Source organism: Bacillus sp. BR3(2024) (assembly GCF_039134555.1).
Taxonomy (GTDB): domain Bacteria; phylum Bacillota; class Bacilli; order Bacillales; family Bacillaceae_G; genus Bacillus_A; species Bacillus_A cereus.
Genome location: NZ_CP152433.1, coordinates 737,501 through 968,186 on the forward strand (window position 1 = coordinate 737,501; position 230,686 = coordinate 968,186).

The window sequence follows — 230,686 nt, forward strand, 5'->3', positions numbered from 1 at the left end:
ATCTACCCATGTCCAGGGTGAAGTTCAGGTAACACTGAATGGAGGCCCGAACCCACGCACGTTGAAAAGTGCGGGGATGAGGTGTGGGTAGCGGAGAAATTCCAATCGAACCTGGAGATAGCTGGTTCTCCCCGAAATAGCTTTAGGGCTAGCCTTAAGTGTAAGAGTCTTGGAGGTAGAGCACTGATTGGACTAGGGGTCCTCATCGGATTACCGAATTCAGTCAAACTCCGAATGCCAATGACTTATCCTTAGGAGTCAGACTGCGAGTGATAAGATCCGTAGTCAAAAGGGAAACAGCCCAGACCGCCAGCTAAGGTCCCAAAGTGTGTATTAAGTGGAAAAGGATGTGGAGTTGCTTAGACAACTAGGATGTTGGCTTAGAAGCAGCCACCATTTAAAGAGTGCGTAATAGCTCACTAGTCGAGTGACTCTGCGCCGAAAATGTACCGGGGCTAAATACACCACCGAAGCTGCGGATTGATACCAATGGTATCAGTGGTAGGGGAGCGTTCTAAGGACAGTGAAGTCAGACCGGAAGGACTGGTGGAGTGCTTAGAAGTGAGAATGCCGGTATGAGTAGCGAAAGACGGGTGAGAATCCCGTCCACCGAATGCCTAAGGTTTCCTGAGGAAGGCTCGTCCGCTCAGGGTTAGTCAGGACCTAAGCCGAGGCCGACAGGCGTAGGCGATGGACAACAGGTTGATATTCCTGTACCACCTCTTTATCGTTTGAGCAATGGAGGGACGCAGAAGGATAGAAGAAGCGTGCGATTGGTTGTGCACGTCCAAGCAGTTAGGCTGATAAGTAGGCAAATCCGCTTATCGTAAAGGCTGAGCTGTGATGGGGAAGCTCCTTATGGAGCGAAGTCTTTGATTCCCCGCTGCCAAGAAAAGCTTCTAGCGAGATAAAAGGTGCCTGTACCGCAAACCGACACAGGTAGGCGAGGAGAGAATCCTAAGGTGTGCGAGAGAACTCTGGTTAAGGAACTCGGCAAAATGACCCCGTAACTTCGGGAGAAGGGGTGCTTTCTTAACGGAAAGCCGCAGTGAATAGGCCCAAGCGACTGTTTAGCAAAAACACAGCTCTCTGCGAAGCCGTAAGGCGAAGTATAGGGGGTGACACCTGCCCGGTGCTGGAAGGTTAAGGAGAGGGGTTAGCGTAAGCGAAGCTCTGAACTGAAGCCCCAGTAAACGGCGGCCGTAACTATAACGGTCCTAAGGTAGCGAAATTCCTTGTCGGGTAAGTTCCGACCCGCACGAAAGGTGTAACGATTTGGGCACTGTCTCAACCAGAGACTCGGTGAAATTATAGTACCTGTGAAGATGCAGGTTACCCGCGACAGGACGGAAAGACCCCGTGGAGCTTTACTGTAGCCTGATATTGAATTTTGGTACAGTTTGTACAGGATAGGCGGGAGCCATTGAAACCGGAGCGCTAGCTTCGGTGGAGGCGCTGGTGGGATACCGCCCTGACTGTATTGAAATTCTAACCTACGGGTCTTATCGACCCGGGAGACAGTGTCAGGTGGGCAGTTTGACTGGGGCGGTCGCCTCCTAAAGTGTAACGGAGGCGCCCAAAGGTTCCCTCAGAATGGTTGGAAATCATTCGTAGAGTGCAAAGGCATAAGGGAGCTTGACTGCGAGACCTACAAGTCGAGCAGGGACGAAAGTCGGGCTTAGTGATCCGGTGGTTCCGCATGGAAGGGCCATCGCTCAACGGATAAAAGCTACCCCGGGGATAACAGGCTTATCTCCCCCAAGAGTCCACATCGACGGGGAGGTTTGGCACCTCGATGTCGGCTCATCGCATCCTGGGGCTGTAGTCGGTCCCAAGGGTTGGGCTGTTCGCCCATTAAAGCGGTACGCGAGCTGGGTTCAGAACGTCGTGAGACAGTTCGGTCCCTATCCGTCGTGGGCGTAGGAAATTTGAGAGGAGCTGTCCTTAGTACGAGAGGACCGGGATGGACGCACCGCTGGTGTACCAGTTGTTCTGCCAAGGGCATAGCTGGGTAGCTATGTGCGGAAGGGATAAGTGCTGAAAGCATCTAAGCATGAAGCCCCCCTCAAGATGAGATTTCCCATAGCGTAAGCTAGTAAGATCCCTGAAAGATGATCAGGTTGATAGGTTCGAGGTGGAAGCATGGTGACATGTGGAGCTGACGAATACTAATAGATCGAGGACTTAACCATATAATATGTAGCAAATGTTATCTAGTTTTGAAAGAATATAAAAAACTTGTTGACTTTCGATGTCAAATGAGTTAAAATGATTCTTGTCTTAAATGAATACAGTCTGGTAATGATGGCAGAGAGGTCACACCCGTTCCCATACCGAACACGGAAGTTAAGCTCTCTAGCGCCGATGGTAGTTGGGACCTTGTCCCTGTGAGAGTAGGACGTTGCCAGGCAAAATGGAGGATTAGCTCAGCTGGGAGAGCACCTGCCTTACAAGCAGGGGGTCGGCGGTTCGATCCCGTCATCCTCCACCATATATGTCGGAGGGGTAGCGAAGTGGCTAAACGCGGCGGACTGTAAATCCGCTCCTTCGGGTTCGGCAGTTCGAATCTGCCCCCCTCCACCATTCTTAATTAATGGGCTATAGCCAAGCGGTAAGGCAACGGACTTTGACTCCGTCATGCGCTGGTTCGAATCCAGCTAGCCCAGCCATTAAGAGCCATTAGCTCAGTTGGTAGAGCATCTGACTTTTAATCAGAGGGTCGAAGGTTCGAGTCCTTCATGGCTCACCATTTTAATGAAATATGCGGGTGTGGCGGAATTGGCAGACGCACTAGACTTAGGATCTAGCGCCTTTGGCGTGGGGGTTCGACTCCCTTCACCCGCACTTTTAATAAAATAACTCATACATGTCTTGCGGAAGTAGTTCAGTGGTAGAATACAACCTTGCCAAGGTTGGGGTCGCGGGTTCGAATCCCGTCTTCCGCTCCAATTTTCAATATGACATGCCGGGGTGGCGGAACAGGCAGACGCACAGGACTTAAAATCCTGCGGTGGGTGACCACCGTGCGGGTTCGACCCCCGCCCTCGGCACCATATGCGCCCGTAGCTCAATTGGATAGAGCGTTTGACTACGGATCAAGAGGTTAGGGGTTCGACTCCTCTCGGGCGCGCTTTTATTAACGGGAAGTGGCTCAGCTTGGTAGAGCACCTGGTTTGGGACCAGGGGGTCGCAGGTTCAAATCCTGTCTTCCCGATATTCCCAAAAAACATGGGGCCTTAGCTCAGCTGGGAGAGCGCCTGCCTTGCACGCAGGAGGTCAGCGGTTCGATCCCGCTAGGCTCCACTTTATTTAATATATGTCTCGGAGGTATACCCAAGTTCGGCTGAAGGGATCGGTCTTGAAAACCGACAGGCGGTGAGAATCGCGCGGGGGTTCGAATCCCTCTACCTCCTCCATTTTTTCTTTAATGGTTTAGACATATAATAATAAAATATTTATTTTTTTCTTCATGGAGGTATACCCAAGTTCGGCTGAAGGGATCGGTCTTGAAAACCGACAGGCGGCGAGAGTCGCGCGGGGGTTCGAATCCCTCTACCTCCTCCATTTTTAAAACTTTATATTGTCGCGGGGTGGAGCAGCACGGTAGCTCGTCGGGCTCATAACCCGAAGGTCGCAGGTTCAAATCCTGTCCCCGCAACCAAATGGTCCCGTGGTGTAGTGGTTAACATGCCTGCCTGTCACGCAGGAGATCGCCGGTTCGACCCCGGTCGGGACCGCCATTTATGTTGGCTCGGTAGCTCAGTCGGTAGAGCAGAGGACTGAAAATCCTCGTGTCGGCGGTTCGATTCCGTCCCGAGCCACCATTTTTTTATGCCGGCTTAGCTCAATTGGTAGAGCAACTGACTTGTAATCAGTAGGTTGGGGGTTCAAGTCCTCTAGCCGGCATCATTTAGGGGCATAGTTTAAAGGTAGAACTGAGGTCTCCAAAACCTCCAGTGTGGGTTCGATTCCTACTGCCCCTGTAAAGTATATGGGCCTATAGCTCAGCTGGTTAGAGCGCACGCCTGATAAGCGTGAGGTCGATGGTTCGAGTCCATTTAGGCCCACCATATATTATTCCGCAGTAGCTCAGTGGTAGAGCTATCGGCTGTTAACCGATCGGTCGTAGGTTCGAGTCCTACCTGCGGAGCCATGGCCCGTTGGTCAAGTGGTTAAGACACCGCCCTTTCACGGCGGTAACACGGGTTCGAATCCCGTACGGGTCATACAAAAAAGAGTCAGCATTATGCTGGCTCTTTTTTATTTTGTTAATCCTTTTTATTACGTTACTTTCCAGAAATAAATAAAGGAATTTTGGAAAAGCTATGGTATGTATAAAAAGGAGGAAATCATAATGACACGAGTGAGAGACTTAATGAGTACCCATATTGTACATTGTACACCGCTAGACAATGTATATGAGGCAGCTGTAAAAATGAAGGAAGAATCGATTGGATTAATTCCTGTTGTTGAAAATGAGCAAGTTGTTGGGCTTGTTACTGATCGTGATTTAGTCGTTCGAGGGATTGCTGAAAAACATCCTGGATCTAATAAGATTACAAATGTAATGACAACAAATATTATCTCAGTTTCTCCAAATGATTCTATTGAAAAAGCTACAGAGCTAATGGCACAGCATCAAATTAGACGATTACCAGTAGTTGATAGTGGTCAACTTATTGGCATGTTAGCACTAGGAGATTTAGCTATAAGGGAATCAGCAGATGATCAAGCTGGATTTGCCTTGAGCGAAATCTCAGAGCGTACAGAGTAAATTGAAACTTTCATTAACCGAGAGTTTAATGGTCACTCATAAAGAGCTAAATTATATATAAATTTCAGATACATTATTCTAGTATATATGGATTAAACTAATATGTTAGCGTGATGTATCTGAGACATTATATAATAAGTATGTGGTTAATAATTTCGACATTTTTTTAAAATTTGTTATTCTTAATTTTTAATAAGAGAAAAGATGATATACTGATAGATATAAGTATTATGAGAGATTTTGAATATAACAATATTAATTTTTAGTGGTGCGATAATAAATTAATATTTCCTACATAGATGAAAAGGGAAGGGGAATTATATGAAGGCTGTACAGGGCGATCCAAATTGGAATTTGGTTACAGATACATATATAGAACCAAATAATTTCGCTGAATTATTTTCTTTGCTTGTACCTTGTCACCCAAAAGGTGAGGGGAAAGAACGAACTATATTAGTATGGAAAGAGAAAGAATTTTATAAAGAAGAAAATTTAGCGGCATTTATCGTATATGGCATGAATAAAGCAAAGAAATTACCGCAGTTTCATAAAGATGAAATTCCAACTTTAGTGCGTATTCTTCGCTTATGCCAAGAGATTGGTTGGTATGAAGAGGCAAATGATTTTATGATAGCGCAAGGATTAGCTGAGTTTGTTCATACTTCATTGGAATATGAAACATGGGATCTTTTGACGCAATCAGTTGCTTTAAATTATTTAATTATTAAATATCGTATAGGTGAATTGACAGATAGGGATATTGAAATTTGGGATAGAGTTAAATTTAATGAGAAGTGTATAACCGATTGTAAACATTTATTATCTCATAAAGAAGTATTGGAATTTACATTCTTTTATATGTGCAAGAGAGCGAAATCATTATCAAAAGAGCAATTAAATAGTGATATGATGAGTTTAGCAATGTATTGTAATACTTTTGTATATGATTTGTATACACATGATTTATTACGGAAATATCGTAAGTGTACAGATTTCCTATCATATTATGGACCTAGTCAGGCAGTTTTAGCATGTCAAAGAGCTGTATTATCTCAAATTTCCGATCGCTTAGACCCATTAAAGACAACGCATGTAGATGATTATTTATATGTGATGAAAGAAATGATGGAGCATATGACGATAGGAGTAATGGATCGATATGGTCATTTTATTGGAAAGCTACTATCTTATGTGCCATTTTTCGAAATGATACAAGTTCCACAGCATGCATATTATTGTGAAGAATTACTGTATATTTGTAAGGGCATTGAATATAAAGAAGAAACACTACGCAATTATATATTTATACAATTACATGATTGTTTACCATCATTCTTTAGGCTATTTCTTAAAAATAAGCGTTACGCAACGATTCATGATATTCTTTTCTATTGGTGCGATGACGAACAACGAATGAGCTTAGAGAAAAAATATAATCTGAGCTTTATTTATGAAAAATATGCTTGTGGATAAACAATATTTTCGATATGAAAAATTAATATAAATTAAAAAGGATCTCCAGTTTATGTGAGATCCTTTTTTGTTAGTAAAACAAGGAGAAAGTGATTAAGACAAGAAACAACATTCCATATAGGAGAAGTTGTGCAGTATAACTTCCTTGTATACCAAAAAAAGTATTGGCTTTCTTATACAAATGCAATATGTATTTTATTGGAGCATCTTTGAAAGATTGGTACACAGTGTCTCCTCTTTCTAAGCTTCTTGTTCTTGTTTTTGTTTTTGGTTATAAGGGACATTAATATATCTAGCTACAAATAATAAAACAGCCATAAAGAATACTGGAAATACAGTAGATAAATAAAAGCCATTACTAATTATATTTGTTATGAGAGCACTCAAAAGAAAAATAGCATTATAAATATGGGCAATTTTTTGTTTTAGTTGCACTTGAAATGATTCCATCATAATTTCTAATGCAACAAAAGCAATAATAATAGATAAAAATACAATGTTTGTATTGTAAATGATTAAACAACAGATTAAACCTAAAAAGGCTACGTATTCAATTATAAGAGGTATATTGCGTGGCATACAATTTACCTAACTAAATATGGCAGTGGATTTACTGCATTTGTTTTTTCAAAATTCCATTCTCCATTATGTAATTCAAAATGAAGATGTTGCCCGTATGAATGACCTGTGTTTCCCATATGACCTATTAATTGTCCAGTCTGTACTTGATCACCAGCTTGTACAGTGCGATCCTTCATATGAGCATAAACAGTTGTATATAATTTCCCATTGATTTGATGCGCAATGAAAACAACATTGCCATAGCTAGCTGAATAATAAGATTTCACAACTTTACCTGCAGCAGCAGCTTGGATAGAGACGTTTCCTGGAGCGGCAATATCTATACCATAATGCATTTGTTCCCAGCGTATATCAAAGGTTGAGCTAATTCTTCCTTGAGCGGGGAATTTGAAAGCAGCTGGAATTGATGAAGGCTGATCTGTTTTAGCTTGTGGTTGATTTTGTACTACATAGTGTTTTGCTACATATCCGTATCCTGTGCCAAAACGAATTTTATACCAAGTACCTACAGTTTCTACTACTTGTACTTGAGTACCGTTTTGTAATGAACCGAGTAGAGCGCTACTTGTACTAGCGGTGCTACGTACATTTAGATTAGGTGTTGCAACAGTATATTTTGTATTATTTTGAACGGTGATTCCTTTTACTAAGGGTTGTGAACCATTAGAGATGAATGCTTTTTGTACGTAACCTGTTTGGCCATTATGTGATATTTTATACCATTCGCCTTGATCTTCTTGAACGGTAATAAACTTCCCATTTGGTAATACATCTAAAATGGAAGATTCTAAATTAGGTTCAGAGCGAACGTTTAATGCATTAGCATTAACGATGTATTGATCATTAGATTGAAGTTTGTTTTTTAGTAAAATAGCATCTTTTTGTACATAACCTACTTTATTATGAACAGATACTTTATACCAACCATTAGTTGTTTCAATGATGTTCACTTTTGTATTAAAGCGAATTGTATCAATTGATGTGCTTTTTACGTTATCTTCTGTATGTAATGCTACTTGATCGACTTTGACATACCCAGTTTTAATATTAGATAATTGTTCAGCGTTTGCTTTTTGTACATTTGTTTCACCCATAGAAGGAAGTAAAGAAGCAATCGCTACAGTAGTTGCTGTTAAAGCAGTAGCTTTCATATTCATGGAATAGAGACCTCCTCTAGTTGTATAGTTGTAATTTTATTATAGTATAAAGATATAATATAGTGGGGGTATTCACATAAATGTAATATGAAATCAATATAAAAATAAATTTTTTGAGGATAATGATTCCTTTTTATACAATTAATTGGGGTTTTATTTTCTAAAATAGAATGTATGTATTGTATAATTTTGATATTATGTTGATAATTAAGAAAATTAAAAAAGTTGATGATGTCTTATTAGGGTGTTATACTGACAGTGATAATTTTATAGTTTGCTAGGAGAGCTGGTGTTGCCAGCTGAGAGTAGGCCGTAAGCCTTTGATCCTTTTTATTACCTGATCTAGATTATGCTAGCGTAGGGAAGCAATTCGGACACTAACAATGAGTCCCCGTTTCTTTGCGTATAGAAACGGGGCTTTTTTATTTGAAAATTTCATATTGAAACCACTAGGGGTGCTTGACTTGCTGAGAGAGGAATAATCCTTAACCCTTACAACACCTGATCTAGGTAATACTAGCGAAGGGAAGTGGAACATCGAATAAATGTATAACTTTATTTGCTGTAACCACTTCTTATATATAGAAGTGGTTTTTTATTTAGATACATATATTGAAAGGGGATAGAGAAATGAAATTTTGCGATAGATTATTAGAAACAGTGCAACCGGTTTGGGAGATGAGTCATAATCATCCGTTTGTAGTGGGTATGGGAGATGGCACGTTAGAAAAAGATAAATTCCAGTATTATATTATTCAAGATTATTTATATCTGCTAGATTATGCAAAGTTATATGCGATTGGTGTTGTAAAAGCAACGAATCCACAAGTAATGGGAAAGTTCGCTGAACAAATTGATGGAATATTAAATGGCGAAATGATAATCCATAAACAATATGCAAAAAGACTTGGAATTTCTATAGAGGAGATAGAGTCTGCGAAACCATCTGCTAAAAATTTAGCTTATACAAATTACATGATGTCTGTATCTCAAAATGGCACACTTGCGGAATTAATAGCAGCGCTTCTTCCATGTATGTGGAGCTATTGGGAAATTGGAAAGCGTTTAAATGATATTCCTGGAGCAAGAGATCATGAGTTTTTTGGTGAGTGGATTCAAGGATATAGTTCGGAAGAATACGGTAATCTTTGTATTTGGTTAATAGATTTATTAAATGAAATGGCAGTTGGAAAGTCTGAGAAAGAACTAGAAAGATTAGAGGAGATCTTCTTATATTCCAGTCGATTTGAATATTTATTCTGGGATATGTCCTATCGTAAGGAGATGTGGGGATTTGAGGAGCAAGAACATACTACAGTTTCATAATGTTTCTTTTCATTACGATGAGAAACCAATCATCCATGAATTAAATGCTTCTATACATGAGAAAGAGTTTGTCAGTATTATCGGACTGAGTGGATGTGGAAAAAGTACTTTATTTCGCCTTATTACAGGTCTAGAAAAGGTAAGTACTGGACAGATAGAACTGACAGAAACAAAGAACCATCCTGTAGGATATATGCCGCAAAAAGATATGCTTTTGCCGTGGAGAACAATTATTGAGAATGCTGCCCTGCCGCTAGAGTGCCAAGGTGTACAGAAGAAAGAAGCAGAAGTAAAGGCAAAGGAACTGTTACATAAATTTGGTTTGCAAGGGTATGAGAAAAAATATCCGAAAGATTTATCTGGTGGTATGAGACAACGTGTATCTTTTATTCGAACTTTATTAACAGGCGGGGAGATATTGCTGTTAGATGAACCATTTAGTGCGTTGGATGCTTTAACGAAGACCTCTTTGCAAGAATGGTTGTTTGAACAATGGCAAGAGTGGGAAAAAACAATTTTATTCATTACTCATGATGTTGAAGAAGCGTTATTCCTTTCAAACCGAGTTTTAGTAGTGGAACAGCAGCCGATAACGACTTTGACTGAGCGGACTGTACCGCTTGATCATAACAGAACACGAAAAGATTTATATAAACCGGAAGTATTAGCGCTGAAAGATGAGCTTCTTAGTATGTTACAAAGGCAGGTACTTGTGTGATGAACCGATTGAAAGAATTAGTTCCTGCTATTACACTTTCTAGTATTTTACTAGCTGTGTGGGAAATAGGAGCAAGAATTGTAGATGAGATGTACATTTTACCGTCACCTTCTGCGATTTTAATGAAGATATGGAAACTAAAAGACATATTATTTACAGTTCATTTACCTGCAACGTTATACGTCGTTTTAATAGGTGTTGTTATCTCTATCGTATTAGGTGTAGGGCTAGCGATGTTAATGAATGCGAGTACATGGATGGAGAGAGCATTTTATCCATTATTAGTTGCTTCACAAACGATTCCGATTACTGCGCTTGCTCCGCTATTTGTTTTATGGTTTGGATATACAATTTGGAGTAAGGTTGTTGTCACAGTTTTAATTACGTTTTTCCCAATTGCGGTCAATACGTATGATGGACTGCGTAGTACGAAAAAAGAATGGGAGGAGCTCTTAGTTACATATGGAGCAACAAAAAGAGATATTTTTCTTAAATTAAAGTTGCCGTCTGCTCTTCCTTATTTTTTCTCAGCTTTAAAAATTGCAGTTCCGTTTAGTGTTATCGGAGCAGCAATTGGAGAATGGCTCGGTGCACAAGCTGGGCTTGGATATTTCAGTAAGAGAATGATGACGCAGTTAGATGGAGCTGGCGTATTTGCACCTATTGTATTGTTATCATTATTAGCTATTTTCTTCGTCGTAATTATTTCCATATTAGAAAAGAAATTCATTAGTTGGAGGAAGCATTCATGAAATTTTTAAAGCGCATCTTTGTGTTTACATTATTAATTGCAATAATTGCAGGATGTTCGAGTAATTCAGCATCAGACAAAAGTAAAAAAGAGAAAGAAATAACAGTCATGTTAGATTGGTATCCAAATGCGGTACATAGCTTTATCTATGCAGCAATTGAAAAAGGATACTTTAAAGAAGAAGGTGTAAAGGTAAATATTAAATTCCCTTCTAATCCGACTGATCCATTAACGCTGGCAGCAGCAGGGAAGGTGACAGTTGGCTTGTATTATCAGCCAGATGTTGTTATGGCGAAAGCGAATGAGCAAATTCCAGTGAAATCAATTGGGGCTGTCGTACGTTCACCATTAAATCATGTTGTATCACTGAAATCAGCGGGCATTCAATCACCGAAAGATTTAGAAGGAAAAACAGTAGGATACTCTGGAACACCATTAAGTGAGATGTATTTAAAAACGATGGTAAAAGAAGCTGGTGGTAATCCTGATACAGTGAAAGTAGTAGATGTTGGCTTTGATTTAGTACCAGCATTAATTACGAAGAAAGTAGATGCGGTAACAGGGGCATACATTAACCATGAAGTACCTGTTATGCGTCATGAAGGCCATGAACCAGCGTACTTTAATCCAGCTGATTACGGAGTACCAAACTATCATGAGCTTGTGTTTGTAACAGGTGATAAAACGTTGAAAAAAGATAAAGAGGCGTTGCAAGCTTTCTTACGTGGTACGAAAAAAGGCTATGATTTCATGAAGAAAAACCCAGATGAAGCATTGAATATTTTATTAAATCATCAAGAAAAAGAAAACTTCCCACTTGTGCCAGAAGTTGAAAAGGAAAGTATGAAAATTTTATTAGAGAAGATGGAAACGAAAGATGAGCCATTCTTATCAGATTCAAAAGAATCTTGGGAGAAACAAAATAAGTGGCTGAAGGACAAAGGAATGACGAAAGAAACCGTCCCAGCCGATGAATTATTCGAAAATATTTTAAAGTAGGCGAATGAATATGAAAAATGAGCTCCACGTAATCTCAAATGGCCATATGCCATTCGAAGAGTTAGTGAATGTAGCGATGCAAATTGAGAGTGAGATTGATTATTTGCATATTCGTGAGCGTGAGAAGAGTACGAAGGAATTATATGAAGGTGTGGAAAGTCTATTAATGGAGGGCTTTCCAGCTTCTAAAATTGTCATAAACGATCGAATTGATATTGCAATTTTATTAAATATTCCTCGTGTTCAACTAGGATATCGAAGTACAGATGTAAAGTCAGTGAAAGAAAAGTTTTCGTATTTGCATGTCGGTTATTCTGTGCATTCGCTAGATGAAGCAATAGTAGCTTTTAAAAATGGAGTGGATTCACTCGTTTATGGCCATGTATTTCCGACAGATTGTAAAAAAGGTGTGCCAGCGAGAGGGCTTGAAGAAATTTCAGACATTGCAAGGTGTTTATCTATACCGATTACAGCAATTGGAGGAATTACCCCAGAAAACACAGTGGATGTTCTTACTAACGGTGTAAGCGGTATAGCAGTTATGTCTGGAATTGTAAGTAGTAGTAACCCGTATAGCAAAGCGAAATCTTATAAGGAATCAATAAGAAAGTGGGCGGAAAAACATGTGTGAGAAGTATGATGTAGCGATTATTGGTGGTGGTGTAATTGGTAGTTCAGTTGCACATTTTCTAGCAGAAAGAGGACATAAAGTAGCGATTGTGGAGAAGCAAAGTATTGCATCGGAAGCTTCAAAAGCAGCTGCTGGTTTACTTGGTGTTCAGGCAGAATGGGATGCGTATGATCCGCTATTTGAACTTGCTAGAGAAAGCCGAGCTATATTTCCACAACTTGCAGCAGTTTTACGTGAAAAGACGGGTGTTGATATTGGATATGAAGAAAAAGGAATTTATCGTATTGCTCAAAATGAAGATGAGAAGGAAAGAATTCTTCATATTATGGATTGGCAGCAGAAAACAGGTGAAGATTCTTATTTTCTAACGGGAGACCATGTGCGGGAAAAAGAGCCATATCTATCCGAATCTATTATAGGAGCAGTATATTATCCGAAAGACGGTCATGTTATTGCACCAGAGCTTACGAAAGCATTCGCACATTCTGCAGCGATTTCCGGTGCTGATATATATGAACAGACAGAAGTATTTGATATCCGTATTGAAAATAATAAAGTGACTGGAGTTATTACAAGTGAAGGTATTGTCACATGTGAGAAAGTCGTTATTGCAGGAGGTTCATGGAGCACGAAGTTACTCAGTTATTTTCACCGCGATTGGGGTACATATCCAGTTAAAGGAGAAGTGGTTGCGGTAAGAAGTAGAAAACAACTTTTAAAAGCACCTATTTTTCAAGAAAGATTTTACATTACTCCAAAGCGCGGTGGACGTTACGTAATTGGGGCAACAATGAAGCCACATACGTTCAATAAAACTGTGCAGCCAGAAAGTATAACTTCTATATTAGAGCGTGCTTATACAATATTGCCAGCTTTAAAAGAAGCAGAATGGGAAAGCACGTGGGCAGGATTAAGACCACAATCGAATCATGAAGCTCCTTATATGGGAGAGCATGAAGAAATAAAAGGTTTATATGCTTGCACGGGCCATTATCGAAACGGTATTTTATTAAGTCCTATTTCTGGCCAATATATGGCTGATTTAATAGAAGGAAAGCAAGAGAATCATTTGCTAGATTCATTGCTTTCTAGAAGAGTTTAGAAAGGGGATGGAAGTTTGAATTTAAAAATTAATGGTAACCAAATTGAAGTGCCAGCGAGTGTAAAAACAGTAGCTGAGCTACTTACACATTTAGAGCTAGATAACAGAATTGTTGTAGTAGAGCGTAATAAAGATATTTTACAAAAAGATGATCATACAGATACATCTGTTTTTGATGGAGACCAAATTGAGATTGTAACTTTCGTAGGAGGCGGTTGATTATGTTAAACATTGGACCATTTTCATTTCATTCTAGACTTTTATTAGGAACAGGTAAATTCCCTGATTTTGACGTACAGCAAAAGGCAATTGACGTTTCTGAAGCTGAAATTTTAACGTTTGCAGTACGTCGTATGGATATCTTTGATGCAAAGCAACCTAATTTATTAGAGAAACTTGATGTGAAAAAATATACGTTATTACCAAATACAGCAGGAGCAAAAAACGCTGAAGAGGCTGTTCGTATTGCAAAATTAGCAAAAGCTTCTGGGCTTTGTGACATGATAAAGGTAGAAGTTATTGGTGATGATAGAACGTTATTACCTGATCCGGTAGGAACATTAAAGGCATCTGAAATGTTACTGGAAGAAGGATTTATCGTACTTCCGTATACATCTGATGATGTTGTATTAGCACGTAAATTACAAGAGCTTGGCGTGCATGCGATTATGCCAGGAGCATCTCCAATCGGATCAGGACTTGGTATTGTAAATCCATTAAATTTGAGCTTCATTATTGAACAAGCGACAGTACCAGTTATCGTTGATGCCGGTATTGGTAGCCCAGCTGATGCGGCATTTGCAATGGAATTAGGAGCAGATGGCGTGTTATTAAATACAGCTGTATCAGGAGCAAAAGATCCTATTAAAATGGCACAAGCAATGAAATTAAGTATTGAAGCAGGCCGTTTAGGATTTGAAGCAGGTCGCATTGCACGTAAGCGTTGTGCAACTGCAAGTAGTCCTTTAGAAGGAATGAGCGTAGTTGAATAATCGATATTCTCGCCAAGAACTATTTTCTCCAATTGGAGAAGAAGGACAGCAAAAGATAAGAGAAAAGCATGTGCTTATTATCGGTGCAGGTGCATTAGGTAGTGCAAATGCAGAGATGTTTGTAAGAGCAGGTGTTGGCAAGATAACAATTGTTGACCGTGATTATGTAGATTGGAGTAATTTACAAAGACAACAATTGTATGCAGAGAGCGACGTAAAGAATAATCTTCCAAAAGCTATAGCGGCTAAAAAACGTTTAGAAGAGATTAATAGTGATGTAACAATAGAAGCTCTCGTTCAAGATGTAACAGCTGAAGAGCTAGAAGAACTTGTTATAAATGTTGATGTAATTATTGATGCGACTGATAATTTCGAAACGCGCTTTATTGTAAATGATATATCACAAAAATATTCTATTCCATGGATTTACGGTGCATGTGTAGGTAGTTACGGTCTTTCTTACACAATCCTTCCTAGTAAAACACCATGTTTATCATGTTTATTACAGTCGATTCCGCTTGGCGGGGCAACATGTGATACAGCGGGTATTATATCACCTGCTGTATCTCTTGTCGTTTCTCATCAAGTAACAGAAGCTCTTAAACTGTTAGTAGAAGATTACGAATCACTTCGAGATGGGCTTGTATCGTTTGATATGTGGAAGAATGAGTATTCATGTATGAATGTGCAAAAACTTCGCCAGCATAATTGTCCTTCATGCGGAGAGAATGCATTATATCCGTATTTAAATAAAGAAAACACATCAAAAACAGCAGTTTTATGCGGGCGAAATACAGTTCAAATTAGACCACCTCATAAAGATGAAATGAATTTTGAACAATATAAAGAGTTGTTGGAAGGTCGTGTAAATGATTTAAATATAAATCCATATTTACTATCATTTTCTGTTGAAGACAAGAGGTTAGTAGCCTTTAAAGATGGCCGTGTGCTCGTACATGGAACGAAAGATATAAGCGAAGCAAAAACGATTTATCATCGCTATTTTGGATAGAAAAGGATGAGTGGGATGAAAGTGAATAAAGCTTTAACAATTGCAGGGTCTGATAGCGGCGGCGGTGCTGGAATTCAGGCAGATTTAAAAACATTCCAAGAGCTTGGTGTATACGGAATGACGGCTATTACGGCAATTACTGCTCAAAACACGCTTGGCGTTCAAGGGGTATATCCTGTTCCATTAGAAGGTATTACAGAACAGCTGAATTCAATTGGTACGGATGTAACACCAGATGCAGTGAAACTAGGAATGTTATTTAGTAGTGAAATAATTCAAATTGTTGCAGAACAAATTAAAAAGTTTGGCTGGAATAATATTGTGCTAGATCCCGTTATGATTGCAAAAGGCGGTGCATCATTATTACAGCAAGAAGCAGTTCAAGCATTAAAAGAATATTTATTACCAGTAGCAACTGTTATAACACCGAATGTCCCAGAAGCAGAAGTGTTAACTGGGATGGAGATTCATAATGTTGAAGATAGTAAGGAAGCTGCAAAAGTATTGCATGAATTAGGTGCTAAATATGTGCTTATGAAGGGCGGACATGCAGAATATCAAGGGAATGAAGTAATTGATTTCCTCTTTGATGGAGAAAAATTTATTGAGTTTAGAAGCGAGCGAATTCCTTCAAAGCAAACGCATGGAAGTGGGTGTACATTTGCTTCAGCGGTTACAGCAGGACTTGCGAAAGGATACTCAATTGAAGATGCTGTTCAAGAAGCAAAACGATTTATTAGTATAGCAATTGAAGAGCCATTGAATATTGGTAGTGGTCATGGACCGACGAATCATTTTGCATATAAAGTGAATAGAACGCGTGCATAGGTAAGTGAAAAGCCAGTTTTATAACTGGCTTTTTTTCTGTTTACTTTTTCAAAATACAGGAGTAATATATCAGCCAGAATACATTTTTTTGTAAACGCTGAGTCCAATTATATGGAGCGGAGGAACCAATTTGTGCGTAGGCACTAGGGGTGAATCTTTCAAGTTTGAAAGTAGGGCTACTCTCAAAGTCCGAATCCGACAGCTAACTTCGTAAGCGTCTTGAGAGAGGACGGTGCCATGATGGATACATCACTTCATCGATCTGATTAGTATAGGGGAATATCAATCTATGTTTGATTTCTTTTATACTAAGGAGGATGAGGTACATGGAACTAACACTTATTTGTGTTGGAGAAGAAAGTAAAGTAGATAGTTTAAGAGATTTAGTATCATTTCAACATGAGTTAATTATTTTTACAGCAAATGAAGAGATAGCGGCTGAAGTTAGGAATTGTGGGTTTGATTGGACTTATAGCTGCAGTAAGGAGCAGGACTTTACTAGTATTTGTGAGTGTATTAAGAAGGTGATTTTACTAGGGGATGAGCTTCCAATCGTTAGTTTTTTCACAGAACACATTCGCTTTTCTTTTCAAGCACCTATTACTGTTGTTACAAGGAATAAACGATATCCAGCGAGGCTCTATGAAACCATTGGAGCTAAGTTTGTCGTGTTTACAAATTGTGATAATATTTCTTTTTTATTTTTTGAATAGGGCGGGGGAAGAAATGATGAAGGTACTATTACTTGGAGATATAGCAAATCGTTGGGCAGTATCGGTAGAGCGAGTTCAAGAATTGGTTCAGATTGATCCCCTTTTTCCAGGGCCGTATATTATATTACCATCAAAAGATGCTTTGTATTTAGAGGTAGATATTACCGAGTATGAGCAGCTACATGCAGAATTGACACAAGTTTATATTCGCGGGAGAAATTTACGTGCATTTTTACGAGGAGAATAAAGGTTGAATAAAAAAGAGCGAATGCTGAGTACAACAAGCTATGCACTTCATGTCATTCGCCCTTTTTATTTCATATTTAAAAGGTCATTTTTAAGAAAAGAGAAGAGAAATAAAGAAAATAGATGAAATAATAGTAATAATCTTCAATGTAAGCGTTTAAATGAATGTAAATATTATTATTTTCAGTAATTTACTCCTTTACAAGTGAAATATAGAGGAGTATATTTACTCTCATAAATCATTCATAAAATTTCCAAAAAAACCTAAAATCGCTGAGTTCCAGAAATGGAGCGGGGGAACCAATTTTGTGCATCGTCACTTGGGGTGAATCTTTCAGTTTTGAAAGTAGGGCTACTCTTTAGGCCCGAATCCGACAGCTAACCTCGTAAGCGTTTAGAGAGGAGGTTTACTTTTTGTTGTTCATTTTTTGAACACTGAGTAGAGCTCAGTGTTCTTTTTTAATATTTAGATGGTAAATTTTAACAAAAATTAAAGCGAGGGATAGCTATGTTAGATGTTGTAATGGTCGGGATTTTTATTTTATTAGTTGCATCAATGGCAAGTCTTGCAAGTTGGTCAGATAAAGTTGTGAAAGAAGGAAAGCAATCATGATGATTGTCTTATCGGTTATTGTCGCAGCAATTACAGTGTATTTAGTGTATGCATTATTAAATCCAGAGAAGTTTTAATTAGGGGGAATCATTCATTATGATTTGGGTTGCAGTCATTATTACAATGCTCTTGTTTATTTTAGTAGCAAAGCCAACGGGGGTTTATTTAGAAAAAGCTTTTCAAGGTAGCAAAACGCTAGATAAAGTATTTGGGCCTTTTGAAAAACTTATTTTTAAAATTACGGGTGTAAAAGAATACAATCAAACGTGGAAACAGTACGCATTATCATTAGTTTTACTCAACGGATTTATGATTGTTGTTGTATATTTCATTTTCAGATTACAAGGTGTGCTGCCGCTAAATCCAGCGCATATTGAAGGGATGGAGCCTACGCTCGCTTTTAATACAGCGATTAGTTTTATGGCTGATACAAATTTACAGCATTATAGCGGTGAAAATGGTTTATCCTATTTATCACAATTAATCGGGATTACATTTTTAATGTTTGCGGCACCAGCAACGACATTAGCGCTCGTTATGGCTTTTATAAGAGGACTTGCTGGAAAAGAACTTGGTAACTTTTTCGTTGATTTTACGAGAGCGTTAACGAGAGTGTTTCTTCCTATTGCATTTATTGCGGCACTAGTTTTTGTCGCACTTGGCGTACCGCAAACGTTAGATGGGGCGGTTACAGCACAAACGATTGATGGGGCAAAGCAAAGTATATTACGTGGACCTGTTGCATCATTCGTTTCCATAAAGGAACTTGGAAATAACGGCGGTGGATTTTTCGGAGCGAACTCTACGCATCCTTTTGAAAATTCAGGACAAATGAGTAATATTTTGCAAATGATGCTTATGATGTTATTACCAACAGCACTTCCATTTACGTACGGACGAATGGTAGGAAATAAAAAACAAGGTCGCATCCTTTTCGTATCACTTTTTATGGTGTTTTTACTAGGATTTATAACGATTACGACATCTGAACTAAATGGGAATCCGGCATTAAATGGAATGGGTATCGAACATGTACAAGGAAGTACAGAAGGGAAAGAAGTACGATTTGGAACAGTATTTTCTTCACTATACGCAACGGTAACGACAGCTGCTGAAACAGGCGCTGTTAATACGATGCATGATACGTTAACACCAATTGGCGGTTTAGTTCCGCTTGTAAATATGATGTTAAATACTGTGTATGGCGGCGTTGGAGCAGGTTTTGTAAACATTATTATGTATGCAATTATCGCGGTGTTTATATCTGGGTTAATGGTTGGACGGACACCAGAGTTTTTAGGTAAAAAGATTGAAGGTAAGGAAATGAAATTAATCGCGGTCACGATTTTATTTCATCCATTGCTCATTTTAGGATTTTCGGCATTAGCTCTTTCAACAAATTTAGGGACGGATGCTATTTCTCATTCCGGTTTCCACGGTTTGACGCAAGTGGTATATGAATATACATCGTCAGCTGCGAATAACGGATCTGGATTTGAAGGATTAGGAGATAATACACCGTTTTGGAATATTACGACTGGTTTAGTTATGTTTTTAGGACGTTACTTCAGTTTAATTACGATGCTAGCTGTGGCAGCTTCATTGAAAGAAAAAACGGTAGTGCCAGAAACAGTCGGAACGTTCCGTACAGATAATAGTTTATTTGGTGGCATCTTCATCGGAACAATTGTAATTGTCGGTGCATTAACATTCTTCCCAATGTTAGTACTCGGTCCAATTGCAGAATTTCTTACATTGAAGTAATGGAGGGTAAATGATGAGACCGGTAGTAGTAAAAGAAAAACAATTAAATGAGTCCCAAATACATGCTGTAGAAGATGAAGTTAGACAAGCGAAAACGATGGATCGTGATATCGTAACACATGCGATGAAGCAATCCGTTGCGAAATTGAATCCGAAGGTCATGATAAAGAATCCGATTATGTTCGTTGTGGAAATTGGATTTATCATTACGTTCATTTTATCTTTTCTTCCAAGCAGTTCTAGTAGTATACCAGGATGGTTTAATATAACAGTTTCTCTCATTCTATTATTTACAGTTTTATTTGCGAATTTTGCAGAAGCATTAGCAGAAGGTCGTGGTAAAGCGCAAGCCGATTCTTTAAAGCAGTCGAAGAAAGATGTGTTTGCAAATGTAGTAAAAGAAAATGGAGACATTGTCCAAGTTTCAGCAACTGATCTTAGAAAAGGTGACGTTGTTATCGTAAAACAAGGAGAAATGATTCTAAGTGATGGCGAAGTAATCAAAGGATTAGCATCTGTAGATGAATCTGCAATTACAGGTGAATCAGCTCCTGTTATAAAAGAAGCAGGCGGTGATTTTTGTTCCGTAACAGGTGGAACGATGGTCGTAAGTGATGAAATTACAATTGTCATTACGAGTAATCCTGGTGAATCATTTATCGATAAAATGATTTCTTTAGTAGAAGGAGCTGCTCGTCAAAAAACGCCGAATGAGATTGCTTTAAATACAGTATTAACGAGCTTAACTCTTATTTTCTTGATCGTCGTTGTGACGTTGCCGATTTTTACAAATTATTTAGGCTTTCAAATTGATACTGCTGTACTTGTAGCGTTGTTAGTATGTTTAATTCCAACGACAATTGGTGGTTTGCTATCAGCGATTGGTATTGCTGGGATGGACCGGGTAACAAAATTTAACGTGTTAGCGATGTCAGGGAAAGCAGTAGAAGCTGCTGGCGATATTAATACAATTATTTTAGATAAAACAGGTACAATTACTTTTGGGAACCGAATGGCTCATACATTATTACCTGTAGGAAATGAAACGATTGAGCAAGTTGGAAAGTGGGCCGCTATTAGTTCTGTTTTAGATGAAACACCAGAAGGTCGATCCGTTATCGAGTATGTGCAGGGAAAATCTATATCATATAATAGAGAACTTGCAGAACAAGGTGAGTTTGTTCCGTTTAAAGCAGAAACGAGAATGAGTGGTGTTGATTTACAAGACGGAACGAAAGTGAGAAAAGGTGCTGTAGGTGCCGTTATTGAATGGGTTGAGTCACAAGGCGGAACAATTCCGAAAGATGTAAATCAAAAAGCAGACTTAATTTCAAAAGAGGGCGGAACACCACTTGTAGTTGCAGTAGATAATCGTATTTATGGCTTAATTTATTTAAAGGATACAGTAAAACCGGGTATGCGTGATCGTTTTGAACAGTTGCGCCAAATGGGGATTAAAACGGTTATGTGTACAGGTGATAATCCGTTAACAGCAGCAACGATTGCAAAAGAAGCTGGAGTAGATGAATTCGTTGCCGAGTGTAAACCGGAAGATAAAATTGCTGTTATTAAAGCAGAGCAAGATAAAGGGAAACTTGTAGCGATGACAGGTGATGGTACAAATGATGCTCCAGCATTAGCACAGGCGGACGTTGGATTAGCGATGAACAGTGGTACGACAGCAGCGAAAGAAGCGGCGAACATGATTGATCTAGACTCAAATCCAACGAAAATTATTGAGGTTGTAGGAATCGGTAAGCAATTGTTAATGACGCGAGGTGCTTTAACGACGTTTAGTATTGCGAATGATATAGCGAAATATTTTGCAATCATTCCAGCAATGTTTACACTTGCGATTCCGCAAATGGAAGCATTAAACATTATGAAACTAACATCACCACTGTCAGCAATTTTATCAGCATTAATATTTAACGCTGTTATTATTCCATTACTCATTCCGTTAGCGATGAAAGGTATTGCATATAAACCGATGAGTTCTAATGCATTGCTTAGCCGAAACTTACTTATTTATGGGCTTGGCGGAGTTATCGTTCCGTTCATTGGAATTAAGGTAATTGATATGATTGTCGGCTTGTTTATATAAGGAAGAGGGGAAAAAGATGGAGAAGAAACAAAGTATACTATCACAAATTATCCGTATTACTTTTACATTTCTAGTGTTGTGTGGACTTGTATACCCACTTATTGTTACTGGTATTGCACAAGCAGTAATGAAGGATAACGCGGATGGAAGTCTAATATATAATGATAAAAATGAAGTGATTGGTTCTAAATTAATTGGTCAAAACTTCACGGATCCACGTTATTTTCAAGGGCGTGTTTCTAGTATTGAATATAAGGCTGAAGCATCTGGTTCAAATAACTATGCACCATCTAATCCAGATTTAGCAAAGCGAGTAGAGAAAAGTATTGCGGACTGGAAGGAAAAAAATCCAGCTGTTCCGGTTACAGAAATACCAATAGATTTAGTGACAAATTCAGGTTCAGGGCTTGATCCTGATATTAGTCCAAAGGCGGCCTCGGTGCAGGTGGATCGCATCTCGAAATTAACGAATATTCCGAAAGAAAAACTTAATCAATTGATTAAAGATCAAACAGAAGGTGCTGCGCTTGGTTTATTTGGAGAGACCCGCGTAAACGTCTTAAAGTTAAATTTGGCATTACAGAAATTAATGAAATAGTAACAGTGCTACCTCAATCTAATGGATTGAGGTAGCGTTGTTTCGAATGAAAGGTAGTGTTTATTTTGTATGCAGATGATTATGAACCGAAGTTTCAAAGGCGAACGCCAGAGGAATATTTAGAATATATTCGTCAGCAAAATCGCGGAAAGTTAAAGCTATATGTAGGAGCAGCTCCAGGCGTAGGAAAAAGTTATAAAATGCTCTTTGATGCAAGGGAAATGAAAAAAGATGGAATTGATATTGTAATTGGTTTAATTGAAACGCATGGAAGAAAAGAGACGGAAGAAGCAATTGCTGATTTAGAAAAATTTCCTTTGAAAGAAATACAGTATAAAGGAAAGGTATTTTATGAGCTTGATGTGGAAGGAATAAAAAAACGCGCGCCGCAAGTAGTTGTAGTGGATGAACTTGCGCATAGTAATGTTCCTGGTTCTAAACATAAGAAACGTTATATGGATGTGCAGGAATTGTTAGAGGCTGGTATATCGGTATTATCAGCTTTTAATATTCAACATTTAGAAAGTGTTCATGATATTGTAGCTCAAATTACGAATGTAAAAGTAAGAGAACGAATTCCAGATTTTATTTTACAAAAAGCAAATGAAATTCAGCTCGTTGATGCAACGCCCGAGGTATTAAGGAAGAGACTAATAGACGGAAAGATATATAAAGAAGAAAAAATTCAGCAAAGCTTACAAAACTTCTTTACACTTAATAACTTAGGAGCACTTAGGGAATTATCACTTCGAGAAGTTGCGGATGATATGGACGAGAAAATTAGCCAAACAGTAATAGAACCGATTGGCGTAAAAGAAAAAATTCTCGTTTGTGTACAATACAGTTCAACAGCGGAGAAATTAATACGACGGGGATGGCGCATGGCTGATCGGTTAAATGCTGAATTGTACGTATTAAACGTTGAGAGGGAAAATATAGATTCTATTTCAGCTGGAAAAAAGCAGACGATTGAAGAGTGGAAGGCGCTCACGAATCAATTTGATGCGAGTTTTGTATTAGAAGAAGCAAAGGGAAGAAAGCCAGCGGATGTTATTATTGAAGTCGCGAAAAGATTGCAAGTAACACAAATTTTACTTGGGCAATCAGCGAGAACGCGGTGGGAAGAAATTCGAAAAGGTTCTATTGTAAATGAAATTATGAGACAAACAAAGTATATTGATATTCATATTGTTGCGGATCAAAGAGGGTAAAATAGAGCCGACATTTTTGGGGCTCTATTTTAATTTTTGTACAGCATGAAGGCTTAGCATTTTCATTGTATATAAGATTACAAGTAAAAACATAATTGCGCCTAGGAAGAAAATCCAAAAGTAATTTTGGTTAAATAAAAGAAATCCACCTATAAGTGGCCCTGTGCCCATACCAAGATAGCGGATGAAGTTGTACATACCGATAGCTGTTGCGCGTTCTTGTACGAATTCTTCTGTTAATAAAGTGGTGTGAGTTGGCATAGAAAGTCCCATACTAAAACCGTACAAAGATGTAACGATAATGATAAATGGGATATTGATGTTATATGTGAAAGAGAATAAAACGACACATATAATATTGAAGAAACTCGTAATAAATAAAGCTTGCTTTGTTGTGAGGCGTTTTTGCAAAAATTTGTAGCAAAAACTTCCTAGCATGATAGAAAGAGACATTGGTACAAACATAAGACCAATTTTATTTACAGTTAAATGAAATGAATTTGTTAAAATACTCGGTAAAAAAACGAGAAAGCAAAAGTAAATACAAAATTGAATGAAGCCAATAAGAGTAATAGAAAATCCAGTTTTATTTTTTAAGATAAGAGAGTAATTCTTTTGTGCTTTAGATTGTTTAATTATATTTGGCTTTGTTTCTGGGAGTAGTGAAATGTTTATAATTAATAAGATAATGCCAAGTGTAGATAAAAAGAGAAATACAGATAAGTGACCATTTATACTGCCAAGATAACCACCTATGAGAGGAGCCATTGCAGGTGCGAGGGCAAGTAACATTTGGTATAGGCTCATCGCTTCTCCGCGTTCTTTTCCTTCAAATAAATCGCCGATAATCGTTGCTGAAACTACAGGTATAGCCGCTATTCCTATAGCTTGAACAGCTCTAAAAAAGAGAAATAAATAAATGTTTGCCGAAAAAGCACATCCGATTGAACCAATTGTACTAATGACTAAACTAGGAATAAGGACAGATTTTCTTCCTTTTGTATCAATTAAAGGTCCATATACGAGCTGCATAATTGCAAGAACGAATGTGAAAAGTGAAACGGTTATATTTACAAGATAAAGAGAAGTGTGAAAAGAATTTTGAATCATCGGTAAGATAGGTGTGTAAATATTTTGCGCGAAGGAACCGAATAAGGCACTAATACAGACAACATATAAAATAAAAGTTAGTTTAGAGTTTTTCATCATGTTAACCTCCTTGTGATTTAGTTTCCTCGGAAACTAAATTTATTTTAACATGATTTTCTTACTTGTAAAGATGAAAAAATGGTTTTAAAATGGTATATAGTTAAATTGTTTCTTTGGAAACTTAGGAGGCGAACGGATTGAAGCATGCAACGAAGCAAATGGAAATACTTTCGGACATTCGTACACTTTTGCATAAAAAAGAAGAACATTTAAAACGACGAAATGAGAAGTTTCTTCGTGAGACAGGCGTAAGTAGTATGTCTTTATCTGAGTTACATGTAATCGAATGTATCGGAAAAAATGGTTTGATGAATGTAAAGGCAATTACGACAGAAATGGGCATGACGAAGGGAGCAATCTCTAAAATTTGTACAAAGTTGTTTCAAAAGCAATTCGTTGAGAAGATGCAAATGTTAGATAATCAAAAAGAAATCTTCTTCAGCTTAACGGAGAGTGGGAATGAAATATATAAAGCTCATGAAAAATTGCATAAGCAAGCTGAAGAAAAGTGGTTGTTACTTTTAGATGGATATACGAAAGAAGAGCAAGACTTTATTCAAAGGTTTATAAAGGATGTCTCCGGTCATTTGGAAATATAATTGGAAGAAAAAACTCCTTTTTCTCAAGACTTTTAAATATAATTTCTGAAAGAACTCATATATAATAGAAAAAGATACTTAACATGGTGAATAATTAAAGAGTCAATATATATAGAGGAGAGAGTAACATGCTTGAAAATACGGGGTTAGTATTAGAAGGCGGCGGTATGCGTGGTGTATACACGGGCGGGATATTAGAATACTTTATGGAACAAGATTTATATTTTCCATATGTAATCGGTGTATCAGCTGGTGCTTGTCATGCAGCGTCGTATCTTTCCAGACAAAGAAATAGAAATAAAACGGTCAATATTGATTATGCATCACATCCGAAATATTTATCGTATAAAAATTTATGGAGAAAACGTCAGCTATTTGATATGGATTTCATTTTTCATGAAATTCCAGAAAAGCATGTGCCGTTTGATTTTGAAACATACTTTAATAGCCCAGAACGTTTCCTTGTAGGAACGACGGATTGTGAAACAGGACAGTCTGTTTATTTTGAAAAAGAAGGAACGAATGATGATGCACTAAATTTATTACAAGCGTCTAGTTCATTGCCTTTCATTGCACCAGTAGTAAATTATCGTGGTAAGCAACTGTTAGATGGCGGGATTTCTGATCCAATTCCAGTTCGTAAAGCACAGGAAGATGGATTTAAAAAATCAGTCGTAATTTTAACGAGAAATCATGGTTACGCAAAGAAAAAATCAAGATTTGGATGGGTTGCAGCGAAAGCTTATAAAAAATATCCGAACCTTGTGAACACGATGCTAAATCGTTATGAAGTGTATAATGAAACACTTCACTATATTGAAAAAGAAGAACAAGCTGGGAATTTATTTGTTATTCGTCCAGAAGTACCGCTTCAAGTAGATCGTATGGAAAAAGATACAGCAAAATTACAAAATTTATACGAGCAAGGCTATGAAGATGCAAAGAGGCAATTTGCAGATTTGCAGGCGTTCTTGCAAAAATAAATATTAGGCTGTGGAGATGGAGTTCTCTGCAGTCTTTTTATGTATAAAAAAATCCCTCTTTATGAGAGATTTTAATGTGGTAAGAATATCAATTGATAAGCAAACAAAATTCCAAATACATATACAAGTGGGTGAACAGCACGGAATTTACCTTTTGCCACTTTCATAAGTGGGTATGAAATAAATCCAAGTGCGATACCTGTTGCGATACTTGATGTAAGTGGCATGCTTAAGATTACTAAGAATGCTGGGAATGCTTCATCAAATGCATCCCAATCGATGTGGCGAACTGAACCCATCATAAGACTACCAACGATAATTAATGATGGAGCAGTAATAGCTGATACACCAGAAACAGCACTTACTAATGGTCCGAAGAATGCTGCTAATGCGAATAGAACAGCTACTGTAACAGTTGTTAAACCAGTACGACCACCAGCTGCAACACCAGCAGATGATTCAATGTAAGCTGTTGATGGTGTCGTTCCGAACATAGAACCAATAGTTGCTGAGAATGAGTCAGATAGAAGAGCTCGTCCTGCTTTTGGAAGCTTTCCGTCTTTCATAAATCCACCTTGTTGTGCAACGCCAAGTAATGTACCTGTTGTATCGAATAGTGTAACAAGGAAGAATGAGAATACAACGCCGTATAATCCGTAGTTAATTACGTCAGATACAGCAGTAATTGGATTTGAAACGATAATTCCTTCTGGTAATCCAGGCATTGATGTAACACCGTTTGAGAATGTTAACTGTCCTGTGAAGAAAGCGATAATACCAGTTAATAGCATACCAATAAATAGTGCGCCATTTACATTTAAAGACATAAGAACAATAGTAATTCCAAGCCCAGCCAATGCTAGTAGAACTGGAGCAGAGTGAAGATCACCAAGTCCAACTAAGTTTGCATCATTTTTTGTAACGATACCTGTTAAACGTAAACCGATAAAGGCGATGAAAAGACCGATACCAGCAGTAATTGCATGTTTTAAGTTTTCAGGAATTGCTTCCATTAATTTTGTACGGAAAGATGTGAATGATAACAAAATTAAAATCATACCTGCTACGAATACAGCAGAGAATGCAATTGCGAAAGTCATGCCTTCATGCGCTTTTACAACAGAGTAAGAGAAGTAAGCATTTAATCCCATACCTGGCGCGATTGCGATTGGTAAGTTTGTAAAGATTGCCATAAATAATGTTCCGACAACAGCAGCGATAATTGTTGCTGTAAATGCTTGTTCAAATGGAACACCTGCATCTCCAAGGATAACAGGGTTTACGACAATGATATATGCCATTGTTAAGAAGGTAATAATACCTGCCATAATTTCAGTTTTAATAGAAGTTTTATGTTTTGAAAGGTTAAACATATAAACATCCTTTCTGTTTACGAATAATTTTCACAACAGTTATATATAATATTCGTTTTTTATCTATTTTGCAATAGTTTTGCATAAAAAGTTTATAACAATTCATATTTTGTGTCTTAAATTCGAATATTAATCGTAAAACGATGTGTGAATTTCAGCTTTTTATTGTGCACATGCTAAGGAAAAGGAGTTGAAAGCGGCTATGCCACAGCAAAAAAACTTTATAACAATGCCTGCGCAACATCAAAATAAGCAGCCAGGTATTGAATCATTAATGAGCCCCCTTCCGCAGTTTGAAGATGCAAACTATAAAGGAAGTGAAAAGTTAAAAGGGAAGAATGTGTTAATTACGGGAGGAGATAGCGGAATTGGACGAGCAGTTTCCATCGCTTTTGCAAAAGAGGGAGCAAATGTTGCGATTGCTTATTTAGATGAGGAAGAAGATGCAAATGAGACGAAACAACGTGTTGAAAAAGAAGGTGTAAAGTGTGTATTGTTGCCGGGGGATTTGAGTAATGAACAGCATTGTAAAGATATTGTGGAAGAGACCGCCCGGCAGTTAGGTAGTTTAAATATTTTAGTGAATAACGTTGCACAGCAATATCCGCAGCAAGGGCTAGAGTATATTACAGCAGAACAGCTAGAAAAAACATTTCGTATTAATATTTTTTCTTATTTTCACGTTACGAAAGCAGCCCTTTCTCATTTGAAGAAAGGGGATGTCATTATAAATACGGCATCTATCGTTGCATATGAAGGAAATGAAACGTTAATTGATTATTCCGCAACGAAAGGAGCAATCGTAGCTTTTACAAGATCACTTTCTCAATCGTTAGTGCAAAAAGGGATTCGGGTAAATGGTGTTGCACCAGGCCCGATTTGGACACCGCTTATTCCATCGAGCTTTGATGAGAAGAAAGTCTCTCAGTTTGGGAGCAATGTTCCGATGCAAAGACCTGGTCAACCATATGAATTAGCGCCGGCATACGTATACTTGGCATCTGGTGATTCATCCTATGTTACTGGGCAAATGATACATGTAAATGGGGGCGTTATTGTAAATGGATAGTTTTCATTTATAAGAGCAAAGTAATGTTAATTCCACTTATTATAGGGAGCGCTAGGGGGGATATAGCTGAAAAAGTTATGTTTCATCATACTATTATTTTTCATCCTACCGGTTAGTGCTTTTGCTAATACAGATCATTTAATATTAGTAAATCTTACGACGAACCAGTTGTCTTTTTTTGAAAATGGAAATTACACAAAAACATTTCCAGTAACGACTGGAAGAGATCGTACACCTACGCCTGAAGGTAATTTTTGTATTATAACTAAATTTAAAAATAAAGAATACCATCGAAAAAAAATACCTGGGGGTGCACCGAATAACCCTCTTGGTACGAGGTGGCTTGGACTAGATAAGAATGAATATGCAATTCACGGGACGAACCGGGAATGGACGATTGGAAGTAGGGAATCAAATGGCTGTATTCGTATGCATGACAGGGATATACAATGGTTATATGACCGAGTACAATTACAAACAAAAGTAATCATTTCTCGTTTTCATACGAGCCCCGAATATGAAGCGAATAAACTTGGTTATCGCGTTGTGAGCTGGAATGGTCGAAAAATAGAAAAAGAACAAATTGGAGTACTTACGTTAGTAGACCGCGCGGATATATATTGGCAAGAACCAAATGGACAGTTAACGAAAGTGGAAACGGTATTGCCAAATGAAAGATATCCAGTGTACTCAAAACGAAAAGATGGAATATATTATATAGGAAACAATTCGTATATTATAGATGAAACAGGAGAGAAAGTTCGTTACGAGCAAATTCCTTCTTCGATTTTAAGTAATATATATAAACGGAAATACAATGTTCCGTAATGGCTACCGTATTATAGACGGTAGCTTATTTATACTTGGAGTTTAACTGCAACTATTGTATTTTGCTGAATATAATACAGTACAGATAGGGGGCGGTTATATTATGAAAAGTGAATTTGCGTTTAAAGTTTTCTTAGTAACGACCTGTTTATTTATCGTGTATTTATATGCGTTTCTCGTCTTTTCTTTTTATGTTCCATATGTTGATTTAATATTATTCTTCGGATTTATTTGGGCGTTTGTGAAAGCGAGGGAAGGAGAGAAGAGTATATATCGGCGCATTACCCTATGCGGGACGGCCGTTCTCGTTATTTTGTACTTTTTTATTATGCATGATTTTTGGAGAGGAATGTAAAAAAAGCATACGATTAATCGTATGCTTTTATATCTGTTAATGATGGAAGAGAGGCAATTGCACCGTAATTTGTACATGTGATAGCACCTACTTTATTTGCAAAGGAGATAAATGCTGTTAAGTCTTTGAAATGATACGAAAGTGTATGTTCACTTTGGGCAATCTGATATAACATTGCTCCAACGAAAGCGTCACCAGCACCAGTTGTATCGACTTGTTGAATGGAAATAGAAGAGACAATAGTTTGACCTTCATTTGTCGCAAGAAGGGTACCGTCTTTTCCAAGTGTAATAGCTACTACTTTTGCGCCATAATTTAATAATTTGAGTGCAGCTTGTTGTAAATCACTCTCTTTAGAGAGCATAGTAGCTTCCTCTTGACTTACTTTTACGAAGTGTGCATGTTTTATAAAGGTTAGACAATCTTGAGAGAATTGTTCTGTATTTGTAATGAGTGCACTTCGATAATTTGGATCAAAAGAAATAAAATGCCCTTTATCTTTCGCATATTGTAACAACTGAAAATACGTTTCTTTTAATGGGCTTGATAGTAAAGCTGTCGCTGAACCGAAATGTATTAAATCATTCGTTTGTATTTTTGATAAATCAATGCTATTGAATTGATATTCACCATCTGCACCACGCATAAAAGTAAAATCACGTTCGCCATCTTGATCGATGGATACGAATGCAAGTGTTGTTTGTTTATCTTTTATGAGCATGGATGTATCGACTTGCGCACGCTGTAAAGTTTGTTCAAGAAACTCACCAAATGGGTCGTTTCCTACTTGCCCCATAAATGTAGCGTGTCCACCTAATTTTGTAATCGCAGCAGCAACGTTAGCGGGTGCTCCACCAGCTTTTTTTTCGAAATCTGAACCGTTTACTAAAGAAACATTAGTATTTCGGCACACAAAATCAATTAATAGTTCACCTATACAAAAGACATTTCTCATACAATCCCTCTTTTCAGCTTATATTGTGTGATGGTAAAGTTTAATTTTGCATCTGAAAAGATTGCGATATGATGTTTCATGTCTTTTCGAGGAAAAACTCGGGACGTAAAGACTGTTGAACCATCGTATAAGAAAATTTCCACGATGCTTTTATCTACAAATATTTGTAGTTCTATCGTATCTTGAATATCTATTTTTTTACAGCGTTCAAATCCATATTCTCCGCCAAATTGATGGTAGAAGTTGCCCCTGTCTATAGAAATAGTACCTTGTTCCCGATTAAATGTAATGGGGAAACATTCCTCCTCATTGTGGAAGAGAGAAAGACCAAAACGTTTTGCATCTTCTGTTTTAAGTGTAACAATTAATTCATAGGAGTCTTCATCATCAAGCGTTGATAATACATTTAATCCAGCTGTTATATCTCCTGAAATGTCTTTTTTTGTTGTTCGTAGTTTTGTTAATTCTGAAACTGGTTTTTGTTTTAAGATGTTATCTTCTAATGTTAATTCACGTGGAAGTGTTAGGCAATGAGCCCACATATAATCATCAGAAGGATATGTGATTTCACTTGATCCTGCCCAAGCAAACAATAGGCGACGACTAGTAGAGTCTTCTAAAGTTTGAGGGGCATAAAAATCGAACCCTTTATCAGCTTCGTAATAGGAATCAACATGGAAATATAAATTTTTAATATCGAAATGGCCTATAGCATAAACGACATTGTATACATTGTGAAAGTTTTCTCCGTCTTTTTCAATTCCTTGCGGTGAAAAGAGAAGTACATCTTTCCCTGATAATTGGAAGTAATCGGGGCATTCCCACATAAATCCGAATTCTTTTAAGTTTGTTGTAATTTCGCCTTGGAAATGCCAATTGTATAGGTCTTGTGATTTGTATAGTAATAGAGTTCCTATTTTATTTTCACGTTGGGCACCGAGTAACATATAGTACATATCATTATGTTTCCAGACTTTTGGATCACGTACATGTTTTGTATATCCGTCAGGAATTATATCAATAACAGGATTATTACTATATTTCGTCATCGTATATTGTGAATCCATTGTTGCCATACATTGTTTTGCATCACGGGAATCATCAGGCTTTTTTATATTCCCTGTATAAAGTAGATGAAGAAGGCCATCTTTTACGATAGCACTACCAGAATATGCACCGTGTGATTCATAGCTTTCAGTAGGGATGATGGCTACAGGCATACGCTCCCAGTTAATAAGGTCTTTTGACCTCACATGCCCCCAATGCTTCATTCCATGAATGGGACCAAATGGATACCACTGATAAAAAACGTGATATTCATCATTGTAGTATGATACACCGTTAGGATCATTCATTAATCCAAATGGTGGGTGGATATGATAAATTGGTTTCCATGAATCTTGGTTTGCAATTTCATATAAAGAATGTAATTCGTCTTTATTAGATTGCAGTATTGTTTTATATTTTGACATAGGTTTTCACCCCGTTATTATTTACTTTCTTTATATAAAATGAATGTGGCAACAAAAGCAGTGATAACTGCAATAGCGAAACCAATTATATAGTGAATCATGTTCATCATGCCAAGAGGTGCAACAATTGTAAGCATCGGAATACCTGTTAAACCGTATGCATTAGCCGCTACTTGCATCCAAACAACGTAAGCGCCTCCAATTGCGCCGCCAATAGCTGCTGCAATAAATGGTTTACCAAGTTTTAAATTGACACCAAAAATAGCTGGTTCTGTAATTCCTAAAAATGCTGAAGCTGCTGCTGGAATTGCAATTTCTTTCGTTTTTTTGTTTTTTGTTTTGAAATAGACAGCTAAAGTAGCACCGCCCTGTGCAACGTTCGCCATTGACCAAATAGGGAGTAAGAAATTGACACCGATATCTTTATTTGCGAGTAAGCCCGCTTCAATAGCGTGGAAGCTATGATGTAAGCCAGTAAGAACAATTGTTGAATACAATCCACCGAATATAAGTCCAGCTACTGGTCCTGCAAATTGATAAATTGTATTTAAAAGGTACGTAATGCCGTCACCGATTTTATATCCAATTGGTCCGATAATAATAAGTGATAAAAAGCCAGTTATAATAATTGTTAAGAATGGTGTAACTAATAAATCTAAAGAGTTCGGAACACGTTTTCGAAGTTCTTTTTCAATTGTACTCATAACATATACACATAATAAAATAGGTAAAACAGTACCTTGATAGCCAATCATATCAATATCCATACCAAGGAAATGTAAAACTGTGGGTTTTGCATTTGAAAGAGTCCAAGGATTTGTTAAGCTTGGGTGAGTTAATATACCACCAACAACTGCACCTAAGAAAATGTTTCCACCAAATTCTTTAGCGGCACTAACTCCAATTAAAATAGGTAAAATGATGAAAGCTGCACTTGAGAACATATCAAGTAATTGGATAAGTGAGTGATCTCCAGGAACTAATTTAAACGCTTTCAACATTCCGAGTAGACCCATAAGTAAACCGCTTGCAACGATAGCTGGAATAATTGGAACAAAAATATTAGATAGTGTCTTTGCTAGGCGGGCGATAGGATTCATTTTTTTCTTAGGTATATCGTTTGATGTTGTAGAATCTAGTTCGGCTATTCCAATTAGTTTTGAGAATTCATCATATACTTTGTTTACTATGCCAGTTCCAAAAATAATTTGATATTGCTCGGTCGTTGCAAAAGCACCTTTTACTCCATCGATGTTTTCGATTTCTGCAGCGTTTATTTTCGTATCATCCTTTAATATAAGACGAAGGCGAGTCGCACAATGTGTGGCACGAACAATGTTTTCCTTTCCACCAATATTCTGTATTACTTGAGTTGCAATTTGTTTCATATCCATAAAAATTCCCCCTTACTATAAATTCTCTTTTATGGAACCGGTTCCGCAATAAGTTAAAATAAAAAACAGGGAAATGATGTTGAAAATCCTGTTTTTAAAATGTGGAACCGGTTTTAATTTTATTATAGAGCGCCTTTATATTTTGTCAACGCTTTCTTGGATTTTTAATGTATAACGGGAGTGTAATATTTTTGGTATAGTTTTGTTTTCAACAAGCTGTGAAAGAGAAGTGGCAGCAAGCTTTCCAGCATACTCATAGTCAAACGCAATTGTCGTTAAACTAGGGTGTACCATTTCTGAAATATCATATCCACCGAATCCTGTTACAGAAATATCACCTGGTACAGAAAGAGAGTGGGAGTGAATGACTTTCATTGCGCCAAGAGCGATGTTATCTGTAGCACATACGATAAGAGTTGGGCGATTATTATCTAAAATATGTTGTACTTGTTTCATGGCATCTTCTATGCGGAAAGTTGTTTCGTAATATGAAACGTTGCAAGTCGGTTCTAAATTTTCAATTGCTTTTTGAAAGCCATTTTTTCGATTTATTCCAACAGAAATATCATCTTTTTCTATCCCTAAATAGGCAATATGTCGATGGCCTTGCGATAAAACGTATGCCCCTAACTCATAAGCTGCATCATAATCATCGTGAACGAGGCAATATTGATCTTTATATTCTTGCCCGACGAATAAAATAGGGATGTTTGAATTAGCCATAATTTTTTGATGTTCATTCGTCAATGTTTTTGTTAATAAAATAATGCCAGCTACCTTTTGTTTTATAAAGTTTTCAATTGCTTGTATTTCAGTTCCGGTTGTTTGATTTGCATTTGCTACAAGCATTTGATAGTTATTTTCCTGTAATGTTTTATCGATCCCGATAAGTGTTTTCATTGTAGCGAAGGAGTCTAATCGGGGGATGATGACACCAATTAAATTTGTTGTTTTTGCTTTTAAACTTTGAGCAAATGTATTGGGAGAGAAATTTGTTTCTTGAATAATACCTTCGATTTTAAGTTTTGTTTTATCACTTACATATCCGCCGTTTAAGTAACGAGAGACTGTGCTTTTTGCAACTCCAGCCAATTTGGCGATATCTGCAATTGTTTTAGCCATAGTATTTCACCTTCGTATTCATAAAAATGTTAACTTTATTATAGGGAGAATTAGAGATGACGTAAACAAGAAGAGGGAAAGAAAAAACCACCTCACGTATATGAGGTGGAATAATTGTTAATATCTAGGCTTAAATGTATGACAACAAGTCTCTACACTCGTTGCTACAGAACTTTCTAGCGTCTCGTTTGTTAAAACAGCAGCTGTATATGAATCATTTTCAGTTTGACCAGTTTCATCTGCATCAGGCTGAACGATGATCGCACTTGCTTGACAAAAGTTACCTTGTCCCCAAAAAGAACAGTTGGAAACAGAACATCTTACTTCTGGCATAAAACCCCCTCCTTATACATTAGTGTGGGATTTTACGCCCATTTCATGTGTAGAAGGAGTTTCCTTTTCTAATTACTTTTTCGTTTGTTCAAGCCATTTTTTTAATTTGTCTTTCGGCTGTTCACCGCTAATACGGCTCACTTCTTTGCCATCTTTAAAATGAATGATTGTTGGTGTACCTTGAATTTTATATTCATCCCAAGGAGCATCTAATTTTTCAATATCCATAACTTTCATATCAACGTTCAAGTCTTTAGCCATTGGCACTACGACAGGAGATAATTTTTGGCAATGAACGCAAGATGTTTGATAAAAGTATACTGTTTCTTCTTTTTTCTCTTTTAAGTTCTTTTGAAGATCTGAAAGAGAAATTTTATTTGTGTAGTAGTCAGGACCATCTGTTTGACTACCAGTAGCATTATCAATTTTTTGGCTAGTTGAAGCGTTTTTTTCTTCCATTTGTGTTACAGCGAAAATTGCCGCAAACAAGGCGATAATAATACCACCAAATATAAGCATTTTTTTCATTCTTTCATCTCCTTATTTGTTTTTGATGACAATAAAGCTACAAACAGCGATTGTAATAAAGCCGATAAGTGCTAAAAACGGGATTGTCACAAAACCGAACCAGTTTATGTATTCTCCCGTACATGGTACACGTCCACAAGCTGCCCCAGCAGCTGAAAATGCTGCGACTTTTTGAATTGCATAGTGATATAAAGAAATACAAGCACCAATAGTTGCGATTGGTAAAGAATAACTTGCAATGCGATAATCTTTCTTTGCTACAGCGATACCAAGCCATAAAACGAATGGATACATAAAAATACGTTGATACCAACAAAGAACACAAGGCTCAAATTTCATGATTTCGGAAAAGTACAGACTTCCTAGTGTAGCGATAAAAGAAGCTCCCCATGCGGTAAGTAAAGCATATTCTTGCTTTTTTTCTCGTCCCATATTTTATACCTCTCTTATAATAGTTACATACTAAATTATAGTATGAAGTAGTATGGAAAAGAAAGAAAAAATATGTTTATCAATAAAAGTTTTATAAGGAGAAACTTTTATTGATATAAACATTTTAAAAAAGCGCCATTCTCCGGAAGAGAATAGCGCTATATTTTACATTTGAATTTGTTCTACTTCTTCTACATGCGACTTTTGGGATGCGTGGTCAATATATTGAAATAGGAGCTGCAATTGTTTATCAACTTCTGGAAGTTCTTTACTGTATTGATAAGCGTGTAAAAAATGCTCAATACGTTTAGAAAATAATTGATCGTTCGTTTGAACCATGAGAACGAGTAATTTATCCCAATTACAGCAATACGTGTAATAGAGAGCTTTATCATAGTCGTTATATGTTTGCACTGTGTACCCTCCTTACCGAGAGTTATATATAGTGTGTGATAAGTAAGGGGAAATACACTTGAAAGAATTTGTTAAGAAAAAAAGTGAATGAAAAGAAAAAACGAGGAGTTTCCTCGTTTTTTAAGCTTTTGGCATTGGCGTAGGTGTTGGTTTGCCATAGCCTTCTTTGTATTTATTATCGATATAGTTACGAATTTCAAGCGTTGATTTTCCTTTTTGTTTCATGGAAGCAGATTCAACTGCGATTTCTAGGCAATTGACGCAAGTCGTTGCATGGGAGTCCCAAACAACTTCACCATTCTTTTTAATTTCACGAATAAAGCAGTTTTTATTATTTTTATGTCCTACACTTTCACCGCAACCACAATAGCATGGAATCCAATCTAATAGCTCTGCATTTTGTCCAGCGACGGTGTAGATATCTTTCATTTGTGGATCAAGCTTATCTAGGAAGGTCGGAAGTGTGTCGACTCCTTTTGTTTTCTCTTGAATGTCAGCTTGCTGAGTGTGCGATGCGTGGTCATGTTCTTCTTGTTTTGATTCAGAAGATTTTTGGTCATGTGTACCAGTACTTCCGCATCCAGCAAGAATTAAGCTTAATACTGCAAGTAAAGAAAATACATACTTTTTCATTCGCTTGTCCCCTTTACAAATGTATTAATCAAATTGTATCAGACTAAGGGACACCTAGGGAGAAGTTTTTTTTGAACGATTTTTGAAGTGCCATCGTAATGAATGGAATAGAAATAAAATTGGGATATAAGCGTATACAATATATAAGCCAGCTTGAGAAAGCACTGTATTTAATGTATTGATACTTTCGCGGTTTGTGAAAAATAATGAAGCTATAAAGACGATGGAAATAAAAAATGGTAATGTAAATTTAAATGAAATATGAAAGGAACGCTTCATCGTTTGACATGATGACCAAATAGTTAAACAAAGGTTCGGCAAAATAATTAAAAACCAAACAAAAATAATAATATATTCAAACCGTTGAATGAAAGGGACTTTAATTATTTTTAACATCGTTAAAGTAGGCCATATAGTACGATTTAATTGTCCCTCGCTATAATACATAAAGGACACGATGGCTAAAACTACATAAATTAAGGTACTAAAAACAATTCCTGCATGGGCCCATCGCTTTAAAGATTTTCCTTTTTCAATAAATGGATAGAAGATAAGGATTGTTTCAAAACCGAGAAATTCTAATGCAGATTGTTTTGCCGATATAAGTATGTCAAAAGGTGAATGGGTAAAAATAGGTAAAATATTACGAAAATGTGCATATTTCATTGGATAAATTAAAAAGAATACAACGAAAAGAGGAAGAATGACTCCCCAAAAGCATATTCCTGTCACTGAGCGAAATCCACCTTTTATAATATAGCAAGTCACTAATAAAAACATAAGCGTAAGTTTCCATAATTTAATGGTAGGGAAAATCCAAACTTGTATTACTTCCATATATGTACGAAGAACAGTAAGGCAAAATAATAAGCAATAAAGAGTAAAAATTACAGAAAATATGGATCCAAGCCACTTTCCAAAGGTTGTTGTATGAATGCTAATTAAATCTCCGTCTTTTTCAAGCATTTTTAGCATACAAAACAGTACAATATGAGTTGCAATCCCGGCAATAATAAGAGAAATCCAAGCATCATAACCTGCATTTTTTAAAATTACACGTTGATATCCGAGAATTCCTATTCCGATTTGAAGAGAATGCAGTAAAATAAATGCAAAATATGGAGAGACTGTTTTTGTTTTATTCATTGTATTCATTGCTTATTTCACCTCACTATTCCCCGATTCCAGATTGTACAATATTAAGATCTAAATTTATATCCACCGCTACATTTTTATACATATTTCGAATTTGTTTTATATTCCATTTTCTCGTATGGCTTCTAATTTCATCTCGTATTCCTAAAGGATCAATTTCTTTTTCTTGAAATTTTTTTATTAAATATTCACAGTCTTTTTCAACATTTCGTTCAATTTGTTTCTTTATATAGTTGATATTTGTTTCTTTTCTTAAATCAATCCAATTAGGAGAGTTTTTTATTAAACCATTTAATTTTAAATGGATTTTTACTTTTGGTATGTCGCCAGTTTGATCTATATTATACTTATTTTCCCCAGCTAAGTTTTGTATAACAACCATACCTTTATGTTTATCCTTTGTTATTGCTGCTTCGTAACGTCCATTTTTCGTAGGATTAATAAGTAATTTTGCTAAAACAGAATGTCTTTTATCCGTATACATGACGACTTTATCGCCTTTTAAAAAGGCAAGTCCTTTGACAGCGACAGAATGATTATCGTCCATTTTAATATAAGGAACATAGGCATCACATACGGAAGAGTAATAATTATATAAAAAAATGTTTAATTCGGTTTGTGGAATGTTTTCATTTCTTATATTTTGTTCGAGTAAATCAGCAATATATAAAGACCCATTTTTTTTTCCGTAATTTAAAAGATCTTCGGCCGTTCCATCTACAATTGCTAGTTGTACATCGCGCCCGATATTTGGGTCACGTTGTAAGTTAGTAATAATCTCTCCCATTCCGCGTTCTCCTAGAGCCTTTCCAAATAGGACGACACGCATTTGACCTACAACGACATTGTGAGGAGATTTTGCATTCAATCGTGAAGCAATTGTTTCAAGTGAACGGGCGGATGTTGTTTGAGTCTCTGGCTTAGACTTTACACCATGTGTGTACTCTGGGAATAGAATAGTTCCTTGGAATCTTTTGTTTTTTGTGATGTCAAATCCAGCGATATGAATAATACGTTGTGCATCCACTATATACGTTTGTGTACAGCCAGTTTGTAAAACGAAGAAGATAATGATAAGGTGCAATAAAACTTTTTTCATTCATTCTCACCATCACGTTTTTGCTTCGATTTGTTTGGATTATAGCGCCATTTTGATTTTGGTCTAAGAAAAGAAGGTCTTTGTGCCGTTTGACTAAATGGTAATCGAAGAAAACCTTCTGCTGTACCTAAACCACGAAATGGATATAAAGGTAACAAATAAGGTGATCCAAGTGATTTTAATTTAATTAAATGAGCTAAAATAAATACAAATCCGACAATAAGGCCTAATCCTCCGAATGCACCGGCTAAAAGAATAAGCGGAAAGCGTAACAACCGGATAGTAGAAGACATCTTTACGGTTGGTGTTGTGAAAGATGCAAGTGCGGATAAAGCAACTGCAATTAATAAAATTGTACTTGTCAAAGCTGCCTCCACGGATGCTTGGCCAATTACAATCCCCCCAACAATCCCGATCGTTTGTCCGACTTTTGTCGGTAAACGCGCTCCCGCTTCACGAAGCAATTCGATTGTAATTTCTAAAAAGAGTGCTTCTAGAATAGGAGGAAAAGGTACGTTAGCTCTCGAGAAAATAATAGGACCTAGTAAATCGGCAGGAATCATTTGATAATGATATGTTAAAGCCGCTGTATAAATAGCGGAGGAAAAAAGAGAAAATATAGCTCCGAAAAAACGAATAATACGAAAGAATGAACCAATCATCCACGGTAAATAATAGTCCTCTGGCGAAATAAAAAAATCCAGTAACGTTGTTGGTCCTGATAAAGCATATGGAGAGCCATCTGTTAAAATTAAAACTTCCCCGTTAATTAACGCAAATACAGCTCGATCTAATCGCTCTGTAGGTAATAAAACAGGAAAAGGTGAATTGCTATTATCACTAATAAATTGCTCAATCATAGTTGAATCAAATGGGACATCAAAGTCAATGTCTTCTAGCCGTTGTATTGCGATGTTGATAAATTCTTCATTTGTAACTCCTTCTATATAAGCAACTGCTACTTTCGTTTTTGACATAGATCCGACGGTAACTTCTTTAAAAATGAGTTGCTCCGTTACGATATTTCGGCGTAATAAGTGGATATTTGTATCAAGGTTTTCAACGAAACCGATTTTAGGTCCGATTACGCTATACTCATTTTCTGTATCGTTATATAATCGTTTTCCTAAAACAGTACTTTCGGCACGAATTAAAGCATATTGATCAGGATTCGAATTGTTTTTTAAGCGTATTAAAATATATCCACCTAATAATTTTTCACGAATATCATCAATAGAAGGGGAGGTAATAATGTCTTCAATAGAGATGATATTACATAAATCAGAGATGTTTTGGATTTGGTCCGATTCCTTTTTTAGAGGAGTTAAAATGAATTGTTTAATAATAAGTGCTTCCACGACAGATTTATAATAAAACAAGCACAACGTTTCATCTTTAAGTATGTTATAAGAGACAAAATCGCTTGATTCTTTCATGGTTTGTAAAAATTCTGGGATAGAACAAAGTGTTTTTGTATTAGTCTTTTTTGATTTTTTAGATGATAAACCGAACATTTTCTCACCCCTAACATATATCATTTACTTGTGTTAGTTTTTGGGAAAGACGGGAATTTATACTTAAAAATTGAAAGTTCATAAAGAAAAGGAAGAGTGGTGAATGGCTCTTCCTTTTTAGCATTTTAATTTGTTTTTTGTTCTTTAATAGACTTCACTAATTTCATCATTTCCGCTCGTATATCTTCTCTTTTTACATTTAATTTTTCGGCAATTTGTTTAATGTCCATTCCATCTTTTTTCATCTTTAATACATCATCAAGAGGAGTATTGCTTTTTTGAGAGATGATTGTTAACACAGTAAGATGACGCAATTTGATGTTATATTCTTTCATTTTTTGCTTTAGCTGATCCGGTGTGGATTTTTGCATAGTTGCTAACTGTTGTAGCAGTGCTTGCTTTGTTTCTTTATTCATATGATGCTTTTTCAGCTTACTTGGATCTATACCGAAATGCTCGGCTGTTTTCTCCCAAGATTTATTTTGCTTATAGTAAGCTAAAACATCTTTTATTTCTTTATTACTAATTCTTGCAATATGAGCAGCTTTCCAAATTTCATGTTTGTTATAGCCGAGTTTTTCTAGCGATTGCATTTCTTCTTCTGAAATTGGGTTATGGTGATGCAGTGTTACTTCTTTTGGCGTGGCAGCGGATATAGGGAAGGTGGATATCCCGCATAATAATGCTGCCATAGTCATACAAACAGCGATTTTTTTGTACATGTAAACTCCTCCTAGATGGATAATGTAGAAAACTGTACACATATCATTTCCATAAAATGTGAAATACTTGTGAACAAGTTAAGTTTTTTTATTCACAGCATGGAATGACGTTTTTAGAAGTTTTCCAACATAAAACATTGATTAATAGTAAAAAACTAAGGTATAATCGAAATTGAAAATCAATATCAATACTAACGATAAACTTATACATATAGATAAAAATAAGGGAGAGATAAATATGACTACATATACTTCCATCGCAAATGTGATTAAAGAAAGACGTTCTGTACGTACATTTACAGATAAAGCAGTAGAAAAAGATTTATTAATTGAACTATTAAACGACGCAACATGGGCACCTAATCATAAGCACCGTGAACCATGGAATTGTAAACTATACATTGGAGAAGGCCGCAAGAAATTAGTAGACGCAGTATTAAACTCTTTCACAGAAGAAGAAAGAGCGAAACGCGGTAAAATTTTATCAGATCGTTTTTTAAGCACACCTGCACAAATCGTTGTATATATGAATGAAGATCCACGTCAAATTCAGCGTGACGAAGATTACGCTGCAACATGTGCATTTATGCAAAACTTCCAACTTCTTGCTTGGGAACGTGGATTAGGTTGTGTTTGGAAATCAGGCGGATTAAACTATAATCCATTATTTATAGAAGGAATCGGTTTAACAAGAGGCCAACGTATCGTTGGAATTCTTCATATCGGCTATTTCGATAAAGCACCAGAAGGAAAAGCACGTACTCCGATTACGGAGAAGATGGAGATTATTGAAGGTTAATAGATGAGACATTCTCGTTTTTGCGGGGGTGTCTTTTTATTATGCAATCAATCCTCATGAAAGCTTGTTTTTCATCATACACTTTCTTAAGGGAAAGTGTAAGGAGGGAAAATAATGAGAGCAAGTGACGATAAAGCACTGCAATATGCGATTGCGGAAATTACGGAAATTGCGACTGGATTTGGGCTTGATTTTTATCCGATGCGTTATGAAATATGTCCAGCAGAAATTATTTATACATTTGGTGCATATGGGATGCCGACAAGGTTTTCACATTGGAGTTTTGGAAAACAATTTTTCAGAATGAAATTACAATACGATTTAGGACTTAGTAAAATATACGAACTCGTTATTAACTCTGATCCATGTTACGCCTTTTTATTAGATACGAACTCTTTAATTCAAAACAAATTAATTGTAGCGCACGTTTTAGCACACTGTGATTTCTTCAAAAATAATATTCGTTTTTCAAATACGAAGCGAGATATGGTAGAGAGTATGGCGGCAACAGCGGACCGTGTGAAAGCGTATGAGCATAAGTACGGAAAGGCAGAGGTAGAAACATTTTTAGATGCCGTACTTGCCATTCAAGAGCATATTGATCCGTCGCTTATGCGTCCGAAGCTCGCATGGAGTATTGATGATTTAGAAGATGAAGAAGTAGAAAAGAAAAAGGTGTCGCAATACGATGATTTATGGAATTTAGATAATCGCAATAAAAAGCAGGAACGTTCTAATGTGCGTAAAAAGAAGAAAATTCCACCACAACCAGAGAAAGATTTACTGCTCTTTATTGAAGAATATAGCCGTGAGTTAGAAGATTGGCAGCGTGATATATTAACGATGATGCGCGAAGAAATGTTATATTTTTGGCCACAGCTTGAAACGAAAATCATGAACGAAGGCTGGGCATCCTACTGGCATCAACGCATACTTCGTGAAATGGACTTAACCTCTGATGAAGCTATTGAATTTGCGAAATTAAATGCAGGTGTTGTACAGCCATCAAAAACAAGTATTAATCCATACTACCTAGGTATTAAAATCTTTGAAGATATTGAAGAACGGTACAACAATCCAACAGAAGAAATGAAGCGACGAGGCGTAAAACCAGGATCTGGCCGTGACAAAATGTTTGAAGTACGCGAAATTGAATGGGACGTATCGTTCCTAAGAAACTACTTAAATAAAGATCTTGTTATGCGAGAAGATATGTACTTATTCCAGCGCCAAGGAAAAGAATATAAAGTAATAGATAAAGAATGGGAAAATGTGCGTGATCAACTTGTAAATATGCGGACAAATGGTGGGTTCCCGTACTTAGTAGTAGAAGATGGAGACTACTTAAAGAACGGAGAATTATACATTAAACATAGTTACGAAGGAATCGAGCTCGATTTAAAATACTTAGAAAAGGTATTACCATATCTTCATCAGCTATGGGGAAGAACGGTGCATATGGAGTCTATTGTGGAGAGTAAGGGCGTTGTGTTTTCTTATGATGGGAAGATGGTGCATCGGAAGTATGTGTGAGGGGAAGAACGGACATAGGATACTGTGTCCGTTCTTTTTATTTGGAACCAAGTTAAATATGTTATTCTTGAAAAAAGGGAGTTACATAGAGAAATGGAGAGGTTCAAATGGGCAAAGTAGGGGTAGGTAAGGTGGATATTACGCCGCCTATAGGTATTGATTTTGTCGGATACCATAGAGAGACAGGAATAAATAATATTGAAGAACGTATTTATGGAACGGTTTTTGTATTTGAAAAAGATGAAATGAAAACTGTGTTTATAAGCATTGATAATATTGGAATGTTAATAGAAGATACGAATATGATTCGTGAGCGAGTAGCAAGAGAACTTCATGTTCCATTTGAGCAAATAACAGTTGTTTATACACATACCCACTCTGGTCCAGAAACGGTCGGTGATAATCCGCTCGTACAGTCGTATAAAACGATTTTAGTAAATAATGTAGTACACGGTGCTGTTACTGCGAATAAAAACTTGAAGCGATGCGAAGTAGGCTGGGGTGTTACGACAGGTGATATTGGGGTCAACCGAAGAGAGCGAACATCTGATGGAAGAGCAAAGATGGGCACAAATATAGGTGGTGTTGTAGATAAACGAATTGGCATGTTAGCAATAAGAGATGCTGAAACGAAGGAGTTATCTGGGATTTTAGTATTTTGTACGGCGCATCCGAATGTTTTAAAAGGTGATAGTGATGTATTATCAGCAGACTATCCGGGGATGACAAGAGAGATTCTTGAGAAGACCGTAAATTGTCCTGTTATGATTGTTCAAGGTGCTGCTGGTAATGTGAATGCGAAGTATCGAGGTTCAAGGAAAGCATTAAAACAAATGGCTCACATACTTAGTGGACATATATTAACGATGCTTCCAACAGTTATTTATAGCCCGATTGTAAATGTAAGAACAGTTTCGAGTACGATGCAAATGAAGTTGAAGGATATTCCTGAAATTGATGAGATACGAAGCATGGCCCAGTTAGCTGAAGAGCAGTGGGGTGTGAATACGGATGAATGGCTTACTATCGTTTTAGAGAAATATAAGCAAGGTATTCGGCAGTTAAGTATCAATTTAGAAGTGCAACTGTTTCAAGTTAATGATGGTATGTTTTCAGGTGTACCGATGGAACCTTTTTCGGAAACGGCATTAGAAGTGAAAGAGAATCTTCAAAATGAATTAGCTTTCTTTGGTGGATATACGAACGGATATATTGGTTATTTACCAACGAAGGAAGAATTCGCATATGGTGGATATGAAGTGGAATTAAGTCCTGTAGTGTATGGACCGATTACGAATTTATTGATGCCACCGGAGGAAACTACTGCGGAGCTGATTGTGAAGAAGGTTACGAGTTTATGTAATAAAGTGAACCTTTAATGAGATAGATTTTTGAACGCGGAGTAAAGAATATGACTAATTGTGTGATTTTGTTAAGTCAATATAATTAATAATGATTATCATTATTAATTATATTGACTTCTAAAAAAAGAAAAACTAGAATTTATAAAGGGATCTTCAATTGTTCGCTATCATTTGTATAGGAGGTAAGTTATGTTGGATAGCTTTATTTCTATAAGATGTAGGTTGGCTCTTTATAGTTTTGGTGTTCTTTTTATCTTTTTTTGTATAGTATTTTTGGTGAATCAAAAGGTGTATGCAGAAGATGTACCGTGGACATCAGTTTCAAATGAGGGAGAGCGTGTACTTTTTCAAGAACAATCTTTGTATAGTAATGATCGAAGGGGAGAAGATCTTGTTTCGCCTTCATTTGAAGGGCGAAAACATGGTAGGGAAGATTGGGGATACTTATTAAGAGACAGTAATTTTAATTATCCATTCTCGTACGGGTGTAACAATAATAGCTACCCATACAGTAGGAAGTAATTCTTGGAATTCTGGAAACCGGGTGACAGAAGATGTTTTTAATAATCTTAAAAAATGGTCTGAATAAATATAATAAGCTTTTATGGATTTTATGTTGTGTACTGGTCATAATCATAATGTCTAGTTCTATAGCAAATAATGAAAAGAAGTTTAGTAAGGTTGTTAATTTTGTAACTTTTCACGTGGAAAATAAAGAAAAACAGCCAATAAAAGATTTTGAAATTATACTTATGAAAGACGAATCACCTCAGCCCAGTAAAGAAATTGGGATTTCAATAGGGAAAACAGACGAAGAAGGAAAAGTTATTTGGAGGAATGTGAGAACGGGAAAATATATCTTATTTTTGCCAAATAACGAGACACAGATGGTTATGATTAATGATAGAGGTGCAACGAAAAAAATAAATATATCATTGTAGAAAAAGAGTCCATTGGGATTTGTTTTCTTAGGTTGTGGCATCAAAGAATTTTACGTGGAATGGATTTAACCTTATGTGAAGAAGCTATTGATTTTGAAAATTTAAATACAGGTGTATTTCAGTTATTAAAACACGTATTTATACATTGGTTTAATCGTACAGAAAGTTATAGAACTATACGTAAAAGAACTTGGAGATATCTAAGTTCTTTTTTATCTCGCTATTTGCCAGGCAGTAAGACCCCCACCTCAAAATTCAGCGCAAGCAAAGAAGTTAGGTGGGGGATGATTAAAGTTTCACTTTATTTGTTTCAAATTTGTGAAAGAAAGACATATTGATTGAAATTAAATTTTTTATAATTTATTATATACCCGTACAGGTATAGGTTTTATATGTGTGATATATGAGGGAATTAAATAATAAATAGTATGGAGGTTTGACATATGTCTAGAAAAATTATAGTAGTAGGCGGAGTTGCTGGCGGGGCATCAGTAGCTGCAAGGCTTCGTCGTTTAAGTGAGGAAGATGAAATTATTATGGTTGAACGCGGTGAATACATTTCTTTCGCAAACTGTGGATTGCCATATTATATTGGCGGTGTCATTACAGAAAGACAAAAGTTATTAGTACAAACTGTTGAAAGGATGTCAAAACGTTTTAATTTAGATATACGTGTATTGAGTGAAGTTGTAAAGATTAATAAAGAAGAGAAAACAATTACGATAAAGAATGTAACTACAGATGAAACATATAACGAGGAATATGATGTTTTGATTCTTTCACCAGGGGCGAAACCAATTGTTCCACCTATTCCGGGCATTGAAGAAGCGAAGGCGTTGTTTACGTTACGAAATGTACCTGATACAGATCGTATAAAAGCGTATATTGATGAGAAGAAACCACGTCATGCGACGGTTATTGGTGGTGGATTTATTGGAGTGGAAATGGTTGAGAATTTAAGAGAACGCGGGATTGAGGTTACTCTTGTAGAGATGGCAAATCAAGTGATGCCACCAATTGATTACGAAATGGCAGTATATGTACATGAGCATATGAAGGTGCACAATGTTGAGCTTGTTTTTGAAGATGGTGTAGATGCGTTAGAAGAGAATGGGACTGTTGTACGTTTAAAAAGTGGCTCAGTTATAAAAACAGATATGATTATTTTAGCAATTGGTGTACAACCAGAGAGTAGTTTAGCGAAAGATGCAGGATTAGCATTAGGAGTTAGAGGAACGATAAAGGTAAATGAGAAATTTCAAACATCTGACCCATATGTATATGCAATTGGTGATGCGATTGAAGTGAAAGATTTTGTTACAGAAACAGAAACGATGATTCCTTTAGCGTGGCCCGCTAATCGTCAAGGTCGCATGTTAGCAGATATTATTCATGGTCATACGGAGTCTTTATATAAAGGTACGATGGGAACTTCTGTGGCTAAAGTTTTTGATTTAACAGTTGCTTCGACTGGAGTAAATGAGAAAATATTAAAACGATTAAATATACCCTATGAGGTAGTACATGTACAGGCAAATTCGCATGCGGGATACTATCCGAATGCTACGCCAGTGCTAATAAAATTAATCTTTAATAAAGAAAGCGGAAAAATTTACGGAGCACAGGCTTTAGGGCGTGATGGAGTAGATAAGCGTATCGATGTTATTGCAACGGCAATGAAGGCAAATTTAACTGTAATCGATTTACCAGATTTAGAATTATCATATGCCCCGCCGTATTCTTCTGCAAAAGATCCAGTAAACATGGTGGGGTATGCTGCAAGTAATATAGTAGATGGTTTTGTGGACACAGTGCAATGGCATGAAATAGATCACATTGTTGAAAATGGTGGGTACCTTATTGATGTTCGAGAGCCTAACGAACTAAAACAGGGAATGATTGAAGGCTCTATTAATATTCCGTTAGATGAATTACGTGATCGATTGGATGAAGTGCCAATGGAAAAAGAAATATATATCACTTGCCAACTTGGTATGAGAGGGTATGTTGCAGCGCGTATGTTAATGGAAAAAGGATATAAGGTAAAGAATGTAGATGGTGGTTTTAAATTGTATGGGACAGTATTGCCAGAACGTGTTGTATATTGATATTTTTCATCTTCTACTTCAAGATTTAGTGAAAGATGAAAACCTATAGATTAAGGTTTTAATTTTTGTTTCGCGAACATATAAGACAAAAATTAAAAATAGGGGTTTACAAAATACCCTATAGGGTATAATGTATTGTCATAGGTTATAAATGGTGACATAATGGTAATGAGGTGATTATAGAATGGAATATAATCAAGATATGAAAAATAGATTGAAACGTATTGAAGGTCAAGTTCGTGGTGTGCTTCGTATGATGGAAGAAGGAAAAGATTGCCGAGAAGTTATTACACAGTTAACAGCATCTCGTTCTGCACTTGATCGTACAATTGGACTCGTTGTTGGAACGAATTTAGAGCAATGTTTGCGTGAACAGTTTGAAAGTGGAAATGGTTCAAATGAAGAGTTAATTAAAGAAGCTGTTCAATTACTTGTAAAAAGCCGATAATCTGTCAAACGTAAGTGTTGACAGATTTTCAAAAACGCTTTAATATACCCCTACAGGTATATGTATATAAATTGTGGAGGAATCAATTATGAGTATAAAAGTGGATATGAGTTTAGATTGTAAAGGTTTGGCTTGTCCGATGCCTATTGTGAAAACGAAGAAGGCGATAGAAGGATTGGCACCAGGGCAAGTGATTGAAGTTAAGGCAACAGATAAAGGATCTACGGTAGATATAAAAAGTTGGGCGAGTAAAGTAGGACATCAATATATCGGGACGAAACACGAGGGTGATGTATTGGTGCATTATGTTAGGAAAGCAAACGAGCATGAAGTGAATGAAGTTGTGAAATATCCACATACAATTACGAATGCAGAATTACAGTCTATATTGTCTCATGGAGAAGAGAGCATTGTATTAGATGTTCGCGAAGCAGCGGAATTTGCTTTTGGCCATATTCCATCCGCCATTTCGGTGCCATTAGGTGAATTAGACAGCGCAGTATTAGATAAGATGAAGCAAATTTATGTTATTTGTCGAACTGGTAACCGTAGTGATGTAGCTTGCCACATGTTGAAAGAGAAAGGTTATGCAAATGTGAAAAATGTCATCCCAGGCATGTTAGAGTGGAAAGGGAATGTGGAAAAATAAAATTTTTTAAATAAAAATATACCTACGGGGGTAATGAGATGGATGTTAAAGCATTACAAGCAAAAGATGTTGCAGAGAAAGTTTTATTCGGAGAGTTATTCATTTTAGATGTTCGTAATGAGGCGGATTATGAAGATTGGAAAATTGAAGGGAAACAAGTTTCTTCTATTAATAAACCTTATTTTGACTTGTTAGATGGTGTAGATCATATTGTCAGTGAACTACCTAAAGATAAAGATGTTTTAGTAGTATGTGCAAAAGAAGGGTCTTCTATATTTGTGGCAGAGCAATTAACAGAGGCTGGATTACAAAATATTTATTATTTATCTGGTGGTATGAAGGCTTGGAGTGAATATGTAAAGCCTATAAAAGTGGGAGATTTAAAAGATGGCGGAAGTATGTATCAGTTTAACCGCCTTGGAAAAGGCTGTTTATCTTATATGGTCGTTTCAAATGGTGAAGCAGCAGTTATTGATGCAGTAAGAACAGCCGAGGCATATGAAGAATTTGCGAAAGAGCATGCTGTTACGATTACGAATGTAATGGATACACATTTACATGCAGACCATATTTCCGGAGGACGTAAGTTAGCGGAAAAGGTAGGTGGTACGTATTGGTTACCACCAAAAGATGCAGAGGAAGTTGTTTTCTCATACGAACCGCTTGTTGAAGGATCTGTTATTACGGTGGGGGGTACTAAAATTGTAATTGACGCATTATACTCACCAGGGCATACGATTGGAAGTACGTCATTCATTGTAGATGATTCTTATTTATTATCAGGCGATATTTTATTTGTAGATTCAATTGGGCGTCCTGATCTTGCTGGTAAGGCTGAAGATTGGGTGAGTGATTTACGTAATACTTTGTATAGCCGATATAAAGAGCTATCTCAAAATTTAGTTGTGTTACCGGCTCATTATTCAAAAATAAGTGAAATGAACGAAAGTGGTATTGTTAGTGCAAAATTAAAAGATTTATTTGAGCATAATGCAGGATTAAATATTGAGGATGAGGGAGAGTTCCGTAAAGTTGTAACAGAAAACTTACCACCTCAGCCAAATGCATATGAAGAAATTCGTCAAACCAATATGGGTAAAATTCACCCAAGTGTGGATAAAGAGCGTGAAATGGAGATTGGTCCAAATCGTTGTGCAGTGCACGAATAATGAAATAAATAAAAAATGGAGGAATTGATGATGAATATAAAACAAGTATTAGATGCGAAAGGTTTAGCATGTCCAATGCCGATTGTAAGAACAAAGAGAGCAATGGATACTTTGCAAACTGGAGAAGTGTTAGAAATACATGTAACGGATAAAGGGTCAGTTAAGGATATTCCAGCGTGGGCAAATAAATGTGGCCATGACATCGTAAAGCTTGAAGAAGAAGGCGATGTGCTGAAGTTTTGGATTAGGAAGGCGTAGTGAAGCAATAGTTTTGTAAATATAGAGAGGTTGGTTATATGAACACAATATTAAGTACGCTTTTCATTGTACTTGCTGCATGGTTTGTTATTTCACGATTTTTACCAGTGAAAGGTGTTCAAAATATAAATGGCAAAGAATTGAAAAGTATAGTGGGGAAAAAGGGGAAGTATTTTATTGATGTCCGTACAGTAGGTGAATATAGAGGGAATCATATGAAAGGCTTTCAAAATATCCCCCTAAATGATCTAGCAAGTAAGGCGAATCAATTAGATAAGAATAAGGAAGTAATCGTTATTTGCCAAAGTGGAATGAGAAGTAAGCAAGCAGCAAAGGTATTAAAGAAATTAGGATTTCAGCACGTTATCAATGTTTCAGGCGGTATGAATGGTTTGTGAGGAGGGAATTTAAAATGAAAGAAATGACAGTAAAAGAATTGGAAGAAAAATTGTTACGTAAAGAAGCAGTAAATATCGTGGACGTACGTGAAGTAGAAGAAGTAGCCGAAGGGAAAATTCCAGAAGCGTGTAATATTCCACTAGGACTATTAGAGTTTCGTATGCATGAGTTGGATAAAAAGAAGGAGTATATTATCGTTTGTCGTTCTGGCGGGAGAAGTGCAAGAGCTGTTCAATTTTTAGAAAGTTACGGTTTTCAAGTAATCAATGTGGTAGGTGGTATGTTAGCTTGGGAAGGAAAAGTAGAATAGGGAGAAACAATTTTCATGAAAAATACCCCTATAGGTAATTGGAGGGAGAACAATATGGAACAACAGAAGAAAACAACAATCGTTTTATTTAGCGGAGATTATGATAAAGCAATGGCTGCTTATATTATTGCAAATGGTGCAGCGGCGTATGATCAAGAGGTAACTATTTTTCATACTTTTTGGGGATTAAATGCTTTAAGGAAAGATGAGCATGTGAAGGTAAAGAAAACTTTTATAGAAAAAGTGTTTGGAAAAATGATGCCACGCGGTGCGGATAAGATGGGATTATCAAAAATGAATTTTGCAGGTATGGGACCAAAGATGATTAAAGGTATTATGAAAAAACATAATGCGATGCCTTTACCAGATTTAATCGATTTGGCGAAAGAACAGGGGATTAAACTTGTCGCTTGTCAAATGACAGTAGATTTATTAGGGTTAAAAGAGGAAGAGATTATGGAAGGGGTAGAGTTTGCAGGTGTAGGGGCATATTTAGCAGATGCTTCGGATGGGAATGTAAACTTATTCATTTAATCACCTTCTTTTTAGAAGGAGGGGGATGTAAGGTGAGTGGAGTATTATTACTTTTTATAATTGGGTTTATAGGATCGTTTATATCAGGAATGGTTGGAATTGGCGGTGCAATTATTAATTATCCGATGATCTTATATATTCCAGTATTGTTAGGATTTACTGGCTATACGTCACATGAAGTGAGCGGTATTACAGCAGTACAAGTATTCTTTGCAACTTTTGCAGGTGCCTGGGCATACCGGAAAAGTACTGATATGAATAAAATGTTAGTTGTGTATATGGGAGCTAGTATATTAATAGGAAGTTTTATAGGAAGTTTTAGTGCAAATCTATTAGATGAACACGCTGTAAATGTTGTTTATACAGTATTGGCGACCATTGCAGCTATGATGATGTTTGTACCGAAGAAAAATAATAGTGGAGCAGTTAAGTATAATAAATGGTTAGCAAGTGTGTTAGCGTTTATTGTAGGAGGTGTTTCGGGCATTATTGGAGCTGGAGGTGCGTTTCTTTTAGTTCCTATTATGCTAGTTATTTTAAAATTACCATTGCGCATGACGATAGCGACATCTATCGCTATTACGTTTATTTCCTCAGTAGGGATTACGACTGGAAAAGTGATTACTGGACAAGTAGTTATCATTCCAGCTCTAATTATTGCGGTTGCAAGTATATTTGCTGCGCCACTTGGAGCGCGAGTCGGGAAGAGGATAAATCAAAAAGTACTACAATATATGTTATCGATTTTAATTGTCGGCACTGCTATTAAGATGTGGATTGATATGATATCGAAATAAAAGGATGGGCTGCTTGCAGCCCATCCTTTTATTTATGCCCAAATAACTTTCATTAAGTTTTTATATTCGTCATTTGCTAATTTATATAGCATTCTCGTATGTTCAAAGACAAGTGCTGGATTAAAGTTTGGTTCTGAGAATGCAAGAGATGTTGAAATATCAATTGCATTTTGCTTATTTAATGTGAATTTTGCAAAGCGATAAGATGTATTTAATTCATTGATGACATGTAAAATATCATTTGTTGATGTTGCATCAGGTACGTGAGCAACATTGAAGCAGTATATATCCACCGTAGGATGTTCGTTTTGGAAAGCAGCGATAAGTTGAATTTTTGCGCCAGCTTCAGTCTCTAATCCTACTGAAAAATGAACAGAGCCATCATTTTCATCTATATTTTCTTCCATGTATATATCGTTGGATTTTAAGTAGTCTTTAAAATCTGAGATGTTATGTTTTACTGCAGCTTTCATATGTATGAGCCCCCTGATAATTGGAATAGATTGCTACTATTTATTATAATTTAAAAATATTAAAAAAGATAGTTAGAAAGTTCTGATTTTTAATTCTGAAGAAATAAAAAGAAGCCGTACTCTACCTCCATAGAGTACGGCTTCTTTACTATTCATTGTCGTTAGACGATGTTTCTGTATCTTCACTGCTATTTTTGTTCTTATTTTTCACTTCATTGTTACTTGATTCGCGTTCACTTGAATTTTCAGACTTAGATTCTTTTGTCTTTTTCGAATCAGAGTCTGAGTCAGACTTTGTATATGCAGGTAGCCCAAGATGAGTACGAAGTTCATTTGTAACATTAGCTAATTCTTTTTTATCTGGATTGTAGTAGTAAGTTCGACCACCACCAGCAGATTTGCTACATGTATCGTCACCTTTTGCCATATAGCAATCATCACCTTGGATTTGTAATTTCTCAATTTCCGAATCCGATCCATATTTATAGAATGAAAGCATATCATCAAATGTTAAGTTTGTAACGAATTGTCCGTTAATATCATCAATGATGTTGCCAACTTTTGTTACAGAACCAACACTTGTTAGTTTCTTTAAAATAGCCTCGATAACGAGTTGTTGACGTTGTCCACGCATTGCATCGCTATCGATGTGTCTTGTTCTAGCAAGAGCAAGAGCTTCTTCGCCATTTAACTTTTGAACACCTTTTTCTAGATGAATTGCCTCAGCATTATCATTGCTATCTTGCTCAGTAAATTCAACTGGTACATCAACTTCAACACCGCCCAAGTCATCGACGATTTTTATAAATGATTTAAAGTTAAATTTCACAAAATAATCGACAGGAACATTCATTAATTTTTCAACTGCATCAATGCTTGCTTGTGGTCCACCATTTTTTCCGTTTTTAGCAGAACCGAATGCATGAGCGTGTGTAATTTTATCTTTTTTCTTTTCTATTGGGATATAAGTATATGTGTCACGTGGGATACTTAATAGTTTAACAGTTTTGCTATCTTTATTAAATGTTGCAAGTAAAAGCGCATCTGTTCTTATAGCTTCACCATATTCTTTTCCTCGGACATCGCTTTCATCAACACCCATTATTAAAACAGAGACGTTATTTGTAATAGGTTTTACAGCTTTATCTCGTAAATCAGATTTATCACCGCGTGCTAAATCGTGTGCGGCATTTCGAACAGCAGAAGATGCTTTATTTACTAAAAACCAAGTATAACCGCCGCCTATTAATAAAACGAATAGTATAGCGCTTATAATAATTTTTATTTTTTTCTTATTTTTTTTCGGTTTATTGCGTGTATTTTCTTGCAAAGATGGGTTTTGCTCCATTTCCTGTACTCCTTCATTTGGATTGAAATACGACACTCATATCCACTTATTATAATGAAATTTAGCGAAAAAAAACATTACAAAACATTTACATTTCGTAAAAATTCAATATATTTATAAAAAGTCAGATTTTCTATATTATATTTTTTAGATGTAGAATAAGTATAAGTTGTTTTAGTAGAAATGAAAATATGTATTGTGAGAAAGTGATAGAGAAGTAAGATTTGTTGAAATATAGCCAAGAAGAAATGAGTAAGCTTACTTATTTCTTCTATATAATAAAGAAGAATTTGACGGATAAAGGAGAGAGCATAATGAATCATACATCATTCCGAGCAATCGTTGTGAACGAAAAGGAAAATCATCAGTTTGTAAGAAAAGTTGTTGAGAGAGAAGTAAGTAGTTTACCTGAAGGAGACGTGTTAATACAGGTTCATTATTCTTCATTAAATTATAAAGATGCTCTTTCAGCTACTGGTAATAAGGGTGTTACGAGAACATATCCTCATACGCCAGGAATTGATGCTGCAGGAGTGGTTGTGAGTAGTGAAGATGCTACCATTAAAGCAGGAGATCAAGTTATTGTAACGGGATATGACTTAGGTATGAATACCTCTGGTGGTTTCGGAGAATATATTCGCGTGCCATCATCTTGGGTCGTGCCTTTACCGGAAGGAATGTCATTAAAGGAAAGTATGATGTATGGGACAGCAGGTTTTACTGCGGCTTTGTCGGTATATAAGCTTATTGGAGCAGGAGTCAAGCCTAGTATGGGAGATGTTTTAGTAACGGGTGCTACAGGCGGCGTAGGGAGTGTAGCTGTTAGTATATTAAGTAAGCTAGGGTTTAACGTAGTAGGAGCGACAGGAAAAATGGAAGAGGAAGATATGCTACTACGTCTAGGAGCGAAAAAAGTGATTCATCGCGCGGAATTGAATGATGAATCAGGAAGACCGATGTTAAAAGGGATATACGCGGGAGTTATCGATACTGTAGGTGGACATATGCTAGAAACAGCTTTAAAAACAGTAAAGTATGGTGGTTGTGTAACGACATGCGGTAATGTGGCAGGCCAGGAACTACAAACAACGGTATATCCGTTTATTTTAAGAGGTATAAGCCTTTTAGGGATAGATTCCGTGCAATGCCCAGTAGATGTGAGAAGAGATGTTTGGACGCTTTTAGCGAAAGAATGGGGAAATAAAGAGTTACTATCTTATACAGAAGAATGTACATTAGAAGAATTAGAGAAGAAGTTTGCACTTATATTGCAAGGAAAGTTAAAAGGAAGAACAGTTGTTAAAATATAATGAAAAAAGAGACGCTTAAGTTAGCGTCTCTTTCTTATTATAATGATTGTTTTAGATTGATTTTTCCTTGTTCACCTAAAACACCGTCAGCGATATTTACAGCGTGATCGCCAATGCGCTCTAAGTTACTTACCATATCGACGAAGATGATACTTGCATCACCTGAACAGCTGCGTTCGTTTAGACGTAATACGTGACGTTTACGAAGAACACGTTCCATTTGGTCGATTTTGCGTTCTTTGGCAATAACAGTTTGAGCTAGTTCAGTATCGAAGTTTGTTAAAGCTTCAACTGAGTCTTGCAGTGTTGAAATTGTTAACTCAAGCATTTCGTTTAATTCAGCTAATGCTTCATCTGATAGTGAAACACGGTTTGAAATTTGGAAATCTACAAGTTCTACAAGGTTTTCTACATGATCACCGACACGTTCAATATCTCCAACAACACCTGCTAAAACAGAATGTTTTTCAGAATCCGTAGGTGAAAGTGGCTTTTCTGATAGTAAAACTAAATACTCGGTAATTTTTTTATCTAAATTGTTAATAGCTCCTTCTAATTGAGTAGCCATGTTTGCGTTTTTTTTGTCTTGTGTATTTAAAAATTGATTTGCTTCTTTTAATCCATGTAATGAGAACTCAGCCATACGGATAATCTCTTTTTGAGCTTCAGTTAAAGCGATGGCTGGAGATTGTTCAATAAAGATTGGATTTAAATGTTGTGGTTTGAAGTCAATCGCTGCATCTTCACCACGAATAATTTTTGTTACGATCCATGCTAACACTGCAATGAACGGGAATTGAATGATTGTATTTGTTACGTTAAATGTTCCGTGTGCAAATGCAATAGTCATTTCTGGATTCAAGTTTAATGATGTTTGGAAATATTGAATTAAACTTGTAAATGGTATTAATAAAATTGTAAAGATAATTGTACCGATAATATTAAAGATAACGTGAACTAATGCTGCACGTCTTGCTGCAATTGAAGTACCGATTGCTGCTAATACAGCTGTAATTGTTGTACCGATGTTATCACCGAATAATACAGGAAGAGCTGCTTGTAAATCGATTGCACCTTGACCGAATAGTTCTTGTAAAATACCGATTGTTGCACTTGAACTTTGTACAATTAAAGTAAAGACTGTACCGACAACAATTCCTAAAATTGGATTATCACTCATGCTCACTGTTAATTCTTGGAATGATTCTAAAGAACGAAGAGGTTTCATACCTGCGCTCATTAATTCTAAACCGAAGAATAACATACCAAAACCGAATACAACTTGACCTACAGAATGTACTTTTTTATTTTTAAAGAAGAATAGTAAGATTGCTCCAACTGCCATAACTGGGAGAGCATATTCTCCGATTTTAATTCCGATAATAAATGCAGTAACTGTCGTACCGATGTTTGCACCCATAATAACACCGATTGCTTGTCTTAATGTCATAAATCCGGCACTTACAAGTCCGACTGTTAAAGCGGTTGTTCCTGAACTGGATTGGATTAATACAGTAACTAACATACCTGCTAGTACACCCATAAGTGGGTTTGTTGTAAAACGATCTAGAATATCGCGAAGACGATCTCCAGCTGCTTGTTGCAGTCCATCGCCCATGTATTTAATCCCGAATAAGAAAATACCTAATCCACCAATGAACTGGAAGATCATATCTTGAACATTATATTCCACGCATTCCACTCCTTAAATTTCATGTACGATGTAATTATTAACTGAACCTTGAGTCACTGTAAACGGTTTGCTAGTAAAATTTACACTAAATTTACAAAAGGAATAAAAGTTTACAATCCCTTAAAGAAACAACTGCATTTCATTGGTTTTTATCTTGTATAAATCTTAATTTTGTAAAGAAATCACACTTTTTAGAATAATGTTGTTCAGTCGAATATCAAGGAAAGCGTCTGCAAGTTCATCGTATATTTTTTGATGAACGTTAAAAAAATATGTAGAGAAATGCATGTAGTTTTAGAACAGCAAAATGAGGGAAAACAATTCTTTTAACATGATAAAAAAGCCACTGAATTATCCAGCAGCTTTTTCCGTGTTTTTATCGCCATGCTTTTGTTTTCTTATGCTTGTAATGTAAATGAAGAGAAAAGCAATAAGTAATAGAGAGGAGTAACGATATACAGTTGCATAGTTTGTAAAGTGAGCAATAAATCCAAAGATAATCGCTCCAGCGCCGATTCCAAGGTCAAATGCGGAGAAGAATGTAGCAGTTGCTACGCCGCGTCGATGCGGTGCTACGCGGTCAATCATCCATGCTTGTAGTGCAGGTTGAATCGCTCCAAAACCACTTCCGTAACATGCTGCAGCAATAATTAAGCTCGGAATTGTCGTCGTATACGACAATAAAATAATACCTGTAAACGTTATAATAACTCCCGGAATGATGACGAATGTATGGCCTTTCGCATCATATAGATTTCCAGATAATGGACGAGTCACAGCGATTGCTAGTGCGTTACATAAAAAGAAGAGACTAATATCAGCTATGCCGACTTCTGTAGCAAATAGTGTGATAAAACTTCCGATTCCTCCGTACATTAATGTAATACATAATATTAATAATGAAGGAAGTAAAGCTTTACGCTCAATAAATCCATCGAGAAAAGTACTAGATGATTGTTGTGGAGGCTGTTTCGTTTTTTGGATTTGAAGTAGTTTCGTTAATATTAATGAAACAATTGTGCACGATAATGCACATAAAAAAAGAATTGTGAAGTTATATGTTTGCATAAGCCATAGTCCGATAAGTGGACCGAGGGCCATTGCAAGTGTTCCAGAAAGACCAAAATATCCCATGCCTTCTCCGCGGCGAGCTGAGGGAATTAAATCAGAAACGACAGTTCCATATGTAGTCGTTGTAATACCGAAACCAGCTCCGTGCAAAATACGAACAGCAAGCAAGAGAAAAATAGTTGAGGCGAAAAGGTAACTGCCCATAGCGAGTAAACAGATAGCAGTACCGATCATTAAAATGATTTTTTTATTGAATTTTTGCAAGGCGTTCCCAGTTAGCGGTCTAACAAAAAGTGCCGCAACGGTAAACATGCCGACAACAAATCCGATATTTGAACTTGTGCCACCAATTTCTTTCACATAAACAGGTAAGGTTGGAATTAACATTTGAAACCCTAAAAACATACATAAGTTTGCAAAAATTAAAGCAACAAACTCTTTTGTCCATAACGGTTCTCGTTTTACGAGTATTGCTTCTCCCATATATTCATCCCCTATATAAAATTTTCTCTTTTCTTTCGAGTATATGTATTGGCCAATGCAACAGTCAAGGAAGGTGTCTTGAAAACGGATAACAATTTTTAAGGTGAAAAACTGACAAATTTGTGTAAAGGCTACACAACTATGAAAAAAAGATGTAAAGTATAGATGTATAGACTTGTAGGTGTTAAGAATGATAGAAATTGTTTTTTCTTTAAAGAAAGCGGATTCAAAGGAGTAGTGAACAAGAAGGGGATATATACTTTTTCACTACATATATTTGAAAAGGTTTACAATATGATGAAGAAAGAGGCGTGTACATATGAGACGATTAGGTATTTCTATTTATCCAGAACATTCAACAGTAGAGAAAGATAAGGAGTATTTAACATTAGCAAGTAAATATGGGTTTACACGTGTGTTCACATGTTTATTATCTGTGGATGGAGAAAAAGAGAAAATTATTGAAGAATTTAAAGAAACGATCTCACATGCGAATGCATTAGGGTTCCAAGTATTAGTGGATATTAGTCCATCTGTTTTTGAACAATTAGGTATTTCGTATAATGATTTATCATTCTTCCATGAATTGGGTGCGTACGGTATTCGTTTAGATGTTGGTTTTTCAGGATTAGAAGAATCAATTATGACTTATAATCCGTATGGTTTGAAAATTGAGATTAATATGAGCAATGGTACGAAGTATGTAGATAACATTATGAGTCATAGACCAAATCGTGAAAATTTAATTGGTTGTCATAATTTTTATCCGCATCGTTATTCAGGGTTATCATACGATCATTTCATTAAATGCTCGAAACAATTTAAAGATTACGGTATGAGAACGGCTGCTTTTATTTCATCATTTGATGCAACATACGGACCTTGGCCAGTAACAGAAGGGTTATGTACATTAGAGCAGCATCGTGAATTACCGATGACAACACAGGCGAAACATTTATTCGCGACGGAATTAATTGATGATGTTATTATTGCAAACGCATATGCGTCAGAAGAAGAATTACAAGCACTAGGTGCATTAAATAAAGAGAAACAAACATTTGATATAGAAATATATGATACAACGACAGAACTAGAAAGAATTATCGTATTAAACGAACCACATTTTTATCGCGGAGATGTATCTGAATATATGATTCGTTCTACACAAAGTCGTGTGAAATATAAAAAAGAAGAGTTTAAACCTCATAATACGCGTGAAATTAAGCGTGGGGATTTATTAATTGATAATGAACAATATGGTCAGTATAAAGGCGAATTACAAATTGCATTAAAAGATATGGTGAATACAGGAAAAACAAATGTAGTTGGTCGAATTGTAGAAGAAGAGATTTTCTTACTAGACTATTTACAAGCATGGGATAAATTCGGATTTACATTAAAGAAATAGAGAGAATATAAAGGGGAAAAACTACTGATTTCAGCAGCTTTTCCCCCTTTATATATAAAGAGCGAGAGGAAGAGCTATGACAAAGGTGCATCAGCGATTAATTTCTATTTTAGAGGAATTTTTAGAAGAGAAATCGATGTTAAATCGAGCTTTTTTAGCGGGCCGTTTACATGTATCGACGAAGACGATTCAAAAGGATATAAAATTATTAAATGATATATTGGAAGAAAACGGAGCGAAAATCGAATCGCAAAGAGGGACTGGGTACGAATTAGAAATTATACAAAAGAAGAAATTTGAAGACTTTTGTGTGAGTCTATTTCAAAAACAGACGGAAAAGATCCCAACTTCTTATGAAGAAAGAATAGCGTACATTCTGCAGCGTGTTTTAATGACAGAGGGATATGTGAAGCTTTCAGAATTAGCGGAAGAGATGTATGTGAGCAAATCAACGGTCAATTTAATTATGAAAGATGTTACAGATATATGTGGTCGCTATAAATTACAAATTGAGAAGAGACCGTATTATGGTATACGTATTGTTGGAGAGGAATTTAATATTCGTTCTTGTTTATCACAATATGGTTTACCGCGTTATGACCATACTCCGTTTCATGAGCAATTTGAGCAGACGGAGACATATTTATCGCTACCACATATATCACTCATTCGTTCAATTATATTAAAGTATATTGAAGGCGGAACAATATATTTATCTGATATAGAAATTGATAATTTAGTCATTCATATTGCAATCGCATTAAAGCGTTGTCAAAGTCAACATTATATGAAAGGACTGCATGCGGAGCAATCAGAACTTATAATAAAGAAAGAATATACAATTGCGAAGCAGATTTTAGGAGATTTAGAGAAAGCGTTAAAATTTTCATTTCCAGAAGAAGAAGTATTATATGTGACGATGCATTTATTAAGTACTGCTGTTACAACGAGAAATCGCTATGAAAATGTAGAAGAGCTATTAGGGAAAGATATATATGCATTTATGCAACATATTCTTTTTAAAGTAGCGGAAGAACGGAATCTTATTTTTTATTATGATGAAGAATTATTATTTGGATTTGGTATTCATTTAAAAACGTTATTAAATCGTTTGAAGTATAAGTTAAATACGAGAAATCCTCTTTTGGCAGAAGTGAAAAAGAATTATCCGTATGCTTTTGAAATTGCGATTCTCGTTGGAGATATCATTGGTGAATATACGGGTGAATCGATCCCTGAAAGTGAAATTGGTTATATTGCAATTCACTTCGGTGGAGCTATGAGCCGTTTGCAGGAGCAAAATCAAAAGAAAAGATGCTTATTAGTTTGTGCGACTGGTCAAGGAAGTGCCCAACTATTAAAATATAAAATTTTATCACAGTTCCGAGATAAATTAGAGATTGTAGGTATTACAGGCTATTATCAATTGAAAGTAGAAGATCTTTATAAAGAAAAAATAGATTGTATTATTAGTACGATTCATATACCGAGTGGCTTGCCTGTTCCAGTTATAAAAGTGAATTCAATATTTGATGATAAAGAGATTAAATCGATTGGTCAGCGGTTGTTTACGCATGTGAATACTAGTGTGCAGCCTTATATTAAGGAAGATTTAATCTTTTTAAATTATAGTGCTTCTACGAAAGAGGATGTTATTCAGTTTTTATGTGAGAAAGCTGCTGAGAAACGCTATGTACCAGAAAACTTTTATGCTTCTGTTATGGAAAGAGAAAATACGTCTCCGACAGCGGTTGGGAATTCAGTTGCAATCCCGCATCCGATGCAGTTATTAAGTGAGGAAACTTTTTTGATGTTTTGCACACTTGAAAAGGCTGTTGATTGGGGAGATAAAAAAGTACAAGTAATTATTTTATTTAGTGTAAAGCGCAATAATAATGAAGATTTGCAAAGGCTTTATGATTTTTTATATGATATTATGTCTAGTCAAACTACGATAGAGAAACTTACTCAGACCGAGGTAATTGAAGATTTTCAAGAGATTTTATTATCATTTTGAAAAAGTATATAAAAACTTCCGTTACATAACGGAAGTTTTTTATGTTTAATTGTATGCGTTTTCATAATAAGATGGAAATATAGAAAACATATAGCTTGGGGGAATTTAAAATGGCTGATATGCAAACTCCATTTGCGTTAATTTTACATGGTGGCAATGCGAGAAGTGCGGCGCTTGAAGCAATTGCTTTTGCAAGACAAGGAGATTTCGGGAATGCCGGTGAAAAGATGAAACTTGCTAGTGAGGAAATTTCAGCAGCGCATCGTATTCAAACGGATTTAATTCAAGAAGAGGCAAGAGGAAATCATGCAGAAATTAGTTTACTGTTGGTGCACGCACAAGATCATTTAATGAATGCAATTACAGTGAAGGAACTGGCTGAAGAATTTATTGCTCTTCATAAACGAGTAGAAGAGAAAGTGACCGTATAAGATGTACATTTTATTATGTTGTGCAGCAGGTATGTCAACGAGTATGGTCGTAAGAAAAATGCAAGAAGAGGCAAAGAAACAGGGGAAGAATTATAAAATTAAGGCAGTTGATTCAGAACTAGTGAAGCTTGAAATTAAGGAAGCCGATGTCGTTTTAATTGGCCCACAGGTGAAATATTTATTCCCAGCTGTAGAGTTTCTTGCAAATTCATACAATATACCTGTTGCAATTATAGACCAACGAGATTATGGCATGTGTGATGGTTTGAAGGTGCTTAAGCAAGCAGAACAATTAGTTTTAGCATAATTATATCTTTTTAAATATAAACATTATAATGTTATAAAGTTTATTTCATTCTTTTATAGTAGAGAGAAAGAGGAGGGCTATTGATGAATGGGTTTATGAGTTTTATGGAACAAAAGATTATGCCAACAACGCAAAAAATTGCAGGACAACGACATTTATTAGCAATTCGAAACGGGGTTATTTCTACATTACCGTTAACGATCGTCGGATCATTTTTTGTTATCTTTTTAAATTTACCAATTGATGCATATATGGAATGGATCGCACCGTTTCGTCATATTTTAGATATTCCATTTCGATTTACAGTAGGACTAATGGCATTATACGCAGCGTTTGGTGTAGGGGCTTCGCTCGCGAACTTTTATCAGCTCAATCAGTTAAGTGCAGGGTTATTATCTGTACTCGCCTTTTTACTAGCATCAGTTGAACCAATTCAAATTACGAAAGCTGTACCAGGTGTTATTGATGCAGGGAGATATATTTCAGTAGGAACATTAAGTGCAACGTCTTTATTCGGCGCAATTGTTACAGCATTAATTGCAGTAGAAATTTATCATTTTATGATTAAGCATAATATCTCCATTAAATTACCAGATAGTGTACCACCAGCAGTTTCAAATTCGTTTGCAGCATTAATTCCAACATTAGCAGTTATTCTTTTATTCTGGGGCATTCGCTACGGTTTGAAATTTGATGTGAATACAACGATCACATATTTAATCGCACCATTAAAATCAGTATTAGTAGGAAATAATTTATTCGGTGGTTTATTAACAGTATTCTTAATCGTGTTCTTTTGGTCATTCGGTATACATGGACCGGCGATTTTAGGACCAATTATTCGTCCGATGTGGGATTCAGCAATCCTTGAAAATATGGAAGTATTCACGGCTACAGGAAATGCACATGAGTTACCAAACTTATTTACAGAGCAATTCATTCAATGGTTTGTATGGATTGGCGGATCAGGTTCAACGTTAGCTTTAGTAATTATGTTTATGTTCTCTAAATCTAAGTTCCTAAAAGAGTTAGGTAGATTATCATTCGTACCAGGTTTATTCAATATTAACGAACCAATTATTTTTGGAGCACCGATTGTAATGAACCCAATTCTAATTATTCCGTTCGTTATTACACCGTTAGTGACAACGACAGTATCATATTTTGCAGTTGTTTCAGGTATGATTCCACTTATGATGGCGAAACTGCCATTTACGATGTTAGCACCAATTGCAGCGGTAATTAGTACGGACTGGACAATTATGGCTGGTGTACTTGTACTTGTTAACTTTGTTATCTCATTCGTTATTTACTATCCATTCTTCAAAATGTATGAGAAACAACAATTAGCAGGAGAGGAGAAAACAGAATGCTCGGAGCAATTATCATCTTAATTACATTCGTGGTCGGACAGTGTATTGCCCATTATTCGAAATGGGTACAAAGTAAATCTTTATTAGTGTTACTACTAGTATCAGTTTTATTTATCGGTTGTTCAATGGGTGCATATGTAATGTTAGGATTGCAATCACCGTACGTAATTATTGTACCGACAATTTTATGTGCAACGTGTTTATCTGCAAAATATAGATTTACGAGCATGGCATTAATACAACGTGTGAAGGAGATGCAAAAGCATGGAGCGTAAATTAGGAATTTCACTTTATCCAGAACATTCAACGAAAGAAAAAGATATGGCTTATATTTCCGCAGCGGCACGACACGGTTTCTCAAGAATATTTACTTGTTTGTTATCTGTGAATCGTCCGAAAGAAGAAATTGTAGCTGAATTTAAAGAGATTATCAATCACGCAAAAGATAACAATATGGAAGTTATTTTAGATGTAACTCCAGCTGTGTTTGATCAGCTTGGTATTAGTTATAGCGATCTATCATTTTTCGCAGAATTAGGCGCAGACGGTATTCGTTTAGATGTAGGTTTTGACGGATTAATGGAAGCGAAAATGACGAATAATCCGTACAGTTTAAAAATTGAGTTAAATGTAAGTAACGATATTGCGTACTTAGAAAATATTCTTTCGCATCAAGCGAATAAATCAGCCTTAATTGGTTGCCATAATTTTTATCCGCAAAAATTCACTGGTCTTCCATACGATTATTTCATTCGCTGTAGTGAACGCTTTAAAAAGCATGGTATTCGCAGTGCAGCCTTTATTACATCACATGTCGCAAACATCGGTCCATGGGATATTAACGATGGATTATGTACATTAGAAGAGCATCGTAATTTACCAATTGAAGTACAAGCGAAGCATTTATGGGCAACAGGGTTAATTGATGATGTCATTATCGGAAATGCTTATGCGAGTGAGGAAGAGTTAGAGAAACTAGGAAACTTAAATCGCTACATGTTACAGCTAAAAGTGCACTTTGTAGACGAAGCGACTGAAGTAGAGAAGAGAGCTACGCTGCAAGAATTACACGTAAGGCGCGGCGACATAACAGAGTATATGGTACGTTCTACAGAAGTACGTAAAAAGTACAAAGATTATGACTTCCCAGTGCGTGAAAGTGTGCTGCAGGAAAGAGGGCAAGTTGTAATTGGAAACAATTCATTTGGTAAGTATAAAGGTGAACTGCAAATCATTCTGAAAGAGATGCCGATAGATGAACGGAAAAATATCGTCGGTACAATTGCAGAAGAGGAGTTATTCTTACTAGATTATGTAGGAGCTTGGACGCAGTTTACTTGTGTGGAATAGGGAAGAGAAGGAGAGGATGCTGTGACATCCTCTTTTTTCTGTTGAAATAGTAATCTATCGTATATAGAATGCAAAGAGATAAACTTAATTTGGACGGGAGAGAAGGAGATGGAAGAGTATATAGATGATTTATTAAGGCGGATGGCTGATGAGGAAACAGAGATTTGGCATCGTGCGTATGATGAAGCAAAAGCGTTAAATGACTTATTAACTTTTCCTTATTTACAGCAGAAGGTAATCAAAGCAAAAAAGGTATCTATGAAGAAAGATATTTATTATTTAATGACGAAACTCGCCATCAATACGAAGGAAATCTATATTGCTGATTATCTTATAGATCGTTTGGAATGTGAACAAAGCCCGACTTTGTTAAGTGAACTGCTTAGTAATATTTATACATTGCCAGAAATAAGTAGTACAAATAAAATCATTCCGTATATTTATCATAAAAACGATAGTGTTCGTTATTGGGCAGTTGCTTCCTTAAAGTTATATAAATCGTTAGAAGCGGAAAGTGCGTTGCTAAAGTTGTTGGATACTGAAGAAAATAAAGATGAGATTACACATATTTGTTATACATTGTTTGAGATTGGAACGAAGCAATCGATTCTGCCGTTAACAAAGCTTTTATATAGTAATAGTGCCTATGTTCGTTCAACCGTTATTGAGGTTTTAGCAAAAATAGGGGGATCGGACTTACAAATAGTTTATATTGAAGCTTTACATGATAGAAATGTTATGGTGAAATATGAAGCTGTTCGAGCTATTTGTACGTATGGCGACGAAATGGCAATGAGAGCAATTTGCGAACGTGTGAATAAAATTGTTGCTAGAAGACGTAAAAATGAAGTAGAGCCTACGGATGAAGCAGAGATTATCATTGCTCTTCGTTTCTTACATAAGTTTGCTAATCATGAAGAAGTTTTAAAGATATTTGATAAGGTATACAAAAAACGTGGAAACTTGTTTATGTCGGAGAGGGAGTGGCTTCGAGACAATATTGCTTACTTTCAAGAGAAAGAAAGAATGTAATAATTATAGAAAAGGAGCCAGTCTCAACGATGAGACTGGCTCTTTTTTATAACTAGTTTAATACTTTAACTGTAACTGTTTTACGTCCCCAGCTACTTGATGAACCTTTATCTGGCATTAAAACGTCGATTTTATTACCTTTAATAGCTCCACCAGTATCACCAGCGATTGCTACTCCGTAACCTTCAACCCATACTTTTGAACCTAATGGAATGACACTTGGATCAACTGCAATTAGTTTCATGTTTGGATTAGCTGTTAAGTTGTGGCCTAAAGCTGATTTTACTTGGTCGCCTGCTTTATAACCATTTTCAAGTGGATCTGCTGTGTAAGCTGTTGCTACAACACGTAACTCACGAGAAGATGATGGTGTACTTGTTTCAGTTTCTTTTGCAACAGGTTGTTGTGTAGCTGGTTTTTGAGCTTTAGCCGCTTCTTGAGCCTTAGCCGCTTCACGAGCTTCAGCTGCTTCTTGAGCCTTAGCTGCTTCACGAGCTTCAGCTGCCTCTTGAGCTTTAGCTGCTTCACGAGCTTTAGCTGCTTCTTGAGCCTTAGCCGCTGCTTGAGCTTCAGCATCTGCTTGAGCTTTAGCTGCTTCACGAGCTTTAGCTGCCTCTTGAGCTTTAACTTCTGCTTGAGCTTCAGCATCTGCCTGAGCTTTAGCTGCTTCTTGAGCCTTAGCTGCTTCACGAGCTTTAGCCGCTTCTTGAGCTTTAACTTCTGCTTGAGCTTCAGCTGCTTCGCGAGCTTTAGTTGCTTCCACTGCTTTAGCTTTTGCTTGAGTTTCAGCTACTTCCTGAGCTTTAGCTGCTTCACGAACTTTAGCTGTATCTTGAACTGTAGTCGTTTTTTCAACTTTAGCTACTGGTTGAACTTTAACTGGTGCTTTACCTGTTAAGTAAGGAACATGAACATAAGCTGTTTTTCCGTTATATTCAAATTGAATCCAATCATTTTGTACTTGGTGTGTTGTTTCAATTACATCATCTTTTTTCAACTTACCAAGAATCTCTGAGTCTGTGTTTGCCCCAGCACGTACGTTTAATACGTTTGCTGTTACGTAGTAAGTGTCTTTTGTATAGTCAGCGCTTATGAAAGCTTCTTTACCGCTATTCAATTGAACTTTTGACCAACCATTTTCTGTATGTAAAACATTTACTTTATATCCATCTAATAATTTTCCTACAACTTTTGATTCAGTAGTTGGGTTTTCTCGTACGTTTAGTACGTCAGTCGTTACGATTGTTTCTGCTTTAGCAGATGTTGTGAAAATCCCAAGACCAAAAACCGCTGCTGTTGCTATACCCATAAATTTTTTCATAATAGCCTCCATTGCATTTGTTTTCGTTGACCTCATTATAGCAACCATTATTTTCTTATTTGCGAAAAACATAAAATTACAAAGCTTTCGTAACGGGGCATTAATATTCTGTAACAATTCCATAAATATCCTGATAGCGCTTCCTTGTTGTTTTTTGGCGTATTAGGGCATATGAAACACAAAATGAGTAGTATTTCAATTACTGTAACGTTAATAATGTTACGGTAATATTTCTTGATGATATCTATAGCGTTACAAAAATAGCTTATTTTACTGTTTGAATGGAAATTTAGTTATGAAACGATAATCTTTTTAGGCGTGAAAATATATAAATGAGGTGAAATTTAATAAAATATCGATATAATTGTTACAAAATCAGTCGAAGTATGGAAAAAATTACGCCTTGATTTTCGTCTGTTACATAGTATTTTTGCAATAATAGAATTAGATAATAGCCTTAGTACCTATAAATAATGAAGAGTATTAGAATGGTAGTTGTAACGTGAAACATATACAATAGAAGAAACTCAATTTAGTAGATAAATAAAAAACGCAGGAGTGTAAACTCCTACGTTTTTGTTTATTCATATCGTAAACATTCAATTGGATCCAGTTTGGCAGCTTTGTTAGCTGGTAGTAAACCGAATAGTATACCGATTAACATAGATAGGGCAACGGAGATAAGTCCTAGTTTTAGTGAAACGACAAGTGGCCATCCTGCAAACATTGCGACAATCCATGCGAAGAAGATTCCAAGCATAAATCCGACAAAACCACCTAATGCTGTTAAAATGCAAGCTTCGATTAAGAATTGCATTAATACTTTACCACGTGTTGCACCTAATGCTTTACGAATACCAATTTCGCGTGTACGCTCTGTTACAGATACTAGCATAATGTTCATTACACCAATACCACCTACAAGTAAGGAAATAGCGGCAATACCACCGAATACACTTTTTAATATACCTGTGAAGCTATCAATTTCTTTTAAGAATTCTTGTGGATCTGGTACTTCAAATTTACCTGAATGCTCTGGTTTTTTTGCTTCATTTAATGATTTTACAACTGCTTCTTGAACAGTTTCCTTATCTTGACCAGGAGCAATTTTTACCGTTACAGAATCGTAGTTGTTTTTCCCGAATAGTACAGGCCAGTTTTCTGCTGAAATGACACCTTCTTTAAATGTCATGCCACCCATCATTGCTTTTATTGAATATACGCCAACTACTTTGTATGGTGTACCTTTTATATCTACATATAAGTTTGGTTCCCATGAAGAATATAATTTATCAAAAGCATCTGTATTTAATACAATTGTGTGTTCAGGTCTGTCTAAATCAGCTGCTGTTAAAAATCTGCCGTGCTCAAGTTTGAATTTAGATGTATCTTCAAAATAATCACCTTTTGCACCGGTAATATCAAGATCTAATTCTTTTTTTCCTGCATATACTTTTTCTTTTCCTTTTACATCTGGATAAACTTCTTGCACACCAGAAATTTTGGATATACTTTCATACATGCTTGAGGAAATTTTGCCGTCCATATCTGAGTAATCTTCTGTCTTATAATTTACAGAAAACTGATCTTTTTTTTCATTCCCGATTTGTTCGCGGAACTTTGCGTTTGTTCCATCCCCAATCGAGATAATAGTAATGATGGCACTAACCCCAATAATAATACCTAGCATCGTTAATATAGAACGCATCTTATGAGCAAAGATAGAGGAAAGGGCCATGCGTATATTTTCACTCGTATTCAAAATTAACCTCTCCAATCTTGGACGATATTTCCGTCACGAATTACAATTTGACGTGCTGCAGCTTCCCCGATTTCACGGTCATGGGTAATCATAATGATTGTTGAGCCTTGTTTATTTAATTCGTAAAAGAGGTCCATAATTTGTGTACTTGTTTTCGTATCAAGTGCTCCCGTCGGTTCATCGGCTAAAATGAATTTCGGGTTATTTACGATTGCGCGGGCAACGGCGACACGTTGCTTTTGACCACCGGATAATTCGTTCGGTAAGTGAGTAGCGCGATCAGCTAAACCGACTTTTGTTAAAGCGGCTAATGAGCGCTCGCGTCTTTCTTTTTTATCGACTCCAGCGTAAATAAGAGGTAGTTCTACATTTTGAAGCGCTGTAAGTCTCGGTAATAACATGAAGTTTTGGAATACGAATCCGATCTCTTTATTACGTACGTGTGCAAGTTCTGTTTCAGTCATGTTTGAAATATTTTGACCGGCTAGTTCGTACGTACCTGTCGTCGGTTTATCTAAGCAACCGATAATGTTCATTAATGTTGATTTACCAGAACCAGAAGGTCCCATAATTGAAGTGAATTCTCCTTGGTTCAGTGTTACGTCAATTCCGTGTAATATTTGAACGGACTCTGCACCATTTTGGAAGGATTTCGTGATGCCTTTTAAGTTAATCACTGGGCGACAACCTCCATACCATCTTTTAAGTCTTTTTCAGGTTTAGAGATAATTTCCTCTCCTTTTTTCACTCCAGAAACTTTTGCTTCGCTATCAGTCTCGAATTCAACAGTAACTGCTTGTTCTTTCGCCTTACCGTCTTTTACAACGAAGACAACATTTTTGTCACCTTTTTTCACGATACTGCTTTTCGGAACAATTGTACCAGTTGCTTCGCCAGATTTACTTGTTACGTAAACGTGGAAGCCGTTTTGTAATTCGTCACTATTATCTAATGTGACAGTGAATTGATAGTTAGAAACAGTTTTATTTTCATCCATGCTCTTTAATGGTGTAGAACCGATTTCTGTTACTTTTCCTGTCCAAGTCTTACCAGCGACAGTTTTTGACGAAACAGTTACTTCTTGCCCAACTTTCATACTAGCAAGCTCATATTCAGAAATTTGACCTTTTACTTTAAATTGACCAGCGTGACGAAGAGTAATTCCGCTCATACCTGTTTTTTCGTCAGCAGTTTTTACGATATCATCAATTACGCCATCAGCAGGACTTGTTACAGAAAGATTGTTTACTTTCTCTTTTGCTGCTTTAATCATTTCATCAGCTTTTTCAACTTCAAACTTTTTCATTTCAATTTGTGATTCTAATTGCCCAACTTCGGCTTCTGATGCTTTTAATGCTTCAGCAGGAAGGCCTGAATTTTTATCTTTTTGTAATTTTTGTTTCGCTACATCAATTTGTTTTTGGAGCAACGTTACTTCTTTTTGTGCGATTTTCTTTTGCATTTCTGCTTCTGTTACACCTTGTTTCGCAGTCGGATCATTGTATTTAAATAGAAGCTGACCTTTTTTCACTTCATCGCCTTTTTTCACAGCTAATTCATATGTTCCTTTTGTTGGATCGAATGAAATAGTTTCAATTCCATTTGGAATAACTTCGCCACCAAATTTTTGCGCGTTTTGGATTTGTTTTTCGGTTACTTTATATCCGCTATATGCCATTGCTACATCTGAACCGCCACCAGCAAATGCAAAGTATGATCCAGCTGCAATTCCGATTGCTACTACACTAGTAATTAACACTTTATTTTTCTTCTTCATCTATTTATCACCTTTTCGTTCGTTTTAGTATCTACATTAAGTATAGAAGAGGTAAAGAATCTGACAAATCGTTTTAGCTTACAATAACCTTACAGTTTTGTAAGGTATGAATATGTAAATGTAAGGTAGAGGTTGTCCTAGTGTAAGCAAATGAATTGACTCGTCGTTTCTTTCTTACAATAATATTGTATGGAGGAAAGGAGGAAGGAAGATGGAAGCTTATTTTAGCGCACACCCATTAAAACCATTTATTCCATACTCAAGGCAACATGCCCTTATATTATTTATTATGTTGGTGGGGATATTTTTTCTGTATCAATACCAAGATGTATTACGTCAAAGTGAGTGGAATATAACGGTTCGATATGCAATTGCATTTTTATTTATAGGTAGTGAAATTGGGCTTCATATGTGGGAGTGGAAAGCGGGGATTTTTGAGCTAGCTACTTCATTACCGTTTGAATTATGTACGATTAGTTTATTATTAGCGTCGATTATGATCGTAACGAAAAGTTACCGCATATATGAGATTGTATTTTTCACGGGAATTATTGGTGCATCACAAGCTATTTTAACGCCAAACTTGCAGTATGCTTTTCCGCATTTTCGTTTCATTGAATATTTTATCGCGCATATATTGCTCATTTGGGCACCACTCTTTATGACTTGGGTGGAAGGCTATAGACCGACCTTGCAATCTATTAAGCGTACGATGATATTTTTAAACATATTGATTCCGCTTGTTTCGTTTGTGAATTATAAAACAGGCGGTAATTATATGTTTTTAGCTCATAAGCCAGAAACAGCTTCATTACTCGATATGTTAGGACCGCATCCTTACTATATTATTTCATTAGAACTCGCAGCGCTTATTGGGTGTTTTATTTTGTATATGCCGTTTGCAAAAAGAGAAAGGCATGCGCATAAAGAATCACTAGGATCATAACCTAGTGATTTTTTGTGATTGAATATTTACAATTCAGAAAATTAAGAATAAAATTAGAGAGTAAAATATAAAGAGAGAGAAGGGAAAACGTGGTCAAAAAAGTTTTTCTGAATGGGATGGAAGTGACAATTCAATTTATTATTTCGATTTTGGGGATTATTATGTTAGGGGCTCTGCCGAAATTGTTTTATGGATTTAAGCTGGATGTATCAAAGTACATACAGAGTTTAAAAGAAGTGTTTGTGAACTTAATGGATATTTCCAATTTGCAATATGTGAAAGGTAAATTTTTATTTCCGCAGCTGTTCGTCCATTATAAAGAAACGATTATTATTTTTTTAGCTGCTTTTTTTATTTCATTATTTGTAGCATTTTGTATTGTTTATGTAATTATGAGTAGTTCACCGCGTATACAACATCGAATTAAATCATTTCTTATCTTCCTAGAATCTATTCCAGATATCCTTCTTATTTTAGTATCACAAATTTTAGTTATATGGTTTTTTAAACAAACAGGTTTTTTACCTTTTCAAATTGCTTCAATTGGAGGCGAGTCAATTAGAGGATTGCCGATACTTTGTTTGAGCATCCCGACTACGATTATGTTTGTAAAAATGGTCGTGCTTCGTTTTGAAAATGAACTAGAAAAAGATTATGTACTATTTGCTAAGGCGAAAGGGCTGGGGCGCTTTCATATTTTAAATCGTCATATTTTACGAAATGTGTTGCTTAGTACATTATTCTTTGCGAAAACGAATATCTTTTTTATGTTATCTAATTTATATATTATAGAATGGATTTTTAATACGGGTGGTATTTTTATGTTTTTGAAATCTTATTTTGGTATTAGAGTTGAGGTTTTCATCGTTAGTGTGCTTCTTATATATATTCCGATTTTTATTTTATTTAAATTGTTTCATTATCTCATTCCGGCTGCGATGAAGGAGAGATTATAATATGTGGACGTATATAAAACGTGATAAAAGATTTTGGATAAGCATTGGGTTTCTTCTCCTATTAGTTCTTTTGAGCATCGGAAATACGTTATGGAATGATGGACATATTAGACAAGTTACATTGCAATATGATGCGGATGAAAATCCACAAGTGCCACCGTTTTCACCTTCATTCCAATTTTTACTCGGGACAGATCGGAAAGGATACGACCTTTTACATTTAGTTATTGAAGGCGCGAAGTGGACGATTGGTATATCTATTTTAATTGCGGCACTTAGAATGGTAATAGGTGTGTTTTTCGGTGTCGTACTCGGAACGTATATAAAAAGAGGATTTTCAAAAATTGAGGCTTTCTTTGATAGTTTTACAGTTATTCCGACAGTTATGATTGCGTATTTTTTTCTTCAATCTGCAAATGCATTTGGAAGCGGGGAGGAAACAACAACCTTTTTTGAAAGGGCTTCGTTTCAAGTTGTCTTACTTGTAATGCTTGTAATGCCAGTTATTGCACTGTATGTTGCGAAGGAAGTTCGTAAATTGCGAACGGAGGAATTTGTTGATGCCGCACGCATATTAGGTGGATCGAGAAGACATATTGTTATAAAGCATCTTTTCCCGCACCTTTATATGACGTTTATACTTGTATTTTTTCAGCAGTTTACGCAGACTCTTACTATTTTACTGCACTTAGGGTTACTAGAAATATTCTTTGGCGGAACGGTTAAGTTTTTAGGACCGATAGAAGAAATAGAATCTTACACACATGAATGGTCAGGGCTAATTGGAGTCTATTTTAGATCTTTAACAGTGCATCCATGGATTCCTCTCGTCCCAATTACATTTTTCGGGCTTACCATTTTTTCAGGAAATATGATTGTAAAAAGTCTAGAAGAGGCGATGTTGAAAGTTCGATTAGGGGGAGAGATAAAGAAGGAAGTTGTAGAAGAGGAACAATCTGCTGTACAGTCAAAGGAAGAGTTGTTTACGTTTAAACATACGATGTGAAGAGAAAAAGAAGCAAGCATGGATTTCATGCTTGCTTCTTTTTACTTTGCAGAAACTTCACCTTCAGCTTCTGTTTGCGGAATAAAGTATCCGATTATACCACCAATTATTGCTGGAACGATCCAGCCGATTCCTAAGTTATAAAAAGGAATCGTGTGTACGATATTAGCGATAAAACTTGGTATCATTCCCACATTATCAAGTGCATGAATACAGCTAATAATGAATGCTGCGATCATTGCTCCGATGTAGACAGAAGGTTTACGTTTCGTATATTTATCGATAAATGATACGAAAATTAAAATGATTGTAATTGGGTACAAAATAATTAATACAGGTAGTGTGATTTTAATTAATAAGCTTAATCCTAAGTTTGAAATAACGAAACTAAAGATACAAACGTATAGTACGAGCTTTTTGTAAGAAACATTTGTTAATACTGTTGCGAAATAGTTGGCGAATGCACTTACAACACCAATTGCTGTTGTTAAACAAGCGAAGATAATGGCGATACTTAATAAAACATTACCGCTTGTCCCAAAGAATTGGTACATAACAGTTGCTAATAGTTGACCACCGTTCTCGAATTGTCCCAAGTTTCCGTTTGAAGCTCCGATATAACCGAGTAAGAAGTAAACAATTGTTAAGAATAGAGCAGCGATACTTCCGCAAATGATTGTATATTTCGCGATAGATTTCTTCTCTTGTATACCGTTTTGACGAATTGCATTTACAACAATTGTTGATAGTACGAGAGCGCCAATTGCATCTAACGTTAAAAATCCTTCAAGAAATCCTTTGAAAAACGGGATGTCTTTATAGTCACCGATAGGCTCTGCAAACGTTCCTGGTGAAAGAATCGCTTTTGTTGCCATAATTGCAATAATTACAAGTAAAATTGGCGTTAATATTTTACCGATATGATCTACTAGCTTGGATGGATTTAATGATAAGAAGTAAACGACTGTAAAGAAAATCGCACTAAAAACTAACATAGAATACCATTGATCTGGGAAAAGTGGTGCAATCCCAATTTCATAAGATACAGATCCAGTTCGTGGAATAACAAATAGTGGGCCGATTGAAAGATAAATAATGATAGCGAATACTGCTGCGAATTTTGGATGAACACGGCTCGCTAAAGTGTTAAAACTACCACCAGCAAGGGCAACAGCAACGATAGCAAGTAAAGATAAACCGACGTCTGTAATAATAAACCCTGTAATGGAAACCCACATATTTTCTCCGGAAGAAAGGCCAAGAAGGGGCGGGAAAATCATATTACCAGCACCGAAGAAAACTGCGAAGAGTAATAAACTAATCGAAAGTATTTGCGCTGGTTTCAAAGTTGTACGCATATAAAGAAAATCCTCCTAATGAGTATTTTTGTCGAAAATTCAAATAATTTGTCGAGTAACTGTTATTATTTTAAAGGTCTGATGACTAGAAAGCAATAGGGAATTTTGAAAAAATTAAAAAATAATGCATTAAATCGAATAAATATACTATTTGTATGTTTAATAGGAAGGATTTAACTTTTAACGTAAAAAAAACACATATCGCTAGGATACGTGTATTAAAAATATATTTTTCTATCGCGTTCTTCTTTTAAAATTTCAACCGCTTCTCGGAAACGTTGTGAATGGACAATTTCTCGTTCGCGTAAAAAGCGTAAACTGTCATTTATGTCGGGATCGTCAGATTGGTTGATAAGCCATTGATATGTGGCACGCGCTTTTTCTTCAGCCGCAATATCTTCGTATAGGTCGGCAATTGGATCACCTTTAGCTTGTATATAGGTTGCAGTAAATGGAACACCAGCTGCGTTATGGTAATGAAGTGCGCTGTCATGATCGACGTAATGAGGGTCGAGACCAGCTGCCTTCATCTGTTCAGGAGTCGCATCTTTTGTCAGCTTATAAACCATCGTAGCAATCATTTCAAGATGCGCAAATTCTTCTGTACCAATATCGGTAAGGAGGCCAATGACTTTATCCGGGATTGTATAACGCTGATTTAAGTAACGTAGTGCAGCAGCTAATTCTCCATCTGCACCACCGTATTGCTCAATTAATAATTTTGCAAGTGCTGGATTACAAGTTCCTACTTTAACAGGGTATTGTAATTTTTTTTCATAAATCCACATAGTTTCTCTCCTTTATATTTGCCATGGCCAAGGACCTTTGCTCCATTCCCAAGGGGCATTAGAATAGCTATTTCCATACTGTTGAAGCGGTCCATATTTTTCTTCCATCTGTTGTTTTAATACTCTTCGTTTATAGGAAAAATCATTAAATTGGTTAATAGCTGCTGTATCGTCTGGGTGGGTGTCTAAGTAAAGGGTTAGTTCAACTAATACAAAGTCTAATTCTTGGAGATTCTCTAAAAGTCGATAATACTCTTCTGGTAGTGGCTGGTTCACGTCAGTAGTCACCGCCCTTTTTTATAAGGATTTTCGTAATAATCATAAAAGATAGGCCATAAGGTTCCTTTTTGTAGTGCTTCTTTCGGTGAGAATTGTGGTAAATTTGGCGGTTGAAAACCTAAATATAAATTAGGAGGGGTAGAGTAATATTTTTTACCAATAGGAGGACAAGGATCTTGAGGACTATGATATGGCACATATGATTTCATATATTTATCCATTAATAAACCTCCCTATATTCTTCATCACTACGTATTGTATTCAGACATAATAGGCCTTTATGACACATATAAAAAAGTAATAGGTACGGGGGGAATGAATGTGGAGAATGTGAAACAATTCATTGTATTGGAAGTGAAAAACTTAAAGGAAACTTTGTATTTTTATGAAGGGATTTTAGGAATCAAGCCTAGTTTAGAAAGACCCCAATTAGATGTAACAGGGGTTTGGTATGATGCTGATTCAATGAGAGTTAGTTTTGTAATGAATCGTAGTTTGGGTGGGCGTGAGAAGAGTGTTACGGATTCGGTTGATGTACTAATGTTTTCAATTTCTAACATAGAGAACTTAAAGAAGAGGTTAGTGTTTTATAAAATTGCATATACAGAAAACAAAAGTGAGAAGAGTATTGTAGTACAAGACCCAGATGGATATAAAATTCAAGTGATAGAGAAGGACGAATAAACGGAGGGGATTTAGTGGAGAGGAATTATGAAGAAAGTGCATTGTTTGAGCATCAATTTTGGCTAAAGGTGCTTACTGATCATTCGCAATTTTTACTTGATGCATTAGCTCCGAAGGAAAAAGAGGATATAAAAAAGGCCACTTATTTTGTTGAAACATTTACGAATCTGTTAAATAAAGTTCGTAATGTGAATCTCATTGCGTTTTCAAAAGAGGCAGAACGAGCCGCAAAGGAAATACGAACGTTTAAATTAAGTATTATACAGAAACAACTCGAGGGAAAAATCACTATTCATTTTACGCCAACTTTCATCAATCATATGGTAAACGAAGTAGAAGAGTATATAACTGTGTTAGAATTTTTAAATAAAGGTGAAGTTCCGCCTGTTTTTCATGAATTACATTATCATCTCGTTTGGTTAACGGATGCGGCTGGCCATGCAGGGTCTATTTCTGGTGGATTAGATCTTGTTGAAAAAAGATTAAAAGAGAAAAGCGAAGAATTTACGAAGCACTTTGAACAATTTTATTTAAAGGCAGTTGAAATGACGGGGTATTTACGGACAGAGCTTCATCATTTTCCTGCATTAAAGAAGTTTACAAAAGATGTTTCACTTGAGTTAAAATTATTTTCGCATTTTCTCCATGAGGTCGAAGAGCTGGAGTTATCGAATGAAATATTAAGTGCATTATCTGCTAGAATGGCGGATCATATGGCAAGAGAAGAATGTTATTACTTATTAAAATTAGCACAATCGTCTGGACTTGAGATGCCAAAATGTAATCCGCTTTAAAGAAAAAAGAGGTCAATTTTATTTGGCCTCTTTTTCTGCTTTATTTTCTCTTTTTATTTTTGCTTGTTCAATACTTGCCTGTAATGTCTCCATAATATTGATGATGTTTGGAGTTGGAGAGATTGTTTCGGTTTTTTCCTGTTGTTCAATTTTGTTTTCGATTAGTTCGGTAAGGGCTTCTTTATACTCATCTGTATACATCTCTTGTTCAAAAGGATTTGTAAGATGGTGGATTAAATTGATTGCTGCTGTGAGTTCTTGTTTTTGAATCGGATAATTTTCGTTACTTGGTAAGTTAGGTGTATTTGTTATATCGCGAATTTCATTAGGGTAGTGAATAGTTTGTAATATAAGCCCATCTTCAAAGTTACGGATAATAGCTAAATGTTGTTTTTTTCTAATGGAAATATGGATAAGACCAAGTTTATTCGTACGTTCAAGTGCTTCTTTTAATAATAAATATGATTTTTCATGTCCTGAGGTAGGGCCTATAAAATAAGAACGATCGTAGAGAACAGAATCAATTTCGTTATTTTGGATAAAAGATATAATACGAATAGATCTTGGTTCGTGAGCTTTTTGCAACTCAGCTAATTCTTTTTCATCCATAATAATGTACTTATGAGGTGCGTATTCATAGGCTTTTACAATATCTTTATCATCAATTTCTTCATCCGTACAATCAGGAGCAAATTTTTTATATTTAATAGGTGTTAAGCATTCTTTATGAAGACTTAAAAACTTTATATCGTTTTCTTCTACGGCACTGTATAGTTTGATTCCTATATTTAATAGTCCAAGTGAAAGGGCACCTTTCCATACGGTATGCAAATGAAGCCTCTCCTTTCATTCAAAAATGATTATGTATATTATGAGATAGTAAGAAATTTCCTATACGTTTTTTGTTTTTACGGAATGTTAAGCAGGAGGATGTGGGATATAAAATATATTGACAAGCCCTCCAAAATATTTTAATGTGATTGTATAAAATTGTGTATATAAAGGGGAGTAACTTATTACAGTAAAGTCGTCATTACAGGGAGAAACCCTCGGCTTTATTGGCAACGTTTCGTTGTTAGTGAGACCTTTACCAGCAATGGTAAAGGCCCCTTATTGTCTTTTTTAGGACCCTTACCATGTTTGGTAGGGGCCTTTTTGTATACAAAGAGAGGAGATATAAAAATGAAAAAACTTATTAGTAGATTAAGAGTTGTATTTCATGTTCGCCGATTTGTTCCATTCCTATTTGACTTTTTCACTTCAAAAGAGGTTTCAATAAAGAAGAAAATTTTATCTATTGCGTTTTTAGTTGGTTATGTTGCGATGCCGCTCGATTTAATTCCAGACTTCTTACCGTTTATCGGTATTTTAGATGATATTGGAATTGTATTATTTATTTTGAACCGAATTGTAAAAATGGGGCCAGTTCAATTACAAGAAAAGCATAACGTAAACGTAGGATAGGAGTTGGGGTAGAAAATATGGAGCAAATTATTTTAGATATAATCGAGTTTTTAAAGCAATTTTCTTATTTTGGAGTTGTGTTAGCATTAACGTTTGAATTTATTCCAGCAGAAGTAGTTTTGCCCATGGTTGGTTATTGGGTGTACGAGGGAGATATGAATTTTTGGCTTGCTGTATTAGCCGGAACCCTCGGCGGAACGACAGGACCTTTAACGTTATATGCACTCGGTTATTACGGTGGTCGTCCTCTATTAATAAAATACGGGAAATACTTCTTCATTAAAGAAGAACAAATTCAAAAAGCAGATGATTTCTTTGAGAAATATGGACCGGTTGTAGCATTTGTTGGACGCTTTGTGCCAGGAGTTCGAACGCTTATTTCTGTTCCATGTGGTATGGCGAAAATGAACATATGGAAATTTAGCATATATACATTTGTAGCAATGTTCCCGTTAACGACTTTGTATGTTTATTTTGGAATGAAATTAGGTCCACATTGGGAAAAAGCAGCGGATGTTGTTGGGCAATATATGTTACCGATATTAGGAGGCGTTATTCTTATCGTTGCTAGTATCTTTGTCTATAAATATATGAAAAAAAGAAACAAAACAGAATCTATCTAGTCACATGAATATTTTTTGAAAATAGATGAATAGTACAGGCAAAAGACTCTGGGGGACATACACATATAGGGAATATAAAAGAGAGAGGGGAAACAACTATGTCTTGTGAGTGCTCAGGGTCAGCATTAACTTGTTGTCCAGATAAAAATTATGTGCAAGATAAAGTGTGTAGTCCGTGGTCTGCTACTGTAGTTGCAACAGCAATTGATAATGTTCTCTATACAAATAATATTAACCAAAACGTAATTGGTACTGGTTTTGTTAAATATGATGTTGGACCAGGCCCAATTACTGTAGAGGTACTTGATTCTGCTGGGGGTACAATTGATACACAAACATTAAACCCAGGAACGAGTATTGCTTTTACGTATCGCCGCTTTGATAGTATACAAGTTGTGTTACCTGCAACACCTGCTGGAACGTATCAGGGAGAATTTTGTATTACAACACGTTATCCACTTTCATAGCAGAATAGGAGAGGATCGAAATGGGAATGAGAAGTTCCAGTTTGTCTTGTTGTTCTAATAAAACACTTGTGCAAGACCAAGTATGTACAGACTGGTCTATTACAGGTGCTGGTACTCAAATTGTATATACAAATAATATCACGCAAGAAGTATATGGTTCAGGTTACGTGAAGTATGATGTAGGTGCCAACCCGATTACAGTTGATTTTTTAGTAGGTGCAACAGTGGTTGATACAATTACTGTACAACCACAAAGTAGTGGTACTTTCACTGTCCGATATTTTACTACTGTCCGAATTACTACGACAGGAACGACTGTTAATCAAGGAGAGTTTTGTATTACAGTACGTTATCCAATCTCATAAAAAGCATACCGTGAACGGTATGCTTTTTATATTAAGGAAATAATGAAATTGGTATTCTATAAGCAACATGTAAATTCGCAACAGTACTTGCCTTCTAAATATAGTGAAGGATTACTTGTTATATTGATAATATTGATCGACTGTAGGTCTTTTCCTGTGTACGATATTGTATTACCAGGAAACACAGTGAAAATATTGGTTACTGTTCCAACGATTTGAATTGTAATTGCTTCGTTGCTGCTAGTACTATTGTAAACCGAGACAGTACCTGATATAAGTAGTATCCCATCACTTTGCCATAGTATCATTAATTGTGATGCATCTTTGGCAGAGGAGATGGTGTTATTAGTTATGAGGAAATTCCCTGCAAATTCATTTGTTACTCGCTCGCAATTTGGATTTGGAGGAGGGGGCGGTGGACAAGGGTCTGGACAAATAATAGATAAAGGAGCGAAACAGCCGATATTTTTTTTATTCTTCAATACAACCCCTCCTTTTAAGTTGTCTTTTATTACTATTAAATGTAAAAGCATGGCCGATGTGTTAAAAAAAGAAGGAAATATTAAAAATTAAGATTGTCTAATAGGCTTAAACCTTAACTTATCATTAGTGTTATAGAAAAGATTATATGTGAATAGTCATAGGAAAAGAATGATCAGACTCTTTTAGACAAAAGGTGGTTGTATACAATAGTACGAGTAATGTTGGACTTAATTTCTAATTAACTGTATATTTACAAAAATCTAATAAAGTTCATTTGTTATTTAAACGACATTAACATGTATTAGATAAAATAGCCCTTGTAATGAATCAATTATTATGAGGAGGATTCACGTGGACAGAAATGCTTTAAGAAAAGTAAAAGGCCTTATTGGATTATTAATGTTTTTTGTATTAGCATTCGTATCATTTCCATGGAGTACATCAGTCAAGGCGGAAGAGAAAAAGCAAGAAAAGGCATCAAGTGAGAAGAAGATAGTTTTTCCAGTTGTAAGTGATGTGCATATTAAAAACAGTGGAACAGATGATACGTTTCGCTGGAAAAGAGCGATTGAACAGTTTAATACACTAGCACCAAAGCAAGATGCATTTGTTATTGTAGGTGATTTCACAGATACAGGATCAGTGCAGCAATATGATCGTTTCATGCAAGTGTATAATGAAAATGCAAATAAAGATGCCGTGAGAATGAATTCTCTTGGTAACCATGATTATTGGAACGGTTTATCTGTAGAGGGCGCACAGAAGCGTTTCTTAGAAAAAACAGGTATGGAATCAATTTATTATCATAAAGTGGTAAAAGGTTATCACTTCCTTGTTATGTCTCCAGAGAATGGAACAACTCATGGCTATTATTCGGACAAGCAAATTAATTGGTTAAAAGAAGAAATGGCAAAAGCGCAAAAAGATGATCCAGAAAAACCGATTTTTGTATTTTTACATCAACACATTAAAGAGACAGTATACGGTAGTCATGAATGGGGAACACAAGATAGCGCAAAAATTAATGCAGTATTAAAAGAATACCCACAAGTTATTACGTTTTCAGGTCATTCACATTATCCATTAGATGATCCGAGATCGATACATCAAAAAGACTTTACATCAGTTGGTACATCTTCAGTAAGTTATATGGAAGTTGAAGGTGGTAAAGTACAAGGGAATATCCCGCCAGGAGCTAGTACGTTAAGCCAAGGTTTATTAGTAGAAGTAGATGATAAAGAAGTAACGATTAATCGTCGTGATTTCCATACGAATTCTTGGACAGGCGAGCCTTGGAAAATTAAATTACCAGCAAAGAAAGAAACATTTACACATGTAGAAGATCGTGATAAAGAAAAGCCATACTTTGCTAAGGATGTAAAGCTTGCTGTATCAAATGTAACAGAAAATGCGGCAACAGTAACATTCCCACAAGCGTTGGACAACCTCCTTGTTCACTCTTACCGTGTGCAGGCTAGAGATAAGCAAACGGGTGAAATGAAAAATAAATTGTTAGCATTCTCAGAGTTTTATCGTGATCCAGTGCCGAAAGATCTTACGTTTACACTGGCAGGGTTAGATGGCGGGAAAATATATACACTTGAAGTTGTTGCAATTGATTCGTTTGGTAATGAAAGTGCGCAGCCTTTAACGGCAGAAATTACTACGAAAAAAGATGATATTGATCCGAATGTAAAAGTGCCAAAGGCTGATGTTTTCGATGTGAATTTTGCAGATGGTACATTTAAAGACAATTCACCATTTGGTACAAAAGGTGATGTGAAGGGCAATGTGACTATTGAATATGATAAAGCATTGAAAAAGAATGTTATGAAGTTAAACGGACAATCTAATACATTTGGATACCTTCCATTTTCAGCAGCACAAAAAGAGAAAGTAGCAAATACATTTACGTTAGAAACGGTATTTTCAATGAATCAAATCCGTGGCCAAGGTATTTTGCAAAATACAGAGAGCGGCGGAATTGGATTTGAGTCTACAGGAAGTGGATATGTTGAATTATGGGCTCACATTGGTGGCAGCTATAAACGTGTTGGAGTTCAATTAGAAGCGAACAAAACGTATCATTTAACAGGAACGTATAACGGAAGTGAAGTAGCTATTTATGTCGATGGTAAAAAAGTAAATAGCCAACCAGCTACAGGGAAAGTGTATCATCCAAATGTACCATTTGCACTTGGAGCGGATCCTGATAGCAATGGAAATGGTGGCATTCCGTTAAATGGACAAATCGCGCTTGCGAAATTATATAGTAAAGCGTTAAGTTCTTCAGAAGTATTAGCAGCGTACAATGAGTTTTCTAACCGTACGAAATTAGAGCAAGTGAACGCGTTATATGAAGAGCTTGGAAAAGGGAAAGAAGTGTTAGCTGGTACGTATGAGTTTGGTGATAAGCCAGGTCAATATTCAAAGGAAGCATTTCAAGAACTAGAGAAAAGCTATAATAATGCAAAACAAGTGTTTGAAAATGTAGGGAGCACGGGAGAGCAAATCGTTCAAACATATAACGAATTAAAAACAGCTAATGTAACATTTGTACAATCTAAAGTAGTAGAACAACCGAAAACACCGAAAGAAAAATTACAAATCAATATTGAATCTGCAAAAGTAGTAGTGAAAAAAGCGCAAGATGCAAATGTAACGGACGGTTCAGTGAAAGCACTGAGTCAAAAAATTACAGTGGCCGAAGCTGTAGTGAAAGATGTAAAAGTAAAAGATACACAGGTAGAAACAATGAATCGTACGATGGAATATGCAATTTCACTCGTTGAAAAAAGCATAAACAAGTAAGAGAGAAGAAAAGAAGCTTATCATGATAGGCTTCTTTTTTGTTATACTAAAAATAGCATAGAATGAAGGAGCGAATAATTTGGAACAGAAAAAGCTAAAAAGAATTCTTGAATATGTATGGATCGCGGTTGTGCTCCTTGTAGGATATTATTTCTTAAAAGAAAAAAGTATATGGGTTTTATTTTTAATGACGTTTTTATTAGCGGGTTTAGGCACGTTATTTATTAATTTCTTCTTTGATAGTTTAAATGCCTGGAAGAATAAAAAGAAGGGAACGAAGTAAAGGAGGGAATATATGCAAAAGTGGAAGCTCATATATCAGGTGATTATTTTCCTATTGCTTGTAGGTATTGGAATTGTGAAATACGCAACGCCAATAGGAAATTGGGCATGGTTTACAGCTTGCATCGGCATATTTTTCATTTTACAATCGTTGACGAAAAAATATAATAGTACAGAAAGATAGCTCGCCGCTAAAACGGCGAGCTATTTTGTTATGCTTTTTTCTTTTCATCATTTGTTTTTTCAATAGCTAAATGACTATGTTTCCTAGAGTAGAAGAAATAGAAGCATAAGCCGACTATAAGCCAAACTGCAAAGCTAATCCATGTTGTTTTAGACAAATTGATCATTAAATATAAGCAGCAAAGAATCGCGACAACTGGTAATACAGGTACGAAAGGTGTACGGAATCCACGTTTTAAATCAGGGTGTGTTTTTCGTAAAATAAGTACTGCGCAGCAAACGAATGTAAAGGCTGTTAACGTACCGATGTTTACTAAATTCGCTAGCAAATGTAAGTCTAAAAGGCCTGCTAATAAAGCAGCAACAACGCCAGTAATCCACGTATTTAATAAAGGGATTTTTACTTTTTTATTTACACGTGCTAACGCTTTTGGAAGTAAACCGTCACGGCTCATCGCATACGAAACGCGAACTTGTCCATACATAACGACTAAGAGAACGGTTGTCATTCCAGTCATCGCTCCAACAGCGAGTAGTCCTGCAATTGTATCCTCACCAACGAAATGCAATGCAAATGCAACTGGATCAGAAACGTCTAATTGCGTATAAGGAACCATACCTGTTAAAACGAAAGATACGATCATATATAAAACAGTACAAATAAGAAGAGAACCGATAATACCAATTGGTAAGTCACGCTGCGGTTTTTTCGTTTCTTCTGCAGCTGTTGCGATTGCATCAAATCCTAAGAAGGCGAAGAACACAGTGGCAGCCCCAGTAATAATACCGTCGTATCCGAATGGGATGAACGGTGTCCAGTTTTCAGGTTTTACATATTTTGCACCTGCTACGATAAAGGCGATAATAACGGCTAACTTAATAAGAACCATAATATTATTAATGCGTGCGCTTTCGCGTATACCAAAACTTAAAAGGCCCGTAATAAGAAGTAAAATACAGACAGCAGGTAAATCGATGAGACCACCTTTTCCTACGCCGGGGGCCGAGGCGATTATGGCGGGCAGGTGTATATTGAACCCTTGTAGTAATGATTGCAAATAACCAGACCAACCGACAGCTACTGCTGCAACGGCAAGTAAATATTCGAGCATTAAACACCATCCGACGATGAAGGCGACGACTTCTCCGACTGTCATGTATGCGTAAGTATACACACTTCCTGAGACAGGAATAGAAGAAGCAAATTCAGCGTAACAAAAGGCTACACAAGCACAAGTAAATGCAGCAATAAGGAATGATAGCATAATACCAGGACCAGAATGTTTTGCTGCAACAATACCTGTTAATACAAAGATCCCTGTCCCAATTACGGCGCCGATTCCTAAAAATGTTAAATCGAGTGCAGTTAATGTTCTAGCTAGCTGCTTTGGTGATTCAGTACTAAGCGCTTTTTTTCGTAATAATGACTTCACTTTGGACTCTCCCCCCGTTTTTTCATTTCCATAACTGCGACTATAGTATGAGTCCATTAAAAAAGAGTAAGTAAGGAAGTGGAGGTGCAGTTATGGTATGTAGTTTTTTAAAATTGCTGGATTAATCTTAATATAATTCAGAATATTTTGTCAAATAAAAATATGACAAATAAAATGCGGATCAATAGGGGAAACTACTTGCAGAAATGGACGGGGGTTAACGACCCACTGATTAAAGTTAAAGTAGGAGCAGATGCTATGTTATTTTATTTTGAACTTGTCGTCATTTTACTTTGTACGAAATTAGCTGGTGACATTAGTGTAAGACTTGGTCAGCCTTCTGTACTTGGTAAGTTAATTGTCGGTATTATTATCGGTCCGGCTGTACTTGGTATTATTAATAGTTCTGAACTGATTGATGAATTGAGTGAGATTGGTGTTTTGTTACTTATGTTTATGGCGGGACTTGAAACAGATTTAGAAGAGTTAAATCGGAATTTGAAATCGTCGTTTGCAGTAGCGGCCGGTGGAATTATTTTTCCTTTCATCGGTGGTTATGTAACAGGATTGCTGTTTGGATTAATACAATCCCATGCCATTTTTTTAGGGTTATTACTTTGCGCAACATCGGTTAGTATTACGGTGCAGACGCTACGTGATCTAGGAAAAATGAATACGAGAGAAAGTACAACAATTTTAGGTGCTGCCGTATTTGATGATGTCATTGTCGTTATTTTATTAGCATTTGTAATGAGTTTTTTAGGAACGCAAGATGTGAATATAACACTTGTCATTGTAAAGAAAATTATTTTCTTTGTAAGTATTGTTTTTATTGCTTGGAAAGTCGTTCCTTGGATTATGAAAATGCTTGTCCCGCTTCGTGTAACAGAAGCGTTAATTAGCGCGGCTCTTATTATTTGTTTCTCTTTTTCTTATTACAGTGAAATGATGGGAATTGCAGGCATTATTGGAGCATTTGCAGCAGGAATTGCTATTTCTCAAACAGAGTATAAGCATGAAGTGGAACATAAAATTGAACCGATTGCTTATGCAATATTTGTTCCAGTATTCTTCGTAAGTATCGGAATGGAAATTACATTTCAAGGCATTGGAAGTCAGCTTTGGTTCATTATTATTATGACTCTCGTTGCGATTTTCACAAAGTTAATCGGATCCGGCTTAGGCGCAAGACTGACAGGATTTAATCGCCAATCTTCTATCAGTATTGGTGCGGGGATGGTATCACGTGGTGAAGTAGCGCTTATCATCGCAGCAAATGGACTTACGGCGAATTTATTAGCGAAAGAAAATTTCACAGCGATTGTTATTGTTGTTATATTGACGACGATTATTACACCGCCACTTTTGAAGAAATATTTTGTATAGACAGGAAGGGCTTATCTGATGTAGGTAAGCTCTTTTTTTATTCCCAAAAGCAATGATCATATAGCATGAAGGGTTTGTAATTATGGTAAAATCTATGTATGTGATATGACAAGGAGAGGGAAGTGTGAAGATTACGAAGGAGAAGGTTATCGGTGTAATCGTACTTATTGCAGTATGTATACCATTTACTGCATGGAAAGAATCAAAAGTGAAAGATTTTCCGGTTTCTATTTTTTCGGAAGAAGCAGATGGTGAGTACGGTCAGAAGCTGAAATATACTGCTTTTTTACCTGATGTTGCGATTTGGATGAACGGTTGGGAAAAGAAGTGGACAGAGGGGGAAAGAACTGTTTATCAAAAAGGGAATCGCATTGTAAATGTGTTTCATCCTCCTGGCGATGATGGTTATTACCTTCTTGAAGCAAGAGAAAATAAGTGAACGCAACTGTAAGAAGTGGAGGTTAAATAGTGAAAGCTTCAACATTACTATTTAAAATTGAAAGTAATATGGATCAATTTTCACCAGCTGAGAAGAAGGTTGCCATGTACATAATGGAGAATGCAGAGATTGTACCGAATTTAACGACGAAAGAAGTGTCAACGAATGCAGGAGCAAGTGAAGCGAGTGTCGTTCGCTTTTGTAAATCGATTGGAATCGGAAGTTTTAAAGCATTTAAGATAGCACTCGTTCGTGAATTAACGATTGCTGATTATAATATTAACGATTTTTCAGTGATGAATACAGAAGATGGACCGTATGATTTATTTAATAAAGTTACTTATGTGAATAAAGCTGCAATTGAGGCGAGTGTTACTGCAATAGATAAGAGGGAACTTGAGAAAGCAGCGGATCGTATTGTCAATGCGGGCAAAATTATATTTTACGGAGTAGGTGGATCAGCTACGCCAGCAATGGACGGGGCTTATAAATTTACGCGGCTTGGATTTACAGCGATGATGCTATCTGATTTTCATATGATGTTGCCACTTGTGACGAATTTAAAAGAAGGTGATATATTTGTTGCGATTTCAACATCTGGTCGAACGAAAGATGTGCTTGAAATGGCGCAGTATGCAAAGAGACAAGGTGCAACTGTTATTGGAATTACGAAATTAGATCAATCATCACCCCTATATAAAGAAGCGGATATTCGCCTTTGTATGCCAGATGTAGAACAAGATCATCGTATTGCGAGTATTGCTTCGAGAATGACACAATTGAATATGATCGATGCTTTATATGTTATTACTTTCAATCGAATTGGTAATAAAGTATTGGATCAATTTATAGAGACGCGAGAAGAAGCGTTGCGGTTACGGAAGTTAAAGTAGAAGAAAAGATGAGGAGACTCATCTTTTTTATTATCTTTGACACAAATATGTCATGTTGTGAAATTTTATTTCATAAAATAAGAAAGGATTATTGATTTTTAGTTTCTTGAAGTTATAATAAAAGTGTGAAATATAATTTCAAAGAGGGTGGAAATATGTTAGAAAATTTATCGACAGAACATCGTAATGAGAAAACAATGAATCTGGATGAAATGAGCATAAAAGAAGTATTGCAAAGTATGAATGAAGAAGATCGAACTGTTGCGTTAGCAGTTGAAAAAGAGATAGAACAAATTGAAAAGGTTGTACAGACTGTTATTAAATCTTTTGAAGAAGAGGGACGCTTAATTTACATTGGTGCTGGTACGAGTGGTCGTTTAGGTATCCTAGATGCAGTGGAATGTCCGCCGACATTTGGCACGGATGATAAAATGGTGCAAGGATTTATAGCAGGTGGATTGAAAGCGTTTACTAAAGCGGTGGAAGGTGCCGAAGATCGCGAAGAGTTAGCAGAAGAAGATTTAAAAAGTATTGGATTAAATGAGAAAGATACAGTGATTGGAATTGCTGCCAGTGGCAGAACTCCTTACGTAATTGGCGGCTTGAAATACGCACAGAGCGTAGGAGCGAGTACAGCGAGTATTTCTTGTAATAAAAATGCTGAAATAAGTAAATATGCAAATTTAAATGTGGAAGTAGAAACAGGTGCAGAAATATTAACAGGATCAACGCGTTTAAAAGCTGGTACAGCACAAAAATTAGTGCTGAATATGATTTCAACAGCTTCGATGATTGGTGTAGGAAAAGTATATAAAAACTTAATGGTAGATGTTCAATCCACAAATGAAAAGTTAGTAGAACGGTCAAAACGAATTATTGTGGAAGCAACAGGCGCTAGTTATGAAGTAGCGGCAGAGTATTATGAAAAGGCAGAACGTAACGTAAAAGCTGCCATTGTTATGGTGTTGTTGCAGTGTGAGTATGGGGAAGCACTGGAGAAACTAAAATACGCAAAAGGGTTTGTGAAGAAAGCACTATAAAGTAATAGGGAGGGGGATTCTATTATGAAGAAAGAAGAGAGAATGGCCAAGGAAATTTCGGAGCAACTTGGTGGAATAAAAAATATTCGTAGTATTGCTCATTGTATGACGAGACTACGTTTAACGCTTCATGATGAAAGTAAAGTAAATATGGACCTTTTGAAAAAAGTTGAAGGCGTTATGGGTGTTATAGAAGATGAGACGCTTCAAGTTGTCGTTGGTCCAGGAACAGTAAATAAAGTAGCAGCTGAAATGGAAGGTTTGACAGGACTACGAATTGGTGAGGTAGCAGATCATCACCTTGAAGATATTGGGCAAGAGATGAAATCAGAGATTAAGAAGAAAAATAATACACCGGTGAAAAACTTTTTACGAAAAATAGGAAGTATTTTCATCCCATTAATTCCGGGGCTTGTTGCGTCAGGAATTATAAACGGGGTTGCTAACTTTGCGAAAAATGCTGGTGCTGATCCAAATGCAACGTGGTTACAAATGTTACTACTCATTGGCGGCGGTATCTTTACATTCTTAGGAATTTTAGTCGGCTGGAATACAGCGAAAGAATTTGGCGGGACAACGGTTCTTGGGGCAATTGCTGGTATTTTAATTTTCAACCCGGCGATGGCAAACGTAAAATTGTTTGGTGAAGCGTTAGTGCCCGGACGGGGCGGATTGTTTGCAGTTATTTTTGCAGCATGGCTTATGGTTGTAGTGGAAAGACAAGTTCGAAAAGCAGTGCCAAACGCAGTTGATATTATCGTGACACCACTCATTACTGTATTAGTTGTAAGTATCGTAACGATGTTAGCCATTCAGCCATTAGCAGGTTTCTTATCAGATGGTATTACGAGCGGAATTAATGCTATTTTAAATATTGGCGGAGCATTTGCTGGCGCAGTACTTGCGGGAACATTTTTACCTCTCGTTATGGTCGGATTGCATCACGGTTTAACACCAATTCATATGGAATTTATTAATCAAACACACGTAACACCTTTATTACCAGTGCTCGCAATGGCTGGTGCTGGCCAAGTGGGCGCAGCAATTGCGATTTATGTGAAAACAAAAAACAAACGACTTCGAAATGTAATTAAAGGTGGATTGCCAGTTGGCTTTTTAGGAATTGGTGAGCCGTTATTATACGGGGTGACATTACCACTTGGGAAACCGTTTATTACTGCTTGTTTAGGAGCGGCTGTCGGTGGTGCATTCCAAGCAGTTATGCAAACAGCTTCTCTTGGAATTGGCGTATCAGGGCTATCTTTAATTCCGTTAATTGCTGACAATAAATATTTACTCTATTTCTTAGGTTTAGTAATTGCATATGCTTTCGGATTTATCTTTACGTATTTCTTCGGATTTAAAGAAGAAATGGCAGAAAACATATAGAGAAAGGGATTCCTTTCTCTTTTTCTATTAATAGAAAGGGAGATTTATATGATCGGAGTTTCCATTTATCTTTCAAAAGAACGAGTAGAGAAACAAGAAGAGTGGTTAAAAGTAGCGAAGGAAAATGGGTTTACATCTATTTTTACATCACTGCACATTCCAGAAGATGATCCAAATACGTATAAAGAGTTAATTCAAATATTAGGGAAACAAGCTCTTGCACATGAAATGGAGCTAATGGTTGATGTTTCTCCAAAATCGTTACACCATTTAGGGCTAACATATGAAAATGTGGAAGAGCTATTGGACTGGGGCATTACCGGTTTAAGAATGGATTACGGCATTGCGCCAAAAGAAATTGCAAGCGTATCTCATAAGATGAAAGTAGCTTTAAATGCGAGTACGATTACAAATTCATTTTGGAAAGAATTACTTGCAGAACATATAAGAGTAGAGAATGTAGAAGCATGGCATAATTTTTACCCACGTCCAGAGACAGGACTAGCAAAGTCCTTCTTACAAAAACAAAATCAATATTTACAGGAGTGCGGAATAAAAACGATGGCATTTATTCCAGGAGACGCGGAAAAACGTGGTCCGTTATATGAAGGGTTACCAACGTTAGAAAAACATCGCAATATGCGCCCGCTTGAAGCGTACTTAGAACTTGTTCAAGATTGTGGTGTTGATAAAGTATTGATTGGAGATATAAGCGCAAGTTTGGAAAGTATGCAAGAAGTAGCTAGTGCGAGTAGAGGGATTATTCCATTGCGTTACAAATCATTTATAACTGATAAAGAAGTATTAAAAGTGGTGGAGCAAGTGCATACAAATAGACTAGATCCGGCTCGTGATGTTATTCGATCTGTAGAATCAAGGGAAGGAAATAGAGTGGTTTTACAGCCGATGCATACAATTGTAAGAAAGAAAGGCAGCATTACAATTGATAATGAATTGTACGGTAGATATGCAGGGGAGATGCAAGTTGCTACACATGATTTACCTGTAGATGAGAAAGTGAATGTTGTTGGAATAGTTGTGGAAGAGGACGTTTCTTTACTGCCTTATATTGGCGCTGGAAAAATGTTTCAACTTTTTCTATGCGATAGAATAAAAGCTTGAATTAGCGCTATTTTGTAGGAAAACATTATCCGTAAAACGGATAATGTTTTTTGTTTTCTTTAAAAAAGTATTTGACGAATGAAATAAAATACCGTATTGTTTTGACTTGTAAATAAAAGTTCACCATAACAAAACAAAAAGGAGAGTTCAAAATGAATCAATATATTGGGAATTTAATTATTCGTATCGTGTTAGGAGTTACGTTTTTTGCACACGGTTTAGCAAAGTTTCAATCAGGTATCGATAACGTAGCAGGATGGTTTACAAGCATCGGTTTACCAGGTGGTCTTGCATACGGCGTAGCAACAGTTGAATTAGTTGGTGGTATATTATTAATTATCGGTTTAGGTGTACGATATGTAGGATTGTTATTCGCTCTTATTTTAGCTGGAGCTATTGTAAAGGTAAATGGAGCAGCAGGTTTATTAGGAGATGGAAAGAATCCAGGATATGAATTAGATCTTGCATTATTATCAATGGGTGCGTATTTATTCGTAGTAAAAGCAGAAGGATATGTAGATCGTTTCTTAAAAGAGAAAGTAATGAAAACGAAGTAAATTTTATTTATAAATGTTGACTTGAAGAAATATTGTAACTATAATGATTACAACAAATAGATTAAGAGTAAAACAATTTAAATATTTTTTTGCACAAGATGTAACTGTATAGGTTACATCTTGTGCAAAAATAAATAAACGGGAGGAAGTAATATGCCTAAATCAAATTTAGAAATTATTCAAAGCACGTATGAAGGATCAGCGTCTTCGAATGCAAAGCATTTAGCAGAAGCCTTCTCTGAAAAAGTGGAATGGACAGAGGCAGAAGGTTTCCCGTACGGCGGAACATATAAAGGCGTAGAAGCTATAATGGAAAATGTATTTAGCCGTTTAGGATCAGACTGGGATGATTATAAAGCAAGTGTAAATACATATCATGAAGTAAACGGAAAAGATGTAATTGTTGCTGAAGGTATGTATTCTGGAGTTTATAAAGAAACAGGAAAATCATTTGAAGCAGAATTTGTTCATGTATGGCAGCTTGAAAATGGAAAAATCGTGAAGTTTAAGCAGTATGTAGATAGTCATATTGTTAGGGAAGCGATGAAGAGCTAATGCTTTTTAAATGGATTGTAGGTATATGTATTACCATTATGGTAATCATCTCTTCTATAGTTGGCGGAAAGAAATTGCTTGCATATGTGGAAAAAGAAAATACAAATATTCAAACCGAGCGAGCGGCAAACGAAAAAGAGAAAAAAGCTGCAGAAGAAGCCCCGCAAATTAGTGAAGGTGAAATTATTTCTACTATGCATAAAATGGTGCACCAAAAGGTAAAATCCTCTGAAAAATGGGGATTTGTAGAGATGACAAAAAAGGAAATTTCTAATGTAAAAAGAGATATTGAAAATAGTACAGGTTTTCAATATAAAATGAAGTTATTTTCTATTATAAATAGATGGGAAAAAGGAGATTTTTCTCAAACTGTTGAGGAGCATAACTTTTTATGGAGCCTTCAAGGTGGAGATACTGGCAAGGCGACGAAACGTTTATCGCCAGAAGAGGAAAAGCAGTATATAAAAGAAATGAAGAGAAAATAAAAACATCGCCAACCCAGATGACGATGTTTTTTCATTAAGAATGTTTTCGCATTAAAGGTCTAACAGGCTGAACGGCAACAGTTTTAAAATGAGAAAATAAATAACATCCTGTTACAACGACAATTGTCCCTAAAATTTGTATCCACGTTAATTCTTCTCTGAGGAATATGAATGCTAAAATGGCTGTGAAAATTGGATTGAAGTTTAGAAAAATACCTGATGTAGTTGCGCCTAATTTTTGTACACCAATATTCCAAAATACCATACAAAGAACTGTCGAAATAAGCCCAGTATATAAAAGTGATGTGATGAAAGAAGTATTTATATTTGAAACAGTGAAGCTACCTATGTTAAGCGGTAGTAATAAAATAACGCCGAAAATACCAGAGTACAACGTTGCCATAAGTGGTGTAGTTGTTTTTGTTGCCCATTTACTACAAACAGAATAGATTCCCCAAATACAAACTGCTGCAATCATCCATAAATCGCCGCTATTAAAATGTAGTGAAAATAAAAGCGAGAAATCACCTTTTAATAGGACGAGGATAACCCCGAAGAATGAAAGAATCATGGATAGGATTTGAAGTGTATTTACTTTTTCTTTTAGAAATAATACTGAAAATAATGCGATTGAAATTGCATTCAATGTAGAGATAAGACCTACATTCGTAGCGGATGTTTTTTCTAATGCTAAAAATTGAAAGATGTTAAAAAGAGCGACCCCTGAAATTCCCATCAATATTAAAGGAAGTATTGCGGTACGTGGTGGAAGGATTTTCTTTTCTTTAAACCATACCATCGGTAATAAACAAACAATCGCAATCATCCATCTTAAATTTGTCAGTGTCATCGGCGATGCATGATCGACGAGTGATTTTCCAACGACAAAATTTCCTCCCCATAATAAGCTCGTTAGTAATAGTAAAAAGACGTAAAAATAAGGCATGCTAAAATCCCCTTTTTTGTAATCAATACGAATTGTAAATAATTTTAGCATTTTTCTTTATTGTGTAATATATTCTTTTGTATAATGGTGAAAACTCGATAAAATCTTTAGTTATGAATGATATTTACGGAATGATATTCAGTTTTTTGTAAGGTATAAGGTGTTTTTTCGAATAATCATCGGTAAGAAAAAAGGGGGGAATTGTAATGGAGTCGTCTGTTATTAAAGTGTTGGATGATTTGGATGTACAAATTTTAGATATATTGCAGAAGGAGTCACAAGTAAGTAATGCAGAGCTGGCACGTCGCGTTAATTTATCACCGGCTGCGATGCATGCAAGAATAAAAAGATTGGATGGGGAAGGTTTCATCGATAAGCAAGTTGCGATTTTAAATCAAGAAAAGCTTGGGTTTGATTTATTATGTTTTATTTTTATGAGTACAAATATTCATCAATTTGACAAGCTGGAAGTGTTGGAGAAAGAATTAGAATCGATGCCGGAAGTGTTAGAATGTCACTGTTTAACAGGAGAGTACGATTATTTATTAAAGGTTGCAAATCGTGATCGTAAAGAACTAGAGCAGTTTATTAGAAAGTTGAATAAGCTTGGTATTACAAGGATACAGACAAGTTTAGCACTTCGTGAAATTAAATATTCGACGGTATTGCCGATACGAAATGAGGAACCGAGCATCGATTAGATTGCTTGGTTTTTTGTTTGTATAAATTGATTGACGAGGAGAAAAGAGAGATGTATTATTATATAAAATTGTGAATTAAAATTCATTTTAAGTTATAAATATTAATATTGAGGGGCAAGGGGATGTAATATGAAAATCTGTAATGCGGTGACGAGTGATGTGAAAGAAATTTATAGTCTTATTGAGGTTTATGCAAAAGAGGGAGTTGTTTTACCACGTTCTCTTTTGTCTCTTTATCAATATTTGCAATGTTTATATGTTATGAAAGAAGACGAGAGAATTGTTGGAGTTGCTGGTTTACATGTATTAGGGGAGGACCTAGCAGAAGTCCGGTCGTTAGTCGTTTCGCATACATATGCAGGAAAAGGGATTGGACGTATGTTAGTGAATCATGTCATGAATGAAGCTGCGAAAATAAAAGTGAGTAGAGTTATTTCTTTAACATATGAAACGGAATTTTTTCAAAAGTGCGGGTTTGATTTTGTGAATAGAGATGCATTGCCAGAGAAAGTATGGATTGATTGTAGGCATTGTCCAAAGGTTGATTATTGTGATGAGGTGGCGATGATTCGGTATGTTGGGTGAATTTTTCAGACAGAAAAAGTCCCACTATTATTTACGTAATAGTGGGCATCTATGTTTTAGGGGAAATTAAGAACTTGAATTCGTTTTTCTTACTGCAAACTTAAAAATGGGGTTTTTAAGTTCATAGTTATAAGTAGAACCATCGACAAGCCCTACAACTTTATCGCTATCATAAAGATCGAGCATAAATTGTGCCATTTGTTTTGCAGTGTGGAATTTTGGTACAACATTATCGTATTGGAATTCATCAATATCAAATGAACGCTTCGCGAACTCTGTTTCAGTTGCAGCAGGAGCTAAAACTTTTGCTTGCAGTTTTGCGCTTTGTTCTTTCAGTTCGTGAGACAGCCCTTCTGTAAATGCACTTACATAGAATTTCGTAGCGCAATACGTAACAGCATCAGCAACAATCGTGTATCCGCCTCCCGATGAAACGTTAATAAGCTGTGTTCCGTCAACCTTTGAATAATCTCGAACGAAAAGAGAAGAGAGTATTGTTAGTGCTTCTATATTGACATGCAACATCGTCTCGATTTTATTTAAATTTTGTTCAGCAATTGAGGCGAAATTACCAAAACCTGCGTTGTTAATCCACGTTTCAATTTGAAAAGATTGTAGGCTTTCATAAAGTTTATAAACATCTTCAGTAACAGATAAATCAGTTCTTCGAATGACAACATCCAATTCTGGATGCATTTCGTTAATTTTCAATTTTAATTCGTTTAATTCTTCTTGTCTTCGAGCTACAAGTACTAAATTTTTTCCGCGAGATGCAAATGCTAAAGCTGCTTCATAACCAATTCCGGAACTTGCGCCAGTAATAACAGTGTATTTCATATAAAATCCCCCTAAGTTCAAATGAATTTATTATGGTTAGATTGTATTTGTTAGAGTATACTCTAAGTCAAATGTTTTTTATAAATTTGATAAGGTCATAAAATATATGAGGGTAAGCATGTGGAGGGAGTTTTAGTATGTACACAATTAGCGAGGTAGCAAAATTATTAGGCGTGAGCACACATACACTACGTTATTATGAAAAGGAAAATATATTAATTGCAAATCGAGATACAAATGGAAATCGACTTTACGAAGAGTCACATATAAAGTGGTTGCAGTTTGTAATGAAATTAAAACAAACGCAAATGCCAATAGCGAAAATAAGAGAATACGCTAGATTATATACAGAAGGGGAGCATACAACAGAAGCTCGTTTACAGCTCCTAGAAGATCATAGGAAATCTATTCAGATTCAAAGAGAAAACTTAGAAGTTACAGAGAAGATGCTCGAGAATAAAATTCGTGCTTACAAAAGCTCATTGGAAAATAAATAGATGTTGTTATGTGATGAAAAATGGATTTGATCTATGAGTATTTCATCATAGTGTGCGGATAAATAAAAAAGAGCAGCTAGCAAAAGCTAACTGCTCCATTCAAGGGATTTCTCCAAGGGGGAGTGGAGAAAATATTATGTTACTAGCAGTATTGACAGATTATTGAGAAATATACAGTGGACGATAGAATTTTTTCTAACTACATGTGGAATCAGAAATAAATTGTCTGGTAGGACAGTTTATTCGACTATTTACAGACTGATTGAATCTTCATTTTATGTTTAATATATCTGCTTATCGTTGATAATTAGCTATTTTTTTACTGAAAAATAATAGCTTTAACAATAAAGTTTATAAATAAAATAAACATAGTTATATATTACATTATATTTATAATATAAATTATGAAGTAAATCTATTATGGATAATAACAAAGAATATGTAAGCAGACTAGGTTATTCTTATCCTGATATTACTTATAAATAAACTAACAATGATAGATGGTGATTTAACAATAGAACAGGGGATAAAAAATAAAAGATGCATTCAAGAATAAATTTGAAAATAAATAAGAGTTGAAAAAACTAATTATTATTTCATTCCACAATAACTAGTAGGGAGATTTCTAACTCAAAATTAGGCTGAAGCAAAGAAGTTAGTGGGCAGTCGTGCTGTCCGTTAATGTCCGATTGGTTCAATTAATAATCAGTGTATAATGAACAAAATTCCTACTGATTAAGTTTTACTTTATATATTATTTAAGGAGTTACGTTAAAATGGCGACATATTTTACAAGAACTTTTTCCGAGATGATTCAATTTAGTCCCCCGTATGTTTCACCTATTATTGGAACAATATTTTTAATAATAACGATAATACTTATATGGAAATACAAAAAAAACGACATCTCTTTAAAGTTTTTGATCTTAAGATTATTGCTAGTAAGTGTATCTTTTATTTATACAATGGGAGTATTAATAATTACAAGAATCGAGGCGATACCGTGGTCTATTTATGAAAGAGTGCTTGAGAATAAATCTATTTTTAAATTTTCTACACCACAATTAATTCCTTTTGATTCAATAATTCATATATTAAATATATATGGAATCGGAACTATTATTTTAGGTAATATATTACTTTTATTACCACTAGGATTTTTTCTGCCGTTATGGTTTCGAAATCTATTCAATTCTTATGTAGTAATATTCTTAATCATATTAACGTCAACAACAATCGAATTTTTACAATATCTTTTTGGGGTGGGAATACCTAATGTTGTTGATGTGTTATTAAATACGATAGGAGGAGGAATTGGATATGGTTTACTAAAAGTAATCGTATGTTTTAAAAGTACATAAAAATAAATAATACACATGAATAATAAGGGGATGCTTGTATATCAATTCGTATTCCCTTATTCTAAATTTCTGCACATATTTATTATGAAAATCGATTCTTGACACAGTATGATTTATTCATATACAATAAGTATGAATGACATTCAGTCATTTTCTGTGGCAGGATGTAGTTAGTTTGAAAACGGAACAAATATAAATGGTAAATGAGGATGATAGTTGTTTATATATAGTAGTGATGAAAGAGCATATTTTTTTTAAACAAAAATGACTGATAGTCAGTCATAAGAGGTGAGAGGTATGAAAAATAAAGCTTGGTTATATGTCATATTAACATGTATCTTTGAAATTTTTTGGGTGTTTGGTTTTAATACAGCCAATACTTGGTGGCATTGGATTATTATTTTAGGAGTTATAGCTGTTGATTTTCACTTCCTTTCTAAAGCGTGTGAACATCTTGCAACAGGGACTGTATATGCTGTTTTCGCTGGAGCTGGTACGGTAGGTACTTTCTTGATGGATGTATTTCTTTTCGGCGGAAGTTTCAGTGTAGGGAAGTTATTCTTTATCGTGATGGTTGTAGCTGGCGTTATCGGTTTAAAGCTAGCTGATAATAAAGAAGAAACTGTGGAAGGAGCTGCTTAAAGATGGGTTGGTTTTTCGTATTTTGTGCTGCAATTAGTGAAATAGTCGGTGTGATAGGACTTAAAATGTATAGTAAAGATAAGACATTAGCCAATGGTGCGATTTATATAGGCGGGTTTGCTACATCCTTCGCATTCTTGTATACATCTTTCTTATTTTTACAAGTCAGTGTCGCGTATGCGGTTTGGATCGGTATTGGAACAGCAGGTGCAGTTTTATTAAACATGTTCTTGTTTGGTGAGTCGAAAAGTAAAGCGCGTATTATTAGTGTGTTTCTTATTGTATGTGGAGTGACAGGATTAAAGGCACTTTCTTAAAGATATATTGTATTTTTATCTCCTAATTGTTTATTAGGAGATTTTATTATAAAAAAATGACGTCCTCTTAGAGTTCACTATCATTGACAGTACAATCAATTATCTTATAAAATGAGTGACAGTCATTCAATATGCGTGTGAAAGGGTTTAGATGATGAATAAAAAAGAGAAAATTGTCTATGCAGCGATTGAAGTGTTTCAGGAAAAGGGCGTCGAAAAAACGAAGATTTCTGATATCGTGAAATTAGCTGGCATTGCGCAAGGAACTTTCTATTTATATTTTCCTTCTAAGCTATCTGTTATGCCTGCAATAGCAGAAGTGATGGTTGAAAAGATGATACTTGCAGTGAAAGAGAAAGTACAAAAAGATGTACCTTTTTCAAATAAAGTGGCACAAGTAATCGATGCGGTGTTTCAATTTATAGAGGAATACCGTGAAATACAAGCTTTAATGTATGCGGGTCTTGCATCTACAGAACATATAAAAGAGTGGGAAGCTGTGTATGAGCCTCTTTATATGTGGTTAAGCGAATTTTTAAGTGAGGCGAAAGAAGCTGGTGAAATTCGTGATTCGGTTCACGCAGAACGAACAGCGAAGTTATTTATCGCTCTTGTTGAATCAGCAGCGGAACAAGTTTATTTATATGATCATAAAGATGATGATCAAGTCGAGCTACAAAAGGCAGAAGTACTAGATTTTTTAACACATGCACTACATATAAAGAAGTAGTAAGATGAACCTGTCTGAAAAGGTAGGTTCATTTTTGAGGAAAACTGAATGATAGTCATTCACCTAATGCTTATGTATGTGTGGAAGGATAGAGTGAAATTCTAATGAGTGGAGGCATCCTCACTCATTACTAGCCCGCAAAGAGCAGGATAAAGAAAAAGCTTCTTGGGCATTATTTTTTGAGAGGAACTTACGGGAAGAGGTGTTAAAAAGTGAAGAAACCGATAAAAGAACAAAAGATGGTATTGGTCATTCTTTTGAGTAATATATTTATCGCTTTTCTAGGGATTGGATTAATCATTCCGGTTATGCCGTCCTTTATGAATGATATGCATTTAACAGGGAAGACGATGGGCTATCTCGTTGCAGTGTTTGCAATGGCACAGCTCATTACTTCACCTATTACAGGCCGGTGGGTTGATCTTTACGGTAGGAAGAAAATGATAATCATTGGATTATTTATTTTTGGTGTTTCAGAGCTTCTTTTTGGATTGGGAAAAGATGTATGGATGCTTTATGTAGCAAGGGTGTTAGGCGGAATTAGTGCTGCGTTTATTATGCCTGGTGTTACGGCATATGTTGCGGATATTACATCTATTCAGGAACGTCCAAAGGCAATGGGATACTTATCTGCAGCGATTAGTACTGGATTCATTATAGGGCCTGGAATCGGCGGATTTATTGCAGAATACGGTATACGTGTGCCGTTTTTCGTTGCAGCAGCAATTGCCTTTATAGCATGTGTGATTTCGATCTTTATTTTAAAAGAACCGTTAACGAAAGAAGAACTTGCAGAGATTTCTTCTAATACGAAAGAATCAAGCTTTATTGGTGATTTAAAGAAATCATTACATCCAATGTATGCAATCGCATTTATTATCGTATTTGTACTCGCATTCGGATTATCAGCGTATGAAACAGTGTTTAGCTTGTTCTCTGATCATAAATTTGGTTTCTCGCCGAAAGATATTGCAGCGATTATTACAATTAGTTCAATCTTTGGGGTAGTTGTGCAAGTATTTATGTTTGGCAAATTGGTAGACATGTTCGGTGAGAAAGTGTTAATTCAAATATGTTTAATTGTAGGTGCAGTATTAGCATTCGTCTCAACTGTAGTCTTTAATTATTGGATTGTACTTCTCGTTACTTGCTTCATTTTCTTAGCATTTGATTTACTTCGTCCAGCTTTAACGACATTTTTATCAAAAGCAGCCGGAAAAGAGCAAGGATTCGTCGCTGGTATGAACTCAACTTATACGAGTTTAGGAAATATCGCAGGACCAGCGATGGGCGGAATATTATTTGATATGAATATTCATTATCCATATGCATTTTCAGGAGTTGTTTTAATAGTTGGTCTCGGCATTACATTTATGTGGAGAGAGAAACAGTTGGCTGAGAGTTTTGCGAAGTAATAAAACCCCTTACGACGGTAAGGGGTTTTTGTTTTATAAACTTAATCCAAACCGTTTTAATTCAATAAAAATCCCCTCTAATTGCTTTCCTTTATCCGTTAATGTGTACTCTACACGAGGCGGAACTTCTGGATATACTTTTCTCGTTATAATGCCTTGAGATTCTAATTCCTTTAGTCGAAGCGATAATGTTTTTGGACTAATCCCATCCATTGATTTTTGTAAATCACTAAAGCGTAATGTTCCTTCGATAAGAAGATCACGAATGATTAAAAATGTCCATTTTGTACTAATTACATCAAGCGTTTTAGCGATAGGACAAGGTATGCCAGGTAAACCTTTCGTTAATTCAACTGGATCTATATTGTTCATGGAACAAGCCTCCATAAAATTTTTTTGGATGAATTTGCTTTATAGTATCACAAAACTATACTTTTGGTAACTATATGAAAAAAATATCACTACTTCCATAAAGGAAGTTAGTGCATATACAATAGTAATACGAAACATAAAGGATTTATATGAGGAGGTGGTGATTTCCATGGGGATAAAAAAGTTATTTGGATTCCTTAGTTTGTTTGTTATTTGTATTGTGCTTGTAGCATGCGGCGCGGAACAAAAAGGTGAAGTTCAGTTATTAAAAGAAATGCCAAGGCCAAAAGCAATGACAATTGATCCCTCACTAAGTAAAAAAGAAGCGACAGAAATGGTTCATGCGGCGCAGCGTTTTTATGCATTTTGGGATACAGGTAAGGAGGAACTTATTCCGCAGACTGTTACTAAAGATTTCTTCGATAATACATTGCCGAAAGGGCGACCACAAGGCATTGAAGGATTAAAGTTTGCAGCGCAAAATTTTCGTAAAGTTGTGCCTGATATACATTGCGAGATTGAAGACTTATTGGTTGTTGGTGATAAAGTAACAGCCCGTCTTTCTTTTACAGGAACGCATAATGGTAAGAAAATTAATTTTTTTGCAATTGATATTTTACATGTGAAAGACAGAAAGATAACGGAGGATTGGCATTTAGAAGATAATCTTACACTACAGCAGCAACTCGGCTTAATAGCCGAAGAGTAGATCATATAGGGGAGAGAAAAGTAATGAAAAATATATTTATTATAAATGGACATGAAAAATACGGTACAAAGGAAGGACGATTAAATAGAACGTTAGTAGATTATATGGTTACTGTATTAGGCGAGAATCATCATGTGAAAACAACAACGATTCAAGATGGTTACAATATTAAAGAAGAACAAGATAAGTTTTTATGGGCCGATGTTGTTATTTATCAAACACCGATTTATTGGTTTAGTGTACCGGGCTTATTTAAAACGTATATGGATGAAGTATATGAATACGGTTTGTTCTTTAAAGGTGCAGATGAATATGGAACAGGTGGTTTATTAAAAGAGAAAGAGTATATGTTCTCTACAACTTGGAATGCACCTGAAAAAGCATTTGGAGATAAGACGAAGTTCTTTGAAGGAGAAAGTTTAGAATCAGCGCTTAGTCATTTACACCGCGTGCAAAAGTTTCTCGGTATGAGTCCGTTAAAGAGTTTTGCTTGTTATGATGTGGTGAAGAATCCGGATATTGAACAATATTTATTGAACTTGAAAGATCACTTAGATAGAGTAATTAAATAATAGTTTATATTTGTATGTGAAGAAGGTACTACTAAGGATGTAGTACCTTCTCCTTTTATAAAAACTCACACTTTAATGCGTGGATGGCTGTATCCATAACTTCGCAAAATTTGCCCAACCAAATGAATCAATTGTTACGTTTTTTAAAGAAGAAGGGTATGTTTTTCTTTTTAAAACGTGATAGTTAAATAAAATGATGTGTTCTGCTTGTAAAAACTCTTCAATCTCATACATGAGTTCATAACGCTTTTCTTTATTTTCTTCTAGTAAAAATGTATCTAGTAAACAGTTAATTTGTTTTTCGTAGTGCGGGTCCATGAACCGATTTACGAAGCAACTTTTATTTTTAAATACATTTAAGAATGCAATTTCATGATTGGCAGCAAAGACTTCTCCCATGAAAATAATATCAGCATGTTTATCAATAGAGCGATCCATATAATTTGAAACGGGAAATGGGTGAAGCGCTACTTGTATACCTAAACTTTCACATCGTTCTTTTAAGAAATATGCATCATTTGCACTATCTTTAAATGCGAAGAAGTAAATATGTATCGTTTCTCCATTATATGTACTCTTTTTCAAATACTCTTTTGCCTTTTCTAAAGAGTAGGATCTTCTTGTTGCAAGGCGGCTTCTATCAGGGAAGAAGCTTGATGCAGCAATTGTCCGTCTACCCTCTATGTTACGAAGTATCATTTCAACATCATATAGTTCTCTCCAAGCTTTTCGAAAGTAAATGTCGTGATGAGAACCAGGTTTTTTAAAGTTGAAGCTAGCATAAATACAACCTATTTCTTCTATTTGTATATCATGCCTTTCATTTTCCTCTTCGTTTGGTAGTTCATAATCAGCATCTATTTGCACATGGTCAGGAATACCCCAAAATTCAATACGGTCTAATAACGCGCGCTCTTTAAAATAATGGGTGAACGCTTCGAGTACGATATTATCTTCAGAGTAATGAGCAAGTTTGAAAGGTCCAGTACCTATATAATGATGATTTTGAATACTCGTATCACGCGGTAAAATTGCGAGCTGCATGGAACTTACATAGTGTAAGAAAAATAAATTTGGTTTTGCTAAATGGAATCGAATTTGCAGTGGTGATGGCGTTTCAATTTGAATAATTTCTTCTGTTAACCATTCGAAAGGGGATTGAACTTGTTTTAGTCTTTCAAATGAAAATTGTACATCTTTAGAAGTTAAAATTGTTTCGTTATGAAAATATATATCTTTTCGTAAATAAAAGGTCCACGTAAGTCCATCTTCACTTAATTCCCACGTATGCGCAATGTGAGGCTCCATTTTTTCAGTAACATCGTTATAGACGACTAACGTATCAAAAATTTGACTCGTAAGATGGCTCTCTGTAGTTACAGCCACAAAAGCCGGATCTAAAGGGAATATCTTTCTCGATATAGGAATCTTTAATACGTCGTACATATCATTTAAAGGTTCGTATCCAAAATGATGATGTAGTTTATTTTCTATCTTTTTTTGAAGTGCAAGGGGAAGGGGTTCTTTTAAAAGAAGAAAAACATCCTTTAATTTTTCTTGCGCTAACAGTTCATCTGTATAGGATTCAATCGCTTCTACGAAATTATGTATAAATAGAATTTCCGTTTTATTTCCGCGGCCTCGTCCTGGAGTCCAGCTAATTAATTGTTCCTCGCTCATTTTCTTTAATAAAATCTTTACGTTTTTCGTACTGCAATATAAGACATCAGCTAATTCTTGTAAGCTATTTTGTATATGTTTTTGATCTTGTGCATGTAGTCTTAGTCTAATGTAATAGTCCATAATTTTCATATATACACTTCCTTCTATCTATAAAAGGGGAAACTCTTTAGAATATTCTAACCTTTTTCTTCCTTTTTTTCAAAGTAAAATAAGTAAGCATAAGGAGGGGGAAACAATGGGATTTTGGAGTATGCATCGAAATATAAAAATTAGAATTATAACTTCGTTTTTAACACGTACTGTGTCCACGATGATTTTTCCATTTATGGCGATTTATTTTTCAATAAAGTTAGGTAGTGCGATTGCTGGTGCTTTACTACTCATTAATGTCATAGCTTCATTAGTAATTGGTTTATACGGTGGATATGTTGGGGATCGGCTTGGGCGTAAAAAGGTTATGATTATCGGTCAAAGTATACAAGTCATTTCTATTGCTTGTATGGGAGTTGCGAATTCGGATTATGTAGATTCACCGTGGTTAACATTTATCTTTATGCTAGTGAATAGTTTAGGATCTGGACTTATGAATCCTGCGACAGAGGCGATGTTAATTGATGTGAGTACACCTGAAAATCGAAAAGTAATGTACAGCATTAATTATTGGGCTATTAATTTATCCATTGCGATTGGAGCAATATTTGGTGGATTACTATTTGAAAACTATAGATTGCAATTGTTTATCGTATTAACTCTTGTTGCGATTATTACTCTATATGTGATGGCTGTGTATATGGAAGAAGTGTATGTAGTGAGAAAAACAGTAGAGAAGAAAAATGTATTAAAAGATATGGCAGATAGTTATAAAGTCGTGATGAAAGATAAAGCATTTTTAATTTTTTGTGCAGCGAGTATATGTACATTGTCTTTAGAGTTTCAAATTAATAATTATTTAGGTGTTCGCTTGCAGAAGGAATTTGAAACGGTGCACTTTTTATTCGGGAATGGTATTACGTTTGATTTAACAGGGATTCGCATGCTGAGCTGGATTTCTGCAGAGAATACAATTTTAGTTGTGTTATGTTCAGCACTTCTTATTAAAATGCTGAAAAGCTTCAGCGATTTGAAAATCTTATATGTAGGTTTATTCATTTATACAATTGGATTTACAATACTCGGAACGAGCAATAGCTTATGGATTTTATTAATTGCAGGGCTTTTCCAAACGGTAGGTGAGATGATGTATGTGCCAGTGCGTCAATCTATTATGGCAGATATGGTGCCAAATGAGGCAAGAGGTTCTTATATGGCGATTAACGGAATGGTCTTTCAAGTGGCAAAAATGAACGGGGCATTAGGTGTTATGCTAGGTTCATTTATTGCATCTTGGGGCATGAGTGCTCTGTACTTTATCGTTGGTATGAGCAGTATTTTACTATTTATGAAAGCGATAGGGAAAGAGAAGTATGAGGATGAGAGAAATGTTTCTCAAATTGGATGAAACTATATAAAAAGCGAACCAGTTATACTGGGATTCGCTTTTTATATAATTTTTAGAACGGATCAACTTCAGCTAAATTTGGAGTAGTACTAGGCTGTAGCAAAAGATTTTTTAATGTGCCTACTTCAGAAAGCGTTACTAATATGTAGCCACTAATCAGTACAATTAGCCCAATAACGCGTAACGTTTGTAAGCTCACTTCATTATTATTCGTTTCCGTTGGATTTGGGGGCGTTGAAGGTGGATTGTTATTCATAAATAAGGCTCCCATCTTTTGTATTTATATATGTGCGAAATCATTATTTAACTTATGGATAGGAATTATATAGTCATTTTCACTATATGAGAACTGCCTATGAAAAGTGATAAGGAATTTTTGGGCGAGAAAAGAGGGGAATCCAAAAGATTATTAAAACTGAACTTTGGGATTCCCCTCTTTTTATTTATCTTGCTATTTGTGGTGGTCGGATTGCCTGTAAACGACCAGTTGGTGGGGGCTAATTAATCAGTGGGGATGAATAAAACCTCACTGATTAACTATTTTCATGTAAATAAAAGGAGGTTAGTTATCCTAATATACGCAACGATTCTTCAATAAACGCTGGGATGTCCTCTGGCTGTCTACTTGTTACTAGCTGATTTTGACATACGATAACCTCTTTGTCATGAAAGTTCCCGCCGGCATTTTTTAAATCGACTTCAATAGATTTATATCCAGTTACATCACGTCCTTCAAGTGTTTGTGCAGTGATGAGTAGCTGAGGTCCGTGACAAATAGCGAAAACAGGCTTTTCCGCATCCATAAATGCTTTACTAAGGCGAACAAAACGTTCATCTGCACGAAGTATATCTGGGGAGAACCCGCCTGGTATGAAGAGGGCATCAAAGTTTTCTGGAGAAACATCGTCAATACTTTTATCAATTACGACTTCACTTTTTCCTTGTTTACCGTGTACCGTTTTCCCTTTTTCCATTTCAATAGTTGTTAATTCATAGCCCTTTTGTTTAAAAGCTCCTACTGGCTCTGTGTATTCTGTGTCCTCGAAATAATCCGTTATTAAAATAGCAATTTTTTTACTCATTCTAATCCGCTCCTTACATTATATTGTCGGTTCCAGAATCATCCTTGAGCAATGCCTTTTATAAAGTGAAACTTTAATTCATATTTTTTCATTCCCTCCACTTTCTTTGCCCTGTTAATTTAATAAATACCCTTTTTATTAGAACATAAACATGTATTATCGTCTTTGTATGTAAAAATCATAAAATACCGGTTGTTTAAATGGTTCTTGTTTGAGGAAGAAAAATAAAAAGGCCAAGGAGAAAGTTTATTTTCTCCTTGGCTTTTAAGATAATTCTTTTCGTTAAAATGCGGAAATTCTTTGCTTCGTTTTTGGTACAATAATAAATTTGATCCAGAGTAACCCGACAATCATAATGATAAGGCTATGTAAAAATTGACCTGTAGCAATGAGTATAACACTTGAAAATACAATGAGTTGAATACTTAGCAATATAAAGATTAAGCTAAGAAATTGCTTCATCCTTTCTTCAGTATGGATTGGATATAATGCTACAATAATATTTCCTGAAAAATATTTCCACAGTGAACGGAGCTGCATAGAGATCATATATAGAACGATATAAGAGATAGCACCTTTTACGTATATATTTGGTATAAAATATAAGGCAAAAGCACCGATCAATCCTAAGCGAATATATATACCGAAATAATCATTCCCACGTAAAAATGCTAATGTATGTAAATAGAAGAAAGTTGCTCGTTTTTTATGTAATAAAGGTTCAATCCAATTTGTAAGCCATTTTCTTTTATTTACTTGTTTATTCAGTTGCGGAACATCTGTGAAAATGCTAGCAAATTGATAAAAACGAACGTTCATTTTTTCTTCTTGCTCGATTATGTAATCCCACGGTATTCGTTTTGTAGGCTGTTTTTTCGTATATAGAAGTAGGAAAGCAATTAGTAAGAGTAGTCCGCCCAATATGAGAACATTTGCGGAATAAAACAGCATGTAAATGATTAGGGCGTTACAAGTAATACGAATGATTAGCCATATATTTTTTTCGTGACTATCACGCCACATCCAATGTATGTACATGTTCCAGGCTTTCGTAATCATTAACACGATAAAGATTGTACATAAAAAAGGTACAGTTAATTGCAATGATTGCATAGCAAGTGGAACGAGAATAAGGAACGTAAATAACAATGGGAAAAGCTGAATGATGTAATTGTATAGAAGAGATTTTTTGAAATAAGATGTTAATTTCTCTTCTAGTGCTAGTAAATAGACAGCATCAGGTTTTTGAATAAATGTACGGATAGGGCATCTCGTTATAATGAATGTAAGTACAATCGTTATAATTATTAAAGATATTCCTTTAGAAGGAGATGCTTTTAGAAACTGAGCATAATAATATGCACCAACGCATGAAATAAAGATAAAGCTATATAGTAAACCGTTAATCATACGTGCAAAGTATGTAATGATATTTTGAATATGTTGTTGGAAGCGACTGCTCCATAGCGATTCGATTGACATGTTTTTCACCTCTTTGTTCTATTATATATGTTTTACAAAAGAAAAAACGAGCAAATTGCGTTATGCAACTTGCCCGTTTTTCTTTTCGTTATTTTTTTTCTGATCACGATTCATTAATGGATAGAAAGCAAATCCGATTACGAATAAACCAATTCCGAGAAGGAACGTTTTTATATCGGATGCGCCCGTTTTAATAACCCATAGTGCGTAGCAAAGTGCGATAACTGCGACTATGCCATCTGTAATTCTTGCCCGCATTTCATTTTTATATGTTTCACCAGTTGCGACTAGTTTTAACTGGAAGATTGGTGAAACGAGATATGGAATGAGGTAGGCCAGTGTTGATACGGTAATAACGAATGTATAAGCTTCCGCAATGGTTCCTGATAATGTTGAGAATAGGAATACTTGCGACATAATGTTTGTTAATCGTAATGAGTAAATTGGACTTCCTTTTTTATTTGTTTTCGTGAAGAAGGAAGGGAAGAAACCTTCTTTTGCTGCTTGATAAGGTACTTCTGAGCTTAATAAAATCCAGCCTAAGATAGAACCGAACAGGGAAGTAAGAGCCAGTAATGCCATCAGTTTCCCGCCGCCGTGACCCATTGCAGCGTTTAGTGCATCTGCTAATGGACGTTCAGAAGCTTGTAATTTATCAACGTGAAGTACACCCATTGTTAAAATTGTAATTCCTAAGTAGATGGCAACTGTAATAAGTAATCCCGCAACTGTTGCACGTTTTACCGTTTTTGGAGAAACAGCACGGTTTGATAAAAGAACGGCTGATTCAATTCCGATAAACGCCCAAAGCGTTGTAAGAGCAGCTAAATTTACTTGTGAAAGAAGACCGTGTGATGCACCTGATTTATCAATCATCGGTGTGTACCATTGTCCAAATTTAGAAGCTTCGAATGCAAATAACGTAACGACGATGAATAAAAGGAATCCAGTTACTTTCGTTGTTGTTGCTAAGAAGTTTAGTTTTCCAGCTCCGCTTACACCGTTTGTTAATATAATATGAGTTCCCCAAAGTAAGATGGAACAAATCGTAAATGTAATTAGTTTTCCGACTTCTACGTTAAACGAACCGATTGAAAATAGTAGTCGCGTATCTTTCATAATTGGGAAGAAGAGTGATAAATATCCCGCAAATGATGTAATGATGGCAACGTTACTTGCCCAGTTTGCAACCCAATATCCCCATACCATACTGAAACCAGCCATTTTTTTCTTTTTTGGTGTTGAGAATAAAGCATATGCATGACTTTGTGGCCCTGTCGTTAAATCAGGACGACGAATTGCTAAATTACCGAAAACAAGAGCTAGCATTAAAACACCAAACCCTGTAGTTAACCAAGCTAAAGTGACACCGAGTGGGCTTGCTGTTTGTGCCAACGTACTTGGCACCATGAAAATACCAGCGCCAACCATGTTACCGACAACGAAAGCTGTTAATACCCAAAAGCCCCATTTTTTTTGTTGCATAGAAAATACCTCCAAAGTTAGTATAACCAAGTCAAGCGAGGAGATATGTATGTCTTCCTGAGTTAGGAAGAGAAGTCCCAAACAAAACAAAAAAAGCATGTAATTTGCCGCTACATGCTTTCTATCTTATAAGAAACCCACGACATACCTCTCGATAGCTCTCCACAAACGAAACGTTTGTGACAGTTCTGCACTTATTAAATGCAGACCCAGCAAGCGTGCATGGTGGACACGACTTACTTCGGCAACCATTCCTTTCTCATTCCTTCATCAATGCCACTACATCTCCTGAAATGATACTCTTAATGATTGCAACCTCTACCTCACCGAGATACGAATGAGGATTTAAATATTAAATTAACGTCTTTAAGAGTAACAAATGAATTTTTATACGTCAATGGATATAGTAATAATCAGATTATAGAGAAGAGTTTGTGATTAAAAGTAAGAGGGGTTGTTATGTGATATTTGAATTTTCGTAATATAATACATATTATTAGCGCTAGATGATTGAAAAGGGGATGAAGTAAATGTCTGTATGTCATAAACATTCAGTAATAGGTGTGCTAGATTCGGGAGTTGGGGGATTAACAGTTGCGAGCGAAATTATAAGACAATTGCCTAAAGAAAGCATTTATTATATTGGTGATAATAAGCGTTGCCCGTATGGACCAAGAAGTGTAGAGGAGGTGCAATCTTTCGTATTTGAAATGGTTGAGTTCCTCAAACAGTTTCCATTAAAAGCGCTAGTCGTAGCATGTAATACTGCTGCAGCTGCTGCATTGACTGAGCTGCAAGAAGCACTTTCCATTCCAGTTATTGGCGTTATACATCCAGGAGCAAGAGCGGCAATTAAAGTAACAAAGAAAGGGGAAATCGGGGTAATTGGAACTGTAGGTACGATAAAATCTAATATGTATGAAAAAGCATTACACGAGCTGGATACATATTTGGAAGTGCATAGCTATGCTTGCCCGACTTTAGCCACAGTTGTAGAAAATCAATTAGAAGATACAGCATATGTCACGCAGCAAGTGAAACAAGCTTTACTTCCATTAACGAAAGAAGATATAGATACGTTAATTCTTGGATGTACGCATTATCCACTTTTAGAGTCCTATATAAAAAAGGAACTAGGAGAAGATATAACGATTATTAGTTCTGCAGAAGAAACGGCGATAGAGTTAAGCACCATTTTACAGCACAAAGGAATTTTGTCTGACAATCTGAATCCGAAGCATCGTTTTTTTACAACGGGATCTGTTTTATCATTTGAACATATTGCTGAGCGATGGCTAGGGTATCAAATTTCTGTAGAATGTGTACATTTGCCTATGAAAAATGCGTGTATGCATAATTAAGATTTAGTAAATTACGTTTTTAAATAAATCAGGTTCGTTTCATAAGAAGGAAAGAATAAGCTTTTAATTGAAATGATTAAGGTCATTTTAATTAAAGGAGAGGTTTGATTATGGAATTATCAAGATCTCAATTATTTGCTTTAGAGTATATTTCAAAATATGCAGAGAACGAAAAACGTGAGGCTAAAGCAACGATTAATCATATACTTAAAATGTCAAATATTACAGATGAAATATTTGAAGAGGCTGTCGCTAATTTAAAAACTCACGCAAGGATTGCTTTACACTTTCATCCAGACAGACTAGATTCGAGTAAGAAAAGTGTTGCTGAAGCACTATTTGAGCAAGGAGTATATAAAAGTCAGTTTGAAACATTGCTATCTAATGGAAGCGTATCTGCTTATCCTGGTGGTGAACGTGACCTTTGGGAAAAGAGAATATTTGGAGGGGCATATCAATTAGAAGGCGTAACGAATGATCAACGTCCAAAATACGGAGCGCTAAATTTAATGTTACATCCAGATGGGCCAGCTCCGCGTTTTGGTTCCTGTTATTTTCTCTTATCTCCAAAAGTTTCTTCGCGTTCTACATATACATATTTAGATTCGCATCAAGATCCGAAAGAAAAGGGGACTTATGAGGAGTTTGATATGATTTTAGCTGCTCTTTTGGAAGAGACATTCGTAAGAGATTTTGCAATTGGTGAAGGAAATTTGACTCCAACAATATTAATTAATCATTTACTGGCTAATCTGAAAAGGCCGTTTATAGATGTAGTAAGCAAAGAGCCAGCCCGTAATCTTAATCATTATATTGAAGCGCAGATTCATGGAGAGATTTCTCTAAAAGAAGACGTGGAAGCGCTTGTTGCAGATCCTTCATTTAAGGGTACGGATGTAGGAAAAGTTTTAGAAGAAATTTGCCTGAAGTATGCTATTGATTTGTATTGGCACATCGGTTTTGTACTTGCGGTAGACGAAGTTCCGATGGATTTTAGAGGTTCAAAAATGCCATCTTTAGCAAGACGCATTGCACGGAATCATTGTATCGATGCAAATATAATTGGCTCTGCTGTAGTGGATTTGAAGTGCAATCCATTATCTTGGAGTGATCGTGGAACTTATGAAGAAGTGCTTCAGGAATTAAAATTATTATGGCATGTTTTAGTTCGATTTGGAAAACCAAATCGGAAGTAGAATGAAATACTTCGTTTTTGGAAGTATTTATATAGAAAAGAAGCTGATCTATTTATAGATCAGCTTCTTTTTATAAGATTAAACTAAGTTTAATACAGTTACTTTTTCACGTGTCATAGACTCAAGGCTCTTACGAATACCTTGTGCGCCCATACCTGAACCTTTTACACCGATGAATGGGAAGTGGTCAGGGCCGCGCTCTGTGCGTCCGTTAATTTGAACAGAACCAGTTTCGATTTTGTTAGCAATTGCAAATGCTTTGTTAATGTCTTTAGTGAAGACACTTGCTTGCAGACCGAACTCTGATTTGTTAGCAATTTCAATTGCTTGTTCATCTGAAGAAACACGGATGATTGGAAGGATTGGGCCGAATGGCTCTTCCCAAGCAACTTTCATCTCTTCTGTTACGTGATCGATTAATGTTGGGTAAATTAAGTTACGCTCACGTTTGTTACCGATAACGATTGTAGCACCTTTTTCTACAGCGTCGTCAACTAAACCTTGAACGAAGTCAGCAGACTTGTCGTCGATTAATGGAACGATTGTGCTATCTTGTTCTGGAGATCCAACTGATAGTTCAGCTACTTGCGCTTTTAATAAGCTAACAAGCTCGTCCGCTACGTTTTCGTGTACAAGTACACGTTTAATAGCTGTACAACGTTGACCAGAGTAAGAGAATGCACCGCTTACGATATGGTTTGCAGCATCTTGTAAGTCAGCATCTTCACGAACGATACCAGGATCTTTACCACCAAGTTCTAATACAAGTGGAATCATTGAAGCTTTTTTCGCTAAATGTTTACCTGTGTTTGTACCACCTGTGAACGATACCATATTGATGCCTTCGTGTTCTACTAAGTAGTCACCAATTACAGAACCGCGTCCTGTAGCTACGTTTACAAGACCTTTTGGAAGGCCAGCTTTATGAAGTGCTTCAACCATTTTAATACCACTAATTGCACCTTGAGTTGCTGGTTTGAAAATAACAGCGTTACCCATAATTAATGCTGGTGCAAGTTTTGCAGCAGATAAGTTTACTGGGTAGTTAAATGGTGCGATTGCTAATACAACACCAAGTGGTGCGCGTTGGATAATCGCAAGCTTAGATTTTGTACCGCCCGGGAAGCTATCGCCCATCATGCTTTCTCCGTGCATATGTAAAGCTTCTTCGATCGTGTAACGAATGAAGTCAGCTGTACGAACAACTTCTTTCTTCGCATCTTTATATCCTTTACTGACTTCTTTCATAATGATATCGGCAATTTCATCCTGCATATTTACGAGCTCATCAGCCCATTTATATAAGTATTTTGCGCGATCTTGTAGGGAAGCTTCAGCCCATGATTTTTGAGCTTCTTTTGCAGATGCAATTGCTTCATCTACTTCTCCGCGAGTAATTGCTTGTACTTGTCCAATTACTTCGTGTAAGTATGGAGATGGAATTTCGATTGTTTCTCCTGAAGAGCTTTCTCTCCATTCTCCGTTTAAATAAAATTTGTACGTATTGCTAGTTGTCATGATTAGTCCTCCTAAAATAGCAACTTGTAAGAGTGAGTATAAGGTGATTGTAGGGGGTTTGATAACATTTTTCAAATGAAATGTTTGTGAAAACGATTTCTTATTCTTTTTTTATTTTGTATGCCCTTTCTTACAGAACATTCCCTTATTTCAAAATGGTGTATCATATATTTTTATTTAAAGTGTGAAAAAATAATTGACAGAATACTCAATAAAGTTGTAAGATTATAAATGGAAAATAAATGAAAGGGGTGTGCGTAATGATTGTAATCGTAAATGTAATGGGCTTAGCTCTGTTAAATGGCAGAAAACATTCATATCATTACGCAACCCGTACGGATATATAGGGCATCTTTGTCTTATAAGAAGCGTACGTTGCGTATATCGTAACGTACGCTTTTTATGCATTCCTGTGCATATCGTCAAGCGGCGGTATGCTTTTTTTTGTTTATTTTCCCTTGTTTAGTTCCGATAAAAAACTTTGGAAGGTGGAAAAATGTGATGAGATTGTATGGGTTACGAAATGTAAATGTGATAGGTCTGGATAGTGGATAAAGAAATGAGAGGTAAACGAGAACGAGAAGGGAGAGGTTACATTGTTATCAGTATTACTAAAGCTAAAATGGTTTTTTAGGGAGCACTGGAAGAGATATAGTATTGCCATTGGAGCTCTTTTAATTGTGAATATAGTTGAAGTGATTCCCCCGAAAGTGTTAGGGGTTACGATAGATAACATAAAAACAGGAACGTTATCGAACGAAGCTATTATACAGTCTATTCTTATTTTAATAGGGGTTACGATCGTTGGATATGGCCTCACTTTCGTATGGCAACATCAATTGTTTGGCGGTGCATTCGTACTTGAGAAAACGATGCGCTCTAAATTTATGGGGCATTTACTTAAGATGACGCCGACTTTTTATCAAAAAAATCGTACTGGTGATTTAATGGCGAGAGCGACAAATGATTTGAAAGCAATCGCTATGACAGCTGGTTTTGGTATATTAACGCTTGTGGATTCTAGTTTATATATGCTTACGATTGTCTTTATGATGGGGTTTACAATTAGTTGGGAGCTTACATTTGCAGCGCTTATTCCGCTTCCAATTATGGCGTATGCGATGAATATATATGGAAAGAAATTGCATGAAAGATTTACAGTTGCGCAAGATGCGTTTGGTGATATGAACGATAAAGTGCTTGAATCAATCGCTGGTGTGCGCGTTATTCGTGCATACGTACAAGAGAATGCAGACGAGGAAAGATTTCATCATTTAGGAGATGACGTCTACGAAAAAAATATGAAGGTAGCAAAGATTGATGCATTATTCCAACCAACTGTGAAAATGCTTGTCGGTCTTAGTTATTTAATCGGCTTAGTGTACGGTGCATACCTTGTGTTCCAGTCAAAGGTGACCCTTGGTGAACTCGTTTCTTTTAACGTGTATTTAGGGATGATGATTTGGCCGATGTTTGCAATTGGTGAATTAATTAATGTTATGCAAAGAGGAAATGCTTCGCTTGACCGTGTGAATGAAACGTTAGCGTATGAGCCAGATGTAAAGAATCCGAAACATCCAAAGCTTGTGCAAGAGCCGGATTATATTCAGTTTGATGATGTGTCTTTCTCATATCCTTCATCAACTGAAGAAAATTTAAAAAAGGTTTCTTTCACATTAAAGCAAGGGGAAACGCTAGGGGTTGTCGGAAAAACAGGAAGCGGGAAAACGACGCTTGTACGTCAGCTTCTTCGCCAATATCCGCTTGGAGATGGAGATATTGCAGTTTCTGATGTGACATTAGATAAAATGACGAATGAAAATGTACTCGGCTGGATTGGTTATGTACCGCAGGAGCATATTTTGTTCTCAAAAACAGCGCGAGAAAATATTTTATTCGGAAATAGGGAAGCGACTGAAGAAGAATTAGAGAAAGCAATTGAAATTGCTGCGTTTAAAAAGGATTTAGAGTTTTTACCAGAAGGGTTAGAAACGCTCGTTGGAGAGAAAGGTGTTTCTTTATCAGGAGGGCAAAAACAAAGGATCTCGATTGCACGAGCTGTTATTCAAAATCCAGAAATTTTAATTTTGGATGATTCTTTATCAGCTGTAGATGCTCGTACGGAAGCAGCGATCATTGAAAATATAAGAACGGAAAGAAGCGGAAAGACGACGATTATTACGACGCATCGTTTATCTGCAGTGCAACATGCGGATTGGATTCTCGTTATGGATGAAGGTGCAGTTATAGAAGAAGGTACGCATGATCAGCTTATCCAAAAGGGAGGCTGGTATGCTGAGCAGTTTGAAAGACAACAAGGTGAAAGTGAAAGTGCGGATAGTGGGGTGAAAATATGAGCGTTTCAAAACGGTTGTTTCAATACGCGATGAAAGTGAAGGGGACGATTTTTGCTGCGATGTTAATGTTATTTATTTTCGTCATCGCAGAGCTTGCTGGTCCTTTCGTCGCTAAAACGATGATTGACGATCATATCGTCGGGATAGAGAAACCTTGGTATGAAACAGAACAGAGTGAAGATGCTGTTTCGTATAATGGGGCTTTTTATAAGCGAAGTGATCGCTTTGAACAAGGCGAGAAAAAAGGAAAAGAAGTACGCGTAATGCAAGTCGGTTTTCAATATTATTTTGTACCGAATAAAGTAAATGCGGAAGGGTCACGGACTGTAAAAGGGGATATGATTACCGTTCAAAATGGTAAGGCGGTGCAAGTGTATAAAGCGAAAGCATTAACGAAAGAAGAAGTGTTTGCGTTTTATAAACCAGAAATAAACCGTCTATTATTACTTGGTGGTGGCTATTTCGCTTTATTAGTAGTCGTGTCATTATTTGCATACGGAAAGCAGTTCTTCTTGCAGAAGGCAGCGAACAAAATTATTCAAATTATGAGGGAAGATGTTTTTTCTCATATTCAAACGTTGCCAATTCGGTACTTTGATCATTTACCGGCGGGGAAAATTGTTTCGCGTGTGACGAATGATACAGAGGCCATTCGTGATTTATATGTAACGGTGCTGGCAACATTCGTTTCTAGTATCATCTATATTATTGGGATATTCGCTGCGTTATTTTTATTAGATGTGAAGCTCGCTTCATTATGTTTATTAATTATCCCAATTTTAATTGTTTGGGCGATTCTTTATAGAAAATACGCGTCTGTATACAATCATAAAATGCGCTCTCGCTTATCTGATATTAACGGAACAGTGAATGAATCCATTCAAGGGATGCCAATTATTCAAGCGTTCCGTCAAGAGCGTGAAACGAAAAAAGAATTTGAAGAATTAAATGGCGATTATTTTAAGTATCAAAATAAAATTTTAAATTTAAATGCAGCAACTTCGCATAACTTAGTAGCCGTATTAAGAAATATCGCTTTCACAGGAGTAATTTGGTATTTCGGCGGTGCGTCATTAAGTGCTACAGGTATTATTTCACTTGGGGTACTGTATGCGTTCGTCGATTATTTAACACGATTATTCTCGCCAATTACGAATATGGTGAACCAGCTTGCAAACTTAGAGCAAGCGCGCGTTGCATCAGAACGTGTCTTTGAATTGTTAGAGGAAAAAGGGGAACCGGTAGAAGAAGAACGTATGCCTCGTTTAAAAGGAAATGTAAAATTTGAAAATGTATCATTTTCTTATAATGGAAAAGATGAAGTGTTAAAAAATATTTCTTTTGAAGCGAAACAAGGCGAGACAGTGGCACTTGTCGGTCATACTGGATCAGGAAAAAGTTCTATCATGAATGTACTCTTTCAATTTTATGAGTTTGAAAAAGGAAAGCTTACGATTGATGGTCACGATGTAAAAGAGATGCCGAAACAAGCAACCCGTGAACATATGGGAATCGTACTGCAAGACCCGTTTCTTTTTAGCGGGACGGTCGCTTCCAATGTAAGCTTAGAAAATGAAAAAATTTCAAAAGAGCGCATTGTAAAGGCGTTACGTGATGTTGGTGCTGAAAGATTTGCGAACAATATAAATGAAGAAATTACAGAAAAGGGAAGTACGCTTTCCACTGGAGAACGTCAACTTATTTCATTTGCTAGGGCGCTTGCTTTTGATCCAGCTATCTTAATTTTAGATGAAGCAACGTCTAGTATTGATACAGAAACAGAGGCGATGATTCAACAAGCACTAGAAGTTGTAAAAAAAGGAAGAACGACATTTATTATCGCTCACCGCCTTTCAACGATTAAAAGCGCAGATCAAATTATTGTGCTCGATAGAGGAACCATTTTAGAAAAAGGCTCTCATGATGAACTCATGAAAAAGCGGGGGCGTTATTACGATATGTATAAAACGCAAATGGAAGGCAATCAGAGTGCTTAATATGCATGGAGGAGAACTTGTGATTTTCACAAGTTCTTTTTTATTGATGAACATGTCGACTCTTTAGCGAATTACGACAGTTAAATAAGAAGTATTGTTTTACCTTTTTCTCCATAAATGCTATATTAAAAAATGTTACTTATTTTTTGTATGTAGCGTTATTTTTCCCTTTTGTTTGATTATGAAGAAAAAGGATAAACTAAATAAGAACATTTTCATTGAAAAATTGTTCAAGATTGCATACAATCAATATAGTTTTTAAATTCCTATCAGAATACTTGGAGGATTACTATCATGAAGAAATTATTTTCAGTGCTTGCAGTAACTACATTAGCGATCGGGATTGTAGCCGGCTGCGGTAAAGAAGAGAAAAAAGATACAGCTAGTCAAGACGCGTTACAAAAGATTAAACAAAGCGGTGAACTTGTAATTGGTACAGAAGGTACATATCCACCATTTACGTTCCACGATTCAAGCAATAAATTAACTGGATTCGATGTTGAATTAGCAGAAGAAGTTGCAAAACGTTTAGGTGTAAAACCTGTATTTAAAGAAACACAATGGGATAGCTTACTTGCTGGCCTAGATGCAAAACGTTTCGATATGGTTGCAAACGAAGTTGGTATTCGTGAAGATCGTCAAAAGAAATACGATTTCTCTAAACCATACATTTCATCTTCAGCGGCATTAGTTATCGCAAAAGATAAAGATAAGCCTGCTACATTTGCTGATGTAAAAGGGTTAAAAGGAGCACAATCTTTAACGAGTAACTATGCAGATATTGCTAAGAAAAACGGTGCGGAAATTATTGGTGTAGAAGGATTTAGCCAAGCGGCAGAATTATTAGCTTCAGGACGCGTTGATTTTACAATTAATGATAAGTTATCAGTATTAAATTATTTAGAAACGAAAAAAGATGCAAAAATTAAAATTGTAGATACAGAAAAAGAAGCTTCAGAAAGTGGATTCTTATTCCGTAAAGGTAGCGATAAGCTTGTACAAGAAGTAGATAAAGCGTTAGAAGATATGAAAAAAGACGGTACGTATGACAAAATAACGAAAAAATGGTTCGGTGAAAATGTATCTAAGTAGTGCATTAGTTTCAGATCGATTGTCTACTTGGATAGATATTATGCAGACTTCCTTCATGCCTATGCTGAAGGAAGCTGTTTTTACAACAATTCCATTAACGCTTATTACATTTATTATCGGTCTTATACTTGCGACGTTAACAGCGCTCGCACGTATTTCAGGTAGTCGTATTTTACAATGGATTGCTCGTATCTATGTATCTATCATTCGCGGAACGCCACTTCTTGTACAGTTATTTATTATTTTCTATGGTCTTCCAACTCTTAATATTGAAGTTGAGCCATATACAGCAGCAGTTGTTGGATTTTCATTAAATGTCGGTGCATATGCATCTGAAATTATTCGTGCTTCTATCCTTTCCATTCCGAAAGGGCAGTGGGAAGCAGCTTATACAATTGGGATGACATATCCACAAGCATTAAAACGTGTTATTTTACCACAAGCAACGCGCGTATCAATCCCGCCGCTTTCGAATACATTTATTAGCTTAGTGAAGGATACTTCATTAGCATCGTTAATTTTAGTAACAGAAATGTTCCGAAAAGCGCAGGAAATTGCGGCGATGAACTACGAGTTTTTAATTGTTTATTTTGAAGCAGGTCTTATTTATTGGGTTATTTGTTTCTTATTATCAATCGTACAACAGATGTTAGAAAAGCGTTCAGAACGCTACACATTAAAATAATCCTTTTACAAAAGGAGTTTTTGTTTTTATGATTTCAATTCAGCACTTACAAAAAAGTTTCGGAGATAATACCGTACTAAAGCATATAGATTTAACAGTTGAGAAGGGCGAGGTTGTTGTTATTATTGGGCCGTCTGGATCTGGTAAAACGACATTCTTACGTTGTCTCAATGTATTAGAAACGCCAAACGCTGGTAATATTCGTATCGGTAATAAAGAGCTTAACTTCTCTCAAAAAGTAACGAAGAAAGATATTGTTAATCTTCGTACGCAAACAGGTATGGTATTCCAGCACCATAATTTATTCCCGCATTTAACAGCACTTCAAAATGTAATGGAAGGGCTCGTTACAGTGAAAAAGATGGGGAAAGAAGAAGCGAAGAAAAAAGCAAACTATTTCCTTGAAAAAGTTGGTTTAGCAGATAAAGTGGATTTATATCCGTTCCAATTATCAGGCGGACAACAACAGCGCGTTGGAATTGCGCGCGCACTTGCGATGGAGCCGGAAGTGTTACTATTTGATGAGCCGACGTCAGCGCTTGATCCTGAACTCGTTCAAGAAGTTCTGAAAGTAATGAAAGAACTTGCTAAAGAAGGCATGACGATGGTTATTGTAACGCACGAAATGCGTTTTGCACATCAAATTGCGAACCGTGTTATTTTCATGGATGGTGGTGTCGTTGTCGAACAAGGTACACCAGAAGAAGTATTTACAAATCCAAAAGAAGAACGCACGAAGAAGTTTTTACAAATGTTGCAATAAATTAAGGAAGGTCTCAAGGCATATGCCTTGAGACCTTTTTGCCATATATATTTATTTGTGGAATCCGCCAAGGCTTTGCTCAGCCATTGCAACTAGACGTTTTGTGATTTCTCCACCAACTGAACCGTTAGCGCGAGCCGTAGAATCTGCTCCTAATTGTACACCAAATTCTTGAGCGATTTCGTACTTCATTTGATCGATTGCAGCTGTTGCACCTGGTACTACTAATTGATTTGAAGAATTTTGGTTTGCCATAGGAATATATCCTCCTTAGAGTTATAAAAGTTTTTTTGGTTGGACTAGCTGGAGTTGAACCAGATTATCGCCCCGGTTGGCGCTAATCCATCGGTAATTAAGTTTGTACTCATAGTATGGATGTTACCTAGAAAGATATACAAAATAATAATTTGTAAATTTTGTCAAAAAAACGTATTGGTTTCGTAAATTATGAAATAAGAGTAATCGTTGTATTTTTAAGAAAACAGGCCAAACTAAGGGTGATATTAAATATAATTTTTTCATTGTAGCTTGCTACTTGTAGGCTAATTATTAGCTTCTTATTTATGATTTATTGAAATAAAAATGAAATCGGTAGCAACTTCATAGTTCTATTTTTAAGTAGGGATGGAGTGGGCGCTCCTATGTCTGGATAGGTTGCTCTCTTCACTCTAAAAAAGAGAGGCTTATAAACGATAACGTATGGAGGAATCATGATGGGAATTTGCCCGCTTTGCAACGCATTAGAATCACAAACATATTCTTGTCAAAATTGCCAAAGTATACTCCAAGATTATGGGAAGTCTGTAGATTATATAGACGATTATAGTGCCTATATGGATCAAGAATTATTAAGTGCAGTAGATGGTTTAACGCATAATAATTCAAATGAATATTGCAATCATATTTTTTATTGCGGAGTATGTAACGTGGAAACTGAGGTTGTAGTAAAACTTGTGTAAATAGAAAACTTCCACCTTATTATCTAGGTGGAAGTTTTTGTTTTTGTATTTGTGAGTGAATCATAGGAGAAGGGATATGTTCGGTGTTTGATGAAGCCCCTGATTTTATTTGAGACATTTTTTCTTTTGTATCACGTAAAGAATGTTCAGTTAAGTAGACGGCATATTCGTAAAATAATTGGCGCGTCAGTTCACTTTGCTCTTTTAATTTTTTATCTTGGAATACAGTTCGCCCAGGTTTAGAGTTGGCTTCAAAGAGCCACGGATTTTCCTTTGTGTCTAAACCGATATCAAAACCGATTTCTCCAATATTTCCAGTTACTTGTTCATCGAGCGCGTAACTTATTTGTAAGGCAGTATGTTTTAATTTATTTTCAATTTGAACTTGTTTCGTTGAATCTGGAAAAAGCTCTTGTAATAATTTTGTATCACCGCCACTATTTACGTGCGTTGTTAAACTGCCTTTGCCGGCGATTTTGGCGACGATTGCACTAACTATCCAATTACCGAAATGGTTTTTATTTGTATGAATGCGGAAATCAACAGGTTGCCCATCGAAGCGAAGTAACGAAATACCTTGCTGTACGATAAACTTTTTTAAATCATGCCCTTTTAATACGTGGTTTAGAAGCGTTTCTAATGATTGATACTTTCTCAGTTTATTTTCTTCATTTTCGCGATAACGACAGTAGTAGCAATTCTCTGTTTGAGAATAAAATATTTGATGAATATTTCTACCAAAGCTCCCGTGTATTGGTTTCATGTACACTGATTTATATGTGCCAAGAAACCGTTCTACTTGTTCAAAATGCTGAAATGCTTCTGTATTTGGTAATAAGGTTTTAATTGATTCGTCTTTCATAAGAAGTTGATGAACTTCCCATTTATTGAAAAAACCTGGGTTAAACCATGGAATGGAGTAGTCATGTTCTAACTTTCTTTTTGCTCTGACGATTGGTTTATAATTTTCCGCTTGTCGATTCGGTAATCTATCGTAAATGACATTTGGTAAAGGGACTTTTTTCTTTACCCATTGTTTCTCTTGAAAGAAATATCCTTCAATCGTTTCTTCTTCCCAGTGTATATGTTGAACGCCAAAGACGAATACGAACGGTCGTAATGAGAATGGTGGTGTTAACAACTCACTCAGAGCAATTGAACGATTTCCTAAAGGGTTAGAAGAATCATCATTAAAGCCAGTTGTAAAAATGCCGATTAATGGTCCGAAAATAATTGTTTGGTTTTGTGTAAATGCATGAATAGTAGTTGATTGAGGCAGTAAAAGTTTTTCGGCAATATGCTTTCCGATAATAATTTCGCGAGTAAAGGAATAATGAATTTTCACCTCTTCACTTGCAATATGACGTATGCCGAAGGAGAGAGATGTAATAGGCGGTGTAATAGAAAAAACGTAAGGTAAAGTAATGCTATTTGGATGGTCATCTGAAATATTTAATGTATATATATGCTCTTTCAAAATAGGTTTACCTCCTTTCATTATGGTGTAAAGCGACTGAATTTAAGTGGTCCGTGAAATATCTTTTCAGCTAATGAATCACTATGACGAATGTATTGTTCGTAAGGAGGGATCGTGTTGACATACATAAGCCAAATTGCGCCTTTTTGATCCATAATTGTGGAAAGTTCTAGTTCGAATAATGAAGAATAAGACTGATCTAGTGTTTGGAATACTTCATTTATAATGTCGTGTAAAGCGTCTTGCAATAGTTGCACACCTGTACTAGATAGTACGTATTTAATTTTTGAAAATGAATGCAATGAATCATCGTCTGTTGCTGAAGGTAAAAGCTGATTAGGAAATGAACTTTTTTGTATAAATTGACCTATAACATTCCAAGTTTGTTCTTTGTTTTTTTGCAAAATAGTTCGAATGTGGAGTGGGTATGTTAATTGATTTGGTGGTTGTAGCATGGTATGCACTATGTAGCGTGATGAACGTATGTTAGATTTACACCAAGATATAAATTCATCTGTCCGCTTGATTGGAAGAGAAGTATGGTATTTTTCATTTACTGTATCGATATGAAACGTTTTATTTTTGTAAGCGACTCGATATAAGTTATCTTTAGAATGTATATTAGTGGGGCGTATAATAATATCTTTAGATTTTAACAACAGTTTGAAAATGTTTTGTATCGTTGCCATTTCAAATTTAGGTATATAAGGAGACAGTTTTTTATTAGTAAGAAATAAATCATGTAGTTCACTTAAGTTAATAAGTGTGTTATTTAAAAAGGTAGTGGAAGGACGGTTGTGCAAAGAGTGAATAATTGATTTTGCTTTTTCAAAGTCTGTTTCCTCGTGAAAAGAATAACGATCATATATATAAGAAGGAATAGGGAATGTTTGCTCTTTCCATTTTCCTGTATCTGTATCGTAAATAAGACCAGAAACAAGGTCTGTTTTAGAATCAATACAAAATGGCGTAAACTGGGCAACGACATTATGATAAAGCCGAGCGCGTTTAGCGATTTCGGTGTAATACGTTTGCTCATAATGAAGTTTAGAAGTTAAAAGGCCGAGAACCAACGAAATCACTCCTTTACTACTATTTGCATAATAGGCGAAGCTATATATTGCAAATACGTTTTTATACCATTATACTTTTGTCCGTATGATGATATGCTATAGTTTTGGAGAAGTGAAAGGTTGATTGTAATGAATATATGGTTAAATATATTAACGACGACAGGACTCGGAGCAATTATTGGGGGATACACGAATCATTTAGCGATAAAAATGTTATTTCGTCCTCATCGTCCTATTTATATCGGAAAGTTTCAAGTTCCATTTACACCAGGGTTAATTCCGAAGCGTCGTGATGAACTTGCTGTTCAATTAGGAAAAATGGTTGTAGAACATTTGTTAACACCAGAAGGAATCGGAAAAAAGCTAACAAATGAAGAGTTTCAAAAAGGTTTAATCCACTGGGCGCAAGTGGAAGTGGATAAAGGAATTACGAATGAACAATCACTGCGATATATGTTAGAAAAATGGAATGTAGCGCATGTAGAAGAAGAAGCGACTCGAAAAATCGAATATGTGATTACAGAAAAAATTCATGCATTTTTAGCAGAGTATTATACATATACATGGGAACAGGCTTTACCTCATTCTGTACATGAAAAGATAGAGAATGCGATTCCGAATGCCTCGGCGTTTATTTTAGAGCGAGGAATTAGCTTTTTTGAAAGTGAAGAAGGGAAAGCGCGTCTTTCAAAAATGATTGATGATTTCTTTGCTTCTCGTGGAACGCTACTTAACTTAGTTGGGATGTTTTTAGGAAATGTAAGTGTTGTGGATCGTGTGCAGCCAGAAGTTATTAAGTTTTTAGGGCAAGATGCTACAAAGCAGCTTTTAACTGACGTACTACAAAAAGAGTGGGAAAAGTTAAAAGGAAGAGATGTAAAAGAATTGGAAGCATTTGTAGAGAAAGAAATGATTGTAAGCTCCGTGCTGTCAGCAGTTAGAGTAGAGGAAACAGTGAGTAAGTTTTTAAATCAATCTGTTCAGCAAGTATGTGAACCAGTTCGAGAAACAATTATTGAAAAAGTGGTTCCAAGTGCAGTAGCGAAAGGCTTAAAGTGGGGAACAGAAAATGTAGAGAGTATACTAAATAATCTACACCTTGCGGAAATTGTCCAGCAAGAAGTGTCTACATTCTCAACAGAAAGATTAGAAGACTTAGTTCTGTCTATTACGAAAAACGAATTGAAAATGATTACGTATTTAGGAGCGTTATTAGGCGGAATGATCGGGCTCGTACAAGGATTGTTACTATTGTTTCTTAGATAATAAGGTGAGTACATAGAAATAAAAGTGAAATTTCTTCACATCTCTTGCATAGTTTGATATGGTAAGAAGAGGTGCGTATGTAAATGCACGTAAAAGGCAGTGCGAGTGAAAAGCGCTAGCCTTCTAAAGGAGGAAAAATAAAATGACAAAGAACATTCATGATGTTGCATATGAATTACAAAAAGCAATCGCTGAAAACGAAGACTTCAAAACTTTAAAAGAGAGCTACGCAGCAGTTCAAGCTGACACAGCTTCAAAGAACTTATTCGATGAGTTCCGTACAATGCAACTTAGCCTACAACAGAAAATGATGCAAGGCCAAGAAATCACTGAAGAAGACAACCAACAAGCACAAGAAGTTGTAGCTCGCATTCAACAAGATGCTAAAATTACAAAATTAATGGAAACTGAGCAACGCCTAAACGTTGTAATCGGTGACGTTAACAAAATTATCATGAAGCCACTTGAAGAATTATATAGCGCGCAACAACAAGCGTAATAGTGGAAGACGCTCCTAGTTTAGGAGTGTCTTTTTTGTTTAGGGAATTTAATAGTTATACCACAAAAACTCCCTTTCAAAATAGCCATTTCTTATTGGTTATTTTGAAAGGGATATGTAACACATCTGTTAATTTTTTTTATTGCTGTTAATTGAAGTTTTAATATTTTTTTCGTTCAAAAACGTTTCAATCTCTTTTTGTTTCCTCCCATTTATTTTCTCAAGGCGTTTTGTAAAAGAAAAATTGGCTTTGAATAAGTTACCATCTTGGGTGAGTTTGTCTAATTCTTGATCTAGCTCTACGAAAATATCCGTAGATGATGACATAAATGCATAGATTTCTTTTGAAGGTTTTTTATAATCAGTAGGTAAATTATTATTACTAATAAACTCATGGAAATTCATATCGTTTTGTTTCGCTAAATCAATTAGTTTTTGTAATTTTTCTCGGTCAGATTCCGTGAAATTCTTATCAGAATTTGTTGAAGCGAGAGGGATAATATTTTCAGATAACTCCCAACTATAATCTATATAATTTTTTATATTTTGTTTCATTTCGTCTTCATTAATAGTTTCGTTTTTCTTTGAGGAACTAAATATATTTTCTGGAACTTTAATAGCAACATCTTTAATAGATTGTACATCGTTTTCTTCCTTAGGTTGTGCACTGTTTGAACAAGCTGATAGAAATAAAAGAGTAAGTAGCATGAGTGAATATAAAGTATATTTCTTCATTTTAATCTCCTTTTACATTCATTAGTGTCTTTGTAAAATAGCAATATTCCATTTCAAATACTTTACTAAAAGTGCATATAGATGTTTTACCATTTGATAAGATATGACGGATATGAGTAAACCGACGCAAAAAGCTATAAATACATTATAAACATCGGAATAACTGATTTGATGAAACCCTTTAAAGAATCCTAATCCTATTAATAAGATAGGTGAAATAATTAATAATGGTGTAGCAATTATAAGTGCCAGAAGAAGTGGTAATAGAAAGAGTAATACGAAAAAAGCGATAATGATACATATAAAGTTTAAAACACTTAAGCTCATAACAGAAAACAGTGCTGTTATAATATTTTTTAGGCTGCGCCTATTGTCAGCGTTACTTATTACATATGAAATATTAAGTTCTTTAGCGATAGTTTTAGGGTTTCCTAGCTTTTTAGAAATTTCCTCTTCAGATATTCCATCTTGTTTACCACTAATAAAATGAGTTTCGTACTCCGAGATAATATCCTCCTTTTCTAAATTAGGCATATTCCGTAGGGAAGAACTAAGTTGCTCTAAAAATTCACTTTTGTTCATAACAATCACTTTCCTTTATAAAATGATGAATTATGGCTGAAAATTCTATCTTTTTTCTAAACAGCACACACAATCTATATCTACTTTTTGAAAGGAGATATACTAATCGTGAATAACATTCCAAATAATGGTTATTCCATTATTTACAAATATATCACTTGCTATTATTCTTTGCAAGGTACTATAAATTTGTTAATAATGTGAATAGGTGGAAGTATTTTTGTACATTTTTAGAAGAGATATAAAAATGTTATTTTAAGATAAACAAAAGGTTGTAAGCGCATTCTTTAAATCTTGTCAAAATAATGTCGAATTCATATTGTTGGAAAAATAATGCATTTGTAATATAATGATAAATGATACTTCACCACATTAATTAACTAGGTGAAATTAAAATCTTTATTACACACATTATGAAATAAAGGGTAACTAACTGTTACGATTTATTTAACCAATTATAACGAAAGTTAATTAAATATATCAGTAAGCCCTGCTAGTCAAGTAATTGGCTAGTAGTGAGGGTTAACTGCGGGCAATCCCTAAAGCTGATTGAACTACAACGTGGCTAGAAATAGCGAGCGTGAATGTCGCGAAAGCAGAAAAAATCAATCAGATGATGCAAGGTTAAATCCTAAACATTAGAACAATGGGTCTTCCGCCTCGAATCATCTAAGTCAAAATGGATAGGATGAACGTTCAACGACTATCTCGTATAACTGACGAGAGTACATCACAAGCCTATGGTGATGGAAAAATCCTCTATCTCTAAAGAGATAAACATATAGTCTGCGCTCATGTGAAAACATGAGAAGTTCATAAGAGAACTGGCTAAGGAATTGCGCCCTTAGTTGAACGAGATACATTTAATTAAATCTATCAAACCTCATTGAATCTATCGAACGTATGTGCTATGGTAGATTCAATGAGGTAAGAATAATAATGAAATTTTTACGAGTTAGTCAAGTATCAGAATTAACAGGTTTGCATCCGAGTAGTCTTACGAGAATGCTGGTGGAACACGCTACGATTCAGAAGAACAAATCTTTATTAAAGGAGTTACATTCTGATGATATTGGCGAAGAAAGTCAGACTAATTCCAACGCCTGAACAAGAACAAGTGCTAAAAAAACATGCCGGTGCTGCAAGATTCGCTTATAACTATTGTAAAAGAATGAGTGATAGATACTATAAGCTATTTGGAAAATCTGTTTCACAGTTAGCTTTACAGAAACGATTTACAAAGATTAAGAAGCGAAAGAGATATGAGTGGTTAAAAGACATTAATGCACAAGTTCCCAAACAGGCTTCAAAAGATTTTGATACGGCGAGAAAAAATTCGTTCAAAAAGTACAAAAATGGTTCTCACACTTCTTATAAATCCAAAAAAGATTTAATTCAAGGATTTTATGCCAATTATGAAAGACTGGTTATAGGAAAGAAAGTAGTTCATATTCAGTCTATTGGAGAAGTGAAAACAAGCCAACAACTACCAAGAAATAAAAAACCATCCAACCCAAGAGTTACCTTTGACGGTCGTCACTGGTGGATTAGTGTAGGGTTCCAAGAAGACTTTGAATCACAAGAACTAACCGATGAGTCGATTGGTGTGGATGTTGGTTTAAAAGAGCTTTTTGTAGCTTCTAATGGTATGAAAGAACGAAATATAAACAAAGATGCCAAGGTTAAAAAACTTTTGAAAAGGAAAAAGTCAGCGCAAAGAGATATGTCTAGGAGATTTAAAAAAGGTGTGAAAATTCAATCTGCTGGATATGAAAAGGCGAAAGCTGAGCACCTGCGGTTATCTAGGAAAATTATGAATATCCGAAATAACCATATCCATCAAGCAACAGCTAAATTGGTGAAAACCAAACCAATGAGGATTGTTGTGGAAGACTTATCTATTTCAAACCTGTTAAAAAACAAAAAACTATCGAAAGCATTTTCATTTCAAAAATTAAACTTCTTCTTTCAATGTTTGTCATACAAGTGCGAGAAGTATGGCATTGCGTATGTAAAAGCTGATAAATGGTTCGCCTCAAGCAAGATTTGTTCATGTTGCGGCATGAAATACGACCATTCAGTTCAACCAGAAGGACAGTGGAGTTTAAAAATACGTGAGTGGCGTTGTGCTTCATGCAATAGCCATCATGATAGGGATGTAAATGCTGCGACAAATTTATCAAGATGGGTAAAATAAATGCTTGATAATAGGAGGTAACGATACTGCCTTGTGTGGAGTGTTATACCCCTCGTCCCTTTGGGGTTGCGAGAACACGATGAAGCACTAACTCGTGTAAATTTGATTGAATTGTATAGATTTAGTTAAGTTTATCGTATCGGATGATTAGTTTTGAGTACAGGTGTAAAAGCAAACGACGTGAAGACAAAAACAAAGGGAGCAGATCTTGTTGTTGATTGTTTAATTAAACAAGGTGTTACACATGTTTTCGGTATTCCAGGAGCAAAGATTGACTCTGTATTTGATGTATTGCAAGAAAGAGGACCAGAGTTAATCGTTTGTCGTCATGAACAAAATGCAGCATTTATGGCAGCTGCTATTGGTAGATTAACAGGGAAACCGGGCGTATGTCTTGTAACTTCAGGACCAGGGACATCAAATTTAGCGACAGGTCTTGTTACTGCGAATGCGGAGAGTGATCCCGTTGTTGCTTTAGCTGGTGCAGTTCCGCGTACGGATCGATTAAAACGTACACATCAATCTATGGATAATGCTGCACTATTCGAACCAATCACAAAATATAGCGTAGAAGTAGAGCATCCTGATAATGTGCCAGAAGCATTATCAAATGCATTCCGAAGTGCGACTTCTACAAATCCAGGAGCAACTTTAGTAAGTTTGCCGCAAGACGTTATGACTGCGGAAACGACTGTAGAGTCTATCGGTGCGCTTTCTAAGCCACAGCTTGGAATCGCTCCCACACATGATATTACATACGTAGTAGAAAAAATAAAAGCAGCGAAATTACCAGTTATTTTACTCGGTATGAGAGCAAGTACAAATGAAGTGACGAAAGCTGTTCGTAAATTAATTGCGGATACAGAGCTTCCTGTCGTTGAAACATATCAAGCAGCTGGTGCGATTTCACGTGAGTTAGAAGATCATTTCTTTGGCCGCGTTGGATTATTCCGTAACCAACCAGGTGATATTTTACTAGAAGAAGCAGACCTTGTTATTTCTATCGGTTATGATCCAATCGAGTATGATCCAAAGTTCTGGAATAAACTTGGCGACAGAACGATTATTCATCTTGACGACCATCAAGCAGATATCGACCATGATTACCAGCCAGAGCGTGAATTAATTGGTGATATTGCTTTAACGGTAAATAGCATCGCGGAGAAATTACCGAAACTTGTATTAAGTACGAAATCAGAAGCGGTATTAGAACGATTACGCGCAAAATTATCAGAACAAGCAGAAGTTCCAAATCGTCCTTCAGAAGGTGTTACGCATCCACTTCAAGTGATTCGTACACTTCGTTCTTTAATTAGTGACGATACAACTGTTACATGTGACATCGGTTCCCATTCTATTTGGATGGCGAGATGTTTCCGTTCTTATGAACCACGTAGATTATTATTTAGTAACGGCATGCAAACGTTAGGTGTTGCACTTCCTTGGGCAATCGCAGCTACTTTAGTAGAACCAGGTAAAAAAGTAGTTTCCGTATCAGGTGACGGTGGTTTCTTATTCTCAGCGATGGAGTTAGAAACGGCGGTACGTTTAAATTCTCCAATCGTCCATCTTGTTTGGAGAGACGGCACATATGATATGGTTGCATTCCAACAAATGATGAAATACGGCAGAACATCCGCTACAGAGTTTGGCGATGTTGATCTTGTGAAATATGCGGAAAGTTTCGGGGCGTTAGGTCTTCGTGTTAACACGCCTGATGAATTAGAAGGTGTGTTAAAATCCGCGCTAGCAGCAGATGGTCCTGTCATTATTGATATTCCAATTGACTATCGTGACAACATTAAATTAAGCGAAAAATTATTACCAAACCAATTAAACTAATGGAGGCAGATTTGAGATGACTGTTGCGCAATTAATTGATATTGATGCGAAAAAAACGAAAACGAGTAATGAAGTATATCAAACATCTACAATGCTTGCGCTATTAGATGGTATATATGATGGTGTAATTAGCTTTGAAGATTTGAAAAAACATGGTGATTTCGGCATCGGCACATTTGATCAATTAGATGGTGAAATGATTGCATTTGATAATGAATTTTATCATTTACGTTCAGACGGTTCAGCGGAAAAAGTAGAGCCAGAAGAAACAACGCCATTTGCGACTGTAACGTTTTTTGAAAAAGAAATGAGTTATACGGTAGAGCGTCCGATGAATCGTGAAGAAGTTGAAGCGTTATTACATGAATTAATGCCAAGTAAAAACTTGTTTTACGGTATTCGAATGGACGGTACGTTCCGTGAAGTAAGGACGAGAACTGTTCCAAGACAAGAAAAACCGTATACACCGCTCGTTGAAGTGACGAAATCACAACCAATCTTTTCATTTGAAAATACAGAAGGTACGCTTGCTGGATTTTGGACACCAGATTATGCGCAAGGTATTGGGGTAGCTGGATTCCACTTACATTACATTGATGATGAAAGAAGCGGGGGCGGACATGTTTTCGACTATGTTATAGAAAACTGTACCATCCAAATTTGTCAAAAAGCTCATATGCATTTAGCACTTCCAGAAACAGCTGATTTTATGGCGGCTGCATTATCAAGAGAAAATTTAGAGGATAATATTGCAACTGCGGAAGGTGCAGAGTAAGAGGGAAAGACTGTTCCATTTTGGAACAGTCTTCTTTTATTCGTAATGTTATTATTTGTCGATAAATCGATATTTCTTGTCGAACCGTTGATATATTGTAAGTTACGATAGATATATTTGAAAAATCGTTGATATCGCTTATTTCTTTGAAACAAACGGATGTCCCTCATAATAAAAACGCCACGGATAATGTACAGCTTCTTCTGCATAGTCGATATTAATACGAGGTCCTGCTGTTATTTTATATTGTAATGATATGTGTTCTTCTTTTGGAACTAATTCAATATGTAACGTATCACTTTGTAACGATACACCGCGTTCTTTTAAAGTGATGCCAAGTGCACGGCATAGTTTGCCAGGACCGTTCGTTAAATTTTTGTACTGCGCTTTTGTAATTTCGGTCTTATTGTAGCGCGCTAGTTTTATTTCTTCTATTCCATCTACCGGCTCAAGGGCTCGAATGAGAACACCTTGTGGGGTGCCCACTGGCGCTGTAATAACGTTAAAGCAATGATACATACCGTAAATTAAATATACGTAAGCATGCCCTGGTGCACCAAACATAACTTCTGTGCGATCTGTCCGTCTGCCTCCGTAACTATGTGCGGCCTTATCATCTGGGCCTTTATATGCTTCTACTTCTACAATGATTCCGCTTCGCTTTATTCCGTCTACAATATGAACAAGTTTTTGCCCGAGTAATTTTTTTGCGACTTCTAACGTATCGCCTTCATAAAAAGAAGGAGGTGCCTGCATTGTACTATCTCCTTTGCTAAGTGTATATGTATATAGTAAACCAAATTTTCAGTAGTAATTCTAACTCGTTCTATTTGCTACATTTATTTCATAAATTATGGATAGAGTACAACAGCGAAGAGGGGGAGTGCGACATGATTTATCGCTTACTAGCTCTTAATATAGATGGGACACTACTATACAACAATGGAAAAATTGCAAAAGGATTAAGAGAAACAATTGAATTTGTGAAAAGAAAAGATGTATACGTTACGTTATTTACGAGTCGTAATTTTCAATCCGCTCATAAAGTAGCAAAGGCGTTAAAATTAGATTCTATATTAGTGACACATGGTGGTGCTTTCGTTTCAGCAACGTTAGATAAGCCGTACGTTCAAAGAAGATTGTCTGAAGAGAAGACTTTTAACATTGTGCAAGTGTTAGAGCACTTTGATTGTAACGTACGTATTTCTCATGAACGGTTTTCGATAGGAAATCGTGAGAGAAATACACCAAACTTAATTGCGCGCACTGTATTATCAAGCGCAGATCCGTTATTTTATCCAGTTCAATTTGTAGATTCGTTAGGTGACGCGCTTCGTGACCATCCGGTAGCGGCGCCAAAAATTGATGTTCTTTTCCAAACTAAAGGTGAAAAAGAACGCGGGCTAAATACATTAAGAAAAGCGTTCCAAGATGTAGAGTATGTTGAATGTGATTCAAAACGAATAGAAATTTTACCGCAAAATGTATCAAAGTTACGCGGGTTACAATTGCTTGGAGAGCATTTAAATATTTCGCTAAATGAAATGGTTGCGATTGGAGATAGTATGGAAGATTTAGAGGTTATTGAAAACGTGGGACTTGGGGTAGCGATGGGGAACTCGCCTGTAGAATTAAAGCAAGCAGCCGATTGGATTACACGTTCAAATAGTGAAAACGGTGTAGAGTACATGATTAAAGAGCATTTCCGTAAGCAGTTCCCGCTTCCGTTTTTGAAGAATCATAAAAATACACCGAAACGATAAAAGAAAAACGTAGCTTTTTGGCTACGTTTTTTGTTGGGCTTATTAAAATGAATGAAAACGTTTTAAAATGTGAATTGTGTATGAAATCTATACAATTCACTTGAATCCTTTAGAAAACTAATGTAAAGTGAAGGATGTTGTCAAAATAGTTACACCACATGAAATGTTCTTCAGATTAATTTTATTGGGCTCCCATACGTAAAAGTATTTCCGCATGACAGTTTAGTTCACGTATTATTTCAAAAATGAATTGTAGTAATTTTATTAAGTAGTTGTAGCGTTCCTTTGTTGTATTTAAATGGATTATTTTAAGTTAATGTGAGTAAGACCTGGTACATATGAAATGTACTTCTTTTTGTGATTTTAGGAAGTTTAAAAGGGGGAATGAATTTCTTGAGGAAATCATTTAATCAAAAAATTAAAAAGTTAAGTAGTAGTTTAATAGTTGTATTACTAATATGTATGAATTTTTTAATCCATTTACCATTTAAAGCAGAGGCAGCTACAACAGAGTTAAAAGGTTTAGGTGATGTATCTTATTACAACGCCATCATTTTTGGGGATCATAGTGCAACGAGTGCTGATATTGAAGGTGCGATGGCTGTTCAGAAAAATATGAACGCATCAAGTTATACAGTCGTAGCGGCTGCAACTGGAGCAAATAACTTAGCTGGAGCAACTTGGATAGATGAAGGATATCCATCATTATTACTAGGCGGTCAATTTACGAAAGCGGGAGCAGGACAGGTAATTATTCAAGATGGAACAGTGGCGATGACAAAAGACGGTGACCCAGATGGCGCGATGAAAACATCATATGACCGTATCTCTTATAAAGAGCAAGCGGAGATTGATGCTAAGTTTAAAGAATTTAGAAAAGACGTTGATGGTGTAATTGGGGATGCAAGTAAACTACACACTGATAAGCCAAAACCTAATATGAGTTTTGGGATCGGTGAAGATGTAAATAACCCTAATATTTATGTCTCTTCAGGCCAAACGGGAAAGAAAGCATTTGATGTAAAAGACGTTTTTCTTCCGAATGTAGAGAATAAAGACTTTATTGTTATTTATTCAGATGCAGAAGAAGTGAGTTTTGGTGGCGGTGCAATTTTGTATGATACAAGAAATACTGGGATGGCGACGAATTTAATTAATACATCTCAAGCATACGACCCTAATTCATCTTTTACTGAGTTAGCTAGTAAGGTAATTTGGGTATTTCCTAATGCTACAAAGATAACAACTAAAGGTTATGGTGTAGTAGGTAGTGTGTTTGCACCTAATGCAGTTGTAGAAACAAAAGGTGGTTCTATTAATGGACAAGCCTATGTTGGAGGATTACACCAAAGAGATGGTTTTGAGGTTCATAACTTTAAATTTAACTGGCCAAAATGGAATAAACCAGCAGCTGAAAAAGGACATTTACAAATTAAAAAAGTTGATGAAAACGATGAAAATATTGTTTTAAAAGACGCAAAATTTGATGTTATAGACAAAGATAATAACGTTGTGGCTACTGTTACAACAAACGAAAAGGGGATTGCGGAAGTTAAAGATTTACCACTTGGTGACTATTTTGTAAAAGAAATAAATGCACCAGAAGGATATATAAAAGTTGATACACCAGTCAAAGTAACAATTGATAATACAAACGTAATTGAACTTGTTATGAAGAATACGAAAAAAGTAGAGAATGGCCAATTTAAATTATTTAAAAAAGATAGTGAATCCGGTCAACTTCTGCCAGGTGCAAAATTTGATGTTATCGATAAAGATGGGAAAGTTGTGGAAACAATTGTTACAGATGATAAAGGTGAAGCCTTATCGAAACGACTTCCAGTTGGAAGCTATACATTAAAAGAAGTAGAAGCACCGAAAGGGTATGAATTATCATCTAGTTCAGTTTCTGTTGATATAGAGGCTAATAAAGTATTGACTGTAGATGTGGTGAATAAAAAGATTCCCGAAAAAGTAACAGGTCAATTTGAAATTGTGAAAGTAGATGCGGAAGATAAAACGAAGGTATTATCAGATGCAGAATTCGAAGTGTATAAAGAGGGTAAAAAAGTAGATACGTTACGAACAGATAAAACTGGTAAAGTAGTTTCTCAGAAATTAGAACCAGGAAAGTACACATTAAAAGAAACGAAAGCACCACAAGGATATAAATTGCTAAAAGAAGAAATTGAAGTCGTTGTGGAAGCGGACAAAGTAGTAGAAGTACAAGTAGAAAATGCAAAAGAACTAGGAAGCTTACAAGTAACCAAAAAGGATGCAGAGAGTGGAAAAGTTCTAGCAGGTGCAGAATTTAAATTGAAAAATGAAGCTGGTCAAGTAGTTGGAGAAGCGAAAACAACGAATAAAGACGGTGTTGTGAAATTCGAAAACTTAGTGCCAGGAAAGTACACGTTAGAGGAAACGAAAGCGCCGGAAGGTTATAAGGCGTTAGAAGTAACAGTAGAAGTAAACGTTGTAGCGAACGAAGTAGTAAAACAAGAAGTTACGAATGAAAAAGTAACAGGTCAATTCGAAATCGTGAAAGTAGATGCGGAAGATAAAACGAAATTGTTATCAGGTGCAGAATTCGAAGTGTATAAAGAGGGTAAAAAGGTAGCGGAACTGAAAACAGATGAGAGTGGAAAAGTGATGTCACCAAAATTACCGCTAGGTGAATACACAGTGAAAGAAACGAAAGCACCAGCGGGCTACAAGCTTTCAAATAAAGAATGGAAAGTAACAATTCAAAACGAGAAAGAAGTAGTAAAAGTAGAGGCAGAAAACGAAAAAATCTTAGGTTCTCTACAAATTATTAAAATGGATGATAAAGATCAAACGAAACGCTTAGCAGGCGCAGAATTTACATTGAAAGATGCGAAAGGAAATGTTGTAAAAGAAGGAATTACAACAGATAAGTCTGGAACGGTTAAGGTAGACGGACTTGTGCCAGGTGAATATACGTTAGAAGAAACAAAAGCACCAGAAGGTTATGAGTTAACAAAACAAATAATTCATGTAACAGTTGACGGTGAAAAAGTTATTGATGTAAAAGTAACGAACGGTAAGAGCCTTGGGCAATTCGAAATCGTAAAAGTAGATGCTCAAGATAAAACGAAAGTATTATCAGATGCAGAATTCGAAGTGTATAAGGATGGTAAAAAAGTAGATACGTTACGAACAGATAAAACTGGTAAAGTAATTTCTCAGAAATTAGAGCCAGGAACATACAAATTAAAAGAAACGAAAGCACCACAAGGATATAAGTTGTTAAAAGAAGAAATTGAAGTCGTTGTGGAAGCAGACAAAGTAGTAGAAGTACAAATAGAAAACGCAAAAGAACTAGGAAGCTTACAAGTAATCAAAAAGGATGCAGAGAGTGGAAAAGTTCTAGCAGGTGCGGAATTTAAATTAAAGAACGAAGCTGGTCAAGTAGTTGGAGAAGCGAAAACAACGAATAAAGACGGCGTTGTGAAATTCGAAAGCTTAGTGCCAGGAAGGTATACGTTAGAAGAAACGAAAGCGCCGGAAGGTTATAAGGCGTTAGAAGTAACAGTAGAAGTAAATGTTGTAGCGAACGAAGTAGTAAAACAAGAAGTTATGAATGAAAAAGTAAAAGAAGAAATTACAGGTCAATTAGAAATTACAAAGGTAGATGCTAATAATACAAATAAAACATTAGCAGGCGCAGTGTTTGAAATTTGGAAAGACGGAATAAAAATCGACACATTAACAACAAATAAGAGCGGTAAAGCGACTTCTAAGAAGTTAGAACCAGGAGATTACACTTTAAAAGAAATCCAAGCGCCAGAAGGATATACTTTATCCGATAAGGAAATGAAATTTACGATTTCTAATGAAAAAATTGAAGTTGTAAAGCTTCAAATTACAAATAAAAAAGATACAGATAAAGATCCGGAAAAACCAGGTGAAGGAACAGGAAAACCAGGTGAAGGAACAGGAAAACCAGGTGAAGGAACAGGAAAACCAGGTGAAGGAACAGGAAAACCAGGTGAAGGAACAGGAAAGCCGGGTGAAGGAACAGAGAAGCCAGGTGAAGGAACAGAAAAGCCAGGTGAGGGAGTAGAAAAACCTAATTTACCAGAACAAGGACAAGGTTCTTCTAATAATCAACAACTCCCAGCTACAGGACACAATACGAATTACGTTCCATTCATCGGTTTTATGCTTCTGTTACTAGGAATACGTTTAAGATTCATGGCTAAAAATAGCTAACAGATGTATAAAAGGCATCAGAGATTATACAATCTCTGATGCCTTTTTAAGTGAATACAGATGAAATGAAATATCTATAGGAATGATAAGTATTTTAAGCTTCAATTACGCTAAGCATTCTGTTTATAAATGCAGCTGCGTGAGCACGTTGTGATGGTCCTTTTGGTACGAATTGATTCAATTCATTACCTTTTACAATTCCGTATCCATACACTCTTTGTACTTCTTCTTTAGCGTAAATTAAGTTTTGGTCTACGAATGGTAGTTCAACTTGTTTTGCAAAAATACCAGCGTGTTTTAGAGAACGATCGATCATAATAACAGCTTCTTCGCGTGTAATTGTAGTATTTGGGTCAAATGTATTATCACCACGTCCGCGGATTATGCCTGCGCTTGCTGCACGATTAATACCGTCTCGTAACGATGGGTGTACTTGTTCTAAGTCTGTGAAATTAGCATTTCCACTTGGTAATTGTAAAGCACGAGTAATTAATGTAGCAAATTCAGCACGCGTTACAATACGTTCTGGGAAGTACTTGCCGTTTCCTTCTCCTTGCATAATGCCTCTAGCTGCTAATTGACGAATGTCTTGTTCATACCAGCCACCTGTAATGTCATCAGTTACTGGATTTTTTTGATTTTCTTTATAGTATGTTTCAGTTCCTTTTAAGAAAGCATCCCATTGTCCGCGTTGAATCATAAACGCAGGGCAGTTTTTTCCTGACCAAAATTGGTGTTTTTGGACCTTATCTAGAGAAATATTTAAGTCGTTCATTAAATAAGCTGCCAATTTACGGGCATTTTCTACCGCTTTTTCATAGTTTCCATCTTGATTAACGGCAATTTCAATTCCGATAGATTCATAGTTTCCAGTTTTATTTCCAGCATGCCATCCAACTTCATTTACCGGAAGATGTTGATAAATTTCTTTATCATCTACTGTGAAATGCCAAGATGCGGCGCGATCAGCTGTTCCGCGTGCTTGATTATCTAAGAATTTTGCATGATTTAGAGCATTGGCACCTTTCGCTGTATTAGCCGTTTCGTGAATCGTAATATATTTAGGCACCATCGGGTAGCCAGGTCGAATATCGTCATTTCCTTTTGGGACAATCATTTCTTTAAATGTAACGCCATAAATATTGTTTGTTTGTAGAGCTTCTGGCGATCTCAATAAACTGTTTTTAGCAGTACGACTGTTTTTTAATAATGAAGCTTTTGTACCTTCAAATGTAGCAGAAGGTGCATAAATCCATTTTGCTGTTTCGTTTATTTGGACTTTAAACCAATTTCCAGCTTGTTCAGTAGGAGTAATGACTTGTGGCTCTAGTTTCCCTTCTTCTTTAAACGATTGGAACGGAAGTGCATGTATGGAAGCTTCTTCTTTTACGATTAATTTTTGGTTAGATAGTTTATGAATCTCTTGAACTTCTAAGCTATTATCATTGTTATCTATCCATCCAGCGCCAGTTGACGTCGTTATGTAATAAGCATTTCCTTTTTTCTTTGTCGCCGTTACGACTTGTTCTGTAATCTCGATATTCGATTTGTTTTTTAAATCATTCGCGGTATATAATGAATGTTTTTTTGAAGTGTATAGTAGGAATTGGCCAGTAACCTCGATATCTTCTTCATGAGTACTATGCTCATTAACATGTTCTTTAATACTTTTAAAAACTTGATCCTCCGTATATACTTCGGCGGATTTTTCAGCACTCTCTGCAAATGAATAAGTAGGTGCAAGAACAGTTTGTAATGCAAGAGAGAGAGTTAAAACACTATAAAATTTCTTTTTCATATTTGTTTTTAACACATTAGATTGTGGAATCTAGTGTTAACAGTCCTCCTTTTTATATTGTATTTTCACTATGTATCGATTTTAACACTAATAAATTTTAACAAGAGAAAATCATGATGTCTATATACATGAGCAATATTCATAAAAAGAATTATTTGAAAAAATGTAAGAGAAACAGGTAAAACCTTCTGTATTGACCTGTAAACGCCCTTCAAGTAAACTAAAGAGAGTTTGCAAATGAAAAGGTGATAATGTTGTTAATTTCAATTAAAACGTTACAAGATGATCGTTTTTTACGTCCGCTACAAAATATTGGCGGCTTATTTTTTGAAGATAGTACGATTGGATTTGAACAAGAGGAAGCAAATCTGATCGTTGATATACACATTGAGGATAATGTGAAAGCATCCGCTCAATTAACGGATGTTAGCACAGGAAATGTGTATGAAGAAACATTCTCGAAAGATTTATCTGCTTTCACAGATGAAAAAGAGCGTATGAAGCAAGTGAAACACGTTGTTTCTTATGTATATCTTTCTGTTCTTCAGCAGTTAACTGGTATTGAACAAAGCTGGGGGATTTTAACGGGAGTACGTCCGACGAAACTTCTTCACAAAATGCTTCAAAATGGTATGTCAAAAGAAGAAGCGCATCAAGAACTTCGTGAAAGTTATTTAATTCATGAAGAGAAAATTGAACTTCTTCAGCGCATTGTTGATTGCCAATTAGCAGTTGTTCCGGATTTATACCGTTTGAAAGAAGAAGTAAGTATTTATATCGGTATTCCGTTCTGCCCAACGAAATGTGCATACTGTACATTCCCGGCTTATGCAATTAATGGACGCCAAGGATCTGTTGATTCGTTCTTAGGTGGTTTACATTATGAAGTTCGTGAAATTGGTAAGTTTTTAAAAGAAAAAGGTGTAAAAGTTACGACGATTTATTACGGCGGCGGTACACCTACAAGTATTACAGCAGAAGAGATGGATATGCTGTATGAAGAAATGTATGAAGCGTTCCCAAATGTGAAAAATGTGCGTGAAGTAACAGTTGAGGCAGGTCGCCCAGATACAATTACGCCAGCAAAGCTAGAAGTGTTAAATAAATGGAATATTGACCGTATTAGTATTAATCCGCAGTCATACCATCAAGAGACACTAAAAGCAATTGGACGTCATCATACTGTAGAAGAAACAATTGAGAAATACCATTTAGCTCGTGAAATGGGAATGAACAATATTAATATGGACTTAATTATTGGTCTTCCTGGTGAAGGGTTAGATATCTTCAAGCATACGTTAGATGAAACAGAAAAGTTAATGCCAGAATCATTAACAGTTCATACGTTATCATTTAAACGTGCTTCTGAAATGACGCAAAACAAACGTAAATATAAAGTAGCAGGTCGCGAAGAAATTACAGCGATGATGCATGAAGCAGAAGAGTGGACGCAAAAGCATAATTACGTACCATATTACCTATATCGTCAAAAGAATATTTTAGGTAACTTAGAGAACGTTGGTTATGCAATGCCGACGCAAGAAAGTATTTACAACATTGTCATTATGGAAGAAGTACAATCAATTATCGGACTTGGTTGTGGTGCATCAAGTAAATTTGTTCACCCGAAGACGGGAGCAATTACGCACTTTGCGAATCCGAAAGATCCAAAATCATATAATGATGGCTTTGTGAAATATACAGAAGATAAACTGAAAATTTTAGAAGAGCTATTTGCATAAGAAGAAAGAGGTTGTTCCGAGTCGGAACAACCTCTTTTTTATCCTGCAGTAACGTTCGGTCCGATTATATCTTGTCAGTTTTTGTCGGTAAGTCGATATATTCGAAAAATCGCTGATATAAATTGAGTTGTGGTTGATATATTTCAAGTTACGGTCGATATATCTGGAAAATCGCCGATATAATTTCATTTACCGTCTAGCGGTACCGTATGTAAAACTATGTCGATAATAATCAGAAAAATTAGTCAAATCATTAGAGGACAATGTCTACTTATGGACGAAATGATAGATTTATGAAAGAGAAAAGGGGGAAATCGTTGGCATGTATATGACGATAGGGAGAATTTTTGATTTATCAGTTGGTAAGTATCCAAATAAAGAGGCGCTAGTGGAACCTGAAAAAAATATTCGCTGGACGTATAAACAGTGGGATGAACAAATAAATAAAACGGCACACGCTCTATTAGAAGAAGGGGTAAGAAAGGGAGATACGGTATCTGTTTACTTATATAATTGCCGTGAATTTGTAAACGTTTACTTAGCCTGTGCGAAAATTGGTGCGATTTTTAACCCGATTAACTTCCGCTTAAAGGCGAAAGAAGTATCTTATATTCTTCAGGACGCATCCTCGAAAGTCGTTGTCTTTGAAAAAGCAGTTGAGTCAACTGTTGCTATAATTGAAAGAGATTTTCCAAATACATCTTTTTGGTCTATAGAAAACGATAAACCTTCCTATGCAAGTTCCTACCATGAAAAAGTGAATGAAGCATCTTCTGAGAAAGTAAATATCGAAATTGATGAAATGGATTATTGTTCAATGCTTTATACGAGCGGTACGACTGGGCATCCGAAAGGCGTGTTACATCGCCATCGTGAAATGGCTGAGCATAGTATGATTTGTACGTATTTCCTTAAATATAATAGAGATAGTGTAGGGCTTGTTGTGGCGCCTTTATATCACTGTGGTGAATTAAATGCCGGAATCATACCACGCATTCAAGTTGGCGGAAAGAATGTTATTTTGCATCATTTTGATACAGAAACAGTATTACATACGATTCAAGAAGAAAAGATTACGACGTTCTTTGCAGCGCCGACGATGTGGAATATGTTGTTGCAAAAAGATTTAGCTCAGTATGATTTAACGTCAATGAAAATCGGTATATATGGCGGAGCAGCAATGGCACCGGCGTTAGTGAAGGAATGTAAAGAACGTCTTTACATTGATCTTGTTCAAATATACGGAATGACAGAAATGGGGCCAGTTGTTGCATTTCTCGTAGAGGAGGATCAAATTACGAAAGCTGGTTCAGCAGGCACGCCATGTTTTAGCCATGAAGTTCGTATTGTGAAACCGAACGAGGATGCACCGGCAGAACCAGATGATGTATTACCTCCTTATGAAGTGGGAGAAATTATTTTACGCGGCCCAACTATGATGGCTGGCTATCATAATCGTGAAGAAGCGAATAAAAAATCGATGTATAAAGGATGGTATCATTCTGGTGATCTAGGCTATTTTGATAAAGACGGTTATTTATTCGTTGCTGATCGCGTTGATGATATGGTAATTAGCGGTGGCGTAAATATTTATCCTCGTGAAATTGAAGATTTCCTTCATAGTCATCCAGGTATATTAGATGTGGCGGTACTTGGTGAGCCAGATGAATTATGGGGAGAGCGTGTTGTGGCAGTTATTGTGAAGAAAGATGAAACAATAACAGAAGCTGATTTAGAAACGTATTGCAAAGAAAGTGATGAACTAGCAGATTATAAACGTCCGCGTCATTATTTATTTGTAGATGAACTCCCTCGTAATGCGAGCGGGAAGTTGCAGAAGTTTGTACTGAGGGAGTCGTTGAAAGGTGCGAAAAAATAGAAAATGCAGGATGCCCCATATCTATGGGGTATCCTGCATTTTTCTGTATTAAACAGAAGAAACAATATCTTTTTTAATTCTCATTTTTTCTTGGTGAAGGTTAATTAGCGCATTTGAAATAAGGTGGAAACACAAAATGGATGTAATGTCCAAAAAGAAAAGACACCTTAAGGTGCCTCTCTCCGACTTGAACCATTTCATTTCATACGAATCGGAATCTATCCGTATTACCATTACCCCTTTGTTATAAGTGTAAACACACACTATAAAGCAGAATCGTCTATATACACTAGATTGTTAGTTCACAAAAGACAAGAGATTTGAGATCAATATCGAAGTGACGCCACATCCCCTATAATAATTGATATGTTACGCCTTTTAAAAGAATCTGCTTTATAGAACGTGCCCACAAGTTATATTTTACTACATGTAATATTCATTTAGTGTATTTTTTAATGAATATGTATAATTACATAAACTGTATGAAAAAAAGAGAGTATACTCTAATATTGTGTAATAAAGATGAAGCCCGCCTACGGAATAGGGGGCTTTTCTTACTTTTTATAAATATTTATTCCAATTATATTATCAGATGAGTCTAAACGAATATAAACGTCAGCTGATAAAAGGTGTGCATTATATATTCGTTGTTTATATGTTGATATCTCGAAGCGTTTTCCATTTAATTCACATTCTAGAATAATCATATCGCCATGTTCTTTCCAATTTATTAATTTAGCAGTTGTATTCATATAAACCTCCTCTGAATCATTTTATGAAAATTAGTAGAGATAGTGTGAGAAAGGAGTTTATATAACAAAAAAAGACACCTTAAGTGTCTTCTTTGATTACTATAAAAGTCGTTGAATGAAATAGGTTTCTATTTTTATTTGCGTGAAAAGCCTTCTTCATCAAGGTATTCCGCAGCTTCTGGATAAGAGTTGAATGTACCGTCTAAGTTTACACCAGCGTACACGTTCCACATGTCATCCTCTGAAATAAGAGTAAGAATATGACCATCTTCGTTCTGCCATTCTTCTTCTTTCGCAGGTTCTACAGGTGCTACTACTTCTTCTTGTGATAGAAGGTCAATTGATTTCGCAATTACTGAACGTAACTCCTCTGCTGAAAACTCACGGATGTTAACCATGCCTTTATCATCTGTTTTATAACCTTTAATACCGCTTGCATATACAAATCCATTTCCATTTGGGTGTAAATGAAATACAACGTTCTTTTTATCTAAACGACTTTCTTCAAAGTGGAAGTTTACACGTTTTAATGATACGTTCTTTCTTTCTAGTTCTGGGAAAGATTCAATAATCGATAATTTTTCTTCAAAAGTTAGCATAGTGCCTCCAAGTATATAGTAAAAGATTTAATTTGTTCATTATAGCATAGTTGCAATTGTTTCCAAAGATAAGGGGAAAACTTTTCGTTGAATACGTTTACGTCACGAGAATGTAAAAAGTGAGCTAACGAATGTATCTTTTTAGGTGTACAATGGAACATGGACTTTATACAAAGGTGGTTTTTTTATGTTTCAAAAAATAGCAAAGGAATGTTTAGCAGGATTTACTGTTGCGATTGTTGCGTTACCACTTGCGATTGCATTTGGTATTGCCGCGACAGGAACGTCTGAGGGAGCGCTTGTTGGATTGTATGGTGCGATTTTTGCAGGTTTATTCGCAGCGTTATTTGGCGGGACACCTGGGCAAGTAACAGGGCCAACAGGACCAATTACCGTTATTGCAACAGGAGTTATTGCGACGCACGGGTTAGAGGCAAGTTTTATTGCCTTTATGATGGCAGGGTTATTTCAAATTTTATTCGGTGTATGTAAGCTCGGTTCTTACGTTCGATATATTCCGTATCCTGTCGTTTCGGGATTTATGAATGGTATTGCATTAATCATTATTTTAGGCGAAATAAAGCACGTACAAAATAGTTTTTTACTTGTTGTGTTAACGATTATTGTAATGATTGTTTCTGGTAAATGGATTAAGGCGATTCCGTCTAGTTTAGTAGCACTAGTCGGTGTGACAGCTTTGCTTCCTTTATTTTCTTCCTTACTCGAAGGACTTACAGTAAAGTTACCGATTATCGGAAATCTTTCACTAAATAAAGTAATTGAAAAGATTGGAACCATTCCAGAAGCGATGCCTACGCTTCATATTCCATCTTTAAGTGGAACAGGAATAGCAGCACTTATTTTGCCAGCGCTTAGTATTGCTTTATTAGGATCGATTGACTCGTTGTTAACATCGGTCGTAATGGATAATGTGACAGGTACACGTCATAAAAGTAATAAAGAACTGGTCGGACAAGGTATCGGTAATATGATGAGCGGATTGTTTGGCGGATTAGCAGGTGCAGGTGCGACTGTAAGGTCTATCGTGAATATAAGAAGTGGCGGTAAAACGGCACTTTCGGCATGTATGCATAGTGTTATCTTATTTATTTTTATTATGGGTCTTGGTTCGGTCGTACAATATATTCCACTTGCTGTATTATCAGGTATTTTAATTTTAACTGGTATTGGAATGTTCGATTGGGGAAGCATGAAAAAGATGCATGTCGCTCCTAAAGGTGATGTCGTTGTTATGCTCGTAACGATGATTGTAACGGTGAAGTTCGATTTAATGATTGCTGTTGCATTCGGTATTATTCTTTCGTTCATCATATATATGGTGAAATGTAAAGAACGCAAAACTTCTATCGTAAAAGAAAAAGAAGAAACGTACACAATTCAAGGACCGCTCTCTTTCCTATCAGTAGATCGTATTTTCTCTACTTTACAAGATGTGAAGTCACCGGTTGTTTTACGTATGAAAGATGTGCGTTATATGGATGTATCAGGAGCTATGGCATTATTAAATTTTGTTGAGCAATCAAATAAAGTAGGAGCAAGTGTAAAGCTTGAGCAAGTACATCCGAGTATTGAAAAAACAATCGCAGTAATGGCAAGCAATGAACAGAAAGAGCAATTGAAAATTTTAAGTGTTTAGATGGTAATTAGAATATCTCACAATCTTACATAAATTATAATGTAGAGTTGTGGGATATTTTTATAATGTTTTTAGTAATATGTATCGCAGTGATAGAGAGGAAGGGCTCTTTTGAGTAACAGAAACGGTTATAGTGTGTACATATATAATGGAAGGAATTAGAAAAAATATTGTGAAGAGACAGGCTTAAATGGGTTCTCTTTTCTATTTTGAAAAAAAAACCAAGTATTCAACCTATAATAAATTTGTTATGATAACCAATGGGATAAAGTGAATTCCTATCGTTTAAAACAATATGTTTGAGAGTATATGTATAAAAGAAAAGAGAAAAAATATGAATAAAACATTTGTAAAAGGAGCAGCAATTTTAACCATTACAACTTTTTTGTCGAAATTGCTGGGTAGTTTTTTTCAAATTCCATTACAAAATATTGCAGGAGATGAAGTGCTCGGTATTTTCCGCCTTGTTTTTCCTGTATATATGATTGCTCTTACATTATCGGTAGCCGGAGTTCCACTTGCAATTTCGAAACTAATTGCAGAGTTGAACGAAAAAAATAAGCAAAAGGAAATTGCGAAATTATTTAAATCAGCGTCAATTATTGGGATAGCATTTGGCGTTTTCGGCTGTTTAGTCATTGTATTATTTTCTATTGAAATTGCAAATATGCTTGGTGGACAAGAAACTAGAATGCCGTTGCTTATTACTTCATTAGCATTACTCATTGCGCCATACATGGCGGTGTATAGAGGGTATTTTCAAGGTTTCGGTGATATGAAACCAACAGGGGTATCACAGGTCATTGAGCAATTTGTACGTGTGTTTTTTATGTTAATAATTGCTTACATACTAGTATCATGGGATAAGAGTAATACTGTTATTACTAGTGGTGCGATGGTTGGCTCTTTTCTTGGAGTCATTAGTTCGCTTATATATTTGCGTATAAAATATAATAGAAGTCCATACTACAATAAAAGCAATTCCTATTCGCTCCGAGATTTAAGAGAAAACGGCAAAAAGATATTGCGGGTATCGATCCCAATCGCTATTGGAGCTTTATCAATGCCACTTTTAAATTTAGTAGACTCGCTTACAATACCGCATGTATTACAAGGATCATCAACAGAAATTCAAGAACAATTTGGAATATACAGTCGCGGTTTTGCATTCACGCAAATAATTGTTATTTTTGCAAGTGCAATTGTATTTCCGTTAATACCACTCTTAACTTCCGCATTGGCCAAAAGAGATATAAATTTGGCGAAAATAACAATTCAAAATACAAATCGACTAGCGCATGTTTTGACAGCACCGTTAACAATATGGTTGATGGCATTAACAGTACCGTTAAATGTCGGATTGTTCACAGATGTAAAAGGCAGTAGTATGTTAACAGTTATGATTGGCAGTTCGTATTTTACTGCGGTTATGGTATTATCAATAGGTGTTTTACAGGGCATTAACCGTTCTGCACAAGCTGCATGGATTGTTATTGGTGCGAGTTGTGTGAAAGTCGTGTTAAACATAATGTTCGTGCAGAAGTTTGGCATAGATGGAGCGGCGTATAGTACATTCATTACTTACGTATTGGTTTGTATTGTAAATCATTTGTATATTCGAAGCTATATTGCCTATTCTATTCATTTAAAAAGCTTTTTTGGTGTGCTAGCAATAGCATGTATTTTGGGACTAGGATTGTATGAACTATGTAATGTGATAAATATTACATCTTCAAGAATTATGACGTTATTATTCAGTGGTATAGCATTAAGTATTACAACCATTTTGTATGGTGTATGTGCTTTGAAATTAAAATGGATATCAATAAACAAAATACCATTTTTGAAAAGATAAATATAGAAATTTAATTTTTTATTATAATTCATATGAACTGATAAAGAGGAAACTATGTAGGGTATCAAGTGTTTAGGTAAGGAATGGGTACTAGTTTATGTTAGATGAAATAAACGGTTACCTAGTTTTGGAGGAGATTTAGGGTGCGTTTAGTCTTATCAGGATATTATGGTTTTTATAATGTTGGAGACGAGGCGATTCTACAATCAATTATTGAATCGTTAAGTAAAGAGAACCCGGATATAGAACTAGTAGTACTATCAAATGATTCTAAATATACAAAGGAAATGTATGGTGTAGAATCGGTAGATCGCTGGGATATAAAAGCTGTTTATCATGCAATCAAAAACAGTGATGGAGTTATTAGCGGTGGCGGGAGCCTTCTTCAAGATCAGACAAGTACGAAGAGTATTCTATATTATACGGGTATTATGGGACTCGCTCGATTATTAAAAAAGCCGTATTATATTTATTCACAAGGAATAGGTCCAATTACAAAAGGATATAATCGTCTATTAGTAAAATGGAACTTGTCAAAAGCTTCCTATGTATCAGTTCGAGATGAGGATTCGTTTTTATATTTAAAAGAACTTGGCATAAAAAACGATATTGAAATTGTTCCAGACCCTGTTTTAACATGGAAACGGACAAAACAATCGGATTGGTTGCAAAAGCATTCGATACATGGAAAAGTAATTGCGGTTAGTGTGCGTTATTGGAATGCAAAAGAAGATTATATAAAAAAATTAGCTGCGGCATTAAAAAAATTAAAGCAAGAAGGATACCAAATTCTATTTGTTCCAATGCATGAGCCATTTGATCAAAAAGCTTCGCGTGAAGTAGTAGACTTAATGGGAGAAGAGACGTATATGCTTCCATATAAAATGGATATCGACGAGAAAATATTCATTTTATCACAATGTTCATTACTAATTGGTATGCGTCTTCATGCACTAGTTTTTTCTGCTGTAGCCAAAACTCCAATGGTCGGGATTTCATACGATCCGAAAATTGATTCGTTTTTAAGTCAAGTGAATCAGCCAGTTATAGGAAGTGTGGATGGCGAATGGAGTGCTGAATATTTATATGAGATTGCGAAAAAGCAATTAATGCAACAAGGAACTGTGCAGCAAGAGTTACAATTGACAATAGATGAGCTTCGGTTGCAAGGCAAACAGGCAACAAAGAAACTCATTGATCATATGGAAAAAGGCACTTTATTAAAAAAGTAAAGTGCCTTTTATTTTGTTTTGAATGTAATGAAAATTCTAATTAAAAAACGTTTTATTTTAATTCCTATTTATTATGCTAAAATGATTGTGATTATTATATAATCAAATTTGTGATAATAAATTCGTAGATTACGAGGAGGATAACCTTGAAGACTTTTTCAAAAGGTATAACAGCAGTGGCATTAACGGGATCATTACTTTTAACTCCTATTTCAAGTTATGCGGCAAATGATGATATTACAGGACATATGTTTGAGACGAATATGCGCTCACTTATTACTAAAGGAGTTTTAATGGGGTATGGAGACAATGTATATGCGCCTGATAAATTAGTAACAAGAGCAGAGTTTGCTACATTCATAGCAAGGGCTTTAAATTTACCGAAAGCTGATTCGAATTTCGAGGATGTGCCGAAGACTTACGGTTTATATGATGGTGTAAGTAGAGCATATGGAGCGAAAATTATTAATGGTCGTACGAACGAGACGTTCTCACCAAATGATGTGATTACACGTGAAGAAATGTCGATCATGGTAAAGCGAGCGTTAGACTATAAAAATATTAAAGTAGCTGTAAGTCCGCTTACCTTTACTGATAAAGATAGTATTAACTATAAAGAGCATGTGCAAGTTATGGTGGCTACTCAAATTATTAAAGGGTATCCAGAAGATAATACATTTAGACCACATTTATCAGCTACAAGAGGGATGGCTTCAGCTATGTTGGATCGCATGCTTCAGACAATTGAAAAAAACGGAAATAGCAATCCTGTAGAAACTAAGAAATATGTTGTGACAAATGTAAGAGAAAACGGAACAGAGCAAGAAGTAGAGCGCTATAATACGTATAAAGAAGCGGTTACGGCTGCTCAAAATAAAGGTATGAATGCGGTAAAATACGAGAACGAATTTTTATGGATTAAAGATGGTTTTGCAAGTGCGAAAAGAATAACTGGGCAAAACATCATTAATATTTATGATGAGAATTTAGCAACAGTATATACGTATATTCAGTATGGAACAGAATTGAAAGTGTTAGAAGTTGGCGAAGATCGTGTGAAAGTTCAACTTTCTGGTTTGACAGGTTATGTGAAGAAGAATGAAATCACTTTAATTCCTACCAATGAAATGAAACAGTCGTCTTATTATGTGAAATCAGATGGATATTTATACCATAAATATTATACATATAATACAAGTTCACCTGGATATACAGAATTTAGATATGGTGTGGCACCTTCTTTCATGAAGCAAGGACAGCAAATGTATAGTGTAGATGGAAAGACATTCGGAGACGAAACTTTCTATCAATATTTCAATTATTTATCATTACGTTCGAAAACAGATTATACAGCTGAACAACTAGATAGTTATGTGAAATCGATTAAGCCAGACTCTCCATTAATTGGTTTAGGAAAGAAATTTAAAGAAGTAGAAAGCAAGTATAATGTAAATGCATTATTCTTATATTCATTAGCAATTCATGAAAGTTATTATGGAACAAGCGCTCTTGCAAAAGACAAAAATAATTTATTTGGTTTAAAAGCAACAGACGATAGTCCATATGGTAACGGAGAAGCATTCAATTCAAAAGAAGATTGTATTGAACATGCAGCAAAATTATACATGAATGAAGGATATTTAAATCCAGGACATTGGCGTTATACAGCAACATATACAGGTGATAAAGCTGCTGGTTTAAATGCTAAATATGCATCTGATGCGAACTGGGGTAAAAAAGTAGCGGGGCATATGAACCGTTTTGATTCTTATTTAGGTAAAAAAGAATACAACAAGTACAAACTTGCACGTGTGATGAATAACGTGGAAGTGAAAAAGAATCCTAGTATATCAAATGAGCGACTGTATCGTTTAAATACAAATGTAGTTGTCACAGTTACTGGTGAAGAAATAATAAATGGAAAAGCGTGGGTTAAAGTTATTTCAGATAATCCTACTGTAACAGAAGCGTATATTGCAAAAGAAAGCTTAGAATACGTAAAACATTAATTAAATAAAAAAGAAGGTGCTACTAATATTTCGTAGCACCTTCTTTTTATTCAATTTCAAAATCAACAATGATATAAGCGAGAATAACAACGAAGAAAATGCTAACGGCTGGCGCTGTTAATACGTGGCCAGACATAAAGCCAATGCCAAGTGATAGAATGAGTGTGCTCGCTAATAGCATATACTTTACGGTCATGATTTTCTTAAAGTTTGTGATCATGCGGATGAATAATTTAATACCAAAGTATAGAAGTGGTATTAAGTAAATAAGGAAACCGACAATTCCAAATGCGAAAAATAGGTCATGGAAGTCCATTTCAATTAATTTAATTTTATCTGTGTAGTTACCAGCGTAACCCATTCCGAATAGTTTTTGTGAAAGCGGTGCGTCTTTATAGTACTGTTTGTATGTTTTTAAGAATTTGTCGCGATCGCTGTAAATTAAACTTTTTACTTCAGAATCTGTAAGTTCACCTTTTGCATGTTTTTTTGCATCTTCTGGATCTTCTTTAATTACTTTTCCTTCTTTTCGATCTTTCTCTTCTTGTACTGATTTTTTGTATTCGTATATTTGCATGTGAATGCCCATATTTTTTGCGATAGGAGTATGCGGTGTAAGAACAATTAAACCTCCTAGTATAACAGTGGCAACAACGGTATTTACAATATGTGTGAATCCTTTTCCTTCTTTTTTACGATTTATCATGTACTCAATGAATGAGAAGAAAAGTGCTACGCCTAATGTAATAACAATTGCGCCATATCCGACTTTCGTTCCGACCATAATACTTGCATACATCGCAAGTATTGTTGGAATCCAGTAATATATTTTCGAGAAAGAAGTTGTTTTATGAATTGAATATAAGACAATGATTGGGAACATAATGGCGAAAAGAGAACTTAAATCATTTCCAGCGAAGAACCAACCTCTTGAACCGATTTTTGAGTGAGGATAGCTTGGGAAATCCGTTCCAGTTTGCATTGCGACAATCATTGTGATGCTTAAAATTAAAGTTGCATATAAGAAATATGTAATGATTTTATGAAATACATATTCTTTATTTTTTAGCTCTTTAAAGGCGATAATATATCCAAACAGTAGCACAATTGGATATACGCTCTTTAAGATAAATTTAACTTCTTCTCCAAATGAAACTGGAGATTTAACCATCATATTATTTACAAGACCGATTGCGAGTGCGATTCCAAGTAAACATAAATAGAGGATGTACTTTTTCGCATCTTGTTGTTTGTGATGAAGAAGTAGGTATCCTAATGCAAGAAGCATAAAGGCGAAACGGACTACAACTCCAACTGTTGCGCTCATGTGTAGTATATAGATTGAAAAAGATGTTAATAAATCTAAAATTGGTTGAAACACAATGAATAGCAATAGGAAATGTGGGAAGTAGTTATCCGTTTGTTTCAACTTATTAACCATATGTTCCTCCAGTTCTTCATTCCTTTATTACAACACCCAAAAGATGGGTATAAAGCCTTTTTTACATAGTAAGGCGAATGAATTTCAATATTTGTTTTTTATCAAACTTAAGAATACACCATTTCATTGTAATGGTAAATAGATGAAAAGCATGGATAAACCGACTTTAATTTCTATATTTTTCAACGGAATTGTATGTTTTATACGGTATATGTACAAATTGCGAGATTATTAGACAGAAAATTGAGAAAAAAGAAGGATTTTTCAGTGGTTTTCTATAATTATATAAGTATAATCTTTATGGAGAAAAGAGGGGTATATATAATGGAAATAACAAGTAAAACAGAATCTGTCGTTGTGAAATATGAAGGCCACGTTGCAACGGTTATGGTCAATCGCCCAGAGGTGTTAAATGCGTTGGATGAGCCGACCTTAAAAGAGTTATTACAAAAGTTGAAAGAAGTAGCGGAAAGTTCTGCGCATATCGTTGTGTTATGCGGGAACGGCCGTGGTTTTTCTGCGGGTGGGGATATTAAATCGATGCTTTCAAGTAATGATGAAAGTAAGTTTGATGGCATTATGAATACCATTTCTGAAGTTGTCGTGACATTATATACGATGCCAAAGCTTGTTATTAGTGCAATTCATGGACCGACTGCAGGTCTTGGGTTAAGTATTGCGTTAACAGCTGATTATGTAATGGCGGATATATCATCTGTTATTGCAATGAACTTTATTGGAATCGCTTTAATTCCAGATGGAGGCGGTCATTTCTTCCTTCAAAAGCGTGTCGGTGAAAATATGACGAAGCAAATTATTTGGGAAGGTAAGAAATTATCAGCGACAGAAGCGCTTGATATCGGCTTAATTGATGAAGTAATCGGCGAAGATTTCCAAACGGCTGTGAAGCAGAAGATTAATGAATGGTCACAAAAACCGATTAAAGCAATGATTCAAACGAAGCAAATTTTATGTGAAGTAAATCGCTCTAATTTAGAGCAAACATTGCAATTAGAAAAGCGTGGTCAATATGCAATGAGACAAACAGCGGATCATAAAGAAGGAATTGCTGCGTTTTTAGAGAAACGTTTACCAGCATTTAAAGGGGAATAATGTTTGTCCATTCCTCACTGATTATTAGCTCGTTAATTCGGGATAAAGGGGAGAAAGTGCTAACACATTTTAGTATAATTGTGTTAGCACTTTTTTTAGGAGCAATACATGAAGAAAATGATCGGTGTTATCACTATTATTTTGCTTACATATTCTGCTTTGCATAGTACACCATCTTTGGCAGTTCGGACTGCGTTATTTTTTGAGGGACATCCAAGTGTTGCATTTTCTGACGGGGTGACGAAAGAAAAAGATGTGAAAAAAGAAGCGATTCCAGATGAGTATCAAACTCTATATGGTAAGGACGAAGACTTAGAGCACTATTTCTTTCCACATGTAAGAGCACATGGATCAGGAATTGATATGTTAAGTGCATGCGTGAAGAAAAAATGGTTTTTCTATAAAGCAGAGCTCGGATGTTATTAAATATAGGAGGATGAATGATGTCAGCATATAACAAGTTAGTAAGAGATCGTGTTCCAGAGAAGATTTTAATGTCTGGAAAAACGTATACAGCACAAAAATTAACAGGTCAAGCATACATACAAGCTTTAGCGAAAATTGGAACGGAAGAAATTCGTGAATTTGCTTCTATGAAAGAACGCGAACATGCACTAGATTCTCTTGCAGATGCGCTAGAGGTTATCATTTCATTAGCACGTGCAGAAGGTGCATCGATTGAAGATGTGGAACGCCTTCGTAAGCAAAAAGAGATAGAACGCGGTGGATTTGAAAGAGGGATTTATTTATTAGATGTTTCAGAAGAATAGTTTTATAGGAAAAGCATAGCGTTACTGAGTAACGCTATGCTTTCTTGTTGCAATGAAGCTAATAATGAAGAAGATAGCTGTTAATATCCAGCCGATTGTAATAGAAGTAGTAGTATGAATGGCATAAGAGATTTGTAAACAAAATAATGATGCTAAAAACCAAATGAGTGCAATGTGTATATATTTTTTTGATATATTCATATTTCAGGGCTCCTTTTGTATACTAAAAAGAATTTTACTACAATTTAGAAAATTAGGCCATATAAGTAGAGGTTTTCTGGCGAATTTTGTATACTGAATAGTAGAGAAAATGAGGAGGAAACGACAATGGCACACCATACGAAAGAAACGATGGAACTGATTAAGGAGCTTGTCTCTATTCCAAGTCCATCTGGAAATACAGCAAAAATTATTAATTTCATTGAAAACTATGTCAGTGAGTGGAACGTAGAAACGAAACGTAATAATAAGGGAGCTCTTATTTTAACGGTAAAAGGGAAGAATGATGCGCAGCACCGCTTATTAACGGCACACGTTGATACGTTAGGTGCGATGGTGAAAGAAATTAAGCCTGATGGTCGCCTGAGTCTTTCTATGATTGGTGGATTTCGCTGGAACTCTGTAGAAGGGGAATATTGCGAAATTGAAACATCAAGTGGCAAGACATATACAGGAACGATTTTAATGCATCAAACATCTGTACATGTATATAAAGATGCAGGTGAAGCAAAACGCGATGAGAAAAATATTGAAGTTCGTATTGATGAGCGCGTATTTTCAGCTGATGAAGTACGCGAATTAGGAATTGAAGTAGGAGACTTCGTTTCATTTGATCCGCGTGTTCAAATTACAGAGAGTGGATACATAAAATCCCGTCATTTAGATGACAAAGTAAGTGTTGCGATTTTATTAAAATTAATTAAAAGATTACAAGATGAAAACGTAACATTACCATATACGACGCATTTCTTAATTTCTAATAATGAAGAGATTGGATACGGTGGTAATTCTAACATTCCTGAAGAAACTGTTGAATACTTAGCAGTTGATATGGGAGCGTTAGGTGATGGACAAGCATCTGATGAATATACAGTATCTATTTGTGCAAAAGACTCTAGCGGCCCGTATCATTACGCACTGCGTAAACATTTAGTAGAGCTTGCGAAAACGAATCATATTGAATATAAAGTAGATATTTATCCATACTACGGATCTGATGCATCAGCTGCGATTCGCGCGGGATTTGATGTGAAACATGCTTTAATTGGAGCGGGTATTGATTCTTCTCACGCATTTGAACGTACACATGAAAGTTCTATTGCGCATACAGAAGCATTAGTGTATGCATATGTAATGTCTAATTTAATTGAAGAATAATTTCATAGATAATAGAGAGCTGATTAAAGATATTATTTTTAATCAGCTTTTTATTTGGCAAAGCGATTAGGAGACATGTTCTAATCGCTTTTTAATCCCGCTATTTGCCGGCTGATTAAAGTTTTATTTTATATACATTCATTATAAGTTATATATATGCGATTTTTGTTATAAGGCCGGAAACGTATTTACTATAGATATATAATGTTATACACTATGAAAGGAATTAATTAATAGTTAATATTTTTTAGTTAGCTTGATTTAAAAAAATGTATGAATATGAAGTTTTGAGAGGAGATTTATTTTTCATGAAGTACAAAGCAATAGCCGCAGGTTTATTAGCAGCAAATTTACTAGCACATCCAATTAGTAGTTTAGCAGAAACGAAGAAATTTCCTGATGTTTCAGATAGTGCGTGGTCGAAAGACGCAATTTATTATTTAGTAGAGAGAAATGTAATTAACGGTATGCCAGATGGTAACTTTATGCCATACGGAAATTTAACACGTGCCCAGGCAGCAAAGATTATCGCAACAGCAATTGGTGCTAAAGTAGATCCGAATGCAAAGCCGTCTTATAATGATGCAAAAAATAATTGGGCAGCTTCATTTATTGCAGCCATGGAAAAAGAGAATATTATTAAAGGGCGAGAACCAGGAGTATTTGATCCTGAAGGAAAAGTAACTCGTGCTGAAATGGCAGCTATGCTTGTAAGAGCATATAATCTGAAAAGCAAAGTAACAGGACCAGTTCCTACAAAATTCGCTGATTTAGAGAATCATTGGGGTAAAGAAGAAGTTAATATTTTAGTAGAATTAAAACTTTCTTTAGGTACAGAGAATGGCTGGAAACCGAATGATTCTATTACGCGTGAACAAGCAGCTCAGCTTACTGCGCAAACAGATAAATTTAGCAAGAATAGTGATCGTCCAGTAGAAACAAAGAAAATGTACATAGATAGAAAATTCATTACATATCACGCACCATCATTAAGTTCTGGGATTAGTGCGAATCAGCATAATCCACAAACGGTAGAAATTAAAGAAGAACGAGATGGATGGATCAAAATTGCAACAAGTAACGGTGATAAATGGACACCTTTAGTAGAGAAAACAGAAGTTATTAATGAAGGATTCACTACTTATGCAGAAGCTTCTTCTTCGTCAAAAGTAATGGGAACACATAACGCACAGCAAGTAACTGTTATTGAAGAGAGCGGCAGTTGGATTCGTATCCGCATGGGCGCTGGTTTCCAATGGGTTAATAAAAATCAATTAAATCCAGTGAAGCAAGGTAACTTCTTAGAAGGAAAAGCGATTATCATTGATCCAGGTCATGGTGGAGTTGATTCAGGTAATCCAGGTTATTATGAGAAAGAAAGTGAAACTGTATTAGATGTATCATTGCGATTACAGAAAATATTTGAGAAAAAGACACCATTTACTGTGTTATTCACTCGTACAGATGATACACGTCCAGGAACAAGTGGTCCTGATTCTTTAAAGAAACGTGTAGAATTTGCTCAAAAAAATAATGGGGATATTTTTGTAAGTATTCATGGTAATGGTACGGAAAAGAAAAATGGACAAGGTACAGAAACATTCTACTATGAATCAGCGACAGCAAGAGGAACAAATCCTAACGTATCAGAAAGTCGTTTATTAGCAGAAAAAATTCAAGAGCGTCTTGTAGATGCACTGGGGACAAAAGATCGTGGTGTGAAAAAAGGCGATTTATACGTAATTAGAGAAAATACAATGCCAGCTGTATTAGCAGAATTAGCATTTGTAGATAATAAAAGTGATGCAGATAAAATAGCTACACCAGCGCAGAGACAAAGTGCAGCGGAAGCTATTTATCAAGGTATTTTAGATTACTATGAAGAAATGGGTAACAACGTGTCTTCTTTCCGTTAATAAATAATAAGAGATTGCCATTGGCAGTCTCTTTTATTTATTAACGTTTCTCTTTATTTCCGGCATATGATATCATTTAATTTTATATACAAAAGAAAAGTATTTGAGTAATTGTAATCATAACAATTTTAAACGATAGAGGATGATAATAGATTGAATAATCATAGTAAAACACCTGCCTGTATATATACGTATGCATTTCGTGAGGAGGAGCGTGCTTTATGTTACTTGGAAATGCGCTCGTTCTTTGGAATGGAGTCCCACGTTAATATTTTAAAAAGTGATGTCAAAATTGACCCGAGTAGAAGTGCGTTTATGAAAGAGCGAATTGAAGTTATGTATGAAGGAGACGACTTAGAAAGTATCTTAAAACAAGTGGAACAAATTGACTTGGCAGGAGCGACGTTCAAAGTCATCTTCGTTAAAATTAATGACCTTGTTGGAGAGAATAAAATTGAATATGGAGAAAGACGTCTTATTGAACGAGACCTCGGCATGCATATTGAAGGAGAAGCGGATGTTCGTAATCCAGAGCGTGTATTCGGGATTGTTCCTCTTGGAGGACGCTGGTACTTCGGGCACTATGTAGAAAGCGAACCAGTTTGGTATCATCACATAAAAAAACCGCATAGTTATTCGACATCTCTTAGCACACGTGTTGCGAGATCAGTTGCAAATATCGCTGTACCAAATCCAGAGGGAGTACGAGCAATTGACCCGTGCTGCGGTATTGGAACAGTAGTAGTAGAAGCACTTTCTATGGGGATTAACATCGTTGGTAGAGATATAAATCCACTTGTAGTTCTTGGAACGAGAAAAAACATCGCACATTTCGGATTTGAAGGAACAGTAACAAAAGGTCCGATCGAGGAAATTACTGAGAACTATGACGTTGCCATTATTGATATGCCATACGACTTATTTACGCATGCCACACCAGAAGATCAGCTCTCCATTCTTTCAAGTGCGCGCCGCATCGCTAAAAAGGTAGTCGTTGTCACGATGGAAACAATGGATGACATGATCCATGAAGCAGGATTTGAAATTACAGATCGCTGTATTACAAGAAAAGGGTCATTTACTAGACAAATTCTTGTTTGTGAATAAGAAAGGAAGGTCACCCGTTTGGGTGACCTTTTTAGTGTAGTTTGATGTGTGATTGATTGGCAGTTTGTAGGCGGCGATAAGTTGATATTGTGATAGGAGAATCTATTACTGTTCTTTTAATTTCTCTTGTTGTGCGATTAATAAATTGCGTAATATGTGCCCGCGGTAACTTTCTAGTTTTCGTCCTTCATGATAGCGCACACCTAATTTTTTTAGTTCAGCTACGTACCAGCCCTTTGTTCCGTAGTACATTGGATCACTTCCTTTTTGCTTTTGAACAGTATATGTTGGGGAGCGAAGTAACTTTACATTGAAAATAATAAGACTGGTTGTATCAAGGGGGCCCCCATAACATAGCCTCTGGACAGTGTATAAAAAAATAGACAGTAGTGTATGTTTTTCTAAACAATGCATACAAATTTATACCCTATGCGTTGGCATGATATTTGCAATGAAAAGAGTATCAACGTATAGGGGAGAGATCGAAATGAAGGTTAGTAAAATATATACAACGATTGATGCACACGTATCTGGGGAACCACTTCGAATTATTACGGGCGGAGTGCCAGAAATAAAAGGGGAAACGCAGCTGGAAAGACGCGCGTACTGTATGGAACATTTGGACCATCTTCGTGAAGTTCTGATGTATGAACCGAGAGGGCATCACGGAATGTACGGTTGTATCATTACACCGCCAGCAAGTGCTCACGCTGATTTTGGCGTATTATTTATGCACAATGAAGGCTGGAGTACGATGTGTGGTCACGGTATTATCGCTGTTATTACAGTTGGAATTGAAACAGGCATGTTTGAAGTAAAGGGGGAAAAACAAAAGTTCATTATTGATAGCCCAGCTGGGGAAGTTATTGCGTATGCAACATATAACGGGAGTGAAGTAGAATCTGTATCATTTGAAAATGTTCCTTCATTTGTATACAAAAAAGACGTTCCTATTAAAATAGATGACTATGAATTTCAAGTAGATATCGCGTTTGGAGGAGCTTTTTATGCGGTAGTAGACTGTAAAGAATTTGGTTTGAAAGTTGATTTCAAAGATTTATCTGCTATTCAAATGTGGGGCGGTAAAATTAAACATTATATAGAGAGCAAAATGGAAGTGAAGCATCCACTTGAAGAAGGTTTAAAAGGAATATACGGCGTTATTTTTTCAGATGAACCGAAAGACAAAGGTGCTACGCTACGAAATGTAACGATTTTTGCTGATGGGCAAGTAGATCGTTCTCCTTGCGGTACAGGAACTTCAGCGAGAATCGCAACTCTTTTTGAAAAAGATGCTTTACAAAAGGGAGAAATTTTCGTCCATGAATGCATTACTGACGGGAAATTCGAGGGGGAAGTATTGTCGGTAACCGCAGTAGATACATATGAAGCTGTCGTTCCAAAAGTAACGGGGAATGCCTTTATTACAGGATTTCATCAGTTTGTTGTAGACCCGAGAGATGATTTGAATCGAGGATTTTTGTTAGGATAAGAGGAGGGGGTGGAAAGATATGCTAGTCATAAGCGCGAACGAACAAAGAAACTTAGTAAATATGAATGAAGTTATTGAATACGCGGCGCTTGCTTTAAAAGAATTTTCCGCAGAAAGAACGATTACACCAATAAGAGGCTCATTACCATTTGCGAACGAGCAAAATACGGCATTAATTATGCCTTCAGTAGCGGAAGGACTTGAGGCACTTGGAGTAAAAATAGTAACGGTAGTCCCGCAAAATAAACAGATAGGAAAGAAAACGATCAACGGGATTGTGATGCTATTAGACTTTCAAACGGGAGAACCGCTCGCACTTTTAGAAGGATCGTACTTAACGATGATCCGAACAGGCGCCTTATCAGGAGTAGCGACAAAATATTTAGCTCGTCATAACGCAAAAACTTTATGCATTATCGGCACGGGTGAACAAGCGAAAGGAATTGCTGAAGCAATATTTGCGATTAGAGATATCGAAAAAGTCATCTTATACAATCGCACAGAAGAAAAAGCATATGCATTTGCGCAATATATACAAGAGAAATTAGGCAAACCAGCTTACGTTTACAAGGATTCAAATGAAGCGATACGTGAAGCAGACATCATCGTCACAACTACGAATGCATCCACACCAGTCTTCTCAGAAACACTACAAAAAGGCGTCCACGTAAACGCCGTCGGCTCATTCAGACCGAGCATGCAAGAACTACCATCTCACGCCATCACAAGCGCAAACAAAGTAGTAGTTGAATCAAAAGAAGCAGCACTAGACGAAACAGGAGACCTTCAAGTTCCGATAAAAGAAGGTTTATTCAAAGCAAACGCCATTCACGCTGAACTTGGTCAAATTATAAGCGGAGAAAAAGCTGGACGCGAAAATGATGAAGAGATTACTATTTTCAAATCAGTTGGTTTAGCGGTAGTAGATATTATCGTTGCGAAGTATTTGTATGAGAAAGCGTTGGAGCAAGGAGTAGGGAATAAGATTGAGTTTTGAGACTGCCTTTTGGTGGTCTTTTTTGTCAGGATGGGTGTGCTAGTATTTATAATTGAAGCCTTTTAATATTATATTGAAATATATGAATTCTGCGCGGACATCAAATCATTCATTCAATTGGTATATGAAAAAGTTGCACCTCTAATTATTAGAGATGCAACTTTTTACCATTCACGCCATTCTTCTGTTATATCTTCCTCGGATTCTAAGCCAGCTATTCGTGCTGCTGTATCGATAAATTCATAGAGATCTTCTCTTTCCATTGTTTCGATAAAATGGTCATGTTCGATATTTAATTCATTTAATTTAATAACTACCTCTTTAACAACTTGCATTACTTCGACTTCGGTTGGATTCTCTCCTAATTGCTGTAAATTGTTAATGTAAGTGTCAAGAACTGTATTTGTTGCACTTATATTTTCTTCAGTAAAAAATTCCCCATCTTCATCATACTCAAACCATGAGGTTGTTGGTTTATTTTTTTCAATTCATCAAATGTCATGATAACCTCCTAAACGTGTTTTTTGTCTTTAATTTTATTCTACATTTTCGATCATATAAAACAATCATTTTAGAGGGGGTTTCTGTAAGTTGATAGTTTTTTAACTCATTTTATGAGGCTACTTATTCGTGGTCTTTTTATTTTCTCCTCCGCATAAATATAGTTTATCGCAAGAATGCATTAATAGATTACAAACTTTCTACCTTTGCGAAAAAGTTTGACAATACATACCGGTAGTGGTAATTTAAAACCTATAAGAAAACTCGGTATTAATTCCGAGTTTTCTTATAGGTGTAAATAGTCGAGAGGGGTCGAAATATGAAGAAGAAGTTGTTTGTATTACCATTTGTCCTACTATTATTTATTGCATTAGCTGCTTGTTCAGGGGAAAAAGATTCGAAGCAAGCGGGCACTAGTAAATCAGGGACTCCGAAAGATGGAGGAACGTTAACGATTGGTGTTAGCGATAATCCAGATACGATGAATCCGCTTTATGCGAATGATCGTGTGTCATTAACTGTGCAGCAAGCTTTATATGCGCCGCTATATCATATGGAAGACGGTAAGAAAAAGTTTGTTCTTGCTGAGAGCTTTACGCCTTCAGAAGATCAATTAACTTGGACACTGAAGTTAAAAGATAATTTGAAATGGCATGATGGTAAGAAAATTACATCAGACGATATAGCATTTACATTCCAATCTATTTTAGATGAGAAGCAAAATAGCTCAAGTCGTGAAAACTTTATTTTTAAAGGAAAGCCGCTTGAGGTGAAAAAGGTAGATGAGTTAACCACTCAATTCGTTTTACCACAAGTAAGCGCATCTTTCGAAGGTGTGATGAATGATTTCTTCCCAATTCCGAAACATGTATTTGAAGGGGAAGCAGATTTAGCGAAGAGTAAGAAAAACTTACAGCCTGTAGGATCAGGGCCATTTAAGTTTAAAGAGTATAAATCAGATGAGTACGTTGCATTAGATCGATTTGATGATTATGTAGGTGGGAAAGCTAAATTAGACTCTATCGTATACCGCGTTGTAAAAGACCGTAATACAGCAAATGTTTCACTGCAAAATGGTCAAATCAACATGAAAATGATTGAGCCGCAAGACTTTAAGAAACTAGATAGCACTGGGAACTTCTCAATGGTGACATTCCCTGAAGGTAGATTATTCTACTTATCTTATAACATGAATACTGATCTTATGAAGAAAAAAGAAGTGCGCCAAGCAATTGCGCATGCGTTAGATAAAAAAGAAATGATTAACTCAGCATTCGTTTCGGGTGAATTTGCAGAACCAGCAAATTCAATCTTAACGCCAGACGCTATGTATTATGCGAAAGATATTAAAGACTATAAGTATGATAAAAAAGAAGCGAAAGATTTATTAGCAAAAGCTGGCGTGAAAGATAACGAAAAAGTACGTGTGATGTATGTAACGAATAATAAAATCATGGAAAGCTTAGCGCTTTATACACAACAAAAATTAAAAGAAGTTGGCTTAGAAGTTGAACTAAATGCATTAGATGCTAGTGCAGCAAGTGAAAAAGGCTTAGATAAAGAGAATAAAGAATATGAAATTACATTTGGTGGTTACATAATGGGACCTGAGCCAGATTCATATAAGAGCTTATTCTTAAGTAATGCTGAATACAATTATGCACGATATAAAAACGCTGATTTCGATAAGTTATGGGAAGAAGCTGCAGTTGAGACAGATAAAACAAAACGCGCAGAGTTATACCATAAGATTCAAGAGACAGCTAGAGAAGACGTACCTTATCTCCCAATCGCGTATCCGAAAGCAGTTATTGCAGTAGATAAAAAGTTTGATGGATTAAAAGAAGCGAAAGCAATTCCTGTCACAATGTTTGAAGATCTATCTAAGATTTATGAAGTGAAATAAGAAACAATAAAGAAGCTGGTGGAAATCAGCTTCTTTAGCTTGAGGGGGGAAGTTTGTGTATAAAGTAATTGCGAAGAGGCTTTTAAATGCAATTCCGCTTTTATTTGTTATTTCTATTATTTCTTTTCTATTAATAAAACTAGCACCGGGGGATCCAGTTCGAAACTTTGTAACGCCAAATATGAGTCCAATTGATGTGGAGCGTATTCGCAAAAGTTTAGGACTAGATCAACCAATTTACGTGCAGTATTTTTTATGGTTAAAAAACATTTTAACAGGAAACTTTGGTTACTCACTTCAAAATCATCGTCCTGTTTTGGAACTTATCACAGAAAGATTACCTGCAACAATTGGATTAATGGGATCATCTTTACTCGTCTCATTCGTAATCGCAATACCGCTTGGACTATTTACAGGTGTGAAAAAGAATTCATTCTTTGACCGCATTGTAAACTTTATTTCATACGTTGGTATTTCTATGCCGGTTTTCTGGTTTGCACTACTATTAGTCTACTTATTCTCTTTAAAATTGAACCTACTTCCGAGTATGGGTATGCGCACCGTAGGTAAAGATTCTGTCTGGGATATTGTGCAACACGGTATTTTACCTTGCATGGTGTTAGCGTTCCAAAACGTATCTGTTTATATGAGATATATTCGTTCAAGTACGATTCAGCAATTAGAAGAAGAATATGTACAAATTCAATATGCGTATGGTGCTTCAAAGAAAACAGTGTTATTTAATCACGTACTTCGAAATGTATTAATACCAATCATTACAATTTTCGGATTATCGATTCCAAGTTTAGTAGGCGGAGCGTTCATTACGGAAACAGTATTTTCATGGCCGGGTCTTGGTTCACTTGGGGTAAATGCTATTTTTAGATTTGATTATCCGATTATCATGGCAATTACATTACTATCATCATTCATGTTAATTCTCGGTAACTTAATTGCTGATATTTTATATGGCGTAGTAGATCCGCGCATTCGAATGAGGGGGTGATTTGGAATGAATAGTAGGAGATTTCAAACGATAAAACATAGTTTTACGAAAAATAAGTTTGTTGCAATGGGAGTTATTATACTTGCGATTTTAACGGTCGCATCAATTTTCGCATTCGTATCGCCGTACGATTCTAGCAAAATGTCGATTCCAGATCGCTTACAAGAAACGAGTATGAGTCATCCTTTCGGAACGGATGATTACGGAAGGGATTACTTAACGAGAGCGTTATATGGCGGACGAGTTTCACTTGCGGTCGGTTTCCTTGCGATGGTTGTTTCTATTACAATCGGTACTGCAGTTGGAACAATTAGCGGGTATTTTGGCGGAAAGTTAGACAACTTTTTAATGCGAGTTGTTGAAGTGCTTATGTCAATTCCATCATTCTTTTTAATGCTACTATTAAATGCGTATTTAAAACCAGGAATTACGACGTTAGTTCTTATTATCGGATTACTAACATGGATGGACACCGCCCGTATCGTAAGGGCAGAAACGTTATCTGTAAAAGAGCGTGAGTACGTTTTATACGCAAAAGTATCAGGACAAAAATCACTTATGATTATTGTAAGACATATCATTCCTAACATTTTATCAACCATTATTATCGCCGCGACATTAACGATTGCGACATCGATTTTAATGGAATCATCACTTAGTTTCTTAGGTTTAGGTATTAGAGAACCAGATTCTTCTTGGGGCAGCATGCTAAACAATGCGCAAGGATATATTGGTGAAGCTTGGTATTTAACGCTCTTCCCAGGATTCCTTATCCTTTTAACGGTACTGAGTTTTAACGTAATTGGTGAAGCATTGAAGAAAGCTTTCGCACCAAAAGGAGCCGGACATGAAAACTAAAGTGTTAAGTGAAAGGAGTGAGAAGCGTGTCTGAAAAACTACTAGAAGTGAAAAATTTAAAAACTTCTTTTTTCATAGAAAGTGGCGAAGTTGAAGCGGTTCGCGGTGTTACATTTCGCTTAAATAAAGGAGAAGTAGTCGGTATCGTTGGGGAATCTGGAAGCGGGAAGAGTGTAATGGCGAAGTCTGTTATGTCTCTCGTTACGTCACCAGGAAAAGTGAAAGAAGGGGAAATCCTTTTTCATAATGAAAACATACTTTCTAAATCTGAAAAAGAATTGCGTTCTATTAGAGGAAATCAAATTTCACTTATCTCTCAAGACCCAATGTCAGCGCTAAATCCGGTCGTGAAAATTGGGAAACAAATGACGGAAGTAATTATACGTCATCAAAAAGTGAAAAAGAAAGAAGCAGAGCAGATCGCGATCAACTTGTTAAAACAAGTTGGCCTTTCGTCACCAGAAGAAAGGGTAAAACAATATCCGCATGAACTAAGCGGTGGTATGAAGCAGAGGGTTATGATCGCAATGGCGATGTCTTGTAATCCGGACCTTCTTATTGCTGACGAACCGACGACGGCACTTGATGTAACGATACAGGCGCAAATACTAGATTTAATGAAAAACTTAAAGAACGAAACGAATATGGCGTTACTTCTTATTACGCACGACTTAGGAATTGTCGCGCAAAACTGTACGCGCGTCATCGTTATGTACGGCGGGCTTATTATGGAAGAAGGACCTGTACTTGATATTTTCCAATCGCCGAATCATCCATATACGAAAGGGCTATTAAACTCTCTGCCAAAAATAGCGAACGGCGTAAAAGAAAGACTCGCTCCTATTCAAGGTGTAACACCAAACTTATTAAACCCGCCACAAGGTTGCCCATTCGCAGAGCGTTGCCCGCATGCGATGGACATTTGTGAAAAAGAACGTCCGCCATATTTTGAAGTCGGAAACGAAAGACGTTCCATGTGCTGGTTAAACGATAAGACAGTAGGTGATTCACATGCATGAAGAAAACTTAATTGAAGTTCGGAACTTAAAAAAGTATTTTCCTATTAAAAAAGGACTATTTGGCAGAAAAACAGAGCAATTAAAAGCAGTCGATGACTTAAGCTTTACAATTAAAAAAGGTGAAACATTCGGGTTAGTAGGAGAATCTGGCTGCGGGAAATCAACGACAGGAAGAAGCATCATTCGTTTACACGACGTCACTTCAGGTAACGTTTTATTCGACGGAAAAGATATCGCAAGTTTAAAGGAAAGTGAACTAAAAGAATATCGAAAAAGAATGCAAATCATTTTCCAAGATCCATACGCATCATTAAACCCGGCAATGAATGTATTCCAAATTATTAGCGAACCGATGAACATTCACGGTTCTTACGAAAAAGAAGAACAAAAAGAAATCATTTTAGACCTTCTGAAAAAGGTAGGATTAAAAGAAGAACACTTATATCGCTACCCGCACGAATTTAGCGGGGGCCAGCGCCAGCGCATTAGTATCGCGCGCGCACTATCTGTAAAACCAGACTTTATCCTATGTGACGAACCAATCTCAGCACTCGATGTCTCAGTCCAAGCACAAGTCGTAAACATGCTGCAAGACATCCAAGAAGAAACAGGAGTCACATACTTATTCATCGCACATGACCTATCTATGGTAAGGCACATATCAGACCGAATCGGAGTCATGTACTTAGGAAACATAGTAGAAATTGCCGACAGCGAAGACCTATACACAAAACCGGCACATCCATACACACAAGCACTACTCTCATCCATGCCAGAACCAGATCCAACAAACATAGGAAAAGAACGGATCATCCTAGAGGGAGAAGTACCAAGCCCACTAAACTCACCATCCGGCTGCAAATTTAGAACGCGCTGCAAATTCGCCACTGAAAAATGCGCACAGGAAGTACCGAAGATGGTTGAGATTGCGAAAGGGCATGAAGTGGCTTGTCATTTGTTTTAGAGGGAGAGCACTAGGGGGACCTGGTGCTTTTTTGTTTTGTGTTGGGGTGTGGGAATGGTTGTAGACTAATGGTCAGTGATTGTTTATAGTTGCATTTCCTGTTATATAATTTTCCTTATTTTTCAACTATAATTGTAATGATATGTTAGATTGTATATTTTATCCTTAATATATTTAATGGAAGGGGGACTCTCTATGAAATTGCTTCGTTCATTTCTCATTTTCACTCTTGTTGTATTGTTAAGCGCATGTAATACAGCAACAAAAGTCACAAAGGTTCAAAAAAATGGCGAAACGACTTTAACAATTGGTTCTTTGCAGGGGTATTACGATGTACAAACGCTTAAAGCTGAAAAAGGAAATCTGGAAATTCCTTATGAGGCAGCAGTTGAAGAAGGTACGATTTTATTGCAAGTCACAAAAGACGATAAGGTCATTTATGAAGAAGAAGTCACTTCTCAAAAAGAAGGTTTGCTTTCTTTTGAAGCGCCAAAATCCGGATCATATGATTTAATTGTACGTGTGAAGGGTGAAGAAGAGAAAGCGAAAGGAATTCAAATACATACGAAGCTATGAAAAAACGGCAAGCGGAGTATACTCGCTTGCCGTTTCCATTTCCAGTTGGTTCTGGCATAACAAATGCTCATCAATTTCAAGAAGTGAACGTAAAGTAATTCCGAAGTATACAATATTTTACTTTCAGCGATGTAATCCCTAATAAAAGATTCAATAAATTTCATAATATAAATATTTAATTCTAATCATTAAAAATCCTACTTTTTCTTACTTTAATTGTTTCTAAAATATAAAGAAGAATACCTAAACCAAATATTTTTTCAGCATTAGAAATATTATTACCTAATTTAATAATCGGTACATTTAAGCCAAATCTTTCACTCCATTCTAAAGGCATATATCCCCTCTTGCAGTTTATTAATATACGATCATCCATTGTACGAAAAGACGTTTCGAAAAAATCAAATTCCACTTCTATCTCAGAAATTTTTATCTCTTTTTCATTCATCAAAGAACCACGTACCATTCCAAATCCTTGTATCATATTTTCTTTAAACATACCTACACAATTATAATTCGAATCATAAATAGCCCAATCATAATTTTCAACTTCACTTTGAAAATATGCAAGGATTTCTCCATCACTTGCTTCCAATCCAAAAACTTCTTTATTTTTTAAAATAGGTAATGTTGAAGAAATCATCTTTGTTCCTGCTACATATCTTCCATCAGGAGTATATAAACCTAAATGTTTATTATTGCCGGGTAATTCTAACAAAACATAAGTATCAATATCCCAAAATGTTAAATCATTTTTAATTATATTTTTTTCTAGTAAATTTCCTTTTCTTAATTGCCAAAATCCAATACTAAAAAATACAAGAGAAGCTATAATAATTAAGATTACTGGTCCCCAATTAATATTACCCCAAGTATTATACATACCAATTAATCCATAAAGAAAAAGCCCAGTTCCAATTAAACACTTCAACTTCCCCTTTTTTTTATAATACTCAAATAATTCCACATAAACACCTCTATCAGTTGGTCTTAATATTTCAATTACCTTTCAAATAGGGGGCACATTACCGAAAGTGAAAAATTGTATGCTAAGGGTGTAAAAACCTATTATAGCAGGTTTTATAGACGTTATATTTACCTTTATAATAAAAGAGGACGTGGAGTAACTTGATTATTCTTAATCATTCGACAAGATACAACAATTTAAGATCATATTTTTTGCTATGATAAGTAAGAAATTTACATATCGTGTTATTGGGGGATAAAAAGAGATGTTGAAAAAATTTACTACATGTATTTTAGGTGGCGCTTTAGTATTCAATTTATCTGGTTGCGGCAATACATCCGACAAAACTTCTTCAGAATCTAAAGAAACCAATTCTAAACAAGAAGAAAAGAAAGTGCAAACAACTGATGAGGCGAAAACGAAAGAGAATACAAAGCAGAAAAATACAGAACAAACAAAAGAGAAATCAAAAATAAAAGAAAAAGAGTATGCTGTAAACAAGGATTTTCATACACCTAAATTTGATGTAACTGTAAAAAGAGTTGTAGAAAGAGATAAGGTTGGTAAAGAGAGTATAGGATTCCAAAAACCTGAAGATGGACATGTCTTTATTGTTGTAGAAGCAGAAGGGAAAAATATCACAAACGAACCGATGAAATTAGCCGTTTTACCATCAGTGGATTTAGTGGATGAAAATGATAATGCTTATCAAAGTGATGTGTTAGCAGCTAGTAGTTATGCGGTTGAAAAAGGTGAGACCTCTACTATTACTAAGGAATTAAAACCAGGGGAGGTAAAGAGACAAAATAAAGTTTACGTGATTAATAAAGAAAAATTTGATACAGGAAAGTGGTATGTAGTTGTTAACCATGAGTATAAGGAACAAATTAAATAGTGTTTATTTATGAAGAGGAGATGGCTCCTCTTTTTTTTTTACAAGTTAACACAGAATTTCGTTATAATGTAGAAATTTAATGTTTTCGGAAAAAAGAATTGACTTCTATATTAGTTGTAACTAAAATAATTACATAAAGATGTAATCAATTTAGTTACAACTAATATCTGCTAAAAATATGATTTATATATTTAATTAAGGATGGTGGTCCATACGTTGCCACCCGGTGTAGAAAGTTACTAACACATTCAAATCGATGCATATTCTAAGCTTTAGTATTTTCTGTTACGGGGCAATAAGGTGCAACGTTATCTTTTGTTAAAAACCTTGGTGGATCTTTCTTTGGAAATATTAGTTTTGGGGAAATATAGTAAGGTATCTAAAAAAGAACAAGGTATAAAAAGATGTACTTATATAAACCAAAAATTTAGTTGAGCTGGATAATAAAAAAAGGTAGGGGATTTAAATGGAGACGAAACAAGATAACCTTATTTACGTATGGGATGCATATTGTGGATGGTGCTATGGTTTTTCAGAAAGTATTAAAGGATTTTACAAAAACCACACTGAAGTGCCATTAACAGTTTTATGTGGAGGGTTATTTTTAGATAATTTACCAATGAAAAACTTCTCATATATAGAAGAAGGAAATAAAAGAATTAATCAACTTACAGGTGCTGAATTTGGTCCTTCCTATCAAAAATTGGTGGAGGAAGGGATTTTTAAAATGAATTCGAAAGATGCTGCAATTGGTTTTTCAGCTTTACGCTCATTAGCGCCAGACCGTTTATTAGAATTCACTTCGGCTATGCAAAAAGCGTTTTATTATGAGGGCCAAAGTCTGAGTGATCCTGAAACATATCGCAAAATTGCAATCGAGCATGGTTTGGACCCTGAACAAGTATTAGAACGTTTAAACGCTCAAGAAACAATAATAGATGTCCAAAATGATTTCAATAAAGTTCGACAGCTTGGTGTTAATAGCTATCCTTCATTACTTTTACAAAAGGATAATCAAATTATTCCTATTGGTGGTGGCGTAATGACGCCGGATAAAATTGAAGCGCGTTTTAAAAATTTATATTAAGAAAATTTAGGATATAGTAGCAAACATGTTATCTTAAGCCACCTGACATTTATCTCCGGAATATTCGCCAGTACTATTACACTTTCAGATAAATGGGAGTGGGAGATTTTATCCCGCTTTAACGGGCAGTAAGACCCCCACCTCAAAATTCAGTGGAAGCAAAGAAGTTAGGTGGGGGATCAACTGTCCGTAAAAGTCCGATTGGTGTGGGCTAATAATCAGTGGGGGATGAACAAAACCCCCACTGATTAAAGTTTCACTTTATCGGAACAAGATAAAAATATGATAATTAGTTCATAACTTTAACAAAAGGAGAATAACATACTATGTTTACAACAATCGATACAAATCAAAAAGATGTGAAATTAACGGTGTTTAGTTCGGACGAAAAAAGCTTTATGGTCACAGCAACATTAGTTGAGAAAGCAGGACATGCATTTTTAATAAACTCAAAATTTACTCAATCTGATTCGAAAGAAATTGTTGAGTATCTGAAAAAAAATGACTTATCTTTAGATAAAATCTTTATTATTCATGGGGATCCAGACTACTACTTTGGATTAGAGAGCATTAAAGCCGTTTACCCAGAAGCTATAGCGTATGCAACAGAGTCTACTGTTGAACATATCGTTCATTCTGTCTTAGGGAAATTAAAAGTTTGGAAAGACGCCCTTGGAGAAAATGCACCAAGTAACGTGGTATTACCTCAAGTGTTTAAAGAAAAAGCGATTGATTTTCAGGGGTTAACATTTGAACTAGTAGGCTTAGATCATTACAGAACTAGCCTATTTAATAAAGAACTAAAAGTATTAATTGGTGGTATTGATGTCTTTAACGAAATACATGTATTTTTAGCGGATACTAGCTCAAAAGCGACTATGGAGGCGTGGATTGAGAACTTGAAAGTATTACAAGCATTACATGCTGACATAATTGTACCTAGCCATGGATCAATTGAAAAATCCCTAAATAATCAAGCACTTACTGCGACAATGGATTATCTAAGAACTGCGGTTCAAGCTTCTGAGGAAAGTGGAACTTCAAAAGATTTTGTGGCAAAACTTGAAGCAGCATATCCAGGCTATGCAAATAAAGGTGTATTAGAATTAAGTGCAAAAGTTGTAACAAAAGAAATGCCTTGGGGTTAATGATATGAATAAATATCAAAAGCTATTACATGAAACGTATGTGTTAACTGGCGAAGGGAAATTGGATGCGTTCAAAACGTATTTAAGTGAAAATGTATCTTGGACAGAAGCTGCTGGGTTTCCATATGCAGGTACTTATATAGGTCCAGATGAAGTAGTGAAAAACGTACATGAACGTCTTGGCACAGAATGGGATGACTATAGCGCTAAAGATGAAATTTATACTTTTAATAACAATACTGTTATCGTGTATGGAAAATATAGTGGAACATATAAAGCTACAGGGAAGTCATTTGTAGCAGATTTTTGTCACCTTTATAAGTTTGATGAGAACGATAAGGTTAAGAAGTTTATTCAAATTGTGGACAGTGCAACTGTTAATGAGGTATTAAGTTAGAATGAATCGTTTCTAATATGCCTTGTATAGGGGGAGGTTAGGATAAATGAAATTCCTAACATTACCTCTGACATTACATTTTGGGGAAGGTTTCTCCTTCTTCAAACTTTTTATAGAAGAAAACTTATTTAAGTAGAAGAGGTAGGTATATATGAAATTAGAGAAAAGTTTAATCATAACAATTATTTCTGTATTTATTTTAGGAGTAGTTTCGACTTTGGTATATCAAGCTTCCACTGGTAATAACAAAGGGAACTCAATTAAGAGCGAAAATGTCGTTTCTGTATCAAAAGAAGTAAAAGAAAATGAAAAGAATAAAAAGATGGTAGTTGATTTCTATAATGAAGTTTTTAACAAACATAATATCGATATTATCCCTAAATATGTTAGCGAAGATTATAAGCAACATAATCCTTTTGTTGCTGATGGACGAAAAGCCTTCATGGATTTCTTTAAGGAGGATTTTGTTAAAAATCCTAATTCCTCTGCAGAGATTAAACGTGTAGTAGCTGAAGGGGATACAGTTGCTCTTCATGTACACTCTCGTACTAATTCTCAAGATAAGGGAGTTGCTATAGTGGATATATTTCGTATCAAGGATGGAAAGATTGTCGAACACTGGGATGTAATTCAAGAGATTCCAAGTGAAGCAGCTAATGATAATACGATGTTTTAGATAGAAGATATATCTAATAATTGTTTAATTGATAGTGCTGTATAGAGTTTAGAAATTTAGATAATTAGTTATCAAATTTGGAAATCATTTAAAAATAGCATATTAAATGATGGCACAAATTAATACGAAATAGCTCTTTAATAAAAAATCCTACTCATTAAAAAATGAGTAGGATTTTTTATTAAAGAATAGTGCTAATTTTGTGGTTCGGCACCATCTAAATTTGGAAACCATGAAAGTATAGGTACTCTATATCCACGTAAAGTAAAATCGTAATTTTTTCCTTCTTTTATGTTTGCTTGCAGAGCCACTGAATGAAACCTCATCATAAGAAGGCTATCCTCATTAGAAATAACTTTTTCAGTTCCATTTTTTTGCTCAACCTAGTACAATCTCACCAATATAAAAAAGGACCACCATTACTGGCAGTCCTTTTTTGGTAGTTTTAGAAATTAAATTATAACATATTAATATACAAATTTTAAATATACTTTTCCAAAAGATACTATAAGTTTTTTATAATTCTTGATTTCTCAATTTTCATTGCATGATGAATTTTTCTATGGGTATTAACAACTAACATTAAAATTATCAATTCACTAGATTATTAGAAAAAACTGGTTATCTATATAATTATTTGGTAAAATATAGATATAATTTAAGAGGGGAAAGTTAATATAGATCAACTAAGTAATGCTAAGAAAATGTTTTATTGCATAAAAAAAGGCTCCATTGCTGGAGCACTCAAAATAAAAAAACGAATTAAAACAAGAAACAGACAATTTAACTATATAGATAAAACATAAATAAATCTATATATATGTAAAGATGCATATAAAAACTCTATTTATTGATGCTATAATAGGTTTACTCGATGATTGTTATATTTTTTTATGGTTTTTAAGCAATAAATACCTTCTTAACACCAAGTGTACAAGTAAAAGAAGACATCTTAAGCGATGTCTTCTTTTCTTATATAATAACAACACAATAAAATTAAGATGGTTCAAGTCGGAAAAAGGCACCTTTGGGTGTTTTTTCTTTGTCGAATTTGCCTAATAGGGGCAGCACCACACTGCTATCAAGTTAAAAAATTTTTTCACCCAAAACAAAAAAATGAGCTGAATTCACATAAATAACGATGGAAGAAAACAAAAACTTAGGGTTAAAGAACTTGTGATGTATGACTATATTGGCTGTTTTTATCCAGAAGGATACATGAATCCTGATTATACATTTGTATTTAATCATGAGGATATTGAAGGAATTATATTTGTAGGTTTTATAGATGAGGAAGAAGAGGCATTTGTAGGATTGCTTAATTGAATAGGATCTAGAAACAGGTAATCTTCAAATTTTGATAAAACTAGCAATCTCCACGCCGAAATTGGTTAAATTATAAGGGGGAAAAGCTGGTCACGAAAATGATGAAGAGATTACTATTTTCAAATCAGTTGGTTTGGCTGTAGTAGATACTATCGTTGCGAATTATTTGTATGAGAAAGTAGTGGAGCGCGGGATGGGATTGAGTTTTGAGGGACTGCCTTTTGGTGGTCTTTTTTGCATAAAATCTTGTAAAGTAAGAAAAAATTGAATATTAATATTCTAATATTCAATAGAAAGATAAAATGTTTTAAAGTTCAAAATAATACATTATAATATATTTAGTAAAATTAACCAATTTATATTTTGCTCATTATGTATTAAAGGGGAAATGAAAATGGCTGGACAAATTCGTATGTCACCAGAGGAGCTTAAATCGAAAGCAGCTCAATATGGACAAGGTGCAAATCAAATTGAGGACATTTTAAGTCAACTACAAAATTTACAAAATGAATTAAGAGGAGAATGGGAAGGTCGTGCTTTCGAAGGTTTTGATCAACAGTTCAATCAATTAAAGCCAAAAGTACAAAACTTCGCACAGCTATTACAAGAAATCAATATGCAGCTTAATAAAACTGCAGAAGCTGTTGCTTCTCATGATGAAGAATTATCACGTAATTTCGGTTTGAAATAAAAATTGTCATACTCTATATAACAGGCATTTCAAATGAGCCATACAGCTTATAGTGTATGGCTCATTTGATTGCATGCCCAACTTAGCTGGACACACGTTTAAAAAGAGTGATATTAATAGGGAATTTTCATATATTTATTGGGATTTCTTTGGCATCTTCTGAAAATTAGAGAAAGGATTTGAGTGATGGGACAATTTCAAAGTAATTTTCAAACGGCACAACAAATTGCTACGCAGATGAGAACAGCTTCGAATATAATCCAAAGTGCAACAAATCGTTCTATAACAAAGGCGACGCGTACAACACTATCTGTTAATTCCAAAGCACAAGAAGCGAATCAACAAATGTTAGATTTTACGAAACAATTTTCCACTGCCTTTCAACAAGCGGTCGATAATATTCATTCAGTAGCCCAAGAGTTTGAGAGAATGGATAACGAACTTCACAACACTTTTCGCTAATGTGAAAACCTACGTAAAGGTAAAATAGTAGGAGGAATATAATGAGTCAAGATATTGAAAAACAAATCAATCAAGTAAATCAAAAGTTAAGAAGTGTATTTGAAGAACAAGACCGAAATCAATCCGTGATTCACATTCAGGAGCAAGCGGAAGCAGATTTTTATGAATGGAGAGGTCGAAACCATCGTTTGTTTGATCGAATTTTAGGAACTTGGCATGGTGATAGAGAAATGTCTCAATTTTTTATGAATACATATCAAGAGGCACAACATATTGAACGAAAAGTCACATTTGAATTAGAAAACCAAAAAGAAACGTTGCTTAAAGAAAGACGAAACCTTAGTGATTTAGAAAACGACCTTTCCTATCAACAACAACAATTAGCGAGGGAGGTCAATGCATGAGCTTAAATATGTATTTAGGAGAAGTACAAGGCCAAACTCAAAGTATGAATGCTGTATGTAACGCTACTATTCAAGGTATGGAACAAGTCATTCAGTCAATTGATGCCTTTGCAATTGATACTGTTCTACAAGGACAAACTTATAGCAGTGCAAAATCATTTTTTGTACAAACCTTTCGTCCTTTAGCGCAAGGAATCATTTATCTGTGTGAAGAGTTAATTCGCCAGAACGATGCTTTTCCAAGTCAATTTCAATCACAAGTCGCTTCCACAGATGTAATTGAACAAGAAATATTAGAACAAATTCGAGAAATTGACCGAATGAAAGCAAGTATGGAAGCCATCAGTCAAGCTATGCCAATCCCAGGTATGGACGCTATGGTGAATCTTTTTACTGTGATGAGGAAAAAACTGCAAGAAAAGCTGGATCATTTGTATCAATTCAATCAGACCTCTAGTAATAATTATAGTACAGCACTTCAATTAGCAGCTAGTATTGCTGCAGGTCTTGCGGAAGTTCAAAGTGGAAAAGGCTTTAGTCCTGCAAGTGGTACATTTAGTACGCAAGGGTTGAATATGGAATGGACAACTTCTATTCAGGCGATTAATGAAGATAGGAAGCGTCAGGCCGATAATCATTTAAATGGTAGTTCAATTGAAGAAGGAACAATGTGTGGTCCGTTAAATAGTGAGAAAAAAGATGAATCTTTACTAGATACGTTTAAACATGGTGTCGAAGATATTTATGAAGGTGCTTTGGAGTTTATACAAGGCGCTGGCAGTGCAGTAGCTGAAGACTATATTGGACTAACACCACTTGATAATGATAAATTAGAAAGCAAAGCAACTTATCAAGCTGGAAGATTTACTGGACATGTTATATCAACGGCAGGATCTATTGTAGAAATTTTTGAAGGTATTTCAGTCATAGGTGGGGCTAATTTCTTAACATTCGTCGCAGAAGTAGGAAGTGGTGGGTTAGCATCACCAATTGTTCTTCCATTAGATGCAGTTGCTACAGTGGCTGGTGTTGGTGTTGTTGTACATGGTGGATTGGTTTGGGATAAATCGATTCAAAATGCTAAGGATACTCTTCAAAAATTCGAGTCTTCTCCATCTTCTGGTGAGCGTATTAATAAAGTTAAAGAGAATGGTAAACTTAATAAAGAGGAAAATGCTACTAAAGGGATGGATAATACCAGTAATAAAACCAGCGGAGATAATCCAAAAGTAATTGAGGAATTAGAGGGACCTGTTATTGATGGAAAGCGAGTTGGAAGTGGAGAAAAGATTGATAAAGTAAAACCTATTTGGGGAAGAGATGAAAAAGGAAAGCCTATCATAGTAAAAGAGTTTCCTCATGTCCCTAAGGAACATGGCTTTTCTGATATTGTTGATAATTACTCAAGATTTGCTGATGAATTTCCATTAGTGGGAGGAGATCGCATTAGTAGAAGATTCTTCCAAATCGAAGGGAGCAATGGTGGTAAAAAAGGCGTCTTTGAGTGGATTGTTGAACCAAATGGAAATGTAAGTCATAGAAGATTTATTGAAAATGGTACTGTTACAGGGAAACCAAATCAAGTTCCAAAAAAGTAAAAGGAGAATTATATGGATTTAATAGATTTTAAGAACAAAGGTCTTAAGTATGATTGGAAAACTATTTATACCGGTGTAAATAAAAAATATTTCGAACCGAATGTCATTTCTGATTATGCGGTGGAACTAATGGAAGCCGGTGATGATGAAGCTTTTGTTAATGAACTAGCTTGGGGAATAGATTCTAGTGATTTAGATAAAATTTTGTTTGAAATTAAAGATTTCCACTTTCCTAATCTAGAAGAAAATAGTGAAGAATTACAGAATGAGATAAGTAAACTCAGATTCGTTTACTTATCTAAGTTAAAAGAAAAGATTACTGATGAGGATGAACTATTAAATAGAATTGCAGAGTTTTATGATAGACATGATTATCCTGAAGATATGACAAGTTTTATTACTTATATGCCCCAAGATACCCCAACTACGAAGGAAGATTTGTTAAATAGGTTTTATAAATTTTTGGATTCAGAGAAAAAATTTATTGAATAGCTACTTTGCTAGATTCTGAGGGCAAGAAATGAATTTTTTGAAGAACAAGCCTTCTTTAAGGTTGAATATTTCAATGAACCATGTTATCTAGCTTGGAGTAAGTGAAGAGAAAGTTACATATGGAGAATGATCAACAAAAGAGACCTAACATTTGCGGTCTCTTTTGTTGATTTAAATTAAAAAGTATCATTTAAGTGGATGCCCTTTTGTACCTCTTACTTTACATACAAATAGGCTTCAATTGCTGATACATAGTATCTTTTATCCTTGCTGTTATGTACTTTGTATTGTGGCGCTCCATTCACAGTTACCTTTACATCAATGGTAAATCCTAATCTTACCTCTAAAGCACCAACAACATCTTTACCCTGCCAAGAAAGAGATTCATCGAGTTCAGATTAACGAAAAACATAGAATACATAATTTTAACTAGACTTATTATTAACTAGTGTATCCCCACCACCAAGCTCTGCCTCAATCTGCGAAGTCTTCGATGACTCATCCATACGCCAATACGTAATAAAGCTGATCGCGATACATCCAGCTACGTAGAAGTAGAATAGTGATTCCATTCCGATACTTTTTAGCCATAATGCGATGAACTCAGCTGTTCCGCCGAATATCGCAACTGTTAGTGCATATGGTAAACCTACGCCAAGTGCGCGAATTTCAGTTGGGAAGAGTTCTGCTTTTACAATTGCGTTAATGGAAGTGTAACCAGTAACGATAATGAGACCGACCATCATGAGTAAAAATGCTACGATTGGTTCTGTCGTTTTTTCCATGAAGAAGAAGATCGGTGCTGTTAGTAATGTTCCGAGAATACCGAATGCCATTAATAATGGGCGGCGTCCAATTTTATCGGATAGTAGCCCCGCAATTGGTTGAAGTACGACGAATATAAGTAGTGCGACAAAGTTAATCCAGCTTACAACTTCTTTCGGAAGGCCGACTGTGTTTACCATGAACTTTTGTAAATATGTTGTGTACGTATAAAATGCAACAGTGCCTCCTAGTGTTAGGCCGACTACTGTTAATACTGCTTTCGGGTGTTTCATAAGCGCGCGAACGGTTCCTGCGCTTTCGCGTTTTTGTGATTTTATGTTTGAAAACTGCTCCGATTCATCCATCGTACGGCGAAGCCATAATACAGCTACTGCGCCCATCGCTCCAATAATGAATGGAATACGCCATCCCCAAGCTTTCATATCTGGTTCGCTTAGTAATTGCTGAAGAACAATTTGAACGCCTAACGCAACCATCTGTCCCGCAACGAGCGTTACATATTGGAAGCTTGAATAAAAACCACGGCGTCCACTACTAGCCATTTCAGATAAATACGTTGCGGAAGTTCCGTACTCTCCGCCAAGTGATAATCCTTGAAGTAAACGAGCAAGAACTAAAATAATAGGGGCCATAATACCGATACTTTCGTAACTCGGTGTACAGGCAATAATTAAAGAACCACCGGCCATAACTGTAATGGAAAGCGTTAATGCTGCCCGGCGTCCGTGCCGATCCGCATAGCGTCCCATTAATAAACTTCCGATAGGGCGCATTAAAAATCCAACTGCGAAAATAGCTGCTGTGTTCAGTAACTGACTCGTTGGATCGCCTTTAGGAAAGAACTCTGCTGAAAAATAAACAGCGAAAGCAGAGTAAACGTACCAGTCGTACCATTCAATTAAATTACCGACAGAACCTTTGAAAATATTGCCGGCGACTCGATTAGATTTTACTTGAGCCATACTAATTCCTCCTCTTGCTTATAAATAAAATGATAATTATGAAAGCGTGTTCATTGTAGTTGAATTGTACTGTCCTTTAAATAAAATCTCAATATTATGACAATTTTATTCTTTTTGTACTTTATGTACATGGAGAGTTTTTATAGTTGCTTCATTTTCAGTTTTGTCATAATAATAGAAAAAGGAGATTGATAGTTTTGAATATTTTATCAAAGGATATGAAGCATGAAAAAATCACGCAAAGTGTCATTGCAAACGAAAATAGTAAGCTTAATTATTACGTTAATTTTATTTGTCGTTCTCCTGTTAGCGGGAATATTTGTTTACATTCAGTCCGTTGATACGAAGCACCAAGTGGAACAGTTAGCACTGCAAACGGCTAAATCTCTTTCTTTTATGCCAGCGATAAAAGAGGCTTTTCAATATAACGAGCATAAAAGTACCATTCAATCCATTGCGGAACAAGTTCGTGAGCAAGCTGGTGCAGATTACGTCATTGTAGAAGATCGCTATGGGGTTATGTATTCACATTCTAATTCGGAGTTGATTGGTACAAAGAGTAACAACCCGTATAACTATGAGGCACTTACTTTTGGTGGTTATTATACACTCGAAGGAAATGGTACAAGTGGTCCAGCTTTAATGGCGAAGGCACCTATTATTGTTCATAACGGAGACTACGATCAAGTAGTAGGCGTTGTGACAGTAGAGTTTTTAATAAAAGGTATCGAATCTAACATATTAAGCAGAACGAAAGAAATTATGCTCTTTTCATTAGCAGTATTATTAGTCGGCATTGTTGGTGGCATTCTTTTAGCGCGTAGCATCAGGAAAGATACACTCGGTTTAGAGCCGAATGAAATCGCAGCGTTATACCGGGAACGAAGTGCGATACTACTATCTATAAAAGAAGGAATTATAGCTATTGATCAAAACGGTTTTATTACGATGATGAACACGTCGGCAGAAGAAATGCTTCATGTAAATGATGATTATATACAGCAGCACATTTCAAAGGTTTTACCGGAATTTAATATGGAAAGAGCGCTAGAAAACGATCAAGAAATCGCGTTTCAAGATAAAGTGTTTATTTTAAACATGACACCGATACTCGAAAATAATAGTACGGTAGGCGTTGTATGTAGTTTTAGAGATAAAACAGAACTGCAAAACTTAGTGAATACGATATCTGAGGTAAGAAAGTATTCAGAGGACTTACGTGCTCAAACGCATGAATTTACAAATAAACTTTTCGTCTTATCAGGATTACTTCAGTTAGGACATTACAAGGAAGCGATTGAATTTATCCAACAAGAATCTAACATTCATCAAAGCCAAACCATATTTTATTCCATCAAATTCATGATGCGAAAGTACAAGCTATTTTATTAGGTAAAATCGGAACAGCATCTGAAAAGAAAATTGATTTTCATATTGAAGGAGATAGCGCGCTTCATCCGTTACCAGACCATATAAAGGTGTCGCATCTTATTACGATTCTTGGAAACATAATTGATAATGCATTTGATGCGGTGAGTGGGCAAGAGGAGAAGAGAGTTTCCTTCTTCGTTACGGATATAGGACACGATATTGTATTTGAAGTGATAGATAGTGGGATAGGAATACCGGTAGAAAAAATTACGACCATTTTTCAAAAAGGATTTTCAACGAAAGGAACTGATCGTGGTTACGGACTAGCAAACGTAAAAGAAATGGTAGATCTACTAGAGGGAACAATTGAAATTCAAAACGAGAAAAATGGGGGAGCGATTTTTACAATTTACCTTCCGAAAACATTGAGAGAAAGTACATGACAAACAGGGGGATGGGCATATGTTGAAGGTTGCAATTGCAGAAGATGATTTCCGCGTCGCGCAAATTCAGGAAGAGTTTTTATTAAAAATAAAGGACGTAAAAGTGATTGGAAAAGCATTGAACGCGAAAGAAACGATGGAACTACTACAAAAGGAAGAAATCGATTTGCTTCTATTAGATAATTACTTACCAGATGGAATTGGAACTGACTTATTACCACAAATTCATGCTGACTTTCCAAGCGTTGACGTCATTATGGTAACGGCGGCGAATGAAAACTATATGCTAGAAAAAGCAATTCGAAACGGAGTAAGCAATTACCTTATAAAACCAGTCACGTTAGAAAAATTTGTTCGCACAATTGAAGACTATAAAAGAAAGAAGCAACTATTACATAGTAACAATGAAGTAAATCAAGCACTCATCGATAATTTCTTCGGGACTTCGCAAACACAAGACATAAAAAACTTACCGACAGGTGTGGATCCGTTAACACTGCAAAAAGTGAAAGGGATTATAAAAGGATTTGAAGAGGGCATTACAATAGAAGAAATGGGAGAACAAATGGGGGCCTCCAGAACAACCGCAAGAAGATATTTAGAATACTTAGTAGCGACCGGCGAATGCACAGTAGAGTACACATACGGCATTATCGGACGACCAGAACGAAAATATCGAATAGGACGAGGACTATGAAAAAACGATTATTACTATGTATATGGATCATGACAGGAGTAATAGCTGGTTGTTCCTCGGAAAAATCTCAAACGAATACAGTAAACATAGAAGAAGTAGAAATCGTTGCGCCGAACGTTCCAAGAGCAGGATGGGACTTAACAGCACGGGCGATGCAAAAAACGCTGACAGAAGAAAAAATCTTCACAAAACCAATCACAGTCACAAACAAAGTAGGAGGCAGTGGTGACGTCGGATGGAAATATACGAAACAAAAAGGCGGTCACGTACTGGCGATTAACTCAAGCTTACTCATAACGAACAACCTACTAGGCCACAGTAAACTAACATATAAAGACTTCACACCACTCGCAACGCTAGCATCGGACTGGGAAGTAGTTGTCGTATCAAAAGACTCTAGCATAGATAACGCAAACGAACTAATGAAACAACTAAAACAAGACAAGAAAAACTTCAAAATCGGTGTTGCCCCAGGCCTAGGAAATGACGATCATCTATCCTTCGTACAAGTAAGCAAAGCCTTCGGTATAAACCCAGCCGAACTACAATTTTTCGTCTACGAAAACAAAGAAAAAATCATAAACGCCCTAACGAACAAACAAATAGGCGCCGCAACCATGACCCTATCCGAAGCCGAAAAACAATACAAAGCCGGCAAAATAAAAATACTAGCCGTATCCGCACCAAAACGGATAGACCGACTACCACAAATCCCAACATGGAAAGAACAAGGAATCGACGTCATATTCCAGCACTGGAAAGGAATCATGGGCCCGAAAGATATGACGGAGGAAGAGGTTGCTTATTGGGATGGTGTTATTAAGAGGATGGTGGAGAGTGATAGTTGGAAGGGGATTTTGAGGGAAAGAGGGTGGAATTCTTATTATAAGGATAGTGGGGAGAGTAGGGGGTTTTTGGAGGAGAGTGATTTTAGGTACGAGGAAATGGTGAAAAAAGAGGCTTAAAAGGGAAGTGTTCAATCAGGCTTTATTTTTGTAGTTACTTCTATATAATATAAAAGAGATGAGAGTGTTAGGCTAATTACATTAAAAGGGCTAGATAGGGACAGATAAAATCTAGCTTACTGATTAAAAATATATTAGTCGTTAAAAGATATAAAAGGCATTTTTCAGTCTATAAAGTGTGGAAACATAAAGTATAGAGTTTCTGTGAGATTTAAGGAGGAAATAATGAAGAAAAATATTTATGTTGTTGGAGCGGTAATTGTCCAAGATGAGAAAATTTTATGTGCACAAAGAGGGCCATCTAAATCGCTACCTCTTATGTGGGAATTTCCAGGTGGGAAAATAGAAGAGGGGGAAACACCTCAAGAGGCGTTAAAGCGTGAAATTGATGAAGAAATGCATTGTAGCGTGCAGATTGGTGAGCAAATTGATTATACAGCCTATGAGTATGATTTTGGTATTGTTCATTTGAAAACTTTTTATTGTAAGCTTGTTGAAGGAAGTCCGGTTCTAACTGAGCACGTAGCAATTAAATGGTTATATCCGAATGAACTAGCAGCTTTAGAGTGGGCACCTGCGGATATCCCGACTATTGAGAAATTATCAAAAGAATCGATTGTAAAGTAATTTGAAAAAAACTATTCGTTTTATACGGATAGTTTTTTATATTTGTAATAAATTTGCACTTTAAATCAGTGAGTAATACAATTAATATAAAAAATTGTCATAAATGGTGATCATATGGAGAATTTCATTCAAAAATTAGAGGGGTCTTTATATAAAGGGTTTATTGATCAAAAACATAATCATCCTGGAATATATAAGCCGAAATTATTAGTAAACAATACGAAAAAAAATGAAAATGTTTTAAGCTCATTATTGGAGGAGCTAGAAAATAGTACATCTTTTATTTTCTCAGTAGCTTTTATTACAGAAAGTGGGCTAGCGACTTTAAAATCACATTTCCTTGATCTTAAACAAAAAGGGGTTAAAGGACGTAGGACGTATATTAACATCTACATTCTTAAACTTTAATACACCAAAAGTGTTTAGAGAGTTAATGAAACTTGAAAATGTAGAAGTAAGATTAACAAATTTATCTGGTTTTCATTCAAAGGGATACATATTTGATAACAAAACACATTGTTCATTAATTGTCGGTAGTTCAAATCTGACTGCACATGCTTTGAAGGTAAACTATGAATGGAACGTTAAGTTAACATCGCATGAAGATGGAGAGATTGTACAGCATTTTAAAAACCAATTTGAAGAAGTTTGGGAGCATTCTCAAGTATTAACCGAAGAGTTGATTGCAAATTACGAAACAATATATGAGCAAGCTGCAGAAAATAAGTTACTAGATCGAGTTATAGAATTACCTGGTCAATATCATAATTCAATTGAAGAAGCTTTGAAAATTAACCCAAATAAAATGCAACAAGCTGCGTTACAAGAAATACAAGCTATTCGAGACGCTGGAAAAGAAAAAGGCTTAGTTATCTCTGCAACAGGAACGGGGAAGACATATCTTTCAGCATTTGATGTCAGAAATTTTGCACCTAAACGGATGCTATTTATTGTTCACCGAGAGCAAATATTAAATAAAGCGAAATCAGATTTTCAAAAAGTTCTTGGTGGAATAGATGAGGACTTTGGAATTTTATCAGGGTCAAATAAACAAATAAATGCTAAATATTTATTTGCGACGATCCAAACTATTTCAAAAGAGGACACTTTACACCAATTTGATCCTGAGCTATTCGATTATATTTTAATAGATGAAGTTCATAAAGCTGGTGCTAGTTCTTATCATAGGGTTATTGATTATTTTAAACCGAAATTTTTAATGGGAATGACTGCTACACCTGAACGTACAGACAACTTTAATATTTATGAGCTATTTGATTACAATATTGCTTATGAAATTCGTTTGCAAGAAGCACTTGAAGAAGATATGCTTTGTCCTTTTCATTATTTTGGAGTTGCTGATTTTGAATATAATGGTGAAAAGATAGATGACACTACAGTTTTATCTAAACTTGTTACAGAAGAACGAGTGGATCATATAGTTGAAAAAGTAAAATATTATGGTTTTTCTGGTGAGAAAGTAACAGGACTAATGTTTTGCAGCCGAAAAGATGAAGCAGAACAATTATCACACGCCTTAAATAATAGAGGTTTTCGCACATTTGCATTAACAGGAGATCATTCCCAAGAGGAAAGAGAATTGCGCGTGAATCAATTAAAAAATGGCATACTTGATTATATTTTAACGGTAGATATATTTAATGAAGGAATTGATATTCCGAGTGTGAATCAAGTTGTTATGTTAAGACAAACTCAATCAAGTATTATCTTTATACAGCAACTGGGGCGTGGACTTCGGAAACATGATTCGAAAGATTTTGTTACGATTATTGATTTCATTGGAAACTATAAAAACAACTATTTAATTCCAATTGCCCTTTCAGGAGATAGATCACAAAATAAAGATAATATACGCAGATATACAAATGACACGAGTTATATTAAAGGTATTTCAACAGTTAACTTTGAGGAGATAGCGAAAAAACAAATCTTTAAAGCTATTAATAATAGTAATTTAACAGCAATGAAATTATTAAAGGAAGCGTTTGGTGAGTTGAAAAATAGAATAGGAAGAATTCTATATTTATATGACTTTATAGTAAACCATTCTATTGATCCAGTTGTACTTGTAGATGGATATTCGAACTATTATCAGTTCCTATTGAAAATGAAAGAAGATGTGCCTACATTAACAGAGTACGAAAACAAAGTTTTAACAATGCTTTCATTGGAAGTATTAAATGGAAAACGTAAAAACGAAATCGTTTTGTTAGACTTATTATTAAAGAAAGAAAAAGTTGATAAGGATGAGTATGTAAAACAACTTGAACAATCTAATTGCTTAACAGATGATGAAACGATTACTTCAGTACAACGAATTTTTGAATTAGAGTTTTTCTCACAAAACAGTCAAAAGAAATATGGAGAAAAGCCAATTCTCTCTTTACAAAACAATAAGATATATATGTTTAATGATTCTATTCGAAAAAGCTTAGAACAAAATGAATACTTTAAGTATATGGTTATGGACATCGTTAGAAGTTCGAAGGAAAAGGGCAAAAACTATGAGTGTGATAGTAACCTTACTGTATATAAAAAATACTCAAGAAAAGATGTGTGTAAACTTTTAAATTGGCATAATGATGAGAGCTCAACTATGTATGGTTATAAGACAAAATATTATACTTGTCCAATATTTATCACATACCATAAAAATGATGAGGTAGAATCCAGTGTGGACTACGGTGATGAATTCCTTAATCAAGATGTTCTTAAATGGTATACAAGAAGTAATAGAACATTAAAATCGAAGGAAGTTCAAACAATTATTGACGCTAAAGAAAATAATATTGATGTTCATATTTTTGTGAAAAAAGATGATGACGAGGGGAGCGACTTTTACTATTTAGGAAAAGCGAGACCTGATAAAGCAAGTGTAGAACAAACTGAAATGCAAGATAAAAATGGAAAAGAACTACCGGTTGTTACGATGAATATGATTATGGAGAAATCGGTTGATAATAAGCTTTATGATTATTTAAAGGATAGTAATGTTTTGTAGGTATATTAAATTTTTAATATCTTTATGTTTCTAAAATTATTAAGCGAATATAGATGGGGCTGTATCAAAATGACATCGGAGTATGCTTTTGATATGGTCTTTTTTATTGGAATTTAATATGTTTTTTATTAGATTTGTGGATTCATTTAATTGGTTTAAGCAGAATGTGGAGATGGGTCTTTCTAATCGAAGTAACCGATAACTAACCCCTCCGAAGCCCCTTACAAGCCCCTACCAAGTAATAAATCACTAAGAAAAAACATAACAAAAACAAAAACACCAACAAACACCGTAGTAGTCAAAAAAAATTTAAAATAACACGCCAAAAACCCTGACTCCCTCCCATATATATTATGAAGGGGCTTTTACTTTTGAACGGAGACGGGAGGAATTAGGATGGCGGTGTATCGTAATGTGCAGGTGAATTTTTGGCAGGATGATTTTGTTTTGGATTTGACGCCGGAGGAGCGGTATTTTTATGTGTACTTGTTGACTTGTTCGAAGACGACGCAGTGCGGGATTTTTCCTTTTCCCAAGTGGTTAGCTGAGATGGAGACGGGTTATAATCGGGAGACTGTTGATAAGCTTGTGCAGCGTTTTATTGATTATGGAAAGATTCTTTATGATGCGGATACTCGGGAGCTATTCGTTTTGAATTGGCTTCGTTATAATCCTGTGACGAATACGAATGTGGAGAAGTGTGTGCTTCGTGAGCTGAAGGGTGTGAAGAATAAGGAGTTTGTACATATGTTTCTTCAGAAGTGCGCTGAGGAAGAGCTGAGTGTTCCGATGCTTTTAGCATATTTCGGTATGCCTGATGATTTGGCTGTGGATGATGTTGAGCCAGTTTGTGAGGAGGTAGTGGAAGAAGCGGTTGTAGAGGAAGAAACGGGAAGTCGTGTGTTTTCTTTTTATGAGCAACATTTCGGTAGTTTGTCTCCTCATACTGTGGAGGAACTGAGTGCGTGGATGGAAGATTTGTCAGAGGAGCTTGTGCTGAAGGCTCTTCAAATTGCGTTTGAGAATAATAAGCGGACGGTTGCTTATGTGAAGGGGATTTTGAGAGGCTGGCACGGGAAAGGATTTACGAAAGTGTGTGAGGTTGAGGCGGATACAGCTAAGTTTAGGAATAAGGAGTCGTCTGTTAGTACGGGGGAGACGGAGGAGTTTTTGGCGAGGTGTGAGGAGTGGGAGCAGAATGCGCCGTCTGAGGAAGAGTTGCAGCGCTTTTTAGAGGAGCGCGGGTGGCGGCCATGAGTATTCAAAATGTGGAGGCGGAGAAGACGGTGTTAGGTTCTCTATTACTTGATGGAGAGCTTATTAAGGAGTGCCGTTTGACGGAGCAGTATTTTTCTATGCCAGTACATAAGTCTATATTTCAGTTAATGCGAAAGATGGAAGGCGAGGGGCAACCGATTGATCTTGTGACGTTCATTTCTAGGGTAGATCCGAAGTTTTTAGAGGGGATCGGGGGAATGGAGTATTTTATAGGGTTAATGGATGGTGTGCCTACTACTAGCAATTTCTCTTATTATGAGGGGCTTGTTCGAGGTGCGTGGAAAATGTATCAGGCCGGTGTTCTCGGGCACAAGATGGGAGAGCGTCTTATTGCGGAGAAGAGTGAGAAAGTTATCGGTGAGACGATTACGGCACTTTGTGAGTTAGAGGAAAAAGACTCTGTATGTGAGTTTGATTTGAAGGATGCGTTAGTTGATTTGTATGAGGAGCTTCATCAAGATGTGAAAGAGATTACTGGTATTGAGACTGGTTATACATCGTTAAATAAGATGACGTGTGGACTTCAGGAAGGAGATTTTGTCGTTCTTGGTGCGCGTCCTTCTATGGGGAAGACTGCGTTTGCGCTTAATGTTGGACTGCATGCGGCGAAGTCTGGAGCGGCGGTTGGATTGTTTTCGTTAGAGATGAGTAGTAAGCAATTGTTAAAAAGGATGGCTTCTTGCATAGGTGAAGTGTCAGGAGGTAGGCTGAAAAATCCGAAGCATCGTTTTGCGATGGAAGATTGGGAGAAGGTAAGTAAGGCGTTTGCGGAGATTGGTGAGTTGCCATTTGAGATTTACGACAATGCAGGTGTTACGGTGCAAGATATTTGGATGCAAACCCGTAAGTTAAAGCGGAAACACGGTGATAAAAAGCTTTTAGTCATTGTAGATTATTTGCAGCTCATTACGGGCGATCCGAAGCATAAGGGCAATCGATTTCAAGAGATTAGTGAGATTTCTCGTAAGCTTAAGTTATTAGCACGTGAATTAAATGTTTGTGTAGTAGCACTGTCACAGTTATCTCGTTCTGTAGAGTCGCGGCAAGATAAGCGTCCGCTTTTATCAGATTTAAGAGAGACCGGACAAATTGAGCAAGATGCGGATGTCATTATGCTTATGTATCGCGAGGATTATTACGATAAGGAAACAGTGCAGAAAGAGATGACGGAGATTCATGTGGCGAAGCACCGGAATGGGCCTGTGGGGAGTTTTAAGCTGAGGTTTTTGAAGGAGTTTGGGCGGTTTGTGGAGATTGGATGATAAAATAGAAGAAGGCATATAAAAAGGTAAAGGAGTGGTTACGGATGACAAAAGTAGGTCGTTTATATGAACAAGAGAAGCAAGAAGAAATTGATAAAGCACTTTCGGCAGCTGGAATGCTTTTTAAAGGAATGAGTGTAGAAGAAATAGCTAAAAAATTAGATGTAACAATTGAAAAGGTGAAAGAGTGGGAGAAGCGTTTATCTCATTAATCGCTGGGGTAATGGCAGCGTCTGTATAAATTTATACAAAAATAGCCGAATATTTACTATATAATAGTCGGCTATTTTTGTACGGAGAAGTTGTTAGGTTTAATACGCAAAATTTTTTATTTGCTCTTGAATATGTTTCTTATTTCCCCATAAAGAAAGTCTTTCTCTCTGCCGTAATCCACTGCTGCAAATCATCTTGGCTACGTCGGACAAGTCGATTTACTAAAACATCATGCCATACGTAATCCTCTAATAGGTATATATGAACGGGATCATCTGTATAAAAAGCAATATTACGCTCTTCAAGTGATGGTCCATAAATCATCTCTTTAGAATCTATCGATACAATAAACCAATGTTCTGTAGACAAGGTTTCTGTATAAGGTGTTATGCGATGGGCTTCTAGATTTTTAATGGGATTTTCAACATGTAGGGTAATACCTTGTATTGTAACTTTATCAGCTACTTCAGATAGATCTTCTTTTAACGCTTCATACATCTCATCCCACATTGAAATGACAATACGTCGTTCTGCTTTTTTTATTAATGCCTGACAATAGCTAATGATTGTTTGATTGTCTTTTAAAGTAATTACTCGATTATCCGTTTTTTCCTCGGAAGTTTCTAGTTTCTTTAATGAATCACTAATTCCTTCATAAGTAGACTGCCATTCTGATTGCGCCTTCTGTAAAAAGATTTCAACAGGTAGAGGTGAATAGCGAGTGGTGTCATTTATTTCTTCTTTCATGACAATTCCTTTTTCTACAAGGTTACCTAAAATCTCATAAATTCGCGCTCTTGGGACACTCGAATCTTTACTCACTTGGTAGGCTGTGACAGGCCCTTGTTTAACAAGAGATACATAAGATTTAGCTTCATATTCATTAAAACCAATTTTTTTAAGCTGTTGCACTATGTAGTCCACTTTTTTCGTCCTCCGATGTTTGCTTTTATCCCGCTTTAACGGGCAGTAAGACTCCCACCTCAAAATTCAGCGGAAGCAAAGAAGTTAGGTGGGGATCGGGCTGCCCGTTAAAGCCCGATTGGTTCAACTAATAATCAGTGGCCCCACTGATTAAAGTTTCACTTTATATTTCAACGTTACAATAACTGTTTACATTTAGCAAATTATTAGTTACTATTCGAATAGTGACTAAAAGGGAGGTTAATAGTATGGATTTTTATTTAGACCCATCTGTATTAATGATTTTGATTGTTTTTGGATTTGTAGCTGCATTTATTGATTCAGTTGTAGGTGGTGGTGGACTCATTGCTTTACCAGCTTTATTATTTACAGGACTGAATCCAGCAAGTGCAGTAGCCACAAATAAACTAGCATCGACAATGGGAAGTGCAACTAGTAATATTGTGTTTTATCGTTCTGGTAATCTTGATTTGAAATCGGCGTTTAAATTAGTTCCGCTCACTTTCATAGGTTCCATAATAGGGGCATGGACCGTTCATTTAATAAATCCAGAAGTACTGAAGCCATTGATGTTGATTATGCTTGGTGTGGTCGCTATTTATACGATATTCAAGAAGGATTGGGGAAGTATTTCCACTCATAAAAAATTGTCTGGTCGACACGTCATTATTTTTACTTTCTTTGTTTTTGCTATTGGTTTTTATGATGGATTTCTAGGTCCTGGAACAGGTTCATTTTTAATGTTTTCTCTTTTATTTATTGGGTATGATTTTTTAAAAGCAGCAGGTAATGCGAAGCTTCTTAATTTAGGAAGTAATGTTGGTGCATTGTTGATGTTTATGTATGTAGGGCAAGTCAACTATGCATATGGTTTTATCATGGGGATTGCTCAAATTGCTGGAGGGATTGTTGGCTCCAAATTTGCTATAAAAAAAGGAAGCGGGTATGTTCGTGCTCTTTTCATTACAGTAACTTGTTTATTGTTAGCGAAAAATCTGTATGACTATATTCAGTAAGTAATTAAAGAACGTAGAAAAGGTCAAAGATGCCTACATAGAATATAAGAAGATACCAGGAGAAAATTCCTTTTAACATTTTTTAGATGCTACCTTGTTTGAAGATAGCATCTAAAAAGAAAATCTAAGTGAAGAGAATAAAAATAATATAAACTCATATTTTTCTGGGGTATGTTTATTGATCATAGTGAAATGTTTATTCTATATTCTTCTTATAATTAGGCCTCAACAAACTCTTAAAATCTAACTCAGCAATTAGCACACTCAGCAATATAAGCGTAGCCCCTAAGTATCCTTTTCCTGTCAGCGTTTCACCTGTGAAAACGAAAGCGAATCCTGCGGAAAAGACAGGTTCTAATGAAAAAATAAGACCTGTATGGGTAGGCGTCGTGTATTGCTGGGCAATTACTTGCACGATGAATGCGACTGCGGTGCAAAATATGCTTAAGGCTAAGATGATTAGCCATGAGTTGATTGTGCTAGGAAGCTTTGGCGTTTCTATAATGAATGAAAAAATAAGACTAAATAGACCGACGAAACCGAGTTGTATGACGCCAAGTGCAATGGAGTTTACATGTTTCGTTACGCTTCCAGTAATGATGACGTGAATCGCATAAAATAGGGCAGACAGTATGCAAAATATATCGCCGTTACCGATTTTGAATTCGCTCGTTAATGTTAATAAGCCGATTCCTATTATCGTTAAAATGATTCCTACTATAACTTTCTTTTCCGGAATGTGTTTTAAAAATATAGCTGATAATATTGGAATGAAAATGACTGTGAGACATAGTAGGAAACCAGCATTAGAAACACTCGTATACTTTGTACCGAAAGTCGCGAAAATGTAAACGATAAATAAGACAGAAGCAAGTATAAATGCATATTTTACAGTTTTAAAATCAACTTTGAATAAATGTTTGTAAAATATTAAACCTGATAAAAGAAAAGCGATAATAAATCGTAATGCGATTAAATTATATTCTTCTATGCCATCAAGTCCAAGTTTTGTAAGTAGGATGGATGCACCCCAAAAAAATGTAACTAGTAGTAACATTAAATCCGCTTTTAATTGTAGTTTCATTTCTATTCCCTCGTTATGTATAAATTTTATAAGCCCATACCCCTATCCCCATTTTTAGTTTTAATATTAATTCTGAATATTCGTAACTTAAATTTATCGACGTTTTATTTCATTGATTTAATGTTATCCGCCGCGAAAACATTAGCGGAGTTAAATCCAAACATGACGTTCATTTACGTATCTGGTAGCGGAACAGACAGTACAGAATCAAGACGTACGATGTACGTGAAGTTTCAGCGTATTTTTTGCGGAAGCAACTTCTGGGTAAGGACAACAAAAAACCCACTCCGCGCCGTAGGAAGCAAAAGGGTGGGTTTCGTAAAAAATAATAACGTATAATAACCACCACCCTATACGGTAGCAGTTAAGGAAGAGATGTTAGCGCATCTCTTCTTTTTATTATATGCCAATTTATTCGCTGTTACACTTATATAGTATTCTACGGAAAATATATCATATTCCTATTTTGTGGTCAATTTGATCCCGCTTTAACGGGCAGTAAGACCCCCACCTCAAAATTCAGTGGAAGCAAAGAAGTTAGGTGGGGGTCGGGCTGTCCGTAAAAGTCCGATTGGTGAGGGCTGATTAAAGTTTCACTTTATTGCATGATTGAAAAGGTGTAGTCTTATTCCTTTTCAAACTGAAAAATATCCCGATTAATAAGTTGATGGAGATACCTATCCATTTCAGCAGCAGAAACTTTTCTTTCACTTTTAAACCACCATGCGCTTAATGAGGTGATTGCCCCTGAATAAAATTCAATGATTAAATCATTGGGCATCGTATGATTTTTGTGCAGTTGATTTAACGCTTCTATTTCTTGTTTTCTCGTTTCGTGACTTAAATATTGTGTTCGGTTAATAAATTGTTCATCAGACATTTGCGTTTCTAATATTTTACCGATTTCTTCATGGTGTAGAAATTGTTCCATTACTTGAAATGGTTTACTTAATCGATCTGAAACCGGTATTTCAGCAATCATCTTGCTATATCGTTTAAATCCAAATGCTAATAAAGCATCTTTATCTTCGAAGTGTTTATAAAAGGTTGTTCGGTGTACCATTGCGCGGTCACATATTTGGTTAATCGTAATCGTACTATATTTCTGTTTTGATTGCGTCATTAATTCAAATAAGGAATCCCACAGTAATTTATGTGTACGTCTAATACGTAAATCAAGTTGTTTTTCATTATCGTTCATCTACAATTCTCCTTTTTTGTAGATTAAATATACAGTGGCTGAAAATTGATTCTCCCTTTTTAATCTACATATGTATATTATATTACATGTGTTCCGGTGTATTTAAAGTTTTTTAAGTAAGAAACAGGAGGAGAATCTGTAAATGAATATGACAACTAAGAGCCCAGCAAGTGGCAAAGTTGATACTTCTAATTTGAAACATATCCCCATTTTAATTGCATTACTTTTAGGTGCAATGGTTGCATTATTAAATGAAACATTACTTGGAAATGCGTTAACGGTATTAATGAAAGAATTTGACGTAACGGCTTCAACGATTCAATGGCTTTCTACAGCATACATGTTAGTAGTTGGGGTTTTAGTTCCAATTACAGCGTTACTTCAGCAATGGCTCACAACGAGACAAATGTTTTTGATCGCTATGGTAACGTTTTTAGTCGGTACATTAATTGCGGGATTCGCACCGACATTTTCCGTTTTATTAATTGGCCGTATCGTCCAAGCTGTAGCGACGGGGTTAATTACACCGTTATTAATGAATACGATTTTAATCATTTGTCCACCTGAAAAACGTGGTGCGACAATGGGATTAATCGCACTCGTGATGATGGCAGCTCCGGCAATTGGCCCTACATTATCTGGAGTAATTGTGGATTCATTAAATTGGCGCTGGTTATTCTATATTGTTATTCCTATCGTGATTATTTCCATTATGATTGGGATGAAGTACATTCAAAATGTTTCAGAGTTAACAAGGCCAAAAGTAGATTACCCATCTATCCTTTTATCGACATTAGGATTTGGCGGGCTTGTGTATAGCTTTAGTGCATCGGGTGATTTAGGATGGTCCGATGCAAAAGTGTATGGCACTTTAATTGTTGGGCTTATCTCATTATGTATTTTTGCCGTTCGACAATTGAAAATTGAGAATCCAATTTTAGAATTACGAGCATTTAAAGTTCCGATGTTTACATTATCAGTTGGATTAATTGTCATTGTGATGATGTCGTTATTTTCAACGATGACTTTATTACCGATGTTCCTGCAAACCGTTTTACTCGTTACAGCTTTTAAATCAGGAATTATCATGCTTCCGGGAAGTGTTATTAGCGCCATAATGGGACCAATCGCAGGTAAACTATTTGATAAATTTAGTCCGAAAGTTATTATCGTTCCCGGCATTGTCTTAGTAGGAATTGCAATGTTCTTATTTAAAGGCATTACTCCTGATACATCAATGGTACAAATTATTATCATGCATAGCGTATTAATGGTTGGACTCATGTTTGTCATGACAGCACAAACATACGGTTTAAATCAATTAACACCAGATTTATATCCGCACGGAACAGCACTATTTAGTACGTTGCAACAAGTAGCTGGTGCAATTGGTACAGCTATCTTTATTTCGAAAATGTCTTCAGGAACAACTAAGTATATGGAAAGCTCCGCAAATCCACTGGATCCAGTAGAGAAGTTAAACGGTTTAACTTCAGGGTTCCAAGGTGCATTTGCACTTGGGTTAGTCTTTATCATTGTTGCATTTATCGTATCGTTATTCTTAAAAGAAGACAAAGAAGGAGTAAAGGAAGCGAGAGTTTTACAGAACGAACATTAAGGTTTATATAAAAAAGACATCTTTTCCTAGAAAAGATGTCTTTTTTATATTTTTTTCGTAACATTTGTTTTGGGTGTCTTCATACATAAGAATTGGTATGTACAATAATTATCCTTTTTGAGAATAAGGATGCAAAGCCGTACTAATAACTAATAGTTCACCAAATGATTTAGTGACATCGTATATAGATCCTGTTATGAGAATAGGCATAGTCATGATTGTGAAGTTGTTATATTGGTATTAAATGATTTATACGTTTTTTATAGTAAAAATTAGAGACACTTCAATAAAAAGGAATTAAATATGGTACTCTTTAGTTAAGATATTTAAACGAAGACAGGGGAAATGAAGATGGACAAAAAGCTAACGTATTGGCTAGCATCTATTATAGGGGGAGTAGTACTTGCAACTGGTATGACTTATGGAATGTTACAGTTTGCTGAAGTCCCGCTTGAGAGTGAGGACCATGTTTTTGCAGAGGTTAATAAAGAAGACACACTATCGAATGAAGCAGAAGTGAAAGGCTCAAATGCACAACTTCACATTACAGTAACTTCTACTGAAGAAGAAGTTATTTCAGCTATGCATAGCATGACTCATCAAAAAGTAAAAGCGTGTGAAGGAAAGGGAGCAACCCCTATGTCCAAAAAGAATGCAGAGAAAGTAAGAAACATTCTAAACGGAAACAATTTCAAGAACAAAGAAGAGCTATTAGCAATTACTGAAAGATGGTCAAATAGAGATTTTAGTGAAATTTTAGAAGAACATAACTATTTTATTAAACTTCAAGGTGGCAAGATAGGTGAAGCTACAGTAATGGATAAGGTAGACGAGCAAGTATTCTGTTTCAATACTTTCGGTGATGATGTAACGGCCGCATTATTTAAATCAGGAGATCTTCAAGCGCTGTAAGGTGTTTTTTCTTTGATATAAAGAAAGCCTCAAGTATTCATATACTTGAGGCTTTTCCAATGGAAAGATAGGAATGATCCGAATTCCTTACATTAAGAACAAAGTGGAATTACTCCTAAACCAATTAATAAAGCTGCAGCAACTGCTGGAATTGGTACAGGAATTTGAATACCTTCTACAAACAAGAAATACTGACCACTCACTATTTTAAAACAAACTACTTGCATGGCTATTCCTCCCTTCTTTTAGAATTAATACATTATATTAATTAATCTATTTATTGATATAGTTAAATTATTCATTTTTAAAAATATAGTTAATATGTGAATAGTTTTCGAAAGGACCTGCTCAATCAATGCGGAAAAACATAAGATGAAACGAATCCATTAAAATACATGAGTGAACCTTAGTTTTCCCCTCTTATCTAAAGGAGGAACTATTATGGGTTATGGTGGTAGTTGTGGCGGTTGTGGCTTCTCGGGAGGCTTTGCTTTATTAGTTGTGTTATTCATTTTATTAATCATCGTTGGAGCTTCTTGCTTCTGCTAAAAACTATTGGAAAAGACACTCATATAGAGTGTCTTTTCTTTCGTGCAAAATGCTTCCTGATATTATCCAACTGTATATAGTATACGGTATACTTTTTCCTCATTAGACATATAAAAAGGTTGGAGGGATGTTATGAAACTAGTAGGGAAGCACATTTATATTCGGCTTTATAAAACTGATGATGCTAACGAGTTAGCTAACTTACATATTAGAAATCGCGAATTTTTTCAGCGAGTTTGTCCATTGCTCCCAGAAGTTTTTTATACAGAAGAACATCAAAAAATACGTCTTGAACAAGCGTTAAAAAAGACAGCTGAAGGGCAAGTATATCCTTTTGGAATCTTTTTAAGAGAAAATGATAAACTTATCGGAGACATTTCATTAACTCAAATTGTTAGGGGAGACCTCCAAAGTTGTTATACGGGTTTTACTTTGGATAAGGAGCATAATACAAAGGGCTATACAACAGAGGCTCTTCAACTTGTTGTAGATTTTGCTTTTAGGGAATTAAAGCTACATAGAATTGAAGCAGGAGCGATGCTTGATAATATAGCATCTATTTGCGTATTAGAAAAAGTCCTACATAAGAGGACTTTTTTGTATATATATAGATTAAAATAATAATAGAAATTTTTTATTTTTTTCCACAACTATTAATTAAATCATATTGTTTAGAAATCATTTCATTCCGAATTTGATCGAGATGTTTATGTAATGTTTCTTTTATTGCACTACCTGTTTTGCTTTCAAAACTTTTGTTTAATTCAATTCCTTGTTCAGATAAACTTTTGCATACATCATGAAATGCTTCTTTGTTTTTTTGAATGGCATGTTTTTGGCTTGCTACTATGCTATTTGTTTTGAATGCTACATCAGTTTTTAAAAGTGATTGTTGCATTTCTTTTTCTAATTGCTTTTTAACAGCTTGCAACTCATCTATAATAGTTCCAACTGCACCAACTGTAGCTTTTTCTATTTCTTTCTCTATTTTTTGAATTTCCCCTATAAAATCCATCATATTATCTCGCCGCCAGTCCTTCAAAATTTGTTCCTAATTGATTATCTTTATCGCGTAATGAATTAGCTGCATAAGCAATATCATCTCCAAAATGAATCAATTCTTTTTGTTTTTTCCGTAAAAGATGAATTAGTTCTTCTGCTAGTTGTACATCATGAAAATAGTCTCTTCCGTTTTGGGATATTTTTGCAACCTCTCTAATTGCTTCATCTACTTCATGTTCTTCTAACAGATGATATTTTCCTCCAGGGCCTGTCTCATGCTTCAATTGACTCTTTAATTTCGCAACTTCCTCTTCTTCTTGTTGTTGAAATCGTTCTATATTTCTAATAATATCAGATAATATATCGCTTATTTTTTGTATCTCTTTTGCATGACGAATGATATCATCTGGTTCTAATTCTAGTCGAACACTACCATTATTGTGGAACATTTCTAGAAATGTTGACATTGGATGTTGTCCCATAAATACAGCCGCGAGAATACTATCTGTTCCATTACTTTTCGTTGTAAATTGTTTACCAATCATAGGTGCTCCAAATTGATTGAAATTTCCTACAGCATCTTCTTTATGAGTATAATCTACTACTTTATTTTCCATTACGCCTTCATCTACTCGTTTTTTTGCTTTATCACTTAGTAATCTATAAATATTTGGTGCAGCATATGTTGTTGCATAACAATTCATTTCTGCTGCTACATATTGAGCCTCCGCAGCACCTTTACTATGTCCGGTAGTGTGAATAGATGTAGGATTATATTTTTTCTTAATTTTTTCTGTAAATTCTAATGCACTATCAAATGATGTCGGAGCTTTTCCGCCTGCTACACCAAGGTTCTTTTTCTGTCCAAGTGTAATTTGAACTATATCTGTGGTTTTATCTCCATCGAATCTATCAAATTCAGTACCACGGAATGCAATGATTACATCGTCATACTGTTTTTTACCAGGCTTATACTTATTTGCAGGTACTACAGCGATTGCTTGTAATCCGTTTTTCACTTTTGTGTCATCTGCATCAAATGTTTCTATAACTTTCCATTCTTGACCATTAGATCCTGTAATTTTTGCTTCTTTATGTAAATATTTCTGTTTATAAACTTTATCCGATAGCTCGAAATAATCTTCATCTGTCGCAATTGGATTCTTTTTAAGTTCATTCATATATTTCAACTCATTTCATGGTATATTTTAACTATATTTAAATACAAGGGGATTTTAAATGAAAAAGAAATTGGTAATTATTTTATCCATTATTTGTATTATAGCAGGAGGATATTTTACTATGGAATACTTAAAACAAAAAGAAAAAGAAGAAAAGTTTTGGAAAGTACAAGAGGCACGAGTAGAAAAGTATATTCATTATAATATCGAAGGTGTAAAATCTATTACGTTTACAAAAAAAGATGTAAGTCCAATGGGAGTTCCTTCTGTAGAAGGATATATAAATAATGATAAGGAATTATGGTTTGATGCAAGTATAAGTACTACAGATAAATTTGAGGATAAGTTTGGTTGTTCTGGGGAATTAGATAAAATGATTAAAAAACCAGCAAAATCGGTATCGGAAATTGAAAAAGAAGAGAAAGAAAAAAGAAAAGAGTAGTCTTTGAACTACTCTTTTTTTGTATCCTATTCTAAGAAAAATGTATTGGTAAATGTTTTTTATAAGGAGAATTTCCAATGAAGAAAGTAATGATTTTGATTGTATCTGCTGTGATACTCATAGTAGGAGGATATTTTACTATGGAATACTTAAAACAAAAAGAAAAAGAAGAACAATTTTGGAACCGACAAGAAGCACGAGTGGAAAAGTATATTCGTTATAATATTAAAGATGTACAATCTATTACATTTACAGAAAATAAGGTAAGTCCAATGGGAGTTCCTCATATAAAAGGTTATATAAATAATAATAAAGAATTAGATTTTATAGCTAGTATAAGTACAACTGAAAACTTTGAAGACAAATTTACGCGTTCTGGGAAATTAGGAAAACTTATAAAAGATCCTGAAAAATCAGTATCTGAAATTGAAAAAGAGGAGAAAGAAAAGAAACAAGAGTAGTTTTTGCACTATTCTTGTCTTCTCTATCCCATTTTAAGAAGAATACATTGGTAGGCTTTTTATAAGGAGATTTCCAATGAAGAAAGCAATGATTTTGGTTATATCTGCTGTGATACTCATAGCAGGAGGATATATTGGAATGAAATATGTAGAAAAAAAAGAACAAGAGGAACATTTTTGGAAGAAACAAGAAGCACGGGTAGAAAAGTATATTCGTTATAACGTGAAAGATGTGAAATCTATTACGTTTACAAAAAAAGCTGTAAGTCCAATGGGAGTTCCTTATTTAGAAGGCTATATAAATCATAATAAAGAATTAGATTTTATAGCTAGTATAAGTACAACTGAAAACTTTGAAGACAAATTTACGCGTTCTGGAGAATTAGATGAAATGGTAAAAAAACCAGCAAAATCAGTATCTGAAATTGAAAAAGAGGAGAAAGAAAAGAAACAAGAGTAGTCTCTTTAACTACTCTTGTTTCTTTATTCTAGGGATACCGCCCATCACCGTTAAGCTCACAGAACAGGTTGCTTCTAAAATGAACTTCATTATTATAAAAGACTCTAATTTTTCGTTTTGGGGCAAATATTATATAAAATAATAGCTATCTCTAAATCACTAGCTTCAAAAAAGCCTTCACGCAATAATGATTGCATGAAGGCTTTTGATGTTTTCTTATTTTTTTGTCTCGTTAACCCATGTAATAATGTCCTGGATGACGTACTCGGGAATATTAGCAGGGATTTCATATTCACTAGGGAGGCTTAATTCCCCGTCACCCTCCGTGAAGAAATGATTCAATTTCGGGTATTTTTTGAACTGAACATTCCTGCGGTTTGCAAGCCCTTCTTGCCATTTTGTATATTCATTTTTTACTGTTACTTGATAATCACGTGCTCCTTGCAGAATGAGTAAAGGCTCTTTTCGTGATTTTGCCTCTTCAACTGGACGCCACCTAGAAACATCATACATAAAATGAGGTGACCCAAAATTGTAGCCAGCTGGAGGATGGTCAGGATTGAAAGTAGGCTCCTGAATAAAAGCAGCCTGTCTTTTTAGTTCATCGATTTCTTCCTTTGATGCCCCAAGGTATTCATACTGATCAATGGCAATGTCAGTCAAAGGGCGTGCAGGTGGTGCGAGTAAGATACTTCCTCGAACAAGTGAGGAAGGCGCTTTGCTCAGTATACGCGGCATTGTGCCAGCTCCTTGGCTATGTCCGAGAATGAAAATATTATTTGGATCAATGCCTTCCTGCTGCGCTGCTGACTTTGCTGCATATATGGCATCATCTGTAGTATCACGGTCTAATGTAACAGGTTCTGCACTCATCTTTAATGCATGTTCTAAGGTACGTTTTTCATAGCGCAACACTGCAATTCCGTTGGATGAAAGGCCCACCGCAAGGTCTCGTAAGATTTTTGTTCCCAAATAGGTAGCATCGCGATCATGGATGCCAGCACCATGCACAAGAACAACGACGGGTACCTTTTCACCACGCTGATGCTTCGGAACTGTTAATGTCGCTGGTAACGGATAGGTAGAATTTCCAATGACGATTTCACGTTCTTGATAGGAGTCAGGTTGATCATAGCTAGGATGTGGGATGGTATAAGATTCTTCGGGTGGCCTTTCTCCAATTTCATCTACTTTCCCGCCAGGTGTGAATTTAAGGAGTAGCGGTATGGTAGTTCCTTCGGTAGCTGCTGGAATTTCTACCGTCTGATGGACCAAGTTTCGTTCTTTTATCACGGGGGTTCCCATGCTTTTTATCCCGCTCCAGCCACTTTGTGTCCACCAGTTTTGTAATGTGGTTGCTGTAAACTTGGATTGAAAAGCAGTAGACGTCAACTGTAGTGCCTCTGCATACTTACCTTGCTGGAGATATTCAAAAAATAATGATGTACGCTCCGTTAAAGAGACTAGTTTCTTTTCAGCAGATTGTTCTTCGCGTGTATCTGCGTGAATAGTTGTTGTAAGCGGGAAAGATGAAACGCCTAAAGAAAAGAGTAGGGGAAAGGTAAGTACTGATCTTTGTATTTTCTTTTTTTTATTCATGTTTTAACCTCCAATACGTGATGGTACAAAACAGGTATGGTAATTAGAATTCTGGTGCGAAAACTTCAAAATATTTGCAAGCAATCTCCAAAACTTGGACATACTCATATTATTATTCTAAAAAAACGTAGCTTTCTTCTCTTGTCCCATGCATATTAATCCCAGAAATAATCTTTCTTCCTTCACTTTATATTTTGATTATACGAAACAAAGCTCTCGTTTTTCTTACTTGATACTTACAAATTCCTTAAGTAAAGGATATTTTAAAATCTTAGCTTGATGAATATGTAGCGGTACTCCTATGTTAAGAGATAGCTTAAGGACCGAGGATTATATTGTTTTTATAAAGGGTTGATGTTATGTTTGTTTTGTAACATATCGTGTTTTATGCATGTAGGAGGATTTATTGAAGAAATTATTAATATTGTTTTTATTAGCTACATTTTGTCTACAGATTACAGGATGTTCTAATAATATGGGTACACTAAGGGAGAAGTCTAAAACTTCAACAACTGTGAAGTCTAAACGCATCAATAAAGGGTGGTACAAACATATGTAATAGTTTGTATCACCCTTTGTTGATGATAGAAGTCATAAAGAAAAGACACCCTAAGGTGCCTTCCTTCGACTTGAACCATCTTAATTTTAATAATATATTGGACTCCCATCCAACTATTATTTTACCATGTTAAATTGTTTTATTCATTGAGAAATATGCTTTAAATCTATATTTTTAAAAAATATATAGATTTGAACAATATGTATACGAGCCACATATCAAAAAAAGACACTCTCAAGAGTGCCTCTCCTTAGCAGCCGAATCCGCCGCCCCAACAGCTAGCGCCAACAATGATTAATAAGATGAAGAGCACAACAAGTAAGGCAAATCCGCCGCCGAAACCACAGCCACCACCACAACTACCGCCATAGCCCATATTAACTCCTCCTTCCATAAAGACCATTTATTAATGGATTTAATTTAATTTATGTTTTTAAGGGTAAATGGAGCAGGTCCTTAAAAAAATAAAAGGATTTTGGAAGTTAAAAAGAGTTGACGATCTTATTTTTGTCACCGGAATTTTGTCTTCTACATATTGTATTTTATTCTGTGTATTGGGGGAAGGAGGATCTTATGGCTAATTCTGAGATGATTTTACGTTTACTTACGGATTTAAAGATTGAACAACAATTGTTGAAAGAACAGTTAGAGAAAATGCAAACAGCTGTGACTATTCTTGAAGAAAAATCAGTGACGCTTAAAGAAAAACCAGCGACTCTTAAAGAAAAAACAATGACTCCTGAAGAAAAACCATCTGTTACAAAGCAAAGAGCTTTTTCTGGACGCCCAACATCTTTTCGTGATTGGAGAGCATCTAGTCAAAAAAATTAGGGAATGTTATGTGAAATGATAAATAAAAAAGTACAGTCTGCTGTAGAAAAGACTGTACTTTTTTATGTTAGTAGAGAATGTTAAGGGAGACGTATTTATTTTGCCTATTCCAATTCCACTTTTAATTGGAGCTCTTTATCTAACTTATCATTATTAAATTTTAAAGTTAATCCTCGCGTGTTTTTCGGTACATCGAATACAATGTTTCCGTCCGAATGTTCACCAGGGTTAACAATACCAAATTTAAATGTAGAGGTATTTGCAGCTTTAAGTACGGATTGATGTTCATTGGAAATGTGATATTCTCTTCCAAATCCATCAATTAATTTAAAGTTGTTGATATCTAGTGTAATGGGTTCTTCTTTACGATTATAAACTGCGATGTCTAATACTTTAAAGACACCTTGTGCTTTAACTTCTCCAGTCCCTAGAACATCTAATGACTCGGCAGATCCCATTGACATGTATACATCAGAGGAATCTACATTGGTAGGAAGTTCTTTTTGCGAATCCTTGTTGCTAAGTTTGTCATTCTCTGTTTTTTTAGAAGTCGCCTGCTCATTTTTCGCAGGCGCATCATGTGAACTGCAAGCTGATACTCCAAACAAGAATGTGCTACATAATAATGATGCTAATAACTTTTTGTTCATCGTTTGTTTCTTCCTTCCAAAATAGAAGCACTTTTAATGAGTGCTATATATATTTGTCTTTATATGTATTACATTTTATATCTTATTATATTAATTTTGGAAGGAAAAGGGAAAAATGCACATTTCTCTGATTCGAATTATTTATCTGTCTAAAAGTTGAAATTAAAATGAGCCCCATAAATGATAAACCATTCCACTGACAAAAAACACTAATCCTAAAAATAAAACAATTAAAGCAAGAATTCCATTTTTATTATGTTCCATAAAATAAGCTCCTTTTTCATTTACTTACATACAAAAAGCCTTTAGTCGTAATTATGGCTAAAGGCCTTAATCTTCATACTTTGTAGTTTATAAAAAAGTTGTACTTCTGTATTAATTTGGAATATGATTATTTAAAGAGAAGGTGATGAGTACATGCAGGAAACAAAACAATTCCCGCTTATATCGGGAAATCTCTCATTAGATTTAGTAAATACAGAGTTAGTTAGGCGTGGACAACGTTATGATTTATTAATAACAGATGAAGATGTATTAGAATGGCTACATGTAATAAAGGTTAATCTTCCTTTTTGGAATGAAAAAACACTTATAGGAATTCAGAAGCGAATGGATCAAGTTACATCTAGCATATTAGAGGTAAGAGAAGTATTGAGAAAACAGTTTGAGGCAATTGCTGATCAGCAAGAAATTTCTAATGATTTTATTACGTATTTAGAAAAACAAATTGAGAAGGCACCATTTACATATAAAATCATTGAACAGCAGCTAGTATCTATCCCGGTTGGAGAAATCGAGGATGTACTCGCATCGTTAATTGCATTTGACGCTTTAACGTTAATAGCAGAAAATAAGCTTATTTCCCTTAAAAGGTGTTCAAATCCTGACTGTGTTTTATTATTTATAGATAAGAGTGGAAAACGAAAATGGTGTTCTATGAAAATATGTGGGAACCGGAAAAAGGTAGCAAAATTTCAGGATCGAAAATTTGAGGAAGTTTAGAGAATCAACTTATAACAGTTGATTCTTTTTTTGCATTTTAAAACTAACCCCTTAAATTAATATTTACAGGTTAGTTATGCTGGGTTATAATTGTTGGTAAATAAAGGAGGAGAACGATGGATAATATAACAGCAACTAAGCAGAAAGATCCTCAACCAATAAGTGTACGATATTTTACAAAAATGAAAGGGAAAGGAAGAAGCCCATTACAAGTAAATGTAAAGGACTCTTTAACGGGACTACTAGGGGGATTTTTAACAATTCTTACCTTAACATATTTAACGAGCATAACCTCTACAGAATTATTAATGGCTCCATTTGGTGCGAGTTGTGTATTAGCGTTTGGAGTTTGGAATGCGCCATTATCTCAGCCGCGTAATATTATTGGAGGACATTTGATTTCAACTTTCATTGGTCTATCAATATATCATTTGTTTGGGAATGAATATTGGACAATTGCTTTAGCGGTGGGGATGGCAATAGCCGTTATGATGTTAACGAGAACGACGCACCCTCCGGCAGGCGCCGATCCGATTATCGTAATTTTAGGGGCAAATAGTTGGAGTTATTTAGTAACACCAGTTTTAATTGGCTCCGTTGTTATTGTAGTTATTGCTTTATTCATTAATAATATGAGTAGTAAAAGAAGTTATCCAACTTTTTGGATGTAGTTTGTGAAGTGAAAAATAATTTAATTGAGTATTCTATTCTTACTATGTTTTATTTTTTATATAGTAAAAGCCTTAGTCGTAATTGTAGCTAATGGCTTGGGTCCTCATACTTTGTAGTTCATAAAGAAAAGACACTTTAAAGTGTCTTCTACAGATTTGAATTATTTAATTCATGTAATTAATATTCGTTAGCATAAAACTCTTTTATTAATTTTATTTCATTTGTATCTGGATTAAACTTAAATATTTTAATTTGATTCGATTCGTCTTTGTATGCAAATGTATTCTCACCAACTTGGGTCATATTGCTGGTGTTTAAGATAGGATCGCTACCGTGATCAGTAATTTCCACAGTTTTCTCACGATCCCAGAATGCAATGACAATAATCAAAATGATAAGACATACCCGTATAAAACGTAATTCTCTTGCAACAGGATGTTCCATCTGTTTGTCTCCTTTACTGTTTGATAGAGTCTGTTTATAAAAGAGATGATTCCTAGGAATATAAATAAAAAAGACACCGTAAAGTGTCTTTTTTATTTTAGTTATGCGCATTACTTAATAAGACGCTAGTTCCTCAGTCTGGCTATGAGTAACTATGTAGGGTAATTCCATTATAACATTTTAACCAGTAATGGGTCTATATGGAATTTAATTGATTTTCTTTTTGATTATTCAGAACGATTAATCGGGTATTTGGATGAAGGAAGCGGTGAGGAAGAAGGGACTTAACTTGTTTTAGAAGAGTGTCTTCTTTTTTGTATCATTGTGAGTAAAGTGTAGAGTTATATTTCCCTTTACACGAACATAACGGTATAATATAGTTAAGTTAAGTAAACTTAACTATTAAACAAAACGAAATAAAAGCATGGAGGAATAACGCTATGACTAGAACGTATAAAGAAGTAATTAATGAAATGAACCGAGCTTATAATGAATTCTACATTTTACTATTCCAGGAGTTAAAAGATGAATTCGGTCTTACAGGACAGCAAGAGAGCATGCTATTTCATATTAATTTAAATGAAAACACGACAGCAAATCACATTGCGACTACTTTTAATATATCAAAAAGTGCCGTTAGTCAAGTTTTATCTAAATTGGAGAAACAGAAGATGATTTCAAAACAAGTAAACCCTAATAATAAACGGGAGTATTTTCTTACACTTGGTCCAAACGGTAGTAAGTATATAGAGCGATTGTCGGAGTTAGATGATGTATTAATTGAGAAATATTTTTCTAAAATCGATATAAACGCCCTAGAGCAAATGACAGATACGTTAACGAAAATAAATAAAGTCATATTGGAAGAAAAACAGAAAGATCTTGATTGTAATGAGTAAGAACGTAGATGAAGCAATTAGTAGAAAGGAGGAGAAGTGTATTATGAGTTTCATACCAAATATGATTACGATAGCAAATTTTGTATGTGGGCTTTTAGCTATTTACGCTGTTTTCGTTCACGATATTTATTTGGGAGCAGTTTTTATTATTACAGGTATGTTGTTTGACTTTTTAGATGGTATGGTCGCTCGGAAACTTGATTCTGTTTCGGAAATTGGTGGAGAGTTGGACTCATTTGCGGATTTAGTTACTTTTGGTGTGGCACCGTCTATTCTGGCATATAGTGCCTCGTTAAAAGATTTGCAGTCTATCGGGATGATATGCGCGCTCACTTACAGTATTTGCGGCATGCTTCGGCTTGCAAGATTTAACACACAGCAAAGCAAACTCCCGACCTTTATCGGCATGCCAATCCCATTCGCGGCAATGTGTCTCCTCATTTTATGTTTTTTAAAGAATCCAGTTTCCGTGGCGTTTGGTACATGCGTACTCGCTTATTTAATGGTAAGCAAAATCAAATTCCCTCATTTTAAAAAAGATATAGCTGAAAGCTTGAAGCCTGGAAGATTGGATTGATGATACGGGATTACAATGAGAAAGATAAAGGAGTATAACATGATTCGTATGGCATTAAGATCATTCAACATACAAATGTATTGTTTGCTAGGCGTAATGTTATTGGGATGGCTTGTGACACCTTTTTCAGCACAGTTCGTAGGGATAAGCATTGGCCTTTTAGTAAGTATGTACTGCGCCTGGATTTTAGGAAGGCGTATTGAAAAGTTCGGAGATAGCATTGTAAAAAAAGAAAAAGCACCGATGCTTGGAATGATAAATCGGTTCGCAGCCGCAATACTCGGCGCGATTATTATGTATGAAATTGAACACCATGAATTCATGTGGACATTCGCTGCTGGAATTATGAGTGGGTATTTCTTGGTTATTATTAATTTGGGGTATTACAGTATGAGGGATGAGAAGAGATAAAGTGAAACCTAAGTTTAAGCATACTGTTGCCTAACAACGAATAGCGGATTAGTAATTAGAGTAATAATAAAATCTAACATAAAATTTAAGAAAAATTTTATATTTCCCCCACTTTTTATTTTAAAAGTTTTTTCTATCCTATAAACAAGTTACATCAAGGAGGAGACTGAAAATGAATAAGTGGGGATTTTTTTATTTTTAATATATTCCCTATATTCGAAGACAAAGTAGAAGATTAAACATATGAACAAAGTACTGGTTCTTAAACTATATTCTAAAATAATAGATGAAAATGTAAAGTTAGGGGATTCCACATGCATACAGAAGTTTTAATGAGTTATTTGTATACTTATTTTTTTACAATTATGTTTTGTATTTTATTTCAAATTGGATTTTATTTTAAAGCGAAAAGAAACATATCTATTCGGCATTTTCTATGGGTATATGTTTTTCTGTTCTACCTTTCGTTAGTGTATAAGGTGACGCAGATTGCAACTGTATGGGATATAAGTAGATATGAAACGTGGATTCGTGTAAGTCAAATCAACTTGACTCTATTTGATACGGCAGGTAGTACTACGTATCTTTTGAACATCGTACTGTTTATGCCGTTCGGTTTTTTATTACCGATGATTTGGCCGTATTTTAGAAAAATAAAAAACACGGTATGTGCAGGATTCTTTTTTTCATTGGCAATTGAGTTAAATCAATTGTTAAATAATAGAATTACAGATATTGATGATTTATTTACGAACACCCTCGGGGCGATTATTGGGTATTTATTATATAGAGCTTTAAAAATGATATTTAAAAGAGAGGGGGAAAAGCTTGATACCAGCTCTTCTCTAGTTATAAAATACGAGGCTATTTTTTGTTTAGTATGTTCATTTGTAGGAGCGATGTTAATTTATCATCCAGCTTTATTTGGAAGACCTGTCATCATTCAGTGAGGCAATTACGAATTTCTTTTGAATGCTCGAGTGATATTTCAATTTGCAAAAAGCCTTTAACTTGTTATAGTTAAAGGCTTTTATCATCATAATTTTTACTTACCAATTACCCACTCTAACATCCGCCTTCAACCACTTCACCCAATCCAAATCCTCTACCTTAAGCAAACTAAGCGAAACACCCTTCATATCTAAAGAAGTTAACAGTGTACCAACCTTTACGAATGTCACTTGCAATCCTTCAAGTTCACACAAACGGCGAATGTCGTTTGCGAAAATGTATTGTTCCATTAATGGAGTTGCGCCGAGTCCATTAATGAGGATAGCGAAGTTGTCTCCTTTTCTCCAGCGATAAATGCTTTTTAGTTTGTTCATTAGTTCGATCGCTAATATTTCAGAAGAGGATAGTGCTTCTTTACGGTAACCTTTTTCTCCGTGAATGCCTACGCCATAAAACACTTCATCGTCATTTAATGTGAATGAAGCTTTTCCTTTTACTGGATCGTTGACAGGGGAAAGAGCAACTCCTAATGTGTGTAAGTTTTTAGTGATAGAGCGGCCAAGTGTTGTTAGTTCTTCTAGAGAATGGCCTTCAAGAGCGGCCGCACCAAGTATTTTTTGAACGAAAACAGTACCAGCGACGCCGCGTCTTCTTTTATTAAAAGAAGCATCATCTTCAATTGAAACGTCGTCATTTACGATGATGTGGTCAATTTTTCTTCCTTCTTCTTTAGCGATCTGCTTTGCCGCAAGAAAGTTCTCAACGTCATCTTTAAAGTTTTTAATAATGAATAGTATACTTTTATCTTTTGGCATAAGGCGAGTTGCCGCCGCAATTTGTTCCACTGTAGGCGGAGTGAAGATGCTTCCGTTTACTGCCGCTGTAAGCATACCTTTTCCTACATAGCCAATATCAGCAGGTTCATGTCCGCTACCACCGCCACTTATAATAGCGACGTCTTGCTTCATTTTTTCGATATCTTTTACATAAATGATGTTATTCGTTTCATCGTAATTTACTTTGTCGTTATGTTCAAAATAAAAGCCGTGCAGCATATCTTGAACGATATTTTGTACATCATTCATAATCTTTTTCATTGCTTTTGCCACCCTTTAATTACTTTGCTGATTGCTCCAGTAATAGTAGTAATTGATTGTTTATCATATTTTTCATAAGAGAAGACATAATGGAAGGATCTACTTCGCACTTACTTTCAATCCAATCTTTTATCGTTCCAACGAAGCCGTGACTATAAAAGGAGGCAATCGTATTTTTTGTCTCATCAGAAAGGCTGAATCCACAGCTCACAGATAGTTCATCGATAATCTTCATATATAAGTTTTTCGTATGCTCAAATAAATAGTGATTAAACGAGTTTTGCTCAATGACTTTAAAAGCATTTCGGTAAAATTTTTGATTTTCATAAAAGTAATCAAATAATAAATCGAAAATGTTTTCCCACGTTTCATAATCGAGAAAGTCGATAATGTTTTCCTTCGTTTCTTCTCTATAAATCCAGCTTAATAGTTCAAATTTATCTTTAAAATGATAATAAAAAGTTTGCCTACGCATTTGACAGTGTAACATAATATCGCTCACTGATATTTTATGAAACGACTCTGTTTCCATTAAATACTTCAATGAGTTCGCGATTATCTTTTTAGAAATTATAGAAGAGGTCATCTGAATCATCCCTAGAATGTTATTAATATGAAAATCCTATCTATAAATGAGAGCGGTGTCTTTAGACAGATTGTCCATTTTGTCCGTTTACTATAAAACGCTTTCATTTTAACATGGTTAGTAAGAAGAAGATTTCAAATATATCACAATATATTAAAGGAATTGAGGGAGAACTACAATGAAAAAGATTATAAACAAACCAGAAACATTAGTAATGGAAATGTGCAACGGAATGGTTATGGCTCATCCAGAGCTTGAGCTTTTGAAAAAATATAAAGTGATTAAGAAGAAAGAAATGAACGAAAATAAAGTAACGTTAATTAGTGGAGGCGGTAGTGGTCACGAGCCGGCACATGCAGGATTAGTCGGAAAAGGAATGTTAGATGCGGCAGTGTGCGGAGATGTGTTTGCGTCACCTTCACAAATTCAGGTATACCAAGCGATTAAAGAGACAGCTAGTAAAAAAGGTACGTTATTAATTATTAAAAATTATAGCGGCGATATTATGAATTTCAAAAACGGTGCGCATTTAGCGACGGAAGATGGAATTGAAGTCGACTACGTAAAGGTGGACGATGATATTGCGGTAGAAGATAGCCTGTACACAGTAGGACGCCGCGGCGTTGCGGGCGTTATTTTAGTTCATAAAATTGCTGGCGCAGCAGCGGAAGCAGGTATGGATTTAGGAGCGGTGAAAGCTGTAGCAGAAAAAGCAGCGGCTAACGTGCGCACAATCGGTTTAGCATTAACGTCTTGTACAGTTCCAGCGAGTGGATCACCTACTTTCACACTTGCGGAAGATGAAATGGAATACGGTGTAGGTATTCACGGCGAACCAGGAATTAAGCGTGAAAAAATGCTGTCAGCAGATGAACTAGCGAACCGTATGACAAATGACCTTGTAAAAGATTTAGGAGTAAAAGATGGCGAGGAAATCGCAATTCTAGTTAACGGTTTTGGCGGAACACCACTGCAAGAACTTTACTTATTTAACAACGCAGTTACGAGAGAACTAGCTGCAAGAAACATTAAAATTAATAGAGTATTCGTCGGTAACTATATGACAAGTATTGATATGGCTGGTATGTCTTTAACGGTAATGAAGTTAGATGAAGAGCTAAAAACATTACTATCAAAAGAATGTAATACACCAGCGTTTAAAGTAGACGGTCCAGTTGAAAGTGTAGAGTACGTAAATGTACTTGAAGAGACAGAAGAGAAGGAAGTTTCATTTGAACTAGAAACTGCGGAAGAGCACGCTGTTATTAAAGATAATGTTATTACATTAAACAACATGATTTATCTCGTTGATAAAATGAGCGATATTATTATTAAAAATGAAGTACCGTTCTGTGAGCTAGATACGCATGCTGGTGATGGCGACTTCGGAATGAGTGTGGCAAAAGGATTTAAGCAATTAAAACGTGAGTGGCACTCTATTGTAGAACAAGAAAACGTAACGATCGGATCATTCCTTGACGGCTGTTCGATGATTATTATGGAACATTGCGGCGGCGCATCTGGTCCAATTTGGGGCGGTGCATTCCGCGCAGCTAGTAAAGCAGCAGCCGAGAAGCGTGAGTTAACAGTGAAAGAATTCGCTGAAATGCTGCAAGCAGCATTGCAAGGCATCCAATCGATCGGTGAAAGATCATTCGGCAGAGGAGCAGTAGTTGGTGACAAAACACTTGTTGACGCACTTGCTCCATGTGTAGACTCTTGGTTAGATAGCGCCTCAAACGAAGTAGACGTAAAAACTGCCTTTGAAAAAGGAGCAGAAGCAGCGGTCAAAGGAGCAGAGTACACGAAAGAAATCGTAGCTCGCATGGGCCGCGCTGGTACAGTTGGCGAAAGAAGCTTAGGATATCCAGATGCAGGTGCACATGCACTTGGGGTTATCTTTACGGACATTGCAGGTAGTTTGAAATAGTAATTGGAAAGTCCCTCTGCCTTAAGGTGGAGGGATTTTTATATAGTTGATATGTAGAAGACTTCTTTCGGTTCTTTCTCAGTAAAATATGAGTTTGTTACTATTTTTGATAAAATCTTATTTCAAAAATACAACTAATATTTCTCAACATTAATATATTAAAAATAGTTAGAATATTTAAGGTAATCATTTGTGAAGAAGTAAATTATAAAAAAAGGGGGAATTTATTTTGTTACGTCGTTTATCTATTTGTACAGTACTAACAGCTTTTATATTTACTTTATTTACATTTAACGGCTCTGCTTTCGCGGCTACGAATGCTACTGAAAATCAAAATGTAGTAGCAGCTTGTGCAAAGGGAGGTACGGTAGGTGTATATGGTGCAAAAATGCGCAGTGGTTATACTGTCGATTCACCTGTCTTACATACATTTAATGATGGTACGAAAATTACTGGAACATGGGTAACTGGTGAATATGTTCAAGGTCATTACAGTAATTCTAAACAGTGGTTAAAAGTTACATATAAAGGGATGACAGGTTATGTATCCCATACAACATTATATAACGTTTGCTCATAAAACTATGTACCATAATAGCTTTGGATATATTGAGCTAATCTCTTCTAGAGATTAGTTCTTTTTTATCTCTTAGTTTTTAATGGGGCATTTTTTGAAAAAGACCAACGATTCATTAAATCGATGGTCTTACGTTTATATAGTATTCATTTGTATCTATATTAAATTTTTCATTGTTTTTTGCTTATTTTAGACTTAGTTTGTTTGTGATTGCAGCTTATCAATTTTCCAGTATGTTTGTAGAGGGTCTAAAGAGCTTTCAATATAAAACATATATTCATCTACGGTACCTGGTACTTCAAAAGCTATTTTCAATTCTACCGTTTCATTTGGTTTAACTTGTATATCAGAAGGGTTTTGATCAAGCACCTTTCCTTTATAGATCTTTCCGTCTTTTTCATCTTTTAAGTTATATTTTAATTCTGATAATCCAATCGTTTGACCTCGTACATTTTTTACAGAGACATTAACAATGACGGAATCGTTGCTAGCATTTAAATATGCACTTTGAACAGCGGTCAAGTAATAGCCTCCCTTAACACTCTCACCAACTAATAAAATACCTTGTTCCAAGCGGCTTATCTCTTCTTTTTCTTCAAAATTTATTAATTCTTCATTTTCATTTTTTGCGGTTGGTTCTTCTATTGGACCATTTTCAACGGCACTATCTGTTTTATCTTGTGTGCAAGCAGCCGTAATACTGACTAATACTAGAATGAAAGTAAGTAATATAGATAATTTTCTCATAAAATTTATCTGTCTCCTTAAGTTTCTCAATTTTGTGCAGCTATACATATAAGATTAACATAATGTCTCATTATTGGCTCAAAATAGGGGATCTTTTAGACAACTTATTCTTTTTACTTTTAATATACATTCGATTGGTTCTCGCGATATTTGTTAATCTTTTAAAACATTGGCTTAGTAATACCGAGGGTTATTATAGATATATTAATCATGTAATTTGTCCATATCAAAATGAACGTTTTTTGCATTTAATATATTGTAAATATATTTTATTTTGGAAGGATGTGATTATATGGCTCATAAATCTACTGGAGTGTTTCGAGTTCCAGTCTCTGAAAATGGGATTATTCCAACTGCTCTCAACATTATGTTAAACAATGATTCACGTTGCCATACTAGTAATGTAACGGTAACTGTTAAGAGAAGTCGAAACACTTTTTTTCCAACTCAAAATGAATTAGTTGAAATCTCTCGTACTTTTGTTTCTTTAGAACCAAACAGAACAACTAAGATTGTGTTGTTTACTCCAGAATTTCAAGTAGAAGATTTCCTTGATGTCATCATTAGTGGAAATAAAGAGGATGTTAAGGATGTTCTTGTATATTCTTTCTTAGCAGATTCAGTAGGTCACAATCTGCCATCTACTGTTTTCAGAAATGCAGAATACACTTTTGCTTGCTGACACTGTGATGATGTATTCTTTCCTGTCGTATATCTGAATTGAAATGTTACAAGTAGCACTTCACGGCATACAATCTATCGGTGAAAGATCATTCGGCAGAGGAGCGGTAGTTGGTGAAAAAAGTTTAGGATATCCAGATGCAGGTGCACATACGCTTTGGGTTATCTTTACGGAAATTTTAGGTAGTTTGAAATAGAAATTAGAAGATCCCTTCTACCTTAAGGTGGAGGGGTTTTCTTAATATTATTTTTTGATATATATTGCTAAGTATGTTCCCATAATTCATTCTATTGTATTGAGAATAATGTCATCTACATCAAAAAAACGGCTTATAAAAGGAACTAGTATTTGAAGGAGTTCCACCTCAAACATACTCCAATGCATATAAATATGTTTGAGGTGGATTTATTAACGAATTTTATATAGCATGAATGAAAATGGGATAAATAAAACAATGTTTCTTAGTATGTTTTTAAGAATTAATTGAGCAGGTCCTTTTAAAAATAAAAAAAGACATCCTAAGGTGCCTTCCTCTGAATTAAAACAATAATATGGTTCTAAGTTTAAAAACTATTGGGATTTTTCCTGTGAGTTTTATAAGTAGTTTTTAAGAAATTATGAGTGGTTATTTTTGTTTTCGAAATATTCTTCTTTAATTATTTGTAATTTTTTTTCGTTTTTTGTTAATTCAAATATAAATAATGATTTTTTCATGTTATTAGCAACATCTTCTTCATTATATTGTTTAAGCTTTAATAAATTTGAACCTTTTCCATAGTATAGTTCACCCAATAAGTAAAAAGTATTTAGATTAATAGCTAATTGGATACCCTTATCAATGTATTTTATTGCTTCTTCGTATTGATATATGTAACTTAAATTTTTTGCTAAATTATAAATGATTTTCAATTTAATTTCTTTATCTCTAGGAAAATCTAATTTGTTAAAATTATTTAAACATCTTTTAAGGATAGTAATACTTTTTTTGTATTCTTTATTTTCTGCATGAAGTATAGCCATTGTATGTAGAATATCTATTTCTCTCTCTGATAAAAAATCAATATTGGTTACAGTTAGTTTTAGTGCATTATTTAAAAGAGTTAAAGCCACTTTTGTTGAGTTATTCACACAATATATAGCAATTGCTTCATGCCATATTAGAAATTGTTTATCTTCTTTTGTTTGAAAATTATTTGTGTATTTTTCTCTTGTTACTATTTCATAAAGCTCTTTATATTGATGTTGCCTTATGCAATCCCTCATTACGTATTTTACGTTTTCTGTATATTTTAATTTCTTGTTTTGAGTTAGTGCAAATATACTATTTGGATCAACACCGAGTCTTTCTGATAATTGATATAACAATATGCTAGATGGATAAATCACACCTTTTTCGATCTTACTAATTTGACTTTGTGAACATATTCCGTGACATAAGTCGGATTGTGATATATTTTTTTTAATTCTAAGTTCTTTAATGGTAATACCCAAATCGTTAAATTTCATTTTTTCACCTACTATTTAGCACTTTATTAATATAAGAACATTCTCTAACCTTAATGTAATGTAAAGTTAATATAGTTGCAATTATTGTTTTAAAGGGCTTATCGTTTCTATAAGATGGTAAGATTTTTTTATGTACAAAAAAGACACTCTAAGGTGCCTTCTTGCGATTTGCTCCATTGTAATATGGTATTGGATGCCAGTCCAATTATTATTTTACCACGTTAAATAGCTTCGGTTATTGAGAAAAAAGACAACTCATTATTTGAATGCAAAAAGTCCTAGGGGGACTAGGACTTTTTGCTAGAATGAATATGATTTAAAAAAGGACTTATATAACGTAACATATGAATGTTTCGTAAATGTATCAAAAAAGTGAACAAAAGCGTTAATTTAAATAAAAAAAGCTCCGCGATAAAAGCTGCGGAGCTTCATAAGGTCGAGTTATGTCGTACTCACAAGGGATTTTAACATGAATGTTGTGGTGAAAATACTGGTAAATTTATCCCGTAAAATCCCGATTGGTTTAACTAATAATCAGTGGGGGATGAATAAAACTCCCACTGATTAAAGTTTCACTTCATTCGAAGGAATTCATGTTTTATAAATTAGATTATGAGAGTTGATATTCTCCATATTGACCAGAAAAGAACTAAAAATTCTAGTGAAATTCCAAGTGTTCGTTTCCTAGTTTTTTGAAATTCTTTTATTAAATAGCCAACAGCACTAATTGCTATAAGAATGAAAAGAATAAGTTCGAGTGTAACTGGCATTTTATCTACTCCTAATACTGTAATTTATTATATAAAGATTATAAGATATTTTTGTGGCTAGTGGTGAAAAATTCAATAGAACTATTTCTAAATGGAGTAAATCTTTCAACGGACCAAGCAAAGGTCAATACCAAAAATGTTATACAATATACGCATGGAGAGCCGTGGGGCTAAAGAAATATTGGAGTATAAAGAGTTGTTAGATCAAAGGATTATTACAGAAGAAGAGTTCGAAGTGTAGAAAAAAGTAATTATTAGGTATATAGATGAAACGCTCAAATGAGCGTTTTTTTTATTTATATATTCGCAAGTAAAATAACATAATATTACTATGAATCCTTATAACAATATGAATTTTTGCATATTTTAAAATTTAATATATCCCTTAAAAACTTTTAATTGTATAATATATTTTGTCATATTTTTAGATTTTTCGACATAAACCAACAAAAATAGAGAACGTATTGGGAGAAGACATTATGTACACAAAACTATTAAAATCAATTACATCATTATCACTTATTGGTGGTGCGTTGTTATATACAAATGGCAGTGATGTGAAAGCTGCTGAAGTGGGTGTTTTTTCTGATGTGCCGACATCACATTGGTCATATCCTGCGATTAAAGATTTAGCAAGTAAGAATATTATTTCTGGTTATGGAAATGGGATATTTGGTTTTGGAGATGTTGCGACAAGGGAGCAAGTTGCGGCTTTAATTTATCGAGTGTTAGTACCGAATAAACAAGGCGGTTCGTTTAGTAATGATGGAACTCGTTACGTATTAAAGGATGGATCTACGTTTAAAAATCCTTACGGTGATATTAATCAAAATTCTACAATGTTCCCAGAAGAGGTATTAACTTTAACGAATTTAGGAGTTTTTAAAGGTGATGAAAATGGCCAATTTAGACCGAAAGCTTCTGTGAATCGTGCGGAAATGGCACAAATTCTTACGAATGCTTTCCATCTTGCGGCAAAACAAAAACATACCTTTAAGGATGTTCCAAATCCATTTTGGGCAGAAAATGCAATTAGTGCGGTGCAGTCAAATGGAATCGCAGATGGCACAGGGAACGGGAATTTTGAACCGTATGGCACAGTAACACGTGAACAGTATGCGCAGTTTTTATATAAAACTTTGAAGTATAAAAATGCTGATGTGAAAGATACAGGAGATGCGGCATTATTAACAGTGTTTAAAGAGGAAGTACAAAAGCGTATTAATACATACGAGACAAATATTACATTGCCATATAAAACGAAAAATAATAATACAAACGAAGTGATGAATACACTTTTTAACGCATATAAAGAAGTGGCAAGTAAAAATGAGTATACAAATAATAATAGATCGAATGTTTCATATGGGCTTTCTGGATCACCTGGAAATTATACGTTTACGCTTAAGATTACATATCGTGAAACGAAAGAACAGACGGAATATGTCATGAAACAAGCGAAAGCAATCGTTTCTTCTATTACTCAAGTTGGAATGGATGATCATGAAAAAGTGAAGGCGATTCATGATTACGTAGTAAAGCATGTTTCTTATGATACGTCTTATAAAGCTTACACAGCATATGAAGCACTTGTAAATCGTTCTGCGGTTTGCCAAGGTTACGCACTATTAACTTATCAATTATTAAAAGAAGCAGGAATTGAAAATCATTTCGTGACAGGAACTGGGGACGGACAACCTCATGCTTGGAATTTAGTAAAAATCGAAAACAAATGGTATCACCTTGATACAACATTCGATGATCCGGTTCCAGATGAGCAGGGCCGCGTAACGTATTCGTATTTCAATTTATCAGATGAACAAATCGCAAGAAATCATGAGTGGAACCGCGGAGACTATCCGCAAGCGACAACAAACTATTATAGTACACTGACAAATAAAATTGCGGCAGGTAGTAAGAAAACGCCTGCATATCAGCAAATATTAAAAGATACAAAGTTAAACTATCTAGGAAATGAATATATTGCAAATAACTATACTGAATTAAAAAATAAAATGCAGCAACGCTATAGTGCAAAACCAGAAAAGATAGAAGTACTTTATAAGCAATCAATGAACGGTGCTCTGCAAGATGTGAAAAATGCAATTGGGGAAATCGGTTATCCGCAAGGGTCCAACCGTGTTTCTTATAAAGCGGAGCCTTACAATGCGAAAGAAGGGTATTCTTTAGTGACGATTACGTTTACGTATTAAGAATGAGAAAAAGCATCTGTTTCAGATGCTTTTTTTATTATATTGATTCGACAAAATATGACAGGTGAAAGCGAATTGGTCTGTTATGATAATTTTTGGAATTTTACATTTTAGAGGATTAATCATGAATAAAAAGAAGATTTTCGCTGTGTTATTAGGAATTGTAGCCTTATTTGTAATTATTAATGTAGTTGTTACGAAAGAGAAAACGACATCAACCAGTGAAAAAATGTACTCTGAGAAAGAATATAATAAATTAGTAGATGAACATTTTGAAGAAACGCAAAAGTTGAAAAGTGATATGAGTGTGTTAGAAACTGAAAAAAAATCTCTTGAAGAGCAAATGAAGGCGAAGAATAAGCAAGGGTAAAACAAAAACGCTATCTTTTAAAAAGGTAGCGTTTTTGTTTTGGGTTATAAAGTTATTCCTACATTTGACATATACAGTTTGACTGTATAAAATTAAACTATACAGTTTAACTATATAGTTTAGCTATATAGTTATCGTTACATTGGAGGTCTTTATGAATAGAGATAAAAATTTACCATTAACGGAAACAACGTATTACGTTCTTTTAGCTTTATTAGAGCCAGCTCATGGATATTTAATTATGCAAAAGGTGGAGGAACTGAGTAATCATCAAGTGAAAATCGCAGCGGGTACATTGTATGGTGCGGTGGAAAATTTATTAAAACAAGGGTTAATAGAATCGGTAAAAAGTGAAGATAAAAGAAGAAAAGTGTATGTCATTACGGAACGCGGGAAAGAAGTATTGCATTTAGATTTTATGAGAATGCAGCACATTATTGCGGTTACAAAAAGTTTATTACACGTATAGTTAGGAGGAAACGATGATGTGGAGATTAAAATTCTTTTTAGACTTTGAGAAAGAGGAAAAATGGTTAGAAGAGATGGCTTGGAAAGGCTATCAACTAGAAAGCAATACATTTGGTTATACATTTAGATATACAGAACCGGAAGATGCGACGATTAAAATAGACCATAGAGTATTTAGTAGAAAAAGTGATTTTATTAATTACTGCACATTATTTGAAGATAGTGGTTGGGAGCATATAGCTGGTAATCGGTGGTCAGGTACGCAATATTTTAAAAAGGTAGATGAAGAAAGTGAAGATGACATTTTTTCAGATCCAATGTCACGAGCAGGGAAGTATAAGCGTCTATCTAAAACATTTTTAGAATTAGCGATCTGTTATTTGCCGATATTATTTTTATTTATGTATAGTAATACAATGAATTTAGGAGCCTTTGTAAATCCGAAAGAACTATACTTGACGCCAGGATTATGGGATAAGCAAGGTGCATCATTTCTATGGTCATTCTTATTTGAAACGCCATTTGCATTAATGAGAGGACTTTTTTTGATATTTATCCCCGTTGCGACATGTATGTTTTTCGTTTGCTCGTATAAAGCAAATCGATTGTATGAAGAGAGAAGATGATAGGAGAAATCCCCTTAAAGTAGCTGCTTTGAGGGTTTTTTGAATTTGTAAATGACTCTTCTTAAAATAGATATGAGATTAGAGAAGGACAATGATGTATTGGAGGTCACTATATCAAAAAAGAAAATTGTATGTCTAGACGCATTTTAAATACAAAATAACCGATTCCTTATATGTTAAGAAATCGGTTATTTATTTCCCCACTTTTTTAGAGATCTTTTTCTAGTAATGGTTTTAAATGATTGATTTAAGGTTATAAACTTAAATCATAAATAAAAGATAAAATAAAAACTATATAAGAAATAAATGTAACGAAAACAAGGAAACATATAAACTGAGAATTAGATACATATTGTTCTATTCTTTTTTTCATGTTAATTCGTATTATTTTTCAAATGTGAAGTATCAATTGGAATTTGAGCTTTCCAAGAACCAATTACTTTTCCAATTCTAGTTATATTTACGTCTAAAGTAAGAGGCTGTTTAAAAACGTCTTTTTCTTCAGTAGTTATAACAAATGTAGCAACACCTTCAGGTCTATCATTATCACGAATGCCTATTTTATCTAACTTTTTACCTGCTGCCATAAGTTCAAAAGGAAGATAATCATCTGAATCATGGATAAATGATAGTCTCCCGTCATTTTTAATCTCAGGGTTTTCCTCTTGTTGCCCATTAATTTTACCATCATTCTCAAGATCTAATCCTGATGTATCAAATTCAAATGGTACTAAACTTCCGTCCGCTTTTTCCATTCTATAATGAACTGATATACGTGAATCTGCGATAAATACTTCTTTGAGATGTACAGTAATACCTTGATCTGTAATTTTTTCATCAATAGGAATATATTTACCATTCTTCATCATATCTTGTGTGATACCATTTTCATCTTTTATTCCTTCATTTACAACCTTATCGTTTGTAACTGCATTAGAAAAATACGAGGCAACATTTGTAGCCGCCACTTGTACTTGTGGAATCATTGCTGTTGTGAAAAGTGCTGCTGCAGCTACTGCTGTATAAATAAAACGTTTTGATTTTTTACTCATGTTTGTAAAGAGTCCCTTCTTTTGTTGTTTTTTGTGATTTATATTAGAAACATTGTCTAACTTGGAACGACTTTCAAATGTTTTCCATGCTTGTTCTATATCAATTTTGATTTCTTGTGGTGAATTTGCAGATTCTTCATCTAGCATTACGTTTTCCCATTGATTTAATTTACTAATTTCTATTAATAAATCTTGGCATGCTTCACATGTATCTAGGTGTTTTGTGAATTCCTTTCTTATATCATGAGAAAGTTCTCCATCAATATATGTTTGAATAAACCCGATATCATAACATTTCATTTGTTATGCCTCCTCCATTTGTTTATAAATCTTGCGAAATTTCATTTTGGCTCGGACCAATAATGTTCCAATAGAAGATATTTCAATTTGAAGTACTTCTGCAATTTCTTTATATTGAAAACCAGAGAATTTCATTAGTAAAAGGGTTCGTTCTCGATCATTCATTTTATTTAGTATTGTTTGGACCTTTGTAATTTCTTCTTTTCTTATCCAATCATCGTCTAATGATGAAACATTTTGTACTTCATGGTATTGTATTTCTTTATCAATCTTCGCTTGCTGCCTTTTTTCAGATCGAAAATGGTTATAGGCTACATAAGTAGAAGATTTAATCAACCATCCAGGTATGTTTTCAATCCCTTTCCAATCACTACGATATAATTGTAAAAATACTTCTTGTGCTAACTCTTCAGCGATAGATTGATCTTTAACGATCCAGATGATTTGTTTCACAGCGTAAGCATAGTACTGCTTAAATAAATCTTCAAAGGTCATATCAGAAGCATGACTTTCTTCATTTTCTATGGTTAACATGTTCGTTTAAACCTCACTTTCAATTTGATACCTGTATTATAGAGAAACCAGAAAAACGGATTTTGTGACAGTTTTTCTGGATATTTTTTATTATGTACTAAAAAAAGCATTCGTCTAATTAAAAGAGAAATGCAAAAAGGAAATGAAAACATAAAAACTATAACTCTTGCAGTAGTTGTCTATTAATGCACAAGAAAACAGTTAGTTTGTTGCCAAACTGTATCTAAACGTACAATTTCACTTCTTCTATTTTCATGAATATGTATAATTACATAAAATTTCAAAGAAAAAGAGAGTATACTTTCATATTGTGTAATAAAGATAAAGCCCGCCTACGGAAATAGGCGGGCTTTTTTTACTTATAAAGAAAAGACAACCTTTAAGGTGTCTTCCTTTTGAAATCTAGGTTGTCCAGTTTGTTTTACTTTGGTGCAATAGCAATATTGTTTGGAATAAAGTTTCACCATATTGCTATTAAACTAAAATATTAAGATTGCACTTAAACGAAATTTATAGCATCGAAGTTCATTTTGGAGGGGGGAATGTAATACTACATTTTTAAAGTATTCGTTACACTTGAACCTCTGCACATTACGTAGGGCTTTTTTCATGAAGAAAGGACACTCACGTGAGTGTCCTTTCGATAGTTTTTAGCAGAAGCAAGCAGCTCCAACGATGATTAATAAAATAAACAATACAACTAATAAAGCAAATCCTCCAGCGAAGCCACAGCCGCCACAACTACCACCAAAGCCCATAACAGTTCCTCCTTTAAATAGGAGGAGAAAAACAAAGGTTCACTCATGTGTTTTAACGGATTCCATTTACTTTATGCTTTTTACGAATAAATGGAGCAGGTCCTTTTCAAAATATATTTATTCTTAGCAGGAGTTCAAAGGAAAAACAGGAGAATCCATATTATTCTTTAAGAGCGAATAGATAGAAATCCGCTTTTATACCTTTCATTAAAATAATACTAGCATTATATATTATAAGGAATACTTGTCCTTAATTGTAAATGAAAGGGGGGAATTGATATGAGCTATGGCTATGGTCATCCTCCTGGAAGATGTCATAAACATCACAATGAAACTTTGTCAACGGGTGTATTACGTAGACATTCCGCTACGTTATTTCTTACTGTTGAAGCTATGAATGTTGATCCAGATGATACTCGTAGAGTAACAGTTGAAATGTTTGATTGGTCATCTGGTTCTCCGGTATTGTTACCATTAATAGACCCTTCAACACAAACATTGCCACCTAATCGATATGTTACTTTTCGTTCAGCAGCTCTTCCTCCAGCACTTTTTGCTTATGAAGTAAGAATCATTCGTCCGAAAGATAGAGATGTTGTTACGAATGTTTTTGGTCTTAGTGCAATCGTATTTAACCCACAAGAAGGAAACAATGTTTTACAACATGATTTAGCAAAATTAGACCTTAAATAGATTTTATAAAGGTCTATTTATTGAGCATGATTAAAAAAAGAGTAGGATGTAATCCTACTTTTTTTTAACGTTAATTAGAATTTTAAAAGAAATCCTTCATTATTTTAGCATCTTTAATATTCACTATCACACCTTCTACCTTATCTTTCTTCTCATCTTTAGCAATCGAAATTTGCTCCTTATTATCAGCCCACACAAGAAATTCTTCTTTTGAGTCATCTTTATATGTAACAGTAATAGTAGAATGTGCAGATTCTCTCTTTTTTTGATCTAGTGTGATTTGTTTAGGAGTGCCTTTTTGGACTGCTGAAACGATAGATTGTATCATTTTTTCGTTGTCTGTTTGAGATTTGGAAGTAGTATGATTTGTTGTTTTCAGTATTTCAATGTCTGTAATATTAGCAGAATTTAATTGAAAGGTATTTTGTTTATATTCTTGCTTAACTTGTGAAGCTTTATCTGTAGCCGAGGTACTTGTACAACCTATTAAAGTGAAAGATAAAGCGGTTAGAGCGCATATAGATATGATTTTTTTCATAGTATCCCTCCTTAAGTTTAATTATAACAATTTTCTGTTAATTTAGGTAGTTATTGTAAGGAGAAGATGTTTTAAAGTGGTAAATGATGATGTTCATTCTCTATTAAAATCAAAATTCACATAACTTTTTTCATATTTTATGTTTAACATTTCGAAAATGGGTGTACTACATATAATATAACAAATAATTCATTTTAAAGGAGGAAGTTAAAGATGGAAACGAAGTATAGTAAACCTTTTGTATATGAATTTATTACGGAGAAAGAGGTCATGAATGCGGCGAATGATCTCGTGAAAAAAGGAATAGACCAAAAAGATATTTACGTATTAACGCATGAGAAAGATAGGACAGATAGAATTGCGGACAATGCAGACGTGAATACAATTGGGATAAAAGAGGAGGGACTTGGGACAAGCATTATTAACGTCTTTCAAAAAACAGGAGATCAGTTAAGAAATAAAATGCAAGAGTTAGGGCTTAATGAGGAAGAAGCGAACTTTTATGAAGAAAAACTGGATGAAGGGAAAATCTTGTTATTCGTTAAGGATTTAGAAAGAGTCGGTGAATGGTTACAAGAAAGAAGATGCATGTATTCTATTTAAATTTGTGTCCTTTAAATCTATAAATCTATTACGAAAAGGAGATTGTAAATATGAGTGAGAACGGACTAAAAGAACAAGTTAAAGGTAAAGTTGAAAAGAAAAAAGGACAAGTAAAAGAAGGAATTGGTGAAGTTACAGAAGATAGAGAGTTGAAAAATGAAGGTAAGTGGGAAAAAACGAAGGGAACGATAAAAGAAAAAGTCGGAAAAGTGAAACAAAAGATAAGTAATGAATTGGATAATAAAGAATAATATATGTTCATTAAGCTTTAGTTACATACTAAAGCTTGATGAATTCAATATAAAACGAATATAGGAGGTTTAATTGTGGGACTTATTATTACGTGTATTGTAGGTGGACTTATTGGTGCGTTAGCTGGAATGATTACAGGAAAAGACTTTCCGTTAGGTATAGTTGGTAACGTGATTGCCGGATTAATCGGATCTTGGGTAGGTAGTGCGTTATTTGGTCATTGGGGTCCTGAATGGGGAGGCATTTTTGTTCTTCCAGCGTTATTAGGTGCAATCGTCTTTATTTTAATCGTTACATTCTTCTCTAGAATGCTGCGCAAAGCGTAAGTATGATAATAAATAGTAATCTTAAGTTTATTATATATAGTTATAAAGTTAATGAACTGATAAAAATACATAAAAAAGCATTCAATTAAACTAATTTGGATGCTTTTTTATGTATTTTACATAGGAATGAGTGGAGGATGAAGAACCCCCCACTCATTAACATTACACTTTCTATTATGTATTAAGCCATCGTTACCTTTTTACAATTATTTATTCTTACGACTTGCCTTGGTTCTATATGAGATAAGTCCTCGCTATTACTTATATCAACTACAATTGTATTCGTTAGTATGTTAATAATGGAACCAACTAATTTTGTAGCATGATCGTGTCGATAAGAAAATTGAACGAAATCTCCCTTTTTAAAGTTGTGCTCTTCCATAGATAGATCCCCCTAAAAATAATGTTTATACATTATACATACACAAAATTATAAGTTTTAAACATTTATTAGTACGATTTAAGTGTTAAGCCGAGAAAGGTGTAGAAAATTTATTTATAATGAAAATAAAAAAATATGTTTAAAACTAATTTTTATGGGTAATTAAATAGTAAAAGTTCGAGATAAGGGGGCGGAAATGATGAATTTGGCAATAAATATTTTGCAAAATGATGTAGGTTATACGGTACAACTTAATGGTGAGATTGATGCGTATACGGCATCAGATTTAAAAAATAAGGTAATGCCTATTACAAGCGAAAAAGAGGTTCATATTGTAGTAGATTTTCATAACGTAGATTATATGGATAGTACAGGCTTAGGAGTTTTTATAGCTTTATTAAAAGCAGTTAAGAAAAATGATGGGAAGCTAGAGTTTACTGGTGTGTCTAAAAGGCTAAAAAGATTATTTGATATTACAGGGCTAACAGAAATATTAAATTTGAATTCCGATTTTGAAAAAGTAGAAAGAAGGTGACTAGGGATGATGGAGAGATTTGAAAAGATAGAAATGAAAATTCCTGCAAAAGCAGAATATGTGGCTATTATTCGTTTAACAATGGCTGGTGTTGCGAATCGAATGGGCTTTGCTTATGACGATATAGAAGATATGAAAATTGCTATTAGTGAAGCTTGTACAAACATTGTACAACATGCATATAAAGAAGACGTTGGAGAAATTACAATTGTCTTTGGCTTATATGAAGATCGATTAGAAATTATGGCTGCGGATAATGGAGTTAGCTTTGATTTTAATAGCTTAAAAAGTAAAGTTGGTCCGTATGATATTAATAAACCAGTAGAACATTTGCCAGAAAATGGTTTAGGTTTATATTTAATCAATACGTTAATGGATGATATACAAATTATGCATGATGAGGGCATGACAGTTTTAATGACAAAATATATACAAAGAGAGCAGGTGGAGAATGATGGAAATCCAATCTCAACCTACAAATCTTACTAAAGAAGACGTTATTAAACTAATTGCAGACTTCCAACAAAACCAATGTGATGAAGCACAGGAAAGATTGGTTAATCACTATAAAAATCTTGTATACTCCATTGCATATCGCTATTCAAAAGGTGGGCCGATGCATGAAGATATTATACAAGTAGGAATGTTAGGGCTCTTAGGTGCAATAAGAAGGTATGATTATTCGATAGGGAATGCTTTTGAGCCGTTTGCAATACCTACAATAGTAGGCGAAATAAAGAAATATTTACGTGATAAAACTTGGGGTATTCACGTTCCAAGGCGAATTAAAGATTTAGGCGGGAAGATTAAACTTGCGATAGAGGAGCTAACAGATCGTTTCCAGCGTTCACCGAAGATTATAGAGATTGCAGATCATTTAGGACTATCCGAAGAGGAAGTGCTAGAAATTATGGATGCGAAAAATAATTATCGCGTATCTTCCTTAGATGATGTAGTTGAAAATTCATCTGATGGCAGTTCGGTAGCGAGGATTGAATCTGTAGGTGAAGTAGAGCAAGGATATGAAGAGACAGAAAGGCG

The 230,686-nt window shown here is 35.5% G+C and carries 235 protein-coding genes, 20 tRNA genes, 2 rRNA genes, 9 pseudogenes and 5 riboswitches (2 of these 271 cut by a window edge); of the genes and pseudogenes, 189 read left to right on the top strand and 77 right to left on the bottom strand.

The annotated features are described in order from the left end of the window. The 24 genes from V7S45_RS03710 to V7S45_RS03825 form a co-directional block, all read left to right on the top strand. Positions 1 to 2,192 (top strand): 23S ribosomal RNA (locus V7S45_RS03710) (it extends 730 nt beyond the left edge of the window). A gap of 102 nt (positions 2,193 to 2,294) precedes the next feature. Then, a 5S ribosomal RNA gene (gene rrf / locus V7S45_RS03715) occupies positions 2,295 to 2,410 on the top strand. 5 nt (positions 2,411 to 2,415) lie between these two features. Further along, positions 2,416 to 2,491 (top strand) — tRNA-Val (locus V7S45_RS03720). Positions 2,492 to 2,499: 8 nt separating this feature from the next. Next, positions 2,500 to 2,583, top strand: a tRNA-Tyr gene (locus V7S45_RS03725). Between the two features lie 11 nt (positions 2,584 to 2,594). Continuing rightward, positions 2,595 to 2,669: transfer RNA gene (locus tag V7S45_RS03730), tRNA-Gln, on the top strand. Between the two features lie 4 nt (positions 2,670 to 2,673). Continuing rightward, positions 2,674 to 2,749 (top strand) — tRNA-Lys (locus V7S45_RS03735). Between the two features lie 14 nt (positions 2,750 to 2,763). After that, positions 2,764 to 2,844: transfer RNA gene (locus V7S45_RS03740), tRNA-Leu, on the top strand. A 29-nt stretch (positions 2,845 to 2,873) separates the two neighbouring features. Continuing rightward, positions 2,874 to 2,948, top strand: a tRNA-Gly gene (locus V7S45_RS03745). A gap of 16 nt (positions 2,949 to 2,964) precedes the next feature. Further along, positions 2,965 to 3,053: transfer RNA gene (locus V7S45_RS03750), tRNA-Leu, on the top strand. Positions 3,054 to 3,056: 3 nt separating this feature from the next. After that, positions 3,057 to 3,130 (top strand) — tRNA-Arg (locus tag V7S45_RS03755). Positions 3,131 to 3,140: 10 nt separating this feature from the next. Then, positions 3,141 to 3,214: transfer RNA gene (locus tag V7S45_RS03760), tRNA-Pro, on the top strand. Between the two features lie 16 nt (positions 3,215 to 3,230). Beyond that, positions 3,231 to 3,303, top strand: a tRNA-Ala gene (locus tag V7S45_RS03765). A gap of 20 nt (positions 3,304 to 3,323) precedes the next feature. Next, positions 3,324 to 3,416, top strand: a tRNA-Ser gene (locus V7S45_RS03770). Positions 3,417 to 3,471: 55 nt separating this feature from the next. Then, a tRNA-Ser gene (locus tag V7S45_RS03775) sits at positions 3,472 to 3,564 on the top strand. A gap of 20 nt (positions 3,565 to 3,584) precedes the next feature. Further along, a tRNA-Met gene (locus tag V7S45_RS03780) sits at positions 3,585 to 3,661 on the top strand. Between the two features lie 3 nt (positions 3,662 to 3,664). After that, positions 3,665 to 3,740, top strand: a tRNA-Asp gene (locus V7S45_RS03785). Between the two features lie 8 nt (positions 3,741 to 3,748). After that, positions 3,749 to 3,824, top strand: a tRNA-Phe gene (locus V7S45_RS03790). A gap of 9 nt (positions 3,825 to 3,833) precedes the next feature. Continuing rightward, positions 3,834 to 3,906, top strand: a tRNA-Thr gene (locus V7S45_RS03795). Positions 3,907 to 3,912: 6 nt separating this feature from the next. Continuing rightward, positions 3,913 to 3,983, top strand: a tRNA-Trp gene (locus V7S45_RS03800). 10 nt (positions 3,984 to 3,993) lie between these two features. After that, positions 3,994 to 4,070, top strand: a tRNA-Ile gene (locus V7S45_RS03805). Positions 4,071 to 4,078: 8 nt separating this feature from the next. Then, positions 4,079 to 4,153: transfer RNA gene (locus V7S45_RS03810), tRNA-Asn, on the top strand. Position 4,154: 1 nt separating this feature from the next. After that, a tRNA-Glu gene (locus V7S45_RS03815) sits at positions 4,155 to 4,226 on the top strand. Positions 4,227 to 4,354: 128 nt separating this feature from the next. Then, positions 4,355 to 4,774, top strand: a complete 420-nt coding sequence (locus V7S45_RS03820) for a CBS domain-containing protein (RefSeq protein ID WP_000199006.1) — start codon at positions 4,355 to 4,357, stop codon at positions 4,772 to 4,774. Positions 4,775 to 5,095: 321 nt separating this feature from the next. Then, positions 5,096 to 6,247, top strand: a complete 1,152-nt coding sequence (locus V7S45_RS03825) for a DUF3965 domain-containing protein (protein ID WP_000648912.1) — start codon at positions 5,096 to 5,098, stop codon at positions 6,245 to 6,247. A 240-nt stretch (positions 6,248 to 6,487) separates the two neighbouring features. On the opposite strand, the gene V7S45_RS03830 is transcribed toward V7S45_RS03825, so the two are convergent. After that, complete coding sequence (locus V7S45_RS03830; RefSeq protein ID WP_001137824.1) at positions 6,488 to 6,826, bottom strand: hypothetical protein; 339 nt, start codon at positions 6,824 to 6,826, stop codon at positions 6,488 to 6,490. 5 nt (positions 6,827 to 6,831) lie between these two features. Beyond that, positions 6,832 to 7,986, bottom strand: coding sequence for an SH3 domain-containing protein (locus V7S45_RS03835; RefSeq protein WP_001056030.1), 1,155 nt, complete (start codon positions 7,984 to 7,986; stop codon positions 6,832 to 6,834). A 269-nt stretch (positions 7,987 to 8,255) separates the two neighbouring features. Continuing rightward, a riboswitch (TPP riboswitch) is annotated at positions 8,256 to 8,367 on the top strand. Positions 8,368 to 8,427: 60 nt separating this feature from the next. Next, a riboswitch (TPP riboswitch) is annotated at positions 8,428 to 8,531 on the top strand. An 85-nt stretch (positions 8,532 to 8,616) separates the two neighbouring features. Here V7S45_RS03835 and tenA point away from each other — a divergent pair. From tenA to kdpDN, 18 genes are all read left to right on the top strand, one after another. Beyond that, positions 8,617 to 9,312 carry a thiaminase II gene (gene tenA / locus V7S45_RS03840; protein ID WP_025687125.1) on the top strand — a complete coding sequence of 232 codons (696 nt, stop codon included), beginning with the start codon at positions 8,617 to 8,619 and terminating at the stop codon, positions 9,310 to 9,312. After that, positions 9,281 to 10,030, top strand: coding sequence for an ABC transporter ATP-binding protein (locus tag V7S45_RS03845; RefSeq protein WP_342761658.1), 750 nt, complete (start codon positions 9,281 to 9,283; stop codon positions 10,028 to 10,030). Before tenA ends, V7S45_RS03845 begins: the two co-directional genes overlap by 32 nt. Further along, positions 10,030 to 10,782, top strand: coding sequence for an ABC transporter permease subunit (locus V7S45_RS03850; protein ID WP_025687124.1), 753 nt, complete (start codon positions 10,030 to 10,032; stop codon positions 10,780 to 10,782). Before V7S45_RS03845 ends, V7S45_RS03850 begins: the two co-directional genes overlap by 1 nt. After that, positions 10,779 to 11,780, top strand: a complete 1,002-nt coding sequence (locus V7S45_RS03855) for an ABC transporter substrate-binding protein (RefSeq protein WP_000670414.1) — start codon at positions 10,779 to 10,781, stop codon at positions 11,778 to 11,780. The genes V7S45_RS03850 and V7S45_RS03855 overlap by 4 nt, the downstream gene beginning before the upstream one ends. Before the next feature lie 10 nt (positions 11,781 to 11,790). Next, positions 11,791 to 12,411 carry a thiazole tautomerase TenI gene (tenI, locus tag V7S45_RS03860; protein WP_025687123.1) on the top strand — a complete coding sequence of 207 codons (621 nt, stop codon included), beginning with the start codon at positions 11,791 to 11,793 and terminating at the stop codon, positions 12,409 to 12,411. After that, on the top strand, positions 12,404 to 13,513 hold the full coding sequence (thiO, locus tag V7S45_RS03865) for a glycine oxidase ThiO (protein ID WP_000333313.1): 1,110 nt from the start codon (positions 12,404 to 12,406) through the stop codon (positions 13,511 to 13,513). Before tenI ends, thiO begins: the two co-directional genes overlap by 8 nt. 15 nt (positions 13,514 to 13,528) lie before the next feature. Next, positions 13,529 to 13,732 carry a sulfur carrier protein ThiS gene (thiS, locus tag V7S45_RS03870; RefSeq protein ID WP_001049502.1) on the top strand — a complete coding sequence of 68 codons (204 nt, stop codon included), beginning with the start codon at positions 13,529 to 13,531 and terminating at the stop codon, positions 13,730 to 13,732. 2 nt (positions 13,733 to 13,734) lie between these two features. Next, positions 13,735 to 14,505 (top strand): thiazole synthase, encoded by a 771-nt coding sequence (thiG, locus tag V7S45_RS03875; RefSeq protein WP_342761659.1) that lies wholly within the window; start codon positions 13,735 to 13,737, stop codon positions 14,503 to 14,505. After that, positions 14,498 to 15,517, top strand: coding sequence for a thiazole biosynthesis adenylyltransferase ThiF (gene thiF / locus V7S45_RS03880; RefSeq protein WP_001065417.1), 1,020 nt, complete (start codon positions 14,498 to 14,500; stop codon positions 15,515 to 15,517). The genes thiG and thiF overlap by 8 nt, the downstream gene beginning before the upstream one ends. A gap of 15 nt (positions 15,518 to 15,532) precedes the next feature. Beyond that, on the top strand, positions 15,533 to 16,345 hold the full coding sequence (thiD, locus tag V7S45_RS03885; protein ID WP_025687120.1) for a bifunctional hydroxymethylpyrimidine kinase/phosphomethylpyrimidine kinase: 813 nt from the start codon (positions 15,533 to 15,535) through the stop codon (positions 16,343 to 16,345). A gap of 85 nt (positions 16,346 to 16,430) precedes the next feature. Further along, positions 16,431 to 16,578: riboswitch (cyclic di-AMP (ydaO/yuaA leader) on the top strand. A 93-nt stretch (positions 16,579 to 16,671) separates the two neighbouring features. Next, positions 16,672 to 17,058, top strand: a complete 387-nt coding sequence (locus V7S45_RS03890) for a hypothetical protein (protein WP_000424067.1) — start codon at positions 16,672 to 16,674, stop codon at positions 17,056 to 17,058. A gap of 13 nt (positions 17,059 to 17,071) precedes the next feature. Further along, positions 17,072 to 17,305 carry a hypothetical protein gene (locus V7S45_RS03895; protein ID WP_001985933.1) on the top strand — a complete coding sequence of 78 codons (234 nt, stop codon included), beginning with the start codon at positions 17,072 to 17,074 and terminating at the stop codon, positions 17,303 to 17,305. Between the two features lie 260 nt (positions 17,306 to 17,565). Beyond that, positions 17,566 to 17,711: riboswitch (cyclic di-AMP (ydaO/yuaA leader) on the top strand. Positions 17,712 to 17,812: 101 nt separating this feature from the next. Then, positions 17,813 to 17,917 carry a SipW-dependent-type signal peptide-containing protein gene (locus tag V7S45_RS03900; RefSeq protein ID WP_000887894.1) on the top strand — a complete coding sequence of 35 codons (105 nt, stop codon included), beginning with the start codon at positions 17,813 to 17,815 and terminating at the stop codon, positions 17,915 to 17,917. Next, positions 17,917 to 17,994 carry a K(+)-transporting ATPase subunit F gene (gene kdpF / locus V7S45_RS03905; protein WP_223153441.1) on the top strand — a complete coding sequence of 26 codons (78 nt, stop codon included), beginning with the start codon at positions 17,917 to 17,919 and terminating at the stop codon, positions 17,992 to 17,994. Before V7S45_RS03900 ends, kdpF begins: the two co-directional genes overlap by 1 nt. Before the next feature lie 19 nt (positions 17,995 to 18,013). Beyond that, entirely contained in the window at positions 18,014 to 19,681 is a 1,668-nt protein-coding gene (gene kdpA / locus V7S45_RS03910; protein ID WP_342761660.1) for a potassium-transporting ATPase subunit KdpA, read from the top strand. A gap of 13 nt (positions 19,682 to 19,694) precedes the next feature. Continuing rightward, positions 19,695 to 21,785, top strand: coding sequence for a potassium-transporting ATPase subunit KdpB (kdpB, locus tag V7S45_RS03915; RefSeq protein ID WP_025687118.1), 2,091 nt, complete (start codon positions 19,695 to 19,697; stop codon positions 21,783 to 21,785). Between the two features lie 16 nt (positions 21,786 to 21,801). Continuing rightward, positions 21,802 to 22,383, top strand: coding sequence for a K(+)-transporting ATPase subunit C (gene kdpC, locus V7S45_RS03920; RefSeq protein WP_342761661.1), 582 nt, complete (start codon positions 21,802 to 21,804; stop codon positions 22,381 to 22,383). Positions 22,384 to 22,439: 56 nt separating this feature from the next. Continuing rightward, complete coding sequence (kdpDN, locus tag V7S45_RS03925; RefSeq protein ID WP_080480383.1) at positions 22,440 to 23,594, top strand: KdpD-like non-kinase potassium sensor; 1,155 nt, start codon at positions 22,440 to 22,442, stop codon at positions 23,592 to 23,594. A gap of 24 nt (positions 23,595 to 23,618) precedes the next feature. Here kdpDN and V7S45_RS03930 read toward each other — a convergent pair whose 3' ends face one another. Beyond that, positions 23,619 to 24,800, bottom strand: a complete 1,182-nt coding sequence (locus V7S45_RS03930; protein ID WP_025687116.1) for an MFS transporter — start codon at positions 24,798 to 24,800, stop codon at positions 23,619 to 23,621. Positions 24,801 to 24,940: 140 nt separating this feature from the next. Here V7S45_RS03930 and V7S45_RS03935 point away from each other — a divergent pair, with 140 nt between their 5' ends. Then, positions 24,941 to 25,402 carry a MarR family transcriptional regulator gene (locus V7S45_RS03935; RefSeq protein ID WP_025687115.1) on the top strand — a complete coding sequence of 154 codons (462 nt, stop codon included), beginning with the start codon at positions 24,941 to 24,943 and terminating at the stop codon, positions 25,400 to 25,402. Between the two features lie 128 nt (positions 25,403 to 25,530). Beyond that, the gene (locus V7S45_RS03940; RefSeq protein WP_000892681.1) at positions 25,531 to 26,385 is read left to right on the top strand and encodes a patatin family protein; all 855 of its coding nucleotides are present in this window, start codon (positions 25,531 to 25,533) and stop codon (positions 26,383 to 26,385) included. A 71-nt stretch (positions 26,386 to 26,456) separates the two neighbouring features. On the opposite strand, the gene V7S45_RS03945 is transcribed toward V7S45_RS03940, so the two are convergent. Continuing rightward, positions 26,457 to 27,758 carry an NCS2 family permease gene (locus V7S45_RS03945; RefSeq protein WP_000482715.1) on the bottom strand — a complete coding sequence of 434 codons (1,302 nt, stop codon included), beginning with the start codon at positions 27,756 to 27,758 and terminating at the stop codon, positions 26,457 to 26,459. Between the two features lie 202 nt (positions 27,759 to 27,960). Here V7S45_RS03945 and V7S45_RS03950 point away from each other — a divergent pair, with 202 nt between their 5' ends. From V7S45_RS03950 to V7S45_RS03960, 3 genes are all read left to right on the top strand, one after another. Continuing rightward, positions 27,961 to 28,827: an SDR family oxidoreductase gene (locus tag V7S45_RS03950; RefSeq protein WP_001136261.1), complete on the top strand. Its 867-nt coding sequence runs from the start codon at positions 27,961 to 27,963 to the stop codon at positions 28,825 to 28,827. 66 nt (positions 28,828 to 28,893) lie between these two features. Next, positions 28,894 to 29,655: a L,D-transpeptidase gene (locus tag V7S45_RS03955; RefSeq protein WP_025687114.1), complete on the top strand. Its 762-nt coding sequence runs from the start codon at positions 28,894 to 28,896 to the stop codon at positions 29,653 to 29,655. Between the two features lie 103 nt (positions 29,656 to 29,758). Continuing rightward, on the top strand, positions 29,759 to 30,010 hold the full coding sequence (locus V7S45_RS03960; protein WP_000834195.1) for a hypothetical protein: 252 nt from the start codon (positions 29,759 to 29,761) through the stop codon (positions 30,008 to 30,010). Between the two features lie 13 nt (positions 30,011 to 30,023). Here the strand turns inward: V7S45_RS03960 and V7S45_RS03965 are convergent, their stop codons facing one another. The 13 genes from V7S45_RS03965 to V7S45_RS04025 form a co-directional block, all read right to left on the bottom strand. Beyond that, positions 30,024 to 30,965, bottom strand: a complete 942-nt coding sequence (locus tag V7S45_RS03965; protein ID WP_001246640.1) for a carbohydrate kinase — start codon at positions 30,963 to 30,965, stop codon at positions 30,024 to 30,026. Continuing rightward, a complete protein-coding gene (gene scrB, locus V7S45_RS03970; RefSeq protein ID WP_025687113.1) occupies positions 30,962 to 32,437 on the bottom strand; it encodes a beta-fructofuranosidase in 1,476 nt (491 codons plus the stop codon). The genes V7S45_RS03965 and scrB overlap by 4 nt, the downstream gene beginning before the upstream one ends. Before the next feature lie 17 nt (positions 32,438 to 32,454). Continuing rightward, positions 32,455 to 33,831 (bottom strand): sucrose-specific PTS transporter subunit IIBC, encoded by a 1,377-nt coding sequence (locus V7S45_RS03975; protein WP_000367320.1) that lies wholly within the window; start codon positions 33,829 to 33,831, stop codon positions 32,455 to 32,457. 135 nt (positions 33,832 to 33,966) lie between these two features. Beyond that, complete coding sequence (locus V7S45_RS03980; protein WP_001140402.1) at positions 33,967 to 34,953, bottom strand: LacI family DNA-binding transcriptional regulator; 987 nt, start codon at positions 34,951 to 34,953, stop codon at positions 33,967 to 33,969. 117 nt (positions 34,954 to 35,070) lie between these two features. Then, positions 35,071 to 35,286, bottom strand: coding sequence for a DUF1540 domain-containing protein (locus V7S45_RS03985; RefSeq protein ID WP_001115482.1), 216 nt, complete (start codon positions 35,284 to 35,286; stop codon positions 35,071 to 35,073). 72 nt (positions 35,287 to 35,358) lie between these two features. Continuing rightward, on the bottom strand, positions 35,359 to 35,814 hold the full coding sequence (locus V7S45_RS03990; RefSeq protein ID WP_252378198.1) for a thioredoxin family protein: 456 nt from the start codon (positions 35,812 to 35,814) through the stop codon (positions 35,359 to 35,361). 12 nt (positions 35,815 to 35,826) lie between these two features. Beyond that, positions 35,827 to 36,246: a disulfide oxidoreductase gene (locus V7S45_RS03995; protein WP_000532265.1), complete on the bottom strand. Its 420-nt coding sequence runs from the start codon at positions 36,244 to 36,246 to the stop codon at positions 35,827 to 35,829. Positions 36,247 to 36,411: 165 nt separating this feature from the next. Beyond that, a complete protein-coding gene (locus V7S45_RS04000) occupies positions 36,412 to 36,660 on the bottom strand; it encodes a YhdB family protein (RefSeq protein ID WP_001195459.1) in 249 nt (82 codons plus the stop codon). A gap of 120 nt (positions 36,661 to 36,780) precedes the next feature. After that, positions 36,781 to 37,293: a PCYCGC motif-containing (lipo)protein gene (locus V7S45_RS04005; protein WP_025687110.1), complete on the bottom strand. Its 513-nt coding sequence runs from the start codon at positions 37,291 to 37,293 to the stop codon at positions 36,781 to 36,783. A 54-nt stretch (positions 37,294 to 37,347) separates the two neighbouring features. Beyond that, on the bottom strand, positions 37,348 to 38,448 hold the full coding sequence (locus tag V7S45_RS04010) for a GerAB/ArcD/ProY family transporter (protein WP_025687109.1): 1,101 nt from the start codon (positions 38,446 to 38,448) through the stop codon (positions 37,348 to 37,350). Between the two features lie 16 nt (positions 38,449 to 38,464). Beyond that, entirely contained in the window at positions 38,465 to 39,547 is a 1,083-nt protein-coding gene (locus tag V7S45_RS04015) for a Ger(x)C family spore germination protein (protein ID WP_025687108.1), read from the bottom strand. Next, positions 39,544 to 41,061, bottom strand: coding sequence for a spore germination protein (locus V7S45_RS04020; RefSeq protein ID WP_342761662.1), 1,518 nt, complete (start codon positions 41,059 to 41,061; stop codon positions 39,544 to 39,546). Before V7S45_RS04020 ends, V7S45_RS04015 begins: the two co-directional genes overlap by 4 nt. Before the next feature lie 125 nt (positions 41,062 to 41,186). Next, on the bottom strand, positions 41,187 to 41,783 hold the full coding sequence (locus V7S45_RS04025; RefSeq protein WP_000276964.1) for a hypothetical protein: 597 nt from the start codon (positions 41,781 to 41,783) through the stop codon (positions 41,187 to 41,189). Positions 41,784 to 42,021: 238 nt separating this feature from the next. On the opposite strand from V7S45_RS04025, the gene V7S45_RS04030 reads away from it, so the two are divergent. The 14 genes and pseudogenes from V7S45_RS04030 to V7S45_RS04095 all read left to right on the top strand — a co-directional run bounded on the left by V7S45_RS04030 (position 42,022) and on the right by V7S45_RS04095 (position 53,092). Beyond that, positions 42,022 to 42,582: a nitroreductase gene (locus tag V7S45_RS04030; RefSeq protein WP_000214821.1), complete on the top strand. Its 561-nt coding sequence runs from the start codon at positions 42,022 to 42,024 to the stop codon at positions 42,580 to 42,582. A gap of 114 nt (positions 42,583 to 42,696) precedes the next feature. Beyond that, positions 42,697 to 44,115 carry a stage V sporulation protein SpoVR gene (gene spoVR / locus V7S45_RS04035; protein WP_001202693.1) on the top strand — a complete coding sequence of 473 codons (1,419 nt, stop codon included), beginning with the start codon at positions 42,697 to 42,699 and terminating at the stop codon, positions 44,113 to 44,115. A gap of 107 nt (positions 44,116 to 44,222) precedes the next feature. Beyond that, positions 44,223 to 45,494 carry a neutral/alkaline non-lysosomal ceramidase N-terminal domain-containing protein gene (locus V7S45_RS04040; protein WP_342761663.1) on the top strand — a complete coding sequence of 424 codons (1,272 nt, stop codon included), beginning with the start codon at positions 44,223 to 44,225 and terminating at the stop codon, positions 45,492 to 45,494. Positions 45,495 to 45,668: 174 nt separating this feature from the next. Continuing rightward, positions 45,669 to 45,920 (top strand): annotated as a pseudogene (locus V7S45_RS04045) (glutamyl endopeptidase); the annotation flags it as partial. A 113-nt stretch (positions 45,921 to 46,033) separates the two neighbouring features. Then, positions 46,034 to 46,420 carry a DUF2606 family protein gene (locus tag V7S45_RS04050; RefSeq protein ID WP_016125499.1) on the top strand — a complete coding sequence of 129 codons (387 nt, stop codon included), beginning with the start codon at positions 46,034 to 46,036 and terminating at the stop codon, positions 46,418 to 46,420. Between the two features lie 443 nt (positions 46,421 to 46,863). Beyond that, on the top strand, positions 46,864 to 48,528 hold the full coding sequence (cdr, locus tag V7S45_RS04055; RefSeq protein WP_025687102.1) for a CoA-disulfide reductase: 1,665 nt from the start codon (positions 46,864 to 46,866) through the stop codon (positions 48,526 to 48,528). 184 nt (positions 48,529 to 48,712) lie between these two features. Further along, positions 48,713 to 48,976, top strand: coding sequence for a metal-sensitive transcriptional regulator (locus V7S45_RS04060; protein ID WP_000456206.1), 264 nt, complete (start codon positions 48,713 to 48,715; stop codon positions 48,974 to 48,976). Between the two features lie 88 nt (positions 48,977 to 49,064). Then, complete coding sequence (locus tag V7S45_RS04065) at positions 49,065 to 49,625, top strand: sulfurtransferase TusA family protein (protein ID WP_000023952.1); 561 nt, start codon at positions 49,065 to 49,067, stop codon at positions 49,623 to 49,625. A gap of 38 nt (positions 49,626 to 49,663) precedes the next feature. Then, the gene (locus V7S45_RS04070) at positions 49,664 to 50,794 is read left to right on the top strand and encodes a rhodanese-like domain-containing protein (RefSeq protein WP_025687095.1); all 1,131 of its coding nucleotides are present in this window, start codon (positions 49,664 to 49,666) and stop codon (positions 50,792 to 50,794) included. Positions 50,795 to 50,821: 27 nt separating this feature from the next. Continuing rightward, positions 50,822 to 51,052: a sulfurtransferase TusA family protein gene (locus V7S45_RS04075; protein ID WP_002182462.1), complete on the top strand. Its 231-nt coding sequence runs from the start codon at positions 50,822 to 50,824 to the stop codon at positions 51,050 to 51,052. A 38-nt stretch (positions 51,053 to 51,090) separates the two neighbouring features. Next, on the top strand, positions 51,091 to 51,450 hold the full coding sequence (locus tag V7S45_RS04080) for a rhodanese-like domain-containing protein (RefSeq protein ID WP_001092317.1): 360 nt from the start codon (positions 51,091 to 51,093) through the stop codon (positions 51,448 to 51,450). A gap of 14 nt (positions 51,451 to 51,464) precedes the next feature. Beyond that, complete coding sequence (locus V7S45_RS04085) at positions 51,465 to 51,761, top strand: rhodanese-like domain-containing protein (protein WP_000661817.1); 297 nt, start codon at positions 51,465 to 51,467, stop codon at positions 51,759 to 51,761. Between the two features lie 54 nt (positions 51,762 to 51,815). After that, the gene (locus V7S45_RS04090) at positions 51,816 to 52,295 is read left to right on the top strand and encodes a DsrE/DsrF/DrsH-like family protein (protein ID WP_000437728.1); all 480 of its coding nucleotides are present in this window, start codon (positions 51,816 to 51,818) and stop codon (positions 52,293 to 52,295) included. 32 nt (positions 52,296 to 52,327) lie between these two features. Further along, positions 52,328 to 53,092 (top strand): sulfite exporter TauE/SafE family protein, encoded by a 765-nt coding sequence (locus V7S45_RS04095; protein WP_000017249.1) that lies wholly within the window; start codon positions 52,328 to 52,330, stop codon positions 53,090 to 53,092. Positions 53,093 to 53,124: 32 nt separating this feature from the next. Here V7S45_RS04095 and V7S45_RS04100 read toward each other — a convergent pair whose 3' ends face one another. Both V7S45_RS04100 and V7S45_RS04105 read right to left on the bottom strand, forming a co-directional pair. Beyond that, positions 53,125 to 53,565 (bottom strand): hypothetical protein, encoded by a 441-nt coding sequence (locus V7S45_RS04100; protein ID WP_000642362.1) that lies wholly within the window; start codon positions 53,563 to 53,565, stop codon positions 53,125 to 53,127. A 148-nt stretch (positions 53,566 to 53,713) separates the two neighbouring features. Continuing rightward, entirely contained in the window at positions 53,714 to 54,913 is a 1,200-nt protein-coding gene (locus tag V7S45_RS04105; RefSeq protein WP_000437391.1) for an LCP family protein, read from the bottom strand. Positions 54,914 to 55,227: 314 nt separating this feature from the next. Here V7S45_RS04105 and V7S45_RS04110 point away from each other — a divergent pair, with 314 nt between their 5' ends. Next, positions 55,228 to 56,223 carry a YhdH/YhfP family quinone oxidoreductase gene (locus V7S45_RS04110; protein WP_017656918.1) on the top strand — a complete coding sequence of 332 codons (996 nt, stop codon included), beginning with the start codon at positions 55,228 to 55,230 and terminating at the stop codon, positions 56,221 to 56,223. 37 nt (positions 56,224 to 56,260) lie between these two features. On the opposite strand, the gene V7S45_RS04115 is transcribed toward V7S45_RS04110, so the two are convergent. Both V7S45_RS04115 and V7S45_RS04120 read right to left on the bottom strand, forming a co-directional pair. Beyond that, entirely contained in the window at positions 56,261 to 57,916 is a 1,656-nt protein-coding gene (locus V7S45_RS04115) for a Na/Pi cotransporter family protein (protein ID WP_342761664.1), read from the bottom strand. Between the two features lie 351 nt (positions 57,917 to 58,267). After that, entirely contained in the window at positions 58,268 to 59,470 is a 1,203-nt protein-coding gene (locus V7S45_RS04120; protein WP_025689765.1) for an MFS transporter, read from the bottom strand. A gap of 319 nt (positions 59,471 to 59,789) precedes the next feature. Here V7S45_RS04120 and V7S45_RS04125 point away from each other — a divergent pair, with 319 nt between their 5' ends. The 8 genes from V7S45_RS04125 (at position 59,790) to V7S45_RS04160 (ending at position 67,388) form a co-directional block, all read left to right on the top strand. After that, positions 59,790 to 60,878: a DUF871 domain-containing protein gene (locus V7S45_RS04125; protein ID WP_001253349.1), complete on the top strand. Its 1,089-nt coding sequence runs from the start codon at positions 59,790 to 59,792 to the stop codon at positions 60,876 to 60,878. 76 nt (positions 60,879 to 60,954) lie between these two features. After that, complete coding sequence (locus tag V7S45_RS04130) at positions 60,955 to 62,895, top strand: PRD domain-containing protein (RefSeq protein ID WP_025689763.1); 1,941 nt, start codon at positions 60,955 to 60,957, stop codon at positions 62,893 to 62,895. A 110-nt stretch (positions 62,896 to 63,005) separates the two neighbouring features. Continuing rightward, a complete protein-coding gene (locus V7S45_RS04135) occupies positions 63,006 to 63,326 on the top strand; it encodes a PTS lactose/cellobiose transporter subunit IIA (protein WP_000774631.1) in 321 nt (106 codons plus the stop codon). 1 nt (position 63,327) lies between these two features. Continuing rightward, positions 63,328 to 63,633, top strand: a complete 306-nt coding sequence (locus tag V7S45_RS04140; RefSeq protein WP_000275642.1) for a PTS sugar transporter subunit IIB — start codon at positions 63,328 to 63,330, stop codon at positions 63,631 to 63,633. 83 nt (positions 63,634 to 63,716) lie between these two features. Continuing rightward, on the top strand, positions 63,717 to 65,027 hold the full coding sequence (locus V7S45_RS04145; protein WP_025689758.1) for a PTS transporter subunit EIIC: 1,311 nt from the start codon (positions 63,717 to 63,719) through the stop codon (positions 65,025 to 65,027). After that, on the top strand, positions 65,003 to 65,281 hold the full coding sequence (locus V7S45_RS04150) for a hypothetical protein (protein ID WP_000900048.1): 279 nt from the start codon (positions 65,003 to 65,005) through the stop codon (positions 65,279 to 65,281). The genes V7S45_RS04145 and V7S45_RS04150 overlap by 25 nt, the downstream gene beginning before the upstream one ends. After that, the gene (locus V7S45_RS04155) at positions 65,271 to 66,356 is read left to right on the top strand and encodes a MupG family TIM beta-alpha barrel fold protein (RefSeq protein WP_342761665.1); all 1,086 of its coding nucleotides are present in this window, start codon (positions 65,271 to 65,273) and stop codon (positions 66,354 to 66,356) included. Before V7S45_RS04150 ends, V7S45_RS04155 begins: the two co-directional genes overlap by 11 nt. A 108-nt stretch (positions 66,357 to 66,464) precedes the next feature. Next, positions 66,465 to 67,388, top strand: a complete 924-nt coding sequence (locus V7S45_RS04160) for a HEAT repeat domain-containing protein (protein WP_025689754.1) — start codon at positions 66,465 to 66,467, stop codon at positions 67,386 to 67,388. 52 nt (positions 67,389 to 67,440) lie between these two features. On the opposite strand, the gene entC is transcribed toward V7S45_RS04160, so the two are convergent. The 4 genes from entC to V7S45_RS04180 form a co-directional block, all read right to left on the bottom strand. Next, on the bottom strand, positions 67,441 to 68,832 hold the full coding sequence (gene entC / locus V7S45_RS04165) for a cell wall-binding protein EntC (RefSeq protein ID WP_025689753.1): 1,392 nt from the start codon (positions 68,830 to 68,832) through the stop codon (positions 67,441 to 67,443). A 457-nt stretch (positions 68,833 to 69,289) separates the two neighbouring features. Next, a complete protein-coding gene (locus V7S45_RS04170; RefSeq protein ID WP_001097727.1) occupies positions 69,290 to 70,471 on the bottom strand; it encodes an ABC transporter permease in 1,182 nt (393 codons plus the stop codon). A gap of 2 nt (positions 70,472 to 70,473) precedes the next feature. Next, complete coding sequence (locus V7S45_RS04175) at positions 70,474 to 71,148, bottom strand: ABC transporter ATP-binding protein (RefSeq protein WP_000609104.1); 675 nt, start codon at positions 71,146 to 71,148, stop codon at positions 70,474 to 70,476. Then, positions 71,145 to 72,248 (bottom strand): efflux RND transporter periplasmic adaptor subunit, encoded by a 1,104-nt coding sequence (locus V7S45_RS04180; protein WP_025689750.1) that lies wholly within the window; start codon positions 72,246 to 72,248, stop codon positions 71,145 to 71,147. Before V7S45_RS04180 ends, V7S45_RS04175 begins: the two co-directional genes overlap by 4 nt. 211 nt (positions 72,249 to 72,459) lie before the next feature. Here V7S45_RS04180 and V7S45_RS04185 point away from each other — a divergent pair, with 211 nt between their 5' ends. From V7S45_RS04185 to V7S45_RS04195, 3 genes are all read left to right on the top strand, one after another. Further along, positions 72,460 to 73,194: a TIGR02206 family membrane protein gene (locus V7S45_RS04185; RefSeq protein WP_000388698.1), complete on the top strand. Its 735-nt coding sequence runs from the start codon at positions 72,460 to 72,462 to the stop codon at positions 73,192 to 73,194. Between the two features lie 89 nt (positions 73,195 to 73,283). After that, positions 73,284 to 74,150, top strand: coding sequence for an ABC transporter permease subunit (locus V7S45_RS04190; protein ID WP_000239670.1), 867 nt, complete (start codon positions 73,284 to 73,286; stop codon positions 74,148 to 74,150). A 1-nt stretch (position 74,151) separates the two neighbouring features. Continuing rightward, the gene (locus V7S45_RS04195) at positions 74,152 to 75,156 is read left to right on the top strand and encodes an ABC transporter permease subunit (RefSeq protein WP_000269966.1); all 1,005 of its coding nucleotides are present in this window, start codon (positions 74,152 to 74,154) and stop codon (positions 75,154 to 75,156) included. Between the two features lie 41 nt (positions 75,157 to 75,197). Here the strand turns inward: V7S45_RS04195 and brnQ are convergent, their stop codons facing one another. The 4 genes from brnQ to V7S45_RS04215 form a co-directional block, all read right to left on the bottom strand. Continuing rightward, positions 75,198 to 76,514: a branched-chain amino acid transport system II carrier protein gene (gene brnQ, locus V7S45_RS04200; RefSeq protein ID WP_001260934.1), complete on the bottom strand. Its 1,317-nt coding sequence runs from the start codon at positions 76,512 to 76,514 to the stop codon at positions 75,198 to 75,200. A gap of 218 nt (positions 76,515 to 76,732) precedes the next feature. Then, positions 76,733 to 77,302, bottom strand: a complete 570-nt coding sequence (cotJC, locus tag V7S45_RS04205) for a spore coat protein CotJC (protein ID WP_000265278.1) — start codon at positions 77,300 to 77,302, stop codon at positions 76,733 to 76,735. A gap of 12 nt (positions 77,303 to 77,314) precedes the next feature. Next, entirely contained in the window at positions 77,315 to 77,590 is a 276-nt protein-coding gene (gene cotJB, locus V7S45_RS04210) for a spore coat protein CotJB (protein WP_002157501.1), read from the bottom strand. After that, positions 77,587 to 77,802 carry a spore coat associated protein CotJA gene (locus tag V7S45_RS04215; RefSeq protein WP_000362187.1) on the bottom strand — a complete coding sequence of 72 codons (216 nt, stop codon included), beginning with the start codon at positions 77,800 to 77,802 and terminating at the stop codon, positions 77,587 to 77,589. The genes cotJB and V7S45_RS04215 overlap by 4 nt, the downstream gene beginning before the upstream one ends. Positions 77,803 to 77,836: 34 nt before the next feature. On the opposite strand from V7S45_RS04215, the gene V7S45_RS04220 reads away from it, so the two are divergent. Both V7S45_RS04220 and V7S45_RS04225 read left to right on the top strand, forming a co-directional pair. Next, positions 77,837 to 78,265 carry a VOC family protein gene (locus V7S45_RS04220; protein WP_162837398.1) on the top strand — a complete coding sequence of 143 codons (429 nt, stop codon included), beginning with the start codon at positions 77,837 to 77,839 and terminating at the stop codon, positions 78,263 to 78,265. Between the two features lie 14 nt (positions 78,266 to 78,279). Then, entirely contained in the window at positions 78,280 to 79,059 is a 780-nt protein-coding gene (locus tag V7S45_RS04225) for a DUF2935 domain-containing protein (protein ID WP_000440988.1), read from the top strand. A gap of 18 nt (positions 79,060 to 79,077) precedes the next feature. Here V7S45_RS04225 and V7S45_RS04230 read toward each other — a convergent pair whose 3' ends face one another. After that, complete coding sequence (locus V7S45_RS04230; RefSeq protein ID WP_000557737.1) at positions 79,078 to 79,890, bottom strand: Ku protein; 813 nt, start codon at positions 79,888 to 79,890, stop codon at positions 79,078 to 79,080. Positions 79,891 to 80,241: 351 nt separating this feature from the next. On the opposite strand from V7S45_RS04230, the gene V7S45_RS04235 reads away from it, so the two are divergent. From V7S45_RS04235 to V7S45_RS04250, 4 genes are all read left to right on the top strand, one after another. Continuing rightward, the gene (locus V7S45_RS04235; protein ID WP_025688202.1) at positions 80,242 to 80,523 is read left to right on the top strand and encodes a DUF1232 domain-containing protein; all 282 of its coding nucleotides are present in this window, start codon (positions 80,242 to 80,244) and stop codon (positions 80,521 to 80,523) included. A 17-nt stretch (positions 80,524 to 80,540) separates the two neighbouring features. Next, a complete protein-coding gene (locus V7S45_RS04240) occupies positions 80,541 to 81,146 on the top strand; it encodes a DedA family protein (protein ID WP_000435017.1) in 606 nt (201 codons plus the stop codon). 98 nt (positions 81,147 to 81,244) lie between these two features. Continuing rightward, positions 81,245 to 81,613 carry a DUF3992 domain-containing protein gene (locus tag V7S45_RS04245; RefSeq protein WP_001277537.1) on the top strand — a complete coding sequence of 123 codons (369 nt, stop codon included), beginning with the start codon at positions 81,245 to 81,247 and terminating at the stop codon, positions 81,611 to 81,613. A 20-nt stretch (positions 81,614 to 81,633) separates the two neighbouring features. Beyond that, on the top strand, positions 81,634 to 81,978 hold the full coding sequence (locus tag V7S45_RS04250; RefSeq protein WP_000525819.1) for an S-Ena type endospore appendage: 345 nt from the start codon (positions 81,634 to 81,636) through the stop codon (positions 81,976 to 81,978). Between the two features lie 56 nt (positions 81,979 to 82,034). On the opposite strand, the gene V7S45_RS04255 is transcribed toward V7S45_RS04250, so the two are convergent. Further along, positions 82,035 to 82,418: an S-Ena type endospore appendage gene (locus V7S45_RS04255; RefSeq protein WP_225989749.1), complete on the bottom strand. Its 384-nt coding sequence runs from the start codon at positions 82,416 to 82,418 to the stop codon at positions 82,035 to 82,037. Here V7S45_RS04255 and V7S45_RS04260 point away from each other — a divergent pair. The 4 genes from V7S45_RS04260 (at position 82,303) to V7S45_RS04275 (ending at position 85,738) form a co-directional block, all read left to right on the top strand. Next, positions 82,303 to 82,551, top strand: coding sequence for a hypothetical protein (locus tag V7S45_RS04260; protein WP_002025365.1), 249 nt, complete (start codon positions 82,303 to 82,305; stop codon positions 82,549 to 82,551). The genes V7S45_RS04255 and V7S45_RS04260 overlap by 116 nt on opposite strands. Positions 82,552 to 82,812: 261 nt before the next feature. Further along, the gene (locus tag V7S45_RS04265; protein WP_342761666.1) at positions 82,813 to 85,272 is read left to right on the top strand and encodes an FN3 and LamG domain-containing metallophosphoesterase family protein; all 2,460 of its coding nucleotides are present in this window, start codon (positions 82,813 to 82,815) and stop codon (positions 85,270 to 85,272) included. 79 nt (positions 85,273 to 85,351) lie between these two features. Beyond that, a complete protein-coding gene (locus tag V7S45_RS04270) occupies positions 85,352 to 85,555 on the top strand; it encodes a hypothetical protein (protein ID WP_000435797.1) in 204 nt (67 codons plus the stop codon). Positions 85,556 to 85,567: 12 nt separating this feature from the next. Next, on the top strand, positions 85,568 to 85,738 hold the full coding sequence (locus V7S45_RS04275; RefSeq protein ID WP_001174839.1) for a hypothetical protein: 171 nt from the start codon (positions 85,568 to 85,570) through the stop codon (positions 85,736 to 85,738). Between the two features lie 28 nt (positions 85,739 to 85,766). On the opposite strand, the gene V7S45_RS04280 is transcribed toward V7S45_RS04275, so the two are convergent. Further along, positions 85,767 to 87,227, bottom strand: coding sequence for an amino acid permease (locus V7S45_RS04280; protein WP_002040681.1), 1,461 nt, complete (start codon positions 87,225 to 87,227; stop codon positions 85,767 to 85,769). A 117-nt stretch (positions 87,228 to 87,344) separates the two neighbouring features. Between V7S45_RS04280 and V7S45_RS04285 the strand changes: the two genes are divergently transcribed. The 9 genes from V7S45_RS04285 to V7S45_RS04325 all read left to right on the top strand — a co-directional run bounded on the left by V7S45_RS04285 (position 87,345) and on the right by V7S45_RS04325 (position 95,036). Further along, on the top strand, positions 87,345 to 88,556 hold the full coding sequence (locus tag V7S45_RS04285) for a cation:proton antiporter (RefSeq protein WP_113732246.1): 1,212 nt from the start codon (positions 87,345 to 87,347) through the stop codon (positions 88,554 to 88,556). 124 nt (positions 88,557 to 88,680) lie between these two features. Further along, positions 88,681 to 88,995 (top strand): hypothetical protein, encoded by a 315-nt coding sequence (locus V7S45_RS04290; protein ID WP_000704958.1) that lies wholly within the window; start codon positions 88,681 to 88,683, stop codon positions 88,993 to 88,995. 29 nt (positions 88,996 to 89,024) lie between these two features. Beyond that, positions 89,025 to 89,888: a MurR/RpiR family transcriptional regulator gene (locus V7S45_RS04295; RefSeq protein WP_342761667.1), complete on the top strand. Its 864-nt coding sequence runs from the start codon at positions 89,025 to 89,027 to the stop codon at positions 89,886 to 89,888. 155 nt (positions 89,889 to 90,043) lie between these two features. Continuing rightward, positions 90,044 to 90,928 carry an N-acetylmuramic acid 6-phosphate etherase gene (murQ, locus tag V7S45_RS04300; RefSeq protein WP_000892350.1) on the top strand — a complete coding sequence of 295 codons (885 nt, stop codon included), beginning with the start codon at positions 90,044 to 90,046 and terminating at the stop codon, positions 90,926 to 90,928. Positions 90,929 to 90,952: 24 nt separating this feature from the next. Then, positions 90,953 to 92,317: a PTS transporter subunit EIIC gene (locus tag V7S45_RS04305; RefSeq protein ID WP_257115874.1), complete on the top strand. Its 1,365-nt coding sequence runs from the start codon at positions 90,953 to 90,955 to the stop codon at positions 92,315 to 92,317. A gap of 48 nt (positions 92,318 to 92,365) precedes the next feature. Then, positions 92,366 to 93,439, top strand: a complete 1,074-nt coding sequence (locus tag V7S45_RS04310; RefSeq protein WP_025688212.1) for a MupG family TIM beta-alpha barrel fold protein — start codon at positions 92,366 to 92,368, stop codon at positions 93,437 to 93,439. A 152-nt stretch (positions 93,440 to 93,591) separates the two neighbouring features. Beyond that, positions 93,592 to 93,996 carry a DoxX family protein gene (locus V7S45_RS04315; protein WP_001077751.1) on the top strand — a complete coding sequence of 135 codons (405 nt, stop codon included), beginning with the start codon at positions 93,592 to 93,594 and terminating at the stop codon, positions 93,994 to 93,996. Positions 93,997 to 94,149: 153 nt separating this feature from the next. Beyond that, positions 94,150 to 94,551 (top strand): nuclear transport factor 2 family protein, encoded by a 402-nt coding sequence (locus V7S45_RS04320; protein WP_001126699.1) that lies wholly within the window; start codon positions 94,150 to 94,152, stop codon positions 94,549 to 94,551. Then, positions 94,551 to 95,036 (top strand): PRK06770 family protein, encoded by a 486-nt coding sequence (locus tag V7S45_RS04325; RefSeq protein ID WP_242278506.1) that lies wholly within the window; start codon positions 94,551 to 94,553, stop codon positions 95,034 to 95,036. Before V7S45_RS04320 ends, V7S45_RS04325 begins: the two co-directional genes overlap by 1 nt. Before the next feature lie 34 nt (positions 95,037 to 95,070). Here V7S45_RS04325 and V7S45_RS04330 read toward each other — a convergent pair whose 3' ends face one another. Continuing rightward, positions 95,071 to 95,982 (bottom strand): DMT family transporter, encoded by a 912-nt coding sequence (locus tag V7S45_RS04330; protein ID WP_257115875.1) that lies wholly within the window; start codon positions 95,980 to 95,982, stop codon positions 95,071 to 95,073. 206 nt (positions 95,983 to 96,188) lie between these two features. Here V7S45_RS04330 and V7S45_RS04335 point away from each other — a divergent pair, with 206 nt between their 5' ends. Both V7S45_RS04335 and V7S45_RS04340 read left to right on the top strand, forming a co-directional pair. Beyond that, positions 96,189 to 96,683, top strand: coding sequence for an Lrp/AsnC family transcriptional regulator (locus V7S45_RS04335; protein WP_000446097.1), 495 nt, complete (start codon positions 96,189 to 96,191; stop codon positions 96,681 to 96,683). Between the two features lie 129 nt (positions 96,684 to 96,812). Continuing rightward, entirely contained in the window at positions 96,813 to 97,268 is a 456-nt protein-coding gene (locus tag V7S45_RS04340) for an N-acetyltransferase (RefSeq protein ID WP_000686669.1), read from the top strand. 66 nt (positions 97,269 to 97,334) lie between these two features. On the opposite strand, the gene V7S45_RS04345 is transcribed toward V7S45_RS04340, so the two are convergent. Continuing rightward, the gene (locus V7S45_RS04345; protein ID WP_242278505.1) at positions 97,335 to 98,105 is read right to left on the bottom strand and encodes an SDR family NAD(P)-dependent oxidoreductase; all 771 of its coding nucleotides are present in this window, start codon (positions 98,103 to 98,105) and stop codon (positions 97,335 to 97,337) included. Positions 98,106 to 98,242: 137 nt separating this feature from the next. On the opposite strand from V7S45_RS04345, the gene V7S45_RS04350 reads away from it, so the two are divergent. The 6 genes from V7S45_RS04350 to V7S45_RS04375 all read left to right on the top strand — a co-directional run bounded on the left by V7S45_RS04350 (position 98,243) and on the right by V7S45_RS04375 (position 103,067). Further along, positions 98,243 to 98,602 (top strand): MerR family transcriptional regulator, encoded by a 360-nt coding sequence (locus V7S45_RS04350; RefSeq protein ID WP_000288066.1) that lies wholly within the window; start codon positions 98,243 to 98,245, stop codon positions 98,600 to 98,602. A 776-nt stretch (positions 98,603 to 99,378) separates the two neighbouring features. Next, on the top strand, positions 99,379 to 99,963 hold the full coding sequence (locus tag V7S45_RS04355; RefSeq protein ID WP_342761668.1) for a VanZ family protein: 585 nt from the start codon (positions 99,379 to 99,381) through the stop codon (positions 99,961 to 99,963). A 297-nt stretch (positions 99,964 to 100,260) separates the two neighbouring features. Further along, a complete protein-coding gene (locus V7S45_RS04360; protein WP_000790626.1) occupies positions 100,261 to 100,605 on the top strand; it encodes an SMR family transporter in 345 nt (114 codons plus the stop codon). 2 nt (positions 100,606 to 100,607) lie between these two features. Continuing rightward, a complete protein-coding gene (locus V7S45_RS04365; RefSeq protein ID WP_000539671.1) occupies positions 100,608 to 100,922 on the top strand; it encodes a multidrug efflux SMR transporter in 315 nt (104 codons plus the stop codon). A 151-nt stretch (positions 100,923 to 101,073) separates the two neighbouring features. Next, positions 101,074 to 101,652, top strand: a complete 579-nt coding sequence (locus V7S45_RS04370) for a TetR family transcriptional regulator (RefSeq protein ID WP_043924626.1) — start codon at positions 101,074 to 101,076, stop codon at positions 101,650 to 101,652. Between the two features lie 212 nt (positions 101,653 to 101,864). Next, positions 101,865 to 103,067 carry a tetracycline resistance MFS efflux pump gene (locus tag V7S45_RS04375; protein ID WP_000742953.1) on the top strand — a complete coding sequence of 401 codons (1,203 nt, stop codon included), beginning with the start codon at positions 101,865 to 101,867 and terminating at the stop codon, positions 103,065 to 103,067. A 33-nt stretch (positions 103,068 to 103,100) separates the two neighbouring features. Here the strand turns inward: V7S45_RS04375 and V7S45_RS04380 are convergent, their stop codons facing one another. Continuing rightward, complete coding sequence (locus V7S45_RS04380) at positions 103,101 to 103,439, bottom strand: helix-turn-helix domain-containing protein (RefSeq protein WP_001059470.1); 339 nt, start codon at positions 103,437 to 103,439, stop codon at positions 103,101 to 103,103. A gap of 169 nt (positions 103,440 to 103,608) precedes the next feature. Between V7S45_RS04380 and V7S45_RS04385 the strand changes: the two genes are divergently transcribed. Together V7S45_RS04385 and V7S45_RS04390 are read left to right on the top strand one after the other, a co-directional pair. After that, complete coding sequence (locus tag V7S45_RS04385) at positions 103,609 to 104,148, top strand: ester cyclase (RefSeq protein WP_000511552.1); 540 nt, start codon at positions 103,609 to 103,611, stop codon at positions 104,146 to 104,148. Positions 104,149 to 104,171: 23 nt separating this feature from the next. After that, on the top strand, positions 104,172 to 104,720 hold the full coding sequence (locus tag V7S45_RS04390) for an NAD(P)H-dependent oxidoreductase (RefSeq protein WP_006917044.1): 549 nt from the start codon (positions 104,172 to 104,174) through the stop codon (positions 104,718 to 104,720). 72 nt (positions 104,721 to 104,792) lie between these two features. On the opposite strand, the gene V7S45_RS04395 is transcribed toward V7S45_RS04390, so the two are convergent. Then, entirely contained in the window at positions 104,793 to 106,532 is a 1,740-nt protein-coding gene (locus V7S45_RS04395; RefSeq protein WP_342761669.1) for an SgrR family transcriptional regulator, read from the bottom strand. 106 nt (positions 106,533 to 106,638) lie between these two features. Here V7S45_RS04395 and V7S45_RS04400 point away from each other — a divergent pair, with 106 nt between their 5' ends. Further along, positions 106,639 to 107,901, top strand: a complete 1,263-nt coding sequence (locus V7S45_RS04400; protein ID WP_242278501.1) for an MFS transporter — start codon at positions 106,639 to 106,641, stop codon at positions 107,899 to 107,901. Positions 107,902 to 107,953: 52 nt separating this feature from the next. Here the strand turns inward: V7S45_RS04400 and V7S45_RS04405 are convergent, their stop codons facing one another. Next, on the bottom strand, positions 107,954 to 108,157 hold the full coding sequence (locus V7S45_RS04405) for a hypothetical protein (protein WP_001063866.1): 204 nt from the start codon (positions 108,155 to 108,157) through the stop codon (positions 107,954 to 107,956). Between the two features lie 99 nt (positions 108,158 to 108,256). On the opposite strand from V7S45_RS04405, the gene V7S45_RS04410 reads away from it, so the two are divergent. Beyond that, positions 108,257 to 108,406 (top strand): hypothetical protein, encoded by a 150-nt coding sequence (locus tag V7S45_RS04410; protein WP_242278500.1) that lies wholly within the window; start codon positions 108,257 to 108,259, stop codon positions 108,404 to 108,406. Between the two features lie 61 nt (positions 108,407 to 108,467). Here V7S45_RS04410 and V7S45_RS04415 read toward each other — a convergent pair whose 3' ends face one another. From V7S45_RS04415 to V7S45_RS04425, 3 genes are all read right to left on the bottom strand, one after another. Then, positions 108,468 to 108,983 (bottom strand): type 1 glutamine amidotransferase domain-containing protein, encoded by a 516-nt coding sequence (locus V7S45_RS04415; RefSeq protein ID WP_242278499.1) that lies wholly within the window; start codon positions 108,981 to 108,983, stop codon positions 108,468 to 108,470. 282 nt (positions 108,984 to 109,265) lie between these two features. Further along, positions 109,266 to 110,465, bottom strand: coding sequence for an ABC transporter permease (locus tag V7S45_RS04420; RefSeq protein WP_342761670.1), 1,200 nt, complete (start codon positions 110,463 to 110,465; stop codon positions 109,266 to 109,268). Between the two features lie 60 nt (positions 110,466 to 110,525). After that, entirely contained in the window at positions 110,526 to 111,950 is a 1,425-nt protein-coding gene (locus V7S45_RS04425) for an amino acid permease (RefSeq protein ID WP_001186301.1), read from the bottom strand. 147 nt (positions 111,951 to 112,097) lie between these two features. Further along, positions 112,098 to 112,279: riboswitch (Lysine riboswitch) on the bottom strand. Positions 112,280 to 112,480: 201 nt separating this feature from the next. Here V7S45_RS04425 and racE point away from each other — a divergent pair. Both racE and V7S45_RS04435 read left to right on the top strand, forming a co-directional pair. Next, positions 112,481 to 113,311, top strand: coding sequence for a glutamate racemase (gene racE / locus V7S45_RS04430; protein WP_025687296.1), 831 nt, complete (start codon positions 112,481 to 112,483; stop codon positions 113,309 to 113,311). Between the two features lie 110 nt (positions 113,312 to 113,421). Next, positions 113,422 to 114,507, top strand: a complete 1,086-nt coding sequence (locus tag V7S45_RS04435) for a DUF3626 domain-containing protein (protein ID WP_000423689.1) — start codon at positions 113,422 to 113,424, stop codon at positions 114,505 to 114,507. A gap of 78 nt (positions 114,508 to 114,585) precedes the next feature. On the opposite strand, the gene gapN is transcribed toward V7S45_RS04435, so the two are convergent. Next, the gene (gapN, locus tag V7S45_RS04440) at positions 114,586 to 116,025 is read right to left on the bottom strand and encodes an NADP-dependent glyceraldehyde-3-phosphate dehydrogenase (protein WP_342761671.1); all 1,440 of its coding nucleotides are present in this window, start codon (positions 116,023 to 116,025) and stop codon (positions 114,586 to 114,588) included. 596 nt (positions 116,026 to 116,621) lie between these two features. Here gapN and V7S45_RS04445 point away from each other — a divergent pair. The 5 genes from V7S45_RS04445 to V7S45_RS04465 all read left to right on the top strand — a co-directional run bounded on the left by V7S45_RS04445 (position 116,622) and on the right by V7S45_RS04465 (position 122,919). Further along, positions 116,622 to 118,382 (top strand): ABC transporter transmembrane domain-containing protein, encoded by a 1,761-nt coding sequence (locus V7S45_RS04445; protein ID WP_000953783.1) that lies wholly within the window; start codon positions 116,622 to 116,624, stop codon positions 118,380 to 118,382. Continuing rightward, positions 118,379 to 120,379: an ABC transporter ATP-binding protein gene (locus tag V7S45_RS04450; protein WP_000116642.1), complete on the top strand. Its 2,001-nt coding sequence runs from the start codon at positions 118,379 to 118,381 to the stop codon at positions 120,377 to 120,379. The genes V7S45_RS04445 and V7S45_RS04450 overlap by 4 nt, the downstream gene beginning before the upstream one ends. Before the next feature lie 294 nt (positions 120,380 to 120,673). Continuing rightward, entirely contained in the window at positions 120,674 to 121,471 is a 798-nt protein-coding gene (locus V7S45_RS04455; protein WP_025687295.1) for an amino acid ABC transporter substrate-binding protein, read from the top strand. Beyond that, a complete protein-coding gene (locus V7S45_RS04460; protein WP_000281501.1) occupies positions 121,458 to 122,156 on the top strand; it encodes an amino acid ABC transporter permease in 699 nt (232 codons plus the stop codon). Before V7S45_RS04455 ends, V7S45_RS04460 begins: the two co-directional genes overlap by 14 nt. Positions 122,157 to 122,184: 28 nt before the next feature. Further along, positions 122,185 to 122,919, top strand: a complete 735-nt coding sequence (locus V7S45_RS04465) for an amino acid ABC transporter ATP-binding protein (protein WP_000623610.1) — start codon at positions 122,185 to 122,187, stop codon at positions 122,917 to 122,919. A 51-nt stretch (positions 122,920 to 122,970) separates the two neighbouring features. Here V7S45_RS04465 and sasP read toward each other — a convergent pair whose 3' ends face one another. Continuing rightward, complete coding sequence (gene sasP, locus V7S45_RS04470) at positions 122,971 to 123,174, bottom strand: small acid-soluble spore protein, SasP family (RefSeq protein ID WP_000013338.1); 204 nt, start codon at positions 123,172 to 123,174, stop codon at positions 122,971 to 122,973. 458 nt (positions 123,175 to 123,632) lie between these two features. Between sasP and V7S45_RS04475 the strand changes: the two genes are divergently transcribed. After that, complete coding sequence (locus V7S45_RS04475) at positions 123,633 to 123,878, top strand: hypothetical protein (RefSeq protein ID WP_000510474.1); 246 nt, start codon at positions 123,633 to 123,635, stop codon at positions 123,876 to 123,878. Between the two features lie 19 nt (positions 123,879 to 123,897). Here V7S45_RS04475 and V7S45_RS04480 read toward each other — a convergent pair whose 3' ends face one another. Together V7S45_RS04480 and V7S45_RS04485 are read right to left on the bottom strand one after the other, a co-directional pair. After that, positions 123,898 to 125,355 (bottom strand): YheC/YheD family protein, encoded by a 1,458-nt coding sequence (locus tag V7S45_RS04480; protein ID WP_342761672.1) that lies wholly within the window; start codon positions 125,353 to 125,355, stop codon positions 123,898 to 123,900. A 20-nt stretch (positions 125,356 to 125,375) separates the two neighbouring features. Continuing rightward, entirely contained in the window at positions 125,376 to 126,428 is a 1,053-nt protein-coding gene (locus V7S45_RS04485; protein WP_025687293.1) for a YheC/YheD family protein, read from the bottom strand. A gap of 129 nt (positions 126,429 to 126,557) precedes the next feature. Here V7S45_RS04485 and V7S45_RS04490 point away from each other — a divergent pair, with 129 nt between their 5' ends. Together V7S45_RS04490 and V7S45_RS04495 are read left to right on the top strand one after the other, a co-directional pair. Next, entirely contained in the window at positions 126,558 to 127,694 is a 1,137-nt protein-coding gene (locus tag V7S45_RS04490; protein WP_342761673.1) for a DUF445 family protein, read from the top strand. Between the two features lie 142 nt (positions 127,695 to 127,836). After that, positions 127,837 to 128,193, top strand: a complete 357-nt coding sequence (locus V7S45_RS04495; RefSeq protein WP_000164614.1) for a YlbF/YmcA family competence regulator — start codon at positions 127,837 to 127,839, stop codon at positions 128,191 to 128,193. A gap of 92 nt (positions 128,194 to 128,285) precedes the next feature. Here the strand turns inward: V7S45_RS04495 and V7S45_RS04500 are convergent. Together V7S45_RS04500 and V7S45_RS04505 are read right to left on the bottom strand one after the other, a co-directional pair. Next, a pseudogene (locus V7S45_RS04500) lies at positions 128,286 to 128,928 on the bottom strand (NDxxF motif lipoprotein). A gap of 21 nt (positions 128,929 to 128,949) precedes the next feature. Continuing rightward, positions 128,950 to 129,510, bottom strand: a complete 561-nt coding sequence (locus V7S45_RS04505; protein WP_001042966.1) for a DUF1700 domain-containing protein — start codon at positions 129,508 to 129,510, stop codon at positions 128,950 to 128,952. Between the two features lie 1,066 nt (positions 129,511 to 130,576). Between V7S45_RS04505 and V7S45_RS04510 the strand changes: the two genes are divergently transcribed. The 3 genes from V7S45_RS04510 (at position 130,577) to alsD (ending at position 134,324) form a co-directional block, all read left to right on the top strand. Next, complete coding sequence (locus V7S45_RS04510; RefSeq protein ID WP_025687290.1) at positions 130,577 to 131,707, top strand: RNA-guided endonuclease TnpB family protein; 1,131 nt, start codon at positions 130,577 to 130,579, stop codon at positions 131,705 to 131,707. 153 nt (positions 131,708 to 131,860) lie between these two features. Next, the gene (gene alsS / locus V7S45_RS04515; protein WP_000103520.1) at positions 131,861 to 133,549 is read left to right on the top strand and encodes an acetolactate synthase AlsS; all 1,689 of its coding nucleotides are present in this window, start codon (positions 131,861 to 131,863) and stop codon (positions 133,547 to 133,549) included. Positions 133,550 to 133,565: 16 nt separating this feature from the next. After that, complete coding sequence (alsD, locus tag V7S45_RS04520) at positions 133,566 to 134,324, top strand: alpha-acetolactate decarboxylase (RefSeq protein ID WP_000215022.1); 759 nt, start codon at positions 133,566 to 133,568, stop codon at positions 134,322 to 134,324. A gap of 138 nt (positions 134,325 to 134,462) precedes the next feature. On the opposite strand, the gene V7S45_RS04525 is transcribed toward alsD, so the two are convergent. After that, positions 134,463 to 135,080: a DNA-3-methyladenine glycosylase gene (locus V7S45_RS04525; protein ID WP_001148796.1), complete on the bottom strand. Its 618-nt coding sequence runs from the start codon at positions 135,078 to 135,080 to the stop codon at positions 134,463 to 134,465. A gap of 134 nt (positions 135,081 to 135,214) precedes the next feature. Between V7S45_RS04525 and V7S45_RS04530 the strand changes: the two genes are divergently transcribed. Both V7S45_RS04530 and V7S45_RS04535 read left to right on the top strand, forming a co-directional pair. Beyond that, positions 135,215 to 136,087, top strand: coding sequence for a Cof-type HAD-IIB family hydrolase (locus V7S45_RS04530; RefSeq protein WP_000640431.1), 873 nt, complete (start codon positions 135,215 to 135,217; stop codon positions 136,085 to 136,087). Between the two features lie 393 nt (positions 136,088 to 136,480). Continuing rightward, complete coding sequence (locus V7S45_RS04535; protein ID WP_342761674.1) at positions 136,481 to 140,320, top strand: SpaA isopeptide-forming pilin-related protein; 3,840 nt, start codon at positions 136,481 to 136,483, stop codon at positions 140,318 to 140,320. Between the two features lie 94 nt (positions 140,321 to 140,414). Here the strand turns inward: V7S45_RS04535 and V7S45_RS04540 are convergent, their stop codons facing one another. Beyond that, a complete protein-coding gene (locus tag V7S45_RS04540) occupies positions 140,415 to 142,118 on the bottom strand; it encodes an S-layer homology domain-containing protein (RefSeq protein ID WP_342761675.1) in 1,704 nt (567 codons plus the stop codon). Between the two features lie 251 nt (positions 142,119 to 142,369). Here V7S45_RS04540 and V7S45_RS04545 point away from each other — a divergent pair, with 251 nt between their 5' ends. Beyond that, complete coding sequence (locus tag V7S45_RS04545) at positions 142,370 to 143,860, top strand: coproporphyrinogen III oxidase (protein ID WP_142293008.1); 1,491 nt, start codon at positions 142,370 to 142,372, stop codon at positions 143,858 to 143,860. A gap of 322 nt (positions 143,861 to 144,182) precedes the next feature. Then, positions 144,183 to 145,739 (top strand): fatty acid--CoA ligase, encoded by a 1,557-nt coding sequence (locus V7S45_RS04550; RefSeq protein ID WP_088346736.1) that lies wholly within the window; start codon positions 144,183 to 144,185, stop codon positions 145,737 to 145,739. Positions 145,740 to 146,293: 554 nt separating this feature from the next. Here the strand turns inward: V7S45_RS04550 and V7S45_RS04555 are convergent. Then, positions 146,294 to 146,491 (bottom strand): hypothetical protein, encoded by a 198-nt coding sequence (locus V7S45_RS04555; protein ID WP_001098258.1) that lies wholly within the window; start codon positions 146,489 to 146,491, stop codon positions 146,294 to 146,296. Between the two features lie 134 nt (positions 146,492 to 146,625). Further along, complete coding sequence (locus V7S45_RS04560) at positions 146,626 to 147,090, bottom strand: hypothetical protein (RefSeq protein ID WP_146718339.1); 465 nt, start codon at positions 147,088 to 147,090, stop codon at positions 146,626 to 146,628. Positions 147,091 to 147,277: 187 nt separating this feature from the next. Here V7S45_RS04560 and V7S45_RS04565 point away from each other — a divergent pair, with 187 nt between their 5' ends. From V7S45_RS04565 to V7S45_RS04580, 4 genes are all read left to right on the top strand, one after another. After that, entirely contained in the window at positions 147,278 to 148,747 is a 1,470-nt protein-coding gene (locus tag V7S45_RS04565) for a SulP family inorganic anion transporter (protein WP_048655873.1), read from the top strand. Positions 148,748 to 149,081: 334 nt separating this feature from the next. Then, positions 149,082 to 150,602, top strand: coding sequence for a polysaccharide biosynthesis protein (locus V7S45_RS04570; RefSeq protein ID WP_001044001.1), 1,521 nt, complete (start codon positions 149,082 to 149,084; stop codon positions 150,600 to 150,602). Between the two features lie 143 nt (positions 150,603 to 150,745). Further along, positions 150,746 to 151,834 carry a polysaccharide pyruvyl transferase CsaB gene (csaB, locus tag V7S45_RS04575; RefSeq protein ID WP_001241591.1) on the top strand — a complete coding sequence of 363 codons (1,089 nt, stop codon included), beginning with the start codon at positions 150,746 to 150,748 and terminating at the stop codon, positions 151,832 to 151,834. Positions 151,835 to 151,980: 146 nt separating this feature from the next. Beyond that, positions 151,981 to 153,843: an S-layer homology domain-containing protein gene (locus V7S45_RS04580; RefSeq protein WP_000847503.1), complete on the top strand. Its 1,863-nt coding sequence runs from the start codon at positions 151,981 to 151,983 to the stop codon at positions 153,841 to 153,843. Positions 153,844 to 153,889: 46 nt separating this feature from the next. On the opposite strand, the gene V7S45_RS04585 is transcribed toward V7S45_RS04580, so the two are convergent. Then, positions 153,890 to 155,284 (bottom strand): O-antigen ligase family protein, encoded by a 1,395-nt coding sequence (locus V7S45_RS04585; protein ID WP_342761676.1) that lies wholly within the window; start codon positions 155,282 to 155,284, stop codon positions 153,890 to 153,892. A 300-nt stretch (positions 155,285 to 155,584) separates the two neighbouring features. Here V7S45_RS04585 and V7S45_RS04590 point away from each other — a divergent pair, with 300 nt between their 5' ends. The 3 genes from V7S45_RS04590 to V7S45_RS04600 all read left to right on the top strand — a co-directional run bounded on the left by V7S45_RS04590 (position 155,585) and on the right by V7S45_RS04600 (position 157,167). Further along, on the top strand, positions 155,585 to 156,397 hold the full coding sequence (locus V7S45_RS04590; RefSeq protein WP_001999174.1) for an enoyl-CoA hydratase: 813 nt from the start codon (positions 155,585 to 155,587) through the stop codon (positions 156,395 to 156,397). 108 nt (positions 156,398 to 156,505) lie between these two features. Beyond that, positions 156,506 to 156,823: a hypothetical protein gene (locus V7S45_RS04595; protein WP_000738198.1), complete on the top strand. Its 318-nt coding sequence runs from the start codon at positions 156,506 to 156,508 to the stop codon at positions 156,821 to 156,823. A gap of 17 nt (positions 156,824 to 156,840) precedes the next feature. Beyond that, the gene (locus V7S45_RS04600; protein ID WP_001277350.1) at positions 156,841 to 157,167 is read left to right on the top strand and encodes a nucleoside triphosphate pyrophosphohydrolase; all 327 of its coding nucleotides are present in this window, start codon (positions 156,841 to 156,843) and stop codon (positions 157,165 to 157,167) included. A gap of 21 nt (positions 157,168 to 157,188) precedes the next feature. On the opposite strand, the gene V7S45_RS04605 is transcribed toward V7S45_RS04600, so the two are convergent. Then, positions 157,189 to 157,368 carry a hypothetical protein gene (locus V7S45_RS04605; RefSeq protein WP_001027085.1) on the bottom strand — a complete coding sequence of 60 codons (180 nt, stop codon included), beginning with the start codon at positions 157,366 to 157,368 and terminating at the stop codon, positions 157,189 to 157,191. Positions 157,369 to 157,494: 126 nt separating this feature from the next. Between V7S45_RS04605 and V7S45_RS04610 the strand changes: the two genes are divergently transcribed. The 3 genes from V7S45_RS04610 to V7S45_RS04620 all read left to right on the top strand — a co-directional run bounded on the left by V7S45_RS04610 (position 157,495) and on the right by V7S45_RS04620 (position 161,567). Continuing rightward, entirely contained in the window at positions 157,495 to 158,544 is a 1,050-nt protein-coding gene (locus V7S45_RS04610) for a M42 family metallopeptidase (RefSeq protein ID WP_000930085.1), read from the top strand. A 308-nt stretch (positions 158,545 to 158,852) separates the two neighbouring features. Continuing rightward, positions 158,853 to 160,460, top strand: a complete 1,608-nt coding sequence (locus V7S45_RS04615; protein WP_025687938.1) for an N-acetylmuramoyl-L-alanine amidase — start codon at positions 158,853 to 158,855, stop codon at positions 160,458 to 160,460. A gap of 153 nt (positions 160,461 to 160,613) precedes the next feature. Next, on the top strand, positions 160,614 to 161,567 hold the full coding sequence (locus V7S45_RS04620; RefSeq protein WP_001059319.1) for a methyltransferase domain-containing protein: 954 nt from the start codon (positions 160,614 to 160,616) through the stop codon (positions 161,565 to 161,567). A gap of 105 nt (positions 161,568 to 161,672) precedes the next feature. Here V7S45_RS04620 and V7S45_RS04625 read toward each other — a convergent pair whose 3' ends face one another. Beyond that, the gene (locus V7S45_RS04625; protein WP_100249582.1) at positions 161,673 to 161,981 is read right to left on the bottom strand and encodes a YflJ family protein; all 309 of its coding nucleotides are present in this window, start codon (positions 161,979 to 161,981) and stop codon (positions 161,673 to 161,675) included. Positions 161,982 to 162,054: 73 nt separating this feature from the next. Between V7S45_RS04625 and V7S45_RS04630 the strand changes: the two genes are divergently transcribed. Together V7S45_RS04630 and V7S45_RS04635 are read left to right on the top strand one after the other, a co-directional pair. Then, positions 162,055 to 163,059, top strand: coding sequence for a proline racemase family protein (locus V7S45_RS04630; RefSeq protein ID WP_257115882.1), 1,005 nt, complete (start codon positions 162,055 to 162,057; stop codon positions 163,057 to 163,059). A 19-nt stretch (positions 163,060 to 163,078) separates the two neighbouring features. After that, positions 163,079 to 164,056 carry an ornithine cyclodeaminase family protein gene (locus V7S45_RS04635; RefSeq protein WP_025687940.1) on the top strand — a complete coding sequence of 326 codons (978 nt, stop codon included), beginning with the start codon at positions 163,079 to 163,081 and terminating at the stop codon, positions 164,054 to 164,056. A gap of 164 nt (positions 164,057 to 164,220) precedes the next feature. Here the strand turns inward: V7S45_RS04635 and V7S45_RS04640 are convergent. Continuing rightward, positions 164,221 to 164,558: pseudogene (locus tag V7S45_RS04640) on the bottom strand (hypothetical protein). 318 nt (positions 164,559 to 164,876) lie between these two features. Here V7S45_RS04640 and V7S45_RS04645 point away from each other — a divergent pair. The 6 genes from V7S45_RS04645 (at position 164,877) to V7S45_RS04670 (ending at position 170,886) form a co-directional block, all read left to right on the top strand. After that, a complete protein-coding gene (locus V7S45_RS04645) occupies positions 164,877 to 166,463 on the top strand; it encodes an ABC transporter substrate-binding protein (protein ID WP_257115883.1) in 1,587 nt (528 codons plus the stop codon). Between the two features lie 55 nt (positions 166,464 to 166,518). Further along, positions 166,519 to 167,469 carry an ABC transporter permease gene (locus V7S45_RS04650; protein WP_000278778.1) on the top strand — a complete coding sequence of 317 codons (951 nt, stop codon included), beginning with the start codon at positions 166,519 to 166,521 and terminating at the stop codon, positions 167,467 to 167,469. Between the two features lie 6 nt (positions 167,470 to 167,475). Beyond that, positions 167,476 to 168,327, top strand: a complete 852-nt coding sequence (locus V7S45_RS04655; protein WP_342761677.1) for an ABC transporter permease — start codon at positions 167,476 to 167,478, stop codon at positions 168,325 to 168,327. Positions 168,328 to 168,353: 26 nt separating this feature from the next. Next, positions 168,354 to 169,346, top strand: a complete 993-nt coding sequence (locus V7S45_RS04660; protein ID WP_088346746.1) for an ABC transporter ATP-binding protein — start codon at positions 168,354 to 168,356, stop codon at positions 169,344 to 169,346. Then, on the top strand, positions 169,339 to 170,310 hold the full coding sequence (locus V7S45_RS04665; RefSeq protein ID WP_000544129.1) for an ABC transporter ATP-binding protein: 972 nt from the start codon (positions 169,339 to 169,341) through the stop codon (positions 170,308 to 170,310). Before V7S45_RS04660 ends, V7S45_RS04665 begins: the two co-directional genes overlap by 8 nt. Before the next feature lie 195 nt (positions 170,311 to 170,505). Further along, a complete protein-coding gene (locus tag V7S45_RS04670; protein ID WP_088346748.1) occupies positions 170,506 to 170,886 on the top strand; it encodes a hypothetical protein in 381 nt (126 codons plus the stop codon). Between the two features lie 181 nt (positions 170,887 to 171,067). On the opposite strand, the gene V7S45_RS04675 is transcribed toward V7S45_RS04670, so the two are convergent. Then, positions 171,068 to 171,853: a hypothetical protein gene (locus V7S45_RS04675; RefSeq protein ID WP_048519086.1), complete on the bottom strand. Its 786-nt coding sequence runs from the start codon at positions 171,851 to 171,853 to the stop codon at positions 171,068 to 171,070. A gap of 265 nt (positions 171,854 to 172,118) precedes the next feature. Here V7S45_RS04675 and V7S45_RS04680 point away from each other — a divergent pair, with 265 nt between their 5' ends. From V7S45_RS04680 to V7S45_RS04700, 5 genes are all read left to right on the top strand, one after another. Continuing rightward, positions 172,119 to 172,748, top strand: a complete 630-nt coding sequence (locus V7S45_RS04680) for a hypothetical protein (protein WP_000913402.1) — start codon at positions 172,119 to 172,121, stop codon at positions 172,746 to 172,748. Positions 172,749 to 173,214: 466 nt separating this feature from the next. Beyond that, positions 173,215 to 173,835, top strand: a complete 621-nt coding sequence (locus V7S45_RS04685; RefSeq protein WP_342761678.1) for a DsbA family protein — start codon at positions 173,215 to 173,217, stop codon at positions 173,833 to 173,835. Positions 173,836 to 174,161: 326 nt separating this feature from the next. Then, a complete protein-coding gene (locus V7S45_RS04690; RefSeq protein WP_088346752.1) occupies positions 174,162 to 174,983 on the top strand; it encodes a cytoplasmic protein in 822 nt (273 codons plus the stop codon). A 4-nt stretch (positions 174,984 to 174,987) separates the two neighbouring features. Further along, entirely contained in the window at positions 174,988 to 175,380 is a 393-nt protein-coding gene (locus V7S45_RS04695; protein WP_001046367.1) for a nuclear transport factor 2 family protein, read from the top strand. Between the two features lie 151 nt (positions 175,381 to 175,531). Continuing rightward, on the top strand, positions 175,532 to 176,056 hold the full coding sequence (locus V7S45_RS04700) for an ester cyclase (protein ID WP_088346754.1): 525 nt from the start codon (positions 175,532 to 175,534) through the stop codon (positions 176,054 to 176,056). 194 nt (positions 176,057 to 176,250) lie between these two features. On the opposite strand, the gene V7S45_RS04705 is transcribed toward V7S45_RS04700, so the two are convergent. Then, entirely contained in the window at positions 176,251 to 176,385 is a 135-nt protein-coding gene (locus V7S45_RS04705; protein WP_256943490.1) for a hypothetical protein, read from the bottom strand. 814 nt (positions 176,386 to 177,199) lie between these two features. Between V7S45_RS04705 and V7S45_RS04710 the strand changes: the two are divergent. From V7S45_RS04710 to V7S45_RS04740, 7 genes and pseudogenes are all read left to right on the top strand, one after another. Then, a pseudogene (locus V7S45_RS04710) lies at positions 177,200 to 177,382 on the top strand (DUF4176 domain-containing protein); the annotation flags it as partial. Positions 177,383 to 177,470: 88 nt separating this feature from the next. Beyond that, positions 177,471 to 177,650 (top strand): annotated as a pseudogene (locus V7S45_RS04715) (hypothetical protein); the annotation flags it as partial. Between the two features lie 126 nt (positions 177,651 to 177,776). After that, positions 177,777 to 178,073 carry a WXG100 family type VII secretion target gene (locus V7S45_RS04720; protein WP_000918587.1) on the top strand — a complete coding sequence of 99 codons (297 nt, stop codon included), beginning with the start codon at positions 177,777 to 177,779 and terminating at the stop codon, positions 178,071 to 178,073. Positions 178,074 to 178,259: 186 nt separating this feature from the next. Then, positions 178,260 to 178,535 (top strand): TIGR04197 family type VII secretion effector, encoded by a 276-nt coding sequence (locus tag V7S45_RS04725; protein WP_000529655.1) that lies wholly within the window; start codon positions 178,260 to 178,262, stop codon positions 178,533 to 178,535. Between the two features lie 41 nt (positions 178,536 to 178,576). After that, a complete protein-coding gene (locus V7S45_RS04730; RefSeq protein WP_025687775.1) occupies positions 178,577 to 178,939 on the top strand; it encodes a DUF3958 family protein in 363 nt (120 codons plus the stop codon). After that, positions 178,936 to 180,537 carry a T7SS effector LXG polymorphic toxin gene (locus V7S45_RS04735; protein WP_089607249.1) on the top strand — a complete coding sequence of 534 codons (1,602 nt, stop codon included), beginning with the start codon at positions 178,936 to 178,938 and terminating at the stop codon, positions 180,535 to 180,537. Before V7S45_RS04730 ends, V7S45_RS04735 begins: the two co-directional genes overlap by 4 nt. Before the next feature lie 12 nt (positions 180,538 to 180,549). Next, positions 180,550 to 181,029 carry a DUF2247 family protein gene (locus tag V7S45_RS04740; RefSeq protein WP_000364132.1) on the top strand — a complete coding sequence of 160 codons (480 nt, stop codon included), beginning with the start codon at positions 180,550 to 180,552 and terminating at the stop codon, positions 181,027 to 181,029. Positions 181,030 to 181,244: 215 nt separating this feature from the next. Here V7S45_RS04740 and V7S45_RS04745 read toward each other — a convergent pair. After that, a pseudogene (locus tag V7S45_RS04745) lies at positions 181,245 to 181,415 on the bottom strand (N-acetylmuramoyl-L-alanine amidase); the annotation flags it as partial. 39 nt (positions 181,416 to 181,454) lie between these two features. Beyond that, the gene (locus tag V7S45_RS04750) at positions 181,455 to 182,777 is read right to left on the bottom strand and encodes an MFS transporter (RefSeq protein WP_000079868.1); all 1,323 of its coding nucleotides are present in this window, start codon (positions 182,775 to 182,777) and stop codon (positions 181,455 to 181,457) included. A gap of 225 nt (positions 182,778 to 183,002) precedes the next feature. Here V7S45_RS04750 and V7S45_RS04755 point away from each other — a divergent pair. From V7S45_RS04755 to V7S45_RS04790, 8 genes and pseudogenes are all read left to right on the top strand, one after another. Beyond that, a pseudogene (locus V7S45_RS04755) lies at positions 183,003 to 184,591 on the top strand (sensor histidine kinase). 19 nt (positions 184,592 to 184,610) lie between these two features. Continuing rightward, entirely contained in the window at positions 184,611 to 185,288 is a 678-nt protein-coding gene (locus V7S45_RS04760) for a response regulator (protein ID WP_000921517.1), read from the top strand. Next, positions 185,285 to 186,253 (top strand): tripartite tricarboxylate transporter substrate-binding protein, encoded by a 969-nt coding sequence (locus V7S45_RS04765; RefSeq protein ID WP_088345514.1) that lies wholly within the window; start codon positions 185,285 to 185,287, stop codon positions 186,251 to 186,253. Before V7S45_RS04760 ends, V7S45_RS04765 begins: the two co-directional genes overlap by 4 nt. Before the next feature lie 225 nt (positions 186,254 to 186,478). Beyond that, positions 186,479 to 186,880: a (deoxy)nucleoside triphosphate pyrophosphohydrolase gene (locus V7S45_RS04770; protein ID WP_000739608.1), complete on the top strand. Its 402-nt coding sequence runs from the start codon at positions 186,479 to 186,481 to the stop codon at positions 186,878 to 186,880. A 114-nt stretch (positions 186,881 to 186,994) separates the two neighbouring features. After that, positions 186,995 to 189,902, top strand: a pseudogene (locus V7S45_RS04775) (DEAD/DEAH box helicase). Between the two features lie 396 nt (positions 189,903 to 190,298). Further along, positions 190,299 to 191,159: a DnaD domain protein gene (locus V7S45_RS04780; RefSeq protein ID WP_088345516.1), complete on the top strand. Its 861-nt coding sequence runs from the start codon at positions 190,299 to 190,301 to the stop codon at positions 191,157 to 191,159. Next, positions 191,156 to 192,442 (top strand): replicative DNA helicase, encoded by a 1,287-nt coding sequence (gene dnaB / locus V7S45_RS04785; protein ID WP_142292947.1) that lies wholly within the window; start codon positions 191,156 to 191,158, stop codon positions 192,440 to 192,442. Before V7S45_RS04780 ends, dnaB begins: the two co-directional genes overlap by 4 nt. A gap of 44 nt (positions 192,443 to 192,486) precedes the next feature. Beyond that, on the top strand, positions 192,487 to 192,654 hold the full coding sequence (locus V7S45_RS04790) for a hypothetical protein (RefSeq protein ID WP_000169783.1): 168 nt from the start codon (positions 192,487 to 192,489) through the stop codon (positions 192,652 to 192,654). 139 nt (positions 192,655 to 192,793) lie between these two features. Here the strand turns inward: V7S45_RS04790 and V7S45_RS04795 are convergent, their stop codons facing one another. Beyond that, positions 192,794 to 193,579, bottom strand: a complete 786-nt coding sequence (locus tag V7S45_RS04795; RefSeq protein ID WP_025687783.1) for a TrmB family transcriptional regulator — start codon at positions 193,577 to 193,579, stop codon at positions 192,794 to 192,796. Between the two features lie 248 nt (positions 193,580 to 193,827). Between V7S45_RS04795 and V7S45_RS04800 the strand changes: the two genes are divergently transcribed. Further along, positions 193,828 to 194,595 carry a TSUP family transporter gene (locus V7S45_RS04800; protein WP_257115886.1) on the top strand — a complete coding sequence of 256 codons (768 nt, stop codon included), beginning with the start codon at positions 193,828 to 193,830 and terminating at the stop codon, positions 194,593 to 194,595. A 196-nt stretch (positions 194,596 to 194,791) separates the two neighbouring features. On the opposite strand, the gene V7S45_RS04805 is transcribed toward V7S45_RS04800, so the two are convergent. After that, complete coding sequence (locus V7S45_RS04805) at positions 194,792 to 195,679, bottom strand: DMT family transporter (RefSeq protein ID WP_025687785.1); 888 nt, start codon at positions 195,677 to 195,679, stop codon at positions 194,792 to 194,794. Positions 195,680 to 196,304: 625 nt separating this feature from the next. Then, positions 196,305 to 196,880, bottom strand: coding sequence for a TetR/AcrR family transcriptional regulator (locus tag V7S45_RS04810; protein WP_025687786.1), 576 nt, complete (start codon positions 196,878 to 196,880; stop codon positions 196,305 to 196,307). 142 nt (positions 196,881 to 197,022) lie between these two features. Here V7S45_RS04810 and V7S45_RS04815 point away from each other — a divergent pair, with 142 nt between their 5' ends. Further along, positions 197,023 to 198,498: an MDR family MFS transporter gene (locus V7S45_RS04815; protein WP_257115887.1), complete on the top strand. Its 1,476-nt coding sequence runs from the start codon at positions 197,023 to 197,025 to the stop codon at positions 198,496 to 198,498. 351 nt (positions 198,499 to 198,849) lie between these two features. Further along, positions 198,850 to 199,410: a PRK06770 family protein gene (locus V7S45_RS04820; RefSeq protein ID WP_025687788.1), complete on the top strand. Its 561-nt coding sequence runs from the start codon at positions 198,850 to 198,852 to the stop codon at positions 199,408 to 199,410. 92 nt (positions 199,411 to 199,502) lie between these two features. Here V7S45_RS04820 and V7S45_RS04825 read toward each other — a convergent pair whose 3' ends face one another. Further along, a complete protein-coding gene (locus tag V7S45_RS04825; protein WP_001198456.1) occupies positions 199,503 to 199,637 on the bottom strand; it encodes a hypothetical protein in 135 nt (44 codons plus the stop codon). 214 nt (positions 199,638 to 199,851) lie between these two features. On the opposite strand from V7S45_RS04825, the gene V7S45_RS04830 reads away from it, so the two are divergent. After that, positions 199,852 to 199,959, top strand: coding sequence for a YjcZ family sporulation protein (locus tag V7S45_RS04830; RefSeq protein ID WP_000540375.1), 108 nt, complete (start codon positions 199,852 to 199,854; stop codon positions 199,957 to 199,959). 132 nt (positions 199,960 to 200,091) lie between these two features. Further along, complete coding sequence (locus tag V7S45_RS04835; RefSeq protein ID WP_071740859.1) at positions 200,092 to 200,580, top strand: GNAT family N-acetyltransferase; 489 nt, start codon at positions 200,092 to 200,094, stop codon at positions 200,578 to 200,580. A gap of 13 nt (positions 200,581 to 200,593) precedes the next feature. On the opposite strand, the gene V7S45_RS04840 is transcribed toward V7S45_RS04835, so the two are convergent. Further along, complete coding sequence (locus V7S45_RS04840; protein ID WP_000968628.1) at positions 200,594 to 200,977, bottom strand: hypothetical protein; 384 nt, start codon at positions 200,975 to 200,977, stop codon at positions 200,594 to 200,596. A gap of 1 nt (position 200,978) precedes the next feature. Then, complete coding sequence (locus V7S45_RS04845) at positions 200,979 to 202,142, bottom strand: hypothetical protein (RefSeq protein ID WP_025688084.1); 1,164 nt, start codon at positions 202,140 to 202,142, stop codon at positions 200,979 to 200,981. Positions 202,143 to 202,200: 58 nt separating this feature from the next. Here V7S45_RS04845 and V7S45_RS04850 point away from each other — a divergent pair, with 58 nt between their 5' ends. From V7S45_RS04850 to V7S45_RS04860, 3 genes are all read left to right on the top strand, one after another. Then, entirely contained in the window at positions 202,201 to 202,584 is a 384-nt protein-coding gene (locus V7S45_RS04850) for a DUF1433 domain-containing protein (RefSeq protein ID WP_025688086.1), read from the top strand. 77 nt (positions 202,585 to 202,661) lie between these two features. Beyond that, complete coding sequence (locus V7S45_RS04855; RefSeq protein ID WP_088345522.1) at positions 202,662 to 203,045, top strand: DUF1433 domain-containing protein; 384 nt, start codon at positions 202,662 to 202,664, stop codon at positions 203,043 to 203,045. A 76-nt stretch (positions 203,046 to 203,121) separates the two neighbouring features. Next, a complete protein-coding gene (locus V7S45_RS04860; protein ID WP_242278658.1) occupies positions 203,122 to 203,505 on the top strand; it encodes a DUF1433 domain-containing protein in 384 nt (127 codons plus the stop codon). 216 nt (positions 203,506 to 203,721) lie between these two features. On the opposite strand, the gene V7S45_RS04865 is transcribed toward V7S45_RS04860, so the two are convergent. Both V7S45_RS04865 and V7S45_RS04870 read right to left on the bottom strand, forming a co-directional pair. Beyond that, on the bottom strand, positions 203,722 to 205,104 hold the full coding sequence (locus V7S45_RS04865) for an alpha/beta fold hydrolase (protein WP_242278657.1): 1,383 nt from the start codon (positions 205,102 to 205,104) through the stop codon (positions 203,722 to 203,724). Positions 205,105 to 205,913: 809 nt separating this feature from the next. After that, a complete protein-coding gene (locus V7S45_RS04870; protein WP_000540377.1) occupies positions 205,914 to 206,039 on the bottom strand; it encodes a YjcZ family sporulation protein in 126 nt (41 codons plus the stop codon). Between the two features lie 197 nt (positions 206,040 to 206,236). Here V7S45_RS04870 and V7S45_RS04875 point away from each other — a divergent pair, with 197 nt between their 5' ends. After that, positions 206,237 to 206,494: a hypothetical protein gene (locus V7S45_RS04875; protein WP_000013694.1), complete on the top strand. Its 258-nt coding sequence runs from the start codon at positions 206,237 to 206,239 to the stop codon at positions 206,492 to 206,494. 104 nt (positions 206,495 to 206,598) lie between these two features. On the opposite strand, the gene V7S45_RS04880 is transcribed toward V7S45_RS04875, so the two are convergent. Beyond that, complete coding sequence (locus V7S45_RS04880; protein ID WP_257115890.1) at positions 206,599 to 207,144, bottom strand: DUF4352 domain-containing protein; 546 nt, start codon at positions 207,142 to 207,144, stop codon at positions 206,599 to 206,601. 417 nt (positions 207,145 to 207,561) lie between these two features. Between V7S45_RS04880 and V7S45_RS04885 the strand changes: the two genes are divergently transcribed. Beyond that, a complete protein-coding gene (locus V7S45_RS04885) occupies positions 207,562 to 208,146 on the top strand; it encodes a CGNR zinc finger domain-containing protein (RefSeq protein WP_001158435.1) in 585 nt (194 codons plus the stop codon). Between the two features lie 116 nt (positions 208,147 to 208,262). Beyond that, positions 208,263 to 208,817 (top strand): HPP family protein, encoded by a 555-nt coding sequence (locus V7S45_RS04890; RefSeq protein WP_000368844.1) that lies wholly within the window; start codon positions 208,263 to 208,265, stop codon positions 208,815 to 208,817. Between the two features lie 178 nt (positions 208,818 to 208,995). On the opposite strand, the gene V7S45_RS04895 is transcribed toward V7S45_RS04890, so the two are convergent. Then, a complete protein-coding gene (locus V7S45_RS04895; protein WP_000400965.1) occupies positions 208,996 to 209,262 on the bottom strand; it encodes a YmzC family protein in 267 nt (88 codons plus the stop codon). 440 nt (positions 209,263 to 209,702) lie between these two features. Here V7S45_RS04895 and V7S45_RS04900 point away from each other — a divergent pair, with 440 nt between their 5' ends. From V7S45_RS04900 to V7S45_RS04915, 4 genes are all read left to right on the top strand, one after another. Further along, positions 209,703 to 210,161, top strand: a complete 459-nt coding sequence (locus V7S45_RS04900; RefSeq protein WP_000198939.1) for a MarR family winged helix-turn-helix transcriptional regulator — start codon at positions 209,703 to 209,705, stop codon at positions 210,159 to 210,161. A gap of 43 nt (positions 210,162 to 210,204) precedes the next feature. Further along, the gene (pssA, locus tag V7S45_RS04905; protein WP_000008338.1) at positions 210,205 to 210,738 is read left to right on the top strand and encodes a CDP-diacylglycerol--serine O-phosphatidyltransferase; all 534 of its coding nucleotides are present in this window, start codon (positions 210,205 to 210,207) and stop codon (positions 210,736 to 210,738) included. Positions 210,739 to 210,777: 39 nt separating this feature from the next. Continuing rightward, the gene (locus V7S45_RS04910) at positions 210,778 to 211,149 is read left to right on the top strand and encodes an ATP synthase subunit I (RefSeq protein ID WP_242278655.1); all 372 of its coding nucleotides are present in this window, start codon (positions 210,778 to 210,780) and stop codon (positions 211,147 to 211,149) included. 314 nt (positions 211,150 to 211,463) lie between these two features. Continuing rightward, the gene (locus V7S45_RS04915; protein ID WP_000556719.1) at positions 211,464 to 212,099 is read left to right on the top strand and encodes a VanZ family protein; all 636 of its coding nucleotides are present in this window, start codon (positions 211,464 to 211,466) and stop codon (positions 212,097 to 212,099) included. A 99-nt stretch (positions 212,100 to 212,198) separates the two neighbouring features. Here the strand turns inward: V7S45_RS04915 and dhaQ are convergent, their stop codons facing one another. Continuing rightward, complete coding sequence (dhaQ, locus tag V7S45_RS04920) at positions 212,199 to 213,197, bottom strand: DhaKLM operon coactivator DhaQ (protein WP_000723364.1); 999 nt, start codon at positions 213,195 to 213,197, stop codon at positions 212,199 to 212,201. Positions 213,198 to 213,216: 19 nt separating this feature from the next. Then, positions 213,217 to 213,783 (bottom strand): dihydroxyacetone kinase transcriptional activator DhaS, encoded by a 567-nt coding sequence (gene dhaS, locus V7S45_RS04925; protein WP_000204220.1) that lies wholly within the window; start codon positions 213,781 to 213,783, stop codon positions 213,217 to 213,219. A gap of 178 nt (positions 213,784 to 213,961) precedes the next feature. Between dhaS and dhaK the strand changes: the two genes are divergently transcribed. Beyond that, positions 213,962 to 215,713: a dihydroxyacetone kinase subunit DhaK gene (dhaK, locus tag V7S45_RS04930; RefSeq protein ID WP_257115891.1), complete on the top strand. Its 1,752-nt coding sequence runs from the start codon at positions 213,962 to 213,964 to the stop codon at positions 215,711 to 215,713. A gap of 229 nt (positions 215,714 to 215,942) precedes the next feature. After that, positions 215,943 to 216,293, top strand: a complete 351-nt coding sequence (locus V7S45_RS04935; RefSeq protein ID WP_000946193.1) for an SH3 domain-containing protein — start codon at positions 215,943 to 215,945, stop codon at positions 216,291 to 216,293. A 192-nt stretch (positions 216,294 to 216,485) separates the two neighbouring features. On the opposite strand, the gene V7S45_RS04940 is transcribed toward V7S45_RS04935, so the two are convergent. Next, entirely contained in the window at positions 216,486 to 217,037 is a 552-nt protein-coding gene (locus tag V7S45_RS04940) for a DUF4352 domain-containing protein (protein WP_242554808.1), read from the bottom strand. Positions 217,038 to 217,329: 292 nt separating this feature from the next. On the opposite strand from V7S45_RS04940, the gene V7S45_RS04945 reads away from it, so the two are divergent. Further along, positions 217,330 to 217,719 carry a hypothetical protein gene (locus V7S45_RS04945; RefSeq protein ID WP_000940662.1) on the top strand — a complete coding sequence of 130 codons (390 nt, stop codon included), beginning with the start codon at positions 217,330 to 217,332 and terminating at the stop codon, positions 217,717 to 217,719. A gap of 43 nt (positions 217,720 to 217,762) precedes the next feature. Next, positions 217,763 to 217,915, top strand: coding sequence for a DAK2 domain-containing protein (locus V7S45_RS04950; protein WP_000942238.1), 153 nt, complete (start codon positions 217,763 to 217,765; stop codon positions 217,913 to 217,915). Between the two features lie 419 nt (positions 217,916 to 218,334). On the opposite strand, the gene V7S45_RS04955 is transcribed toward V7S45_RS04950, so the two are convergent. Then, positions 218,335 to 219,225 carry a helix-turn-helix domain-containing protein gene (locus V7S45_RS04955; RefSeq protein WP_342761679.1) on the bottom strand — a complete coding sequence of 297 codons (891 nt, stop codon included), beginning with the start codon at positions 219,223 to 219,225 and terminating at the stop codon, positions 218,335 to 218,337. Between the two features lie 1,249 nt (positions 219,226 to 220,474). On the opposite strand from V7S45_RS04955, the gene V7S45_RS04960 reads away from it, so the two are divergent. From V7S45_RS04960 to V7S45_RS04975, 4 genes and pseudogenes are all read left to right on the top strand, one after another. Beyond that, positions 220,475 to 222,208 (top strand): S-layer homology domain-containing protein, encoded by a 1,734-nt coding sequence (locus tag V7S45_RS04960; RefSeq protein ID WP_342761680.1) that lies wholly within the window; start codon positions 220,475 to 220,477, stop codon positions 222,206 to 222,208. Positions 222,209 to 222,332: 124 nt separating this feature from the next. Further along, a pseudogene (locus tag V7S45_RS04965) lies at positions 222,333 to 222,557 on the top strand (hypothetical protein); the annotation flags it as partial. A 175-nt stretch (positions 222,558 to 222,732) separates the two neighbouring features. Then, positions 222,733 to 223,047, top strand: coding sequence for a PadR family transcriptional regulator (locus V7S45_RS04970; protein WP_001078063.1), 315 nt, complete (start codon positions 222,733 to 222,735; stop codon positions 223,045 to 223,047). A gap of 13 nt (positions 223,048 to 223,060) precedes the next feature. Next, complete coding sequence (locus V7S45_RS04975) at positions 223,061 to 223,672, top strand: DUF2812 domain-containing protein (protein WP_002060866.1); 612 nt, start codon at positions 223,061 to 223,063, stop codon at positions 223,670 to 223,672. Positions 223,673 to 224,046: 374 nt separating this feature from the next. On the opposite strand, the gene V7S45_RS04980 is transcribed toward V7S45_RS04975, so the two are convergent. The 3 genes from V7S45_RS04980 to V7S45_RS04990 all read right to left on the bottom strand — a co-directional run bounded on the left by V7S45_RS04980 (position 224,047) and on the right by V7S45_RS04990 (position 226,316). Then, positions 224,047 to 225,024 (bottom strand): DUF4179 domain-containing protein, encoded by a 978-nt coding sequence (locus V7S45_RS04980; RefSeq protein WP_098022793.1) that lies wholly within the window; start codon positions 225,022 to 225,024, stop codon positions 224,047 to 224,049. A 3-nt stretch (positions 225,025 to 225,027) separates the two neighbouring features. Further along, positions 225,028 to 225,558 (bottom strand): RNA polymerase sigma factor SigX, encoded by a 531-nt coding sequence (locus V7S45_RS04985; RefSeq protein ID WP_000955505.1) that lies wholly within the window; start codon positions 225,556 to 225,558, stop codon positions 225,028 to 225,030. Positions 225,559 to 226,208: 650 nt separating this feature from the next. Further along, positions 226,209 to 226,316 (bottom strand): YjcZ family sporulation protein, encoded by a 108-nt coding sequence (locus V7S45_RS04990; RefSeq protein WP_000505670.1) that lies wholly within the window; start codon positions 226,314 to 226,316, stop codon positions 226,209 to 226,211. Positions 226,317 to 226,595: 279 nt separating this feature from the next. Between V7S45_RS04990 and V7S45_RS04995 the strand changes: the two genes are divergently transcribed. Then, a complete protein-coding gene (locus tag V7S45_RS04995; protein WP_000120204.1) occupies positions 226,596 to 227,009 on the top strand; it encodes a hypothetical protein in 414 nt (137 codons plus the stop codon). Positions 227,010 to 227,091: 82 nt separating this feature from the next. On the opposite strand, the gene V7S45_RS05000 is transcribed toward V7S45_RS04995, so the two are convergent. Next, positions 227,092 to 227,547 (bottom strand): hypothetical protein, encoded by a 456-nt coding sequence (locus V7S45_RS05000; protein WP_342761681.1) that lies wholly within the window; start codon positions 227,545 to 227,547, stop codon positions 227,092 to 227,094. Positions 227,548 to 227,760: 213 nt separating this feature from the next. Here V7S45_RS05000 and V7S45_RS05005 point away from each other — a divergent pair, with 213 nt between their 5' ends. The 3 genes from V7S45_RS05005 (at position 227,761) to V7S45_RS05015 (ending at position 228,728) form a co-directional block, all read left to right on the top strand. Further along, the gene (locus V7S45_RS05005; RefSeq protein ID WP_000448802.1) at positions 227,761 to 228,150 is read left to right on the top strand and encodes a general stress protein; all 390 of its coding nucleotides are present in this window, start codon (positions 227,761 to 227,763) and stop codon (positions 228,148 to 228,150) included. A gap of 50 nt (positions 228,151 to 228,200) precedes the next feature. Beyond that, on the top strand, positions 228,201 to 228,401 hold the full coding sequence (locus V7S45_RS05010; protein ID WP_342761682.1) for a CsbD family protein: 201 nt from the start codon (positions 228,201 to 228,203) through the stop codon (positions 228,399 to 228,401). A gap of 75 nt (positions 228,402 to 228,476) precedes the next feature. Then, on the top strand, positions 228,477 to 228,728 hold the full coding sequence (locus V7S45_RS05015) for a GlsB/YeaQ/YmgE family stress response membrane protein (protein ID WP_000522903.1): 252 nt from the start codon (positions 228,477 to 228,479) through the stop codon (positions 228,726 to 228,728). 181 nt (positions 228,729 to 228,909) lie between these two features. Here V7S45_RS05015 and V7S45_RS05020 read toward each other — a convergent pair whose 3' ends face one another. Continuing rightward, positions 228,910 to 229,110, bottom strand: coding sequence for a hypothetical protein (locus V7S45_RS05020; protein WP_000391011.1), 201 nt, complete (start codon positions 229,108 to 229,110; stop codon positions 228,910 to 228,912). Between the two features lie 196 nt (positions 229,111 to 229,306). Here V7S45_RS05020 and V7S45_RS05025 point away from each other — a divergent pair, with 196 nt between their 5' ends. The 3 genes in view from V7S45_RS05025 to sigB are tightly spaced (at most 6 nt apart) and all read left to right on the top strand, a layout consistent with a single transcriptional unit that may run on beyond the window. Further along, positions 229,307 to 229,645, top strand: coding sequence for an STAS domain-containing protein (locus tag V7S45_RS05025; RefSeq protein ID WP_002060869.1), 339 nt, complete (start codon positions 229,307 to 229,309; stop codon positions 229,643 to 229,645). Positions 229,646 to 229,651: 6 nt separating this feature from the next. Beyond that, positions 229,652 to 230,134, top strand: a complete 483-nt coding sequence (gene rsbW, locus V7S45_RS05030) for an anti-sigma B factor RsbW (RefSeq protein WP_000970580.1) — start codon at positions 229,652 to 229,654, stop codon at positions 230,132 to 230,134. After that, positions 230,097 to 230,686, top strand: the 5' portion of a protein-coding gene (sigB, locus tag V7S45_RS05035; protein ID WP_002093898.1) for an RNA polymerase sigma factor SigB. 187 nt of this gene lie beyond the right edge of the window; 590 of the gene's 777 nt are visible here — the first part of the coding sequence; it begins with the start codon at positions 230,097 to 230,099; the stop codon falls past the right edge of the window. Before rsbW ends, sigB begins: the two co-directional genes overlap by 38 nt.

What these genes read in the sequence shown, in the direction of transcription:
- V7S45_RS03820 (WP_000199006.1), top strand. Translation starts at nt 4,355, where the DNA reads ATGACACGAGTGAGAGACTTAATGAGTACCCATATTGTACATTGTACA.
- V7S45_RS03825 (WP_000648912.1), top strand. Translation starts at nt 5,096, where the DNA reads ATGAAGGCTGTACAGGGCGATCCAAATTGGAATTTGGTTACAGATACA.
- V7S45_RS03830 (WP_001137824.1), bottom strand. Translation starts at nt 6,826, where the DNA reads ATGCCACGCAATATACCTCTTATAATTGAATACGTAGCCTTTTTAGGT.
- V7S45_RS03835 (WP_001056030.1), bottom strand. Translation starts at nt 7,986, where the DNA reads ATGAATATGAAAGCTACTGCTTTAACAGCAACTACTGTAGCGATTGCT.
- tenA (WP_025687125.1), top strand. Translation starts at nt 8,617, where the DNA reads ATGAAATTTTGCGATAGATTATTAGAAACAGTGCAACCGGTTTGGGAG.
- V7S45_RS03850 (WP_025687124.1), top strand. Translation starts at nt 10,030, where the DNA reads ATGAACCGATTGAAAGAATTAGTTCCTGCTATTACACTTTCTAGTATT.
- V7S45_RS03855 (WP_000670414.1), top strand. Translation starts at nt 10,779, where the DNA reads ATGAAATTTTTAAAGCGCATCTTTGTGTTTACATTATTAATTGCAATA.
- tenI (WP_025687123.1), top strand. Translation starts at nt 11,791, where the DNA reads ATGAAAAATGAGCTCCACGTAATCTCAAATGGCCATATGCCATTCGAA.
- thiO (WP_000333313.1), top strand. Translation starts at nt 12,404, where the DNA reads ATGTGTGAGAAGTATGATGTAGCGATTATTGGTGGTGGTGTAATTGGT.
- thiG (WP_342761659.1), top strand. Translation starts at nt 13,735, where the DNA reads ATGTTAAACATTGGACCATTTTCATTTCATTCTAGACTTTTATTAGGA.
- thiD (WP_025687120.1), top strand. Translation starts at nt 15,533, where the DNA reads ATGAAAGTGAATAAAGCTTTAACAATTGCAGGGTCTGATAGCGGCGGC.
- V7S45_RS03890 (WP_000424067.1), top strand. Translation starts at nt 16,672, where the DNA reads ATGGAACTAACACTTATTTGTGTTGGAGAAGAAAGTAAAGTAGATAGT.
- V7S45_RS03895 (WP_001985933.1), top strand. Translation starts at nt 17,072, where the DNA reads ATGATGAAGGTACTATTACTTGGAGATATAGCAAATCGTTGGGCAGTA.
- V7S45_RS03900 (WP_000887894.1), top strand. Translation starts at nt 17,813, where the DNA reads ATGTTAGATGTTGTAATGGTCGGGATTTTTATTTTATTAGTTGCATCA.
- kdpF (WP_223153441.1), top strand. Translation starts at nt 17,917, where the DNA reads ATGATTGTCTTATCGGTTATTGTCGCAGCAATTACAGTGTATTTAGTG.
- kdpA (WP_342761660.1), top strand. Translation starts at nt 18,014, where the DNA reads ATGATTTGGGTTGCAGTCATTATTACAATGCTCTTGTTTATTTTAGTA.
- kdpB (WP_025687118.1), top strand. Translation starts at nt 19,695, where the DNA reads ATGAGACCGGTAGTAGTAAAAGAAAAACAATTAAATGAGTCCCAAATA.
- kdpC (WP_342761661.1), top strand. Translation starts at nt 21,802, where the DNA reads ATGGAGAAGAAACAAAGTATACTATCACAAATTATCCGTATTACTTTT.
- V7S45_RS03930 (WP_025687116.1), bottom strand. Translation starts at nt 24,800, where the DNA reads ATGAAAAACTCTAAACTAACTTTTATTTTATATGTTGTCTGTATTAGT.
- V7S45_RS03940 (WP_000892681.1), top strand. Translation starts at nt 25,531, where the DNA reads ATGCTTGAAAATACGGGGTTAGTATTAGAAGGCGGCGGTATGCGTGGT.
- V7S45_RS03945 (WP_000482715.1), bottom strand. Translation starts at nt 27,758, where the DNA reads ATGTTTAACCTTTCAAAACATAAAACTTCTATTAAAACTGAAATTATG.
- V7S45_RS03950 (WP_001136261.1), top strand. Translation starts at nt 27,961, where the DNA reads ATGCCACAGCAAAAAAACTTTATAACAATGCCTGCGCAACATCAAAAT.
- V7S45_RS03960 (WP_000834195.1), top strand. Translation starts at nt 29,759, where the DNA reads ATGAAAAGTGAATTTGCGTTTAAAGTTTTCTTAGTAACGACCTGTTTA.
- V7S45_RS03965 (WP_001246640.1), bottom strand. Translation starts at nt 30,965, where the DNA reads ATGAGAAATGTCTTTTGTATAGGTGAACTATTAATTGATTTTGTGTGC.
- scrB (WP_025687113.1), bottom strand. Translation starts at nt 32,437, where the DNA reads ATGTCAAAATATAAAACAATACTGCAATCTAATAAAGACGAATTACAT.
- V7S45_RS03975 (WP_000367320.1), bottom strand. Translation starts at nt 33,831, where the DNA reads ATGGATATGAAACAAATTGCAACTCAAGTAATACAGAATATTGGTGGA.
- V7S45_RS03980 (WP_001140402.1), bottom strand. Translation starts at nt 34,953, where the DNA reads ATGGCTAAAACAATTGCAGATATCGCCAAATTGGCTGGAGTTGCAAAA.
- V7S45_RS03985 (WP_001115482.1), bottom strand. Translation starts at nt 35,286, where the DNA reads ATGCCAGAAGTAAGATGTTCTGTTTCCAACTGTTCTTTTTGGGGACAA.
- V7S45_RS03990 (WP_252378198.1), bottom strand. Translation starts at nt 35,814, where the DNA reads ATGAAAAAAATGCTTATATTTGGTGGTATTATTATCGCCTTGTTTGCG.
- V7S45_RS03995 (WP_000532265.1), bottom strand. Translation starts at nt 36,246, where the DNA reads ATGGGACGAGAAAAAAAGCAAGAATATGCTTTACTTACCGCATGGGGA.
- V7S45_RS04005 (WP_025687110.1), bottom strand. Translation starts at nt 37,293, where the DNA reads ATGAAAAAGTATGTATTTTCTTTACTTGCAGTATTAAGCTTAATTCTT.
- V7S45_RS04010 (WP_025687109.1), bottom strand. Translation starts at nt 38,448, where the DNA reads ATGAATACAATGAATAAAACAAAAACAGTCTCTCCATATTTTGCATTT.
- V7S45_RS04015 (WP_025687108.1), bottom strand. Translation starts at nt 39,547, where the DNA reads ATGAAAAAAGTTTTATTGCACCTTATCATTATCTTCTTCGTTTTACAA.
- V7S45_RS04020 (WP_342761662.1), bottom strand. Translation starts at nt 41,061, where the DNA reads ATGTTCGGTTTATCATCTAAAAAATCAAAAAAGACTAATACAAAAACA.
- V7S45_RS04025 (WP_000276964.1), bottom strand. Translation starts at nt 41,783, where the DNA reads ATGTACAAAAAAATCGCTGTTTGTATGACTATGGCAGCATTATTATGC.
- V7S45_RS04030 (WP_000214821.1), top strand. Translation starts at nt 42,022, where the DNA reads ATGACTACATATACTTCCATCGCAAATGTGATTAAAGAAAGACGTTCT.
- spoVR (WP_001202693.1), top strand. Translation starts at nt 42,697, where the DNA reads ATGAGAGCAAGTGACGATAAAGCACTGCAATATGCGATTGCGGAAATT.
- V7S45_RS04040 (WP_342761663.1), top strand. Translation starts at nt 44,223, where the DNA reads ATGGGCAAAGTAGGGGTAGGTAAGGTGGATATTACGCCGCCTATAGGT.
- V7S45_RS04050 (WP_016125499.1), top strand. Translation starts at nt 46,034, where the DNA reads ATGTTTTTAATAATCTTAAAAAATGGTCTGAATAAATATAATAAGCTT.
- cdr (WP_025687102.1), top strand. Translation starts at nt 46,864, where the DNA reads ATGTCTAGAAAAATTATAGTAGTAGGCGGAGTTGCTGGCGGGGCATCA.
- V7S45_RS04060 (WP_000456206.1), top strand. Translation starts at nt 48,713, where the DNA reads ATGGAATATAATCAAGATATGAAAAATAGATTGAAACGTATTGAAGGT.
- V7S45_RS04065 (WP_000023952.1), top strand. Translation starts at nt 49,065, where the DNA reads ATGAGTATAAAAGTGGATATGAGTTTAGATTGTAAAGGTTTGGCTTGT.
- V7S45_RS04070 (WP_025687095.1), top strand. Translation starts at nt 49,664, where the DNA reads ATGGATGTTAAAGCATTACAAGCAAAAGATGTTGCAGAGAAAGTTTTA.
- V7S45_RS04075 (WP_002182462.1), top strand. Translation starts at nt 50,822, where the DNA reads ATGATGAATATAAAACAAGTATTAGATGCGAAAGGTTTAGCATGTCCA.
- V7S45_RS04080 (WP_001092317.1), top strand. Translation starts at nt 51,091, where the DNA reads ATGAACACAATATTAAGTACGCTTTTCATTGTACTTGCTGCATGGTTT.
- V7S45_RS04085 (WP_000661817.1), top strand. Translation starts at nt 51,465, where the DNA reads ATGAAAGAAATGACAGTAAAAGAATTGGAAGAAAAATTGTTACGTAAA.
- V7S45_RS04090 (WP_000437728.1), top strand. Translation starts at nt 51,816, where the DNA reads ATGGAACAACAGAAGAAAACAACAATCGTTTTATTTAGCGGAGATTAT.
- V7S45_RS04100 (WP_000642362.1), bottom strand. Translation starts at nt 53,565, where the DNA reads ATGAAAGCTGCAGTAAAACATAACATCTCAGATTTTAAAGACTACTTA.
- V7S45_RS04105 (WP_000437391.1), bottom strand. Translation starts at nt 54,913, where the DNA reads ATGGAGCAAAACCCATCTTTGCAAGAAAATACACGCAATAAACCGAAA.
- V7S45_RS04110 (WP_017656918.1), top strand. Translation starts at nt 55,228, where the DNA reads ATGAATCATACATCATTCCGAGCAATCGTTGTGAACGAAAAGGAAAAT.
- V7S45_RS04120 (WP_025689765.1), bottom strand. Translation starts at nt 59,470, where the DNA reads ATGGGAGAAGCAATACTCGTAAAACGAGAACCGTTATGGACAAAAGAG.
- V7S45_RS04125 (WP_001253349.1), top strand. Translation starts at nt 59,790, where the DNA reads ATGAGACGATTAGGTATTTCTATTTATCCAGAACATTCAACAGTAGAG.
- V7S45_RS04130 (WP_025689763.1), top strand. Translation starts at nt 60,955, where the DNA reads ATGACAAAGGTGCATCAGCGATTAATTTCTATTTTAGAGGAATTTTTA.
- V7S45_RS04135 (WP_000774631.1), top strand. Translation starts at nt 63,006, where the DNA reads ATGGCTGATATGCAAACTCCATTTGCGTTAATTTTACATGGTGGCAAT.
- V7S45_RS04140 (WP_000275642.1), top strand. Translation starts at nt 63,328, where the DNA reads ATGTACATTTTATTATGTTGTGCAGCAGGTATGTCAACGAGTATGGTC.
- V7S45_RS04145 (WP_025689758.1), top strand. Translation starts at nt 63,717, where the DNA reads ATGAATGGGTTTATGAGTTTTATGGAACAAAAGATTATGCCAACAACG.
- V7S45_RS04150 (WP_000900048.1), top strand. Translation starts at nt 65,003, where the DNA reads ATGCTCGGAGCAATTATCATCTTAATTACATTCGTGGTCGGACAGTGT.
- V7S45_RS04155 (WP_342761665.1), top strand. Translation starts at nt 65,271, where the DNA reads ATGGAGCGTAAATTAGGAATTTCACTTTATCCAGAACATTCAACGAAA.
- V7S45_RS04160 (WP_025689754.1), top strand. Translation starts at nt 66,465, where the DNA reads ATGGAAGAGTATATAGATGATTTATTAAGGCGGATGGCTGATGAGGAA.
- entC (WP_025689753.1), bottom strand. Translation starts at nt 68,832, where the DNA reads ATGGAATTGTTACAGAATATTAATGCCCCGTTACGAAAGCTTTGTAAT.
- V7S45_RS04180 (WP_025689750.1), bottom strand. Translation starts at nt 72,248, where the DNA reads ATGAAGAAGAAAAATAAAGTGTTAATTACTAGTGTAGTAGCAATCGGA.
- V7S45_RS04185 (WP_000388698.1), top strand. Translation starts at nt 72,460, where the DNA reads ATGGAAGCTTATTTTAGCGCACACCCATTAAAACCATTTATTCCATAC.
- V7S45_RS04195 (WP_000269966.1), top strand. Translation starts at nt 74,152, where the DNA reads ATGTGGACGTATATAAAACGTGATAAAAGATTTTGGATAAGCATTGGG.
- brnQ (WP_001260934.1), bottom strand. Translation starts at nt 76,514, where the DNA reads ATGCGTACAACTTTGAAACCAGCGCAAATACTTTCGATTAGTTTATTA.
- cotJC (WP_000265278.1), bottom strand. Translation starts at nt 77,302, where the DNA reads ATGTGGATTTATGAAAAAAAATTACAATACCCTGTTAAAGTAGGAACT.
- V7S45_RS04215 (WP_000362187.1), bottom strand. Translation starts at nt 77,802, where the DNA reads ATGGATAAATATATGAAATCATATGTGCCATATCATAGTCCTCAAGAT.
- V7S45_RS04235 (WP_025688202.1), top strand. Translation starts at nt 80,242, where the DNA reads ATGAAAAAACTTATTAGTAGATTAAGAGTTGTATTTCATGTTCGCCGA.
- V7S45_RS04240 (WP_000435017.1), top strand. Translation starts at nt 80,541, where the DNA reads ATGGAGCAAATTATTTTAGATATAATCGAGTTTTTAAAGCAATTTTCT.
- V7S45_RS04245 (WP_001277537.1), top strand. Translation starts at nt 81,245, where the DNA reads ATGTCTTGTGAGTGCTCAGGGTCAGCATTAACTTGTTGTCCAGATAAA.
- V7S45_RS04250 (WP_000525819.1), top strand. Translation starts at nt 81,634, where the DNA reads ATGGGAATGAGAAGTTCCAGTTTGTCTTGTTGTTCTAATAAAACACTT.
- V7S45_RS04275 (WP_001174839.1), top strand. Translation starts at nt 85,568, where the DNA reads ATGCAAAAGTGGAAGCTCATATATCAGGTGATTATTTTCCTATTGCTT.
- V7S45_RS04280 (WP_002040681.1), bottom strand. Translation starts at nt 87,227, where the DNA reads ATGGACTCATACTATAGTCGCAGTTATGGAAATGAAAAAACGGGGGGA.
- V7S45_RS04285 (WP_113732246.1), top strand. Translation starts at nt 87,345, where the DNA reads ATGCGGATCAATAGGGGAAACTACTTGCAGAAATGGACGGGGGTTAAC.
- murQ (WP_000892350.1), top strand. Translation starts at nt 90,044, where the DNA reads ATGTTAGAAAATTTATCGACAGAACATCGTAATGAGAAAACAATGAAT.
- V7S45_RS04305 (WP_257115874.1), top strand. Translation starts at nt 90,953, where the DNA reads ATGAAGAAAGAAGAGAGAATGGCCAAGGAAATTTCGGAGCAACTTGGT.
- V7S45_RS04310 (WP_025688212.1), top strand. Translation starts at nt 92,366, where the DNA reads ATGATCGGAGTTTCCATTTATCTTTCAAAAGAACGAGTAGAGAAACAA.
- V7S45_RS04315 (WP_001077751.1), top strand. Translation starts at nt 93,592, where the DNA reads ATGAATCAATATATTGGGAATTTAATTATTCGTATCGTGTTAGGAGTT.
- V7S45_RS04320 (WP_001126699.1), top strand. Translation starts at nt 94,150, where the DNA reads ATGCCTAAATCAAATTTAGAAATTATTCAAAGCACGTATGAAGGATCA.
- V7S45_RS04325 (WP_242278506.1), top strand. Translation starts at nt 94,551, where the DNA reads ATGCTTTTTAAATGGATTGTAGGTATATGTATTACCATTATGGTAATC.
- V7S45_RS04330 (WP_257115875.1), bottom strand. Translation starts at nt 95,982, where the DNA reads ATGCCTTATTTTTACGTCTTTTTACTATTACTAACGAGCTTATTATGG.
- V7S45_RS04335 (WP_000446097.1), top strand. Translation starts at nt 96,189, where the DNA reads ATGGAGTCGTCTGTTATTAAAGTGTTGGATGATTTGGATGTACAAATT.
- V7S45_RS04340 (WP_000686669.1), top strand. Translation starts at nt 96,813, where the DNA reads ATGAAAATCTGTAATGCGGTGACGAGTGATGTGAAAGAAATTTATAGT.
- V7S45_RS04345 (WP_242278505.1), bottom strand. Translation starts at nt 98,105, where the DNA reads ATGAAATACACTGTTATTACTGGCGCAAGTTCCGGAATTGGTTATGAA.
- V7S45_RS04350 (WP_000288066.1), top strand. Translation starts at nt 98,243, where the DNA reads ATGTACACAATTAGCGAGGTAGCAAAATTATTAGGCGTGAGCACACAT.
- V7S45_RS04355 (WP_342761668.1), top strand. Translation starts at nt 99,379, where the DNA reads ATGGCGACATATTTTACAAGAACTTTTTCCGAGATGATTCAATTTAGT.
- V7S45_RS04360 (WP_000790626.1), top strand. Translation starts at nt 100,261, where the DNA reads ATGAAAAATAAAGCTTGGTTATATGTCATATTAACATGTATCTTTGAA.
- V7S45_RS04365 (WP_000539671.1), top strand. Translation starts at nt 100,608, where the DNA reads ATGGGTTGGTTTTTCGTATTTTGTGCTGCAATTAGTGAAATAGTCGGT.
- V7S45_RS04370 (WP_043924626.1), top strand. Translation starts at nt 101,074, where the DNA reads ATGATGAATAAAAAAGAGAAAATTGTCTATGCAGCGATTGAAGTGTTT.
- V7S45_RS04380 (WP_001059470.1), bottom strand. Translation starts at nt 103,439, where the DNA reads ATGAACAATATAGATCCAGTTGAATTAACGAAAGGTTTACCTGGCATA.
- V7S45_RS04385 (WP_000511552.1), top strand. Translation starts at nt 103,609, where the DNA reads ATGGGGATAAAAAAGTTATTTGGATTCCTTAGTTTGTTTGTTATTTGT.
- V7S45_RS04390 (WP_006917044.1), top strand. Translation starts at nt 104,172, where the DNA reads ATGAAAAATATATTTATTATAAATGGACATGAAAAATACGGTACAAAG.
- V7S45_RS04395 (WP_342761669.1), bottom strand. Translation starts at nt 106,532, where the DNA reads ATGAAAATTATGGACTATTACATTAGACTAAGACTACATGCACAAGAT.
- V7S45_RS04400 (WP_242278501.1), top strand. Translation starts at nt 106,639, where the DNA reads ATGGGATTTTGGAGTATGCATCGAAATATAAAAATTAGAATTATAACT.
- V7S45_RS04405 (WP_001063866.1), bottom strand. Translation starts at nt 108,157, where the DNA reads ATGAATAACAATCCACCTTCAACGCCCCCAAATCCAACGGAAACGAAT.
- V7S45_RS04410 (WP_242278500.1), top strand. Translation starts at nt 108,257, where the DNA reads ATGAAAAGTGATAAGGAATTTTTGGGCGAGAAAAGAGGGGAATCCAAA.
- V7S45_RS04415 (WP_242278499.1), bottom strand. Translation starts at nt 108,983, where the DNA reads ATGAGTAAAAAAATTGCTATTTTAATAACGGATTATTTCGAGGACACA.
- V7S45_RS04420 (WP_342761670.1), bottom strand. Translation starts at nt 110,465, where the DNA reads ATGTCAATCGAATCGCTATGGAGCAGTCGCTTCCAACAACATATTCAA.
- V7S45_RS04425 (WP_001186301.1), bottom strand. Translation starts at nt 111,950, where the DNA reads ATGCAACAAAAAAAATGGGGCTTTTGGGTATTAACAGCTTTCGTTGTC.
- racE (WP_025687296.1), top strand. Translation starts at nt 112,481, where the DNA reads ATGTCTGTATGTCATAAACATTCAGTAATAGGTGTGCTAGATTCGGGA.
- V7S45_RS04435 (WP_000423689.1), top strand. Translation starts at nt 113,422, where the DNA reads ATGGAATTATCAAGATCTCAATTATTTGCTTTAGAGTATATTTCAAAA.
- gapN (WP_342761671.1), bottom strand. Translation starts at nt 116,025, where the DNA reads ATGACAACTAGCAATACGTACAAATTTTATTTAAACGGAGAATGGAGA.
- V7S45_RS04450 (WP_000116642.1), top strand. Translation starts at nt 118,379, where the DNA reads ATGAGCGTTTCAAAACGGTTGTTTCAATACGCGATGAAAGTGAAGGGG.
- V7S45_RS04455 (WP_025687295.1), top strand. Translation starts at nt 120,674, where the DNA reads ATGAAGAAATTATTTTCAGTGCTTGCAGTAACTACATTAGCGATCGGG.
- V7S45_RS04460 (WP_000281501.1), top strand. Translation starts at nt 121,458, where the DNA reads ATGTATCTAAGTAGTGCATTAGTTTCAGATCGATTGTCTACTTGGATA.
- V7S45_RS04465 (WP_000623610.1), top strand. Translation starts at nt 122,185, where the DNA reads ATGATTTCAATTCAGCACTTACAAAAAAGTTTCGGAGATAATACCGTA.
- sasP (WP_000013338.1), bottom strand. Translation starts at nt 123,174, where the DNA reads ATGGCAAACCAAAATTCTTCAAATCAATTAGTAGTACCAGGTGCAACA.
- V7S45_RS04475 (WP_000510474.1), top strand. Translation starts at nt 123,633, where the DNA reads ATGGGAATTTGCCCGCTTTGCAACGCATTAGAATCACAAACATATTCT.
- V7S45_RS04490 (WP_342761673.1), top strand. Translation starts at nt 126,558, where the DNA reads ATGAATATATGGTTAAATATATTAACGACGACAGGACTCGGAGCAATT.
- V7S45_RS04495 (WP_000164614.1), top strand. Translation starts at nt 127,837, where the DNA reads ATGACAAAGAACATTCATGATGTTGCATATGAATTACAAAAAGCAATC.
- V7S45_RS04505 (WP_001042966.1), bottom strand. Translation starts at nt 129,510, where the DNA reads ATGAACAAAAGTGAATTTTTAGAGCAACTTAGTTCTTCCCTACGGAAT.
- V7S45_RS04510 (WP_025687290.1), top strand. Translation starts at nt 130,577, where the DNA reads ATGATATTGGCGAAGAAAGTCAGACTAATTCCAACGCCTGAACAAGAA.
- alsD (WP_000215022.1), top strand. Translation starts at nt 133,566, where the DNA reads ATGACTGTTGCGCAATTAATTGATATTGATGCGAAAAAAACGAAAACG.
- V7S45_RS04525 (WP_001148796.1), bottom strand. Translation starts at nt 135,080, where the DNA reads ATGCAGGCACCTCCTTCTTTTTATGAAGGCGATACGTTAGAAGTCGCA.
- V7S45_RS04530 (WP_000640431.1), top strand. Translation starts at nt 135,215, where the DNA reads ATGATTTATCGCTTACTAGCTCTTAATATAGATGGGACACTACTATAC.
- V7S45_RS04540 (WP_342761675.1), bottom strand. Translation starts at nt 142,118, where the DNA reads ATGAAAAAGAAATTTTATAGTGTTTTAACTCTCTCTCTTGCATTACAA.
- V7S45_RS04545 (WP_142293008.1), top strand. Translation starts at nt 142,370, where the DNA reads ATGTTGTTAATTTCAATTAAAACGTTACAAGATGATCGTTTTTTACGT.
- V7S45_RS04550 (WP_088346736.1), top strand. Translation starts at nt 144,183, where the DNA reads ATGTATATGACGATAGGGAGAATTTTTGATTTATCAGTTGGTAAGTAT.
- V7S45_RS04555 (WP_001098258.1), bottom strand. Translation starts at nt 146,491, where the DNA reads ATGAATACAACTGCTAAATTAATAAATTGGAAAGAACATGGCGATATG.
- V7S45_RS04560 (WP_146718339.1), bottom strand. Translation starts at nt 147,090, where the DNA reads ATGCTAACTTTTGAAGAAAAATTATCGATTATTGAATCTTTCCCAGAA.
- V7S45_RS04565 (WP_048655873.1), top strand. Translation starts at nt 147,278, where the DNA reads ATGTTTCAAAAAATAGCAAAGGAATGTTTAGCAGGATTTACTGTTGCG.
- V7S45_RS04570 (WP_001044001.1), top strand. Translation starts at nt 149,082, where the DNA reads ATGAATAAAACATTTGTAAAAGGAGCAGCAATTTTAACCATTACAACT.
- V7S45_RS04585 (WP_342761676.1), bottom strand. Translation starts at nt 155,284, where the DNA reads ATGGTTAATAAGTTGAAACAAACGGATAACTACTTCCCACATTTCCTA.
- V7S45_RS04590 (WP_001999174.1), top strand. Translation starts at nt 155,585, where the DNA reads ATGGAGAAAAGAGGGGTATATATAATGGAAATAACAAGTAAAACAGAA.
- V7S45_RS04595 (WP_000738198.1), top strand. Translation starts at nt 156,506, where the DNA reads ATGAAGAAAATGATCGGTGTTATCACTATTATTTTGCTTACATATTCT.
- V7S45_RS04600 (WP_001277350.1), top strand. Translation starts at nt 156,841, where the DNA reads ATGTCAGCATATAACAAGTTAGTAAGAGATCGTGTTCCAGAGAAGATT.
- V7S45_RS04605 (WP_001027085.1), bottom strand. Translation starts at nt 157,368, where the DNA reads ATGAATATATCAAAAAAATATATACACATTGCACTCATTTGGTTTTTA.
- V7S45_RS04610 (WP_000930085.1), top strand. Translation starts at nt 157,495, where the DNA reads ATGGCACACCATACGAAAGAAACGATGGAACTGATTAAGGAGCTTGTC.
- V7S45_RS04615 (WP_025687938.1), top strand. Translation starts at nt 158,853, where the DNA reads ATGAAGTACAAAGCAATAGCCGCAGGTTTATTAGCAGCAAATTTACTA.
- V7S45_RS04625 (WP_100249582.1), bottom strand. Translation starts at nt 161,981, where the DNA reads ATGCATTGTTTAGAAAAACATACACTACTGTCTATTTTTTTATACACT.
- V7S45_RS04630 (WP_257115882.1), top strand. Translation starts at nt 162,055, where the DNA reads ATGAAGGTTAGTAAAATATATACAACGATTGATGCACACGTATCTGGG.
- V7S45_RS04635 (WP_025687940.1), top strand. Translation starts at nt 163,079, where the DNA reads ATGCTAGTCATAAGCGCGAACGAACAAAGAAACTTAGTAAATATGAAT.
- V7S45_RS04645 (WP_257115883.1), top strand. Translation starts at nt 164,877, where the DNA reads ATGAAGAAGAAGTTGTTTGTATTACCATTTGTCCTACTATTATTTATT.
- V7S45_RS04655 (WP_342761677.1), top strand. Translation starts at nt 167,476, where the DNA reads ATGAATAGTAGGAGATTTCAAACGATAAAACATAGTTTTACGAAAAAT.
- V7S45_RS04665 (WP_000544129.1), top strand. Translation starts at nt 169,339, where the DNA reads ATGCATGAAGAAAACTTAATTGAAGTTCGGAACTTAAAAAAGTATTTT.
- V7S45_RS04670 (WP_088346748.1), top strand. Translation starts at nt 170,506, where the DNA reads ATGAAATTGCTTCGTTCATTTCTCATTTTCACTCTTGTTGTATTGTTA.
- V7S45_RS04680 (WP_000913402.1), top strand. Translation starts at nt 172,119, where the DNA reads ATGTTGAAAAAATTTACTACATGTATTTTAGGTGGCGCTTTAGTATTC.
- V7S45_RS04685 (WP_342761678.1), top strand. Translation starts at nt 173,215, where the DNA reads ATGGAGACGAAACAAGATAACCTTATTTACGTATGGGATGCATATTGT.
- V7S45_RS04690 (WP_088346752.1), top strand. Translation starts at nt 174,162, where the DNA reads ATGTTTACAACAATCGATACAAATCAAAAAGATGTGAAATTAACGGTG.
- V7S45_RS04695 (WP_001046367.1), top strand. Translation starts at nt 174,988, where the DNA reads ATGAATAAATATCAAAAGCTATTACATGAAACGTATGTGTTAACTGGC.
- V7S45_RS04700 (WP_088346754.1), top strand. Translation starts at nt 175,532, where the DNA reads ATGAAATTAGAGAAAAGTTTAATCATAACAATTATTTCTGTATTTATT.
- V7S45_RS04705 (WP_256943490.1), bottom strand. Translation starts at nt 176,385, where the DNA reads ATGATGAGGTTTCATTCAGTGGCTCTGCAAGCAAACATAAAAGAAGGA.
- V7S45_RS04720 (WP_000918587.1), top strand. Translation starts at nt 177,777, where the DNA reads ATGGCTGGACAAATTCGTATGTCACCAGAGGAGCTTAAATCGAAAGCA.
- V7S45_RS04725 (WP_000529655.1), top strand. Translation starts at nt 178,260, where the DNA reads ATGGGACAATTTCAAAGTAATTTTCAAACGGCACAACAAATTGCTACG.
- V7S45_RS04730 (WP_025687775.1), top strand. Translation starts at nt 178,577, where the DNA reads ATGAGTCAAGATATTGAAAAACAAATCAATCAAGTAAATCAAAAGTTA.
- V7S45_RS04735 (WP_089607249.1), top strand. Translation starts at nt 178,936, where the DNA reads ATGAGCTTAAATATGTATTTAGGAGAAGTACAAGGCCAAACTCAAAGT.
- V7S45_RS04740 (WP_000364132.1), top strand. Translation starts at nt 180,550, where the DNA reads ATGGATTTAATAGATTTTAAGAACAAAGGTCTTAAGTATGATTGGAAA.
- V7S45_RS04750 (WP_000079868.1), bottom strand. Translation starts at nt 182,777, where the DNA reads ATGGCTCAAGTAAAATCTAATCGAGTCGCCGGCAATATTTTCAAAGGT.
- V7S45_RS04760 (WP_000921517.1), top strand. Translation starts at nt 184,611, where the DNA reads ATGTTGAAGGTTGCAATTGCAGAAGATGATTTCCGCGTCGCGCAAATT.
- V7S45_RS04765 (WP_088345514.1), top strand. Translation starts at nt 185,285, where the DNA reads ATGAAAAAACGATTATTACTATGTATATGGATCATGACAGGAGTAATA.
- V7S45_RS04770 (WP_000739608.1), top strand. Translation starts at nt 186,479, where the DNA reads ATGAAGAAAAATATTTATGTTGTTGGAGCGGTAATTGTCCAAGATGAG.
- V7S45_RS04780 (WP_088345516.1), top strand. Translation starts at nt 190,299, where the DNA reads ATGGCGGTGTATCGTAATGTGCAGGTGAATTTTTGGCAGGATGATTTT.
- dnaB (WP_142292947.1), top strand. Translation starts at nt 191,156, where the DNA reads ATGAGTATTCAAAATGTGGAGGCGGAGAAGACGGTGTTAGGTTCTCTA.
- V7S45_RS04790 (WP_000169783.1), top strand. Translation starts at nt 192,487, where the DNA reads ATGACAAAAGTAGGTCGTTTATATGAACAAGAGAAGCAAGAAGAAATT.
- V7S45_RS04800 (WP_257115886.1), top strand. Translation starts at nt 193,828, where the DNA reads ATGGATTTTTATTTAGACCCATCTGTATTAATGATTTTGATTGTTTTT.
- V7S45_RS04805 (WP_025687785.1), bottom strand. Translation starts at nt 195,679, where the DNA reads ATGAAACTACAATTAAAAGCGGATTTAATGTTACTACTAGTTACATTT.
- V7S45_RS04810 (WP_025687786.1), bottom strand. Translation starts at nt 196,880, where the DNA reads ATGAACGATAATGAAAAACAACTTGATTTACGTATTAGACGTACACAT.
- V7S45_RS04815 (WP_257115887.1), top strand. Translation starts at nt 197,023, where the DNA reads ATGAATATGACAACTAAGAGCCCAGCAAGTGGCAAAGTTGATACTTCT.
- V7S45_RS04820 (WP_025687788.1), top strand. Translation starts at nt 198,850, where the DNA reads ATGGACAAAAAGCTAACGTATTGGCTAGCATCTATTATAGGGGGAGTA.
- V7S45_RS04825 (WP_001198456.1), bottom strand. Translation starts at nt 199,637, where the DNA reads ATGCAAGTAGTTTGTTTTAAAATAGTGAGTGGTCAGTATTTCTTGTTT.
- V7S45_RS04830 (WP_000540375.1), top strand. Translation starts at nt 199,852, where the DNA reads ATGGGTTATGGTGGTAGTTGTGGCGGTTGTGGCTTCTCGGGAGGCTTT.
- V7S45_RS04835 (WP_071740859.1), top strand. Translation starts at nt 200,092, where the DNA reads ATGAAACTAGTAGGGAAGCACATTTATATTCGGCTTTATAAAACTGAT.
- V7S45_RS04840 (WP_000968628.1), bottom strand. Translation starts at nt 200,977, where the DNA reads ATGATGGATTTTATAGGGGAAATTCAAAAAATAGAGAAAGAAATAGAA.
- V7S45_RS04845 (WP_025688084.1), bottom strand. Translation starts at nt 202,142, where the DNA reads ATGAATGAACTTAAAAAGAATCCAATTGCGACAGATGAAGATTATTTC.
- V7S45_RS04850 (WP_025688086.1), top strand. Translation starts at nt 202,201, where the DNA reads ATGAAAAAGAAATTGGTAATTATTTTATCCATTATTTGTATTATAGCA.
- V7S45_RS04855 (WP_088345522.1), top strand. Translation starts at nt 202,662, where the DNA reads ATGAAGAAAGTAATGATTTTGATTGTATCTGCTGTGATACTCATAGTA.
- V7S45_RS04860 (WP_242278658.1), top strand. Translation starts at nt 203,122, where the DNA reads ATGAAGAAAGCAATGATTTTGGTTATATCTGCTGTGATACTCATAGCA.
- V7S45_RS04865 (WP_242278657.1), bottom strand. Translation starts at nt 205,104, where the DNA reads ATGAATAAAAAAAAGAAAATACAAAGATCAGTACTTACCTTTCCCCTA.
- V7S45_RS04870 (WP_000540377.1), bottom strand. Translation starts at nt 206,039, where the DNA reads ATGGGCTATGGCGGTAGTTGTGGTGGTGGCTGTGGTTTCGGCGGCGGA.
- V7S45_RS04875 (WP_000013694.1), top strand. Translation starts at nt 206,237, where the DNA reads ATGGCTAATTCTGAGATGATTTTACGTTTACTTACGGATTTAAAGATT.
- V7S45_RS04880 (WP_257115890.1), bottom strand. Translation starts at nt 207,144, where the DNA reads ATGAACAAAAAGTTATTAGCATCATTATTATGTAGCACATTCTTGTTT.
- V7S45_RS04885 (WP_001158435.1), top strand. Translation starts at nt 207,562, where the DNA reads ATGCAGGAAACAAAACAATTCCCGCTTATATCGGGAAATCTCTCATTA.
- V7S45_RS04890 (WP_000368844.1), top strand. Translation starts at nt 208,263, where the DNA reads ATGGATAATATAACAGCAACTAAGCAGAAAGATCCTCAACCAATAAGT.
- V7S45_RS04895 (WP_000400965.1), bottom strand. Translation starts at nt 209,262, where the DNA reads ATGGAACATCCTGTTGCAAGAGAATTACGTTTTATACGGGTATGTCTT.
- V7S45_RS04900 (WP_000198939.1), top strand. Translation starts at nt 209,703, where the DNA reads ATGACTAGAACGTATAAAGAAGTAATTAATGAAATGAACCGAGCTTAT.
- pssA (WP_000008338.1), top strand. Translation starts at nt 210,205, where the DNA reads ATGAGTTTCATACCAAATATGATTACGATAGCAAATTTTGTATGTGGG.
- V7S45_RS04910 (WP_242278655.1), top strand. Translation starts at nt 210,778, where the DNA reads ATGATTCGTATGGCATTAAGATCATTCAACATACAAATGTATTGTTTG.
- V7S45_RS04915 (WP_000556719.1), top strand. Translation starts at nt 211,464, where the DNA reads ATGCATACAGAAGTTTTAATGAGTTATTTGTATACTTATTTTTTTACA.
- dhaQ (WP_000723364.1), bottom strand. Translation starts at nt 213,197, where the DNA reads ATGAAAAAGATTATGAATGATGTACAAAATATCGTTCAAGATATGCTG.
- dhaS (WP_000204220.1), bottom strand. Translation starts at nt 213,783, where the DNA reads ATGACCTCTTCTATAATTTCTAAAAAGATAATCGCGAACTCATTGAAG.
- dhaK (WP_257115891.1), top strand. Translation starts at nt 213,962, where the DNA reads ATGAAAAAGATTATAAACAAACCAGAAACATTAGTAATGGAAATGTGC.
- V7S45_RS04940 (WP_242554808.1), bottom strand. Translation starts at nt 217,037, where the DNA reads ATGAGAAAATTATCTATATTACTTACTTTCATTCTAGTATTAGTCAGT.
- V7S45_RS04945 (WP_000940662.1), top strand. Translation starts at nt 217,330, where the DNA reads ATGGCTCATAAATCTACTGGAGTGTTTCGAGTTCCAGTCTCTGAAAAT.
- V7S45_RS04950 (WP_000942238.1), top strand. Translation starts at nt 217,763, where the DNA reads ATGTTACAAGTAGCACTTCACGGCATACAATCTATCGGTGAAAGATCA.
- V7S45_RS04955 (WP_342761679.1), bottom strand. Translation starts at nt 219,225, where the DNA reads ATGAAATTTAACGATTTGGGTATTACCATTAAAGAACTTAGAATTAAA.
- V7S45_RS04960 (WP_342761680.1), top strand. Translation starts at nt 220,475, where the DNA reads ATGTACACAAAACTATTAAAATCAATTACATCATTATCACTTATTGGT.
- V7S45_RS04970 (WP_001078063.1), top strand. Translation starts at nt 222,733, where the DNA reads ATGAATAGAGATAAAAATTTACCATTAACGGAAACAACGTATTACGTT.
- V7S45_RS04975 (WP_002060866.1), top strand. Translation starts at nt 223,061, where the DNA reads ATGATGTGGAGATTAAAATTCTTTTTAGACTTTGAGAAAGAGGAAAAA.
- V7S45_RS04980 (WP_098022793.1), bottom strand. Translation starts at nt 225,024, where the DNA reads ATGAAATGTTATGATATCGGGTTTATTCAAACATATATTGATGGAGAA.
- V7S45_RS04985 (WP_000955505.1), bottom strand. Translation starts at nt 225,558, where the DNA reads ATGTTAACCATAGAAAATGAAGAAAGTCATGCTTCTGATATGACCTTT.
- V7S45_RS04990 (WP_000505670.1), bottom strand. Translation starts at nt 226,316, where the DNA reads ATGGGCTTTGGTGGTAGTTGTGGCGGCTGTGGCTTCGCTGGAGGATTT.
- V7S45_RS04995 (WP_000120204.1), top strand. Translation starts at nt 226,596, where the DNA reads ATGAGCTATGGCTATGGTCATCCTCCTGGAAGATGTCATAAACATCAC.
- V7S45_RS05000 (WP_342761681.1), bottom strand. Translation starts at nt 227,547, where the DNA reads ATGAAAAAAATCATATCTATATGCGCTCTAACCGCTTTATCTTTCACT.
- V7S45_RS05005 (WP_000448802.1), top strand. Translation starts at nt 227,761, where the DNA reads ATGGAAACGAAGTATAGTAAACCTTTTGTATATGAATTTATTACGGAG.
- V7S45_RS05010 (WP_342761682.1), top strand. Translation starts at nt 228,201, where the DNA reads ATGAGTGAGAACGGACTAAAAGAACAAGTTAAAGGTAAAGTTGAAAAG.
- V7S45_RS05020 (WP_000391011.1), bottom strand. Translation starts at nt 229,110, where the DNA reads ATGGAAGAGCACAACTTTAAAAAGGGAGATTTCGTTCAATTTTCTTAT.
- V7S45_RS05025 (WP_002060869.1), top strand. Translation starts at nt 229,307, where the DNA reads ATGATGAATTTGGCAATAAATATTTTGCAAAATGATGTAGGTTATACG.
- rsbW (WP_000970580.1), top strand. Translation starts at nt 229,652, where the DNA reads ATGATGGAGAGATTTGAAAAGATAGAAATGAAAATTCCTGCAAAAGCA.